Origin of the sequence: Nocardioides sp. CCNWLW239, assembly GCF_037137035.1 — a bacterium.
Classification (GTDB): domain Bacteria; phylum Actinomycetota; class Actinomycetes; order Propionibacteriales; family Nocardioidaceae; genus Nocardioides.
In genome coordinates, this window is sequence record NZ_JBBBNW010000003.1 from 1 (window position 1) to 223,760 (window position 223,760).

Sequence of the window (223,760 nt, forward strand, 5' to 3'; positions counted from 1 at the left end):
TTGGGCACAGCACACATCCTTCCAGCAGCACCTCTCGGCACCACAGATCAGATGTCACCTAGCCCTGCAGCAGTCCCTAGAGCTCGTTGGTATGGCCGGAGTAGCGGGCGAGGAACGAGACTGCGGCCAGTTCGGCGGTCGTCATTGACAGGGGCTGGAACGGCAGCTGCTTCGATGTGGTGGGCATGGGGCACCTCACGCGACGATCAATGGCGATGCCTGCCATGCTCGCCGCCAACACGGCGAGGCGCTCGAACAGATCAAAGCTAACGATGTTGGGGCCAGCGCCGCTGTCGGCGGTAGGACGCACGTCCGTCGACGCGCGGATCGCGGTGGCGTGCCCCTGAGATCCGCGCAATTCGGCACGACCGGACTTCCTATGTGGACCCTCCTGCCTGGCTCACGGGACTCTAGACAGTCCATTTCGACAGATAATCGTCAAACCGCCTGGTCACCCACGCGTCCAATTGCTTCCTCCGGGCTCACCCTCGGAAGGCCGAGCCCTTCGCCGATCGGTCGGCCACCCGCTCCACGATGCGGTCGACAACCCGCTTGGTGTCCTTCCATTTCATCGCTAGGCGATCGTTGTCCATGCCGTGCTCGGCCAAGATGTCCCGAAGACCTTCGAGGTCGACCGCAGAGAGTCGCTGCCGGAGCAGGGTCTCTTGCCCTTCGGCGTAAACGGCGAACGGGTCGAACGGCCCTGGGTTTCGGCGATTGCCAGCCCGCTTCGTCGAAGCGCTGGCGCCCGCTGATTTGGCAGCCTCTGGCTCACGCAGGGCCTTGGACAGGGCGTTAGCGAACCGCGGACCGCGGCTGGCTTCTACGGCCACTGCGGTGAACACGCGGCTCAGCCGTACGGCTAACTCGGGATCCCGGGCAGCCACCCCCACTAGCGCGTCGCTTAGGGACTGGACCTCGGGCTGCATGTCGGCGCGGACCTCCGCGTCCCCCTCGTCGCTCAGCCGCGTCACAGCTTGCCCTCTACCATGTCAATGAACTCCTTCGTCAGAGCGTGGAAATCGTTGAAGCGGCCCGAGTAGCCGTACTTCTGGCGCAGCGTCTGCGATCGGACGTACTCTGCCGCCGCTGCCACGTCGTTCCCCTCGGGGATGATGGACTCGAAGACCGCGGGCAGGTTCGGGTCCTTCTCCAGACGGTCGACCGTGTTCTGGTGAACTGTGGAAGCAGCTCGGTACTTTGACACGATGACGCCGATCTCTTCGATGTCGTGGCCGATCCCGTCCGCAAACTCGGCAACCCGCTTCTGGATCTGCGGAATGCCGTAGGTCGACAGCACGTCGGGGATCGTCGGGATGACGTATCCGCCCGAGATCCGCAGGCCGTTCAGGGTGACGATTCCGAGGTTCGGCGGGCAATCTACCAACACGTAGTCGTAGTTGTTAAGGATCGGTTTGACGGCCTTCCGTAGCAGGTCGGTCGGGTTGTTCGAGAAGAACCGACCGGTCGACATGGTGGCGAGGCGATCCTGAACGTCGATTAGGTCGAGCGACGACGGCAGCAGGTCGACTTGCTTCACGTCCGCCACAGGGCTCACGTTCGTCTGAAGAGTCACGTTCAGGTCGAAGTCGGGAGCCTCCCCCTCGGGCTTGAGTGCATCAGTGAAGAGGGTGGCCAACGTGTGTCCGTCCGCGTTCAGCTTCTGCCACTTCTTCTCGCCGATGAGGATCGTCGTCAGGTTTGTCTGAGGGTCGAGGTCGATGACCAGGACCTTCTTGTGGAACTCCGCCGAGAGGAACTCAGCGAGCGCCGCCGTCGTCGTGGTCTTCCCGACCCCTCCCTTAAGGTTGATGGTCGCGATCGTGTACGCCGCCATAATCCTGTTCCTCCGTTTGAGATACCGCTTGATCTGATCCGCCCGGTACACGGGGCCGCTTCGTAGGTCGGCTGCCGGGCTGGGGAACCGAGCGTCCCGGGCGCGCCAGTTCGACACGACGGTGCGGCTGACGCCTGCCAACTCCGCGATCTCGTAGATGCCCAGAAGATCCGCATCGTCTGGCTCCAATGCACGTCCCCCAATCCGTGTGGCGTGAACGTTATTAACGACCTGCGACTCCAAGTGTGAACGGTGTCCACAAGAAACTCAAGTGATGTCACTGATGTTCACGCGCCGGTCGGTTCGAACTCCGGTTGGAGCGCCTGCGCAGCGCCTGTTGTGAATTGGGAGGTGGGTGGCCAACAGATGCCAACTCAGGGACCGACACGCTGGACTGCGGCCGGTTCAACGGCCTCGTCATAGTGGGCGATGTGGGGCGGCTTGGTCGGGTGTCACCCCGGGGCACGTCCCCAGGTGATCGCCGTGCGTACGGCCGGATCAAGCGCATCCGCGAGGGCGGCATCCGGGCTGGCGCCGAGGGCGCCGTTGATGCTGGAGAACGCGGTGCGCAGCCCGGCGTAGATGGTCAGTGCCACGATCTGCGGGTCGTTGAATCCCGCGTTACGGAGGCGGTCGACGTCGCGCGGCGTACTGCTGCCGGGGGAGCGGGCGACGGTGCGTGCCCAGGCGGCCAAGGCTTGCTCGCGTTCGCTGAACGGCTCCTCGTCGCCGGTGAGGGCGGCGATCGCCGTCTCCGGGCCGGCCCAGTCGGTCAGACGTTGACTCCACGCGACGGCGCAGTAGGAGTCACCGATCGCTGCTGCCTGCGCGAGCACGATCATGGCCTTGTCGCGTGGTGTCAGTCCGGCCGCGTCGGCGGTGGCCGCGAACAGCGCCATGAGCTTCTCGTGCGCCTCCGGCTGATGCGCCCACGCCTTGGTGAGATCCCAGACGTAGCCGTCGTCGGCGAGATCCTCGGCATACATTCTCTCCTGGCCAGCACTTGGCGCAGGTTCCTCCACGAAGGTCACGCACTCAGCAGACCGGTGGGCGCATCACGTCGTGCCGCGTCGCGGTCGGATGTCCCCAGCGTTGGGGATCAGGCCGGTGCCGAAGGCGAGGGCCAGTCGAACTCGGCAGTGGTGAACATCTCAGGCGTGACCCAGGCCTCGAAGAGAGGTACGCCGTCCCAGGCGCCGCCGCGGGCGATCGCGACGACCGCGTGCGGTCGGTCGAAGGAGACCTGGACGTGGCGGATCTTGCGCTCGACGTACTCAGGCCTGGCGGAACCGGCCATCCAGGCCATCGCCGTGACTGCTGCCGCCTTGAAGCCGTGCTGGTCGTAGGAGGCGGTCGCGTTCTGGGCGCAGCTGAACCTGATGCCGCCGTCCTGCTCGGGCAGCCGCGCAGCGATGCCGTCGGCGACCGCCACGACGCCCGGCGCGATGCCCAGGTCATGGGCCGCATCTGCGTTCCAGGCCGGCAGGCGGGTGGTGAAGACGACCGAGTTCGGCTCCGGCGCTTCGTACGCCACGTACTCCCGCCGCTCGCGCTTGACGGTCCACGCATGACCGTCGGCGAGGTCGTCAGGGTGCGAGAGATGAGACACCGCCCCCGCCGCGTACTGCTCGATGACCTCGGCCACGGCCACCCAGACGTCCTCGGCAGGCACATCCGGAGCGGCGATCACCGAGAAGACGTCGACGCCGTCGCGGCTGGCAGGACGAGCCACCGCGACCGGCCCGATCGAGGTCTCGACGATGGCCTGAAGGCTCTTGCGGAGTACGAGGCGGCCGTCCTCGATCGTGAGCGGATCGGTCCACGTCGGCGTGGTGACCAGAGCGGTGGCGAGCAGCAGCATCGTGTCGTCATCGACGGTGACGGGCATCGTCTTGATCAGCTCACGGGTGTGCTCAGCGGCCCAGGCGTTCAGCGTGTTCTGGTCCGGCAGCGGCTCGACATCGACCGGCAGCGCCGCCGTCGGCTCGACCCAGTCGGCCAGCCACGCTCCAAGCGCAGCGGCCACGGTGGGGTGCGCCTCGGCGATGAGCTTCTCGGCGGTCTCGCGCGCCTGCTCAGCCGGCAGTCCGAGCGCCTCGATGATGGCCCGGTCATCCGCCGCCGGAGCGACCAGCGCGAGCAAGAGCCAGAGGCCGGTGTAGGAGATCACCGGCGCGTCAGCAGTGCCGAGCTGCGTCCGGGCACGGTCTGCGTACTGCCAGATCTCATCCACGGCTGCGAGGGTAGCGGGGTCGTCCGGGAAACCAGTAGCACCCACGGGAAGGCATACGTGACGATGACCGTCCCGAGTCCAGCCTGATCGAAGGAGCGCGAGATGAGTCGGACCTCGTTCGTGAGCAGACTCCGAGACCAGGTCGTTCGGCCGCTAGTTCAGAGCGCACTGGCCGAGGACGAGATCCCTGACGTCATGGTGCACGTCGTGACCGGCACGGAGTTCGTGAGCACCTACCGAGAGCCGGGGGAGCCGGGCTGGTCCTTTCCCGACGACGGGCACGAGTACGTCTGGGCGCACGTCGAGCATCTGCCCACGAATGAGGGTGGAGCGTGGCGGTTGGGGCGCTCGGAGGATCTTCATGATCCGTCGGTGCTGCTCGAGGCGCTCCGGCAGCTGGGCTCGGACGTCGAGGACTGGATCTGTGAGACGTCGTTCGGCTGGGGCGAGCAACGTCGCGTCCGGCATCTCGAGCTCGATGACCTGCCGGGATCGCTGTAGGACTGGCAGCATAGGCACCCCGTCACCAGGAGGCCTCATGCCCACCACCGCTACTTTCGTCTCGCCGACCGACGGCACCGAGCTCGCGATCCGGACCTGGGGAGAGGACCTGTCGGCGCCGCGGGGTGTTGTCCAGATCGCCCACGGCATCGCCGAGCACGGGCAGCGCTATGACCGGCTCGCTCGGGCTCTCGTCGAGGCTGGGTACGTCGTGCGGGCGGTCGATCACCGTGGTCACGGCGGGTCGGTCACGTCGGCCGACCAGCTCGGTCACTTCGACTTCGGCGCGCTGGTGGCCGACGTCGAAGCCATGGGCGCGTCGCTGCGGGAGGAATTCTCCGGGATCCCGGTCTTCCTGGTGGCGCACTCGATGGGATCCTTCGCGGCCCAGACGGTGATCGTGGACCGCTCCGACCTCTATGACGGCGTGGTGCTGTCGGGCTCGACCGCTCTCGACGTACTCGCTGGTGCGCTTGCGAGCGCCGAGGGGCCGGCCGGGCTGGAGGCGTTCAACGCCGGGTTCGAGCACCGGACCGGGTATGAGTGGCTCTCGCGCGACGAGGCCGAGGTCGATGCGTACGTCGCGGACCCGTTGTCCGGGTTCGATCTGCCCGACACCGCTGTGCCTCAGCTGTTCGCCGGCGCCGAGCGTCTGGCCGACCCGGCAGCCCTCGGCGGGATCGGCGCCGATCTGCCGATTCTCGTCGTCTCCGGCGACGCCGACCCGCTCGCCGGAGGTGGCGCACTGGTCGAGCTGCTGGGGGAGCGCTATCGCGAGGCCGGACTGAAGGATGTGACGGTGACGCTCTACCCCGAGGCGCGCCACGAGATCTTCAACGAGACCAATCGCGACGCGATCACCGCCGACGTGATCGACTGGCTCACGGCTCGTTCCTGACGAAGCAGCGGCCCACCCCGCGGTGTCGACATTGCGCCATGTCGTGAATCCGCAGTCCGGTGTGTGTTGTGCCAGGCCCGCGGGCTTGCGAACCTCCACAGGTGAATCGACCCCCCACATCCTCCAGGTGGCGCCGACGGCTCGGCGCCGGTGCCGCCGGCCTCGGCCTGCTCGCCGCGGCGCCGACCGTGCTGGCCACCAACAGCGCCTCGGCCGAACCCACTCCTCCCGGCTTGGCCGGCGACGCCACCCACCACGGAGCCGACGGCGGAGGGGAAGCCCACGACGTCACCTTGATCACCGGCGACCGAGTGCGTCTGGGCGAGACTCCCGACGGCCGGCCCACCCTCCAGGTCAGCTACGACGCACCGGCGTCGGGTCCGGTGGAGATCCAGCGGATCGGCGAGGACTTCTACGCGATCCCGCGCGCCGCTCAGCGCTACCTCGCTCAGGGTTCCTTGGACCGCGAGCTGTTCAACGTCTCCAACCTGGTCGAGGACGGCTACGACGACGCGCACGGCGGCATCCCGCTGATCGCCGAGTACGCCGCCCGCAGCCGTGCTGCCACGACGACTCCCCAGGGCAGCGACGTCACCCTGTCGCTGCCGAGCATCAACGGCGCAGCGCTGGTGGCCGACCCCGACCGAGCCGCCGACTTCTGGGCCGACCTCACCACCCCACGGGCCCGGTCCGCGTCCGGCCTCGACGACGGCATCGCCAAGCTGTGGCTCGACGGCAGGGTCGAGGGGAACCTCGACGTCAGCGTCCCGCTGGTCGGTGCCCCGAAGGCATGGGCCGATGGTCACGACGGCACCGGAGCCACCGTCGCCGTTCTCGACTCCGGCATCGACTCGGAGCACCCGGACATCGCCGGCGCGCTCACCGAGAGCAAGTCGTTCGTCCCCGGCCAGGAGATCACCGACCGGAACGGCCACGGCACCCACGTCGCGTCCACCGTGCTCGGTTCGGGAGCTGCGAGCGACGGGGCCAACAAGGGCGTCGCCCCGGGTGCCGACCTCGCCGTCGGCAAGGTGCTCGGCGACGACGGCTATGGCCAGGACTCGTGGATCATCGCCGGGATGGAGTGGGCTGCCGCCCGCGCCGACGTCGTCAACATGAGCCTCGGTGACAGCGCCCGGCACGACCAGTCCGACCCCCTCGCGCAGTCGCTCAACCGGCTCAGCCGTGAGACCGGGGCGCTGTTCGTCGTGGCCGCCGGCAACTCCGGCCAACCCGGCACCGTCAACAGTCCTGGCACCGCCGACGAGGCGCTGACGGTCGCCGCCACCGACGACAGCGACCGACTCGCCTCGTTCTCGAGCGAGGGTCCGCGCAGTGGCGACGACGGCATGAAACCGGACCTGGCTGCTCCTGGTGTCGGCATCACCGCCGCCCGTTCGCAATACTCCTCCGGCAGCGGCCGCTACACGTCCAAGAACGGCACGTCCATGGCCACCCCGCACGTCGCCGGCGCCGCCGCGATCCTGACCGCCGCGCACCCGGAGTGGGACAACAACCGGATCAAGGCCGCACTGATGTCCTCGGCCGTTCAGCTCGACAGTTCGTCGTCTGCCTACCAGGTCGGCACCGGCCGCCTGGACGTGCCGGCGGCGCTCGACGGCGTCGACGCCACCGGGTCGGTCTACTTCGGCAAGCTCGCCTGGGGCGACCCCGTTCCCGAGCCCGTGACCCGCACCCTGCGCTATTACAACGACGGCGACACTCCGCTGACCCTCGACCTCGCCGTCGAGGGTGACACCGGCGTGACCCTCTCCGCCCCGCAGGTCGAGGTGCCTGCCGGAGGCCAGGCCGAGGTCCAGGCCACCGTCGACTTCGCCGACCACCCCGCGCCCGGCCACTTCCTCGGGCAGATTGTCGCCACCGGCGCCGAAGGGTCGTCGTACGCCGGTGTGGAGATCGCGCGCACGACGACCGGCGCCGCCCGTGAGGACGAGCGTTACGACCTCGACCTGACCGTGCTCGACGCGGACGGCACCGGCGCCCAGGCCGCGGTGACCTTCTACCAGTACGGCACCACCAACATCCAGACGTTGATCACCGACCCGGAGACCGGCGCGGCCCCGACCCAGCGGCTGCAACCGGGCGTCTACGCCGCGTCCACCTGGGTCGAGGTCCCCGGGCGGGACGGCCGGCGCGGGCTGGCGCTGCTGCACCAACCGCACATCGAGGTCACCGGCGGCGACCAGAGCATCGTGCTCGACGCCAGCAAGGCCGACCTCGTCGACGTACGCACCCCACGCGCGAGCGTCGACACCGGTCGCCGGGTGGAGTGGTTCCACGATTCGGGCGTGGGTGGGCAGTTCACCTCGTTCACCGTCAGCCAGAGCCCGGCGCTCGAGACCGATCTGTACGCGCTGCCGACCGGCGAGGTCCCCGGTGACCGGTACGCGTTCACGACCCGCTGGTCACGCAGCGCCCCGTTCCTGGACTTGCGCGCCGACGCGCCGGACCGGGTGCCGTTCACCCCGACCTACCAGCGCAACTCGGTGCGCCTGGACGGCGACGTACGACTCGCCGGCGTCGCTGCCGGGACCGGTACTCCGGAGGAGTACGCCACTGTCGACGCCGCCGGGAAGGCTGTGGTCGTCCAGCGGGACCCGGCGATCACCCCGGCGCAGCGCGCGCAGGCCGCCGAGGCCGCCCACGCGGCGCTGCTGATCGTCGTCAACGACGGACCCGGAGTGCTCGCCGAGGCCGCCGGCTCCTCGACGCTGCCCGTCGTCGCGGTCACCACCGACCAGGGCGCGGCGCTGCTGCGCGGAGGTGAGTCCGGCGCCCTCCGGATCAAGGGCGCGGCCGACCGTTATCCCGACTACGGCTACGACCTGGACCGCCAGCTGACCGATGGGATCACCGGCGACCTGGTCTGGCGGCCGACCGAGTCCGACCTGGGCGTCCTCGTCGACCGGGTGCACGACGACCGATCCCGCGCAGTGAGCCTGATCCGCGCCGACTGCCCCGACTATCTCCTGTCCTGCATGGTCGCCGGGATCGACGTGAGCGGTCGCGACGAGCGGGTGACCTACGTCTCCGCCGGCACCGAGTGGTACTCCGAGGCCTATCACGTCGCCGGCCTGCAGCAGCGGGATCAGGTTCGTGTGCTGCAGCCTGGGCAACGGCAGACGCTGAGCTGGTTCGGGATCACCTCGCCGCACCAGGGTCCGGGTTACTGGGCGTCGTACGGCATCGCGAACTCGGTCCGGATCAACATGCCTTCGGCCGGAGGCCCGGGTGAGCTCACCGGCGTCGACGGCTCGGTCAAGGCCAGGCTCTACCAGGGCGACACCCTGCTGCGGGAGGTGAACAGCAACGCGATCCAGCAGCTCGGGATCCCCGCCGTCGACGGCCCGCATCCCTACCGGTTCGAGCTCGACGTCACCCGCGACGCCGAGCTGTGGAGCTATTCCACCGAGACGCACAGCTCCTGGACCTTCCTGCGCGACCAGGCCGATCCGCGTGCTGAGCTGCCCCTGATCCAGCTCGGCTACGACGTACCCGTCGATCTGGCCACCACCACCAAGGCAGGCAGACCGGTCGCGATCGGGCTGTCGGCGCGTCACGTCGACGGGGCGCTGCTGGCAGGCACCGTCGACACGGTGACCCTCGAGGTCAGCTACGACGAGGGCGCCACCTGGATCTCGGTGTCACCCTCCCGCGACGGTGAGGACTGGAGCGCGGTCGTGCGTCCGCCGGCTGGTGCTGCCACCGTCTCGCTGCGCACCACCGCCGCCGACGACGCCGGCAACCACACCGAGCAGGAGGTCATCCGCGCGTTCGGCCTCCGCTGACCGCGCCACGCTCCGCACGACGCCGAGCGGGCCCAGACTCTCCGCTGTTCGAGAGCCTGGGCCCGTTCGCTTGCCGGCGACCACGTCGAAGCGGCCCGCTCGGCGACGACAGATCACCCGCGCGGGTACGGCCTGATGGCGTCGATGATCCGCGACCAGTTCTCCGCGCCGTACCCACGGGAGCGGGCCCAGGAGTAGTGGGCCTGGACGGCGCGGGGGAGGTCGGTGTCGATGCCGGCGGCCTCGCTGGCCTCGACGAGGTGGTCGGCGGTGGCGCCCATCATGGTCACGGTGCTCAGGTGGCCGGGGTGCTGGCCGGCGTCGAGCTGGGCGCCGAGGTCCTCGCCGGCGGCGAGGATCGGCGGGATGTCGGCAATGGTCTGCATCAGCTCGGGCAGGGCAGCCGACGGCTTGATGCCGCCGGTCTCCAGCAGCGCCACGGCGTGGAGCAGCGAGGAGAGGGAGGTGAGGAAGATGTCCAGGTGGGCCTGGTACATCAGCTGGGCGAGCCCCGGGTCCTCACCCAGGTAGCGGACCGACCCGATCCGGGCCAGCGCATCCTCGTGCGGTGACAGCACGTCGGCAGGGCCGCTGACATAGACGTACGCCTCGGGTGTCCCGACCATCGGTGCCGGGACCATCACGCCGCCGGTCAGGAAGCCGGCGCCGTGCGAGGCAGCCCACTCCGCGCCCCGGCGCGTCCCGTCGGGGGACTCGGAGCTGAGGTTGACGATCGTGCGCCCGTTCAGCTCGGAGGTGGCGGAGTCGAGCACGTCGTACATCGCCTGGTAGTCGGTCAGGCTGAGGATGACCAGGTCGCTGGCGGCGACGGCCTTCGCGGGGGAGTCGGCCAGCTGGGCGCCGGCGGCGACGACCGCGTCGGCCCGTGAGGCGGTGCGGTTCCATACGGTCACCGGATGTCCGGCGGAGAGCAGGCTGTGGACCATCGCCTGGCCCATGGGGCCGAGGCCGATGACGGTGACGGGGGTGCGAGATCGATTCATGAGAACCATCTTCGAGCGTTGCGTACGATTGCGGGAGTACCCACTAAATACTGGGGTACTTACCAAATGGTGAGTGAGGAGACAGTCCGTGACGAAGCGCCCCCGAAGCGGTCCCTACATCTGCGGCATCGACGCCGCGCTCGACGTGGTCAGCGGCAAGTGGAAGGGGCTGATCCTGTGGGAGCTCGACGAGCATGGCGTACGCCGCTTCGCCGAGCTGCGACGAGGCCTGCCCGGCGTCAGCGAGAAGATGCTCACCCAGCACCTGCGCGAGATGGAGCAGGACGGGCTGGTGCACCGGGAGGTGTATCCCGAGGTTCCGCCGCGGGTGGAGTACTCGCTGACCGAGCACGGCCGCACCCTCAACGCCGCGCTCGCGCCGCTGGGGCAGTGGGGCATGGACCGTATCGCCCGGGAACGGCCCCGGCTGGTCGAGCATCGCGACGCCGACAAGCTCCCGCGGCCGCAGGAGCCGTCCGCGGCTGCGTCGTGACCTCGATCGAGTCGTGAACTCGCCCCAGCGGGCGAGTGAATGACGTCACATAAGGTGTCGATACCTATCTGCTGATTTGGATGACAAACGACAACCTTGTGAACCTAAGTGAATGATTCCCCAAGAAAGTGAGACCATCGCGGGCGATCCCCGTGACCGGTCTTTCCTGGGCCAGCCTCGCGTCCTGGCCAACCTGTTCGGTGTCGAGCTGTGGGAGCGGTTCAGCTTCTACGGCATGCAGGGCATCCTGGCGATCTACCTCTACTACTCCGTGGCCGACGGCGGTCTCGGTCTCAGTGAGACGGTCGCGCTCGGGATCGTCGGTGCCTACGGCGGCGCGGTCTACCTCTCGACCATCATCGCGGCGTGGGTCGCCGACCGTCTGCTCGGCGCGGAACGTACGCTCTACGCCTCTGCCTGGCTCGTCGTCTTCGGTCATCTCGCGCTCGCGCTGATCCCCGGGATCGCCGGGGTCGGTGTCGGCCTCGTGCTGATCGCGCTCGGCTCCGGTGGCGTGAAGGCCAACGCCTCCTCCCTGGTCGGCACGCTGTACGCAGCCGACGACGACCGCCGCGACGCCGGCTTCTCCCTCTTCTACCTCGGCATCAACCTGGGTGCCCTGGTCGGCCCGCTGCTGACCGGCCTGCTGCAGAAGCAGTGGGGCTTCCACGTCGGCTTCGGCCTGGCCGCGATCGGCATGATCCTCGGCCTGATCCAGTACTCGCTGGGCCGTAAGGCGCTCCCCGAGTCGAGCCGTGTCGTCCCCAACCCGCTCCCCGCCTCCGAGCGTGGCCGCTGGATCGCCATCGCCGTCGGCGTCGTCGCGGTGATCGTGGTGCTCTGCCTGACCGGGGTCATCACGGCTCCGCGGCTGGCCAACATCGTGATCGGCATCAGCGCGGTCGCGGCGATCGCGCTGTTCGCCGTCATCCTCTCGAGCCGGATGATCTCGTCCGTCGAGCGGAGCCGGGTCTGGGCGATGGTCCCGCTCTTCATCGCCTCTGCGGTCTTCTGGTCGCTCTACCAGCAGCAGTTCACCGTGATGGTCGTCTACTCCGACCAGCGTCTGGACCGCGACATCTTCGGCTGGGAGATGCCGGTCTCCTGGGTGAACTCGATCAACCCGGTCTTCATCATCCTGCTCTCCGGGGTCTTCGCGGCGCTGTGGACCAAGCTCGGCTCGCGGCAGCCGTCGACACCGGTGAAGTTCGCGATCGGCACCATCCTGATGGGCATCGCGTTCTGGGTGTTCCTGCTGATGCCGAGCGGCGAGCACACCGTGCCGCTGATCGGCCTGGCGTTCATCCTGCTGCTCTTCACCGTTGCCGAGCTGCTGCTGTCCCCGGTGGGTCTCTCGCTGGCCACCAAGCTCGCCCCCGAGCGTTTCCGCACCCAGATGATGGCGCTCTTCTTCCTCTCGGTCGCGCTCGGCACCGCGATGTCGGGGCGCCTGGCAGAGTTCTACGACGTCAGCGACGACAGCGGGTTCTTCTGGTGGGTCGGCCTCGCCTCGGTGGTCGTCGGTGTCCTGCTGCTCATCGGCAACAAGCCGATCCGCCGGCTGATGGCCGGCGTGCACTGAACCTCGCGACGTACGCGTCCGACGGGATGTCCCGGGCGATCGAGAACTCGTTCGCCCGGGACACGACCACGGAGCCAGGCCTGCCTGGAGGTGTGGGTCAGGCGTTCTTCCGGCGACGGGTGAGGAAAGCCCCGGTGCCCCCGATGCCGGCCAGCAGCCCGCCGACGGCGAGGAGCGCTCCGCTCGGGCCGCCCGTCTTCGGCAGGTTTCCGGTCAGACCGGCATCGACCCGGTTCGGGACCTCGGAGGCGGTCGTGGTGCTGACGTCCTTGACGATCGCCGAGCACTTCTCCGACGTGCTGGTCTCGGTCTCGTACGCAGCGGGGGTGACGACCGTGACCGTCGAGGCCGGCGAGTCCACCACGGTGACGTCCGATGCGGGGCTGTCCTCCACCGTCCGGCTGTCGACCAGATCCCATCCCTCGGGCTCGTCCGCGGTCCAGGATGCGTCGGCCAGGCTCGTGGCCGGCTCCCCGTCCGTGACGAAGTAGAGCGTGACGTCGGGGTCGGTGTAGGCCTCCTTCAGGGTCACGGTCTGCGTGAACTGCTCTCCGATCTGGGACAGGTTCAGCGGGTGGTCCGCGCCGTCCTGACCGTCTTCGTCGGCAGGGGCGTCCGGGATGGAGGTCCAGGCGGTGAAGTGGTCCCACTGCCAGGCGCCGAAGACGGCGGGAGTGGCCTCTTCGACCACGATGGTCTCGGTCCAGGCTTCCTTGTCGATGACGGTCTCGGTCCAGGCCTCTTTGTCGATGACGGTCTCGGTCCAGGCCTCTTTGTCGATGACGGTCTCGGTCCAGGCTTCCTTGTCGACGATGGTCTCGGTCCAGGCTTCCTTGTCGATGACGGTCTCGGTCCAGGCCTCCTTGTCCACGACCGTCTCGTCCCACGCCTCCTGGTCCACGACCGTGACGGTCTCGGTCAGGTCGCCCTCGGCGAAGCGGACCCAGCCCTTGTCGCCGTGCACGTCCTCGCCGTTCCAGTTCGGCGTGTCCAGGTAGCGGATCTTGCCGGTCTCCTTCTGCCGGTAGGCGTAACCACGGCCCTGGACGCGAGTCTCCTGATGGGTGACCGCCTCGTGGTGGACGACGTGGGTCTCGGCGGGGTGCTCGACCGTGTGGGTCTCGGCGGGGTGCTCGACCGTGCGGGTCACGGCCGGGTGCACCACCGTGTGCGTCTCGGCGGGGTGCTCGACCGTGTGCGTCTCGGCGGGGTGCTCGACGGTGCGGGTCTCGGCCGGGTGCTCGATGGTCCTGGTCACCGCGTCGGTGCCGGGCGTGTAGGTCCGGGTGTAGACCGAGTTGCGGAACTGGTCCTCGGTGACGGCCTCGTGGCTCTCACCCGTGACCACCGTCGAGAAGCGGGACTCCTCGTGGGACACGGCGTCGGTGTGCTCCACGTGCGTGACCGCAGGCGTGACCGTGGTGGTCGTCTTCTCGTCGGCGACCTTGACCTGAGAGGTCGCGGTGGTCGTCGTGCAGGCCTGCGCGGCCTGGGCCCCGGGGGCTGCCACGACCGTGGCGACTCCGGCTACGGCTACCGCCGCGAGGCCGAACTTGGTGGAGCTGTGCATGTTCATGGGCTGGTTCCTTCAGGGCGTGTCGTGGTCCGTGTCTGTGGTCAGCAGGCAGGGCTGAGATACCCGGGACCGGTCAGGCGGACAGGGACGCCTGTCGCGGTCGGCCTGGGTCGATCTCGGGTGGATCGTGGAGACCTCTTGACACCGTGGAGCAGGTGCGGCGCGTGGGCCGCCTCGGCGAGGCCTGTGAGAGGAGGGTCTCCCGGCGCAGTCTCAGCGGGTCGAGGTAGTTGTCTTCACCTACCCAATATTGGGGTGGACGGGACCTTCGTCTCTAGCGTTCCTGGCCTGGCTTGGGGCCAAGTGCCCGGCGGTTCGCCGCCGACGGTCGTGCCGTGAGCACGGCGGCGTGGCCACGCACCCCGTCCCGGGTGAACGAGAATTCGTTCGCCCGGGACGGCTGCCAGTCGGCCGGGAGGATCCTCACCAGTTGTAGTCGAGGAACTTCCCGTCGAAGGTGACGACCACCCGGTCGCCGCCGGGGTCGGAGCGGCGAGCGATGTCGACCTTGAAGTTGATCGCGCTCATGATGCCGTCGCCGAACTCCTCGTGGATCAGCTCCTTGAGGGCAGGGCCGTAGACGGCCAGGGCTTCGTGGAAGCGGTAGATCGTCGGGTCGGAGGCCACCCCGGGTGCAGCACCCCGGTAGGGCTGGACCTGCAGCGCCTCGACGACCTCGGGCTCGAGGCCGAGCAGCTCGCCGGCCGCCTCCGCCTCGGCGGCGCTCATCGGGTGCTGGCCGAGGAGGGCGGCGGTGGTCCACACGGGCGCCCGGCCGACGCGCTCGGCGATCTCGGCCCAGGTGATGCCGGCACGCAGCCGGGCGGAGGTGACGGCAGCGGCGGCCTCGGTCCTGCTCAAGATGGGCTGGGTCATCTGCTCAGGCCTCGCTCACGACGGTCGACGTGCTGACGGTCGACTTGCCAGGGGACACCGGCTCAGGACGCGTACGCTCCGTGCCGGTTCGGTGGTGGGTGGCGTAGATGACCAGGCCGACGAAGGTCAGGCCACCGACGAGGTTGCCGAGGATGGTCGGGATCTCGTTCCAGATCAGGTAGTCGCCGACGGTGAAGTCGCCACCGAGCATCAGCCCGGAGGGGAAGAGGAACATGTTGACGATCGAGTGCTCGAAGCCCAGGTAGAAGAAGACCATGATGGGCATCCACATCGCGATCACCTTGCCGGGCAGGCTGTCGGACATCATCGCTCCGACCACACCGGTGGAGACCATCCAGTTGCACATCACACCGCGTACGAAGAGGGTCAGCATCCCTGCGGCACCGTGGTCTGCGTAGCCCAGCGTCCGGCCCTCGCCGATCGTGCCGATCGCCTGGCCGACGGCGTCGGGCTCGACGGAGAATCCGTAGGTGAAGTAGATCGCCATCATCACCGCTGTGGTCAGCGCGCCGGCGAAGTTTCCGACGAAGACCAGGCCCCAGTTGCGCATCATGGCGCCGAACGTGACGCCGGGGCGCCGGTCCAGCCAAGCCAGCGGAACCAGGGTGAAGACGCCGGTCAGCAGGTCGAACCCGAGCAGGTAGAGCATGCAGAAGCCGACCGGGAAGAGCACCGCGCCGACGAGCGGCTCACCGGTCTTGACGCCGATCGTGACCGCGAACGCGGCCGCCAGCGCCAAGATGGCGCCCGCCATGTAGGCACGGATCAACGTATCTCTGGTCGACATGAAGACCTTGGACTCGCCAGCGCTGACGATGCGGCCGGCGAGGTCCTTCGGGGTCACATAGGACATGGGTCGCCTCCTGGGGGACGAAGTGGGCACGTACGACTGGGACCTCGGGTCGCCGTTGACCCACGGCCCATGCCACCACCCGCGGCGACCACCCGGGTAGGCCATCCGCGCACGATCTGCGGCGATCTGCGCGACACCGGACCGGGTTAACCGAAGCGATACAGGCAGGCGAACAAGGCCGAAACCAGCCGAAGCCAACCTGGAGGGGATGAAACCGCTCGACGACGACCTGCTGGCCGCGGTGGTCAACGTGACCCCCACCGCGCTGTGGGTGATCGGCGGCGACGGCACCGTCCAGCTGGCCAACCAGGCCGCGCTGTCCCTGCTCGGCTACAGCTCGGCCGACGAGATCATCGGTGCGCCCAGCCACGAGACACTTCACGATCACCGCCCCGACGGGACCGCGTACCCCTCCGAGGCCTGCCCGATTCTCGACCGTCCGGGGGCGGCCACCGTGACAGCGCCGGAGTGGTTCTTCACCAGCCAGGGCCGACCGTTGCCGGTCGCCTGGTCCACTCGCGAGGTCGGTACGACCGGGGCCACCTTGCTTTCTTTCGCTCTGGCCACCGATGCGCCCGGGTTCGTGCTCGACGCGCACGACGAGGGAGACGTCATCACGCGCGACGCCCTCCGAAGAGCGGTGGACCAGTGTGTACGCGAGCGGTTCCGAGACCCGGAGTTCACCGCGGCCGACCTCGCCTCGGAGCTGCATCTGTCCCTACGTTCGGTGCAGGCCCTGCTGGCGGAGGAAGGTCGCTCGCCCGCGGCCGAGATCCGGCGTGTCCGCCTCGAGTTCGCCAGCACGCTGCTCGCCCGCGGGGCTGCAGTCTCCGACGCCTGTCGTGCGAGCGGGTTCAGCGAGGTCGGTACGTTCGGACGTGCCTTCCGCCGTCAGTTCGGCCAGACTCCGAGCTCCTGGGCACGGGCAGCCGGATAGCAGACGTCAGTGGGCGGTGGCGACGCAGAACTCGTTGCCCTCGACGTCGCGCAGCACGGTCCAGTGGATATCGAACTCGCTGTGCTCATCGACGATCGTGGCGCCGAGACCGACCAGGCGAGCGACCTCCGCGTGGCGGTCCTGTGCGATCAGATCGGGATGAGCGCGGTTCTTCGCCTGCCGCGGCTCGGGAACCCGTGCGAACAACCACGCCGGTACGCCGGGGGTGGGCTGCTTCAGCCCGATGGAGCTGAACTCCTCGGTGCTGTCCTCGTCGAGCGGCCGGCGCAGGGCGGCGGCCCAGAAGCCGGCGGTGCGCAGTGCGTCGGAGCAGTCGAAGGTGATCGCGCCGAGGGTCAAGGTCATGGTGTGTCCTTTCGAGGGATGAGTGGCCAGACGATGTCGGTCTGGTAGGCCGACGGCGGCACGCCGTCGGAGTCGCTGGTGACGTACGCCTCCCGGAGCGGCTGCCCGCTCGGGGTTCCGTGGTGGGCGACCCATGTGCCGAGGAGCCTGTAGGTGTCGGGCAGGGTCTCGTGATCCCCGACATGGGTGACGACGGCGGCGGTCACCGGTGGCAGGCGCAGCAGGGTTGTGCCCGCCGGGGAGGCGTCGGCCCGGACGGTGAAGTACGCCGTGACCTCCTGCTCGGCGTCGTCGAGGAGCTCCGCGTCGTAGAGGGCCGACGCCGGCCCAGTGATCTCGACGCCTGCGTCCTGACAGGCTTGCTCGAGCCGCCCGTACGCCCCCACCAGGAAGGCATCGTAGGTGCTGTCCCGGACGACGCCGGTCACGGCGACGGCGCTTGCTGCCGGGAGCTCGACCAGACGTGGAGGGGTCCAGGACTCCGGTGGTGCCGCGTGCAGGTCGTGGACGATCTGCTCGACCCGCCGCGCGCGCTCGCGCATCTGGTCGGCATGGCGGGCCAGCGTCGCCGCGGTGACCTCCGGATCCCGCGCCGCCAGGATCGTGGCGACGTCGGCGAGGGGCACCTCCAGCTCCCGGAGCCGGCGGATCGCGGCGGCATCCGCGAGCTGCCCGGCGGCGTACCGACGAAAGCCGGTCTCCGGGTCCACCGCAGCCGGGGTGAGCAGGCCTTGGGCGTGGTAGGCACGAAGCGTCTTCACGGACAGGCTGGCTGCGCGCGAGAACGTCCCGATGGACAGCAGCGGCTCGCTCATGCGGCCATCCTTGCCTCTCTCCCCGGGGGAGAGGCAAGCAGTGCATCGCGCTCGGACGTTCGGTCAGGCTCGAGCCAGCCCGTCCAGGAGAGCTCGGAGGGGTGGCCAGCGGTCTCGGCCGCGGCGCGTCGCGGCATAGCCGCGCAGCCGGACCGTCGGATCGGTCAACGGCCGAACCGCGACGCCGCGGCGAGAGGGGCGCCCTTGCGGCAGCAACGCGAGCCCGTGGCCTGCGAGGATGAGCTCGTCGACGAGCTCGAGCGCGTCGACGCGGTGGACCACCCGGGGCGTGAACCCCGCCATCGAGGCCAGAGTGCGCAGCACCTCCTCGTCGGCGGTGTGGCGCGAGTTCACGATCCAGTCCCTGTCGGCGAAGGCCGCGAGCGGGGCGCGCGGCTCGTGTCGCGGCATCCCGAGGCCCCACTCGACCTCCCACAGCGCGATGGTCTCGTGCTCGCTGTCCCACGACGCCGGGGCGAGGTTGTAGTCATAGACCAGTGCGAGGTCGACGTCGTCGCGCGCGAGCAGAGCCAGAGACTCGGGCGGCTCGTGCTCACGCACCCGGATCTCGATGCCGGGATGGGTGTGGCGGAACTCGTCGATCACCGGCAGGAGGGACCGCCTGATCGCGGAGGCGAACCCGGCCACCCGGACCACGCCGACCGGCTCCGCGTCAGGATCCAGGTCCAGACGTGCGGCGTCCACGGCCGCCAGGATGGTGACGGCATGCTCGGCCAGGCGATGGCCCGCGGGGGTGAGGCGGACGCGCCGACCGTCGGGCTCGATGAGCGCGGTGCCGACCTCGCGAGCGAGGACGGCGATGGCTTGGGACACGGTCGAGGTGGTGGTGCCGAGCTCAGCGGCGACCTCGTGCATCGAGCCGAGGCGAGAGAGCTCGAGCAACATCCGGAGCCGACGCACGTCCATCTGTTCATTGTTTCGGAATTCTGAATATATTGTCCAGCATTGTCACGTGGACGCGAACGGATGGGATGCGATCAACTGGACCCATGTTCAGACCGGCTGCTCGTCCCGCCCCCTCCGCCCGCACCGGTGCCTCGATGGCGATGGCGGCCATGCTCTGCGTACAGCTCGGGCTGGCTGCGTCGGTGGGCCTGATCGATCAGCTCGGCGCAGCAGGTGTCGCCTGGTTGCGCCTGTTCTGGGCGGCGCTGGTGCTTCTCGTTCTCGTTCGGCCGCGGCTCTCCTCGTTCAGCCGAGAGACGCTGACGGCCGGTGTCGCTCTCGGCGTCGTCACCTCCGGCTTGACGCTGCTGTTCATGGCGGCGCTGACCCGGCTCCCGCTCGGCACCGCGGCGGCGCTGGAGTTCCTGGGGCCGCTCGGGGTGGCCGTCGTCCGCAGCCGCGGCATCGCGCGGGCGTGGGCACTCGTGGCCGCTGGTGGGGTGGTGTGCCTGACCCAGCCGTGGGACGGCGCCGTCGATGCGGTCGGCGTGGCGTTCGCGCTGAGCGCGGCCGCCTGCTGGGCGTGCTACATCCTGCTCACCCAGCGGGTCGGTGACGCGGTCACCGGCATCGGTGGACTCGCGATCTCCATGCCGGTCGCGGCACTCGTCGCCACCTTCGTGGTCGGACCGAACATCGTCGGAAAGCTCACGCCCGAGCTCCTGCTGGCCGGCCTCGGCCTGGCGCTCCTGGTCCCGGTGGTGCCCTTCGCCCTGGAGATGCTGGCGTTGCGTCGCCTCACCGCCGGCGCCTTCGGGACCCTCATGGCGCTCGAGCCGGCGATCGCACTGGTCATCGGGTTCCTCGCCCTCGGCCAGGTGCCCAACTCCGTCGCCGTCCTCGGGATCGGGCTCGTGGTCGCGGCCGGTGTGGGCGCAGAACGGGCTGGAGGCCGCACCCCGTCCGCACCGGTCGACGAGACCGACGCCGCGTCTCCGGCGGCGAGCGTCAGATCCGGTTCGGGGTGCCTCGGGTGACGTCGGTCGTGGCGACCTCACGCCGCCACATCAGGACGGCGATCGCGCCGAGCAGCACGGGGAGGCCCACGGTGAACCCCCGCCACACGATCAGCGCGGCCACGGCCGCCGCCTCGACCTCGGGCCCGCCAGCCTCGACCAGGGCGGCGAGAATCAGGGCGTCGACGATCCCGATGCCCCACAGCGGGAACACCGTGAGCGGGAACGCGAACAGGTAGGCGATCGCGATCCACACGAAGCCGACCTGGTCGGCCGAGACCCCGACGAAGCGCAGGCACAGCATCAGCAGAGCGAGGTCGACGACCATCATGCCGGCCTGCGAGGCCACGGCCCAGACGAATCCGCCCCGGAACCGCTCGGAGATGTCGGCACGGAAGCGCTGGCAGGCATCGGCCCACCGATCGGGGTCGACCGTCTTCCGGAACCGGCGGACGACCTGGGCCGAGCGGGTTCCGACGGCCCGAGCGAGCGGGTCGCTGCGTACGATCAACAGCACGGTCACGAGGATGACGACCGCGACCGCGATGCTGAGCAGCTCGAACCACCGGTACGACGGGGACTCGCCGACCGCGAACAGCAGGACGAAGCCCAGGAGCGGCGCGGAGAACCTCGCGATGTAGAAGGTCAGCGAGTTCATCACCGTGCCGGCCAGGCCCTTGGCGGCGCTGACTCCCCACGACTTGAACATCGCAACCCGGAGCGCGATGTCGCTCGGCGTCGGCGCGATCATCGACATCAGCGTCGCGCCCAGGTCGTTGATGGTGGCCCGGTAGAACGTCACCCCGCGGATGAAGAATCTCAGCGGCATCGCCAGCAGGATCTGACGCACCAGCACCAATGCGACCAGCACGACGGGCTGCCACCAGCTGAGGTGGGTCAGCGCGGCCCAGACCGCCTCCCAGTCGACCTGCCCGACCAGACGTACGACGATGACGGTGCTGATCACCGCAACCAGCAGCAGGACGACGCGCGAGACCCACGCGCGCCCTCCGGGGCGGGCAGCGCCGACGTCGGGACTCTCCGGTGTGATCACTGCTGCCGCGGTGGCTCAGTAGTCCACGGGGTCTCGGGAGATCGGACAGGTCATGCAGTGACCGCCGCCGCGACCGCGGCCCAGCTCGGCGCCCACGATCGTGATGACCTCGACCCCCGCCTTGCGCAGCAGGGTGTTGGTGAGGGTGTTGCGGTCGTAGGTGAACACCACGCCGGGCTCGACCGCGACCGCGTTGTTGCCGCTGTCCCACTGCTGTCGCTCGGACTGGTAGACGTCCCCACCCGTGTCGATCACCCGGATCTCGGACAGCCCGAGCGCCTTGGCCACGACGTCGACGAAGGCCGCGTCGCCGTGATCGATCACCTCGACCCCGGGCGACCGGTCCGAGGGCACGAGCGTGAAGGTGTGCACGGCGCCCATGATGGTCGGGTACAGGGTCACGATGTCGCGGTCGACGAAGGTGAAGACCGTGTCCAGGTGCATGGCTGCCCGCAGCTTCGGCATCCCGGCCACGATCACCTTCTCCGCGGCGCCCTGCTCGAAGAGAGCCTTCGCCACCTGGGTGATCGCCTGACGCGACGTGCGCTCGCTCATGCCGACGAGCACCACCCCGTTTCCCACCGGCATCACGTCGCCGCCCTCGAAGCTGGCCTGACCCCAATCCTGCTCGGGGTCGCCCCACCACACGGTCGAGCCGACGTAGTCGGGGTGGTGCTGGTAGATCGCCTTGTAGAGAAGCGTCTCCTCCTTGCGTGCGGGCCAGTAGAGCGGGTTCATGGTGAGCCCGCCGTAGAGCCAGCAGGTCGTGTCACGGGTGTAGAGCGTGTTCGGCAGCGGCGGCATCAGATACTCCCGGGCACCGGTCGACTCCCGCGCGAGACCGACGTAGTCGGAGCGGAAGTCACCGGGCAGGTCGTTGGTCGCCAGGCCGCCGATGAGGAACTCCGCCAGCTGGCGGTCCGACACCGACTCGAGGTACGCCCGGGTGTCGTCGACCAGCCCGAGACCGACCTGGTTCGGGACGATCTTGCGGTCGAGGATCCAGTCCTTCGCACCGGCGACCGCGAGCGTCTGGGCCAGCAGGTCGTGCAGCTCCACGACCTCGACCCCGCGCTGGGTCAGCTTGTTCACGAAGTCGGCATGGTCGCGCTGCGCGTTCTCGACCCACATCACGTCGTCGAAGAGCAGCTCGTCGTTGTTGCTGGGAGTGAGCCGACGGTGGGCCAGGCCCGGTGCGCAGACGAGCACCTTCCTGAGCCTGCCGACCTCGGAGTGGACGCCGTATGCGGACCCCTGCTCGGACATGGAGTGCCTTTCTGTCGTGGACTCTGGTGTGGACTCTGTCGTTGGGTCTGTCGATGGCTCTGTCGATGACGGAGGTCAGAGGGATATCCGGCCGGACCACAGGCCGAAGACGCCGATCGCCGCTCCGATGAGGATCGCGCCGAACAGCGCGATCTCGGTGGGGCTGAAGATCCTCCGGCCGTGCTCGCTGCGAGCCTTGATGTAGAGCAGCGACGCCGGCGCGAGGATCACCGTCATCAGCAGCACGAACTTCAGCCCGGCGGCGTCGAAGAGGAACATCGTGTAGGCCGTCGCGATGCCGGCGATGATCGTCTCCTTGCGACGTACGCCGACCGGCACCCCTTCGTAGGCCTCGCCGGTCAGCCCGAGCTTGAGCGCGTAGGCAGCGGCGAGCAGGTAGGGCAGGATCGCCAGGCTCGTCGACAGGTCGAGCATGAAGTTGAGCGCGTCGTTGACGAACAGGGTCAGGGCGAGGAGCGCCTGGACGCCCAGCGACGTGACCACGAGCGCGGTGATCGGGGTGCCGTTGCGGTTCTCCTGGCCCAGGAAGGCGGGCATGTCGTCGGCGCGGGCCGGGATGTACATGACCTCGGCGGCCATCAGTGTCCAGGCGAGGTAGGCACCGAGCACCGACACGACCACCGCGACGCTGATGAAGACCTCTCCCCATTCCCCGACCACCGACTCGAAGACCCCCACCATCGACGGCTGCCGGGTGGCGGCGAGCTCCGGCTGCGGGACCACGGAATAGCTGGAGAGGGTGACCAGCGCGAAGATCGACAGCACGCTGAGGAAACCCAGGACGGTGGCCTTCCCGACGTCCTCGCGCTTCTTGGCGTAGCGCGAGTAGACGCTGGCCCCTTCGATACCGATGAAGACGAACGTGGTGATCAGCATCGTGTTGCGGATCTGCTCGTCGAGGCCACCGAGATCGCCGTAGCCGGTGGCGACCCAGTTGTCGGCGAAGACACCGGCGTCGAAGGAGATGAAGAGCACCACGATGAACACCAGGATCGGCAGGACCTTGAAGACCGTGACGATCCGGTTGATCACGGCGGCATCCCGGACGCCGCGCGCGATCAGGTAGTGGAACAGCCATACCCCCACGGTTGCGACCGCGACCGCGAGCACGGTGTCGCCGTCTCCGAAGCCGTCGAAGAACGCGCCGATGGTGGCCCCGATGAAGACCCAGTAGAAGGTGTTGCCCGCCACTGAGCTGGCCCAGAACCCGATCGCCGAGTTGAAGCCCATGTAGTCGCCGAACCCGGCCTTCGCGTAGATGAAGACCCCCGAGTCGAGCTCGGGCTTGCGGATCGCGAGGTTCTGGAAGACGAACGCCAGCATGAGCATGCCCGCACCCGCGATCGCCCAGGCGATCAGCGAGCCGAGGATGCCGGTGGCGACCCCGAACCGGGCCGGGAGCGAGAAGACGCCGGCACCGACCATCCCGCCCACGACCATGGCGGTCAGGGTGGGAAGGCTCATCGTCGCTGCTGCGGGGGCTTCCTTGGTGGCAGCGTCAGAACTCATGCTGACTCCCGTATTTTCTTGGCGGATGAGGCCAGTTGTCATCGACAGCAGCAGTTCGGATCTTTACAGTCCAGGACGAGGCCGTCATAGGGCTTTTGGCCCAGGTTTCGGCGCACATCTGGGCTATCGGAGGACGTGCCCGATTTTGCGGTGGATCGGGATTCGACGGAGGGGATCGGCGGCTAGGGTCGGTGCATGAGCGACGTACGGCGGGCATGGATCGCCCGCGCGGTCGACCTGGCGCGGGGGCAGCTGCGAGCGTCGTTCGCGGCGACGGCCGGCACCGTGGTGCTTCTCTGGGCGTCGCTGACACCGTCGTTGATGCCCCGCACGGCGGTCTTCCAGGCGCTGCTGACCGCGTTGTGCATGCTCGCCGGCTATGGCGCCGGCGGGCTGGCCGGATGGCTGGTGCGCTGTTGCGGCGGTCGGCTCGCCGGTCGGGCGCGGGTGATCGCCTGGCGCGTTCTCGCCGCGGTCGGTGGCATCGGCACGCTGATCGTGCTGGGGCTGTCGCTGAGATGGGAGAACGAGGTGCGCGACCTGGTCGAGGTCGACCGGGTGGGCCTCCTGCACGTGGTGCTCACCGTGCTGATCACCACGGTCCTGTTCGCGCTGCTGCTCTCGCTCGCACGGGGGAGCAGGGCCTTGGGTCGCACGATCGGCCGGTTCGTCGGCCGTTTCCTCCCCGCTGCGGCATCGGCTGTCATCGGCGGCCTGATCGCAGCGCTCCTGCTCTACTGGCTGGCGATCGGGGTCGGTGGCAACCGGCTGCTGGGTGCGCTCGACTCCTCCTTCGCCGCGATCAACGAGGAGTTCAGCACCGAGATGCCGCCGCCGACCGCGCCCGAGCTCACGGCCGGCCCGGTCTCGGCCCAGGACTGGGAGGACCTGGGCAGGCAGGGTCGAGTCTTCGTGGCGAACGCACCCTCGGCGGACGACATCGGCGCGTTCACCCAGAAGCCTGCCCTGCAGCCCGTGCGGGCGTACGTCGGCGCCGGCCCCGAGGGCGTCGACATCCGCGACGAAGCGCGCGAAGCGGTGGCAGAGCTCGAGGCGCTCGGAGGCTTCGACCGCGCCGTGGTCAACGTGGCGACCGGGACCGGCCGGGGCTGGGTGAACGAGAACCAGGCGCAGGCGCTGGAGTTCATGTGGGGTGGCGACACCGCGACCGTCAGCCTGCAGTACTCCTACCTGCCGAGCTGGATGTCCTTCGTCCTCGACCGGCAGCGGGCCCAGGATGCGGGCCTTGCGCTCTTCGACGCCGTCTACGGTCGCTGGCTGGAGATCCCCGAGGCCGATCGCCCGCTGCTGGTGGTGAGCGGTGAGAGCCTGGGCAGCTTCGGTGGCGAGGCCGCCTTCAGCGGCGCCCAGGACCTCGCTACCCGCACCGACGGGGCGCTGTTCGTGGGGCCGACGGCTGACAACCGGCTCTGGGACCGGTTCACTGAGGAACGTGAGCCCGGGACCCCGCAGGTGCTGCCGGTCCTCGACGACGGCGAGATCGTCCGGTTCGCCGACCAGCCCGAGGACTGGACGAAACCCGCCGCCTGGGACGGCACCCGGATCGGTTACCTCCAGCACGCCAACGACCCGATCACCTGGTGGTCCCCGTCGGTGGCCCTCGAGCGCCCGGACTGGCTGGCGGAGGAGCGGGGGCGCGACGTCTCTCCGAACGTACGCTGGATCCCGGGCGTGACGATGCTGCAGCTGGGCGTCGATCAGTTCTCCGCCAGCGCGGTGCCCGACGGGCAGGGCCATGAGTTCGGCACGGCACCGGTGCGTGCCTGGGCCGCGATCCTGCCGCCGCCGGGCTGGACCGATCAGCAGACCGAGGAGCTGGTCGAGGTGATCGGCGACCGAGCGCTGCTGCGGTGACAGCGAGCCCGGTCAGGTCCGGTTCGGGTCACCGCGGGTGACGTCGACGTACTCGATCTCGATCGTCGAGAGGGCGATCCCTGGATCCGGCCCGAGGAACTCCCTGACGATCGCGAGGATCTGCGGGCGCAAGGTGTCGGCGAGCGGATGGAGCTCGACGCCGTATCTGGCGACGAGACGGATGTCGATGCTGGTCAGGCGACTGTCGTCGACGTGCAGGTCGATGGTCTCCGGCGCATGGGTCGGGTGTTCCTGGAGGAGCCGGCGCAGCGCCGCGGTGATGACGCGCGCGGAGACGAAGGTCCTCGATCCTTCCTGGTCGCGCGCGGTCGTGCCCTGCGCGGTGAAGGTCAGGATCGGCTCCGACGGGACGACCACCCGGCGCACGCGCGCCATGATCGAGTCGGCCAGGTCGACCCACCCGGCGGGTTCGTCGGCTCGGGCGGCGCGGACGGCGCGATCGAGCGGGCTGGGATCTAGCGCCATCGTGCCATCCTCTCCGCAAGTGTGCGTCGCCCGCGGTAGAGGTGTCCACGGACGGCGCCGATCGGCATGGCCAGGGCGATGGAGATCTCTTCGTAGCTCATCTCTTCGATCTCTCGGAGCAACCAGGTCGCCCGTTGATGCCACGGTAGTTCGTTCAATGCTAGCTGCAGCGCCTCCAAGAGCTCGGCGTCGAGCACGGACTGCAGCGGGTTGTCGGCGGCCACCGGGCTGAGCCGCGACAGCAGCCCGTCATCGATCGGAGTCGCGCGCCGGCGACGCTGGAGGTCGGCGGCGCGGCGGTGCACAAGACGGATCAGCCACGTACGCAGCGACGACTGCCCCGCGAAGCCGGACAGGCTTCGCCATGCCGAGACGAACGCGTCCTGGGTCGCTTCGGCGGCATCGGTGGCGTCGCCGACGAGGCGCACGGCGTAGCGGTACATCGCGGGGCCGTGGCGGTCCACGATCTCCCGGAAGGCCTCTTGGTCGCCCAGCCGGGCCGCGCGCACCAACGCTTCGTCGGTCGCCGACGGCTCCGTTGACGCCTGCGGATTCGACATCGCCCCCGAGTCTCTCTTCTGCCACCGCACCCGTGCGGTGTGCGGATAGGAGAGTTCTACCATTCCCTCGGAAAAGGATGTGATCCAGAACACACCGCTTTTCTTGTGACATTTCGATGGGAAGACGCGACTAACGGGCGTCAACACCACCGAACAGGATCAGAAAGGTACTTCTCATGACGCAGACGAAGGCCGGAAGCACCAGCGTGACGACGACCAGCGGACAGTCCGCGGACGGCGACTCGGGTGTCCTGGTGAGTGAGCACGGACGTACGTCGATCGCCGACACCGTCGTCTCCAAGATCGCAGGCATCGCTGCTCGCGAGATCAGCGGCGTGCACGACCTCGGTGGCGGTGCCGCCCGTGCTGCCGGCGCGATCCGTGAGCGCATTCCGGGCTCGCGTACGAATCTCGGCCAGGGCGTAGCGGTCGAGGTCGGCGAGCGCCAGGCCGCCGTCGATCTCGACATCGTCGCCGAGTACGGGACCTCGATCCCCGACCTCGCCACCGCGATCCGCCGCAACGTGAAGGCATCGGTGGAGCGGATGACGGGTCTCGAGGTGACCGAGGTCAACATCACGGTGCACGACGTCCACCTCGAGGACGAGTCCAGCGACGCCGACCAGGACGCCGGCCGGCGGGTGGAGTGACCGTGGACGCCGCGCCCGAACCGCGGGACGACGGCACCCAGCCCGAGGTCGTCGATGTGGTCGCCGCCGCGGTGCTCGCGGTGCCCGGCGTCCATGACCTGCACGCCGGAGCCGCGGGCGAGGTGGCCACCTATCTTCCCGGCCGCCGGGTGAACGGGCTGCGGCTGCGGGAGACCGGCTGCTCGGTCCATGTCGTCCTCGAGTGGGGCCGGCCGGTCCTCGCCACCACCGACGCGGTGCGTGACGCCGTCCGGCCGTACGTTGCGGGCCCCGTGGACGTCACGGTCGAGGACATCGTCCTGCCCGACAGCCCCGGCTCGGCCACGAGCCGCTCTGACCTTTCTGAGGAGAACACGCCATGACCAACTCGACACTCGGCCTGGTCGCCGGACTGTTGCTCACGATCGCCATCGTCACCGGAGGGCTCGTCGGCCTGCTCCTGGCCATCGTGCTGGGCGGAGCCGGCTACCTCATCGGGGGCCATGTCGACGGCGAGCTCGACCTCCGCAGCATGCTGCGAGGACGCCGTGGTTGAGTCCCCGACGCGCGCCATCGACACCGACACCGGGCCCGATGACCCGACGGCGGATCGCGGGACGCTGGACGTCCGGAACAGGGCCGTCCAGCGGATCGTCGAGAACCTGGCGCTGCAGCTCCCCGGCACGGTGGCTCGGCAGAGCACCCTCGGCCGGATCACCGGGATGGCGCTGCCGAAGGCCGATGTCACGGCCGAAGGTCGCGCCGTCCGGGTGAAGCTGGACATCGCGATCACCTGGCCCGGAAACATCTCGCGCATAGGTACGGCCGCACGGGAAACCGTACGTAGGGAGGCATTCCGCCTTTCCGGCATCGAGATCCGCAGCGTGGACGTCACCGTGCACGCGGTCGACCCGTCGGTCGCCGAGGACACCGGTAGGAGAGTGGAATGACCACACACACCGTCGAACAGACGGACAGGCTCGAGCCGAGGAGTTCGAGCTCTCGTCCGTCGGCGCCGCGCACTCAGCCGCGCCGGGCACCGGTGGTGGTCCTGATGGCTGCGCTGCTCGCGCTGGTGCTGCTCGCGCTGGCCGTGGTCGCCGTCCGTGACCTGCTGATCAGCCAGGGGTGGGCCACCGGCTCGCAGGTGGCCCCTGCCGTCGTGGACGGCAGCGACGGCCTGCGCTCGTCGGTCGGGCTGGCCATCGCCGGGGGAGTCGTCGCGCTCCTCGGGCTGGTGCTGGTCTGGCTCGCGATCAAGCCCGGCCGGCGTACGCATCTTCGTGTGACCGGCGACGCCGACCTCTGGCTCTCGCCCGGCGCCGTCGCCGCGTTGGCCCAGGAGACCGCCGACCGGCTCCCCGGGGTGATGTCCGCGGACTCGTCCCGCAGCACTCGCCGCCGCATCGTCGTCGACATCGTCGCTGCTCCGCGCGACGCCGCTGACGGGCCGCACGGTGCTGCCGGGGTCGTCGAGCACGTCGACGCGGTCCTCGCCGACGAGGTCGGCTGGCTGACCGGATCGACCATCAAGGTACGCGCCACGGAGGTGCCCCGATGACGCCGCGCGTGATCAGATTCGATCGCGGACTGACGCTGCTGGTGGGCGTGCTCCTGGTCGCCCTGGGTCTGCTGATGATCGACTGGCACTACCAGTGGGTCCTCCAGGACTACCCGGCCGAGGTGTCCACCGACGCAGCGACCGAGGTCGTGACCGCCGCGTGGTTCCCGTGGGCGTTCGCCGCCGCGGGTGTCGTTCTCGGGCTGATCGGCCTGGTGTGGCTGGTGGCCCACCTTCGCCGCCGCGGCCCCTCGACGCTGCGCCTTCGCACCAGCGACCAGTCCGGAAGGGTCCAGGCCGACCTGCGGTCGGTCGCGGACGCGGCCGCCGCCAGGCTCGAGGACCTCGCCGCTGTCACGGCCGTGACCGGCACGGTCGTCACGATCCGGTCGCGCCCGGTGATCCAGCTGCGTGGGCGGATCGACCCCGTCGCCTCGGTCACCTCCATCACCGAAGCCGCCGAGACCTGCTCGCAGGACCTCGCCGAGGCATTCCCTGACGGCGCGGTCACCTGCCGCATCCTGGTCGACTCACCGCGGCGCGGCAGGGCCAGGCGCCAGTCCAACGTACGAGTGCGCTGATCGCGGTCGTCGAGATCCCGCACCATCCATCACAACACAGAGAAGGAGTAGGGAAATGAGTATGAGTGACAAGGCCAAGAACGCCGCGCAGGACGCGTCCGGCAAGGTCAAGGAGGCCACCGGCAAGGCGACCGACGACGAGTCCCTCGAGGCCGAGGGTAAGGGCGACCAGGCCGGGGCCTCGATCAAGAAGGCCGCCGAGAACGTCAAGGACGCGTTCAAGAAGTAGGCAGTCGGTCTGCTCGATGCTCCTGGTGGCGGCGCGGCGCCGAGCGGGGGCGGGGGCCGCGTCGTCCCCAGGAGCATCGAGCAGCCCACGCGTTCACCCTAAACGTGTGAGCCGATCCGCACCGTCCAGGGCGAGTCTGGGATGGTCCACTGAGAGGGAGATGACGATGGGTTTTCGAGACCGACGTGAGCAGCGCCAGGAGGAACGGGAGGCCTTCGGGCGCGGCGGGACCGCCAGGCGCTTCCAGATGCGCCAGAAGATGATCTCCATCGGAGACGACTACTGGATCGAGGACGAATCCGGCGACCGCGCGTTCAAGGTCGACGGCAAGGCGCTACGTCTGCGCCAGACCTTCGACCTCGAGGACCCTCACGGCACCAAGCTCTGCCGCATCCAGACCAGAGTTCTGCACATTCGGGACTCGATGGCGATCGAGGACGCGGACGGCGAGAAGCTCGCTCTCGTGCACAAGGCGCTCGTCTCGCCGCTTCGCGACCGCTGGAAGGTCGACATCGAGCACGGTGACGACTGGAAGGTCCAGGGCAACATCGTCGACCACGAGTACGAGATCGAGGCCGACGGGCGCAAGATCGCCGAAGTGTCCAAGAAGTGGTTCCGGATCCGGGACACCTACGGCGTCGAGGTCGCGCCCGGCGAGAACACCGCCCTCGTCCTGGCGGTGACCGTCGCCGTCGACGCGATGGTCCATCCGGAGAAGTGACGGTGGCCGGCCCTGCTGAGACGGGTCGCGCCTGGTCGAGCTCGACGAGGCGTACGCCTCGGTTCCTGGGGTCATAGAGACGACCAAAGGCCCCGAGGATCGGGTCCAGGGTCCCTGTCGCGAAGCGCCCTCGCCGAATGAGGGTGGATCCATGAACGAGCGCAACGGTCTCGGCCGCCGGAGCTCACGGCACCGAGACCGGAGTGGCCGTGGCTCGTTCGACGGCCGCGCAGGCGCGTCCGTGCTGCTCTGCTCCGCAGGCAGCGGAGGTCACCCATAGCGGGTCGCCCCAGGCGCCTCGCCCGTGCTCGACCGTCCACGACGCGCGTGTCGAGATCGACCCGTCCGTGGCCCCGACATGCGAGGGGGATGCCGGGACCACGGACGGTGTCATGGGCGCGCCGATCAGCTGGTCACAGCAGGACGCGTGACCGAGAGGCGAATCCGAACGGTTCGTCCGGCGAGGTCATGAAGCGGACGGGCTGGCCTGTAAGCCGGGGAGTGGTCCCGTGGGAAGGGTTGGTGATGGCCGTCGACGGCATTATGCGGTTGACCTGCGAAAACACGGTGGCCGTCGATGGTTGTGAGCTGCACGGAGTGACTCTCGACCGGACAGTAACCGGACAGTAGTGACCGGCCGGGGTGGTCTGCAACCCATTCGCGGAGCCGGCCGCGCCAGAAGGCAGCCCTGGCGCTCGGCTGGGCGCCTTCCGGGGTTGCTCTTAAAGCACAGGACCCGACACAGGCGCCCACACAGACGGCAACGGTGGGGACGGGGATCTCCTCGAGGCAGCGGTACAGCTCCGCGAACGCCTCCATCCTCGCTCCGCCGGCCTCCGTGTCGAGCGGCTCGACGACGTCGGCTCCCTGCACAGATGGCGTCGGTGGACGTGGTCGACAGGACGAGCACCCGCAGGGTGGGGTCGTCGAACAGGTCGGTGAGCGCGGAGAAGAGCAGCTGCTGGAGGGAGGGTGGCGCGGTCGAGCCGCAGCAGTTCGACGCAGTGCTCGCGACGCTCTCGCTGGATGCTCAACCGTGCGCGACCGGGGCCGACGCCGGGACCGTCGAGGTCGTCGGCGTCAGTTCGCGTTTGAGGATCTTCCCGGTCGCGGTCATCGGCAGGCTGTCGACGAACTCGACCACACGTGGGTACTTGTAGGAGGCCATCTGGTCCTTGGCCCAAGCGACGAGGTCAGCTGCGGTGAGGGTGGAGCCTGGCCGGAGGATGACGAACGCCTTGATCTCCTCGCCGTGGCTCTCGTGCGGTACGCCGACGACGGCGGCCAGGCTCACGTCCGGGTGCGTCACGAGGACCTCTTCGATCTCGCGGGGATAGACGTTGAAGCCGCCCCTGATGATGAGGTCCTTGGACCGGTCGACGATGTAGTAGAAGCCGTCCTCGTCGCGTCGGGCGAGGTCGCCGGTGCGGAACCAACCGTCTTCGTCGATCACCTCGGCGGTCGCCTTCTCGCGCTGGTAGTAGCCCTTCATCACGTTGTGACCCTTGATCGCGATCTCGCCGATCGCGTCAGGGGACCACTCGATCTCCGACCAAGAGGCCGGATCGACCAGCTTCATCGAGACACCGGGAATCGGCTTGCCGATGGAGCCGGTGCGCGGCGCCTCGCCGTATGGCGCGAACGATGCCACCGGAGACGTCTCGGACAGGCCGTATCCCTCGGCGACCGTGACGCCGAACCGCTTCTCGACATCGCGGTGGATCTCGACCGGAAGCGCGGCTCCCCCGGAGATCGCCATCCGAAGGTTCTTCGCCAGGGTCTTCACCTCCGTGCCGCTCTCGAGCGCACCGAGCAGCCCCCAATACATCGTCGGCACTCCCGCGAAGACGGTCACCGACTCTCTCAGCATCGTCTCGATCACAGGACCCGGCTCGAACCGGGGCAGCATCACGACCGTTCCGCCGAAGGCGAAGCCACCGTTCTGGATGACCGTCTGGCCGAAGGAGTGGAACAGCGGCAGCACGCACAGGTACGTGTCCGGCCGGGTCACGTTGCAGCCGAACAGGTCCTTGCTCGCGAGCGCGTTGTCACGCATGTTGCGATGCCTCAGCTCCGCACCCTTCGGCTGCCCGGTCGTGCCGGAGGTGTAGAGGATCACCGCGGTGTCGTCCTCGTCCGTGGCCACGGTCTCGAACGAGGTCGGCTGGCCGGCCATGGCCCGGGCGAAGGTCTCGGTGTCCGCGATCGAGGAGGACGCGGCTGGGTCGCCGGTGATGACGAAGAGCTCTCTGCACGCGTCGACCCGGTCGAAGCCGGCCTTGGCCTCGATGCCGATGGGCAGCTCCGTGGTGCCCTCGAAGGTGAACAGCGCCTTCGCATCGGAATCGTCCAGGTGGTAGGCGACCTCGCGCGCCTTGAGCAGCACGTTCAGCGGGACGACCACGGCGCCCGCCTTGAGGATGCCGTAGTACACGATCGAGAAGTACGGCAGGTTCGGACACATCAGGGCGACCTTGTCGCCGGGCTCGATCCCGCGCTCGACGAGCAGGTTCGCGACCTGGTTCGAAGCGGCGTCCACCTGGCTGTACGTCAGGCGGGTGGGGCCCAGGACCAGGGCGACGCGGTCGGGGTACGCGCGAGACGATTCCTCAAGCAGAATCGACAGGTTCAGCATGGTGACTTCCTCGGTGGCTTCATGTGGAGTGGTGATGTCAGTGGGTGGAGAGGCTTGCCAGCACCCTGTGGGCGGCCTGCTCGCCCGACGCGGCGGCGTCGGCCAGCGACGGCATGTCGAGGGCGTAGTCGCCGGCGAGATGGACCGGCCCGAGGTTCTGCTTGAGGGTCTTGAGCGATGCACGGCCGCCGGGTCCCCAGAACGGCACGACCCGCGGGTGTCGACGGAGGATGCCCGCGTCGAGCTTGCCCTCGAGTTCCGGATAGATCTCGAGAAGGTCCGCGGTGAACCGCGCGACGATCTCCTCGTCGCTGAGCTCGAAGAGCTTGTCGGCCTCGGCGCCGCCCGCGAAGCAGGCCAGCGCGCCGCCGGGCTTGCGGACGTTCCCGCGGCGTACGGCGGCCGCATGGTTGAAGACCGCTTGGAACGAGCGGCCCGGGGTCGACACCGCGAGGAAGTCGTCCCAGCGCTGGGGCTTGCCCTCCTCGTGGGTGAAGAATCCCACCACCACGTAGCGGCCGTAGCGGATCGACTCGAAGGCCGTCCGGTACGCCGCCGGTAGGCCGGGCATGATCTTGACCGCGACGTCCGCGGGCACCGCCACGATCGCCCGGCGCGCCCTCAGGCGGGCTGGCCCGTCGGAGTCCTGGTAGTCGACGACCACGCCGTCAGCGGTCCACTCCACGGAGTTCACCGGCGAGCTGAGCCGGATCCGGTCGCCGAGGTCCTCGGTGAGGATGTCGGTCAGCGTCTGGTTGCCGCCATACGGCAGCGTCAGGTTCGGCACCTTCTCGGGATCGGTGAGCAGGAGGCCCATCGAGAAGACGAACTGGCGCGCGGCGGTCTCCTCGGGCTCACACCCCATCCACTGACCCGACCAGGACCGCACCATCTCGCGGGTGAGGTCGGAGGAGACGCCCTGCAGCACGAAGTCGGCCCGACGGCGGTCGAGCTTGGCGCGGACGCGGTTGGCCCACCGATTCCTCTCGCTCATCTCGAGGAACGGCACGTTCGCCAGGATGCGGGCACCGACCACGGCCAGGCCGTAACGGTCGCGCCAGGTCATCTTCGACCGGAACATCAGGGCGAAGGGGTTCGAGGTGTCGACCTGCTTGCCGCCCAGGTGCAGGGCGACCGACTTGCCCTCCAGAGTCCCGAGCGGCACCCGGTGACGGTGAAGGGCCTCGATCAGGGGACCGGTGCCTTCGGTGAACTGGGTGCCGACGTTGATCCAGTAGTCGCCCTTGCGGACGGTGTCGACGCGTCCGCCCGTGCGGTCGGACGCCTCGAGCACGACGACGTCGCGGTCGGCGAGGGTGGTGGCTGCCATGAGTCCCGCCATGCCGGCGCCGATCACGACGACCTCGTGGGTCTCTTCCCGGATCTTGCGTGATGTGGCCATGGTTCTCAGCTCGCTTTCGTAGCGGAGTGTTCGCTGCGGCCGAGCGCCGACGAGACCGAGGCGACGAGGCGCTCGGTGGCCTTCCGGCAGCTCGGGCTGACCGCGGTGTAGGAGATGTAGCCGTGCACCAGTCCCGCCTCGCGCGTGACCTCGACCGGTACGCCGGCCTCGAGCAGCGCGGTCGCGTAGGCCGTTCCGTCGTCGTGCAGCGGGTCGAATCCAGCCAGGTTGACGATCGCGGGCGGAAGTCCGGCCAGGCTGGAGGCCCGGTACGGCGAGACGCGCGAGTCCGCCGGATTGGTCCCCTCCGGCAGGTAGTTCTTGACGAACCAGGTGACCTGCTTGGCCGACAGCGCGGGGGATCCCGCGAACTCGTCCTGGGAGGGGCGGTGCTCCACCAGATCGGTCACCGGCTGGATGAGCACTTGGAGCATTGGCTGCACGTTCTCGCCCCGCACCTGCTGGCACAGGACGGCGGCGATGTTGCCGCCGGCGCTCTCTCCGGCGACGACGACGCGATGCGGGTCCACGCCCCAGTCCGCAGCGTGCTCGACGACGTACCGCCAGGCAGCGACCGCGTCGTCCTGTGCTGCCGGGAAGGGGGCGTCGGGCGCCAAGCGGTACTCGACCGACACGACGTCTGCTCCGGTGCCGTGCGCGAACATGCGCGCCGGGGCGGTGTAGCTGGCGCGGCTGCCGATCACGAAGCCTCCGCCGTGGAAGAAGAGGATCAGCCCTCGCGACGGGGTGCCGTTGCTGTAGCGGGTGAGCTGGACCTCGTCTGAGACCTCGATCTCCTCCTCGACGGTGCACGGCTCGACGTGGGACGCGAAGAGGATCAGGTCACGCTCTGTCGTGGCGCGGGCCTCAGCGGGCGGAAGGTCGCTGTAGTCCGGTCCGGACTCGCCCAGCTTCATGAGCAGCGCGACGTCGGGCGCCATGGTGTCGCCGGCCGTGTTGGTCGCGGGCCGCGCCAGCATCCGCTGCAGGCTCGCGGGCAGACGGCTCAGGAAGACGAGGAAGGCCCGCTGGATACGCTGGCTCAACGTGAAGTGTTCCCCGCTCATGAGGCAACCTCGACGTTGGTCAGGTGCGGCGCCGGGCGCTTCTCGGAGAACTGGATGTCCTGGTCGAGCAGCTTTCCCTTGAAGAGTCGGTTGTCCTTGACGAAGGTCGTGTGCATCTGCCAGGGCAGGCCGGTGCCCTGGCGCGGGAGCTCCGCCCGGGCCCGCTGCATGTAGCCGGCCGAGAGATCGAAGAGGTCCTGCTTGGGCATGCCCTCCGGCGCGACGGGCAGGGCGATGTCGTAGCCCTTCTCGTCCATCTCGCGGATCACCTCGATGGCGAGGCGGGCGACGTTGCGGATGCGGAGGGTCCAGGTCGCCTTGGTGAAGCCGAGCATCATCGCCCAGTTGGGCACGCCGGAGATCAGCGCGCCGCGGTACAGCACCTGGTCTGCGATCTTGATCGGGGCGCCGTCCACGGTCGGCTGGATGCCGCCCAGCATCTGCATGATCAGGCCGGTCGCCGTGACGATGACGTCGGCCTCGAGCGTCTTGCCGGACAACAGCTGGATGCCCTCGGGGACGAACCGCTCGATCTGGTCGGTCACGACGTCGGCGCTCCCGTTGCGGATCGCCTCGAAGAAGTCGCCGTCGGGCGTCGCGCAGAGGCGCTGCTCCCAGGGGTTGTACGGCGGTGCGAAGTGGGAGTCGACGTCGAACCCCTTCGGCAGCTCCTTGACGGTCATGCTGCGCAGCAGCTTGCGCCCGAAGTTCGGGAACTTCACCAGAACCGTCACGAGGAAGTGGTCGCGCCAGATGTTCTTGAACCGCGTGAGGCGGTAGCCGAGCTTCTTGCCGAAGACCTTCAGCAGGAACTGGGCGATCTCGTCCACCTGGGGCATCGACGCGACGTAGCTCGGGGTGCGCTGGAGCATGGTGACGTGGGCGGCTGCGCCATCGCCGGTCAGCATCGCGGGGAGCATCGTCACGGCGGTCGCACCGCTGCCGATGATGACCACGCGCTTGCCGCTGTAGTCGTAGTCCTCGGGCCAGTGCTGCGGGTGGAGGATGTCGCCCCGGAAGTCCTCGCGGCCCTCGAACCGTGGCTCGAAGCCCTCGTCGTAGTTGTAGTAGCCGGTGCCGCTGAAGACGAACCTGGCCCGGACGACCTTCTCGGACTCATTGCCCGCCTCGTCGGTCACGGTGACGTGCAGGGTCCATTCCGCGTCCTCGCTGGACCAGTCGGCAGCGGTGACCTTGTGACCCAGGCGAAGGCTCTTGTCCAAACCGAACTCGTCGACGGTTTCCCGGATGTACCCGCGGATCAGGTCGCCGCCAGCGATCGCCTCCTTGTGCAGCCACGGCTTGAAGTCGTAGCCGTAGGTGTGCACCGAGTCGTCGGAGCGGATGCCCGGGTAGCGGAACAGGTCCCAGGTGCCGCCGACCGAGGCGCGGGCCTCGAGCAGGAGGAAGTCCTTGTCGGGGAACGCCTCCGTCAGGTGCTTCGCCACGCCGATGCCGGAGAGGCCGGCGCCGATGACGACGATGTCGGCGTACTCCGTCGCGATGGTCTGGTTCATTGCTGCACTTCCTTCTCAGTGGTGGGTCTGGTGACTGGTGGTACGACGGGGGTGGGCGAGGCGGTCGACGGCGATGAACGCGACGAACACCACGGCCACGGCCACGACCGCGACGTACGACATCGCGTCGAGCGGTGGCGCGGGCGGGTTGACGATGCCGTTGAGATACATCCAGGCCATCGCGGCGGCACCGAGGACGGCTCCGATGACGGTGAGCGGTCCGAGACGTCCCTCGCGCCGGAGCAGCCGAAGCGCGCCCGCGCAGATGAGCAGGTACGGGACGACCCAGAAGTAGACGATGAGCGTCGCGACCGAGTTGTAGACGCCGACGATGTTGTCGGGATTGAGGGCGACCATGATCAGGATCGCTCCCAGGCCGAGGACGCAGATCGTGACGACGGCGGCCGCGGGGCTGTGGTGGCGTGGGTGGATCCGGCCGGCGCGGGCGGGCAGCAGGCCGTCGGCTGCGAGGGTGGCGACGAAGCGTGACCCGTAGTTGACGAACCCGATGAGGGCCGCGAAGGTGGCGATCGCGAGCACCAGGTCGGTCGCGGTCGCCACCGTGCTGCCGAGCCCGCCCTCGACGGCGAGTGCGGCAGCGGGGGAGGTGCCGGTTGCCAGGGCGTCGCTCGCGGCGACGAGGGCGGGCACCTGCAGCAGGGTCGCCACGACGTACAGGGCGCCCAGGCCCACCGGCACGCACATGACGGCGAGTGGGACGGAGCGTCGTGCGTCTCGGGTCTCGGCGGCGAGCGCTGTGCTGCTCTCGAAGCCGACGAGGAACACAGCGCCTGCGGCGACCCCCTGGAAGATGCCGCTCGGCGTGGCTCCCTCGAGGGACAGCTGGGTGCCGAGGTCGAGACCTGCGCTCGCAGCGGCGGCAACGGTGATGACCAGCATCAGCGGCACGGAGATGACGGCCAAGGTGACCGCGGTGCGCACCGAGGTGTCCAGTCCCCGGTAGGCGAGCGTCCCGGCGATCAGCACGGCGACGCCGTAGATCAACATCTGTACGCCGACGTCGAAGCTCGCCTCGAAGCCGAGGGAGAGCAGGAAGCTGCCGGAGAAGAGGCCGACCAGGAAGGCGATCGCGCCGATCTGGGCGACATATCCGAGGAAGAGCGTGGCGCCCACCAGGATGCGTGCCCAAGGCCCGAAGACGTGCGGGATGTAGGAGTAGAGCGACCCGGTGACCACGTAGCGCCGGGCGAAGGCGATGACCGAGAGGCCGACGAGGCTCGTCGCGACCGCGGCGATCAGCGCCCCCAGCCAACTGCCGTTGCCGGCGGTGACCAGCACCAGGGCCGGGACCGAGGCCAGCCCGACGGGCGGGACGTACGACGCCAGGGCCAGCCCGACGAGCTGGTTGCGGCTCAGGTGCTCCCGGTCGAGGCCGTCGACCGAAGGAACGTCCGCCGGGGCGACCGGCTCCTCGGCTGGTGCGTTGCTGGGCGTCATCCCGGGTCCCTTCTGGCAAAGAAGTTAGTCATTTGATTGGGTCGGATGACTAAGTGTGTGTCAGGGATCACGTCGCGTCAAGGGGTCGGGTGGCGTTGCTCGCCGATCGATCAATCTCGCTCAGGCTGTTGACAAGGGAGTTCTCCGGGTCCACGATCTTAGCCAACCGATTGAGTCATGTGACTAAGAATGACATCGGCGGACCCAGGAGGGCCGAGAGATGACCGAGAGCACCACGATCGAAGCGCCAGATGTGCGCTTCGACGCGACACGCGTCGCGATCGAGGACGACGCGACGCCGCTGGTCCGCCTGATCGGGCGCACCCTGAGCCGAGCCTCGGGACCGGGGCGTCCCGCCGAGGATCTGACCGCCGGTCTTGCCGGCACCGTCGCGATCCGATCCCACGACACCCCGCAGACGGCGACCGTCACCCTCGGCGCCGGTGTCGTGGAGGTGACCAGCGGAGTCTTCGTCGAGCCTGACGCGACACTCGTGGTCGACCTCCACGCCCGGTTCGCGCCGACCCAGGAGCCGGCCGGTGACGCCGACCTGGCAGCGCGCGTGCTGCGCGCACTGCGCCCGCCGTTGCCGCACTGGCGCGACGCCGCCGTGCGGTTCTGGGAGATGACCCGCGACATCGCCGGAATCCCAGACGTCCTGCTCGTGGAGGCTGCTGGGCCGGACGGCATCGAGCGGGGCCGGTTCGGGGAGGGGACGACGACGTACCAGATCGCCGGTCCTGCCGACCTTCTCGCGGGTGTCTTCAGCGGCGCCGACGACTTCCTCGCCTCCCTGGCCGAAGGGCTGCGGGTCCAGGGCACCTTGTCCCAGCTGTCCGTCATGACGGCGGCTTCCTGGAAGGTCCGCTTCGATGTCTGAGCTCGCACAAGCCCGGGGGGCCGTACGCCTCGAGGCCACGAACCACGAGGGCAGCCTCCTCGGCAAGAACGTCTCGCCGCAGAAGTTCGAGGCAGGAAAGGACGCCGGCTTCGCCTTCGCCGACATCCTGTTCGCCATCGACCTCAACAACGAGATCGTTTTCGGCGACGCCTTCCCGGAGTGGCGAGGCAACCTCTACGACATCCAGATGATCCCGGACATGTCGACCCTGGTGGAGTGGAAGCCCGGCCTGGACTCGGTGATCGGTGACTACTGGCTCAAGGACGGCACCCCGGTCCCGATCTGTCCGCGCAACCTCGTGCGGAAGCTGGTGGCCAGCCTCGCCGACAACGGGTACGCCGCCACGGTGGCCGTCGAGATCGAGGCCACCTTGTTCGAGGAGTCCATCCAAGAGGCCCGGGCACGCGGTTATCGCGACCTCACGCCGCTGGGTGGCAGCACAGGGGCGACGTACCACCTTGCCCGCTCCAAGGACTGGGTCGACTACATGGAGGCGGTCGTCGAGAGGCTCGACAGCGTCGGCATCGCGTGGGAGGCCTGGACAGACGAGGCCGCCCCGGGCCAGACCGAGCTGAACCTCGCTCCGACCGACCCGGTCCGGCTGGGCGACAGCTGGGCGCGCACCCGTCAGGTGATGCGCGAGGTCGCCTTCGAGCGGGGCCACACGGTCTCGTTCATGGCCAAGCCGACCGCCGGATTCGGTCAGGGGGCGCACATCAACGTCTCGCTCCAGAGCGACGGTGTGAACCGGTTCTTCGCCGAGGACGGTCCCTCCGAGCTCATGCGGCACGCGGTCGGCGGGCTGATCGCCACGATGGAGGGCAATACCTCGATCGCGCTGCCGCAGATCACCTCGTACCGACGGCTGGTCGACCTGACCGGGCCGCCGACGACGGTCAGCTGGGGCGTGAACAACAAGACCACCGCGGTGCGGGCCATCACCGGCCACTCCAAGTACTCGCGCCTCGAGTACCGGCTCCCTGGCGCCGACGTGAACCCCTACCTGGCGCTGGCCGGCGTGCTGGCCGGGGTGCTGGCCGGGATCGAGCGACGGATCGAGCCGCCCGAGCAGGTCACGGACATGGCCTGGTGCCTCCCCGAGAGCGCCGGGGTGAGGCGGATCCCCGACACGATGTCGAAGGCCGGCGCGGCGCTGGACGCCGATCCGCTGCTTCGCGAGTACCTCGGCGACGAGTTCGTGGACTTCTGGGTCGCCTCCCGCCGATGGGAGTGGATGGAGTTCCACACCAAGGGTGGCGACCCGTTCGTCGAGCTGTCCGCGTGGGAGTCCCAGCGATACTTCGAGTTCCCGTGAGCGCGCGCGAGGAGGCCGGGGTGATGCGGCCGCTGATCGGCATCACCGGACGCCGTTTCCAGCTGTCGGTGCTGAACGGAGCCGACCCGCGCTACGGCGACCGCTGTATCGACACGTCCATGTCGGACTTCGCGACCCGGGTCGCCGAGGCCGGTGGACTGCCCGTGCACCTGTCCTACGACACCCACGCGGCCGCGGTCTGCGCCTGGCTCTCCGGCGTCGTCATCACCGGAGGCCAGGACGTACACCCCGCCTGCTGGGGAGGCGACACCTCCGTGGTGCGCGACGTCGACCCGCGGACGAACCCGATGGTGCACGACGCCGAGCGAGACAGGTACGAGATCGCGCTCGTCCGCGCGGCGATCGAGCGGGAGATCCCGGTGCTCGGCGTGTGCCGTGGCCTGCAGGTGATCAACGTCGCCCTCGGTGGCACCCTCGTGCCCCATCTTCCGGACGGTCCGGTGAGCCATCTCTCGGCCGAGATCGCGCCCACGGATGGCACCGTCGACCACGTCGTGAGCTTCGCACAAGGCTCGATCTCCGCGGACCTGTTCGGTGAGGACACGATCACCAACTCCTGGCACCACCAGGCCGTCGACAGGTGCGGCGCCGGGGTCATCGTGACCGGTCGGGCCGATGACGGCGTGGTCGAGACGATCGAGATCCCGGGGCGTCCGGTTCTCGGCGTCCAGTGGCACCCGGAGTGGATGAAGAGCAACGACCCGGCGCTGACCTGGGTCGTCGAGCAGGCGGTGCAGCGGCTCGCGAACCACCAATCCGTCGGACGAGAGTAGAGGAGCCCCCAGTGAGCACACACGTCACGGCCGGACCCGTCGTCGCGGCCGAACGGATGAAGGAGGACCCCGACGTTCCGACGCTGAGCCGGCTGTTGACGCGGCGCGCAGAGGACTCAGGAGCTCGGGAGTTCCTGCGCTTCGACGAGCGGTCGTGGAGCTTCGCGGAGATCGACGCCTGGACCTCCAGGTTGGCCCACAGGCTGATCGAGGTCGACGACGTACGCCCGGGCGACCGGGTCGCGATCATGCTCCCGAACGTCGTGCACTGGCCGGTGGCCTGGCTGGCCGTGCTGAAGGCCGGCGCGGTCGCCGTGCCGATCAACTGCTCCTACCAGCGCGCCGACCTCACCTTCGTCCTGAAGGACTCGGGCGCCAGCGTCATCTTCACCGACGCCGTACGTTCCGGCCTGGTCGCCGAGGTGCTGGAGGCCGAGGCCGACCTGGCCGGTGTCCGCGTCGTCCAGGTCGCCGACGACGGGTCGGAGCCGTTCCCGGCCACGGCGCCGGAGGTGCCGATCGCGGGGGAGACCCTCGCGAACCTGCAGTACACCTCGGGCACGACCGGGTTCCCGAAGGCATGCATGCTCAGCCACGACTACTGGGTCCGACTCGGGTGGATCTGCGCGGCCGCCTCGGGCCTCGGGGCCGAGGACGTGCTCCTCACCTCGCAGCCGTTCTCCTACATGGACCCGCAGTGGAACACCGCACTCGCCCTGACGCTCGGCGCCCCGCTGGTCGTGCTGCCGCGGTTCTCCGCGTCGACCTTCATGGCCGACGTACGCCGCCACCGGGCGACCTTCTTCTACGTCCTCGGCTCGATGCCCACCCTGCTGTTCAAGCAGCCGCCCACGGCCGAGGACCGGGAGAACGATTTGCGGATGGTGCTCTGTTCGGGCATCCCGGTCGCGCTCCACGCCCAGCTCGAGGAGCGGTGGGGTGCGCCGTGGCGCGAGGTCTACGGAATGACCGAGTCGGGGATCGACCTGGTCAGCTCGTTCGACGACGCCGCTGCCGTGGGCAGCGGCAGCCTGGGGCGGCCGGTGCCGACCAAGCAGGTGCGCGTCGAGGATCCGGTCGAGCCGGGGGAGGAGGTCCCACCCGGTGAGCCGGGCGAGCTCGTCATCTCGGGCGCGCCGATGATGAACGGCTACTGGAACCGCCCCGACGCCACGGCCGACGTGCTGCGTGAGGGCTGGCTGCACACCGGCGACCTCGTCGTGCGTCGCCCCGACGGCGGCATCCAGCTGGTCGGCCGGATCAAGGACATGGTGCGGCGCGGTGGCGAGAACGTCGCCTGCGCCGAGGTCGAGGCGGCCCTCGAGCGTGACGACCGGATCGTGGCGGCGGCCGTCGTCGCCGTGCCCGACGAGGTCATGGGCGAGGAGGTCAAGGCCTTCGTCCAGCTCAGGGGAGGGGTGTCGGAGGACCGGGCCACCGCCCAGGAGCTCCTCGAGCGCGCGGGCGCCTTGCTCGCGCGGTTCAAGGTGCCCCGCTACGTCGAGTTCGTCGCCGACTTCCCGCGCACTCCCTCCGAGCGGGTCTCGAAACCCGCGCTCAGGGCCCGGGCCGCCGCCGAGCCCGGCACCACCTACGACTTCGCCAGACCGAGGAGCTGACCATGACCATCCCTGCAACCGGTGAGGACCACCTCGACGTCGCCATCGTGCGCGACGTCGCGGTGCTCACGCTCGACCGTCCCGAGAAGCTCAACGCTCTCACCGTGGCCACGCGCTTGCGCCTGGCGGCGCTGGTGCGGGAGCTCGGCACCGGCGAGTCCGCTCGAGGCATCGTCCTCACGGGCCGCGGGCGCGCCTTCTCCGCCGGCGAGGACCTGAAGCAAGCGCCGACCACGGAGGCCGAGGTCCACGAGGCGTTCGAGAGCTTCCACGACGTCACCCGCGCGATCCTGCAGACACGGGTCCCCGTGGTCGCGGCGGTCAACGGCATCGCCGTCGGTGGAGCCTCCGAGATCACGCTGTGCTGCGACGCCCGGATCGGCACGCCGGCGACCGAGTACTTCCAGCCGGAGAACGCCCGCGGCCTCACCATCTCCAACGCGACCAGCCTCTTGCTCCGGCGTCTGGTCGGCAATCACGCGATGCGCATCGTCCTCGGGTCCCCGCGGGTCCCGTCGGCGGAGGCGCTGCGGATCGGTCTGCTCGACGAGGTGGTCGAGCCTGACCAGCTCATCGAGCGCGCCGTCGACATCGTGCACGCCTGGACCCCCGAGGGGAACACCACGGCGCTCCACCTCGCGCTGCTGCGGCCCCTGCCCGCTGAGGTCGAGGCCGCCTTCGAGCGCGAGGACCACGCAGCCCACGAGGCCTGGGCTAGCGGACTGCTCACTGCCGGCGTCGCCGGCTTCTGGAACACGAGGGAGACCACCGCATGATCACCACCCGAGCCGCCGTGCTGAACGAGATCGGAGCACCGCTGGAGCTCACCGACATCCGCGTCGACGACCCCGAGTCGCACGAGGTCCGGGTAGCGGTCAGTCACGCGGGGCTGTGCCACAGCGACCTCCACTACATGACTGGGACCGTGCCGACGGAAGTCCCGGTCGTCGTCGGACACGAGGTGGCCGGTGTGGTCGAGTCCGTTGGCTCGGCCGTGACCTCGCTGCGTCCCGGCGACCGGGTGACCGGCGCCCTCACCCCCTCCTGCGGCGGGTGCGTGAACTGCGACGCCGGACGCTCCACCCAGTGTCTGCGCCTGGACGACGTACGCCGTCGGCACCGCTCCGCGTTCGAGACGCTCGACGGGCTGCCGATCGAGCGGCTCGCCGCCATCGGAGCGTTCTCGCAGCACATCCTGCTGCGGGAGAGCGCGCTCGTACGACTGCCGGACGACGTCCCTCTGCACGTCGGGTGCCTGCTGTCCTGCTGCATCGTCACCGGCGTCGGCGCTGTCTTCCGTGGTGCTCAGGTGCGCCCGGGAAGCACAGTCGCGGTCGTCGGCTGCGGTGGCGTCGGGTCGGCGATCATCCAGGGTGCGCGGCTGGCCGGCGCCTCGGCGATCGTCGCCATCGACCTGGACGAGGACCGGCTCAAGGCCGCCCGGACGTACGGCGCCACCCACGTCATCAACGGCGGCGACGGCGACACGGTCGCCGAGCTCCGCCGCCAGCTCGGCGACGGCGTCGACTACTCGTTCGAGGCGGTCGGCTCCGCTCGGACAGCGGAGACCGCACTCGCCCTCCTTCGGCCGATGGGCACCGCGTGCCTCGTCGGCATCGCGCCGGCAGGCACCGAGATCAGCGTGCCCGCCCTGGACTTCTTCTTCGAGGAGAAGCGGCTCATCGGCTCCTACATGGGATCGGGCCAGGCGCGAGAAGACATCGCCCAGTTCGCCCGCCTCTACCAGCAAGGACGCCTCCTCCTCGACGAGATGGTGACCCGGGTCATCCCGTTCGCCGAGATCAACGAGGGCTTCGAGGCGATGACGTCCGGTGATGTCACCCGCATCGTCGTCGACCTCCGATCCTGACCCACGAATCCGTAGAGGAAGTCTGATGTCCAGCAAAGAGATCACGATCGCCCAGCCGGTCAACTACATCGCCGACGAGTGGAGCGAGTGCACCACGGTCGACGACGCATGGAACCTCGACCCCAACACGCTCGAGCCCGTCCACCGGACCGTCAGCACCCCGCTCGACGACGTCGAGCGCGCCCTGCGGCATGCGGAACGGAAGTACGACGTCGGCCCCTGGGACGAGGAGGGCAGGCACGAGCGGGCCGAGATGCTCGAGCGCGTCGCCGAGCTCCTGGAGAGCAGGACCGAGGACATCGCGCGCACGGATGCGCTCACCAGCGGTACGCCGATCAGCGCCACCCGCACGGTGGCGTCCTTCCTGCCCTACCGCATCCGGGCCACGGCCGCTGACCTGCGGGAGATCCCGCGGGTCACCGCCCTGGCGGCCGGTGGCCGCGACGTACGGCTCTACAAGGTTCCGTGGGGGCCGGCGGCGGTCCTGACCCCGTGGAACGGGCCGAGCTTCATCCCGGCCGCCAAGGTCGTCAGCGCCGTCGCGGCCGGCTGTCCGGTGATCCTCAAGCCCTCGGAGCATGCGCCGGGCAGCGCCCAGATCGTGGTCGAGTGCTTCGTGGAGGCCGGCCTCCCGTCGGGTGCGCTGCAGCTTGTCCACGGCGCCGGTGAGGTCGGCGCCCGACTGACCGCCGACCCACGGATCAAGGTCGTCTCGTTCACCGGCGGACCCGGAGCGGGCCGCGCCATCGCCCGCGCGGGGGCGGAGGACTTCAAGGTGCTGCAGCTGGAGCTCGGCGGCAACAACCCGGTTCTCGTGCTCGACGACGCCGACCTCGACGTCACCGCCCACGGCATCCTCGACGGCATGACCAAGCTCAACGGTCAGTGGTGCGAGGGGCCCGGCAAGATCCTCGCCCACCGCAGCCTGGTCGACCCCCTGCTGGACGCGCTGACCGAGCGGATCTCCAAGCTCACCGTCGGCCACTCGCTGGACGAGGACACCCAGGTCGGACCGATCTCGAACGGGCTGCACTTCCAGACCCTGCAGGGCCGCATCGAGGGGTTGCGTGAGCTCGGGGCGAGGATCCACCAGCCCGCAGCTCTCCCCGAGCTCGGCGGCTACTTCCTCTCGCCGACCGTCGCGTCCGGTGCTGATCCGGCCCGGGCGACGGCCGAGCTGTTCGGTCCGCTCGTCTCGCTGCACGCCGTGGACTCCGACGAGGAGGCGCTGCGGATCACGAACGCCCGTCCCTCGGGCCTAGATGCGTACGTGTTCGGCACCGACACCGATCGGGCGATCGAGGTCGGCTCGCGAATCGTGGCCGGTGAGGTGCGGATCAACGGCGCGAAGATCGCCGACCTCGGCGACGACTCGGCCCAGAGCTTCTGGGGCCCGGCAGGCATCGGCGGCCACGGGCCGGCCGAGTCCGTACGCGTCTTCTGCGGCGACCGGGTTGTCGGTGTGGACTCCCCGGACCTGCCCCTGTGAGAGCCGGCGCGGCGGCGCTCAGGCCTTGGCCGGCGCCGCCGCGAGCCTGGTCGTGAGCCAGGTGTCGAGCACGGAGCAGTTGAGGTCCATCTGCGCCCGGGCGACCGTGGCGTCGCCGTAGGTCAGCCAGTTGACGCCGAAGCCGTCGGCGAGAGTCGCCAGGACGTAGGCGACCTCGTCGATGAGGTCGGGCGTGACCGGGTCGCCGGCGGACGCCTCCTGGAGCGCCTTGCGTACCGTTTCGAAGGCCTGGTCGTAGACGGCGATGCCACGGTCGCCGTGCTGACGCCGGGCCCAGTTGACGAGCTCGAAGGTCGCGGCGGTGAAGCTCGGCGACTCGAGGTAGCACTCCATCACGCCGCGCAGGATCTGTCGGGCCGCCTCGGGCAGCGTGGTGTGCGGATCGCTGCCCTCGATGACGTCGCGGTACTTGCCGGCCACGAAGGTGTAGACGTCCGCGAAGAGGTCCTCCTTCGAGTCGTAGCAGTAATGCAGCATCGCCACGTTGGCCTTGGCCTGCTCGGCGATCCGGCGCGTCGTCGCGCCGTCGATGCCGTGGGCGGCGATGACCTCGACGGCGGCCTCGATGAAGTCGCGACGTCGCTGGGCGACGGGGATGCGTGCCATCAGGTCCTCCGAGGGTGTAGGTGCGTCCCTACCGAGTTGGGCGCTTGATTTAGTCACCCCGACTATATCAGTGCCGTCCTGTGGATTCTCGCCTCAGAAAACTTAGTCAAACATCTTAGTCATAGATCTTGATCACATGACTAACTAAGTCGTAGCGTATGAGCCGGATCACACATCCCCGGATCGGAGACAACCCATGGCGCAGATCAACCAGCAAGCGGCAGCACGCCGCCGGGCAACGGCAGGACACGGGCCCGGCAGGGGTCTGCTCATCGGCATCGGCGCGCTGATGGTCGTGCTGACCAACGCCGTGATCTTCATCCTTCCGCCGCTGCTGCCGGTGATCCAGGCGCAGTACGGGCTCGCCACGGTCGCCGAGACGACCTGGCTCTACACCGCCCTGACGCTCGGCGGGGGAGCGGGATTCATCCTGCTGCCGCGCCTCGCAGACCTGTACGGCGACCGGAACGCGTCCGTCGCCGCGTCCGCCTTCCTCGCGGTCGGCGCGGCGGTCCCGGCGGTCGGCGACTCCTACCCGACGCTCCTCGTCGGGTGCACCCTGATGGGCTTCGGCTGCGCGGCGCAGCTGCTGCCGCTGGGCTTCCTGCGACGCAACCTCGGCGAGTCCGGCATCACCATCGGCGTCGCCGTCCTGGTGATCGCCACGGGCGCCGGCATCGTCGTCGGCATGATCGGCGGCGGACTGATCGTCGAGACCCTGTCCTTGCGCAGCTTCTTCGCGATCCTCACCGCCGCCTGTGCTGTGACCACCCTCGCGACGTACCTTCTGGTCCCGCACGCCCCGCCGGCCGAGCGCACCGGTCGGATCGGTGTGGTCGGCACGGTCTGGATGATCGGCTGGGTCGCGGCGATCCTGCTGACCCTGACCCAAGGACTCGTCTGGGGCAACGCGGCCCTCATCCCGCTGGCGATCGGCGTCGTCGGCGGCATTGCCTGGATGCGCGCCCAGCGCCGGTCGTCGACGGCCGTCTTCGACGTGGCCCTGATGCGGGCGCCGCTGGTCACCGCCTCGTGCCTGTCCATCGCCCTGTTCGCAGCGGTGAACTCGGCCTTCCTGCTCCTGCTCAGCACCTACGCACAGGTCATTCCCGAGGCGCTCCGCCCGGTCGACGCATACGGCCTCGGGCTCTCGGCCCTCCAGACCGGCTTGCTGATGGTGCCCTTCGCCGTGACGTTCCTGGTCGGCGGCGCGGTGGTCGACCGTCCCGTCGCCAACGGTCGCGGCGTGCCCGTGTTCGTCGTGGGTGCCCTCATCAGCGCGGCGGGCCTGGCCTGGCTGGCGATGATGCACGACCAGCAGTGGCACTACCTGGTCGGCGCCGCCGTCATGGGCCTGGGCTGCAGCATCGGGTACGCCGCCGGCTTCACTCTGGTGCAGACGGCCGTGCCCGAGGAGAAGGCCGGGATGGCGGCCGGCGTCGCAGGCACCTTCATGGCGGTCGGTTTCGCGTTCGGCACGGCGCTAGTCAGCGCTGACCTCAGCGCCTCCCTGGTCCCGGTGCCCGGTACGACGCTCGAGGTGGCTGCCGAGGGTCTCTACGGCACTGGCTACTGGATCTCCGGCGTTCTGTCCCTGCTCGTCGTCGTGACCGTGCTGGTCTCGAGCGTCCGCTCGCGCCGGCGTACCAGCCGGGTCGCTGCCTGATCTGGTCCTCTCCAACTCACCCAAAGGAAATCTGACATGAAAGAGCTGCTCTTCCTGCTGGCCGATCTGTGGATGATCGTCGTCGGCTTCTATTGCGGATGGAAGTTCATTCGGCGCTACGACAACTACCTGCTCGGCCTCGAGTGGATGGTCGTCGCCACGTCGGGGTCGAACTTCCTGCTCTGGTCGCTCATCAGCGGCGACGAGGGCCACGTCCTGTACGACATCGCCTACTTCTTCGACGCCTTCTCGCGATCGGTGGGCATCACGCTGATCGCCGTCCTCGGCCTGATGCGTGTGACCCACCGCTACAAGCCCAGCGTGACGGTCGAGGTCGGCGTCTTCGGGCTCGCGATCGCCGCAGGGCTGTATCTGCAGCAGTTCCGCGGCCACGAGCTGCACGTGGGGCCCGCGTCGTACTACCTCGTCGTCAATCTGCTCACCACTGCGTTCCTCGCTTACTTCTCGTGGCGTCTGTGGACCATCGGAGCCCGGGGCCACGCGGTCGCCGCCGGACTGGCGAGCGCCGCGGCGACGGCGATCGCCCTGATGTACGACTTCTTCCCGTTCCCGGACGACGCGCACCGCACCGTCTTCTACATCCTGGCGCTCAGCACCTGGGGCTTCCAGATGTTCGTCTACTTCCGCGCCTACGGTGCCTTGAACGACCACAACGTCGCCACGGGTCTCGAGCCGGCCGGCGGTGACCGCAAGGTGGTCCGCGCATGAACACCGACCACGTCACCTACAGCGCCTTCACCGGGTGGGTCGACCCACCGGCCGACGTCCAGGGCCAACTCGAAGCCGACCTCGACTGTCGGGTCGCCGTCATCGGCGGTGGCATCAACGGGATGTCGACCGCACTGCGGCTCGTCGAGCGCGGCCAGGACGTCGTGCTCCTGGAGGCCGAGTTCTGCGGCCACGGCTCCAGCTCGCGCAACGCAGGGCAGTTGGCCGGCGCACCGGGCGGAGACATCCAGCTGCTCAACCTGCTGTCGCGCAAGAAGATGCCGGGCATGATGCGGCTCGCCGAGCGGGCCGCCCACCATGTCGAGGACTTCATCGCGAAGCACGACATCGACTGCGAGTACGAGGCGACCGGCAACGCGTTCGCCGCGGTCTCGCGAGGTCAGATGGGCCGGGTGCGACGGGTCGCCAAGATCGTGACCCGTGCCGGCGGCCACGTCGAGGTCGGCACGGCCGCCGAGCTGGGGATCCCACGCAGCTTCGTCGGTGGCATGCGCGAGGTCGTCGGCGGACGGATGAACCCGGGCAGGTTCAGCCTCGGCATGCGCCAAGTCCTGCTCGACTCGTCCGCACGGGTCTTCGAGCAGACCAAGGTCACCGACGTGACGCGCGAGGCCGGCCGGGTCGTGCTCACGACACCGCAGGGCCGGGTCCGGGCCGACCGGGTGGTGATGGCCACGAACGCCTTCGCCGGGGAGTGGAACATCACCCCGAAGCACCTCTCCGTGCCCATCTACGTCATCGAGGTGGAGACCGAACCGATCGCACCCGACCGGCTGGCCGCGCTGGGCTGGACCAGCGGCATGGGTCTGGTCACCCAGCACGCGATCATGGAGAACTACCGGCTGACGCCGCGCAACACCATCGTGTTCGGCGTACGCCGCCTCGAGCGCGGCACAAGCTATCCGCTCCCGGAGAAGGTGCCCGACCCCGGTCTCGTCGAGGAGCTCGCGGGAGCCTTCGCCACCCGGTTCCCCTCACTGGCCGACGTCAAGGTCCAGCGGGCATGGGGCGGCTGGATCGCGATCACCTCGTCCTGGCTACCGGTCGCGGGGCAGGTCAGCGACGACATCTACTACTCGATCGCCTGCAATGGGCACGGGCTCGCCCAGGCACCGTACGTCGGCACGCTCATTGCCGATGCGATCGTCGACGGCCACCGCCACGAGGACCTGGAGACGCTCTGGCAGGACAAGCCGAAGTTTCCGGCGCCGATGATGATGGGCCGTCTCGGCCTGCGCATGATCTGGGCCGTTGACCGGTTCAACGACAGCGTCAATGGTAGTCGGCGCAACGCGCGTCGCGGCGCCCCGCTCGTAGAGCCAACGAGCTGATCGTTCGACGCACGTCTCGGGCTCCTGGAGCAGACACCCCTCGAGAAGGAGATCGCATGCACGAGAAGGAAATCACCGGCCGGGCAATCTGACGAGGTGTGTCTGCGGCCGCCAGCGCTGCCACGGCTGGCTCGGCGCCTGCGTCCATAATGGCGGACGTCGTCATCGTCGGTGCCGGCATCTCGGGCCTCATCGCCCCGGAGCCTGGTCTAGGTGGGGTCCAGTCCGTGGCCGTGCTGGAGGCCAGCGACCACGCCGGCGGTCGCCCTGCTCAACCAGGAGGTCCTTCCCGGAGTGATCACCGGGGGGCGGCGGCGAGTAGGTCGGTTCCCGTCAGGACCGTGTCCTTGCCCTCCTCGACGAGCTCGGCCTCAAGCTCGTCACGGTCCGGCCGCAGCAACTGCCTGCGCTCCATAACCGAATCGACGATCACCGACGGACCCCGCTGAACGGAAAATCAATCCGTCCAACCGCCCTTCCGTACCCTTCAAGACTCTCGGCACGCATGCTATCAAGGTCAGTAGAAAACCACCTTATGACCTGCGTTTATGTGGTTGTCGACGGTTGTTGATGGAGGGACTGATCGGGCGTGCACGGTGGGGTGAAGTTCTACACCGGACGTGCGGTCGATGCGCGGCGCTATGTGGAGGCGGACAGCTTCGGGGCTGACGACTACTACCTGGGCGAGGGCTCGGGGGTGGCCGACCGATATGTCGTTTCTGGTCGCCGGGTCGGGCGGGCGCCGGCGATGGATGCGGAGACGTACGAGCGGTGGGTCGGCGGCTTCGACGTCATGACGGGAGAGGCGAAGGGGCGGCTGCGTAAGGCGGGGGTGAAGTTCGTCGAGGTCACGGTGAACGGGCCGAAGTCGTGGTCGCTGGCCGCGGCGCTGCATCCTGACGTGTCACTGGCGTACGACACGGCTCAGCGGTGCGCGGCGGAACAGATCCTGTCGTGGGTGGGGGAGCACGCGACGACGCGGGTGGGGCCGATGGGGCGACAGGTACAGGTGCCGGTGGGGGAGTTGGAGGCGGCGGTGGTGGCGCATCGTACGTCGCGGGCGGGTGATCCGCACTGGCATCTGCATCTCCAGGTCAACGCTCGCGTGTGGGCGGCGGGGAAGTGGCGGGGACTGCACACGGTCGGGTTCCGAGAGAGCATCGGGGCGATCAACGGGGTCGGGCATGCGGCGGTGATGACCGATCCGGGGTTCAGAGCGGCGCTGGCCGCGCACGGCTATCACCTGGATCCGGGGTCGGGGGAGATCGTCGAGCTCGAGGCGTACGGGGAGGCGTTCTCGGCGAGATCGAAGCAGATCGGGCACAACATCGATCGGTACGAGACCCAGTGGCGAGGCGAGCATCCGGGGGAGGAACCGGGACCCAGGCTGCGGCAGGCGTGGGACCGTCGGGCGTGGGCAGATGAGCGTCCCGACAAGGTGATGCCGACCTCCGGTAAGGCATTGGAAGAGCACTGGCGCGACGAGCTCGCCGAGCTGGGCTTCCGTACACCTCGCCATGGGGTCGAACTGCGCACCCCGCTGCCCGGAATGCTCGACCAGGACGAGTTGGCGGCCGAGGCGCTGTGCCGGTTGGGCGCTCGTCGGTCGGCGTGGAGCCGGGCAGATGCTCGGGGCGAAGCTGAGCAATTGATCGCAGAGAGCGGGCTTGTTGTGACGGCCGGCGTCCGAAGCGAATTCACTGAGGACCTGACCGCGCGGATCGTCGCAGCCTCGGTGCCGCTACTCGGTCGGGAGGACGTGCCCGTCGACGTACGTGCGTTGACGTCGCAGCAGGTGGTGGCGGTCGAGTGGCATCTCGTGCGGCGCTTCACCGGCCGGGCTGAAGGACCCGGGCGCCCGGTCGATCTGCGGCGAGCACGACGCACGATCGCCGGGTTGGGACGGGACCAGACGGCAGCGGTGGCATACCTCGCAGGCGGCGATCCGTTGGTGATCGTCGAGGGCGCAGCAGGCGCGGGCAAGACGGCGGCGCTCGTGGCCGCGCGGAGGATTCAGGAGATGAAGCGGCGGCGGATGCTGGTGGTCTCGCCGACTTTGAAGGGCGCCAAGGTTGCTGCCGGTCAGGTGGGCACGTCGGCGTATTCGGTGGCCTGGGTGCTGCGGCAGTACGGCTTCCGATGGGACGACCAGGGGCATTGGCACAAGGTAGAGACGACACCGCACCGAGCGGCGTGGCTGCGCCGAGGCGACCTGCTGGTGGTCGACGAGGCGGGCATGCTGGATCAGGACAGCGCGGTGGCGCTCGTGCAGATTGCCGATGTGACCGGGGCTCGTCTGGCGTTGGTCGGTGATCGGCATCAGCTGCCTGCGGTGGGCCGGGGTGGCGTTCTCGATCTTGCGTGTCGTTACGCCAGAGACAGTCGTGTCGATCTGGGCTCGGTGCGCCGGTTCGCGGACCCGGAGTATGCCGAGCTCAGTCTCCGGATGCGGGCCGGGCAGCGGCCGGAGGCAGTCTTCGACCGGCTGATCGCGCGTGGAGAGATCGTCGTGCACGCCTCCGAGGTCGAACAGATCGCCGCATTGGCCGTGATCGCAGCGGACACCGAGGAAAGTGTCGCGGTGGTGAGCGATACGCGCGACCAGGTCGCCAGGATCAGCGCACTGGCCCACCGAGAACGGGCCGCCGTGCTCGACCCGAAGAGCAGGTTTGGCACGAGGTCGGGGGAGCGGATCGAGGTCGGCGACCGGGTCGCGACCCGTCGCAACGACCCTGATGCGGACGTTGCCAACCGGGAGACCTGGACCGTACGCAAAGCCGACCGGAAGGGCGTCGTCCTCCGAGGCCAAGTCGATGGCCGGGACGTGGGCCGCCGCGTGTCGTGGGACTATGCCCGGGAGCATCTCGAACTTGCCTATGCGACCACGACCTACGGCGTCCAGGGTGAGACCGTCTCGGTCGCCCACGTCGCGGTCGGCACCCACACAACTGCTACAGCGGCCTATGTCGGCATGACGCGAGGCCGAGACCGCAACGTCGCCCACGTGGTCGCCGAATCAGTCGAGGAGGCCCGTCTCCAGTGGGTCCAGGTCTTCAGTCGCGACCGTGCCGATCTCGGGCCTGCCCACGCAGCACAGCGGGCGGCCGACGACATCGAGCGCTTCGGTCCGCGCGCGAAGCAGCGTGCGTCGGCCGGGCTTCGCGGTTCCAGGCACGCGTCGCGGCAACCGGTGGATATGCCTGGACTCGGTCGACCTGCTTCGACGTCAGCGTCGATGCGCGGTCCAAGCGTCGGTATGTAGGCAGTCAGTCCGGCCGTTGCGCGGAGGAGCTGAGAAGGTCAGCGACCAGGTCGAGGTCGGTGTTCGATCAATACCGAACACCGAACAGGCAGCTGTCATGCTCTCAAGGCCGCCGGCGTTCTTCACGCAGTTCGGCAAGCATGGCCAGTGCTTCGGCGGGATCGATGCCGCTGTCTGTACCCGTGTCGAACCGCTCGACGGCGGCGCGCTATCCCCAGGGATGGCCGTTGAGGGGATCAACCCGACGCTTGCGGCGCTGCGTGGGCTTCGGAGGCTGTGGCGGCAACGCCTCGAATCTGCGGATCTCGGCATTCTCCGTACCTTCGGGGCCGAGAACGCGTGAGAAGGAGAAGTCGAAGATGTCCACGGTCTTGGTAGGGGTGGCGTGAACGATCGCGGGGGTCCAGCAGGTCCGGATCTCCTCGGGCAGGTCGAGCTCGTCCCAGAGGTCGACGAGCAGAGCGCCATCGAGCCAGCGGAGCATCGCTTGGGGGAGTCCCCAGCGGATCAGGATCTCGTACGCCCGGGCGCGATCGACCCGGTCGCTGAGGTCCCAGTCGGACTGGCTGGTGTGGTTGACCATGTCAGGAACGTGGAGGATGACGAAGCATGTGGGCGGGCCCACGTTCCACAACATATTCGGGACCCAGAACGGTTCGACGCCGGGCGCGGTGCGCTCTTTGAAGTCGACGTGGGTCCGGACCGAGAGCTCGAGTCCGGTGGCGTGAAGGATCCGCTCGGCGACCTTGAGGGCCGGAGACTTCGCGCCGCGTTCGTACGCAGACAGGGTGGCTTGGGACGTGCCAGCCCGCTCGGCGAGCTCGGCCTGGGAGAGGCCAGCAACCCGTCGGGCCGCCTGAAGAAGTCTGGTTCCCTCGATCGGACCAGAATATCCGATCGGACCTGTACATTCGATCGGATCTAAATCAGGGGCCCTTTGGGGACCCCTGCACACCTACCTCTTGCACGCGTGTGCCGCTGCCAACCGGGCAGCGGTCATCGATGACAGGAGATGAACATGACGACAAGTCAGATCCCGTTCTCCGAGCGGGACACCGAGGAGATCCTCACCTTCGCTGAGGCGGCGGAGATCCTGCGTACGTCGGAGAACACCCTGCGCTGGTGGCGACAGCGCAAGACCGGGCCGAGGTTCTTCAAGATCGGTCGCCGGCTGGTCACGACCGTCGGTGACCTGCGCACCTTCATGCGGGATCAGCGCCGAGCCGCAACGCCGCTGATCCGGTGATCTCCAACAGGTAGGCGTCATCTCGAACGACTGTTCGGGAGGGCGCCTACTCTGAGGGACATGGATGAGAACGCCAACCACGAGGAGAGCGGGTGAGCAATGGCCACGATCCGCAAGCACACCGCGAGGTGGACGACCAAGGAAGGCGAGGTCAGGACCAAGGTCCGCTGGCGCGCGGTCTACGTCGACCGAGCCGGCGAGGAGCACGTCAAGCACTTCGACCGTAAGGCCGAGGGCCAGGACTGGATTGACGAGCAGACCGCAGGTCTGGTCCGCGGCGACTGGGTCAACCCTGAGTTCGGCAAGCAAAGCTTCAAGACGTACGCCGAAGCCTGGCGTGCCCGACAGGTCCATGCCGAGTCGACCCGAACGACCTTCGAGATCGCCCTCAACGCCCACATCTACCCGAAGATCGGCGACTGGCGGATCGACTCGATCCGGCAGGCCGACGTCCAGGAGCTGGTCGCCAAGTGGTCAGCCACCGCGGCTCCGACCACCGTGCACCTGCGCTACGGAGTGCTCGCCATCGTCATGAAGGCGGCCGCCAAGGAGCGGGTGTTGGCCGGTTCACCATGTGAGGGCACCCGGTTGCCCCGCCTAGACCCGAAGTCGGCGCTGGTTCCGATCACCACCGACGTGGTCAAGGAGCTGAGCGAGACGATTTACCCGCGCTACATGAACCTGATCACCGTCCTGGCCGGCACCGGGATGCGCCGCGGCGAGATCCTCGGGCTGACCGTGGACAGGGTGTCGAAGGACTTCAACACCATCCGCGTCGACCGCCAGCTGCGCACGACCGAGCCAACCTGGAAATCGCCGAAGACGCCGTCGAGCGTCCGAACCATGGCCGTGCCCGACATCGTGCTCGAGGCGATCGAGGACCAGAAGAAGACCTTCGGCATCCATGAGAGCGGTCTGATCTTCACCAACTCCTCGGGCAACCCGATCGGCAAGAGCACCCTGTGGATGGCTTGGAGCACCGCGGCCAAGAAGGTCAAGACCGATGCCACACCGCACGATCTGCGGCACTACTTCGCCTCGATGCACATCCGTGCAGGCACGTCGATCAAGGCACTCCAGGCGCTCCTCGGGCACAAGAACGCTGCCGAGACATGGGACACCTACGGCCACCTGATCGGCGACGAGGATGAGGCCGTGCGGGCTGTTCTCCAATCGGCGCTCGGAGGTGGTCCAACGCTCCGGTCTGTGCCCGATCCCAAACCTGCTTTACTTCCAGACCGGACAGTAACCGGACAGTAGAGCAACTCGGAAAGCAAAACACCTGGTCAGGGCCGGGAAAGCGGACGGGCTGGCCTGTAAGCCGGGTTCTGTAGTCGGCGACCATCCATCTCGGACCATCGTTGCCGATGGCCTCTAGCAACCTACCCGCGCACTCGGGCGGACCGCCCTCAAACGTACGCTGTCTGGTCTTGCTCCGGGTGGGGTTTACCTAGCTCCTCGTGTCACCACGAGGACTGGTGGGCTCTTACCCCACCGTTTCACCCTTACCGCTACCTGGAGGGTAACGGCGGTCTGTTCTCTGTGGCACTGTCCCGCGGGTCACCCCGGGTGGCCGTTAGCCACCACCCTGTCCTGTGGAGCCCGGACTTTCCTCGACGTATCTCTACGACGCGATCGCCCGGCCAGCCCGTCCGCACCAAAAGTCTAGTGGTCGGCGGGCTCGATATGCGCATCCGGACCCGGGAAGATCAGCGACTCGTGATCGCTGTCGCTCCAACGTACGAGGTAGGGCGGGCTGCCGTCGGGGTGGCTGACCTCGATGATCTCGCCGTCGCGTACGTGGTCTCCGACGTGCTGTCCCATGACGACCAGGTGGTCTCCAACTGCTGCTTGCATGCGAGTTCACCTCCTATCGGTCACCATGGTCCTCCCTGAAGAGGCATCGATGGAATACCGTCTAGGGGTATGACGTTCGGAGGGTGTGATGACGGAGAACGAGGAGTTCGAGTACGTGGCCCCGGCGGTGATCTTCCCGGGCCAGGCGGCGCACGAAGCGGCCTACCGCACGGCGCACGATCTGCTCTCGCGGCGGTTCCCGGTGGAGGCGCTGGAGATCCTGGAGCCTGCGCTGGCCGAGGACCCGGACAACATCGGGCTGCGGAGCATGCGGGCCTGGGCCTACATGCTGCGCGCGCAGCTCGCCAAGGCCGAGACCGAGCTGCGTTGGCTCGTCGAGCGTGACCCGAGCGACGCCTGGAGCCAGCACTCGCTCGGTCGGGTGCTGGAGCGCCAGGACCGTCTCGAGGAGGCGCTCGGTCCGTTGCGCCTGGCGGCCGTGATGAGTGACGACTACGACCACCAGGCAGCCGTCTTCCGCGTACGCAACCGGCTGGCGCAGCGCGAGGAGTGACCCGGGTCATGTGACGCGGCGACCACGACGATGGCAGGGTGGGGTCATGGAACCTGACACCACGACCCTCAACGCCGAGCAGGTCGCCCAGGAGCAGTTGGCGGGCTGGACGTTCGACGCCTCCGGTGACGCCGACAGCATCGTCGCCCGCGTGGAGACCGGTGACTTCATCACCGGTCTCGCGCTGGTCAACGCGATCGGGGCGAAGGCCGAGGAGGCCAACCACCACCCCGACATCGACCTGCGCTATCCGTACGTCGAGATCCGGCTCACCAGCCACGACGCCGGTGGCGTCACCAGCCGGGACATCGCGCTGGCGAAGGTGATCAACGGGCTCTCGGCGGAGAGTTCGCTCTGACTGCTCGCGCGGGATGACAGCGCAGTTCCCGCGCGAGCATCGTCGGCAGCGGTAGGTTGGCAGCATGAGCGACGAGCACGCGGGCGAGTACTACTACTGCCTCAAGCACCAGACCGTCGAGCCGTACGAGGGCTGCAAGGCCAAGGACCGTCTCGGCCCCTACTCATCTCACGCCGAGGCCTCCCGAGCGCTGGAGAAGGTGCAGGAGAACAACGAGCGCTGGGAGAAGGAAGACGAGGCGTGGGAGGGCGACGCCGGCACCGAGACCGAGTGATCGAGGAGCAGCTGATCCTCAGCGCGGGCTGACCCGGAGGAGGGCGTCCTCGCCGCCGCCGTTGTCGGTGGTGACGAGGAGGTCCCCGTTGGTGGCCAGCGAGACCGTACGCAGCCGCCCGTGGTCGTGCATGACCTCGGGCGAGCTGTCGTCGGTGAGCTTCCCGGCTTCGTCGAAGGCGAGGATCCGCAGCTCCTGGTCCTTGAGCACGGCGACCGCGAGCGCTCCGCCGTAGGCGCCCCACCGCTCCTGGACCGGGATGAACACACCACCGCCGGTGGCGACCGTCGGGTTCCCCGAGGACCAGGCGGCCTCGATCTGTTTCCCGGGCAGCCCCTGGTCGGTCATCGGCACCGACTCGTCGTAGCCGGCGCCCGGGTTCCAGCCGTAGTCGCCACCCAGGGTGATCCGGTTGACCTCGTCGTCGCGGTCGGAGCCGTGCTCGATCCCCCAGATGGTGCCGTCGGCGCGTTGGGCCAGCCCCTGGACGTTGCGGTGGCCGAAGCTCGTGATGAACCGTCGGGGCCCTTCGTCGCCCGCCCACGGGTTGCCCGGCCAGGGGCGGCCGGTCTCGGGGTCGAGCCGGAGCGTCTTGCCGCCCAGCGAGTCGAGGTTGCGCGGGTTCTCCTCGTTGGCGGCGTCGCCGGTGCCGACCCACAGCGCGCCGTCCGCGCTGATCAGCAGCCTGCAGCCGCCGTGCCTCCCCGAGCTCGTGGGGAATCCGTCGATCAGGGTCCGCTCCTGGGTGGCCCGGGTCAGTCCGGCATCGAGGACCCAGGAGATGACACGTACGTCCTCGCCGCCGTTCCACCCCTGACAGGTGTAGATGCGGCGGTTCTCGGCGAAGCCCGGATCGATCTCGAGACCCATCAGCCCGGTCTCGCCGGAGACCCAGATGTCGTTGTCCTCGAGCGGGATCTCGCGCCGCTCACCGCCCTCGACCAGCGAGAGGACCGCCCGCTCGCGCTCGGTGAGCAGGAACCGGTCCTCGCCGATGTCGGCGACGTCCCACGGGTGATCGAGCTCGTCGTCGAGGACCTCGACGTCGAGCTGGGGGACCCGATCGGAGGTCGGCATCACTGCGGGCGGCGACGAGGACGTGCCGGGGGAGGCGCCCGCGGACGTGCTCGCCGTGCCCGACGGGTTCAGTGGCGGCGGCGTCGTGGCGGGGGAGGAGTCGCCGGAGCAGGCCGCGGTCGAGATCCCGAGAACGATCACGGAAGCGAGGGCCAGGGCAGCGCGCATGGTGATGACGCTACTGGGTCGTACCCGGCCGGGCGCGCGCTTCGACGCTCCGGTGTGGTCACGCTCTAGGGTGTGCGCTTGTGAGGAACGTGATCAGAGCGATGGGTGACCATCCCTCCGCGGTGCTGCTGCTCGGCCAGGTCGTGGCGATCCTGGCCTACCCCTTCCTCGACGGCTCCACCGCCGGGCGCGCGGGGCTGGGCGTGCTGCAGCTGCTCCTCCTGCTGGCGGCAGTCGCGGCCGTACGTCTCACCCCGGCCTTCTCCTGGGCCGCCTGCCTCTTCGGTGGTCCGGCGACGATCTTCGCGGTGTGGGAGTCGGTCGCGCCCGACGAAGGCTGGGTCGTGCTGGCCTCGGCCTTCTTCCATGTCCCGTTCTACCTGTTCGTCTCCTACGCGATGATCCGCTACCTCTTCCACGACGACGTGGTGACCCGCGACGAGCTCTTCGCCACCGGAGCCGCCTTCACCGTGGTGGCGTGGGCCTTCGCCTATCTGTACGCCGCCGTGCAGGTGATCTGGCCGGGCTCCTTCGGGGACCATCGGCAGTGGTTCGACCTGCTCTATCTCTCCTTCACGACGCTGACGTCCGTCGGTCTCTCCGACATCGTCCCCGTGCTCTCTCATGCCCGCTCGATCGTGATGATCGAGCAGATCGCCGGAGTCTTCTACGTCGCGATGGTCGTCGCCCGCCTGGTCGGCCTGGCCGCTGCCAGGTCGCGCCGCTTCTAGGAGCCCGCGGACAGACTGGTCACTTTGGGCTCGAGACGGGCCCGTGATCGAGCCCGAAGTGACCAGTTCGCGCTGCGAGTTATCCACAGGTGGCTGCCATTGCGATGGCGAACGCACCGCCTCCGCGGCACGGTGAGGACATGGGGGAGACGACGACGCGGCGGGCACCACGACGCCGGAGCGGCCGCTGGATAGGGCTCGGCGCCGGTGTCCGGATCGCGAAGGATCTCGGTGAAGAGGATCCGCTCTGGGCCCGGATGCGGGCCTGGGCAGAGCGACTGCCTGACGGCACGATCTTCACCGGACTCACCGCGGCGGCAGCGTACGACCTCTGGCTGCCGCCGCTGGCCCAGGACCATCGGATCGAGATCTCGGTCCCGCTCGGGGTACGGGTGCGCAGGCCGCAGGTCGAGGTCAGCAGACACCCGTTGCCGCCACACAGCCACGGGATCGGCGGTGTGCGCATCGCTACGGTCGCCGAGACGGTCCTCGAACGCCCTATGGCGGGGCTCCCTGTGGGAGCAGGATCCGAGAAGTGGTCGATCTGGGCCCGACGCTGAGCCATTGGACGGCCCAGATCGACCACTTCGTGGAACAGATCCTTAGAAGGTGTGCTCGGGGCCGGGGAAGGTCGAGCCCTTGACGTCGGCGATGTAGGCCTCGGCGCCCTCGGAGAGGACCGACTTCACGTCGACGTACTGCTTCACGAAGCGGGCCATCTTGCCGCTGCGCATCCCGAAGGCGTCCTGCCAGACCAGCACCTGGCCGTCGCAGTCGGGGCCGGCGCCGATGCCGATCGTGGGGATGTCGAGCTCCTTGGTGATCTGCGCGGCGACATCACCGGGGACCATCTCCATCACGACCGCGAACGCGCCTGCCGCCTGGACGGCCTTGGCGTCGTCGATGATCCGGTCGGAGGTGTCGCCGCGGCCCTGGACACGGTAGCCACCGAGGACATGCTCGGACTGCGGGGTGAAGCCGATGTGGGCGATGACCGGGATGCCGCCCTCGGTCAGCTTCTTGATGACCGGGGCCATCTCGGCACCGCCCTCGAGCTTCACGCAGTGGGCGCCGCCCTCCTTCATGAACCGCGCCGCGGTCAGGTAACCCTGCTCGGGGGAGGCCTGGTAGGAGCCGAACGGCAGGTCGCCGACGACCATCGCCCGCTTCGCGCTGCGCGAGACCGCGCGGGTCAGGGGCAGCAGCTCGTCCACGGTCACCGGAAGCGACGTCTCGTTGCCGAGGACGTTGTTGGAGGCGGAGTCGCCGACGAGCAGCAGGTCGACCCCGGCCTCGTCGAAGATCTGGGCCGAGTACATGTCGTAGGAGGTCAGCATCGTGATCTTGTCGCCACGCTGCTTCATCTCGCGTAGATGATGCGTGCGCACCTTGCGTACAGGCTTGGCCGGTGCGCTTCCGGCAGCGCCGGAGCCGTAGGGCGCGGTCTCCTCGGCAGAGGGGTTCGTGCTCATCATCGAGCCTTTCTGGTGTCATCTCGCAGCTCCCTGATGGAGTCCACGGACTACCTCCAGCGTAGGCCGATCAGCGGCCGTCCGCGCTGTGGCCCTGGTCACTCTGGAGTGGCTGGATCACAGTCGGTCGAAAGGCGCGGCGTAGGTGAATCTTCCGCGGACGCTCTCCTCGTACGCAGCCAGCGGCCGGGCCTGAAAGTAGTCGCCCCACGCCGGGTCGGGTGCCTCGATCCCGAGCGAGGAGGCGGGGACGAAGCCGAAGCGGCTGTAGTAGTCGGGGGAGCCGAGGAGCACGACGACCGGCTCGTCCATGGCGTCGGCGGCGCCGAGGACCGCGTGCATCAGGGCGGAGCCGACCCCGGCCCGCTGCTTCGACGGCGAGACGCTCACCGGTCCGAGGCCGAGCGCCGGCCGCCCGGCGAGGTCGCCTCGCGTGGCGACGACGTGGCCGACGATCTCGCCGTCCATCTCCGCAACCAGTGACAGCTCCGGGATCCAGCCGGCGTCGTCGCGCAGCCAACCGACGAGGGTTGCCTCCCCGGGCGCGCCGTCGGGCTCGATCGGTGGAGCGGAGTGCTCCACGCCGGAGAAGGCAGCGGCGGTGACCGCACGGATATCGGCAGTGTCTTCGGGACGCTCACGTCGGATCAGCACGAGGTCCACGCTAAACGGAACGACAACCGTCGCGCTCCTGGTTATCGTCGCGCCCATGCGGGTGCGAGAGGCGACGACCGAGGACCTCGACGCGGTGATCCGCGTCGGTGTGACGACCTGGCGGGCGACGTACCCGCCGATCACCGGCGATGCGTACGTAGAGGAGGGAATCGCGAAGTGGTGGACCCGGGACGCGGTGCTCCCGGGGATCGAGGCCGGCCGAATCCTCGTCGCCGAGGTCGGCGATCGGGTCGTCGCGATGGCCGGCTATTCGCTCTTCGAGGACCACCTGATGCTCTGGAAGCTCTACGTCCTCCCCGAGGCCCAAGGATCCGGCGCCGGCCGCGCACTGATGGACGAAGTGATCGCGAGAGCCGGGGATCTTCCCGTCCGCCTCACCCATCTCGTCGGCAACGACCGCGCTCACGCCGTCTACGAGCGACTCGGGTTCGTCGAGACGACCCAGGTGTCCAGCCCCATCGACGGCGGCCCGAAGGAGATCGAGATGGAGCGGCCGGCCGTCCGTCGTTGACGCACCTACGCCAAGTTCGAGCGTCGGACTTTCGAAGATAACCAGCGAAAGTCGTCCAGAGGCGGTTGAAAGTCGCTCCTTCCTCGCACTAGCATCCGGCGTGACGCGCATCACATTCCATTCGGCGTCCCGACGTACGGAGTCTCGATGTCTCACTTCCTCCCCTCACGCCGCACGCGGACCCGGCTCGCCGTCGGGTCGGCAGTCCTCGGAATCGCCACCCTGTGCCTGGGCGGTCCGGCAGCTGCCTCCGCGATCCCTGCCGAGGCACCTTCGACATGTCCGGCCCCCGACGCCCGCCCGAACGTGCTCTTCCTCGATCTCGACAGCGGCGTGGCCAACAGCACCCTGACCTCCGGGTGCACGATCAACGATGTCATCGACGACGAGCGGACGTGGCCGACGCACGGGGCCTTCGTGACGCACGTACGCAGCGTCACCGCCGATCTGCTCGCGACCGGCGAGGTGACCCGGGAAGAGGCCGGCCGGCTGCAGTCCGCGGCGGCCCGCTCGGAGGTGGGGAAGGTCGAGGGATATGACCAGATCTTCGACGGATCGGCCGCGTCCTTCGCCAAGTGGGCCTACGCCGGTGACGGCGGCTTCGACCTGCTTCCCGACGGCACCATCCGCAGCCGCGCCGGAGCGGGTGGCGGATTCGGGACGCTGTGGTATCCCGAGAAGGAGTTCGGAGACTTCTCCCTGCGCCTGCAGTTCCGTGACGACGCGCCCGGGACGGCCCGCGGGAACAGCGGCGTCCAGGTGCGCTTCCCCGAGCTGTGGGGCCCGGTCGAGGGCTGCCCGACCACGTTCAACGGCGGCGAGACCGGCAACCTCTCCTGGATCGCGGTCAACTGCGGCCACGAGATCCAGGTGAACGACTCGCCGGAGGGCGGCAGCAACGACCCCCGCAAGACCGGGTCCGTCTACGGCTTCGCCGATCTCGACCTGGCCCGGGCGCGACCGACCCCGAAGGGCACCTGGAACGACCTCGAGATCCGCGTCGTCGGGCAGCACTACACCGTGATCCGCAACGGGGTCGTGATCAACGAGTTCGAGAACCTGCCCGGGCTGCCGTTCCCCGGCCGTCCGAACGACCCTGACTCGAGCAGCCGAGGGCTGATCGGCCACGTCGGGATCCAGGCCCACGGCAGCACCCCGGACGTGGTGTCCTACCGGAACGTCCGCATCCGCGAACTGTCCTGACGCGTACGCGGTCGGCGGCGGGCATCGGATGGCTGCGTGGCCAGGACCCTAGACTCGGGGGTGTGGACTTCTACTCCGCCTACTCCCATGGGTTCGCACGGGTCGCGGCGTGCACCATCCCGATCTCTGTCGCCGACCCGGCGGCCAACGCGCGCGAGGTGATCGCGCAGGCGCGTGAGTGCAGCGACGAGGGAGTGGCCGTCGCCGTCTTCCCGGAGCTGTGCCTCTCGGGCTATTCGATCGACGACCTCGTCCTGCAGCGGACCCTCCTCGACGCCGTGCACGCCGCGATCAGCGCGATCGTGGTGGCCTCCGAGGAGCTGCTGTCGGTGATCGTCGTCGGTGCCCCGCTGCGCCACGGTGACCGGGTGCTCAACACCGCGGTGGTGATCCACGGCGGCGAGGTGCTGGGCGTGGTGCCCAAGTCCTACCTCCCCAACTACCGGGAGTTCTACGAGAAGCGCTGGTACAGCACCGGCGACGATGCAGACGGCACCATCATGCTCGGTGGCGAGGAGGTGCCGCTGAGCAATGGCCTGCTCTTCCGCTGCACCGACGTCAAGGATCTCGTCTTCCACGTCGAGATCTGCGAGGACATGTGGGTCCCGGTGCCGCCGAGCGCGAAGGCGGCACTGGCCGGGGCGACCGTTCTGCTCAACCTCTCCGCGAGCCCGGTCACCGTAGGGCGCTCCGAAGCGCGCCGCCTGCTGGTGCAGTCGGCGAGCGCGCGGTGCGCGGCGGCGTACGTCTACACCGCCGCCGGGCCGGGCGAGTCGACGACCGACCTGTCGTGGGACGGGCAGACGATGGTGTACGAGCTCGGCGAGCTGCTGGGGGAGACCGAGCGGTTCCCCGACAGCGCCAGAAGGACCGTGGTCGACGTCGATCTGGAACGGATCCGCGCGGAGCGGATCCGGCAGAGCACTTTCGACGACAACCGTCGGGCAGAGGGCGGTTACCACTCCGAGATCGAGTTCGAGCTCAGCCCGCCGCTGGTCGGCGACGGGCTGCGGCGCAATGTCGACCGGTTCCCGTTCGTCCCCGACGACCCGGAGAAGCTCGCGCTGGACTGCTACGAGGCCTACAACATCCAGGTCTCCGGCCTGGAGAAACGGCTGCAGTCGATCGGTCCGGACACGAAGATCGTCATCGGCGTCTCCGGCGGGCTCGACTCCACCCACGCGCTGATCGTCGCCGCCAAGGCGATGGAGCGGCTCGGCCGCCCGGCGAGCGACATCCTGGCCTTCACCATGCCCGGCTTCGCGACCTCCGACGACACCAAGTCCAACGCGATCAAGCTGATGGAGGCGCTCGGCACGACCTACGAGACGCTCGACATCCGGCCGACCGCCACCCAGATGCTCAAGGAGATCGGCCACCCGGCCGGCGAGGGCGAGCCGGTCTACGACGTGACGTTCGAGAATGTCCAGGCGGGGCTGCGTACGGACTTCCTCTTCCGGATCGCCAACCAGCGCGGCGGCATCGTGCTCGGCACCGGCGACCTCTCCGAGCTCGCGCTCGGCTGGGCGACCTACGGCGTCGGCGACCAGATGTCGCACTACAACGTCAACGCCGGCGTGCCGAAGACCCTGATCCAGCACCTGATCCGCTGGGTGATCACCACCGAGCAGTTCGACGGCACCGCCGACGAGGTGCTCCAGGCGATCCTCGACCAGGAGATCTCACCCGAGCTCGTGCCGGGGGAGGAGCTGCAGTCGACGGAGCAGAAGATCGGTCCGTACGCCCTGCAGGACTTCACCCTCTTCCACACCGTCCGCAACGGCTTCACGCCCTCGAAGATCGCCTTCCTGGCCTGGAACGCCTGGCACGACGTCGAGGCCGGCGAATGGCCTCCGGGGTTCCCGGAGAAGAAGCGGACGGCCTACGAGATGAAGGAGATCCGGGCCTGGCTCGAGGTCTTCGTGAAGCGCTTCTTCGCCAACCAGTTCAAGCGGAGCGCCCTGCCCAACGGCCCCAAGGTCTCCAACGGCGGCACCATGTCGCCCCGCGGCGACTGGCGGATGCCCTCGGACGCCTCGCCCGCGGCCTGGCTCGCGGAGATCGAGGCCCGGGTTCCCGTGGAGTAGTTGACCCTCACACAGTGTCAGGCGATGGGCTGAAGGCGTCATGTTGAGTATCGGAGACTTCGCCCGCTTCACCGGGGTGTCGGTGCGCATGCTGAGGCACTACGACGCTCTCGGTCTGCTCTCGCCGTCCCGCGTCGACCCGCACAGCGGCTACCGGTTCTACGAGCCGGCGCTGCTGGCCCGGGCCGACGCCCTGGTCGCGTTCCGGTCGCTGGGCTTCTCGCTCGAGGAGGTCGGCGACCTGCTCGACGAGGGCCGTACGCCGGCCGAGCTCGCCGCGCTGCTGCACCGCCGCCGCGACGAGCTGCGCGCCCAGATCGAGGCCGACGGCCAGCGCCTCGGCGAGGTGGAGCGACGTCTCCGACTTCTGGAAGGAGATGCCATGTCCACCCTCACCTACACCGAGAAGCCGCTCGCGGCCCTCACCCTGACCCAGCTCACCGACCACGTCGACGAGACCGGCGAGGTCGGCGAGCGCGTCGGCCCGCTCTTCGACCGCGTCTACGGCGCGTTCGCGGCAGCCGAGATCGAGCCGTCTGGACCCGGGATCGGCTGGTACGACGCCGTCGGCGACGGGATGACCTTCGGGGCCGGCGCCGACCTCGGCGGCAAGGCCGTCGACGGCCTCGAGGTCGGGACCCTGCGGGCGTACGACCGGGCGGTCACCACGATCTACCGCGGCCCGGTGACGGGCATCGGCGACGCCTGGCAGGAGCTGGCCCGCCACGTCACCGACGCGGGGCTCGAGTTCGCCGGTCCGTGCCGCGAGATCTATCTGGAGACGCCCGAGGACCAGGACGGCTGGGTCGCCGAGCTCCAGCAGCCGGTGCGGTAGCGGTCATCTATGCCGGGGCGAGGGGCGCGGAGTCGCGGTAGCGTCCGGACCATGTCGTCCAAGAGCGCGATCTGGTCCGTGGTGCACGCCGAGCGTGAGGCGCTGATCCGCGATCTCGACACCCTCGCCCCGGAGCGCTGGACCACCCCGTCGCTGTGCGCCGGGTGGACCGTCCACGACGTGCTCGCCCACATGATCGACGTCGCCACGACCACCCGGCTGGGATTCGTACGCCGCATGATCGCCGCCGGTGGTGACTTCGACCGGGACAACCAGACCGGCGTCGATCGCGAGCGGGCCGACGACCCGGCCGAGACGCTGGCGGCGTACCGGCGGGTCGCGGGGCGGACGGCCACGCCGCCCGCCCCGCTCGCCACCCGTCTGGTCGAGGAGTTCGCCCACGGTGAGGACATCCGCCGGCCGCTGGGGATCCAGCGCGACTATCCGGTCGAGCACGTGGTGACGGCGCTGCGCTACCTCGCCGACACCTCGCAGAAGTGGGGTGGCGGCAAGGAGCGAGCCCAGCAGGTACGTCTTGTGGCCACCGACGCCGACGCCGTGATCGGGACCGGTCCCGAGGTCCGGGGCCCCGCGATCGCGCTCGTCCTCGCGCTGTCCGGCCGGCCGGTGCGGCCGGGCGAGCTCGTGGGCCCCGGAGCGGCCGTGGTGCAGGCCGCATCTCGATGAAGAAAAAGACTTCACAAATGCGAAGTTAAGCAAATATCTGTATTCGGTCGTAATGAAGGTATGATCTTCATATGGTGTCTGTGGCGACCGTGATCGGTGACCTCGTGGGCTCACGCACGAAGTCCGACCGTGCGAAAGTCCACCAGGCGTTCGCCGAGGCCGTCGAGGAGATCAACGAGACCTGGCAGCCGGTCACGCCGCTGCGGATCACGGTCGGCGACGAATACCAGGGGGCCTTCGAGACCGTGGGGGTCGCGGTCCAGGCCACATTCCGGCTGCGGATCGCACTCGATCCCGTCGTCGGCATCCGCCACGGCATCAGCTGGGGCGCCACCCGCGTGCTCAGCGACGACCCTCGGGTCGAGGACGGGCCGGCGTGGTGGTCCGCGCGGGCCGCGATCGAGGAGGCGGAGAGGGCCGAGAACAAGGCGGCGTCGCGCAGCGTACGGACCTGGTATCAACCCGTGGAGGATGCGGGCGGACCGGACCAGGCGGCGGTCAACGCGGCACTCATCGCGCGCGACGAGCTCTTCTTCCGCCTGGATCGTTCCTCGGTGTCGGTGCTTTCTGGCATGCTCTCCGGCATGTCTCAGAAGGCCATCGCCGCCGACCTCGAGATCACCCCGTCCGCGGTCTCCCAGCGCATCCGGCGCGACGGCATCGTCACGATCCTGCGCGCCGACGAGCTGTTGGGAGCCGTGGCATGAATGAGCGCAAGCGATCGGCAACAAATCTCGTGCCGCCGCGTCCGTACTCTCAGATCTACCTTACGGAGGCGGCGGCATGAGCTGGATCGCGCTGCTCCTGATCGGTGTGGGCACGGTCGACCTCGCCCACACCGTCATCGACCCGCTCAAGTGGGTCCGTTGGGTCCCTGAGGCGGTCGGGGCCGGGGTCGTGATCGCCTTCGGCCTGCTCTCGGCCCTCTTCGGGGGCGACCTGGCGGCGGTGATCGTGATCGCCGGGATCACGGTGCTGTGGGGCATCCTCGCCCACCCGCCGCAGGGCCCCGACAAGAACCCTCACCCGGGGCGCCCGCTGGCACTGCTGTGCGGGACGATCTTCCTCGGGATCCTGCTGGCCCCGGTGGCCGGCGAGGTCGCCGGTCCGGTCGCCGCCTGGACGGAGCAGGCGCCGTGGGCCTGGGTCACGGCGGCGCGCCCGGAAGCGGTGCTGCTCGTCTTCGGGGGTTTGCTGGTCCAGGTCTCGACCGGCAACGTCGTGGTGCAGCTCGTCCTCGACGTCGCCAAGGTGGCCAATCCGCTCGACGGGGTCGCCGGCAACAATCTCAAGGGCGGCCGACTCCTCGGGCCGCTCGAGCGGCTGACCATCTTCGGGCTCGGGCTCACCGGCAGCCTCGCCGCTGCCGGTCTGGTGGTCGCGGCCAAGGGCCTGATCCGCTGGCCGGAGCTGCAGTCGTTCCGTGACGACAGCGAGGGGCCGAGCATCAACGACGTGACGGAATACTTCCTGGTCGGCAGCTTCGTCTCCTGGATGACCGCGCTGGTGACCCTTGCGCTGGTCATCACCTGACCCACCACTAGATTGCGGTGTCATGACTGTCGGTAAGGCCATCGGACTCGTTCTCGCTGCGGTGCTGCTCGTGGCCGGAGGCGCGCTGGCGCTGACTGGCATGGGCTACCTCGGTGGGGGCGGCACGAGCACCGCCTGGTCGGTCATCGGCGCGGCCCTGGCAGGCTTCGGGGTGGCCCTGGTGATCTCGGTCTTCAGGGGCCCCGGCCGCTGAGTCTGGCGTGGCGATCTCGGCTGTAACGTCCGCCCGTTAGTGTTCACACATGGGCAAGCAACAGGACTTCGTGCTCCGGGCACTCGAAGAGCGCGACGTACGTTTCGTGCGACTGTGGTTCACCGACGTGCTCGGTTATCTGAAGTCGGTCGCGGTGGCGCCGGCCGAGCTCGAGAGCGCCTTCGCCGAGGGCATCGGCTTCGACGGCAGCGCGATCGAGGGGTTCGCCCGGGTGACCGAGGCCGACATGCTGGCCCTGCCGGACCCGAGCACGTTCCAGATCCTTCCGTGGCGCACGGACGGCCCGTCGACGGGCCGGATGTTCTGCGACATCGTGATGCCTGACGGGTCGCCGTCCTACGCCGACCCGCGCTACGTGCTCAAGCGCACCCTGTCCCACGCCGCGGAGAAGGGCTTCACCTTCTACACGCACCCCGAGATCGAGTTCTATCTCTTCAAGGACATGCCCCGGGACGGCTCCGAGCCGACCCCGGTCGACTCCAGCGGCTACTTCGACCACACCGCGCAGTCGATGGGCGCCGATTTTCGGCGTGAGGCGATCACCATGCTGGAGGCGATGGGGATCTCGGTGGAATACAGCCACCACGAGGGCGGCCCCGGTCAGAACGAGATCGACCTGCGCTACGCCGACGCGCTGAGCACCGCCGACAACATCATGACCTTCCGTACGGTCATCCGTGAGGTCGCGCTGAGCCAGGGCGTCTGGGCGAGCTTCATGCCCAAGCCCTTCACGGAGCACCCGGGCTCGGGCATGCACACTCACCTGAGCCTGTTCGAGGGCGACGCCAACGCCTTCTACGAGCCCGGCGCCGAATACCAGCTGTCCAAGACCGGCCGCAGCTTCATCGGCGGGGTGCTGCGCCACGCACCCGAGATCACCGCCGTCACCAATCAGTGGGTCAACTCCTACAAGCGGCTGATCGGTGGGGGAGAGGCGCCCGCTCACGTCGCCTGGGGTCACAACAACCGCTCCGCGCTGGTCCGGGTGCCGATGTACAAGCCGCTCAAGGGACAGTCGACCCGTATCGAGGTACGCAGCCTCGACGCCGCCTGCAACCCTTATCTGGCCTTCGCGGTGATCCTGGCGGCCGGCATGAAGGGCATCGAGGAGGGCTACGAGCTGCCTCGCGAGGCCGAGGACGACGTGTGGGCACTGACCGAGCGCGAGCGCAAGAGCCTGGGCATCGACCCGCTGCCGGAGAACCTCGACGAGGCGATCGGGATGGCCGAGGACTCCGAGCTGCTCGCCGAGACGCTCGGGGAGCACGTCTTCGACTTCTTCCTGCGGAACAAGCGCGCCGAGTGGGCCGCCTACCGCGAGCAGGTCACCGCCTACGAGCGCTCCCGCATGCTTCCCGTCATCTAAGAGATCGCGCCGGTAGGACCGCCTGCTGCGCGCCGCGATACGGGCGCGCTGGCGGCGTTGTCGCCTCTCGACGGTGCAACCAGACTGCCTTCGAGGCTCCGCCTTGCCAGCACACCCGTCTCGCGACGCTCGCGACGGCGCTCCTACCCGCGCGATCTCTGAGCCAGTTGACAACAAGAAGTTGCGTTGACAACCTCTTGAGGGGGCGATTCCCTACTTCCGATCCGGTGCTGCCACACTGGATCGAACGGGAGAGTGGGAGTGATGTCGTTGAGTCTTCCCCGAGTGCTTGTGATCCAGCACGAGGAGACATGTCCGCCGGCGTTGTTCGGTCATTGGCTGGCTGAGGCGGGCATCTGCGTCGACATCTGCCGCGCCGACACCGAGCCGATCCCGCAGCTCTCGTCGTTGGACGCTTCCTACTCCGGGCTGCTCGTCATGGGCGGCTCGAAGGACGCCGACTCCGACGAGGAGCATCCCTGGCTGACGGTCACCCGCGAGCGGATCGCCCAGGCCGCCGGCGCCGGCATCCCGACGCTGGGGATCTGCCTGGGCCACCAGCTGGCCGCGATGGCCCTCGGCGGGACCGTGGAGCGCAGCCCGTTCGGGCTCACCGTGGGCGTGCGCCAGGTGACCTGGGAGCCCGAGGTCCTCTTCGACCCGCTGATGCGCCTGCTGGCGGGCGACGACCGCGCGCTGCACTGGCACCGTGACATCGTCGGCGAGCTGCCCGAGGGCGCCGTCAAGCTGGCCAGCTCGATCGACGGGCAGGTCCAGGCGGCCCGGTTCGCTCCGACGGTGTGGGGCGTGCAGTTCCACCCCGAGGTCGACGCCGCCGCGGTCGCAGTCTGGGCCGACGAGTCCGTCGACGAGCTCCATCAGATCGGGCGCAGCGTCGAGGATGTCGTCGCGACAGCCACCTTCGCCGAGAAGGAGCTCATCAAGACCTGGCAGCCGCTGGCCTACGGCTTCGCCCGCCTGGTGCGCGAGCGCGCCGCGGCCGTCGCGCCCGGCGGCACCCGGGGAGGCGCCGTCCCGGCTCCCAGGCCTTGGAGTGCCTGAGCGCCGCTGGTGACCTGGTGACAGAATCGTCGCCATGACGTTGCCAGGCAAGGGCGAGCTGCTCCGGCTCGGCTTCAACGATCCGGATACGGCCCTGGTGGATCTGGCCGGCCTCGGTGCCGGCGCCCAGGAGCTGTTGGCGATCTTGGGCCAGGCCGCCGACCCCGACGCTGCGCTGGCCGGCTTGGTCATGCTCGCCGAGTCGCAGGGTGACGGGTTCGTCGAGGAGCTCGCCGACGACGAGGGCACCGCGATGCGCCTGGTCTCGGTGCTGGGCGCCTCGCCCGCGCTGACCGACCACCTGACGCGCCATCCCGGTCACTGGCGCGATCTCGCGGACCCGACCCTTGGCACGACCAGGCCCGCTGCGTACGTCTTCCGGGCATCGTTGCTCGAAGCCGTCGGCGCGAAGGCGGACGACGAGTGCCCCACGGCGACGATCCCGGACGCGGACGCGGTGGACTCGCTGCGGGTCGAATACCGGCGCTGGCTGCTCCGGCTCGCCGCGCGCGACCTGGCCCACCAGCTCCCGGTCGACGATGTCGCCGCCGAGCTCTCCGACCTGGCCTGCGCGACGCTCGACGCCGCGCTGGCGGTCGCCCGCGCGCGGGTGGGGGAGGACGCCGACAAGGTCCGACTGGCCGTCATCGCGATGGGCAAGTGCGGTGGCCACGAGCTCAACTACGTCTCCGACGTCGATGTGATCTTCGTCCACGAGGCCGTCGACGACGTCGAGGACGCGGTCTCGCTGCCCATCGCCACCCAGCTCGCCAGCAACCTGATCCAGGTCTGCTCGGCGCACACGGGCGAGGGCACCATCTGGCCGGTCGACGCCGCGCTGCGACCGGAGGGCAAGGCGGGTGTGCTCTCCCGCACGATCACCGGCCACGTCGCCTACTACGAGCGCTGGGCGAGCACCTGGGAGTTCCAGGCGCTGCTCAAGGCCCGGCCGGCCGCGGGTGACCTCGCCCTGGGCCAGGCCTACGTCGACGCGGTCAATCCGTTCGTGTGGAAGGCCGCCGAGCGTGACGGCTTCGTCGCCGACACCCAGGCGATGCGCCGCCGGGTGATCGCCCACATCCCGTCCCGGGAGGCCGACCGTGAGCTCAAGCTCGGTGCCGGGGGACTGCGGGACGTGGAGTTCGCCGTGCAGCTGCTGCAGCTCGTCCACGGTCGCACCGACACCGGGATCCGCCAGCCCACCACGCTCTCCGCCCTCGCGGCACTGACCCGCTCCGGCTACGTCGGCCGCGAGGACGGCGAGGCCATGCACGAGGCCTACGCGTTCCTGCGGCGGATGGAGCACCGGCTCCAGCTCCACCGGCTCCGGCGCACGCACGTCGTCCCCGACGACGAAGCGTCGCTGCGCTTGCTGGCGCGTTCGCTCGGCTACCTGCGCGACCCGGTGGTGCGGTTGACGAAGGAGTGGAACCACCAGCGGATCGAGGTGCGTCGCCTCCACGAGAAGCTCTTCTACCGCCCGCTCCTGGACGCCGTCGCCCGGATCCCGTCCGGGCAGGTCCACCTCTCGGCGAAGGCCGCCGAGGAGCGGCTCACCGCCTTGGGCTACGCCGACCCGAAGGCCGCGCTGCGTCATCTGGAGGCGCTCACCACCGGTGTATCCCGCCGCGCTGCGCTGCAGCGTGCACTGCTGCCGGTGATGCTGCAGTGGCTCTCCGAGGGGTCCGACCCCGACGCCGGGCTCTTCGGGTTCCGCCGCATCTCCGACGCGCTGGGCGCCACGCCCTGGTATCTGCGCTCCCTGCGAGACGAGGGCCTGGTCGCACAGCACTTCGCCACGATCCTGTCCACATCCCGCTACACCACAGCACTGCTCGAACGCGAGCCCGAGGCGCTTCGTCTGCTCGGCCACGATCTGGCGCCGTTGTCCGCGGAGGCGTTGACCGACGAGATGGTGGCCCGAGCCGCCCGCCGACGCACCACCACCTCTGCGGAGGAGGCCGTACGCCACATCCGGGCGATCCGCCGGCGCGAGCTGTTCCGGATCTCGGCAGCAGAACTCCTCGGCGAGGCCGGGATCGACACCATCGGGGCCGCCCTGTCCAGGCTGACCGACGCGACCCTGGAGGCATCCCTGCGCACGGTGGTGGCCGAGGAGGTCGCCCGTCTCGGGATCGAGGAGCCGCCGACGCGGATCGCCATCATCGCGATGGGCCGCTACGGCGGGTTCGAGCTCTCCTACGCCTCCGACGCGGACGTGCTCTTCGTCCATCAGCCGGTCGAGGGCGCCGACAGCGGAGAGGCGACCCAGTTCGCGCTCAAGGTCATCGCCGACCTGCGTAGGCTGCTGGCCCTGCCGGGCGCCGACCCCGCCCTGGAGATCGATGCCGACCTCCGCCCCGAGGGGCGGCAGGGTGCTCTGGTGCGGACGCTGCCGGCGTACGCCTCCTACTACGCGAAGTGGTCGGGCATCTGGGAGTCGCAGGCGTTGTTGCGCGCCGATGCCGTCGTCGGCGACCCGCAGGTGCGCGAGGCGTTCACCGAGATGATCGACCCGCTGCGCTACCCCGAGGGTGGGCTGAGCGAGGACGACGTCATCGAGGTGCGCCGCATCAAGGGCCGCGTCGACCACGAGCGGCTGCCCCGCGGCGCCGACCCCAACACCCATCTCAAGCTCGGCCGTGGCGGGCTCGCGGACATCGAGTGGACCGTCCAGCTGCTGCAGTTGCGGCATGCGTACGCCGTCCCGGGGCTGCGTACGCCACGCACCGTCGAGGCGCTGCAGGCCGCCCGCGACGCCTCGCTGATCGCGGCCGATGACGCCGAGACGCTCATCGACGCATGGCGGATGGTCAGCCGGGTCCGTAACGCGGTCACGCTCGCGCGCGGCCGCCCGGCGGACTCGCTGCCCGCCGGGCCGGTCGAGCAGCACGCCGTCGCGGCCATCCTCGGCTATCCGGCAGGAGCCACCGACGAGCTGGTCAACGACTATCTCCGGATGACCCGTCTCGCCCACGGGGTGGTCGAGCGGGTCTTCTGGGAGTGACCGCGAGCAGGCGCTCCTACAGGTTGTTGTTGCGCGGCGGCAGCCAGCCCGGAGGACGCTGCGCCCGCGGCTGCGCCGGCGGCTCGTCGCCGGTCCTGTCCGGCTGACCGCCCTGAGGGTTGAACATGTCCACCTGACGCTCGGGGATCGCGCCGGAGGCCTGCTGGGCGTAGGGCCGAGGGGTCCAACGGCCGTTCTGCGGCCGGAGCTGCGTGGGTCGAGGACGCGGGGTGAACATGTTGCCGACGCCGTCGTCCAGGGCCTGACCGGCCTGCGGGCTGCCGGAGGCGGCGGGCTGGCGCGTCGGCAGTCGCTGCAGCGACTGCCGGGGCTGCTGTGGCATGGCGTGCTGCTGACCGGCGATGCCCGCCGATCCCGTGGCCAAGTCCTGCGACATCGTCGGGTGGGGACCTGAACCGGTCGCCTGGTTCGGGGTCCAGGGGTCGTCGAGGTCGTCGTTGATGCCGGCGAACATGGTGCCGAAGCCGATCACGATCAGCATGCCGGCCGAGATCGCGAAGATGGGCATCGCCAGGTAGACCGGGTCGGCGCCGCTGACGTGCCCGAGCTTGTCGTCGGCCGAGCTGTGGATCTCGAGGGCGAGCATGCCGGTGTAGTGCATGACGCACACGCCGATGCCCATGATCACAGCAGCCCCGACCCGCATCAGCGGCGTGGTGACGTTGAAGGTGAAGAAGAGCGCGAGCGCCGAGGCGACCAGCGCGATGACGACGGAGAGCACGACGATGGCGGGCTTCCAGACCATGTCGGCGTTCATGTCCATGGCGTACATGCCGGTGTAGTGCATCGCGACCACGCCGGTCCCGGTGACCAGGCCACCGACGATGTAGCCCGCGTTGCCTCGCATGGCTGTCGCGATGAGCATGCCGACCATGGCCGCGACGATCGCCGCCACCAGCGAGATGACGGTGATGCCGATGTCCAGGGCGTAGGCCACATGACTGTCGAAGGCGAGCATGCCGATGAAGTGCATCGACCAGATCGCGCCGCCACCGATCGAGGCGGCCGCACCGAAGAGCCAGAGCCAGGATCCGCTGCCGCCGCCGACCTTGCGGGCGCGGGTGGCGCAGGTCAGGCCGACCCATGACCCGAGAACAGAGATGATGAATGACATCGCGACCAGAGGCTGGCTGAAGGCTCCGATCGTGACTGCTTCAATGGTTGTCACGCTGTCTGATTTCCTCTCGTTCCTCGCCGCGGGGGTATGGGGGATCGGCGGGGTGGATCTGGAATCTGCATAGATACCCTTAGGGGTATCTGGCGCAGTCGTAACGGGCTATGGTGCCGCTGTCGCGCAGGTCACAATAGAGGAACAGGTCCCCTATTTCCATGCGGGGGTAGGGTGGCTCCGCTATGCCCAGTGATGTATATGTGCTCGAACACGACGACATGCAGCAGTCGGCCGTCGTTCTGGGGGAACCGACTCGCCTCGTCTTCGACTACATGAGGCGTATCGGCGATGTTATCGACACGTTGCCTCCAGGGCCAGTGCGTGCGCTGCACGTCGGCGGTGCCGCGATGACGCTGCCGCGCTATGTCCATGCGACCAGGCCGCGCTCCTCCCAGATCGTGCTCGAGCCGTCGGTCGAGATCATCGAGCAGGTACGCCGCGAGGCACCGCTGCCGCCGCGCAGCGGGATCAAGGTGCGTCCCGTCGACGGCCGGAGCGGCATCAGCAGCGTACGTGACGACTTCGCCGATCTGGTGATCCTCGACGCCTTCGACGGCGGTCTCACTCCGGACGAGCTCACCTCCGCGGACTTCGTCGAGGACGTACGCCGCGTGCTCGCCCCCTCCGGGCTCTTCGTCGCCAACCTCGTCGACCGGGCGCCGTTCCCCCGGGTGCGGGACTTCGTCGCCGTCGCCCGCGATCTCGGCGACGTGGCCATCGGGGTCGAGCCGGCGACGATGAAGGGCCGTCGCGCCGGCAACCTGGTGGTCGTCTGCGGTGGGCTGCCGGCAGCGCCGTTCGGATCGCCGTCCCCGATGGACTACCGCGTCTTCACCGGTCGAGCCGTTGCCGACTCCTTCGGCGGCGGTTCGCGCCGTTAGGCTGGCGCGCATGTCGATCGAGCTGGCCCGCGCCCACCTGGACCGATTCGGACGCGGTGGGGACATCATCGAGTCGGAGGAGTCGAAGGCGACCGTCGAGCTCGCTGCGGCCGCCCTCGGTGTGTCCCCGGCGGAGATCGCGAAGACGATCAGCCTCTACACCGAGGACCGGTCCTCGGCGATCCTCGTCGTCGCCTCCGGAGACGCCAAGATCGCCAACGCGAAGTTCAAGGCCCACTTCGGCGTCAAGGCGCGGATGCTCGCGGCCGAGGACGTGGAGCCGATGACCGGCCACGCGATCGGCGGGGTCTGCCCGTTCGGCAACCCGGACTCGGCGCAGGTCTGGCTCGACGCCTCGCTCAAGCGGTTCGACGTGGTCTATCCGGCGGCGGGCGAGGCGAACACCACCATCGAGCTCACGCTCGGGGACCTGGAGACGATCAGCGGTGCGCGGGGCTGGGTCGACGTGACCAAGCTGCCTGACACCGTGCTCTGAAATGCCGTGCGCTGAAATGGGGGACGGCCCGCCCTGCCGAAGCAGGACGGGCCGCCGTAAAGGCTAGGAGACGTCAGACAGGACGGACGTTCTCGGCCTGCGGGCCCTTCGGGCCCTGAGTGACGTCGAACTCGACGCGCTGGTTCTCGTCCAGGGTCTTGTAGCCCTGGGTCTGGATCGCGGAGAAGTGCACGAAGACGTCGTCGCCCCCGTTGTCCTGGGCGATGAAGCCGAAGCCCTTGTCGCCGTTGAACCACTTCACGGTTCCCTGAGTCATGAATCTAATCCTTGTGTAAACAGGGCGACTCCGTGCCGCCCTTTGGGCGTTGAATCCACGAGTCCTGATTTCTGCTTCTGCGGAAGACCAAGTGCTGCACGAACGGTCACCGAGAGCAACCGCGAAGCGCGTGGGGACGCCTCCTTCAACGCCGACAAGCCTACATGCCACGGACCGACTTTGGGCATCCCCCTCATCTCGGCGTTTCAGGCGCCGGTCCGTCCGGATCAGCGGTCACGCGGACCGTACGGTTTTGACAACCCCGAGCATCGGATCGTCAAGATCGGGGTAGTGGTAGTCAACCGACGAGAGTGAGAACACGTGGATCAGCCATGGTGGCGCGAGGCCGTCGCATATCAGATCTACCCGCGTTCGTTCGCGGACGCGAACGGCGACGGACTCGGCGATCTGCAAGGCATCACCGATCATCTGGGCTACCTCGCGGCGCTGGGCGTCGACGCGATCTGGATCTGCCCCTTCTACACGTCGCCGCAGAACGACCACGGCTACGACGTGGCGGACTACTGCGACGTCGACCCGATCTTCGGGACGCTCGATGATGCCGACCACCTGATCGCACGCGCCCACGAGCTCGACCTCAAGGTGATCGTCGACCTGGTGCCGAACCACACCTCCTCGGCACACCCGTGGTTCGTGGAGGCGCGCGCGTCGGCACCGGGATCGGCGGCGCGGGATCGCTACATCTTCCGCGACGGCCGCGGTGAGGCGGGGGAGGAGCCGCCGACCAACTGGCGCTCGGTCTTCGGCGGTCCGGCGTGGACCCGCGTCGAGGACGGGCAGTGGTACCTCCACCTCTTCGACGACGACCAGCCCGACCTCAACTGGCACAACCCGGAGGTCGTCGCCGAGTTCACCAAGATCCTCACCTTCTGGCTCGATCGTGGTGTCGACGGGTTCCGGGTCGACGTCGCTCATGGGCTCTTCAAGGATCTGCGCGACCAGGTCGTCCCTGAGGGGCTCCCGCTGATGTCGGACGCCGCCGTGATGTACCAGCGGGGCGTCACCGACGCACCCATGTGGAACAACCCGGGCATCCACGAGATCTACCGCTCCTGGCGCACGCTGATCGACTCCTTCGACGGCGACCGGATGATGGTCGCCGAGGCCTGGACCTCCGGTCCGGCCGAGATGCGGCGCTACGTACGCGCTGACGAGTTCCACCAGGCGTTCAACTTCTCCTGGTTGCAGGCGCCGTGGTCGGCCGAGGCCTTCACCGAGGTGATCGAGTCGACGCTGAAGGCGCTCGGTCCCTCACGGGCGGCGCCGACCTGGGTCCTGTCGAACCACGATGTCGTACGTCACCGCTCGCGCTACGGCGACGGGCTGCAGGCGCTGCACCGGGCCCGCGCGGCGACACTGGCGATGCTGGCGCTGCCGGGGTCGGCCTACCTCTATCAGGGTGAGGAGCTGGGTCTGCCGCAGGTCTATCTGCCGCCGGAGTATCAGGAGGATCCCTGGTCGGAGACCGGCGAGGGCGGTCGTGACGGCTGCCGGGTGCCGCTGCCGTGGAGCGGGTTCGAGCCGCCGTTCGGGTTCAGCCGGCTTCCCGACGAGGACCTGCCGACCCAGCCGTGGCTTCCGCAGCCCGCCGAGTGGGTGGACCTCACCGTGGCCGCCCAGAACGGCGTCAAGGACTCCACGCTGGAGTTCTACCGGGCGGCGCTGGCGGCGCGGCGTACCTATGCGCTCGGGGCCGACGAGGACGTCGCGATCCTGGACGCGCCCGAAGGCGTCGTGTCCTTCCGGCGCAGTGGGGTCGAGTTGGCCGACGGCACGAACGGCGACCTGATCGTCGTGCTGAACTGCGGGATGGAGCCGACGCCGCTGCCCGAGGGCGAGATCGTGATGTACAGCGGCGACCCGGTGGTGGGTGACCTCCCGACCGACGCCGCCGTCTGGATCTTCGCGCCTGCGGGCGAGTAGCCCTCTCGGCGAACGGTCAGCAGCTGCGAAAGTGCTGGTGATGGCCGTGTGAGTGGTGGTGCGCGTGGTGGCGCCCCTTGCGGAAGACGATCGCCCCGATCGCGATCGCGGCGAAGACCCACCACGGCACGCCCATCACCATCAGGCCGATCGCGACCAGCAGGAAGCACGCGATCAGCGGGAACGCCCGGGGCCTTCCCCGGCGAGGGCGCGGCCTCCGGGCGACCTGAGCCGGCTGCGGCATGCTCTTCGGAAGGTCGGTGAAGAGCATGTCCAGGTCGGCGCGCACCCGCGCGGACCAGACCGCGTCCAGGCGCTCGTAGTAGTCGTCGTCGGAGAGCCGGCCGGTCGAGTAGTGCTCGGCGAGCCTCGCCGACGCCTCCTCCCGTTCGGCCTCGCTCACCCGCAGGTTGTCGAGGTTGCTCATGTCCTTCTCCCTTGTGGCGCGCTTCGACTATCGGCGTAGTGTCTCGATATATCGCGAGGGTACGCCTGAAGGAAGGCCTCCGCAAGTGACTTTGGTCGGGCGGCGCTGGTTCTGGGCTAGGTGAGCAGCAGCACGACCAGCAGGATCGCGGGCACCGTGCCCAGCGTGGTGACGAAGATGACGTCACGGGCCAGCAAGGTGGCACGGCCGTAGCGCTGCGCGACGACGAACACGTTCTGGGCGGTCGGCAGGGCGGAGAGCACGGTCACGGCGAGCAAGGCGTCGGCATCCAGGCCCAGGATGAACCGACCGACGAGGTACGCGGCGACGGGCTGCACCATCTGCTTGGTCGCGACCACGGCGGCCAGGTCGAGCGCCGGTACGCCGCGCCCGGGCAGCGGGCCGAGGCGCAGTGCGACGCCGTAGGCGATCAGCATCGACGGGACCGCCATCCCGGCCACCAGCTCCAGCGGAGCCGAGACCGGCTCGGGCAGATCGACGTCGCTCACCGAGAGCGTGACCCCGATCGCGGAAGCGACCGTGATCGGATTGGTCAGCGGGCGGCGGACGATCTCCCAGACCGACAGCCTCGTGGTGCTCGCGTCGACATCGAGCAGGACCAGCGCCAGCGGCTGGAGCACCAGCATCTGGAGCAGCAGCGTCGGCGCGACCAGGACCGGGTCGCCCAGGACGTACGCCGCGATCGGCAGCCCGAGGTTTCCGGCGTTGGCGTAGGAGCCGCAGAGGACCGCGACGACCGTGTTGCCCAGTCCGCGGTGCCGAAGCGTCTCGACGGTGGCCACCAGGGTGGCCGCGACCAGCACGCCGGCGGCGACCGCCACCAGGTTCCCGGAGAGTACGAAGCCGAGATCGCTGTCGTCCATGACCGTGATCAGCAGCGCCGGGCTGGCGACGTAGAACGCGACCGTCGAGAGCGTCCGTTGTCCGCGCTCGTCCAGGATCCGCAGCTGGGCGAGCAGGGCGCCGAGTGCGATGAGGACGCTGATCGTGGCGAATCCGGTGAAGACCCCCGCCACGGCCTACTGCTCGCGTCGCAGGTCGAGGAGGCCGCGAGCGGCGTGCTCGGTGACGATGCGCTCGGCCTCGGCGGCGTCGCGGGCGCGCAGCGCGAGCACGAGGGCGCGGTGCTCGGCGTAACGGTCCGCGCCGAAGTCGTCTCCGGCGAGCAGGTGCGACCGGGAGATCTCCCGCTGGCGCGACCGGGTCAGTGAGCGGGACTGCTCGAGGAGGCGGACGAGGACCGGGTTGTGGGCCGCTGCGTTGACCTGCTCGTTGAAGCGGCCGAGGACGTCGAGAAACCGGTCGGCGTGCCGATCGACCGGTTTGCCGTCGCGGTGGCGAGCCTGGATCACGATCACCAGGTCGTCGGCCTCGTCGAGCAGTCGGTCGAGCTCGTCGAGCTCGCCGTCGGTCGCATGCCGTGCAGCGAACCTGGCGGCCAGGCCGCGCAGCGCGACCTCGACCTCGGCGAGGTCGTGGCTGGCGTCCTCCTCGATCCGGGCCACCCGTGTCGTACGCGGCCCGACGCGCTCCACCAGACCGTCGAGCTCGAGCCGGCGGATCGCCTCGCGGACCGGGGTCGGGCTCACGCCCAGGCGCTCGGCCATGCCTCGCTCGGTCACCTTGGCCCCGGGCTCGAGCTCGCCGGAGCCGATCTGACTGCGTAACGCCTGGTAGACGCGTTCGGCGATGGTCGTGGTCTCCGGGGTGGTCTCAGGGGAGGAGAGCGACATGACCCTGATCCTAAGCCACTTTTCCAACAGTGCCACCTCTTGACTGTTTTGCTGTAGCAAAACTACTGTGAGCGCCGCCACACCCAGCAGGGTCCATGCGGGGGCCATGCAGAGATCACGGAGGTCCGTCTTGTGAGCACCACCATCCCCACCGCACCGTCACGGCAGCTCGGGCCTCGCCGGATCACCCTCCTCGTCGCACTCGCGGTCTTCGCGCAGGAGTCGATGTGGAACTTCTACGACAACCAGGTGCCGCCGCTGCTGCGCGAGCACCTGGCCAGCGCCGCGCTGGTCGGCTTCATCATGGGCATGGACAACCTGCTCGGCATCTTCATCCAGCCGTGGATGGCCAACCGTTCCGACCGGACGCGCACCCGCTGGGGGCGGCGGATGCCCTACCTCGCCGTCGGCATGCCGTTGGCAGTGGTGCTGTTCGTGATCCTGCCGCACACCGCGGACAGCCTGCCGCTGCTCATCGTCGTCATCGTCGCCTTCGCGCTGGTGTCGAACTCGTTCAAGCCGATCGGCGAGGCGCTGGTGCCCGACTTCATCGCCCCCGAGCGGCGCAGCCGCGCGAACGCCGCGGTCAAGATCGCCTCCAGCCTCACCGTGATCGTGGCGGCCGTGGTCAGCATCGTGCTGGTCGACGACCACCCGGATCTCTCCTTCGCGGTGATCGCGCTGATCACTCTCGTCTCGGTCACCGTGCTGTGCCTCTCGATCCGTGACAGCTCCTCACCCGGCTACCAGGCTGCGGTGGCCGAGGACGCCGCGGAGGATGCCGACGCGGAGTCGACGTCGGTGGGGCAGGCACGGATCCGTGACACCATCTGGGAGATCGTGCGGGACGCCGACCGGAGCCGCCTGCTGCTGATCGTGGCGATCCTGATCTTCGGCAGCGCCTGGGCCGGCTCGCGCGCCCTGGTCACGCCCTACGGCATGGAGACCCTCGGGATGTCGCGTGGCGACGCCGGCGGGCTCACGCTGCCGAGCGGTGTCGCGTTCCTGCTCGCCGCCTACCCGACCGCCCTGTTCGCCGAGCGCTTCGGCCGGCTGCGCACCATGATCGTCGGCATGGCGATCTTCGCGGCCGCCATGGTCCTCGGCACCCTCGTCCAGACGCCGACCGGCACCGTCGTGGCTTTCTGCATCGGCGCCGCCGGTGCCTCGGCCTTTCTGGTCAACGCCGTCGTCGTGCTGTGGAACCTGGCGCCCTCGGCGCGGGTCTTCGGGACGTACGCAGCTCTCTACGCCGTGGGTTGGCAGAGCGGCGCCTTCCTCGGGCCGGCACTGATCGGCGGGGCCGTCGACGTCCTGGGCTGGCCGACCATGCTCCTCGACATCGCGGTCGTCGCGGCGGTCGCGGTCGTCATCGTGGTGCGGATCGACCGGCTCCAGCGACGTGCCGATGCCGAGAGGGCGGTGTGAACGGTGGCTCGGATCCTGATCACCACCGACTACCTGCGGCCCGGCGACGAGGTCGATGACCTCCTCCGCTCCCGGGGCCACGAGACCCGCTTCGCCTCCGGAGACCTGGTCGCGGACCTCGCCTCGGTGGAGGGTGCTCTGGTCGGGCACGACCCGCTCACCGCGGAGATGATCGCGTCCGCGGACCGGCTGAGAGCGGTCGTACGCACCGGCGTGGGCTTCGACGCGATCGACGTCGAGGCGGCCGCCCGCGCCGGGATCACCGTCAGCAACCTGCCGGGGATCAACGCCAACGCGGTCGCGGAATACACGATGGGGTTGCTCCTCTCCTCCTCCCGCCGGCTGGTCGAGAGCGCGACCGGCGTCGCCTCTGGCGACTGGCCGCGCAAGAGCGGCCGCGAGCTGCGTGGCTCGACGCTGGGGCTGATCGGCTACGGCGCTGCTGCTCGTGCGGTCGTGCCGCTGGCCCGGGCGTTCGGGATGAGCGTGCTGTGCACGACCGGGGTGCCCGTTGCCGAGCGGGGCGACGCGGACGTCGAGTTCGTGGAGCTGGAAGAGCTGCTGGCAGCTGCCGACTTCGTGTCGGTGCACACCGCGCTCACGCCGCGGACCCGCGGACTCCTGGACGCTGCCGCGTTCGCGCGGATGAAGCCCGGCGCGGTGCTCGTGAACACGGCTCGCGGCGCGATCGTCGACGAGGACGCGCTCGCCGCCGCAGTCCGGGCGGGACGGATCGCCGGGGCCGTGCTCGACGTGGTCGCCGAGGAGCCGCTGCCGGCCGAGAGCCCGCTGCGCGGGGTGCCGGGGATCGTCGTCCACTCCCACCTGGCCGGGCAGACCGTCCAGGCCCGTCGGGCCGCCGGGATCGAGGGAGCCCACGAGCTCCTCGACGCGTTGGCCGGCCGCCCGCACCACGCTGTCAATGCCCACCTGATCGAGAAGAGAGACAACAGATGACCAGCGACACCGCTGACTCCGTCAGCATCCTGGTGCCCAGCGGGATGCTCGGCGCCGGGTTCCCGGAGGAGACGATCGCCCGCGGCATCGCCCTGGGGGCCGACGTGATCGCCGTCGACGGAGGTTCGACCGACTCGGGTCCCTACTACCTGGGCGCCTCGAAGCCGAAGACCACGGCTGCGGCGGTCGCCCGGGATCTACGCATCCTGCTCCGTGCTGCCGCAGGCGCAGGGATCCCGCTGATCGTCGGCTCCTGCGGCACCAGCGGCACCGACGACGGCGTCGACTGGGTCGCCGGCATCGTCGCCGGCCTGCTCGCCGAGGAGGGCCTGTCGATGAAGGTCGCCCGGATCTACAGCGAGCAGCGTGCCGCGGACCTGAAGGAGCCGCTCGAGGCCGGCCGGATCCATCCGTTGCCGCCGCTGGGCGACCTCGACGCGGCGACCCTCGAGGACTGCACCCACATCGTCGCCATGATGGGCCACGAGCCGATCGCCGAGGTGCTCGCGGCCGGGGCCCAGGTCGTGCTGGCCGGGCGGGCGACCGACACGGCCAACGCCGCTGCGTACGCGCTGCTGAAGGGGATGCCCGCCGGGCCGACCTGGCACGCGGCCAAGATCGTCGAGTGCGGTGGCCAGTGCACGACCAACCCACGGGCGGGCGGGGTCTTCGCGACCATCGACCGGACCGGGTTCACCATCGAGCCGCTCGACGAGACCGCTGCGTGCACGCCGATCTCGGTGGCCGCCCACATGCTGTACGAGACGGCGAACCCGTTCGAGATGCGGGAGCCGGACGGGACCCTGGACGTGCGCGATGCGGTCTACACCGCGCTCGACGAGCGCCGGGTGCGGGTCGAGGGATCGCTGTTCCACCACGCCGAGCAGCACACGATCAAGCTCGAGGGCGCCCGGATCACCGGCTACGAGACCATGTCCTTCTCTGCTATCCGGGACCCGCTGATCCTGAAGGACATCGAGGGCTGGGCCTCGCTGATGCACGTCGTCTTCACCCAGCGCGTCGAGCAGACCCTCGGCCTGACCAGCGACGACTACGACTACGACCTGCGTCTCTACGGCTACGACGCGGTCCTCGGCGATCTCGACCCGTCCACCGAGCCGCCGCGCGAGGTCGGCGTGATGCTGCTCGTCCGTGCCGCCGACCAGGACCTGGCCACCGCCGTCGCCAAGGTCGCCAACCCGCTGATGCTGCACCTGCCGGCGCAGGACATGGACTACCTGCCGAGCCTGGCGTTCCCCGGGTCGCCGGCCGAGGTCGAGCGGGGGGCTGCGTACGAGTTCGTGCTCAACCACGCCGTCGACAGCCTCACCCCGACCGCGATGTTCCGCACCGAGCTCGACGAGAGGGAGAAGCACCGTGCCTGAGACCACCCTGGGGGACCTCGCGATCGAGGTCCGCTCCAAGAACGCCGGGCCGTTCTGGATCACGATGGAGCTGTTCATGCAAGACGACGACGGCTACCGGATCGCCGCGGACGAGACGTACCTGAACGAGGACATCGTCGCCGAGCTCTACCGGGTCGACCCCGCGTCGGTCCAGCTCTTCCGGATCCCGTCGCTCAACGTCGTCAAGATCTCCTATCCGCGCCCGGTCTCGCAGGGCTCGTTGCGGGACCGCGACGTCCACGCCGGCCAGCATCACGTGCCGCTGGCCCAGCTCGTCGTGCCGCAGCAGGGAGTGCAGTGAGCTAGAGGTCCAGGTGGTCGCAGATCGCCTGGGCCCAGCGCTCATAGCCCGCCGGCGAGGCGTGGAACCCGTCGGCGGCGAAGAAGGACGGCTCGGCGGGACCGAGGTCGGCCGAGCTCACCCACTGCACAGACGTACGTCCGGCGCAGACCAGTCGCGCTGCCACGTCGAGCACCTTCCCGCGCTCGGCGAGGTAGCGCCGCAGGGTGCGGGGGAGCGACGGGAACGCGCCGAACTCCGGGATCCCGGGGACGACGGTGTGGGCGGCGTGGTCCTGAAGGGTCTCGACGATCGCGGTCAGATCACGCGTCCAGGCCTCGGCCGAGCGGCGCGCGAGGATGTCGTTGACGCCCACCAGGAGCACGGCGAGGTCCCACTCTCCGGTGACCTGGGTGAGGACGCCGTGCCGGATCCGCTCGCTCGTCGCGCCGTATTTCCCCAGCGCCCGCCACTCGACCGGGCGCTCGGTGCGCTTCCCGATCGCGCGGGCCATCGCCCCGGCGAAGGCGAGGTCGTGGGTCGGCGCCCCGCGCCCTGACGCGGACGAGTCACCGATCACCAGCAGCCGCAGCGGATCGGGGTCGTCCTGGGTCGGCGCGTCCACGAGGCCCGTGGTCGGGCCTTCCGGGCGAGGCTCCTTGCCGATGGTGCGGCGGACGTACGCGGCTTCTGCGGCGACCAGTGGGAGCAGCAGCGGATTCATCGTCTCTCCCTGAGCGGATCAGTGGTGACGTACGTGATGTCCTGTCGTTCTACCGCGCGTGCTCCGGCGGATCTGCGGCGTTGGTCGAACGGTGGGCGAATGTCCCCGGAAGGTTTGACGTCGGTCGACGACGTCGGTCGACGTCGAGGTGAGCGACTTCCGGGCCGACCTTCCCGGAGATGGGGGCACATGACGGAAAGAGGCCGCGTTCGGCGAAGGTCTTCCTGGCGGTGAAGGGGACGTCCAGGACGACGCGGGTGCTAGCAGGCGTACGCGATCTGCTCCTGGACCTCGAAGCGGAGGCCGTCGGCGGCGGCGATGTAGACGTCCTGGTCCACGAGGTTGCCGTGCATCCGCATCAGGCCGCGCGGGCTGGAGTAGCTGTGGCGTTCGGCGAGCTGGAGCGCGGGTCCGACCTCGAGCCCGCCGCAGGCGTCGCCGACCTGACGCAGGAACATCAGGGACTCGTAGCAGGACTCACCCACGGCGTTGAGGGCGGGCGCGTACTCGCCGAAGCGGTGGTAGTAGCGCTCGGCCAGGCCGGCGGACTCGGGGGTGGTGAGGCCGTCGAAGTAGGCGGCGGCCGCGAAGACGTTCTCGTTGGCGCACGCGCCGCCGGCGAGCAGGGTGTTCTCCTCGACCGCGGGGCTCAGCCGGGTCAGCGACGAGCTCAGCCCGGCGGCGGCGAACTGACGGTTGAAGCAGACCGCGTCCTGACCCATCAGCAGCATGATCACCCCGTCCTGGTCACCGCTCTCGAGCTGGCGCAGCACGCCGGCGAAGTCGCGGGTTCCGAGGGGGACGTACGTCTCGTTCACGACCTCCGAAGGCGTCCCGCGCAATGCGGCGCGGGCCGTCGACCCGGTGACCCGCGGGAAGACGTAGTCGTTGCCGACCACGGCCCAGCGGGAGACGCCGTGGTTGGCCCGCATCCAGGCGGCGGCCGGGAGCAGCTGGTTGACCGGGCGCTCGCCGAGCATGAAGACACCGGGGGTGTCGTCGCCGCCCTCGTGCATAGCGGCGAAGGCGTAGAGAGCCCTGCCGCCGATCCGGGCGGTGATCGCCTGGCGTACCGCAGAGATGTGCCAGCCGGCGATGGCGTCGACCCGGCCGAGGTCGACGAGTCGGGCGACCTCGGCGGCGACCTCGTCAGGGGAGCGTCCGGCGTCGACCGCCACCAGCTCGACCGGTCGTCCGGTGATGCCGCCGCCGGTGTTGAGGTCGTCGGCCGCCAGCTCGCCGCAGGCCAAGCAGCCGGGGCCGTAGATGCCGGTCGGGCCCTGCATCGGCACCACGAACGCGATCGAGACCGCCCCCGGCGGGCGGGTCGCGAGGCCCAGCAGGGCGTGGGAGGACGGGGTGAACGACGGTGGAGTCATCGACACCTGCTCCCGAACGGAATGTTGTCCTGATGACTCACCATTGAGCCGTTGGATGGTTAGGGTACGGCAGACAGCGATCGTGGGGAGGACTCATGGAGGTTGCCGAGACGGCCGGCACGGATCCGGCCGTGCTGCTCGCCCGGGCGCAGCGGCGGATCGAGCGCGCGCTCGCCGAGGCGTACGCCGACTTCGACCTCACCGCGGAGCAGTGGCGCATCCTCAGCGTGCTGCTCGACGAGCCCGGTCAGACGATGACGAGGCTCGCCGACGGCGCCGCGCTCCCGGCCGGCACCCTGACGCGCCACGTCGACCGGCTCACTGAGCGCGGGCTGGTGCTGCGCAGGATCCACGCCGAGGACAAGCGTCGTGCCGTCGTCGCGCTCTCGCCGGTCGGTGCCTCGGTCGCCCGCGAGATCCGCGCCCGGCAGCAGACCGACGCCGTCGCCGGGGTCGTCCGCGACCTCCGGAGCGCCCTCGACCGACCCTGAGCTCTGCCGCTGAGGGCAGTTTCCGTCTGGAAACAAATCCTCGCCGGGCCTGACACATCGGTGAAACAACCCGTCCCTAGATTCCTTCCATTCGAGAGCAACTGTCCGATGGAAGGACCCCCACCCCGTGCGTACGAAATTCTCGAGCCGCGTCCTCGCGGCCAGCTCGGTGCTCGCCCTCGGCTTGACCGCGACAGCCTGCGGTGGCGCCAAGACCGGCGACACCGCGACCAGCGAGAGCTGCGTCGACACCAGCGGCGACACCATCAAGATCGGCTTCCTCAACTCCCTGTCCGGGACGATGGCGATCAGCGAGACGACCGTCTTCAAGTCCCTGTCCATGGCGGCCGAGGAGATCAACGCCGACGGTGGCGTGCTCGGCAAGAAGCTCGAGATCGTCAGCGAGGACGGCCAGTCCGAGCCGACCGTCTTCGCCGAGAAGGCGACCAAGCTGATCCAGGACGACTGCGTCGCGGCCGTCTTCGGCGGCTGGACCTCCAGCTCGCGCAAGGCGATGCTCCCGGTCTTCGAGGGCAACGACGCGCTGCTCTTCTACCCGGTGCAGTACGAGGGCCTGGAGTCCTCGCACAACATCTTCTACACCGGCGCGACCACCAACCAGCAGATCATCCCTGCGCTGGACTTCCTCAAGCAGGAGAAGAAGATCGAGTCGATCTTCCTGGTCGGCTCCGACTACGTCTTCCCGCGGACGGCGAACAAGATCATCGAGCAGTACGCCGCCGCCAACGGCATCAAGGTGCTCGGCGAGGAGTACCAGCCCCTCGGCTCGACCGACTTCGGCACCGTCGTCGACAAGGTCAAGGCCGCCGGCGCGGACGCCGTCTTCAACACCCTCAACGGCGACTCCAACGTGGCCTTCTTCAAGGAGTACAAGGGCAAGGGCCTGACCGCCTCGGCGATGCCGGTGCTCTCGGTCTCGATCGCCGAGGAGGAGGTGCCGGGCGTCGGGGTGGGCAACCTCGAGGGGCAGTACACCGCCTGGAACTACTACCAGACCATCGACAGCCCGGCGAACAAGGAGTTCGTGGCCGACTTCAAGGCGGCGAACGGCGCCAAGGCGGTCACCTCCGACCCGATGGAGGCGGCCTACACCTCGCTGCACCTGTGGAAGGGCATGGTCGAGAAGGCCGACTCGTTCGCGGTCGAGGACGTCATCGATGCCGCAGGCGGCGTCACCTACGACGCGCCCGAGGGCACCGTGGAAGTCGACGGCGAGAACCACCACATCGCCAAGACCGCGCTCATCGGCCAGGTGAACTCCGAGGGACTGATCGACACGGTCTGGTCGAGCGACAAGCCGATCGAGCCGGACCCCTACCTGAAGTCCTACGACTGGTGGAAGAACTAGCCCGTTGGACACGTTCCTCGCCCAGGTCTTCACCGGCGTCTCCGCCGGTGCGGTCCTGCTCCTCATCGCCCTCGGGCTCACCCTGACCTTCGGTCAGATGGGCGTGATCAACATGGCCCACGGCGAGTTCATCATGGCCGGCGCGTACACCGCCTACGTCGTCTCGACCATCGTCGCCAGCACCGAGCTGAGCCTGCTGATCGCGCTCCCCGCGGGGTTCGTGATCGGAGGCCTGCTCGGGCTGGTGCTCGAGGCGAGCGTGCTGCGGTGGATGTACGCCCGTCCGCTGGACACGCTGCTGGTCACCTACGGCATCGGTCTCGTCCTGCAGCAGGTCGCGCGCGACGTCTTCGGGGCTCCGGCCAAGGAGGTGCCCGCGCCCGGCTGGCTCGACGGCTCGATCCCGATCCTCGGTTACGACTTCCCGCTGACCAGGCTCTTCATCCTCGTCCTGGCCGGGGCGTGCGTCGCGGCGCTGTTGGCGGTGCTCCGGTTCACCGCACTCGGGCGGCAGATCCGGGCGACCGTCGGCAACCGCGACCTCGCCGAGACCATCGGCATCTCGACCCGGCGCACCGACCGGGCCACCTTCTTCATCGGCTCCGGCCTGGCCGGCGTCGCCGGGGTGGCGCTCACGCTGCTCGGCTCGACCGGCCCCAACCTCGGCACCTCCTACATCGTGCAGGCGTTCCTGGTGGTCGTCGTCGGTGGCATCGGCCATCTCAAGGGCACCATCGTGGCCGCCCTCGGGATCGGTCTGCTGCAAGCGTTCTTCGCTCACGCCCTGACCGGCTCGGTCGCGCAGGTGATCGTCTTCCTGGCGATCGTCGCCTTCCTGCAGGTGCGCCCGCAGGGCATCCTCTCGGTCCGGACCAGGAGCCTGGCATGAAGACCCCGAAGATTTCTCCGTACGTCGGCTGGCTGCTGCTCGCGGTCGCCCTGCTCGTCCTCGCCCCGGCGGTGCTCTCGGACTTCCGGCTCGGTCTGCTGGCCAAGTACTGCTGCTACGCCATCGCCGCGGTCGGCATCGGCCTGGCCTGGGGCCGTGGCGGGATGCTGGTGCTCGGCCAGGGGCTCTACTTCGGCATCGGCGCCTACGCGATGGCGATGCACCTCAAGCTCGCCGACGCCGGTCCCGGCGGGGTGCCGGACTTCATGGCGCTCTACGGCGACGCCACGGTGCCGGGCTGGTGGGAGCCGCTGCGCAACGGCGGCCTCGCGCTCGTCGTGATCCTGGTCCTGCCGGCACTCGTCGCGGGCCTGCTGGGCCTGGCCGTGTTCAAGCGGCGGATCAAGGGGGCGTACTTCGCCATCCTGTCGCAGGCGCTGGCAGCAGCCTTCGCGATCCTGCTCGTCGGCCAGGTGAAGACCACCGGCGGCGCCAACGGGCTCAACAACTTCCAAGGCTTCTTCGGGTATGCCCTGTTCGACCCCGCCAACAAGCGGATGCTCTATTTCCTCGCCGCCGGGATCCTGCTGGTCTCGATCCTGGCGATGGCCTGGCTCTACAACACCCGCTTCGGCGAGCTGCTCGTCGCGGTGCGTGACGGCGAGGAGCGGGTCCGCTTCCTCGGCACCGACCCGGCCAACGTCAAGCTGGCGGCGTACGTCATCGCGGCTGTCCTGGCCTCCATCGGCGGTGCGCTCTTCGTGCCGATCGCCGGGATCGTCTCGCCCGACGACGTCGGCGTGGTCGCCTCCATCGGGCTGCTCGCCGGGGTGGCGCTGGGTGGGCGGGCCTCGCTGCTCGGCCCGGCTGTCGGTGCGCTGCTCGTCGGTTATGCGGAGACGTCGCTCTCCGAGGCCTTCCCTGGGTCGTGGTCCTACTTCCAAGGTGCCCTGTTCGTGCTGGTCATCCTGCTGTTGCCGGGTGGGTTGGCACAGCTGTTGGGGCTGGTCGGCCGGCTGAATGCTCACCGAGGTAACTCGGTGGGCGATCGCTCTCCTCGCGGAGTTCCACGAGGGAAGCACAGCGTGACCGAGGTACCTCGGTCAGCATCCGAGGAGGTGGCAGCGCGATGACCCTCACGGTGAGCGACCTGCGGGTCGAGTTCGACGGGTTCGTGGCGATCGACGGAGTGACGCTGACTCTGGAACCGGGCCGGCTGCACTTCCTGATCGGGCCCAACGGCGCTGGGAAGACGACGCTGGTCGACGCCCTGACCGGTCTGGCGAAGGGGAGTGGTGAGGCGCGCTATCGCACACGAGACCTGCTCGCGCTGGCATCGCACCGGATCACTCGCCTCGGGGTGGGACGTACGTTCCAGACCGCCACGGTCTTCGAGGAGCTGAGCGTGCTGCAGAACCTCGACATCGCCGCCGGGGTGCACCGGGCGCGGTGGCGGCTGATGCTGCCGCGGCGGGGTACGCCCGAGCAGGTCGCCGAGGTGCTGGAGACGGTGGGGCTCACCGAGCTGGCGGACCGGCCGGCCGGGGTGCTCTCGCACGGGCAGAAGCAGTGGCTCGAGATCGGCATGCTGCTGGTGCAGGACTCGTCGGTGATGCTGCTCGACGAGCCGGTGGCCGGGATGTCGGCCGAGGAGCGCGAGGAGACCGGCGAGCTGCTGCGCCGGATCAGCCCCGGGCGGACCGTCGTGGTCATCGAGCACGACATGGACTTCGTACGACGCTTCGCCGACGTCGTCACGGTCCTGCACGCCGGGAAGGTGATCGCCGAGGGCACCGCCGCCGAGATCAGGGAGGACGCCCAGGTGCAGCTGGTCTATCTAGGAGAGGACGCCTGATGCTGAGGATCGAGTCGGTCACCGGCGGTTATGGCCGCACCACGGTGCTCCACGAGGTCAGTCTCGAGGTGCCGACCGGCGCCGCGGTGGCGCTGATGGGACACAACGGCGCCGGTAAGACGACCCTGCTCAAGGTGGCGGTCGGTCTGGTGAAGGCCAAGACCGGCCGGGTGCTGCTCGACGGCGAGGACGTCACCGCGCTACGGCCGAGCGCACGGGTGAAGCGCGGTCTGGGCTACGTCCCGCAGGGGCAGCAGAGCTTCGGCGACATGACCGCGCTGGAGAACCTCCAGCTGGTCGGCGACCGGGCCGGGATCAGCGAGATGCTCGACCTGTTCCCGGCGTTGAAGGACCTGCTCGGCAGGCGTGCCGGGCTGCTCTCGGGCGGTCAGCGCCAACAGCTCTCGATCGCGCGGACGCTGCTGACCAGGCCGCGGCTGCTGATCCTCGATGAGCCGACCGAGGGCATCCAGCCCAACGTGGTGGCCGAGATCGAGCGGGTGATCTCGGAGCTCACCGGGCGCGGCGACCTCACCGTGCTGCTGGTCGAGCAGCACGTCGGGTTCGCGCTGCGTACGGCCTCGGCCTACTACATCCTCGAGTCCGGCCGGATCACCGCGCGCGGTGACGGCGGGGCCGAGGCTCGCGAGCACGTCCGATCCCAGCTGGCCGTCTAGAAGGATCCACCGATGCATCTGACTCCGTCCGACACCGAGAAGCTGCTGCTGTCCGTGGCCGGGATGGTCGCTCGCGACCGGCTCGCCCGCGGGGTGCTCCTCAACTACCCCGAGTCGGTGGCGCTGCTGTCCACCTGGGTGATCGAGCGTGCGCGTGAGGGCGCCCTGGTCTCCGATCTGATGACCCAGGGACGTGCCGTGCTGGCGCGCGAGCAGGTCATGCCCGACGTGGTCGACATGCTCGTCGAGGTGCAGGTCGAGGCCACCTTCCCCGACGGCCGCAAGCTCGTCACCATCCACCAGCCCATCGCCTGAGGAGGCCCCATGTCTGTGCAGTCCCGAGGACCCGGAGCCGTACGCGTCGCCGAGGGCACCATCCACCTCAACGCCGATCGGAGCGAGTCGGAGCGGCGTATGTTGGTCGTCCTCAACACCGGCGACCGGCCGGTCCAGATCGGCTCCCACATCCACCTCGCCGAGGTGAACTCCGCTCTCGACTTCGACCGTGAGGCGGCCGAGGGGTTCCGGCTCGACATCGCCGCCGGGACCTCGCGCCGGTTCGAGCCCGGCGCGTCCCGAGAGGTCGCGATCGTGGCGTTCAAGGGCGCGCGTCGCGTGCCCGGCATCCAGGTCAAGGAAGCGTGATGGTGGAGATCAGCAGGACCGAGTACGCCGCGCTCTACGGCCCCACCACCGGCGACCAGGTGCGCCTCGGTGACACCGACCTGTGGATCGAGGTCGAGGACGACCTGACCGCTGGTGGCGAGGAGTCGGTCTTCGGTGGTGGCAAGTCGATCCGCGAGTCGATGAACCAGTCCACGGTCTCCTCGGCAGACGGTGCGCTCGACACGGTGATCACCAACGCCCTCGTCCTCGACCACTGGGGCATCGTCCGCGCCGACGTCGGCATCCGCGGCGGGAGGATCGTCGCGCTGGGTCGCTCCGGCAACCCGGACATCGCCGACGGCGTCCACCCCGACCTGGTGATCGGACCGGGCACCGACGTGGTCAGCGGTGAGGGGAAGATCCTCACCGCCGGGGCGATCGACGTCCACGTACACCTGCTGTCCCGGTCACAGATCGTCGAGGCGATCTCGACCGGGATCACCACCGTCGGTGGAGGTGGCACCGGGCCGTCGGAGGGCTCCAAGGCCACCACGGTCACCCCCGGACCGTGGCACCTGGAGACCATCCACCGTGCGCTCGACGACATGCCGTTCAACCTGCTGCTGATGGGCAAGGGCAACACCGTCTCCGCCGCCGGGCTGGCCGAGCAGGCGCTGGCCGGGGCCGCCGCCTACAAGGTCCACGAGGACTGGGGCTCGACCCCGGCAGCGATCGACGCCGCGCTCCGCGCCGCCGACGAGCACGGTCTGCAGGTCACCCTGCACTCGGACTCGCTCAACGAGGCGGGCTACCTGGAGTCGACCATCGCCGCGATCGCCGGCCGCTCGATCCACGCCTTCCACGCGGAGGGTGCCGGGGGAGGGCACGCGCCCGACATCCTCTCGGTGGCCTCGCTGCCGCACGTGATCCCCGGCTCGACCAACCCGACCCTGCCGCACACCGTCAACACGGTCGCCGAGCACCTCGACATGCTGATGGTCTGCCACCACCTCAACCCGCGGGTGCCCGAGGACCTGGCCTTCGCAGAGTCCCGGATCCGGGCGACCACGATCGCTGCCGAGGACGTCCTGCACGACCTCGGCGCGCTGTCGATCACCTCCTCCGACGCCCAGGCGATGGGCCGGATCGGCGAGGTCGTCTGCCGCACCTGGCAGGTCGCCCACGCGATGAAGGCCCGGCTCGGGTCGCTGGGTGGTCCTGCCGACAACATCCGCGCGAAGAGGTACGTCGCGAAATACACGATCAACCCCGCCATCGCCCACGGGATCGCCGCCGAGGTCGGCTCCGTCGAGCCCGGCAAGATGGCCGACCTGGTCCTGTGGGACCCACGGTTCTTCGGCATCCGTCCGGAGGTCGTGATGAAGGGTGGTGCCCTGGTCTGGGGTGCCCTCGGCGACCCGAACGCCTCGATCCCGACCCCGCAGCCGGTGCTGATGCGACCGACGCTGGTGGGGCCGGGGGCGGACCACGCGGTCTCGTTCGTCGCACCGTCTGCGCTGGATGCCGGGCTGGCCGAGCGCCTCGGCCTGCGCCGCCGCCTGGTCGGCATCCAGCCGACCCGGGAGATCGGCAAGGCCGACATGATCAACAACTCGGCGACGCCGGACATCCGGGTCGAGCCCGAGACGTTCCGCATCCACGTCGACGGAGAGCTGATCGCGCCCGCCCCCGCGACCGAGCTGCCCCTGACGCAGCTCTACTCGATGTTCTGAGCGCGATGTCCGAGGAACTGCTCATGATGCTGCTGGCAGACGCCCGCCTCCCGGTCGCCGGCCACACCCAGTCGGGCCAGCTGGAGGCAGCCGTACGCTCCGGCCTCACCGCCGAGCAGGTCACCGCCTTCATGCGCTCACGACTGGCCAGCGTGGTGCGGGTCGAGGCGGGCACGGCCTCGGTCGCGCTGCACCGGCTGCGCGCCGGGCTGCCGTTGGAGCCGGTCCTGGACGCCTGGGCGGCCCGCACCCCGGCGGCGCCGATGCGGGACACCTCGCGCACCCTCGGCCGGGCACTGTTGCGGCTGGTCAAGAGGGTGTTTCCGGACTCTCCGCACGTGCACGCAGTGGCCGCGCTCCAGCGGCCGTGCCGTCCGCTCGTCCTGGCCGCGGCGGCCGCCACGGGGGGCCTTGCGCCGGCGTCGCTGGCCCGGCTGGTGGCGTACGACGACCTGCAGACCGTCGCCTCGGCAGCCCTCAAGCTGCTGCCTCTCGACCCGCTCGACGCCACCACGTGGGTGCACGACCTGCTCCCGGAGGCCGAACGGCTCGCCACCGAGGTCGCCCCGCTCACCGATCCTGACCAGATCCCCGCGCCCAGCGCACCCCAGCTCGACCTGTGGGCACTCGCCCACGCCGACACGACCAGGAGGTTGTTCAGTGCCTGAAACTCAGACGAAGAACGGAACGGAGAACGGCAGGGGACTGCGCATCGGGGTGTGCGGGCCGGTCGGGACCGGGAAGAGCTCGTTGATCGCGCTGCTCTGCCGGGAGCTCGCCGCCGACCTCGAGATCGGTGTCGTCACCAACGACATCTACACCGACGAGGACGCCCGCTTCCTCCGCTCCGCCGGCGTGCTCGACCCGGCCCGCATCCGGGCCGTGGAGACCGGCGCGTGTCCCCACACCGCGATCCGTGACGACGTCACCGCCAACCTCATCGCCGTCGAGGAGCTCGAAGAGGACTTCGCGCCGCTGGACGTGGTGCTGGTCGAGTCCGGGGGAGACAACCTCACCGCGACGTTCTCGCCGGCGCTGGTCGACACCCAGATCTTCCTGATCGACGTCGCGGGGGGCGGCGACGTCGCCCGCAAGGGCGGACCCGGCATCGAGCGCGCCGACCTGCTGATCGTCAACAAGACCGACCTGGCGCCGTACGTCGGTGTCGACCCGATCGCGATGGTCTCCGACGCGGGGTCGGTCCGTGAGGGCCGTCCGGTCATCGCGCTCTCCCGGACCGACCCGACCTCCGTCGAGGCGCTGGTCGACTGGGTCAGGTCCGAGCTGGCCCGGCACCGCGGTGGCGACCTGGTGCCGGCCGACCCGGGCCCGATGGCACCGCACTTCCACGCCGATGGCACCAGCCATGCCCACGAGCACGACGCCGAGCATGTCCACGACCATCAGCACGTCTGAGCTGGCCAGCGGCTCCCTGACCCGGGTGCGGGTCGGGGCGGTCGACGGCACGCGCGTGCGGGTGCAGACCGACGTCACCGGCCCGGCGACCGCGCCGGCGCTGCGCCCGATGCTGCTCGCCAGCGACGCCCGCTCGGCGCGGATCTCGCTGGTCCCCGACGGCGCGATGCTGCTGGCCGGTGACCAGGTCACCGTCGAGGTGGAGGTGGGGGAGGGGGCGAGCCTGACCCTGGTCGAGCCGGCCGGGACGGTCGCGTACGACATGGACGGCGGTCGCGCGTCCTGGGCGGTGCGCATCTCGCTCGCGGCGGGCGCCACCCTGGTCTGGGCGGGCGAGCCGTTCGTCGTCTCCGCCGGCGCCGACGTCACCCGCGACACCCGGGTCACCCTCGCCCCGGGAGCGAGGCTCGCCCTGCGCGAGAGCCTCGTCCTCGGCCGCCACGGCGAGCGCCCCGGCCGGGTGAGCACCACCTGGTCGGCCCACGAGCACGACGGGCGCCCGCTCCTGGTCGAGTCCCTCGACCTGGGCGCGAGCTCGCTGGCCCCAGGACTCCTCGGCCGACACCGCGTTCTCGCGTCGGTCACGGTGCTCGGGCGCGACATCCCGTCCGACGCGTACCCGGACGGTCGCCTCGACCTGGAGCGCGGCGGCACCCTGTGGCGTCACCTGGCCTCCGAGTCCCATGAGGTCCCGCATCAGCCCTGGGAATGCGCCACCACTGGTTGATGTTTCAACGGGCGTGACTGACATCGAGTTCGGCCTGGACACCTTCGGCGGGGTCACCCGCGACGCCGAGGGCAAGCCGCAGCACCACGCGCAGGTGATCCGGAACATCGTCGAGGAGGGTGTGCTCGCCGACCAGGTCGGGCTCGACTTCTTCGGCGTGGGCGAGCACCACCGCCGCGACTTCGCCGTCTCCAGCCCGGAGATGGTGCTCGCCGCGGTCGCCTCCCGCACCGAGCGGCTGCGCCTCGGCTCCGCCGTGACCGTGCTCAGCTCGGACGACCCGGTGCGGGTCTTCGAGCGCTTCGCGACCCTCGACGCGGTCTCGAACGGCCGCGCGGAGATCGTCGCCGGCCGCGGCTCGTTCACCGAGTCGTTCCCGCTGTTCGGCTTCGACCTCGCCGACTACGAGGAGCTCTTCGAGGAGCGACTCGACCTGCTCGCCGCGCTCCTGAAGGAGGAGAAGGTCACCTGGGAGGGCCGCACCCGCGCGGCGCTCACCGACCAGGAGGTCTTCCCGCGCACCGAGAACGGCCTGACCGCCTGGGTCGGCGTCGGCGGCAGCCCGGAGTCGGTCGTACGCACCGCCCGCCACGGCTTCGGGCTCTTCCTGGCCATCATCGGCGGACCGGCCGACCGGTTCGCGCCCTACATCGACCTCTTCGAGCGCGCCCAGGACGAGTTCGGGAAACCGCGGCAGCGGGTCGCCGTCCACTCGCCGGGCTTCGTCGCGGAGACCGACGAGCAGGCCCGCGAGACGGTCTACGAGGGCTGGCTGGCGATGCGGACCCAGATCGGCCGCGAGCGGGGCTGGCCGCCGCCGAGCCCCGGCGACTTCGAGCGCGAGATCGAGGGTGGGTCCCTCTACGTCGGCTCGCCCGAGACGGTCGCCCGGAAGCTGGCCGGCACCATCAAGGTGCTCGGCGTCGACCGGTTCGACCTGAAGTACGACCAGGGCCAGGTCCGCCACGAGGACCTGATGGGCTCGATCGAGCTCTACGGGACCCGCGTCGTACCGCTCGTCAAGGACATGCTCGGCTGACGCGGGTCCGGGCCCGGGCTCGTCAGCTCAGCCAGCTCGAGATCGGGTGGATCGCGAAGTAGACGGCGAACAGGACGGCCACCAGCCACATCAGCGGGTGGATGGTCCTGGCCTTGCCGCGTACGACCTTGATCAGGACGTAGGCGAGGAACCCGGCGCCGATACCGACCGAGATCGAGTAGGTGAACGGCATCAGCGCGATCGTCAGGAACGCGGGGATGGCGATGTCCAGGTCGGCCCAGTCGATGTCCTTGACCTGCTGCATCATCAGGAAACCGACGAGCACCAGGGCGGGAACGGCCGCCTCCGACGGGATCACCGTGACCAGGGGCGCCAGGAACGTGGTGAGCAGGAACAGCACACCGGTGACGACAGCCGCCAGTCCGGTGCGGGCGCCCTCGCCGACGCCGGAGGCGGACTCGACGTAGGAGGTGTTGGAGGAGACGCCGCCGGCACCACCGGCCGCGGCGGCCAGCGAGTCGACGACCAGGATCGAGCGCGTACGCGGCGGGGTGCCGTCCTCGCGCAGCAGTCCGGCCTCGGTGCCGATCGCGGTCATCGTGCCCATGGTGTCGAAGAAGTCGGCGAGCATGAGGGTGAAGACCAGCAGGACCGCGGTGACGATGCCGACGCTCTCGAAGGAGCCGAGCAGGTTGAACTCGCCCAGCGTCGCGAACGAAGGCCAGTCGATGATCTTCTCCGGCATGGCCGGTACGTTGAGCGACCAGCCGGTCGGGTTCTCGGCGCTGCTCGCGCCGAGGTCGGCGATGGCCTCGACGATGATCGCCACCACCGTGGTCGCCGCGATCGAGATCAGGATCGCGCCCCGCACCTTGCGCACCCACAGGGTGATCACCAGGATCATGCCGATCACGAAGACCAGCACCGGCCAGCCCGCGAGCTGCCCGGTCGGGCCGAGCTGCACCGGGACGGTGGTGTTCGCGGCGTCGGGGATGCGGCGTACGAAGCCGGCGTCGACGAAGGCGATCACCGCGATGAACAGGCCGATCCCGACCGAGATCGCCGTCTTCAGCTCACGTGGCACGGCGTGGAAGACGGCCTCCCGGAAGCCGGTCAGCACCAGGACGAGGATCACCAGACCCTCGATCACCACCAGACCCATCGCGTCGGCCCAGGTCATCTGGCTGGCGATCGAGAACGCCACGAACGCGTTGAGCCCGAGCCCGGTCGCCAGCGCCATCGGGTAGTTGGCGACGACGCCCATCAGGATCGTCATCACGCCCGCCACGAGCGCCGTGCCGGCCGCGATCGCCGCGAGGTTGTCACCGCTCGTGCCGCCGAGGAGGTCGCCGTTCACGTCCTCGGCGAAGCCGAGGATCAGTGGGTTCAGCGCCACGATGTAGGCCATCGTGAAGAAGGTGACCACGCCACCACGGACCTCGCGCCCGACGGTCGAGCCGCGTGCGCTGATCTGGAAAAACCGGTCAACGGCGTTCGTACGTGACGAGGTCGAGGTGCTCACGGCGGAATCTTTGCAGATCTTGGAGGTCCATGGGGTAGCCGCCTCGGCGTGCGCCCGGTCTCAGGTGATCGTTCTCACTGATCAGCTGAACCGGGCGCACGGCCGTCGTCGGGGGAGCCTCAGGCGCTCCACTCCGGATAGTCGGTGTAGCCGGCCTCGCCACCGCCGTAGAAGGTCGCCGGGTTCTGCTCGTTGAGCGGCAGCTTCTCCTGCAGCCGCCGGGGCAGGTCCGGGTTGGCGATGAACGTACGTCCGAAGGCGGCTGCATCGATCAGGTCGGCCTCGATGAGCCTCTCGGCCTTCTCCGAGGTGTAGGCGCCGGCAGCCACGATCGGGCCGGGGTGAGCGGCGCGCAGCTGCTTGCGGTAGTCGTCGGACAGCTCGGGGCCACCAGCCCAGTCGGGCTCGGACAGGTGCAGGAATCCGATGCCGCGCTTGCCGATCTCGGCGGCGAGGTAGAGGCCCATCTCGGCGCCCTCGGGGTCCTCGACACCGTTGAAGGAGCCGATCGGGGAGATCCGGATGGCGACGTGCTCGGCGTCCCACTCGGCGATGACCGCGTCCAGGACCTCGAGGACGATCCTGGCGCGGTTGGCCAGGGAGCCGCCGTAGGCGTCGGTGCGCTCGTTGCTGCTCGCACTGGCGAACTGGTGGAGCAGGTAGCCGTGGGCGGCGTGGACCTCGACCAGGTCGAAGCCGGCCTCGCGGGCGTTGCGGGTGGCGCGGCGGTAGTCGTCGACCAGACCCGCGATCTCGGAGGTCTCCAGCGCGCGGGGCGTGGGGCAGTCGACGCGGGTCGGGGTGCCGTCCTCGCCGCGTACGGTCGTCCGGTTGCGGTAGGGGAGGGCGGAGGCGCTGACCGGGAGGGCGCCGTCGTGGAAGGACTCGTGGGAGACCCGGCCGGTGTGCCACAGCTGCGCGGCGATCCGGCCGCCAGCCTCGTGGACCGTGTCGGTGATCCGCCGCCAGCCCTCGACCTGCTCGGGCGAGTAGATGCCCGGGGTGTCCATGTAGCCCTTGCCCTGCGGCGAGATCTGGGTGCCCTCGGAGATGATCAGGCCGGCCGAGGAGCGCTGGCGGTAGTAGTCGGCCATCAGCGCGTTGGGTACGTCGCCCGGCTGGCTGGCGCGCATCCGGGTCAGCGGCGCCATCAGGACGCGGTTGGGGAGGGTCGTCGAACCCAGGCTCAGCGGGGAGAAGAGTGAGGTCATGTCGCGCTCAACTGAGCGGTTGCTCATATTGTTCCCGGCTGTGCTGCAGAGGCTGAGTCGGCGATGACCAGTGCCCCCATGACGCCGGCGTTGTCGCCGAGCTCGCTCGGGACGACGTCGAGCGCTGCGGCGGTGTCGGGCTGGGTGAACCGGTCGATCGAGTCCTTGATGCCGAGGACGAAGGACTCCGAGTGGCGCATCGTGTCGCCCACCACGATCAGCGCCGGGTTGAGGTGGTTGCAGAGATCGGCGAGCACGCGGCCGACCGCACGACCGGCGTCGTCGAGGATCCGGTTGACCCGGATGTCGCCCTCCTGGGCGAGCTCGAGCAGCCGCTCGACGCTGAGGGTCTCCTCGTAGGCCGGCTGCAGCAGCTCGACCAGCCGGGTCCCGCCGAAGGCCTTCTCCAGGCAGCCGCGGTTGCCGCACCGGCAGATCGGGCCGTTGTCCTCGAAACGTACGTGGCCGATCTCGCCGGCGATCCCGGTGATCCCGCGGTGGAGCTTGCCGTCGAGGACGAGGCCTGCACCGATGCCGCTCGATGCCTTGACGTAGATGACGTCCTCGACGTCGCGTGCTGCGCCGTAGGTCGCCTCGGCGAGGGCGCCGAGGTTGGCGTCGTTCTCGACCCGGACCGGTAGGGAGAGACGGCTGGCGAGCTCCTCGCCGGGAGCGAGCCCGATCCAGTTGGCCAGGATCGGCGAGGCCACGACGGCGCTGTGCGGGTCGACCGGCCCGGGGATCCCCATGCCGACGCCGAGGACCCGGTCACGCTTCGGGTCGATGCCCGCCTCGGCCAGGCACTCGCGCACCATCGCCGCGGCTCGGTCGATGGTCTCGACGGGGGAGTTGTCGGCGTCGAGCCGGATCTCGTGCTCGGCCAGGGGCTTCGCGGCCAGGTCGGCGACCGCGACCCGGACGTGGCGGTGGCCGATGTCGACGCCGACGAGGGTGCCGGGAGCGCCGCTGAGAGTGAGGAGCGACGGCGGCCGGCCGCCGCTGCGCGGCACCGCGGCGTCCGTGGTCTCGACGATCTGCTCGGCTGCGAGCAGCTCCTGGACGATGCTCGACACGGTGCTGCGGGACAGCCCGGTGCGTCGGGCGAGCTCGGCGCGACTGACCGGCGCCGACCGGCCCAGAAGGTCCAGCACCTGGGTGCGATTGGCGACGCGCATCCGCGACTCCGGTGTGGTCATGCCGTGACTGTAGGTGATTATGTCGATTTGCGACAGATCTCAGGTTGGAAACGTCCTGCGTTATGCATTGACTACACAGAAAGCGCAGGCGTACGTTGTCCCGGCACGCGGCCGCGGAGTAACCCAGATCACCCCCGACGTGGCGGTCGCGCAAACCGGAGGACAACATGAACGCAACGCGTAAGGCCTTGGCCGCCGGCCTGGCCGCCCTGAGCCTGCTGGCGGTCTCCGCCTGCGGGAGCGACAGCGAGAGCGGCAGCACCGACGAGGTGGAGGTCTTCACCTGGTGGGCCGAAGGTAGTGAGAAGGCCGGGCTCGACGCCCTGGTCACGGTGTTCGACGAGCAGAACCCCGACCTGAAGTTCGTCAACGGTGCCGTCGCCGGCGGTGCGGGCAGCGACGCGAAGAACGTGCTCCAGTCGCGCCTGCAGAACGGTGAGCCGCCGGCCACGTTCCAGGCGCACGCGGGTGCCGAGCTGACCGACTACATCAACGCCGGCCAGATCGAGGACCTCACCGACCTCTACGAGGAGAAGGGCTGGAACGAGCACTTCCCGGAGGGTCTGCTCGAGCGGCTGAAGCAGGACGGCGGCATCTACTCCGTCCCCTCGAACATCCACCGCGCCAACGTGCTCTGGGCCAACCCGGCCGTCCTGAAGAAGGCCGGCATCGAGGCCGACACGACCTACGACTCGCTCGACGCCTGGATCGCGGATCTCAAGAAGATCAAGGCCAAGGGCATCATCCCGCTCTCGATCGCGACCGACTGGACCCAGGTCCACCTCCTCGAGACCGTGCTCCTCGCCGATCTGGGCGCCGAGGCGTACAACGGTCTCTGGGACGGCACCACCGACTGGGGCGGCAGCGAGGTCGAGGCCGCGATCGAGGACTACAGCACGCTGCTCTCGCTGACCAACACCGACCGTCAGGGTCTGGACTGGCCGGACGCGACCCAGCTGGTCATCGACGGCGACGCCGCGTACAACATCATGGGCGACTGGGCCGAGGCGGCCTTCCAGGAGCAGAAGAAGACGCTCGGCACCGACTACACCGCGGTCCCGGTCCCGGGCACCGACGGCGTCTTCGACTTCCTGGCGGACTCGTTCACCATGCCGGTAGACGGCCCCAACCCCGAGGGCACCGAGGCCTGGCTCGAGACCATCGCCAGCGACGAGGGCCAGGTGGCCTTCAACAAGGCGAAGGGCTCGATCCCGGCCAGCACCACCGCCGACACCGCTGACTTCGGTGAATACCAGCAGACCGCGATCAAGTCGTGGGGCGAGGACGAGATCGTCTCCTCGCTCGCTCACGGCGCCGCGACCTCGGTCAACTGGCTGACCGACATCACCGCGGCCGTCGCGAAGTTCGGCAGCAACAACGACGCCGCCGAGCTCCAGGACGGTCTCGTCGAGGCCGCCGAGGACAACAAGCCCGAGTAAGCGCGTCATCCGGTCCGAGAGGCTGCGGTCGCACCTGCCGCCGCAGCCTCTCGGCCGCCCTTGTGAAAGGACGGACACATGTCCTCCACGGTGCCGAGCGCCGTCAAGCGGCCACGACGACCCAAGGGCCGCATCGGCGGCCACGGGTGGGTCGCGCCCGTACTCCTGATCCTGCCGACCGTCATCGTCATCGGCGTCTTCGTCTACGGCCTCATCGGGGCCAACATCAACACCTCCCTGCAGGACCGGCACACCATCGGGCCGTCCCAGGGTTTCGCGGGGTTGGAGAACTACCGCGACCTGTTCACCGACGACGACTTCATCTACTCGCTGCGCAACCTGCTGCTCTACACGGCGACGTTCCTCGTCGGCACCCTGTGCCTGGGGTTCCTGTGGGCCTGGCTGCTCGAGCGCAAGTCCCGCGGCGAGTCGCTGTTCCGCGCCATCTACCTCTTCCCGATGGCGGTCTCGTTCGTCGCCTCCGGTGTGGTCTGGCGCTGGCTGCTCAACAACGCCGAAGGCGACCGTGCCTCGGGGCTGAACCGGCTCTTCGAGTCGCTCCACCTCGGCTTTCTGGCCAACCCGTGGTGGACCGATGAGCGGTGGGGCATCCTGGCGATCGCCGTCCCCGCGATCTGGCAGCTCAGCGGCTACGTGATGGCGCTGTTCCTGGCCGGCTTCCGCGGGATCCCCGAGGAGCTGCGCGAGGCCGCCCGGATGGACGGCGCCTCGGAGTGGCAGCTCTACCGGCACGTGATCTTCCCGCAGCTGAGCCCGGTCGCCCTCTCCGCGATCATCATCATCGGCCACATGTCGTTGAAGGTCTTCGACCTGATCATGGCCATCGCGGGCCAGACGAACTACACCACCCAGGTGCCGGCCACCCAGATGTGGATCGAGTTCACCCGCGGCGACTACGCCAAGTCGGCCGCCATCGGCACCGTGCTGCTGGTGATCGTGGCCATCCTGATCGTTCCCTACCTCGTCTCCACCTACCGTCAGGAGCGCCGCCGATGACTACTGATGCCATCCCGGCAGCCGTCGCAACCAGGATCCCGGGCGAGCGCTCGCGCGGGATCTGGCGCGCCGTCAAGTACATCCTGCTGATCGGCTTCGCGCTGGTCGTCCTGCTCCCGGCGTACGTCCTGTTCGTCACCAGCTTCAAGGGGCTCGGTGACGCGACTCCCGCCAACGCCTGGAAGCTTCCCGAGTCCTGGGAGACGGCCGGCTGGTCGCGCGCCTGGGAGCAGCTCGGGCCGGCGCTGGGACGTACGTTCGCGATGGTCATCCCGGCCTCGATCATCTCCTCGGTGCTCGGCTCGATGAACGGGTTCGTGCTCTCGAAGTGGCGGTTCCCGGGCGCCGACGTGGTGTTCACACTGATCCTGTTCGGGATGTTCATCCCCTACCAGGCCGTGATGGTGCCGCTGGTCCAGCTGATGGGCAACCTCGGTGTCCCGAACGGCATCCCGAGCCTGATCGTGCTGCACGTGGTCTATGGACTGCCGATCACCACGCTGATCTTCCGCAACTACTACGCGGCGGTCCCGGTCGAGCTCGTCGAGGCCGCACGGGTCGACGGTGCCGGCATGCTCCGGACGTACGCCTCGATCATCCTGCCGATCTCCGCACCGGCGTTCGTGGTGGTCTTGATGTGGCAGTTCACCTCGGCCTGGAACGACTACCTGTTCGCGCTCTTCTTCTCGACCTCGCGCAACGGGCCGGTGACGATCGCGCTCAACTTCCTGGCGAGCGGTCAGCTGCAGGACTACTCCGCCAGCATGGCGGGCGCGCTGATCGCGTCCGTCCCGACGCTGATCATCTACATCCTGCTCGGCCGCTACTTCGTCGGCGGGCTGATGGCCGGATCGGTCAAGGGATGATGGACCGTTGATGGACACGGACGTCGAGTGCCGTCGGCTGGCCGGGTTCGCCCGGGCGTCGGCGGCCTCGCCCGCGGGCTTCTGGTGGCTGGACGAGTCGGGCCGCCCGGACCCGGCCGAGCCGGTGCACACCTGGATCACCGCCCGGATGACCCATGTCTTCGCGCTCGCGCACCTGCGCGGGGACGTCGACGGTGCCGCGGAGCTCGCAGCCCACGGCATCCGGGCGCTGAGCGGTGCCCTGCGCGACGACGAGCTCGGTGGCTGGTACGCCTCGGTGTCGGCGGAGGGGGAGCCGGTCGGCACCCTCAAGGAGGCGTACGCCCACGCCTTCGTCGTCCTGGCCGCGAGCAGCGGCGTGGCGGCCGGTGTTCCTGGTGCAGACGCGCTGCTCGAGGAGGCGCTGGGCGTGATGCGGCAGCACTTCCTCGACGACTCCGGCCGGGTGGTCGACAGTCTCGAGCGCGATCTGGGTTCCGGGGAGGCCTATCGCGGCGCCAACTCCAGCATGCACACGGTGGAGGCGTTCCTGGCTGCGGGCGATGTCACCGGTGACGCCGCCTGGCATCAGCGGGCACTGGTGATCGCCGAGCACCTGATCCACGGGGTCGCCCGCTCGCACGGTTACGACCTGCCGGAGCACTTCGACCTCTCCTGGTCGCCGGTGCTCGACTACAACGCGGACCGTCCCGGTGACCCCTTCCGCCCCTACGGCTGCACGCCGGGCCATCTGCTGGAGTGGTCGCGGCTGCTGCTGCACCTGGACGCGTCCCTGCCGGATCCGCCGTCGTGGCTGGTCGAGGACGCCAGGGCGCTCTTCGCGCGTGCGGTCGAGGTCGGCTGGTCCGCCGACGGCGAGACCGGCTTCGTCTACACGACCTCCTGGGACGGCACACCGGTCACCCGGCTGCGGCTGCACTGGGTGGCCGCCGAGGCGCTCGCCGCCGCCGGAGCCCTGCACACCCGCACCGGCGAGGCCGGCTATGACGAGTGGCGTCAGCGGTTCGAGGCGTACATCGAGGTGTTTCTGGTCGACCGAGACCTCGGCAGCTGGCATCACGAGCTGGACGAGCACAACCGTCCCTCGCACGTCATCTGGCACGGCAAGCCGGACGTCTACCACGCCTACCAGGCGCTCCTGCTCGCCCGGATGCCGCTGGCGCCGGTGCTGTCGGTGCAGCTGCGCGAGGCGGACCGGAGGCCGTAGCACCCGGGTCGCCGGTCGTCCCGGCCGTCCCGGGGGTCCCGCCTCAGGCGACGGTGCGGTGGGGCAGGACCACCGGTGCGCCGCTCATCGGGTCGGTGACGATGGTGGCCTCGATGTTGAACACCTCGCGCAGCAGATCGGTCGTGATCACCTCGTCGGGCCGCCCCTGAGCGACGATCCGGCCGGCACGCATGGCGACGATGTGGTGCGCGTAGCGGCTGGCGAGGTTGAGGTCGTGCAGGACCAGAGCGATCGTCCGGCCGTGCTCGCGGTTGAGGGTGGCGACCAGCTCGAGGACGTCGAGCTGGTGGGCCAGGTCGAGGTAGGTGGTCGGTTCGTCCAGAAGCAGCAGGTCGGTGCCCTGGGCGACGGCCATGGCGATCCAGGCGCGCTGACGCTGACCACCGGAGATCTCATCGACGTCCCGGTCGGCGATCTCCGTGGTTCCGGTGGCTTCCAGGGCCTGGGCGACCGCGTCGGCATCTGCGTCGCCCCACTGCCGCCACCAGCTCTGGTGGGGGTGCCGCCCGCGCGAGACGAGGTCGCGCACGGTGATGCCCTCCGGGGCGATGGGTGTCTGCGGCAGGACTCCCAGGATCTGGGCGACCTCACGCGAGGGGCGCTCGGAGATCGCCTTGCCATCGAGGAGCACGGTGCCGGCGGCCGGCGCCAGGAGCCGCGCGAGGGCGCGCAGGAACGTCGACTTGCCACATGCGTTCGGCCCGACGACCACGGTGATCTTCTGGTCGGGTATGGCCAGGGTCAGGTCTTCGACGACGACCCGCTCGCCGTAGGACAGGGTGATCCGGTCTGCGACCAGGCGTGAGCTGGAGATGTTCATCAGACGACCGACTTCCGGGGTTTGCTGCGCTGCAGCAGGTAGAGAAGGTAGGGCGCACCGACGAGAGCGGTGAGCACCCCGACGGGCAGTTGGAACGGGAAGAGCGTGCGCGCGAGCGTGTCGGCCACCAGCACCAGCAGGGCACCGGTCAGGCCGGCCAGGACCGGCGGGATGTCGGGAACAGCAGCCATCCGGCGAGCCAGCTGCCCCGAGACCAGGGCGACGAACGCGACCGGACCCGCGGCCGAGGTGGCCAACGCGGCCAGGCACACGGCGATGACCACCAGCAGGACGCGCGAGCGCGCCGTGCGTACGCCCCAGCCGGAGGCGACGTCATCGTCGAAGAGCAGAGCACGGTTGGTGTGCGCGAGCACGAGGGCGGCGGGAGCCAGCACGGCCAACCCGATCATCACGGGGACCACGTCGGTCCAGGTGCGGGCGTTGAGGCTGCCGGTGATCCACACCGCCGCCCGCTGGGCGTCGTAGATGTCGACCAGGGTGAGCAGGTACTGGGTGAGCCCGGTGAGCGCGGCGGTGAGTGCGATCCCGACCAGCAGGATCCGCTGGCCGCGCAGCGCGCCGTCACGGGCGAGTGCGGCGATCGACGCCGCGGCGGCGAGCCCGCCGGCCAGAGCGGCGAAGGGGACCGGGACCGCCCCGATCGGGCCTCCCAGCGAACCGATGGCGATCACCGCGACGACCGCACAGGAGGCGCCGGCACCGATGCCGAGCACATCGGGACTGGCCAGAGGGTTGCGCAGCACGCTCTGGCTCAGTCCACCGGCGATGCCGAACGCTGCTCCGACCGCCAGCGCGATGACCACGCGCGGGAGCCGGACGTCCACGACGGCATAGACAGTGTTCTCGGCGCCGTGGCCGAGGAGAGCCGAGAACAGCTGCATGGGCGGAGTCCATCGGTCACCGACGCTGAGGGCGGCCCCGACCACGACCAGCAGCACGACAGAGGTCACCGAGATCGCGCCGACGACGCGGCGGCGCGGGCGCCAGCGTGGGGTCAGGAGGCCGGTCATGACAGACGCTCCCGGCGCCGCGGCCGACGGGTCAACCAGATGAAGAAGGGGGTGCCGACCAGGGCCGTGACCACGCCGGCCTGCACCTCGGCAGGCCGGGCGACCACGCGGCCGAGCACGTCGGCGGCCAACAGCAGCACCGGCCCCAGCACCGTGGCCGTGACCAGGACCCGGCGTACGTCCTGGCCGACGATGGCGCGGGCCATGTGCGGGATGATGAGCCCGACGAAGGCGATCGGCCCGGCGAGCGCTACCGCGGTGCCGGAGAGGAGCACGACCGCGGCACCGGCCAGGACCCGCGTACGCATCACCTTCACGCCCAGTCCGGCGGCGGTGTCATCGCCGAGGGCCAACGTGTTCAACGAACCGGACATGGCGACGGCGAGCACCGCGCCGCCCGCGGCGCACACCGTCGCCGGGATCAAGATGGCCGGCGTCGGCACGCTCAGCGCGCCGACCACCCAGAACCGATACTGATCCATGGTGGCCGCGTCGAAGAGCACGACCCCGGAGACGACGGCACCCAGCAGTGCGGTCAACGCCATTCCGGCCAGCGTCATGTTCACCGGGGTGATGCCCTCAGGGGAGCGGGCGGCGAAGGCGTAGACCGCGATCGTGGCCAACGCCGCTCCGACCAAAGCGAGGCCGACCCGGGCCGGCCCAGCCGCGATCCCGAAGAAGGCGCTGCCGACCACGATCGCGACGGCGGCGCCCGAGGAGATGCCCAGCAGGCCGGGGTCCGCGAGCGGGTTGCGGGTAGCCGACTGGGCGAGGACCCCGGCTGCGCCGAGGCAGGCGCCGACCAGCAGCCCGAGCAGGGTGCGGGGCACCCGCAGCTCCCAGATGACCGTGGCGGCCACGCTCTTGTCGCCGCCCAGGGCGCCGAGCACCTCGCCGACGGAGATGACCCGTGCCCCGAACAGCAGGCTGGCGAGGACCGCGAGCGCGAGCGCCGCCAGCCCGATGGGGAGGAACGCCGTCACCGGCACCCGCGAGCGGGCGCCGGTCGCACGGATCGTCAAGACTGCTCGGCTGCGAACGACTCGAGGTCGTCCAGGACGAGCTCGGCGCCGCGGACCCCCAGGCCGAGGTACCAGGTCTCGTCGGAGACCTCATGGACGACGCCCTTGTTCGCGACCGCAGGGACCTGCGACCAGAGCGGCCCGTCGACGACGGTGGCCTGCTCGGTGCCGGCCGGGTCGCCGTAGGTGCCCCACAGCAGCCAGTCACCCTCGGCCATCGTGATCTCCTCCGCGGAGATCTCCACCGCCAGGTCGTCGATCGACTCGGCCTCGGGCCGGGGTAGCCCGGCGTCGGCGAGGATGATGCCGATGAAGGAGTCGTTGGCGTAGAGCCGGATCTTCCCGGCCATGAACCGCAGCATCGAGACGGTCGGCGCCGTGCCGCCGTTGGCCTCGGTGATGGTCGTGCCGATCTCGGCCGCGCGCTGTTCGTAGGCGTCGAGCAGCTCCTGCGCCTTGATCTCCTCGCCCAGGGCCGCGGCGTTGAGCAGGAAGTTCTCCTTCCACAGCACACCAGGCCGCGGCGCCAGGACGGTCGGAGCGATCTCCTGCAGCTTCTTCTTGAGGTCGTCGTCCTCGATCCGCAACGAGGTGCCGAGGATGAGGTCGGGCTCGAGGTTCTTGATCTGTTCCAGGTCGAGGGCGTCGTAGGGGCCGAGGTCGACGGCATCGCCCACCTTCAGATAGGACGGCGCCACCTCGGCCTCGGCCGGGTGCGCGATGCCGACGGGCTCGACGCCGAGCGAGATCACGTTGTCCAGCTCACCGGTGTCGAGCACGATCACCCGCTCCGGGCGCTCGGGAATCTCGGTCTCGCCGACGGTCTCGTTGGCGACGATGTTGCGGATCGTGCGGGGGAACTCGCCGGGGGCGGCATCGGTGCCGAGCTCGGCGGCGAGCTCTTCGACACTCGCGAATCCCTCCTGCCCGGTTGCCACGCCCGACTGGTTCTTCCCGTCGGACTCGGTGCTGCCACATGAGGTGAGCAACAGCGCACCGGCGGCGGCGACCGCGAACGTGCGGACGAGATGACGCATCAGGGCTCCTTGGGGGATGGTTGAGAGAACGAACCGTCCGCTGGGGCGTGCCTGACGCACGGCTCCCTGAGATCGGGTTGGGACTAAGGGTAGCCTTGCCTACTGCCGGCGGAGCCGCGGGGGCTCAGGCGGCTTGGAACGAGCGCCGGGAGAGTCCCAGGCCGTAGCCGTCCAGGGTCGTGGTGACCGGAGCCGTCGGGTCCGTGGCCGCGCCCAGCGTGACGAAGAGCGGAGTGAAGTGCTCGACGGTCGGGTGGGCGTAGGGCATGCCGGGGGCGGCGGTGCGGAACCGGGCCAGCTCGGCGACGTCGCCGCGGTCCAATGCGTCGGCGGCCCAGGCGTCGAAGTCGGCGGACCAGCCGGCGGGCTTGTTCTCGGTCATCATCTCGCGGGTGATGAACGGCAGCCCGTGGGTCATGTGGCCCGAGCCGACCACAAGGACGCCCTCCTCGCGCAGCGGCCGCAGGCGCTCGCCGAGGGCGAGCAGCTTGTCGGGGTCCTCGGTGGGCAGGGAGAGCTGGACGACCGGGATGTCGGCGGCCGGGTACATGATCTTCAGCGGCACCCAGGCACCGTGGTCGAGGCCACGGCGAGTGTGCTGGTGGGCACTCTCGGCGTCGGGCATCAGTGCGGCGGTGGTGCGGGCGAGCTCGCTCGCGTCGGGGGTGTCATAGCGCACCGAGTGGTAGATCGGGTCGAAGCCGCCGAAGTCGTAGACCAGCTCGTCGGGGCGGGTCGCGCTGATCGACAGAGGTGCCGACTCCCAGTGAGCGGAGACGACCAGGATGGCCTTCGGGCGGGGCAGCGAGCGCGCCCAGGCGTGCAGCGGGTCGAGCCACTCCGGGCTCTGCAGCGGCAACGGGCCGCCGCCGTGGGACAGATAGAGGCTCGGCAGTGGTCCGTCCTCCGGGGTCCAGGCGCGGTGCGGGTCGGTCGCCTCGCGTGCCTCGACGGCACGCAGGTGCTGGGCGAACGGATGCGTCTGGGGGAGGCGGGCGTCCGCGGCGGCGGTGGTGCTCTCGGGAGGGGTGGTCATGGTGGCTCCTGCGGCTCAGCACAATAGTTGTTGCTTGAACTAACTCTAGGCGACCACTGTTTGTTCCGGGCAACTTTCTGCGGCAGACTCCGTGGGCGTGGAGGGCAACTGGCTGTCGCCGGCAGAGCGGGCGGCATGGGTCCGCCTGATCGCCGTGCTCGAGCTGCTCCCGGGCGCCCTCGACTCCCAGCTACGCCGCGACGCCGGCCTGACCCACTTCGACTACGGGGTGCTGGCCATGCTGTCCGAGGCGCCCGAGCGGACCCTTCGGATGACCGAGCTGGCCGGCTACACCAATGCGACGCTGCCGCGGCTCTCCAACGTCGTCAAGCGCCTGGTCGAGCGCGGTTTCATCGAGCGGCACACCTGCCCGGGGGACCGCCGGGCGACCAACGTACGTCTCACCGAGACCGGCCACCAGAAGATGGTTGCCTCGGCCCCCGGCCACGTGGACGCGGTGCGTGAGTACGTCTTCGATGCGCTGAGTCCCGAGCAGGTCGACCAGCTCTCCGAGATCGCGGGGAGCGTGCTCGAGCGTCTTGATCCGACCGGCACCCGGCGCCCGCCGATCGACGAGGGGACCTCGGCGTAGTCGGGCTGACCCTTCGGGGATCAGGGTGCGATCGCCCCGCCCATCACCTCGCGTGGCCGGCCACTGCGGCTCGGGTGTGCTCGACAGCTCGCTCGCGCAGGGCGGTGCCGCCGCCGGTGACGATGCCGATGCTGAAGCCGTCCCACATCGCGCGCAGGCGCTCGGAGACGCCCTCGCGGTCGGGTACGTCGGGGAGCGCCGCCGCGAACAGCCGGACCAGGTCGGCGTGCCACTCGTCGTCCATCGCGCGCTGTGCGGCGGCGAGCTCGGCGTCGTACGGCGCCCGGGCCCACAGCTCCAGCCAGAGCAGCCAGCGCGGGTCGCGCTCGTCGAGGGCGAGGTAGACGTCGGTGAAGGACAGCAGTGCGTCGACCCCGCCGGAGCCGTCCTGCTCGACCTTCTCCAGGATGGGCGCCCGCTGGGCGGCGTACTCGTTCTCGCTCCATCGCAGGGTCTCGAGCAGCAGACCGTTGCGGGTGCCGAAGTAGTAGAGGAGATGGCCGCCGCTGGTGCCGAGTCGAGCGGCGAGAGACGCCATCGTGACCTTGGCGAGCCCCTGCTCGGCCACCATCTCCAGCGTGGTCGCGAGCACCTGCTCGCGCGGTCGTTCCAAGCGTCTGTTGGAGCGTGTGCGTGTCACTTCACCAGTGTCCCCTCATGCTCGCTTCGCAAAATTTTTGGTCCGGCCCCTTGACTCTAGCGGTGATCTGGGTCACTTTGAACATCGTTCAAAGTTTTGTACGGCGTTCAAAACCCGCTGTACCCTGATTCCCCAAGGAGACCCGCGATGATCGAATCCATGCAGGTGACCCCGGACGGGGTGAAGCCGGAGCATGAGCAGGGACGGCTTGCGCGGGTGCTCGGCCCCGGTGCGGCGGTCCTGCTGGTGCTCTCGTGCATCACACCCGCCTCGAGCCTGTTCATCATCGTCCCCGAGCTGTTCGCGACCCAGGGGAGCGGTGCGGTGCTGGCCGTCGTGGCCGGCTTCGCGGTCTCGGTCGCGATCGCCGCCTGCTACGCCGAGCTCGGCACCCGCACCGCCAGCTCCGGGGGTGAGTACGCGATGGTCACTCAGACGCTCGGCAGGTCGATGGGCTGGCTGACGTTCTCCCTGGCGGGCGTGCTGCTCTGGCTCATCCCGCCGATCTTCGCCCTCGGCACCGCCGACTACCTGGCCGACCTGGTCGAGCTGCCGCGGGCCGCGACCGGTGCGATCGTCATGCTCGTCTCGACCGCCACCGCGATCCTCAACATCAAGGCCAACGCGGTCGTCACCGGCACCTTCCTCGCCCTCGAGCTGATCGCCGCGGTCGTCGTCACCGTCCTCGGGCTCGGCCACGTCCAGCGTGGCCCCGGCGAGCTCGTCTCGCCGCACGTCATCGGCGAGAACGGCCTGGAGCCGTTCACCCTGGCGATCCTCATCTCCGGTCTCGCGGTGAGCACGTTCCTGGTCAGCGGCTTCGGCACCACGGTCTACCTCTCCGAGGAGATCGTCGACCCGCGTCGCAACGTCGCCCGCGTCATCTTCTGGACCCTCGGCCTGGGCGGCCTGGTCATCCTCGTCCCGACCGTGACCACGGTCCTCGCTGTCGACGACCTCAGCGACCTCGCGTCCGGCAACTTCTCCCAGTGGGTCGCCGCCTGGGGCGGCGAGGGCGTCGCGGTCGGCGTGAACGTCGCCATCGCCATCGCGATCCTCAACGCCGTCATCGTGATGGTGCTGCAGAACGCCCGGGTCGTCTACGCCTCGGCGCGTGACCGTTCCTGGCCGTCGCCGATCAACGGCGTCCTCACCAAGCTGCACCCGCGCTACGCCACCCCGTGGCTCGCCACCCTGGTGATCGGGATCCCCGGCGCGATCCTCGCCGGCGCCGTCGAGATCGAGGCGCTGCTCGGCGTGACCTCGGTGGTCATCTCCACGATGTACGTCGTCGTCGCGATCGCCGCGCTCCGTGCCCGCCGTCAGGGTTCGGCCGCCCAGGGCTGGCGGATGCCGCTGTGGCCGCTGCCGCCGCTGGTCGTCATCGGCGCGATCGGCTACGCGCTGGTCGGCTCGGCGCGTACGGACGTCCTGATCGCGGCGGGAGTCGTGGTCGCCGCGCTCGCCTACTACTACCTCTACCTCGCCCGCCGCCCCGGCGAGCGGTTCCTCGTCGTCGACCCGACCGAGGAATGAGCGCATGATCGAACCACAAGAATCGAACGAGAAAGAAGAACACCATGGCTCGCTACGGAACCCAGTTCGGCCCCGACATCACCTTCCTGGGTGTCGACCGGTGTGACTGGGCCGACCCCGCGACGTACGAGGGTGCCGACGTCGTCATCCTCGGTGCCCCCTTCGACGGAGGTACGTCGCACCGGTCGGGCACCCGCTTCGGCCCGCAGTTCATCCGGCAGACGTGCTACCTGGCCCACGACGGCTCACGGCCGTCGCTGGCGATGCGGGTCGACGCCCTGCAGGACATCCGTGTGCTGGACGCGGGCGACGTGGAGATGTTCTCCGGCGACGCCGAGCGCTCGGTGCGCGACCTGCAGGAGGCGGTCCACGCGGTGACGAGCAACGGTGCCATCCCGCTGGTGCTCGGCGGCGACCACACGATCGCCTGGCCTGACGCTGCGGGTGTCGCCCAGCACATCGGCCAGGGACGCGTCTCGATGATCCACTTCGACGCCCACGCGGACACCGGTGACATCGAGTTCGGCTCGCTGATCGGCCACGGTCAGCCGATGCGCCGGCTCATCGAGTCCGGCGCGCTGCGTGGCGACCGGTTCCTGCAGATGGGGCTGCGCGGCTACTGGCCCGAGCCCGAGACGCTGGACTGGATGGCCGAGCAGGGGATGCGGTCCTACGAGATGACCGAGATCGTCCACCGCGGCCTCGAGGAGTGCCTCACCGAGGCCTTCACCATCGCCACCGACGAGTGCGACGGCGTCTTCCTCTCCGTCGACATCGACGTGTGCGACCCCGGCCATGCACCTGGCACCGGCACCCCGGAACCGGGCGGCCTGACCGCCCGCCAGCTGCTCGACGCGGTCCGCCGGATCGCCTACGAGCTGCCGGTGGTCGGCATCGACGTGGTCGAGGTCTCCCCGCCCTACGACCACGCCGACATCACCTCGTTCCTCGCCAACCGCGTCGTGCTCGAGGCGCTCTCGGGCATCGCCCGGCGCAAGCGCGACCAGGCCGACGGGACCCGCTGGGACCCGAGCCTCCCGCTGCTCGCCCAGCGCCCGGACCGGCGTCCCACCGACAACCAGGAGAACTGACATGACCACCCATGACGTGATCGTGGTCGGCGCCGGCGTGACCGGTCTGACCGCGGCCTGGCGGCTCGCGCAGGCGGGCCAGGACGTACTCGTCCTGGAGGCGCGCGACCGCGTCGGCGGCCGGCTGCGCACCGAGGCGCACGGCGCCCCCGGTGCCGAGGCCGACTTCGAGATCGGCGGCCAGTGGGTCTCGCCCGATCAGGACGCCCTCATCGGCATCCTTGACGAGCTCGGCCTGTCGACCTACCCGCGCTTCCGCGAGGGCGAGTCCCTCTACGTCGACAAGGCGGGCGTCGTGCACCGCTTCGGTGACGAGCTCCCGGTCGAGGAGTCCACCTCGGCCGCCATCGCGCAGCTGACGAAGACCCTCGACGGGTTGGCCGCCGCGATGGACCCGGCCCGGCCGTGGGATCTCGACGACGCCGACCACCTCGACAGCGTCTCGTTCCGCGCCTGGCTCGAGCAGCAGTGCGACGACCCGGTCGCCGTCGACAACGTCGCGCTCTACATCGGGCCGGCGATGCTGACCAAGCCCGCCCACTCCTTCTCCGCCCTCCAGGCGGTGCAGATGGCCGCCAGCGCCGGCTCGTTCAGCAACCTCGTCGACGCCGACGTCATCCTCGACCGCCGGGTCGTCGGCGGGCTCCAGCGGGTGCCGCTGACCCTGGCCGAGCGCCTCGGTGATCGCGTACGTCTCGGTCAGGACGTCACCCACATCGAGTGGGACGAGGACGGTGCCGTCGTCCACGTCGGCACCGAGATCCATGCCGCGCGCCGGCTGGTCCTCGCGGTCCCGCCGACCCTCGTCAAGCGGATCCGGTTCAGCCCCGAGCTTCCGGCCGAGCACCGGATCGCCCGCGAGCACCAGTCGTTCGGACTGGTCATCAAGGTGCAGGCGCAGTACGCCACGCCGTTCTGGCGCGCCGACGGACTCAGCGGCACCGGCTTCGCGCCCTGGCAGCTGGTCCACGAGGTCTACGACAACACCCCCGAGGGCGAGCCGCGCGGCACGCTGGTCGGCTTCGTCTCCGACGAGCGCGCGGACGCGGTCGGGCGGCTCTCCGACGAGGAGCGGCGGACTCAGGTGCTGGAGTCGCTGGCCTCCTACTTCGGGGAGGCAGCGCTCGAGCCGCTCACCTACGTCGAGAGCGACTGGCAGCACCAGGAGCTCACCGGTGGCGCGTACGGGACCAGCTTCGACCTCGGCGGCCTGACCCGCTGGGGCGCTGTCCTCCGCGAGCCCCTCGGGCCCATCGAGTTCGGCAGCAGCGATGTCGCCGGTCACGGCTTCCAGCACGTCGACGGTGCCGTACGTGTCGGGGACGAGATCGCTCGGAGCATCCTCACCTAGGCCGAGGCGTCACCTACGTCGGCCGAGGCGTCACCTACGTCGGCCGAGGCGTCGCCTGCGTCGACCCAGATGTCACGTGCGGCCAACTCGGCCGACGGGCCTGACGTTTCGGTCGGCGGGGCTGACGTTTCGGCAGGCAGGGCTCACGCTTCGGCGGGGGCGACGTCCGCGCCGTAGCGTGCGACGCAGAAGGCCGAGAGCCGGTCGGCCAGGGCCGTGAGGGCGTCGGCGGCGTGGTGGTGCGGGTCCCAGGCGGCGTACAGCCTGATCCGGACCCTGCCCGCCGGCGCCTCGATGTGCAGCGGCACCAGGCCGAAGCGCGGGTCGTCGGAGACGACCGCGATCCCACGGCCCGAGGCGGCGAGCGCCTGGGCGACCTGGGCGTTGGACACCTCGAGGACGTCACCGTAGCCGACGGCGGCGTCCTCGACGGCTGCGTCCAGGAGCGGTCGCGGCCGCAGGTCTTCGGTGAGCAGCACGAGCGGACGGCCGACCAGGTCGCGTACGTCGACGGAGGCCTGGTCCGCCCAGGGGTCGTCGGGACGGACGTAGGCCCACACCGGCAGCACGGCCAGCGCCCGAGAGGCCAGGGAACGGCCCGGCGGCCGGGTGACGATCGCCAGGTCGGCGCCGGCGCGGACGGCGGCGACCGCGCCGCGTGGATCGAGCTCGCGGACCATCGCGACCGGGTCGTCGGGCCCGAGCGTCGCCAGGAACGGGGCGAGGACGTCGGTGAGCGTCGTGGACGGGACCGCCAGATGCAGCTCGTCCAGCCGGCCCGACGCGAGCACGGCCACGGTTCGTTCGAGGTCGTCCGCGTGCGCGAGCAGGTCGCGGGCGCGGGGGAGGAGGTCCTCGGCCGTGCGGGTGAGCCGCAGCCGTCGGCCCTCCCGGGCGAACAGCGGCACGCCCAGGTTGGCCTCGAGCTGGCGCAGCTGTCGCGACAGCACCGGCTGGGTCACGTGCAGCACCTCCGCTGCGCGGGTTGCGGAGCCTGCGTCGGCAGTCGCGACGAAGTAACGCAGCAGGCGCAGATCCATGCTCATGAAGCATGATTGTAGTAGTCAAAAGGTCTTGGACGACATGTGTTGCCGGGGTTCATGCTGATCCCATGACCGAGCTCACGCCCCTTGAACAGTCCCGCCTCCTGCGTACGCCGCTCCCCGGCCCCCGCTCCCAGGAGCTCATGGCCCGCAAGGTCGCGGCCGTGAGCCAGGGTGTGGCCACCACCATGCCCGTCTTCGCCGCCCGTGCGGCCGGCGGGATCGTCGAGGACATCGACGGCAACCGCTTCATCGACCTCGGCTCCGGCATCGCGGTCACCACGGTCGGCTCCAGCGCCGCCAAGGTGGTCGACGCGGTCTCCGAGCAGGTCGCCGCCTTCACGCACACCTGCTTCATGGTCACGCCCTACGAGGGCTACGTGGCCGTCGCCGAGCAGCTCGCCCGGCTCACTCCGGGTGACCACGAGAAGCGCACCGCGCTGTTCAACTCCGGCTCCGAGGCCGTCGAGAATGCGGTCAAGATCGCCCGCTCGTTCACCGGCAAGGACGCGGTGGTGGTCTTCGACCACGCCTACCACGGGCGCACCAACCTCACCATGGCGATGACGGCGAAGAACATGCCCTACAAGCACGGCTTCGGGCCGTTCGCCGGCGAGGTCTACCGGGCCCCGATGTCCTACCCGTTCCGCGACGCCCCCGAGATCGATGGCAAGCTGGCCGCCGCCCGCGCGACCGCCCAGATCGAGACCCAGGTCGGTGCCGAGAATCTCGCCGCCGTCGTGATCGAGCCGATCCAGGGCGAGGGCGGCTTCATCGTCCCGGCGCCGGGCTTCCTCGCCGCGCTGGCGGAGTGGTGCCGCGCCAACGACGTGATCTTCGTGGCCGACGAGGTGCAGTCCGGCTTCGGCCGCACCGGCACCTGGTTCGCCGTCGAGCACGACGACGTGGTCCCGGACCTCGTGGTCAGCGCCAAGGGCATCGCCGGCGGCCTCCCGCTCGCCGCGGTGACCGGTCGCGCCGACGTCATGGACGCGGTCCACCCCGGCGGCCTGGGCGGCACCTACGGCGGCAACCCGCTCGCCTGCGCCGCCGCGCTGGCCGTGATCGAGACCATCGAGGCCGAGGACCTCCTCGCCCGGGCCCGCGAGATCGAGGAGCGCCTGCTCGGTCGGCTCCGCGACCTGCAGAAGACCGACCCGCGCATCGGCGACGTACGCGGCCGGGGCGCGATGATCGCCGCCGAGTTCGTCGACCCGGCGACCGGCAACCCGGACGGCGCGACCGCCAAGGCCGTCGCCGCGTACGCCCACAGCCAGGGCGTCATCACCCTGACCTGCGGCACCTGGGGCAACGTCATCCGCTTCCTGCCGCCGCTGAGCATCTCCGACGAGCTGCTCGACGACGCCCTGGACGTGCTCGCGGCCGGCCTGGAGCAGGTGTCGTGACCGTCACGATCGAGAGGCCGGCGTCGACCGAGACCAGCGTCCTCGACGACGCCCGCGCGCAGCTCGCGCAGGCGGTCGAGGTGCTGGGGCTCGGCCCCGAGGTGCACGCGATGCTGGCCGCGCCCCGCCGCGAGGTGAGCGTCAGCATCCCGCTGCGCCGCGACGACGGGTCGGTCGAGGTGCTGCGCGGCTACCGCGTCCAGCACAACTACTCGCGCGGCCCCGGCAAGGGCGGCGTACGCTTCGACGCCCGCGTCGACCTGGACGAGGTCCGCGCGCTGGCGATGTGGATGACCTGGAAGTGCGCGCTGCTCGACGTCCCCTACGGCGGCGCGAAGGGCGGCGTACGCGTCGACCCGCGTGGCTACAGCACCGCCGAGCTCGAGCGGATCACCCGGCGCTACACCTCCGAGATCGCACCGCTGATCGGCCCGAACCAGGACATCCCCGCCCCCGACGTCGGCACCGACGAGCAGACCATGGCCTGGATGATGGACACCTACTCCGTCGGTCGTGGCCACACCGTCCTCGGTGTGGTGACCGGCAAGCCGATCTCGGTCGGCGGGTCGCTGGGCCGGGCCGGCTCCACCTCGCGCGGCGTGGTGGCGGTCGCCGTCCAGGCGCTGCGCCACGTCGGCATCGCTCCTGAGGGCGCCACCGCCGCGGTGCAGGGCTTCGGCAAGGTCGGCCGCGGAGCCGCCCGCTTCCTGGCCCGTGAGGGCGTCCGCGTGCTCGCGGTCAGCGACGTCAACGGCGCGGTGCACCACGCCGGCGGCCTCGACATCGACGCGCTCGAGGCGCATGTCGACGAGACCGGCAGCGTGGTCGGCTTCCCCGGCGGCACCCCGATCGAGAGCGAGGAGGTGCTCACCGCGGACGTCGATCTCCTCGTTCCCGCCGCGGTCGAGGGCGTCATCCACGCCGAGAACGCCGGCCAGGTGCGCGCCCGCGTCGTGGTCGAGGGCGCCAACGGCCCGGTGACCACGGCTGCCGACGAGGTGCTGGCGGCGAACGGCGTGCTCGTCGTTCCCGACATCCTCGCGAACGCCGGCGGCGTGGTCGTGTCCTACTTCGAGTGGGTCCAGGCCAACCAGTCCTACTGGTGGAGCGAGGCGGAGGTCGACGAGCGTCTCGTCGAGCGGATGAACCGCGCCTGGGACGATGTTCTTGCCTATGCCACCCAGCACCAGCTGTCCCTGCGCCTGGCGGCCACCTGTATGGCCGTCGAGCGCGTCTACCGAGCCCACGAAGTGAGAGGCCTCTACCCGTGACCGACCTGACCACCCGTCTCGACACCACCTACCTCGACGCGCTCGACCCGGTCAACGGCATCCTCGTCGGCGGCCGCTGGACCCCGGGCTCCGCCGGTGTCTTCACCGTGGAGAACCCCGCCACCCGTGAGGTCGTCGCCGACGTCGCCGACGGCGCAGGAGAGGACGCGACCGCGGCCGTCGACGCCGCCGCAGCGGCGCTCCAGGCCTGGTCGGCGCTGCCGCCGCGGACCCGCAGCGACCTGCTCAGCCGCGTACGCGACCTGATGCTGCGCGACACCGATGAGCTCGCCGCCCTGATCGCGCTCGAGAACGGGAAGTCGCTCTCCGACGCCCGCGGCGAGGTCGGCTACGCGGCTGAGTTCTTCCGCTGGTACGCCGAGGAGGCCGTGCGCCCGCACGGCGACTTCGGCTCCTCGCCCGCCGGCGGCACCCGCACCATCGTCACCCACAAGCCGGTGGGCGTGGCCGCGCTGGTGACGCCGTGGAACTTCCCGGCGGCGATGGCGACCCGCAAGATCGCCCCGGCCCTCGCCGCCGGCTGCACGGTCGTGCTCAAGCCGGCCTCCGAGACGCCGCTGACGGCGCTCGCGATCGCCCGGCTGATGGCCGAGGCCGGCATCCCGGACGGCGTCGTCAACGTGGTGCCCGGAACCGACGCCGCCGGCATCGTCAGCACCTGGCTCGCCGACCCGCGGGTCCGCAAGATCTCCTTCACCGGCTCCACCGGCGTCGGCCGCATCCTGCTCCGCCAGGCGGCCGACCGGGTCGTGAACACCTCGATGGAGCTCGGCGGCAACGCGCCGTTCGTGGTGACGTCCTCTGCGGACCTCGAGGCCGCGGTCGAGGGCGCCATGGTCGCCAAGTTCCGCAACGGGGGACAGGCCTGCACCGCGGCGAACCGGTTCTACGTCCACGCGGACGTCGCCGAGGAGTTCACCGCGCGTCTCGGTGCCGCCGTGGAGGGCCTGAAGGTCGGCCCGGCCGACCAGGGCAGCGACATCGGCCCGCTCATCTCCGCGAAGGCGTACGCCACCGTCACCGGCCTCGTCGACGACGCCGTGGCCGCGGGAGCCGTGATCGCCCACCGCGCCGACGTACCCGACTCGGAGGGCTACTTCTACGCGCCGACGGTGCTGACCGGCGTACCGGCCGACTCGCCGCTGCTGCGCGAGGAGATCTTCGGCCCGGTGGCCCCGATCGTGGTCTGGAACGACACCGAGGAGCTGCTGGCCGCGGTCAACGACACCGAGTTCGGCCTGGCTGCCTACGTCTTCGGAGAGATGGGCGAGGCGCTGCACGTCGCCGAGCGCATCGATGCCGGGATGGTCGGAGTCAACCGCGGACTCGTCTCCGACCCGTCGGCGCCGTTCGGTGGCGTGAAGCAGAGCGGCATCGGGCGCGAGGGCGCCCGGGTCGGGCTGGAGGAGTACCTGGAGACGCAATACCTCAGCGTCGCCTGGTGACCGTGCCGTGACCGTGCCGTGATTGGCGTCACGCAGGCCCTATCCGTGATGATGTGACCCAGGCCACCCGCACACCCTGCGGGTGGCTCTGTGGGACAGCCTCACCCCGGCGGTCCCAGCACCACCCTCCAGACGGACCACCTGTGCCGCCCGGCAGATTGAGGAGTCACCACATGACCGCAGTGTTCGAGCCCGGGACCTCGTTCGAGGCGTACGACCTGGCTGACCGTTATCGCGTCGGAGCCGGCCCCGTGCTGCTGACCGGGATCCAGGCGATCGCGCGGATGCTCGTCGAGCAGCGCGCCTTGGACCAGCGCCGCGGGATGCGGACCGGCACCTTCATCTCCGGCTACCCGGGCAGCCCGCTCGGTGGTCTCGACCAGCTCCTGCTGGGGCTGCCGAAGGAGATGGCCGACGCCGACATCACCGTCGTGCCGGGTCTCAACGAGGAGCTCGCCGCGACCGCCGTGTGGGGCTCGCAGTCGGCGGTCACCCTCGACACCGAGCGCTACGACGGCGTCACCGGCGTCTGGTACGGCAAGGGTCCGGGCGTCGACCGCGCCCTGGACGCGATGCGGCACGCGAACATGTACGGCGCCCACCCGCAGGGCGGCATGCTGATGCTGGTCGGCGACGACCCGGCCGCGAAGTCCTCGACGGTTCCGGCGGTCAGCGAGCGCACCCTGGCGAGCCTCGGCATCCCGGTGCTGTTCCCGCGCAACGCCTCCGAGATCGTCGAGTACGGCATGGAGGGCATCGCTCTCTCCCGCGCCTCCGGTTGCGTGGTCGCGCTCAAGATCGTCGCCGACGTCGCCGACGGCGCCTGGGTGGTCAACCCGGAGATCGGCGTCCTCGACCCGATCATGCCGAAGACCGAGTGGGAGGGCGTCCCCTACACCTACGAGCCGACCAAGATCGAGCTCTTCCCCGACCGGATCGTCGGCGCCGAGGCCAAGCTCTACGGCCCGCGGATGAACGTCGTCAAGGCGTACGCCGCCGAGAACCACCTCAACCGGATCGAGGTCAAGGCCCCGAACGCCAAGGTCGGCATCGTCGCCTCCGGCTCGTGCTACGACTCGATGCGCCAGGGGCTCAAGGACCTCGGCCTCGACCACGACGATCTGATGGCCGCCGGCATCCGAGTGCTGCGTCTGGGCATGATGTGGCCGGTCGAGCCGACCATCGTCTCGACGTTCGCCGAGGGGCTCGACGAGATCGTCGTCGTCGAGGACAAGACCTCCTTCATCGAGCAGGGCATCCGCGAGATCCTCTACGGGGAGCCGACCGCTCCGGTCATCATCGGCAAGAAGGACCGCAACGGGGTCCCGCTGGTCCCGCTCGACGGTGAGCTGACCGCCGGCCGCCTGCTCGCGCCGCTGCGCCGTGCGCTGAAGGGCCACGCCGAGCTCAAGGCCGCCGGCCCGGCCCGGATCGACCTGCCGCTGCTGTCGACCTCGCGCACGCCCTACTTCTGCTCCGGCTGCCCGCACAACCGCTCCACCGCGCTCCCGGAGGGGAGCCTGGGTGGTGGCGGCATCGGCTGCCACACCCTGGTCACCGCCTCCCAGCGTGAGGACAGCGCGGTCGTCGGCATCACCCAGATGGGTGGCGAGGGCTCGCAGTGGATCGGCCAGGCGCCCTACAGCCATGCGGGCCACACGTTCCAGAACGTCGGCGACGGCACGTTCTTCCACTCCGCTCAGCTGGCCATCCAGGCGTGCGTCGCGGCGGGCGTCAACATCACCTACAAGCTGCTCCACAACGACGTCGTCGCGATGACCGGTGCCCAGAAGCGTCAGGGCGAGGTCGAGATGGCGCAGCTCACCCACAAGCTGATGAACGAGGGCGTCAAGGCGATCATCGTGGTCGCCGACGAGCCCAAGCGCTACCGTCGCGCCAGCTTCCCCGCCGGCGTACGTCTGTGGCACCGCGACCGCCTCGACGACGCCCAGCGCGAACTGCGCGAGATCGAGGGCGTGACCGTGCTGATCTACGACCAGCACTGCGCCGCCGACGCGCGCCGCCAGCGCAAGCGCGGCACGATCGAGCCCCGCAACACCCGGATCGTGATCAACGAGGCCGTCTGCGAGGGCTGCGGCGACTGCGGCGTGAAGTCCAACTGCCTCTCCGTGCAGCCGGTCGAGACCGAGCTGGGCCGCAAGACCCGCATCGACCAGACCTCGTGCAACACCGACTACACCTGCGTCGAGGGGGAGTGCCCCTCGTTCATGGCGGTCGAGACCGACCCGACGGCCAAGAAGGCCAAGAAGTCCACGCCGACGCCGCCCGAGGTCGCCGACCCCGGCTATGACGCGCTGGACCGGACCTACGGGGTCTTCATGGCCGGCATCGGCGGCACCGGCATCGTCACCGTCAACCAGGTGCTCGCCACCGCGGCGCTGCGTGCCGGCTTCGGCGTGGAGTCGCTCGACCAGGTCGGGATGAGCCAGAAGGCGGGCCCGGTGACGGGTCACCTGCGGTTCGGGCCGGGTGCGATCGACCCCTCCAACCGGGTCACCCCGGGTTCCGCAGACGCGCTGCTGGGCTTCGACCTGCTCACCCTCGCCGAGGGCAAGAACCTCGCCTACGGCGACCCGGCGCGCACCCGCGCGGTGGTGTCGACCAGCAAGACGCCGACGGGTCCGATGGTCTACGACAAGGACATCGCCTACCCGGCCGACGACGAGCTGCTCACCCGGGTCAACGGCGTGACCTCCTCGCTGCGCGCGTTCGACGCGCTCAGCGCCGCGGAGACGCTCTTCGGCAACACCGCGGCGGCCAACTTTCTGCTGGTCGGTGCCGCCTACCAGGCCGGCGCGCTTCCGATCCCGGCCGAGGCCATCGAGGAGGCCATCGGCATCAACGGCGTCGCGGTCAGCGCCAACGTCGCCGCGTTCCGCTGGGGCCGTGCCTCGGTCGCCGCGCCGGACGAGTTCGCCCAGGCCACCGGCACCGCCACCGCGCCGGTCGAGGAGATCGTCGTACCGGCTCTGGACGAGGCGAAGCTCGATGGCGAGGTGCGCCGGCTCGTCGAGTTCCGCGCCCCGAAGCTCGTCGCCTTCCAGAACCAGCAGACCGCCCGCGGCTACGTCGAGCTCGTCGACCGGATCTGGAACGCCGAGCGTGCCGTCACCGCGGACACCCGTTTCTCCGAGGCGGTCGCCCGCTACCTGTTCAAGCTCACCGCCTACAAGGACGAGTACGAGGTCGCCCGGCTCCTCACCGCGCCGGCCGCTCTCGACGGTGTCCGCGCGGAGGTCCAGGGCAAGATCAGCTTCAAGCTCTCCCCGCCGGTCTTCGGCGCCTTCCTCAAGGGCCGCAAGATGACCTTCGGTCCGCGCTCCCACTTCATGCTCCGCATGCTGGCGACGATGAAGTTCCTGCGCGGCACGGCGCTGGACCCGTTCGGTCGGGCCCACGTACGCCGCACCGAGCGCGCCCTGCTCGCGCACTACACCGAGCTCGTCACCGGTCTCGCCACTGACCTCACCGAGGAGTCGTACGCCCGGGCGGTCCGCCTCGCGGAGCTCCCGGACATGGTGCGCGGCTATGAGAACGTGAAGATGCGCAACGTCGAGGCCTACCGCGCGGCGCTCGCCGCCGAGGGGATCGACCTGAGTCTCTGATCAACGGCGCTCAGAGGAACGGCTCGGCCGTCGGAGGATCTCCTCCGGCGGCCGAGCTCATTTTCTCGGCCGACCACCCGAACCGGGAGCCCGTACAGCACACGGCGGAGCGGCGTACGGCTCGGACCGCTGACCGGACCGCGACGGTTGGCCCGTCATCGGGCGGTCACTAGTGTCGAGGTGATTGTGATGCAGATCACAAGCTTCCTGTTCCCTGCGCGAAGGAGCCCCCATGCGTACCTCGATCACGCGTCGTTCCGTCCTCGTCTCGGGTGCCGCAGCCGGAGCCTCGGCACTCCTGGGCACTCCTGCTGCCGTCGCCGCCGGGAGCGCCCCGAGCGCCCCGAGCGCCAGGGGTGACGGGCTGGTGACGCCGGTCGCCGAGGTTCTCGACGGCGGCGAGCAGGTGACCTCGCTGCGGATCTCGTCGGCAGCCTTGGCCCGTGCCGAGCGGTCGTCGCTCACGGCGAGCACGTTCGCCGTGCACGTCGCGGCCACCAACCCGCTGACCGGCGAGGTCGCCTACGAGCAGGACCGGGTGGTCACCGCAGCAGGCTGGTCCCGCCGCGACGAGGTCACCCTGACCCTGGAGCACGGCTGGGGCATCGCCGGCGGGGGCACGCTGAGCTACCTGGGAGCCTACGGGCGGAACGTCCTCCTGGACCTCGACTACACGATCACCCAGGTCGAGCCCCTGCAGGGCGCTGGAGGAAGTGGCCGGGTCGTGATCGACTCCTTCCGGCAGGGTGGGCTCTCCGACCCGGAGGTCGACGCGTTCGGTCATCACGCGACCGCGTCCGGCTTGAACTACCGGCTGTTCTCGCCTGCCCCGACCGCCGGCGCCGCGGGTGCGGCGCTGGTCGTCTGGCTGCACGGCGGCGGCGAGGGCGGCCTGCTCACCGACGGCCACGACTACTACGACAACGAGACGCAGCTGCGCGCCAACCGAGGTGCGCTCGGGTTCGCCACCCCGGAGGCGCAGGCTCACTTCGGCGGAGCGTACGTGCTCGCACCGCAGTCGACGTCCGCCTGGATGCTGGACGGCGACCGATTCGCACCGCTCGTCATGGAAGCGATCGAGGAGGTCGTCGCGACCCACCGGATCGACCGGCGACGGATCCACGTGGTCGGCTGCTCCAACGGTGGCTACATGTCGCTGAAGATGGTCGCCGAGCATCCGGAGGTGTTCGCGACCTCGACGCCGATCTGTTGTGGCATCGGCGCGCGCGACGGGTCGAACACCTACTTCATCTCCGACACCGAGCTCGAGGCGATGACGACGCCGACCTGGTTGGTCGCCTCCGCCGACGACACCACGCTGGACCCGCAGGCGAACACCGTCTACGCCCACGAGCGGATCGACGGATCGATCATGAGCCTCTACGACGGCGTCACCTGGGACGGCAACACCTTCCCCGGCCACTGGTCGTGGATCTACGTCGCGCGCAACGACCCGAGCCACGCGGGCCAGAGCATCTGGGAGTGGATGGCGACCGCGAAGCGGTGACCGGAGGCGTCCGGTGCGTGCTCGCGGCCGAGGGGATCGACCTAGGCCGTGTCTCCCAAATCCACGCCCGCTACGCGCCGTTTCGCATCCGATCTGGCTGCGTTGCCGCCACTCGAAAGCCGTCAGGATGCCTTCCCGCCGGAGGTCTGAACGAAGTGGCCTTTGCCAGATCTGCCCGAAACGCCGCTCGCGGCCGCCGTGTCTTTGGGAGACACGGCCTAGAGCACGCCGAACGCCTCTGCCAGCTTCGACTGCGCCCCTGCGCTGTCGAGGCTGGCCTCCACCCGGCGGATGGTGCGGGCAGAGGGATAGACGAAGTAGGCCATCAGCGCCAGCGAGATGAGGGCCCCGATGGCGTACGTCATCAGCTGGCCCTCGGTGAGAACGAAGGCCAGCGCGAGCGAGACGAGCGCGACGAGCTCGCTGAGCACGAGCCGGAGGAACATCGAGCTCTGCTGCCTCTGCAGCGCCTCTCTCGTCGCCCGCTCGGGATCCGTGCCGGGTGTGATCGGCTCGACCCGGAACCCGATCGTCGAGCAGAGCACGAAGACCACGACACCGGCCGCGACCTGCCCGCCGATGATGTACGCCGAGGGCAGCGTGAGGTCGGCCTCGGGAACGCTGAGGGCGACGACGACCCCCAGCACCACCAGCGTGGACATGACCGCGATCGCCAGCATCTGGGACGTACGCATCGCTTGTGTGGGCATCCTGAGCTCCTTCTCGGCGGACCGGGAAGCAATCTAGCGGACCCGGAGCGCTGGTCCGGGCCGGACGTCACCGTGGCCCGGGATGCTGGGTGCATCCCGGGCCACGGTCGCGAGGGTCAGCTGCGCCAGGAGATGAGCGCGTCGAGTGCCTCGATCCGCTCTCCGGAGACCAGCAGCGGGTTGACCTCGAGCGACTCGAGGTCGTCGCCGAGCGCCACCGCGATCGCGCCGATCCTGGCCACCACACCGGCGAGCGCATCCATGTCGACCGAGGCCTGGCCCCGAGCTCCCCGGAGGATCGCAGCGCTGCGCAGCGACTCGGCCGCCTGCCTGGCCTCGGTCTCCGAGACCGGCAGCAGCCGGAGCTGGGAGTCACCGAGGATCTCGACCCAGACGCCGCCCATGGCGACTGCCAGGGTGAGGCCCCACGAGGGGTCGCGGACGACCCCCACGAGCAGCTCCGTGCCACCTGAGCGCATCGGCTGGACGATCGTCGTGGTGCCGTCGTGACCGGCCTCCGCGAGGGCGTCGGCGATCCGCGCAGCCGCGGCTCGGACCGACTCCTGGTCGCGCAGGCCGAGCTCCACGCCACCGAGATCGCTCTTGTGCTCCAGGTCGTCGGCAGCCGCCTTGAGCACCACCGGGAAGCCCACCTCCTCCGCGAGGCGCGCAGCCTCGTCGGGTGAGGTGGCGACCCGGGAGGGCACCATCGGGATCCCGTTGGCGGACAGGAACGCGGCGGCATGACGCTCGGTCCAGGTTCCGGTGCGCGGTGGCAGCCCGTCCGGCACCGTGACCTCGACCGAGACCGGCGTGTCCACGCCCGCCTGATGGCGCCGGTAGGTCCGCGACCAGCGGACCGCATGCCCCAGAGCGGTCATCCCGTGCTCGATGCCACCCGCGATCTGCGGATAGTCAGCCGCCTCCCGCAGTGCCCGCCCGGTCTCGCTCACGTCGACCAGGACGTTGCCCACGATCACGACCGGCTTCGGGGAGGAGCGGATCACCTGTCCGGTGTGCCGGTAGGTCTCGACGGCGAGGTCGAAGTCCGGAGTCGCCCGTGGCATGTCCTGCAGCAGCATGATCACGTCGACGCCAGGATCGGCCGCGACGACGTCGAGCGCCTTCGACATGAGCTGGCGGTCGAGCAGGACGTAGCCGGTGACGTCGAGCGGGTTGTTCGGCGTCGCGAACGGCGGCAGGATCTCCCGGAGCGCTGTCGTCGTCGCCCCGGCGAACTCCGGCAGCTCCAGACCTTCGTCCTCGGCCCGGTCGGAGATGATCTCGGAGGCGCCGCCCGAGGGGGTCACGACGCCGATCCGGTTGCCCGGCAGCGGGCCGGTCTCGGCGAGCATGCCGGCGGTGACCATGAGGTCCTCCAGCGAGCCCACCCGGATCACGCCCAGCTGCCGGAAGGCGGCGTCGACGGTCTTGTCGTCGCCGACGAGGGCGCCGGTATGGGCCTGCGCGGTCCGAGACGCCTTCGCGCTGCGACCGATCTTGAGCGCCACGATCGGTTTGCCGGCCGCGAGTGCCCGCCGGGCGATCTCGGCGAACTCCTCCGGGTGTCGGATGCTCTCCAGGAAGAGCGCGATCACCTTGGTCGTGGGGGAGTCGACCAAGGCGTTCATCACGTCGGTCACCGACATCACGGTCTCGTTGCCCATCGAGACCAGCAGCGAGATCCCGATGTTGCGGGCCTGGGCGAAGGCCAGCACGTTGCTGGCCAGCGCACCGCTCTGCAGCACGACGCCGACCGAACCACCCAGCAGCGGGGGCGGGATGGGCAGTCCGTACGGCGTGACGGAGTCGGCCGCGTTGATGAACCCGTTTCCGTTGGGGCCGAGGATCGTCAGGTCGTGGCGCCGCGCGATGTCGGCGACCTCCTGCTCCCGGACCGCGCCCTCACCGCCGACCTCGCCGTAGCCGGCGGTGAGGATCACGTAGTTGCGGATGCCCCGGGCTGCGCCATCCTCGAGGATCCGGGGAACGACCTCGATCGGCGTCATGACGTACGCCAGGTCGACCGGTCCGGGGATGTCGGTGAGGCTGCGGTGGGTCTCGACGCCGTGGACGACAGGCGTCTTGGGGTTCACCAGGTGCACGTCTCCGGCGAAGCCGTGCTGGAGCAGGTTGTTGTAGGTGCTCGTGGACCAGCCCGACTTGTCGGTCGCCCCGACCAGGGCGACCGACTTCGGGCGGAAGAACTCCTGCAGCCTGTCGGCGTCGAGCATGCTCATGGCGCCTCCTCCGTAGCGCAGGCGCCAGAATACGGACGCGGCGCCCTGACGTGTTCGATGGTCGCTCGCTTGCGCTCGCTCATGCCAGCGACGCTCCCACCTTGACGTGGCCCTTGAGGAGGTTTCGGGCGATCGTGCGGCGCTGGATCTCGTCGGTGCCCTCGAAGATGCGGAGCAGGCGCAGCTCGCGGTACCAGCGCTCCAGCGGGAGCTCCTTGGTGTAGCCCATGCCACCGTGGATCTGCAGGACACGGTCGACGACACGGTTGGCCATGTTGGTGCCGTAGAGCTTCGCGATCGAGGACGCGTGCCGGGCGTCCACGCCGTTCTCGACCTGCCAGGCGGCGTGCAGCGTCAGCCAGCGCGCGGCCTCGAGCTCGACGGCGCTGTCGGCGATGTGGCCCTGGATGAACTGGTAGTTGGCGATCGGCTGGCCCATCGAATGCCGGTTGTTGGCGTGCTCGATGGCCATCTCGAGCATGCGCTCGGCGGCGCCGATGGCTCCGGCCGGAATCATGAAGCGACCGTTGCCGATCCACTGCATCGCCAGCTCGAAGCCCTTGCCCTCCTCGCCGAGGATGTGATCGTTCGGGACACGTACGTCCTGGAAGCTCAGCGCTGCCGGTCCCCACTCGCCCATGGTCGGGATGGGCGTGGACTCCCAGCCCATCGCGCGGTCGACCAGGAAGCAGGTGACGCCGCCGTCGGCACCCTTCCCCGGATCGGTGACGGCGAAGACCATCACGAAGTCGGCCTCGTTGCCGTTGGTGATGAAGATCTTCTCGCCGTTGATCACCCAGTCGTCGCCGTCGCGGACCGCCCGGGTCCGGATGTTGCGGGCGTCGGAGCCGGCACCGGGCTCGGTGATGGCGAAGCAGCTGCGGCGCTCGCCCTCGATGGTGGGGATGAGGTATTCCTGCTTCTGGGCCTCGGTGCCGGCGTAGAGGATGTTGTCGGCGCTGCCGCCGAAGCGGAACGGCACGAAGGTGCGGCCGGACTCGCCGGTGATGATCGCCGACATCAGCGCGCCGGCGGCCATGCCGCCGTACTCCTCAGGCGTGTTGATGCCCCAGTAGCCGTACTTGCGGGCCTTGGCCTGCAGGTCCTTGAGCTGTCCGGGCTCGAGGGCCGGCTTCCCGTTCCGCTCGTTGAGGAGAACCTGGTCCTCCAGTGGCATCACCTCCTTGGTGATGAACTGGCGCACCGCCTCCTTGACCGCTCGATGCTCTTCTCCCAGTGCGAAGTCGATCATTGCCCGCTCCTTCAGATAGAGTGAGTTTCTAGAATCATTTTCTAGAATGGACTATGAGAAGCGTCACGCAGTCGCGGTTCGTCGTCAAGAGGAATTGCGCATATTCTGAGAAGATCCCGCAGGACGACGAGGAGTGAAGATGTCGCTAGAGGTCGAACCGCAGCGCACCGGCGGGCGGCGCTGGGCCAGGACCGAGGAGACGCGCCGCCAGCTCCTGGACGCATCCCGCGAGGTCTTCGCCGAGAAGGGCTACACGGTCGCGAGCGTGTCCGACGTCGTTGCCCGCGCCGACTCCAGCGTCGGCAGTGTCTATCACCACTTCGGCGGCAAGGAGCAGCTCTACCTCGCCCTGTGGGAGGAGTACGTCGATCGGCTCGCTGCCGCTGCTGCCGCCAGCGTGGCGAAGGTGCGCAAGAGCGGGGTCGAGTCGCCGCTGGACCAGTTCGAGGCCGGCGCGCTGGCCTATCTGGACGCGGTCTGGGAGGACCGCGAGCTGCTTCCGGTGTTCTACGCCGGCGACGGTCCTCCTGGGTTCGAGGTGATGCGCCGACGCCGCAACACCGAATGGATCCGCCGCAACCTGCAGGTGCTCGGTCTCGGTGCCAGCGACGAGGACAAGCTGCTCGGTGCGATCCTGACCGCGCTCATCGGCGAGGCGGCCCGGATGACGGCCGGTTGCGAGACGAAGCGCCAGGCGAGGCGGGTCGCGCGGCACGCGATCGCGCTGGCCCAGCGGCTCTTCGACGGAGAGATCGCGACGGACTCGCCGCCGGCGCCCGAGTAGGCCGCCGACGGCGTCCCGACGGTCAGCGCCAAGTGGCCAGGCCTCGGTCGATGACCACGGTGCCGTCCTCCTTCCTGGTCTGGAAGGCGGTCGTGGTGTCGTCGACCCGCCACATCGCGACCTGAAGGGTCTCCCCGGGAAGGACCGGCGCCGAGAACCGCCCGCTCATCGACGCCAGCCTGTCGCCATCACCCCCGGTGATCGTGCGGACCAGCGCCCGGCCGGTGACCCCGTAGGTGCAGAGCCCGTGCAGGATCGGCCGTTCGAACCCGCCGCGGGCGGAGAAGCGCGGGTCCGAGTGCAGCGGGTTGCGGTCGCCGCTGAGGCGGTAGAGAAGCGCCTGGCCCGGCCAGGTCGGCATCGTCACCACCTCGTCGGGTTCACGCTCCGGGATCGGCGAGGCGACCTTGGGACCCGGGTCGCCGCCGAACCCGCCCTCACCACGGATGAACACCGAGCTGCGGGTGGTCACGACAGCCTCTCCCGTCGCCGGGTCGACCGCTTCGGACTCGCTCGCCACCAGGGCGCCCGACCCCTTGTCGTACATGCCCGTCACCTGGGAGGTGAGCGATACGGTTCCCTCCGGGGTCAACGGTCGGTGCAGGACCACCTCCTGCTCGGCGTGGACCAGCATGGCCGGGTTGAAGTCGCCCATCTTCCGGCCGCCGCGCCGGGTGCCCCAGGTGACCATCACCCCGAAGGTCGGCAGCACCTTCTGCTCCGGGCACGCGTCGTCGCCGTGCTCGCTGGTGTAGCGCAGGTCGGCCAGCGGGTCGTCGTGCCCGGCCCCGACCCCGAGGGCGTACAGCAGGGTGTCGGCGCTGGTCCAGGAGCGCTCCTCGGGCTCAGAGCGTAGGCCGATGACGGACCGGTCCAGACTCATTCCTCGGGCGTCCTTCCACTGGTGAGCGAGTTGGCGCGGGCCTCCGCGATCATGCTGGGGAGCACCACGTCGAGCTCTTCGACGGTCCACGGACCGTCCTTCTCCTCGGTCGGCCCGGCGACCCAGCCCTCGGCCACGCTCACGTGCCCACCACGTACGTTGAAGACGCGCCCGGTCACGTCGCGCCCGGCCGGCGAGGCCAGCCAGGCCACGACCGGGGAGACGTTCTCCGGTGCGCCCGGGTTCCACTCGCCCTCGGCCACCTGGGGTCGGTGGGGGTTGAGGTTCTCGGTCATCCGGGTCAGCGCCGCCGGGGCGATCGCGTTGACGGTGATGCCGTAACGGCGCAGCTCCTGGGCGGCGATCACGGTCATCGCCGCGATGCCCGCCTTGGCGGCGCCGTAGTTGATCTGTCCGGGGTTGCCGTAGATACCGGAGGAGGAGGTGGTGTTGATGATCCGGGCATCGACGTCCTCGCCCTTCTTGGAGAGCTCACGCCAGTGCTGCGCGGCCACGCTCATCGGTGCGAAGGTGCCGCGGAGATGGACCTTGATCACCGCGTCCCACTCGTCGATGGACATGTTCACCAGCATCCGGTCGCGCAGGATGCCGGCGTTGTTGACCAGCACGTCGACCTTGCCCCATTCGTTGAGGGCGTCCTGGAACAGCTTCTGGGCGCCCTCCGGGTCGCTGATGTCGCTGCCGTTGGCGATCGCCTCGCCACCGAGAGCACGTACTTCTTCGACGACCTGCTGGGCCGGGTCCTCGGCCTTGCCGGTGCCGTCGAGGCCGGCGCCGAGGTCGTTGACCACGACGGCGGCTCCGCGCCGGGCGAACTCGAGCGCGTGCGCGCGGCCGAGGCCACGCCCGGCGCCGGTGATGATGACGACCTGTCGGTCGGTGTCTGTCATGGGTCTGCTCCTTCGGGTGGTGGGGTCAGTGCTGGTCAGTGCTGGTCAGGGCTGGTCAGGGCTGGTCAGGGCTGGTCAGGGCTGGTCAGGGCTGGTCAGGGCTGGTTGGCGAGAATCAGCGTCGCCGCGCTCATGAACATGCCGCCGTTGCCGAGCACCAGGCTGGTGCTGACGCCGTCGACCTGCGCGGCGGCCTCGCCGCGCAGCTGGCGTACGGACTCCTGGATCGCGAACATCCCGTACATGCCGGTGTGGGTGTAGGACATGCCGCCGCCGTTCGTGTTCATGGGCAGCCGGCCGCCGGGGGAGGTGTGACCCTCGGCGACGAACGCCCCCGACTCGCCGCGGCCGACGAAGCCCATGTCCTCGAGGCCGTAGAGCGGGACGTGGGCGAAGGCGTCGTAGATCATCAGGTGGTCGATGTCCGCCGTGGAGGTGCCCGACTCCTTGAACGCCGCCTGGCTCGACAGCGTGAACTGCTTGCAGCGGGTCATGTCCTCCATCTGTGAGACCAGCGGGGTCGTGGCCGCCTCGCCGGTGCCGAGGATGTGGACCAGCGGCTTGTCGCTGCCGTGCGCCTCGGCGAACTCGCGGGAGGCGACGACCAGGGCACCACCGCCGTCGGTCACCAGGCAGCACATCAGCAGCGTGAACGGGTCGGCGATCATCTTCGCGCCGAGGACCTCGTCGACGGTGACCTCGTCGCGGAACATCGCCCGCGGGTTGCGGGAGGACCAGCGGCGTTGCGCGACCGCGACCTCGGCGAGCTGCTCCAGGGTGTTGTCGGTCTCGTGCAGGAACCGGCGGGCGGGCACGGTGAAGCTGGTCGGCGGACCGACGATCCCGTACGGCATCTCGAACTGCGCCATCACGGAGTCGTTCCCACGGGGATACGGTGGTGCGCCCACCCGGGACCGTCCGGACTCGCCGTGGGTCACCAGCACGACGTCGGCGTAGCCGGCCTTGATCGCCGCTGTCGCGTGACGTACGTGGAAGAGGAAGGACGAGCCGCCGACCCCCGTGCCGTCCACGTAGGTCGGCGTGATCCCCAGGGCGTGCGAGACCTGGACCGGACCGGGGACCGAGACCGAGGCGATGCCGTCGACCTGGTCCTTGGTCAGGTTCGCGTCGGCGAGCGCACGCCGCGCCCCCTCGACATGCAGCTCGAGGGTCGAGGTGGTGGGCAGCTTGCCGATGTCGGTCTCGGCGGCCCCCATGATGACGACGTCGCGGCTCATCGGGCCACCTCCATCTCGTCGTTCTCCTTCGAGACGTCGTCCGTCACCGGTGCGAAGACAGGCACGGCAACGCCCGTACGCTGCTCGAACCGCACCTCCACGGGCATGTCGAGCTCCAGGTCCTCCGGCTCGGCGTCGACGATGTTGGTCATCATCCGGGGGCCCTCCTCGAGCTCGACCACGGCGATCACGGTCGGCACCGGGAAGCCCGGCGCAGGACGGTGGGAGACGACGTACGTGTGCAGCAGGCCTCGGCCCGAGCAGGTCACCCACTCGAGGTCGGTGGAGCCGCACTGCGGGCAGCTGGAGCGTGGATAGAAGAAGACCTGGTCGCAGCGGCGGCACCTCGGCAGGTCGAGGCGGCCCGCGGCGGTGGCGTCCCAGTAGGGCTGGGTCTCCGGGGTCGCCCCCGGCGCGAACCTCGCCTCCGGGGAGATCTCCGGGCTCGCCGTTCTCATCTGGTGCTGCCTCATGCGGTGCTGCCTTTCCCTCGCGTCCGTCCGGCGCGAGTGTCGAGGTAGTGGAGGATGGCCTCGACCGAGGCCCGGGCGGCCGGACGACGCTCGTCGTCGACCTTGGCGTAGACGTGGTCGGTCACGTGCTCGCGCTCCACGCCGTCCGCCAGCAGGCCGGCGATCTGGTCGATCCGGCGCTGGCGGTCGGCGATCCGTGCCTTCAGGTACGTCGTGGGCTCGCGGACCGCCGGGCCGTGGCCCGGCAGCAGGATCCAGTCGTCGTCGACCAGGTCGGCGATCCGGGCCATCGAGGCGAGCATGTCCGCGACGGTGCCGTCGGGATGGGAGATGAAGGGGTTGAACCGGGCCAGCACGGTGTCGCCGGTGAGCATGGCGCGGCGTTCACCGAGGACGAAGCTCACCCCGTCCGCGGTGTGCCCGGGCGTGGTCAGGGTGCAGATCTCGGTGCGCCGGCCCAGGTCGATCCGAGTCCCGTCGGGGATGACCCCGCGCTGGACCCGTGGCCTGATCGCTGCCTGCCAGCGCTGGGCCACCGCGTGCGCGGCCTGCGAATGGTCGCCGTGGTGGTGGCTGAGCAGGACCGTCTCGACACGGGCGCCGGCCCCGCGGACCACCTCGTCGATCCGGTCCAGGTGACCGGGGTCGGTCGGGCCGGGGTCGATGACCACGGCCCGGCCTTCCCCGGTGACGACCCAGGTGTTGGTGCCCTCGTACGTCCAGTGGTTGGCGTTCGGCGCGAGCACCAGGTGGACACCGTCAGCGACCTCGACCGGCTCCTCGGGACGTGGTGGGGCCTCGCCGACGTCCCACATCGCGAGGATGCGGCACGAGTCGTCGCGACGGTGCTCGTCCTGGACGGGAGGGCCGCTGCTCACTCCTGCTCCATCCACATGTTCTGGAGCTCGCGGGAGGAGTAGTCCGGGTGCGGGTAGTAGTCGTGGACCTTGCCCGAGTACAGCGTCTGGGTGTCGTACGCGTACAGCGGGAGCGGGGTGGAGACGTTCTCCATGATGTAGCGCTCGATGTCCTGCAGCGCCTTCTCCCGCTCGGTGTCATCGGTGATGACGCGCTGTGCGGCGACCATCTTGTCGAGCTCGGGGTCGTTGACCTTCGACCAGTTGCGGGTCCCGGTGCTGGTGTACTCCGAGGTGAGGTATTCGTCGGCCGTCAGCATGGGGGTCTGCAGGCCGTACATGATGTCGTACTTCGTCTCGGGCCACGTCGAGCTGACGTAGGTGGCGTAGTCCTGCTGGTCGATGGTCAGCTTGATGCCGATCTTGCCCAGGTCCTCCTGGATCCACTGGGCCTCGCGCAGGATCGTCTCGCCGTAGCCGTCGGTGGCGACCAGCTCGGCCGAGAAGCCGTCCGGGTAGCCGGCCTCCGCCAGCAGCTCCTTGGCCTCCTCGGGGTCGTACTTCAGCAGCTCGTCGACCTCGTCCTGGGGCATCGCGCCGAACAGCGTCGGGGTGATCGGGCCGGTGAGCGTCCCGCCCGAGCGGAGAGCCTTGATCATCCCCTCCTTGTCGATCGCCTTCGCGACCGCGAGACGGACACCGAGCTTGCTGAAGGGCCCCTCCGCGGCGTTCATGAACACACGGGTCTGGGTGATGCCCTTCTCCGTACGCAGCTGCAGCCCGTCGATCTGGTTGAGGAGCTGCTCGACCTGGCGCTTCTCGGTGGAGAGCGAGGAGATCATGTCGAGCTTGCCGCTGCGCAGCGCCGCGATCTGTGCCTGGGCGTCGGGGAGCACGGTGGTCTGGATGCCATCCAGGTGGGGGAGACCCTCGATGAAGTAGTCGGGGTTCTTCTCCATCACCCGCTCCTGGTCGCGCTTCCAGCTCTTCAGCACGAACGGCCCGGTGCCGATGGCGTCCTCGGCGAGGTTGAACTCACCCCGAGTGCCCTCGCAGGGGAGGATCGACATGAACGGGTTGGCCATCGTCTGGTCGAAGGCGGTGTTCGCCGAGGCGAGGGTGAAGACCACGGTGTACGGGTCGGGGGTCTCCAGCTTGGAGACGTTGGCGACCAGGCCGAGCTGGTGCCCGGGCAGGCTCTTGATCCGGTCGACCGTGCACTTGACGTCGGCCGAGGTGAACTCGCGGCCGTTGACCGGCGGCTTGTCGTGGAACTTCACGCCCTGACGCAGGTTGAAGGTCCAGGTCTTCAGGTCCTCCGACTTCGACCACTTCTCGGCCAGGTCGCCCTCGAGCTCGCTCGAGCCGTACTCGATGTCCTTGCCGGTCTTCGGCGCGACCAGCCGGCTGTAGACCGTGCCGACGGCGACATGGGTCATGTAGGACGCCTCCTTGTGGATGTCCAGCGACGGGGCGTCTGCGGTGGCCGCCGTGTGCAGGATGCCGCCGTCCTGCGGCGGTCCGGCGTCCTCGACGATCTTGCCTTTCCCGGAGGTGTCTGCGCCGGTGCCGCAGGCGGCGGTGAGGGCGAGGCAGGCGGCGGCCACGATCGCGCCGGCGGCCCGGGCCGATGATCTCTTGAGACGAAGGATGGGGTGGGACATCACGGACTCCTTGGGTGGGATGGGCTAGCGGCGCTGTTTGGGGTCGAGGAAGTCGCGCATGGCGTCACCGAGCAGGTTGAACGCCAGGACGGACACGGAGAGGATCAGGCCGGGGACGACGGTCATCCACGGAGCGATCTCGAGCTGGCTGCGGCCTTCGCTGAGCATCCGGCCCCAGGACGGGGTGGGTGGCGGGGTGCCGATGCCCAGGAAGCTGAGTGCGGACTCGGCGATGAGGATGACGGCGAAGAGCAGCGAGCCCATGACGAAGAGCGGGGCCATCAGGTTGGGGAGCCCGTAACGGAGCAGGATCCGTGGGGTGCTGCAGCCGACCGAGCGAGCGGCCTCGACGTACGGCTCCTCGCGGATGCGGAGCATCTCGCCGCGGGCGACGCGGTTGATCGACGGGATCACCAGCAGGCTCAGGGCGATCACGGTGTTGCGTACGCTCGGCCCGAGCAGAGCGGCCACGAACAGCAGCAGGACGATCGACGGGATCGCCATCAGGGCGTCCATGATCCGCTGCAGGACCGAGTCGACCCAGGTGCCGCCGAAGTAGCCGGACACGACGCCGATGACCAGCCCGATCGCACCGCCGAGAGCAAGGGTGGCGACCGCGATCAGCAACGAGGTGCGGGCGCCGTAGAGCGACCGGCTCAGCACGTCTCGGCCGAGCTCGTCGGTGCCGGCGGGGTGGCCGCCGACGCCCGGCGGGGTCAGCAGGTTGACCCGGTCCTGGGCGAGCGGGTCGTACGGCGCGATCCACGGTGCCAGGACGGCGACCACCACGAAGAGCGTGATCAGGAAGAGGGCGATGGCGCCGAGGGGCTGTTCCGTGGTGAACCTGACCAGGCCGCTGCGGGTCTTGGGGCGGCGGGCCGCGCGTGCGGTCCCGGAGATCGCGATGCTCATGCCGAGGCTCCTTCGTACCGGATCCGGGGGTCGATGACCGCGTAGAGCAGGTCGACCACGACGTTGACGAGGATGAAGATGGCGCCGTAGAAGATGACGCAGCCGAGGATGACCGGGTAGTCGCGCTGCCCGACGGCCTCGAAGATCAAGGACCCCATGCCCGGGATGGCGAAGATCCGCTCGAGGATGACGGTGCCGCCGAGGATGTGACCGACCTGCAGGCCGAGCACGGTGAAGACCGGGATCATGGAGCTGCGGCCGGCGTGCTTGAGCACGACCACGCGCTCGGAGGCGCCGCGGGAGCGGATGGTCCGGATGAAGTTGGAGCCCAGCACCTCCAGCAGCGAGGAGCGCAGCATCCGGGCGATGCTGGCCATCGTCGCGGCGCCCAGGGCGATCGCCGGGAGCAGCATGTGGACGAGGTTCTGGCCGAGATCCTCCGTGGGGGAGACGTACACCAGAGGTGGGGACCAGCCGAACCACAGGGCCAGGAAGGTGATCAGCAGCAGCGCCAGCCAGAAGTTCGGCAGGGACATGCCGATGACCGCCAGGAAGCGCATGACGTTGTCGATGATGCTGTGGTGTCGGATCGCCGAGAGCATGCCGAACGGCACGCCGAGCAGGACACCGAAGAGGATGGCCAGCAGTCCGAGCTCGAGGGTGGCGGGCAGGCGTTCGAGGATCTTGGTGGTGACCGGCCGCTCGTCGTCGAACGAGGTGCCCAGGTCGCCCTGGACCAGCCCGCTCACGAAGTGGCCGAACTGGGTCAGGACCGGTTCGTCCAGGCCGAGCTCGGCGGTGCGCTGGTCGATCTGGGCCTGCGTGACGCCGGGGGCGTCGGCCAGCTGGAGCCGGACGGCGTCACCGGGGATCAGGCGGATGATGAGGAAGACCAGGGTGGCGACGAGGGCGAGCACGAGCAGGCCGTAGGTCAGGCGGCGTCCGGCGTAGAGAAGCATGCGATCACCTCGCGGAAGTGGGGTCGAAGAGGTGGCAGGCGACGCTGCGGGCGTCCCCGTTCTTGCCGATCGTCAGCAGCTCCGGCTCGTCGCGGTCGCAGCCGTCGATGCTCTGGCCGCAACGTGGGTGGAACCGGCAGCCGGTGGGTGGTCGTCGGGGGCTGGGGATCTCACCGGCGAGCGGCGTCCGCAGCTGGTGGTGCGCGTCGGGGGAGGGGATCGACGACATCAGCGCCTGGGAGTAGGGATGGATCGGCCGCTCGCTGATGTCGTCGGCGTGGGCCACCTCGGCGAGCTTGCCGAGGTACATCACGCAGACGCGGTCGGAGATGTAGCGGACCACGTTGAGGTCGTGCGCGATGAAGAGGTAGGAGAGCCCCAGCTCGCGCTGGACCTCCTTGAGCAGGTTGAGCACCTGTGCCTGGACCGAGACGTCGAGAGCGCTGACGGCTTCGTCGCACACGATGAGATCCGGGTCGGTCGCGAGCGCTCGGGCGATCCCGATGCGCTGGGCCTGGCCGCCGGAGAACTGGTGGGGATACCGCTCCAGGGCGAAGGAGGGGAGCCCGACCAGGTCGAGCAGCTCCTTCGCGCGCCGGATCCGGCTGGCCCTGTCGCCCATCCGGTGGACGACCATGGGCTCGGTCAGCACCTGGGCGATGGTCATCCGCGGGTTGAAGGAGCTGAAGGGGTCCTGGAAGACGAGCTGCATGCGCTTGCGCAGCTGGGTCAGCCTGCCCTTGGACAGCGTCGCGATGTCCTGGCCGTCGAAGGTGACGGACCCGCTGGTCGGCTCGATCAGCCGCAGGATCAGCCGGCCGAGCGTCGACTTGCCGGAGCCCGACTCGCCGACCAGACCGAGGGTCTCACCGCGCTTGATGGTCAGCGAGACTCCGTCCACGGCGCGTACGGGCGGCCGTTGCGGAGTGAAGAGCCCCTTGCTGTCACCGAAGTGCTTGACGAGCCCCTGGGCCTCGACGAGAGGAGCAGCGTCCGGAACGATCATCGGGCCACCTCCGCCATCGACGCGAGCACGCCTCGCTCCTCGTCCGGGCGCCAGCAGCGGACCTGGCGCCCGGCGAGGTCGCGCAGCTGCTGGGGCTCCTCGCACTCGGGACCGGCCTCGGTGCAGCGGGTCGCGAAGCGGCAGCCGGTGGGCATCTCGTTGAGCGCGGGGACCGCCCCCGGGATCGCCGGCATCTCCTGGTCGCGCGGGGTGTCTCGTCGGGGGATCGCGGCGAGCAGAGCCTGGGTGTAGGGATGCTGCGGCCGGTCGAGGATCTCGTCGGCGGTGCCCGTCTCGACGACCTGCCCGGCGTAGAAGACGACGACCCGGTCGGCCATCTCGGCGACCACACCCATGTCGTGAGTGATCAGCATCAGTCCGACCCCGGTCCGTTCCTGGAGGTCGCGGATCAGCGCGAGCACCTGGGCCTCGACGGTGACGTCGAGCGCCGTGGTCGGTTCGTCGGCGATGAGCAGGCGGGGGTCGCAGGCGAGCGCGCCGGCGATCATGACCCGCTGGCGCTGCCCGCCCGAGAGCTGGTGAGGATAGGCCTTGACCTTGGTCTCCGGCTCGGGGATGCCGACGAGGTCGAGCAGCTCGACTGCGCGCTCGCGGGCCTGCCGCTTGGAGACGTCGTGGTGGATCCGGTAGGCCTCGACGAGCTGGTGGCCGATCGTGTAGAGCGGATCGAGGGAGGTCATCGGGTCCTGGAAGATCACCGAGATGTCCTTGCCGCGGACGGTGCGCATGTCCTGGTTGGACGCGCCGGTGATGTCCCTGCCGTCCCAGGTGATCCGGCCGCCGCTGACCCGGCCATTTCCCAGCAGACCGAGGACGGCGAGGGCCGTGACGCTCTTGCCGGACCCGGATTCACCGACCACGGCGACGGTCTCACCCGCGTCGATCCAGAGGTCGACGGCGTTGAGCGCCTCGACCGTCCCGCCCCCGGTCCGAAACTCGACGTGAAGATCCTCGATGCGCAGAAGTGGCTCGTTCGCGGACCCCGTTGGTGCTCTCATATCTGACCCTCCCGTTCGTGTCCGCGACCCGTGCCGGTCGCCGATGCTGGTGGCTCAATCTAGAATCACGCTCTAGGATGAGATTCATCATTGGGTCGCCGAACGGGTGTGTCAAGGGTCACAATCCGGATATCGGACTTTCTTTCCAGGACGCCCCCGTCCGGCGCAGGTCGTGCCGGGGCGTACGACGCACGTGGCGCCGGGTCGTGCGGCGCAGGAGGTTGAATGAGCGAGTCCGAACCCACCGAGGTGACGGCGGCAGCGCGTTCCACGCTGATCGTGGTCTGCCTGGTCAGCGCGGTGATGGCGCTCAACGCCAGTTCGCTGAACGTGGCGCTGCCGACACTGAGCAGGGAGTTCGAGGCGAGCTCGACGGAGGGGAGCTGGCTGCTGCTCTCCTACATGGTCGCCAACACCGCCTGTCTGCTCCTCTTCGGGCGCCTCAGCGATGTCTGGGGACAGCGCGGCCTCTATCTGAGCGGCTTGGTGATCTTCTCGGTGACGAGCCTGCTGGCCGGCTTCGCGCCGAACGTCGAGGTGCTCATCGGGCTCCGGGTGGTCTCCGCCATCGGTGGCGCGGTGCTCATCGGCAACGGCGCCACGCTCATCCACCAGGCCTTCCCGCGGGCCTCTCTCGGCGGCGCCATGGGTCTGTACGCGGCGTCCTTCCCGACCGCCAACCTGGTCGGGCCGACGCTCGGTGGCCTGATCGTCGACCACGTCGGATGGCAGTGGGTGTTCTGGTTCAACGTGCCGGTCTGCCTGATCGCGCTGGCGGCGGGGCACGCGCTGCTGCCGCGGCCGGTGGTGGACAAGCGTGCGGTCGGGCTCGACCTCCCCGGCAACCTGGTGATCATGGTCGGCGTGGTCATGCTGACGCTCGGGATCACATCGCTGACGGACCTCGGCTGGCGCCATCCGCTGGTGATCGGCGGCATCGTGGGATCGGTGCTGCTGGTCCCGGTCCTGCTGCTCGTCGAACGGCGGGCAGCCGCGCCGGTGGTCGACGTGGTCGTCATCCGTCGGGTCGGGCGACTCTTTCTCGCCGGCTTCTTCACCGGCGCCGGACGGTTCCCGCTGATCGTGCTCGCCAGCCTCTACTTCCAGAGCGTCGTTCGCGTCGCCCCCGGCACGGCGGGGATGATGCTTCTGCCGATGCCGGTCGGGATGATCCTCGCCTCGCTGACCCTCGGTCGGCTGTCCCGCCGGTGGACCGCGCACCAGATCATGTCGGGCGGATCGGTGGTGGGTACGTGTGGCGTCGCCCTGGTGGCGCTCGCCATCCATCTCGAGCAGACCTGGCTGGTGATGGCGACCCTGGCCATCGTCGGCCTGGCGACGGGACTCTTCATCGGGACCAACGCGACGGTCCTCCTGGAGCGTGCTCCGGAGGAGGCGCTCGGCGTGGTCAACGCCACCCGGCTGATGCTGCAGAACACCGGCAACGTCCTGAGTCTCGCCATCGCCCTCACGCTTCTCGCCGCGCTGTTGCCGTCCGGGCTCGGGGAGGCGGTGCTCGCTGCGAACGTACCCGCCGGTGAGGTCGGCGCGGTCACCGCTGCCTTCACGCTCGTCTGCCTCTTCCTGCTCGCGCTCGGCGCGGTCGGGGCCTGGTACTCGTTCCCGCGTCGCGCCGACGCGGCGAGCGGGTTACGGGGTGGCGGTCCGAGCCAGGTGCGTCCGGGTGATGAGGAGGCCGAAGAGGGTCGCGAGGACGTACATCACGATGCTGTAGACGGCGGCCGGGATGGCGACCGTCGTGTTGTCGAGGACGCTCAGGGCGATGGTGAGCGCGATGGTGGTGTTGTGGATCCCGACCTCCATCGAGGTGGCGATCGCCTGCTTCTCACCGAGCCGGAACACCCGGGCGCCGAGGTAGCCGAGAGACAGGCTGGCGGCACAGAACAACGTGACGACGATCCCGATCTCCTGGACGTAGCCGGCGATGTTCTCCCGCTCGCCGAGGATCGCGCCGACCGACACCATCACCAGCACGACGATCGAGAAGATCCGGACCGGCTTGTCCGCGCGGGCCGCGAACGTCTCGGACCGGCCCCGCACGAACATCCCGATGCCGACCGGGACGAGCACGATCGCGATGACCTGCACGACCTTGCCGAACTGCAGGCCCAGGGTGTCGCCGGCGTCGAAGTAGCCGATCGCCGCGTTGGTGATGAGCGGGATGGAGACCGCCGCGAGCACCGAGTTGACCGCCGTCAGGGTGACGTTGAGCGCGACGTCACCGCGGAAGAGGTGACTGAAGAGGTTCGCCGTGGTCCCACCCGGGGACGCGGCCAGCAGCATGACACCGACCGCGATCAGCGGATCCACGTCGGCGATCAGGACCAGCGCGAACGCGATCAGCGGCAGCACCAGGATCTGCAGCGTGAGCGCGACGAAGACGGCTCGCGGGGTGCGTACGACCCGGCGGAAGTCTCCCGGTGTCAGGCTCAGTCCCAGCCCGAACATGATGATGGCCAACGCGATGGGGAGGCCGACCGAGAGCAGGGCCGAGTCGTTCACTGTGTTCCTCCAGCATGCGGGGCCGCCGCCAGGGGCAGCCAGAAGAGACGTGCGTCACAGTGGACCACGTGGAAGGGGTAGGTCACAGCGTTATCCGGACATTCGGCCGGCGACGAGCACATCCCCTGCCGTGAGCGGTTCTCGGCTCGCGACAGGGGATGTGCGGGTGGGCATCGCCGCCGTCACGACAGCTTGGCGGCGACCTTGTCGAGGGTGGCTCGCAGGGTGTCCCGGTAGATGTCGTGGTCGGGGAGCCGGGCGTCGCAGAACGCGGCCAGATCCGCCCCGGTGACCTCGACGACACTGCGACCGGCCGCGGCCTCGGTCTCGAACAGGTCCAGGACCTCGCGGAGGATCTCGACGATGTCCATGCCGTCGCCGGCGGTGAACCGCCACATGTAGCTCTTCATCTCGGCGTAGACGGTGCGATAGTCGGCGGGGAGTGCGGCGGCGCGGGCCTCCATGCGCTTCCAGTCCTTCTTGTCCCCGATGAGGCGGGCGAGAGTGTTGTTCATGACGGTGCTCCTTCGGTTGGGTGCTTCGGTGTCGGCCCCTTGTCCGGGGCCGTGAAAGAAGCGTGCAGCCCTGACGCTGCGTCAGGGTCAAGCACCGAACCCGAAGAAGTTTTCCTCCAGGTCGCCAGATCTCATGCGGCGAGCGCGGCGGACGCCCACCCTCCAAGACGATTCGGCGACCTTGACCCGACTATGTAGAGTAAGTCAGGTTATTTAACGAGCCCGAGATTCTCGATCATCCCCAGGAGGTTCGCATGGAGCGCCTGCTCGTGTTCGCGCTCGTCGGTCTGGCGGCCCAAGCGGTCGACGGGTCGTTGGGCATGGCGTACGGCGTCACGTCGAGCACCCTGCTGGTGGCGACCGGTGTCGCGCCGGCGGTCGCCTCGGCGTCGGTGCACCTGGCCGAGGTGGGCACCACGTTCGTCTCGGGCGTGGCTCACTGGAGGCTGGGCAACGTCGACTGGAAGGTCGTGGCCAAGATCGCGATCCCCGGTGGCATCGGCGCCTTCGCCGGTGCGACGGTCCTCTCCGGTCTCTCGACCGAGAGCGCCACGCCCTGGGTGGCCGGTCTCCTGCTCCTGCTCGGCCTCTACATCGTCGCGCGCTTCGTCTTCGGGAAGCCGCCGGTCTTCATCCCGGGTCGCCGCCCGGGGCTCGGTCTGCTCGCCCCGCTGGGTCTGTTCGGCGGCTTCATCGACGCCACCGGGGGCGGAGGCTGGGGGCCGGTCACCACGCCCACGCTGATCTCCAGCGGCACCCTGCACCCGCGCAAGGTGATCGGTTCGGTCTCCACCGCCGAGTTCGTCACCACGCTCTCGGCGAGCGTCGGATTCCTGGTCGGCCTGGCCGGGGAGGCGCTCGACTGGCGGGTCGTCGGCGGCCTGCTCGTCGGCGGTGTCATCGCCGCGCCGTTCGCCGCCTACCTCGTCAAGCACCTCTCGCTGCCGGTCCTCGGCGGCCTGGTCGGCAGCATCATCCTGGTCACCAACGGACGTACGCTCCTGCGCAGCTTCGAGGCCGAGTCGGTGGCCGCGTACGGCCTGCTCTTCGCCGTCGCTGCGGTCATCGTCTTCGTCGCGCTGCGCAAGGCCCGTCGTGAGGGCGCGGTGGCGGCGGAGCCGGAGACCGAGACCGTCGGCGTCTGAAAACTCTCGTCGAAGCCGATGTCGAAGACGGAGGATGGTGTTCGACGCACATGCGTCGGCCACCGATCAGCGGTGGCCCCGAAGTGAGGAGCACACCATGCCCCGATTCATGGGTTTCGTGAAGATGGAGGAGGGGATCGGCCCGGCGCCGGAGGCCCTCTTCAAGGCGATGGACGCGTACGTCGGCGAGCAGGCGGCCGCTGGCCACTTCCTGGACGGCGGCGGCCTCTTCGGCACCGAGGACGCCGTGAACTTCCTGGTGGAGAAGGGCGAGGTCACCCGGGTCGACGGCCCGTACGCCGAGGCCAAGGAGGTCGTCGGCGGGTGGGCGCTGATGCGGTACGACAGCCTGGAGGAAGCGATCGCCGGGCAGGAGGAGTTCGCCCGGTTGCACGCGATCCACTGGCCTGAGTGCAAGGTCGTCGCCACGCTGCGCCAAGTCTCCGAGCCGGAGTAGCCGAGCCGAGCAGCCGAGCGGGATCAACCGCGCCGGCCGCCTGAGCCGTTCCGGGCGACCACGACCGGAACGACTCAGGCCGGTCTATGACGCCTGCTCACGCGGGCGCGGGACGGCGGCGACGAGCTGCTGGGTGTAGGGATGCTGGGGCGAGGTGAAGACGGTGGCAGGGTCGCCGTCCTCGACGATCTTGCCCGACTGCATGACGTAGACGTGGTGGGCGACGAGGTGGACGACGGCGAGGTCGTGGCTGATGAACAGATAGGACAGGTCCTGCTCCCGCTGGAGCGTCACCATCAGCTCGAGGATCTGCTCCTGGACGAGGACGTCGAGGGCGCTGACCGCCTCGTCCATGACGACGAGCTCGGGGTCGAGCGCGAGGGCACGCGCGATCGCGACGCGCTGGCGCTGGCCGCCGGAGAGCTCGTGCGGCCGCCGGCTCGCGTACGCAGCGGGCAGGGCGACCCGCTCGAGCAGGTCGGCGACGGTCTTGCGGCGGGTCGCGGCGTCCCCGATGCGGTGGACGCGGAGCGGCTCGTCGATGACCTGCGCGATCGTGTAGCGCGGGTTGAGGGAGGCGTAGGGGTTCTGGAAGACCGGCTGGATGGCGCGGCGGTAGGCGAGGAGATCCTTGCCGCGCAGGCCGGCCAGGTCGGTGCCGCGGTAGCGGACGGTGCCGGCGTCGGCCCGCTCGAGACGGAGCGCGAGCCGGGCCGCGGTGGACTTGCCCGACCCGGACTCGCCGACGATGGCGACGGTGCGCCCCTTCGGGATGGTCAGGTCGATCCCGTCCACGGCGTGGAGGTGCTCGCGTTGTCCGCGGATCCGGTAGCGGCGCACGGCGCCGGTGACCTCGAGCAGGGTCTCGGTCTTTCCTGTGGTCGATGCGGTGACCGGCGCGCTGACCTTGACCTCGGACATCGCCGGCGCGGCGGCCAGCAGCCTCTGGGTGTAGTCGTGCTGGGGAGCCGCGATCAGGGTGGCCGCGTCACCGCTCTCGACGACCCGGCCACGATGCATGACGATGACCCGGTCGGCGCGCTCCGCGGCCAGCGCGAGATCGTGGGTGATGAGCAGCACCGCGGTGCCGAGATCGGCGGCGAGCGCGGTCATCTGGTCGAGGACGCGCCGCTGCACGGTGACGTCGAGCGCTGAGGTCGGCTCGTCGGCGAGAAGCACCTCCGGTCGACAGGCGAGCGCCATCGCGATGAGCACACGTTGCCGCATGCCGCCGGAGAACTCGTGCGGATACTGGCGGAAGCGGGCGCCGGGCCGGTCGATGCCGGCTTGGCCGAGCAGGTCGACGGCGCGCTCGCGGGCAGCGCGCCCGGAGGCGAGGCCGTGGACCTCCAGCGCCTCGGTGATCTGCGCCCCGACCGTCATCACGGGGTTGAGGTTGGTCATCGGGTCCTGCGGCACCAGCCCGATGCGGCGTCCACGGATCGCGGTCATGGTCGACTCGGGTGCCCGGGTGATGTCCTGGTCGCCGAGCATGATCGTGCCGGCCGTGATCCGGCCGTTGTCCGCCAGGAGCCGGTTGACGCAGGAGGCGAGCGTGGACTTGCCCGAGCCGGACTCGCCGACGACGGCGACGGTCTCGCCTGCGGCGAGGTCGAGGGAGATGTCGTCCAGGGCCTGGACCGGTCCCTGGCTGGTGTCGAAGCCGACCGACAGGCCGCGTACGGACAGGACGGGGGTCATCGATCCTCCTGGAGGCCGGCCGCGTCGAGCAGCACCGAGATGATCTCGGTGCCGGGCACGACGTCCGGGAGCCGGGTGGGGTTGCGGTCGAGCGGGCCGAGGGGGCCGTGGAGCCGGGTCGCGCCGCCGGCGACGACGACACCGGTGTCGGGCGCGATGGCGAGGTAGGTGCCGGTGAAGCCTGGGTGGTGCAGGTAGCGGACCTCGCCGGCACGGCCGAGGAAGCCGCCGAGCGCCTGCTCGGGATGGTCCGGGTGGGGCGTCAGGAAGCGTTCGAGGACCTCATGCGGCACGAAGGAGTCCTCGCACAGAGCCGCCCCGTACGTCAGCAGGTCCTCGACGCCCGCGAACAGCCCGGCGTGCCCGGCGGCCCCGTCGAGGGCGTGCTCGGTGTTGCCGTCGTTGACCTCGCCCTGGAGGTGGCGGTCGCGCCAGCGGGAGAAACGCGCCGGCGGGATGCCGACAGGGTGTGGCTCGTCGATGGCGAGCATCGCGTACTCGTAGCCGTCGCTGTCCGCGCTCGTGGCGGCACGAGCCGGCACGATCGGTCCGAAGCGGGCGGAGAGGCCCAGCGGTTCGGCCACGATCTGCTCGTACGCCTCGTCGAGGCGGAGCGCGGTCACCTCCTCGATCACCGCGCCGAGCAGGATCATGCCGAGGTCGGAGTAGGTCCAGCCGCCGCCGGGCGGGTAGGCCAGAGGCAGCTGCTGGACGAGCCGGATCGCCTCGCTGCGCGGACCGTCGGTGACGGCGTAGAGAGGCCACCACGGACGCAGCCCGGCGGTGTGGGTCAACAGCTGTTCGACGGTGGCGTCCTCCTTCCCGCCGCCCCGGAACGCGGGCAGGTGCCGGTGCACCGGGTCGTCGAGTCGCAGGTCACCGAAGGCGACCAGCCGCATCGTGATCGCCGTGGTCGCCGCGAGCTTGGTGACCGAGGCGAGGTCGAGCATGTGGTCGGGGACCATCGGCATCCCCGGAGCACCGGCCGAGGGCAGCCGGGCCCAGCCCGAGGCGACGACCTCGGACCCCGCCGGTGTGCGCAGCCCGACCACGGCGCCGGCCGGATGGCTGCCGGGCTCGCCGAGCGTCAGCAGCCGGTCGGCGTAGGTCTGGAGGGGGAGCCCGGGCGTCATCGCGAGAACACCAGCGTCTCGGGCCAGGTGCTGATCGGGGCCGGGAGCGCGCCGGCCGCGCTGAGCCGTCCGAGGACGCGGGGTCCGGCGGCGCCCGTGCAGCTGGGCACGTTGCCGGGGAGCCCGTGGACGCTGGCCCAGCCGATGAGCGCGAAGGCGACCGCCTCCTTCTGGTCGGACGGGACGCCGAGGTCGTCGCTGGTGACGACCCGCACGCCCGGGAGGAGCTCGCCGAGCCGGCGCATGAGAACCGGGTTCCGTACGCCGCCACCCGAGGCCACCAGCACCTCGACCCCGGCTGCGGCGACCGCCTCGGACACGGAGACCGCGCTGAGCTCGGTGAGGGTCGCGACCAGGTCGGGCAGCGAGGGCTCCGTGCCGGTGCGTCCGAGCGCCGCCCGGACGTAGTCGAGGTTGAACAGCTCCTTGCCGGTGCTCTTCGGGGCCGGCTGCCCGAAGTAGGGAGAGTCGAGCAGCGCGGTCAGCAGCGCCGGGTCCGCGACGCCCGCGGCCGCGAGCTCGCCGTCGCGGTCGAAGGTCGCCGCTCCGGGGGCGTCGGTGACCACTGCGTCGATCAGGGCGTTGGCCGGCCCGATGTCCCACGCGACCGGGTCGGCGCCGCGCCGGCACACGGTCATGTTGGCGATGCCGCCGAGGTTGAGCGCGGCGGCGACAGCGCCGTCGTCGACGACCGGCGCCAGCATCCGGACGTCCAGCAGCGGCACCAGCGGCGCGCCGTGTCCGCCGGCGGCGACGTCGGCGGAGCGTACGTCCGAGACGACCGTCGCACCGGTCGCCTCGGCGATCCAGGCGGGCTGCCCGATCTGAAGAGTCCCGAGCGCGCGGTTGTCCTCGACCCAGTGGAAGGTGGTCTGCCCGTGGGTGCAGACCACGTCGACCGGGCCGGCCTCCTCGACGGCCCGGGTCGCGGCGGCGGCGAACGCCTGCCCGATCCGGGTGTCGAGCTCGCAGACCACGTCGAAGCCGACCGGTGCCGGCGGCATCGCCGCGATGAGCCGTTCGCGCAGGTCCTCCGGATAGGGCACGGAGGAGTGGTGGACGATCCGCGCGCGGAGCACGTCGCCGTCGGCGGCGAAGTCGACGATCGCGACGTCGATCCCGTCGTGGGAGGTCCCGGAGATCATCCCGAGCACACGCATCAGCCACGCTCCTCGATGACGGTCCGCAGTCGGCCGCCGGCCCGCTCGAGGGCCTGTGACGCCTCGGCGGGGGAGAGGCCGGTGAGGATCGTCGCGATCGCCGGCTTGGCGTGCCAGCCGGATGCGTCGAGGGCTTCGACCGCAGCCGCGTCGTCGGCGCCGGTGGCCTCGGTGACGATCCGGACCGCGCGGTGCCGCAGCTTGGCGTTGCTGGCTCTCATGTCGACCATCAGCGACCCGTACGTCTTCCCGAGCTGCACCATGGTCGCGGTGGAGATCATGTTGAGCACCATCTTCGTGGCTGTCCCGGCGCCGAGCCGGGTCGAACCGGAGACGATCTCGGGACCGACCGGCACCTCGATCCCGTGCATCGCCGCGCGGCCGAGCGGCGTGCCCTGGTTGCAGGCCACCCCGATGGTGAGCGCGCCGCGCTCGGCAGCGTGCTCGAGGGCGCCGAGAACGTAGGGCGTACGTCCGCTGGAAGCGATCCCGACGACGGTGTCGAGCGGCCCGACGTCGATCACGGCCAGGTCGGCGGCACCGGCCTCGGCGTCGTCCTCGGCCCCTTCGGCCGCGTCGCGGAGCGCGTCCGGACCGCCGGCGATGATGCCGACGACCACGCCGTCGACCCCGAAGGTGGGCGGGACCTCCGAGGCGTCGAGGACGCCGAGTCGCCCCGAGGTGCCGGCGCCCACGTAGATCAGCCGGCCGCCGTCCCGCATCCGATCGGTCGCCGCCGAGACGGCGGCTGCGATCGCCGGCAGGGCGGAGCGTACGCAGGTCGCGATCGTCGCGTCGCGCTCGTTCATCCTCGCGATCAGGTCGGCGACCGAGAGCTGGTCGATCTCGGGTCCGCCCGGGGTGCTCGATGCCTCGGTGCCGAGCGCGTCGAGCATCGATCCGTCCTCTGGTGGCACGGGCTCTGGTCCCACGGCCTCTGCCTTCACTGGTTGCCTCCTCGCGGGTCGAGCGCGGCCCGGAGTCCGTCGCCGAGCAGGTTCAGCCCGACCACGGCCAGGATCAGCGCGGCTCCGGGGGCGTAGAGCATCCACGGCGCGACGCTGGTCAGCGTCTGCGCCGCGTAGACCATGCCGCCGAGCGACGCTGCCGGCGGCGGGGTGCCGAATCCGAGGAAGCTGAGCGCTGCCTCGGTGAGGATCGCCCAGGACAGGGACAGGGTGACCTGCACCACCAGGATGCCGGTGATGTTGGGGAGCACGTGCTCGAAGAGGGTGGAGAGCCGACTGCGGCCGACGGCGGTCGCGGCGAGCACGTACTCGGCGTGGCGCAGCGTCAGGACCGGCCCGCGGGCGACCCGCGCGAAGATCGGCAGGTAGACGACCGCGATCGCGATCGCCACCGTCAGCCAGCTGCGGCGCAGCGTGGCGGCCAGGGCGAGAGCGAGCAGCAGCGACGGGAAGGCGAACAGTACGTTGGTGATCACGCCGACCACGCGGTCGAGCACGCCTTGGTAGTAGCCGGCCAGGATCCCGAGCAGCACGCCGCCGACCGCCGCCAGTGTCACCGAGACGACGGCGACCCGCAGCGAGTTGGCCAGGCCGGAGCAGACCCGGGCGAAGATGTCGCGACCGAACTGGTCGGTGCCGAGCCAATGGCTCGCACTGGGTCCCTGAAGGGCATCCGAGACCTCCTGGGTCGCCGGATCCTGCCCGACCCCGAACGCGGCGAGGAGGGCGAGGGTGGTCACGATCGCCATCAGGATCAGGCCGACAATCCCTCCCGGCGTACGAAAGGCCTTCACCCAGCGGCCGGAGGCCCGGGTCGTGGGGACCTCGGGCACCTCGTGCATGTCCGCAGCAGCACTCATTGCACGCGCACCCTCGGGTCGACCAGACGGTAGACGACGTCGGTGAGGAGGTTGACCAGGACGAACATCGCCGCGATCACCAGCACCGTCGACTGCACCACGGCGTACTCCTTCTGCTCCAGCCCCAGCAGCACCTGGCGCCCGATGCCGGGGATCGCGAAGATCTGCTCGACCACCAGCGCCCCGCCGAGCAGGAAGCCGAACTGGAGGCCGCTCATCGTCACCACCGGGATCAGCGCGTTGCGGAGGATGTGCCGCACCTGCAGTCGGCGGCCGGTCACGCCCTTGGCGCGCGCGGTCCGGACGTAGTCCTCCGAACGGACGGTGAGGATCGCGGCGCGCGTGGTCTGCAGGATCGGCGGAGCGATGCTGATCCCGAGGACGAGCGCGGGCAGCAGCATCTGCTGCAGGTTGAGGAGCGGGTCCTCCAGCAGGGTGCGGTAGCCCTCCCCGTTGGGATACCAGCCGATCGTGTTCACCAGCCAGCTCGAGACCGCGGCGGCGAGCAGGAACGAGGGCACCGAGAGCGCGATCAGGCTGGTCAGCTGGCTGATCTGGTCGCGTGCACGCCCGGGGCGGCTGGCCGCCAGCATCCCGCCGGGGACACCGAGGGCCAGGCCGATCAGGATCGCGAAGACGGCCAGCTCGATGGTGTTCGGCAACGACTGCGCGGTCATCGACAGCACGCTCAGGTGCGAGGTCGCCGAGACGCCGAGGTTGCCGGTGAGGACGCCACCGAGCCAGCCGAGGTATTGCGACAGGACCGGTTCGTTGATCCCGTAGTAGGCCTCCAGGGCCTCCACCTGCTCGGGGGTGAGATCACCCGCTGCCGTCCCGTACGCCGCGGTGATCTGGTCGCCCGGCACCACCCGCAGCAGCACGAAGGTGAGGATCGAGACCCCCAGCAGCGTGACCGCCGCCTCGCCGACACGCCGCGCCACCGGGTGACGCCCGACGGCGCCGACCCGGTGGCCCAGGCTCGCTGCGGCACTCAGGAGACCGACGCCTTCCACAGCGTCGCGATCGAGGCGTCGGTACGCTCCTCCAGGCCCTTCACGGACTTGTTGGAGACCACGTACATCTCCGGGGTGAACAGCCACACCCAGGCCGCCTGGTCGACCAGGTTCTGGGAGATCTGGTCGTAGATCGGCTTGCGGGCGGCGGCGTCGGTGGTGGCGATGCCCTCGGCGAAGAGCTTGTCGAGCTCCGGGGAGCTGTAGCCGGCGACCTTGTTGAAGCTCCCGGACGTGGTGAAGTAGCGGCCGTACATCGTGTTCGGGTCCGAGCTGCCGCCGTTCATGGCGATCGCCGCGTCGAAGTCGGCCGCGAGCCAGCGCTCGACGTAGGCGTTGGAGTCGAGCGCCTCGACCTCGACCTCGATGCCGACCTTCCCGAGCTGCGCCTGGATGTTCTGCGCCTCGTCCACCGCCGTGGAGTAGAGGCCCTGGGAGGTCATCAGGTTCAGCGTGAACCCGTTCGGCTTGCCCGCCTTGGCCAGGTAGTCCTTGGCCTTGTCGAGGTCCTGCTCGGGGCACGGCTGGGCCTCGGGGTCCGACCGGTATTCCGGCGAGGTGATCGGGCCGGTCGGCTTGCCGGAACCCAGCGCCGCGGAGTCGATCACGTCCTGACGCGAGATGGCGCACTGGATGGCGAGCCGGGCGTTGGGGTCCTTCAGCGTCGGAGAGGTCGCCCGCAGCTGCAGGACGTGGTAGGAGAGCGAGTCGACGGTCATGCTCGTGGTCTGGCCGGACGTCGCCGTCTTCGCGGTCACCGGGTTGTCGAAGATCGCCACGTCCACCGCGCCGGTCTTCAGCGACGACACCATCGACTGCTCGTCGGGGATGACCCGGAACTCGACCGTCGCCGCGCCGGGCTTGCCGGCGTAGTAGTCGGCGTTGCGGGTGAGCGTGATCGACTCGTTCGGCGTACGGCTCTTGAACTGGTAGGGCCCCGACCCGACGGGCTCGGTCTCCAGGCTCTTCGCGTCGACGTCGGAGGGCACGATCGCGGTGTTCACGCCGGTCAGGCCGGAGACGAAGGAGGCATCGGGCTGCTTCAGGGTCACCACGACCGTCTGCGGGTCCGGCGCCTCGATGCCGGCCACGGAGGCGAAGTAGGACGCCGAGCTCGCGCTGGAGGCGGGGTCGATGATCTTCTCGTAGGTGTATTTCACGTCGGCGGAGTCGAGGTCGGAGCCGTCCGCGAAGGTCACGCCGTCCTGGAGGGTGAAGGTGTAGGTCTTCCCGTCCTCCGAGACCTCCGGCAGCTCGGCGATGCCGGCCTCCGGGACCCCCTCGGCGTCGGTGTTGAGCAGCGGGCTGTAGATCTGGGACAGGACCTGGATCGACTGGGTCGAGGTGGCGGTCCAGGGGACCATCTGCGCCGGGTCGGCGGAGATCCCGAAGACCAGGGTGCCGTTGGCGTCGCCGGTCGACTCGCCGCCGCCGCTGCCACAACCGGCGAGGCCGGCGGTGAGCAGACCTGCGGCCAGGGCGGTGGCGACCGTTGCGTGGGTGCGATGTCCGTGTCGTCGCTGCGTGCTCACGGATCCTCCTAGGGGGTGGGGCCACGAGATCGGGCTCGTGCCAGCAGTGGCGTCGCCCGCGGATCTCTCGACTCTATGACAAAATGTTTCCGATGTGACTCGTGGGCGGTCAATTATTGACAGGTTGTTACGGTCGAGCCGATCGAGGAGACGATGAGCGAAGACATCCTGGTACGCCTGCGGCAGGCCCTGCCCGGGCTGCGGCCGAGCGAACGCCGCTTGGCGGAGGCCGCCCTGGTGGACCCGGGGGCGAGCGCGGGGCTGACCATCACCGAGCTCGCCGGCCGTCACGAGACCTCGACCGCCACCGTCACCAGGCTGTGCCGCAGCCTCGGGTTCTCCGGCTACTCGGCCTTCCGGCTGGCCCTGGCGCGGGCCGGTGCGAACGAGACCGGTCGCCGGATCGAGTTCGGCGTCTCCGAGGGAGACATCGACCCGGCCGACACGACCCGAGACGTCGTTCGCAAGCTCGCCTACCAGGAGGCGCGAGCCGTCGAGGAGACCGCCGAACGGCTCGACATCGATGAGCTCGACCGGGTCGTCGCCGCCATCACAGCGGCCTCGGTCGTGGATGCGTACGGGTCGGCCTCCAGCGGCCTGGCCGCTCAGGATCTCCAGCAGAAGCTGCGGCGGATCGGCTACCAGGTCAACGCCTGGGCCGACGCCCACCTCGCCCTCACCAGTGCCGCCGTGCTCCCGACCGACGCCGTGGCCATCGCGTTCTCCCACTCCGGTGAGACCGAGGAGGCGATCTCCGCGCTGCACACCGCTGCCGGCCGGGGTGCGTTCACTGTCGCGGTCACCAACTTCCCCGACTCACCGCTGGCCGACCTCGCCGACGCCACCCTCACCACCGTCTCCCGCGAGACCCGGTTCCGTTACGGCGCGATGTCCAGCCGGATGGCCCAGCTCGTCATCGTCGACGCGATCTTCCTCGGCGTCGCCCACGAGAACCCCGAGAACGTCACGGCCGCGCTCGGCGCGACCCTGGACGCGGTCGCCGCCCGGCGCATCCGCCCACCCCGAGGCTGATCGCCCCGCCTCAGGCTCCGCCCAGGTGGAGGGAGGCGTACGTCTCCTTGACGAAGCGGAGGTGGCTCCAGGTCTCGGCCTCGCGGACTCCGTCGAGGTCGCGGATGCGGTCGAGCACCTCGACCAGGCCACCGGAGGTGGCGGTGTTGACCGTGAGCAGGGCGTCGTAGCGCCCCAGCGTCCGGGCGAGGAAGGTGAGCGACGGGAGACCGGCGAGCTGTGCGGCGACCGCGCGGTGGGCGGCACCGTCGAGACGGAGGCCGATGCCGGTCGCGGTGCGCCGCTCCCGGCCGGAGTGGCGTACGACCGCGCCGACCCGGACGACGTTGCCGGCGAGCAGCCGGACCACACGGCGCCGCGTCCCGGCGGGGGAGAGGCCGACGCTGGCGGCGAGGTCGACGAACGAGGCACGGCCGTTCGACTGCAGCGCCCGCAGCAGCGCGTAGTCGGTCTCGTCCAGCGATCCGGCGGCGGGTGCGGCGCCGACCGGGGCGGCGACATCGCGGATCACCTCGGTGTAGAGCAACGTCTCCGTGGTCAGGATGCCCTCGATCGCCCGCACCTCGGCAAGGGCATCGTCGATCTCGACGATGTCGCTCGCACGCAGCTCCACGACCAGGGCGTGGGAGCCGCTGGTCATCGAGACCAGTGTCGTGTCCTCGCGGGCCGCGAGGGCGTCCGCGACCCGGGTCGCGGAGCCGGTGATGCCGACCGAGATGTGCGCGAGGACATCGTGGCCGAGGACGGCCGGGTGGACGACGCCCCGGATGTCGATGTGCCCCTCGGTCAGGAGGCGTTGGACCCGGGTGGCGGCCGCCGAGCGGGAGAGGTCGACTCGCGCGGCGATCTCGCGGTGGGTGAGCCGGCCGTCCTCCTCGAGGAGCGTGATGATCGCCTCATCGGTGTCGTCGAGCACTCCGGGCGCGATTTCGTTCGACATTTTTTGGGTACGTCTCCGGTGTCATATCGAGCGGTGGAAATGGTCTGCTGATGTGATTGTGACGGATGTATCGGTATCCGTCGGCATATCGACACTTCTGCCCGGCGAGTAAAGAACGAAGTGATTGCGGGTTGACTCCCGGCGACTTTAGAGTGACGCGGATCTCAATCAACCTCTACGTAGGAGACATCTCATGCCGGTCGGCCCTGTCGACGCCTCCAAGAACCCGCGCTACGCCGGCTTCGCGACGTTCGCGCGCCTGCCCCGCCTCGATCAGGTGGAGCACGCCGACATCGCGGTCGTCGGGGTCCCGTTCGATACCGGCGTCTCCTACCGGCCGGGCGCCCGCTTCGGCCCGTCCCACGTGCGGGAGTCCTCGCGCCTGCTGCGTCCCTACAACCCGGCGCTGGACGTCTCCCCGTTCGCCGCGGCCCAGGTCGTCGACGCGGGTGACATCGCGGCCAACCCGTTCAACATCAACGAGGCGCTCGAGACGGTCCAGGCCTCGGCGCTCGACCTCACCGCGGGCGGGACCCGGCTGGTCACGATCGGTGGCGACCACACCATCGCGCTCCCGCTGCTGCGGGCTGCCGCCGAACGGCACGGCCCGGTCGCGCTGGTGCACTTCGACGCCCACCTCGACACCTGGGACACCTACTTCGGTGCCGAATACACCCACGGCACCCCGTTCCGGCGAGCGGTCGAGGAGGGCATCCTCGACACCGAGGCGCTGTGCCATGTCGGCACCCGTGGACCGCTCTACGGCAAGAAGGACCTCGAGGACGACCGTCGCTTCGGCTTCGGGATCGTCACCTCCTCCGACGTCTTCCGTCAGGGCGTCGACGAGGTGGTGGACAAGATCAGGCAGCGGGTCGGCAACCGGCCGGTCTACGTCTCGGTCGACATCGACGTGCTCGACCCGGCGCACGCGCCCGGCACCGGCACCCCCGAGGCCGGTGGGCTCACCTCCCGGGAGCTGCTGGAGATCCTGCGCGGCTTCGCCGGTCTCAACCTGATCGGGGCCGACGTGGTCGAGGTCGCCCCGGCGTACGACCATGCCGAGCTGACCGGCGTCGCGGCCTCGCACGTGGCCTACGATCTGGTCTCGCTGCTCGCGATGCGGCACGGAGGTCAGGCGTGATGAAGCGCAACGGCGGCGACGTCACCGTCGAGAGCCTGACCGCGCTCGGCGCGACCCATGTCTTCGGCATCCCCGGGCAGCACGCGCTCGGTCTCTTCGACGCGATCCGGCGCAGCGACCTGAGCTTCGTCTCCTCCCGGGTCGAGAACAACTCCGTCTTCGCCGCCGACGGCTACGCCCGTGCGACCGGTCAGGTCGGTGTGGTGTTCTGCTCCACCGGACCGGGGGCACTCACCGCGCTGGGCGCCCTCCAGGAGGCGTACGCCGCGTGCGTCCCGGTCCTGATGATCACCAGCCAGATCCCGCGCGACGGGCTCGGCGGTGCGCGCAAGGGCTATCTGCACCAGCTCGACGACCAGCAGGCCAGCGCCCGCAACGTCACCAAGTCCACCGCGGTGGTCCGGGACGCGGCCGCGATCCCGGGTGTCCTCGCCGATGCGTGGGCCACCGCTCAGGAGGCACCGGCCGGACCGGTCTGGGTCGAGATCCCGCAGGACGTGCTCCTCGAGGAGGTCGCGGTCCCGCCGGTGACCGGGCTGGACGCGGAGGTGTCCGCACCGCGCCGGCCTCGGCCGGACGTCGCTGCCGAGGCCGCTCGGCTGCTGGCCGGGGCCGAGCGTCCGGTGATCCTCGCCGGGGGCGGCGTACGTCGCTCCGCGGGCGCGCCGGAGGCGCTGGTCGCCCTCGCCGAGACCCTCGACGCCCCGGTGGTCTCGACCGCCGGTGGCAACGGAGCGATCCCGCTCGCGCACCCGCTGAGTGCGGGCGCGTGGATCGAGGACCGGTTCACCACCGACCTGCTCGAGGACGCCGACGTCCTGCTCGCCCTCGGCACCTCGTTCGGTGAGGTGACCAGCAACTACGGCACCTTCGCCCCGCGCGGCCGGGTGATCCAGGTCGACGCCGAAGCGAGGGTGCTCGGCTCCAACCACGACGTGCTCGGCGTGCATGCCGACGCCGCTGCTGCGCTGGCCGACGTCACCGCGGCACTTCCCGAGGCCGGTGCGCGGCCGGGTGCGAGGCGGTCCGGCGCGAGCGTGGCCGCGGAGCTGCGCGCCCGGGTCCAGACCAGGCTCGACAGCCAGGACCTCGCGGCCGAGCAGCGTCTGCTCGCCGACCTTCGGGCGGCCGTGCCGGACGACACCGAGACCTTCTGGGACATGACCATCGCGGCGTACTGGGCGTGGTCGGCCTGGGACCCGCGCAGCGGCGGCTTCCACACGGCGCAGGCGTCCGGCGGTCTCGGGCTGGGCTTTCCTGCGGCGGTCGGCGCCGCGGTGGGGACCGGGCGGCGCACCTTCGCGGTCACCGGCGACGGTGGCGCGATGTATTCCATCGCCGAGCTCGCCACCGCCCGCCAGCACGACGCCGATCTCACCTGGCTGGTGATCGACGACGGCGGCTACGGGATCCTGCGCGAGTACATGACCGGCGCGTTCGGGGAAGCCACCGCGACCGAGCTCGCCCGTCCGGACTTCGTCCGCCTCGCCGAGGCGTTCGGCATCCCCGTGCACGCCGCGACCCCCGAGACCGTCGGCGACGTCGTTGCCGGCACCTTCGCCACCAGCGGACCAGCGATGGTCGTCCTGCCGACGACCCTCCGCATGTTCTCCGCCACCTGACCGCACCGACCTGACCGAGCCCACCTCACCGGGAGCCCTCATGGATCTCATCATCATCGTCATCTATCTCGCCGCCATGGTCGCCTTCGGCTGGTGGGGCAAGAGCCGGACCAAGGACAGCTCCGACTTCCTCGTCGCCGGCCGCCGCCTGGGTCCGCTGCTCTACACCGGCACCATGGCCGCGGTCGTTCTGGGAGGTGCCTCGACCGTCGGCGGGGTCGCGCTCGGCTACGAGTACGGCATCTCCGGCGCGTGGCTGGTCGCGTCGATCGCGTTCGGCGTCCTGGCACTGAGCCTGCTCTTCGCCGGCCGGATCCAGCGGCTGCGGATCTTCACCGTCGCCCAGATGCTGGCGCTGCGCTACGGCGTCGGAGCGACCGCCGCCTCCGGCGTGATCATGATGGCCTACACGCTGATGCTCACCGTCACCTCGACGATGGCGTACGCGACCGTGTTCAACGTCCTCTTCGGCACCGACCGCGTCGTCTCCATCCTGATCGGCGGGGTCATCGTGGTGATCTACTCCAGCATCGGCGGGATGTGGTCGATCACCCTGACCGACATGGTGCAGTTCGTCCTGAAGACCATCGGTGTCTTCTTCCTGCTCCTGCCCTTCACGTGGAACCACGCCGGGGGTCTTGACGGGATCAAGGCGCGCGCCGCGGACTCGGTCTTCGACCTCGGCACGATCGGCACCGGCACGATCATCACCTACTTCGTGATCTACACGCTCGGCATGCTGATCGGACAGGACATCTGGCAGCGGGTCTTCACCGCCCGCTCGGCCCAGGTCGCCCGCTGGGGCGGCACCGCGGCCGGCATCTACTGCCTGCTCTACGGCGTGGCCGGCGCACTGATCGGCGCCGCTGCCTCCACCTTCATGACCGTCGACAACCGCGACGACGCCTACGCCACCATCGCCGAGTCGATCCTTCCGGTCGGCATCAGCGGTCTCGTGCTCGCCGCGGCGGTGGCCGCGATGATGTCGACCGCCTCGGGCGCGCTGATCGCGACGGCGACGGTGGCCCGCGCGGATGTGCAGCCGCTGTTCGCCCGGTTGCTCGGGCGCGCTCCGGCGGACGTCACGAACGAGTCGGAGAACCCCGAGCACGACGTGCGCGCCAACCGGATCTACGTCGTCGTGATCGGCCTCGTCGTGGTCGTCCTCGCGTCCCTCCTCAACGACGTCGTCTCGGGGCTGACGATCGCCTACGACATCCTCGTCGGGGGTCTGCTGGTGCCGATCCTGGGCGGCTTCGTGTGGCGCCGAGGGACCGGCGCGGGTGCGGTGGCGGCGATGGTCACCGGCACCATCGCCACGCTGTCGACGATGGCGATCGTCGGCGACGTCCTCGCCAACGAGCCGATCTACGTGGGCCTCGTCGTCAGCGCCGTGGCGTACGTCGTGGTCAGCCTGCTCACCCGTCCGACCGACCCTGCGGTGATGCGGGAGTGGACCAGCCGCCTCGCCGGCGAGGAGCCGGCGGACGCGTCCGGCGACAGCCCTGCTCTGACCGCGGAGGAGTCCCGATGACCAGCAACCCCGACACCGACATCGCTGCCATGGCGACGGAGGCGATGTACGCGGTGACCGACCCGGCCACCGGCGAGCTCCTCGCCACCTACCCGACCGCGACGGACGCCGAGGTCGACGCCGCCGTCGAGGCGGCCGATGCCGCGGCGACCGGCTGGGGACGAACGACCTCGGTCGCCGACCGGGCAGGCCTGCTACGACGGGTGGCCGAGCTGCACGCCGAGCGTCGCGACGAGCTCGCTGCGATCATCCGACAGGAGATGGGCAAGCCGTTGTCCGAGGCGGAGGGCGAGATCGACTTCTGCGTCGACATCTACACCTACTACGCCGACCATGCCGAGCAGTTCCTGGCCGACGAGGTCCTGGAGGTGACTTCAGGCGCCGGCACCGCGGTCGTCCGCCGGTCGCCGGTCGGCGTGCTGCTGGGCATCATGCCGTGGAACTTCCCCTTCTACCAGGTGGCCCGCTTCGCGGCGCCCAACCTGGCCACCGGCAACACCATCGTGCTCAAGCACGCGCCGCAGTGCCCCGCCTCGGCCGTGGCGCTGGCGCAGATCTTCGTCGACGCCGGGTTCCCCGAGGGCGCGTACGTCAACCTCTTCGCCACCAACGAGCAGATCGCCGAGGTCATCGCCGATCCACGGGTGGCGGGGGTCTCGTTGACCGGTTCCGAGCGGGCCGGCGCCGCCGTGGCCGAGGTGGCCGGACGTCATCTCAAGAAGGTCGTCCTCGAGCTCGGTGGGTCAGACCCGTTCATCCTGCTGTCCACCGACGACATGGAGGCCACCGTCTCCGCGGCGGTGGCAGCCAGGCTGGAGAACACCGGCCAGGCATGCAACGCCGCGAAGCGTTTCGTGGTCGTCCAGGACCTCTACGACGACTTCGTCGCGAGGTTCACCGAGCGGCTGCTGGCCGAGGACACCGGTGCGCCGCTGGCCTCTGTCGTCGCCGCCGAAGGTCTTGCCCGGCAGGTCGACGCCGCCGTCGCACAGGGAGCCGAGCTCGCCTGCGCCCGCGACCGGTCTGGTGCGTACTTCCCGGCAGCTGTCCTCACGGGTCTCGACGCGGAGAGCGATCTGGCCCGCCAGGAGCTGTTCGGCCCGGTCGCGATGGTCTTCTGCGCCGCTGACGAGGACGACGCGGTCCGGATCGCCAACGACACTCCGTACGGCCTCGGTTCGTACGTCTTCACCACCGACCCCGACCAGGCCGCCCGGGTGGCGGATCGGATCGAGGCGGGGATGGTCTTCGTCAACGGTGTCGGCGCAGAGGGTGCGGAGCTGCCCTTCGGCGGCATCAAGCGCTCCGGCTTCGGGCGCGAGCTCGGCCGGCTCGGGATGGACGAGTTCGTCAACAAGAAGCTGATCCGGACGGTCACCGCCTGAGCGTCGAGTCGAACCTCGCATCATCCTGCGTCGTGTGGGTACCGGCCGGGTGTACAACGATGAGGAGGAACGACCATGTTCAAGAAACCAGCGTTGTTGACTGCTTTCGGCATCGGTTACCTGCTCGGCGCCCGAGCTGGGCGTGAGCGGTACGACGCCATCGTCGCCAAGGCCCAGGGTCTCTGGCACGACCCGCGGGTCCAGGAGAAGGCACACCAGGCCCGAGTCGTAGCCGAGGAGAAGGCGGACACGGCCAAGCACGCCGTCCAGGACAAGATGCCTGGCCACACCACGTCCACGACGTCCAGCACGTCCACGACATCCGCTACGACGCCGTCGACATCGTCCTCGACGACCTCGACGCCGTCCCGCCAGACCACGCCCGACGCCACCCGCCCCGGGACTGCCGGGGACCCGGTGACCGACATGCCGCGGGGGTGGGAGTCGTGACCGCGATCCACCAGAACGACGCCTCCATGGGCGAGCTGGTCTCCCGGCTCTCCGAGGAGATGTCCCACCTCGTGCGCGGTGAGGTCGAGCTCGCTCGCCTGGAGCTGACCGAGAAGGCCAAGCACACCGGTAAGGGCGCGGGGGCCTTCGGTGCCGCCGGCCTGGTGGCGCTGTACGGCCTCGGTGTCCTGATCGCCACCGCGATCCTGGCGCTGGCCCTGGTCATGGACGCCTGGCTGGCCGCGCTGCTGGTCGGGGTGGTGCTCCTGGCAGTGGCCGGAATCATCGCCCTGGTCGGGAAGAAGCAGGTCTCCGAGGGAACCCCGATGAAGCCCGAGCGTGCCACCGAGAACCTCAAGCGTGATCTGGAGGCCGTCAAGCACCACCGCCGGCCCGAGGACCGCATCGCGGGGAGGACGACACCATGACGCACAACTCGACCCGGCCCGTCGAGGCCGGCGAAGACACCAGCATCGCCGCCGTCGAGGCCGACCTGGCCCACACCCGGCACGAGCTCTCCGACACCCTCGACGAGCTCGCCGCCCGGCTGGACGTGAAGACCCGCGGGAAGCAGAAGGCCCACGAGGTCAAGGAGCAAGCGCAGGTCGCGGCCAGGTCTCGGGACGTACAGATCCGAGGCGGCATCGTCGCCGGAGTCATGCTCGGCGTGATCCTGATGCTGGCCCGACGGAAGCGCCGGCTCAGCCGCGGTGAGCCCGACTAGGTCGGGTCAACCGGTCCAGGAAGGCCACGAGCAGCGCCTCGCGCATCGCGGCGGAGGCCAGGTCGAGCATCGCGTTGACCTCGGCCATCCGCTGCGGTAGCGCGAGGCTGTGTCCTGAGCTTGTCGAAGGATCGCCCGGTTCGCTGCCGGCACCGATGAGGCCGGCGGCGAGCAGCAGGCCGTCGAAGTCCTCGTCGGTGAGGGCGAGCGGGTCGAGATCGGCGATGAACGCCGCCACCCCGGGATCGACGGCGACCGGACCCGCTGCCACGGCCGCCGCGACCGCTTCGGCCAGAGCGTCGAGGAACTCCGGTACGTGGGGGAGCGTCGCCGCGCTCACCGACAGGTGGATGGTGGCCGGCGCGCCGGCGTAGGACATCTGCGGCTGGACGTACCAGCCGCGGGCAGCCATCTCGTCACAGACCGTGAACGGGTCGCAGCTCGCATCGGTGCCGAGGGCGATCAGTGTGGAGTCGGGGGAGCTGACCTCGGTGAGCTCGGGCATCTTCTCGATGCCGGCGCGGATGCGGTCGACCGCCTCGAAGACGTCACGGGCGAGTCGTTCGTAGCCGTCGTCGCCCAGCGAGCGCATCACCGCCCAGGCACCCGCGAGGGGCCCGCCCGACTTCGTCGACTGCATCGTCGAGTTGAGCATCGTGTAGCCCGGCCATGCGGCCGAGGCGAAGAACTGCGGTCGCCGCAGCTGCGGGGTCCGGTGCAGCAGCACCGAGGTGCCCTTCGGGGCGTAGGCGTACTTGTGCAGGTCGAGCGAGATCGATGTGACGCCGTCGACCGCGAACGTCCAGGCCGGTACGTCGCGCCCGAGCCGGGACGCGTAGGGCAGCACCCAGCCGCCGATGCAGGCGTCGACGTGACACCTGATCCCGTGGGCGGCCGCCGCCGCGGCGATCTCGGTGACCGGGTCGACCACGCCATGGGCGTAGGACGGCGCCGAGGCCACGACCAGGACGGTCCGCTCGTCGATCGCCGCGGCCATCGCGGCCGGGTCCGCCCGGAAGTCCGGGCCGACCGGGACCATGACCGGCTCGACCCCGAAATAGTGCGCGGCCTTGTGGAAGGCGGAATGGGCAGTGGTCGGCAGCACCATCCGCGGCCGGTCGATCTCAGGGTGCGCGTCGCGCGCGGCCTGCACCGCGAGCAGCACCGACTCCGTGCCACCGGAGGTGACGGTGCCGACCACGGTCTCGGGTGCGTCGAGGAGGTCGGCGGCCATGCCGACGACCTCGGTCTCCATCCGCAGCAGGCTGGGGAAGGCGGTGGGGTCCAGGCCGTTGGAGCCGGCGTAGGCGGCCACCGCCCCGCGGCCGATCCGGTCGATCTCGGGCAGGCCGGAGTCGTAGACGTAGGCGAGCGTGCGGCCGCCGTGCACGGGGAGGTCGGCGGACTGCATCGAGCGGAGCTGGGTGAGGGCGTCGGTCATGGGGTGAATGTCCTATCTGGGTCCTACTGGGTCGCCGTCCACGTCATCGGCGGTGAGGGAGTAGCGCCGCAGCCACAGCAGGCTGAGGAGGGCCAGGCATGCCGGCAGCACCGAGAAACCGAGGGTGATCGCGGTCAGCGCCGAGTCGGGCTGGGCGACGTCGCTCCCGGTCGAGGAGCGGTAGCCGCCCAGCGCGAGCACCGCGGCGAAGACGCCGGGTCCAAGCGCCAGCCCGAGGGTCTCGCCGGCGGTCCAGACGCCGGTGTAGACGCCGATCCGGCTCGATCCGCTGCGCCGGGCGTCGACGGCGGCCGCGTCGGGGAGCATCGCCATCGGGAAGACCTGGCACCCGGCGTACCCGACCCCGACCAGCACCACCGCGGCATAGACGAGCGCCACCGGCGCCGACTGCGCGGTCGAGGCGAGCAGGGCGCCGGCGACGATGACGACCGAGGCGGCGACGTACCCGTTCTTCTTGCCGATCCTGGTGCCCAGCGCCGCCCAGGCGGGAGTGAGCAGCAGCGCCGGACCGACGAAGCAGACGAACAGGATGGTCGACGCACCGGTCCGGCCGAGGACGTCGGCGGCCAGGTAGTCGACGCCGGCCAGCATCGCGCCGAAGGCGACGGCCTGGATCACGAAGGTGACGAGCAGCCGGCGGAAGTCGGGCGCCGCCGCCACGATGCGGAGCTGGTCGCGCAGGCTGCCCGCGCCCGGCTGGACGGTGCGCACCGGCGCGCGCCGCGTGCCGACGTACGCACTGAACACGCCGACCAGGATGAGCACCGCCATCAGCACGCCCATGACCCGATATCCGTCGCGGCCGCCGACGGCGTCCCGGATCATCGGCGCGGAGGCGCCCGCGAGCAGGATGGTGAGTGCCAGGATCGCGACCCGCCACGTCATCAACCGGGTGCGTTCGTCATAGGAGTCGGTCAGCTCGGCGGGCATCGCGACGTAGGGCACCTGGAAGAACGCGTACGCCGTCGCGCAGCCCAGGAACAGGACCAGCACCCACAGCGCCTCGAGCCCGGTCGCCATCGACGGCGCCGCGAACAGCAGCGCGAACGTCACCGCCAGCGCGATCCCGGCCCGCCGCAACCAGGGCCGCCGTGGCCCTCTCGGGTCCACCGTCCGGTCGCTGATCCGGCCCGCGATCGGGTTCAGCACGACGTCCCACGCCTTCGGCGCGAACACGATGAACCCCGCTGCCAGCGCCGCGATCCCGAGCGTGTCGGTCAGGTAGGGGAGCAGCATCAGCCCCGGGATCGTGCCGAACGTACCGGTCGCCACGGACCCGGATCCATAGCCGAGACGTACGCCGAGCGGCAGGGTCGGGGCGGTGTGCATGGCGCAATAGTGCCGTGACGCGCGTCACCTGGTCCGAGGAGGGCCGATTTTGCGGTCGTCTCCGACGAGCTCAGGGAGGTGGACCTCGTCACCGGTGGAGACGACGCCGGACTCGAGGACCCGGCAGATCGATCCGGCGCGTCGGCGCAGCGCGTGCTGGGCGTTGGGTCCGATGGCGTCGTCCAACAGCTTGCACGGCGCCGCGACGCGCACCACCTCCAGGACCGCGGTCCCGATCCGGATCAGCGCCCCGGGCTCCGTCGGGACCGCACCGTGCGAGATGGTGATGTTGCGGCGCGTCGACCCCGGGTCGATCGGTGCACCGAAGTCGGCCTCGGCCTCGCGGATGGCCTCGAGACTCTGGATGCTGACCTGCCGGTGCTTGGCCCCCTCGTAGCGGTCTCCGACGATGCCCCGGGCCTGGACGATCTCGACGCTCTCGACGGACCGGGTCGGCAGCCGCCGCCCAGGGGCGACGTGGAGTGCGCTCACTACCGGCACGTTCACGATGGCAACGGTAGCGGGGCCCGGCAACGCCGCTGCGGACGTGTGGCAGATCACGCTGTGTGAAGGGACGAGCGGGACCATCCGGTGCTAGCCGGGCGTTGGTGACAGTGACGTCCCAGCCAGGGGCGTCAGTGAAGGGGGAAGCATGTCCAACGGCTACAGCAAGACTCCTGAGGCGCTGGCCCGTCTGAGCCAGATCCAGTTCCGAGTCACCCAAGAGGACGGCACCGAGCCGCCGTTCCAGAACGCCTACTGGGACAACCACGAGGCCGGCATCTACGTGGACGTGGTCTCCGGGGAGCCTCTGTTCTCGTCGACCGACAAGTACGACAGCGGCACGGGATGGCCGAGCTTCACCAAGCCGCTCGCGCCGGAGGCTGTCCGGACCGAGGTCGACAGGTCGCACCGCATGATCCGGACGGAGGCCAGGTCCGCCGTGGCGGACAGTCATCTCGGCCACGTCTTCGACGACGGACCCCGCGAGGCCGGTGGCCAGCGCTACTGCATGAACTCCGCCGCGCTGCGCTTCATCCCCGTCGACCGGCTCGCGGCCGAGGGCTACGGCGACTACCTGTCGCTGTTCGACACCAGCACCACCGACGCCGAGGAGGGACAGCGATGAACACCGAGACTCACGACAACGGCCAGGTCACACGCACGCCGGGCCTGGAGACGGCTGTCCTGGCCGGGGGATGCTTCTGGGGCATGGAGGACCTCATCCGCCGCCGGCCCGGCAACGACGTCGGCGTCTGACCGCTGGGTGGACGACGGGTCACGGTCCCGGCAGGGACCGTGACCCGGTTCGTCGGGCGGTCGAGCGGCGCCGCGAGTAGGTTGGCGTCATGCCGCTCGAGACCGGTGCCGTCGCGCCCGACTTCACGCTCCCTGCCCAGGACGGTACGTCCGTCACCCTCTCGTCACTGGTCGAGAAGGGCCCCGTGGTGCTCTTCTTCTACCCGGCCGCCGAGACGCCGGTGTGCACGAAGGAGGCCTGCCACTTCCGTGATCTCGCCGCCGAGTTCGAGGCGCTCGGCGCCCAGCGGCTCGGGATCAGCAAGGACTCGGTCGAGAAGCAGGCCGGCTTCGCCGCCCACCACGACCTGGACTATCCGGTGCTCTCCGACCCCGCCGGTTCCGTCGCCGCCCTCTACGGCGTGAAGCCCAGCATCCTCGGCAAGCTCGGGCCGCTGCAGCGTACGACCTTCGCCATCGGGGCCGACGGCCGGATCAAGGCGGTCGTCGAGGGGATGCTCAAGGCGGAGATCCACGCCGACGAGGCCCTCGCCGCGCTCAGGGGCGTGGCATGACAACCCGACCGGCCGTCGCCGTCACCGGCGCCACCGGCTTCGTCGGCGGCGCCGTCGCCCGTGCGCTGGGCGGCTCTGACGCCGCACTCCGTCTTCTCGTACGTGACACCGCGAGGGCACCGGAGATCCCCGGAGCCGAAGCGTTCTCGGTCACCTACAGCGACCGGGAGGCCGCGGTGAGAGCTCTCGACGGCGTTCAGACCGTGCTCATGGTCTCGGCCGCCGAGTCGGCGGACCGTCTGGAGCAGCACCTCACCTTCGTCGACGCTGCCGCGGCGGCGGGGGTGGAGCACATCGTCTACACCTCCTTCTTCGGTGCCGCGCCGGATGCCGTCTTCACGCTCGCGCGCGACCACTTCGCGACCGAGGAGCGGATCAAGGCGAGCGGGATGGGCTACACCCTGCTGCGCGACAACTTCTATCTCGATTTCCTCCCCTCCTTGGTCGGTGAGGATGGGGTCATCAGGGGCCCGGCCGGCGAGGGGCGCTTCGCGGCGGTTGCGCGGGCTGACGTGGCACGTTCCGCCGTGGAGGTGCTCACGATGCCGCAGGATCACCGGGGGGTCACCTACGACCTCACCGGACCCGAGGCGCTCACGATGGGCGAGGTGGCGGACATTCTCACCGAGCACCTCGGGCGTGAGGTGCGCTATCACGACGAGACGATCGAGGAGGCCTACGCGTCGCGTCGCCGTTGGGAGGCTCCTGACTGGCAGTACGACGCCTGGGTCTCCACCTACACGGCAATCGCCGCTGGACAGCTCGACGGAGTCAGCGGCGCCGTAGCCGGCCTCACCGGGCGTGAGCCCCTGAGCCTTCGCGATCACCTCGCCGCCGGCGAGTAGGCCTGTTCGGGCCTGCTCAGGGCTTGAAGACGACCTTCACCATCCCGTCGGACTTGGCCTGGAAGGACTTGTAGGCCTCCGGCGCCTCGCTGAGGGGGAGGTGATGAGTGGCGAAGGATTCCACACCCAGCGGGTCCTCGTCGCTCTGGAGGAAGGGCATCAGGTCGTCGGTCCAGGCGCGTACGTTGGCCTGGCCCATGCGGATGCCGACCTGCTTGTCGAACAGCTGCATCATCGGGAACGGGTCCATCGCACCGCCGTAGACGCCGGCGATGGAGATGGTGCCGCCGCGGCGTACGGCATCGAAGGCGGTGTGCAGCGCGGCCATCCGGTCGACGCCGGCCGTCTGCATCACCGCTCGGCCGGCGGCTCCGGGCATCATCGACACGACCTTGGTCATCCCCTCGACGATCGGTGAGCCGTGGGCCTCCATGCCGACCGCGTCGATCACGGCGTCGGCCCCGCGTCCGTCGGTCAGGTCGCGCACCTGCTCGGCGACGTCGCCGGAACCGAGGTCGATCGTCTCGGCCCCGCGCTGTCGCACCCGGGCGAGACGCTCGGGCTCGCGGTCCACGCTGATGACCTGGTGGCCGGCGTCGAGCGCGAAGCGGCTCGCCATGTCGCCGATGGGACCGGCACCGAGGACCAGTACGGTGCTCTCCGGGTCGGGATCGGCGTACTGCAGGGCCTGCCAGGCGGTCGGCAGGACGTCGGAGAGGAACAGGAACCGGTCGTCGGACGGGCCGCGCGGGACCTTGATCGGCAGCTCGTTCCCGAACGGGACGCGCAGGTACTCCGCCTGGCCGCCCGGGACCTGGCCGTAGAGCGAGCTGTAGCCGAAGAGGCTCGCACCGGTGCCCTGGTCGCGGTTCTGGGTCGTCTCGCACTGCGAGTGCAGGTCGCGCCGGCACATCCAGCAGGTTCCGCAGCTGATGTTGAAGGGCACCACCACCCGGTCGCCGACGCTCACCTCCCGCACGCCGGGCCCGGTCTCCGTCACGACCCCCATCGGTTCGTGTCCGACCACGTCCCCGGGGGTCATGAAGCCGGTGAGCACTTCGTAGAGGTGCAGGTCGGAACCGCACAGCCCGGTCGAGGTGATCTCGACGATGATGTCGTCGTCCTCGATGATGCGCGGGTCCGGGACGTCCTCCACCCGGATGTCGCGCCTGCCTTGCCAGGTGACCGCCTTCATGGATGTTCCTCCTTGGGATCGGGTCACCTGTGCGGTACCCCCATCCGGCGATTCGAGCCGGGGGAGCTGGGTGCTCGATCCGCGCGATGTGGGTACCGGTGGTCCATGCCGCGGCCAGATCGGTCGCAGGAGCGTGTGGAGGGTCGTGGACAACATGAAGGTCGTCGTCATCGGTGCGTCGGGAAACCTCGGCAGCGCCGCGATCCGGGCGCTGACCGCAGACGGTGCCGCCAGGGTGGTCGCCGTCGCTCGACGGGCACCGACCGGCCCGCGGACCAACGTCCATGCCTCCGTCGAGTGGCGCACGGCGGACGTCTCGACGGGCAACCTGGAGCCGGTCCTGGAAGGCGCCGACGCGGTCGTCCACCTCGCCTGGAAGTTCCAGCCGACGCACCGCCCCGAGGAGACCTGGGCGACGAACGTCGTGGGTACGCGGCGGGTTCTCGATGCGGTGGCCCGGGCAGGAGTCCCCGCGCTCGTGTGCGCCTCGTCGGTGGCGGCCTATTCACCGGCGTACCACGACGACCCGGTCGACGAGGGCTGGGACACCGACGGTGCCTCGCCTGCCGCGTACTGCCGGGAGAAGGCGTACGTCGAACGTGCCCTGGACGCCTTCGCCTGCGACCATCCGGAGGTCCGGCTGGTCCGGGTCCGGCCCGCCTTCGTCTTCCAGCGCTCGGCGGCCAGCGAGCAGCGGCGCATCTTCGGCGGACCCCTGCTCCGGCCGGCGTTCGTGGACCGCCGCCGGATCCCGGTGGTGCCGGTGCCGGCCGGTCTGCGTTTCCAGGCGGTGCATGCCGGTGACGTCGGCCGTGCCCTGGCCGCCGCCGTGACCACGGACGTGTCGGGCGCGTTCAATCTGGCCGGTCCCGGCGTGATCGGGCGCGACGAGCTCGGCGAACTGCTCGGCGCCCGGACCGTCGAGGTCCCGCCGGACCTCCTGCGCCGCAGCCTGGACACCGCCTGGCACGCCCGGCTGGCGCCGGTCCCCGGCAGCCTGCTGGCCGCGGTCATGCAGCTGCCGCTGATGTCGACCGCCCGCGCCGAGCTCAAGCTCGGCTGGCACCCTCACCACTCCGCCATGGAGGCGCTCGAGGCGGTGATCTCCGGGATCCCGGAGAAGGCCGGCAGCGACCTTCCGCCGCTGCGTCCCTGACCGTTGACGGCCGCTGATGACCAGGGCGACCCCGGAGAGCCGAGGAGAGGAACAGCGATGAACGACGAGGTCCTGCACGCCTACCTTCAACATCACTGGGCCGGCTCGAGCGCGGGCGTCGCCCTGTTCGAGCGGGTGGGCCGCTCGCACTCGGACGCCGCGGTGGCTTCGGCGGTCCGACAGCTGGCGACCGAGGTGGACGAGGACAGGGAGGTCCTGCGGCAGATCATCCTGGCGACCGGAGCGAACCCGTCGAGCGTCGCCGCGACGACGGGCCGGGCCGCCGAGCTCGTCGGTCGGCTGAAGCCGAACGGCCGGCTGGTGCGACGCTCGCCGCTGTCCGACCTCCTCGAGATCGAGGCCCTCCGCGACGCCGTGGCCGGTAAGCGGGCAGGGTGGCAGCTGCTGCTCGCGGCGGGCGACGTACGGATGAACCCGGAGCAGCTGGAGGAGCTCATCCGGCGTGCCGACGACCAGCTGGCCCGCCTCGAGGCCCTCCACCTGAGGGTCGGGCGCACGCTGATCGGTGCATGAGGGCAGGGTCCGCGGGTACCTGATGGCATGCCGTCACTGAGCTGTCTGATCCTGAACTGCACCCTCAAGCGCACGCCGGCCGAGTCCAGCTCCGCGTTGCTCGGGTCCCAGATCCTCTCGGCGCTCGCGGACAACGGAGTGAAGGGCGAGATGGTCCGGGTCGTCGACCACGACGTCCGCTTCGGGGTGAGCACCGACGAGGGCGACGGGGACGAGTGGCCGCGACTGCGCGAGCAGATGCTGGCCGCCGACATGCTCGTGCTGGTCACGCCGATCTGGCTGGGGCAGCCCTCCTCGGTGTGCAAGATGGTGCTCGAGCGGCTCGACGCCGAGCTCTCCGAGACCGACGACCAGGGCCGGATGCTGACCTACGGCAAGGTCGCCGGGATCGGTGTCGTCGGCAACGAGGACGGCGCCCACCACGTCACCGCCGAGCTCTGTCAGGCGCTCAGCGACGTCGGCTTCACGATCCCCGCGGCCGCCTCGACGTACTGGGTCGGGGAAGCCATGCAGGGCGTGGACTACAAGGACAAGACGCCGACGCCGGAGGCGACCGCGGGGACGACCACGACGCTGGCTCGCCATCTGACCCACCTGGCCGGCCTGCTCCGCAGTTCTCCCTACCCGGCCGCAGAGTGACGCGGTGAGGTGATCACCGCGGGTTCGGGGGAGGACCGAACATCGCGATGTGACGCAGCGCGAGCTCGACGTACGCCGCCCGCTCGGTCAGCGGGTGGCCGAGGAGCTCCTCGGCCTTGCCGAGCCGATAGCGCACGGTGTTCTTGTGGACGAAGAGAGCCTCCGCGACCGCGTCCAGGTTGCGGTGGGTGAGGAAGGCGAGGGTGGTCTGCCTGACCTGCGCGAGGTTCTTGTCCGCACCGCACAGCGGCCCCACCTCACGGAGCACCATCCGTTCCACCAGGTCGCGGTTGCCGTCGACGAGGCAGAGCAGCTCCACCTCGTGGTAGTCGACCACCGGGGGAGCGAGCACGCCGGCCGTCGCGACCTTGTGGGCGGCGCGGGCCTCGTGGTGTGACCGCCGGAACCCGTCCGCGCCGCGCTGGGACGTGCCCAGGCTGATCCGTACGCCGCTCCCGGTCAGCCGTCCGGACAGCTCCTGGGCGCCGGAGAGGTCGGGAGGCGTCGCGGTGGCCAGCCAGCCCCACCGGTCCCGGTGTCCCGCGACGTGGAGCAGCGGAGCCGGTGCGCCCACCAGGCGGGCGAGCTCGCCCGCGAACATCTCCAGGTCGCGGTCGTGGACCACCCCGCTGGTCTGCCAGACGACGAACCCGGTCTGCCAGTGGTCGAGCCGGTGTCGCAGGTCGGCGGAGACCTGCTCGGTGGGCTTGACCGTCTCCTGCAGGAGGCCGTCGATCAGCGATGCCCGCCGCGCCAGCGCGCCCTCGACGAGCAGCTGACGCTCGGCGTAGAAGGTCTCGATGAGCTGCTCGACGGTGTCGTCGATCCACTGGCCCGCCCGGCTCCAGATGAAGACCAGCGCCTCGTCACGGCCGGGCCGCGGCAGCGGCGGCTCCTGGGTGACCTCGGAGAGATAGGCGAAGACCAGCTGGTGCGCGGCCCGGTAGACCTTGAGCAGCACGCCGAGATCCATGCCTCGACGGGCGAGCGAGCGGGCGAGGTTGCCGGCCTGGGCGGGGAGGTGATGGCGGTAGTCGGCGGCGACGACCATCTCCAGGAAGGCCCGCCACTGCGAGTCGGTGCTCTGGTCGAGGTCCTTGGTCAGCAGCGGGTCCGCGGCGAGCTGCGGCAACTGGGCCAGGATGCCTTCGTCGACGTAGCGGACGAACCGTTCGACCGCCTCCTGCCGGAGCGCCTCGTGGGCGAACTCCTCGAGCCAGGCTTCGAGCTCGGCGTTGTCCTGGGGCATGTGTCTCCGCGGGTTCGGTCGGGGCTGTGGGGGAGCCGGATGTGAGCCCCGCCACTCGGAATTGTTCCCCGGTACAACGATCGGGTTCAACTCTGGCGGCTCACGCCAAGAACCGTCGGTGTGACCCCTGGCACAGTCGGCCGGACACGACCACCACCTTGGAAGGGATGGCAGGCTGATGGCGAGCACGAAGACCGGGCGAGGCACCCGCGCGGCCCAGAAGACGTACGACTACATCGTGGTGGGGGCAGGATCCGCCGGTGCGGTCGTGGCCGCGCGCCTGTCCGAGGACCCGCGTACGTCGGTGCTGCTCGTCGAGGCCGGCGGATCGCACAAGCACCTGAGCGTGCAGGTCCCGGCGGCGTTCTCGAAGCAGTTCAAGACCGAGCGTGACTGGAACGTGGTCACCGAGCCCGAGCCGCACCTGGATGGCCGCCGTATCTACCACCCGCGCGCGAAGATGCTCGGCGGGTGCAGCGGCATGAACGCGATGATCTACATCCGCGGCAACCGGGCCGACTACGACGGCTGGGCCAAGGCCGGAGCGACCGGCTGGTCCTACGACGAGGTGCTCCCGTACTTCAAGCGAGCCGAGACCAACTCGCGCGGCGCCGACGAGTTCCACGGGGACAGCGGCCCCCAGCACATCCAGGACCTGCGCTCGCCGAGCCCGGTGGTGCAGCGCCTCATCGAGGGCGCCGCGGCCACCGGTCTGCGACGCAACGACGACTTCAACGGCGCCGAGCAGGAGGGCACCGGCTTCTACCAGGTGACCCACAAGCGGGGCTCGCGCTGGACGACGGCCGACGGTTACGTCGCTCCGGCGGCCAAGCGCCCCAACGTGACCGTGCTGACCGACACCCATGTGCGCAAGGTGGTCATCGCCGATGGTCGCGCGGTCGGGATCGAGGCCGAGGTCGACGGTGCCACCGTCCTGCTGAGCTGCAACCGCGAGGTCGTGCTCTCCGCGGGAGCGCTGAACACGCCGCAGCTGCTGATGCTCTCCGGGATCGGGCCGGCCGAGCATCTCGCCGAGCACGGCATCGAGACGGTCGTGGACAACCCGAACGTCGGCGCCCACCTCATGGACCACCCGATGTACCTGGTCAACGTCGAGACCACGGCGAAGGGCAACCTGGCCGAGGCCGAGTCGCCGAAGGCGCTGCTGTCCTATCTGGCGGCGCGCCGCGGCATCCTCACCTCCAACGTCGGCGAGGGCGGTGCGTTCTTCCGCACCCGCGAGGGCCTGGACGCCCCTGACATGCAGCTGATCTTCGCCCCCGGCTACTTCTGGGACCACGGTTTCGGCACCCACGACAAGCCGGCGATCGGCATCGGCTGCTCGCTGGTCGGCTCGAAGAGCCGTGGGCAGGTCCGCCTGCGCAGCGCGGACCCGAAGGACCAGGTGGCGGTCACGTTCAACTACTTCGCCGAGCAGGACGACATGGACGCCATGGTCGCCGCGGTGGAGAAGGTCCGCGAGATCCTGGCGACGTCGCCGGTGCGCGACCTGGTCGGCACCGAGATCCACCCCGGTCCCGCGGTGCAGAGCCGCGACGAGCTCGAGGCCGAGATCCGGCGCACCGTCGAGCACACCTACCACCCCTCCTGCACGGCCCGCATCGGCTCGCCGGAGGACGGCGTCGTCGACCCGGAGCTGCGGGTGCACGGTGTCGCCGGCCTTCGGGTCGCCGACGCGTCCGTCTTCCCGACCGTCACCCACGGCAACACCCACGCGCCCACCGTCCTGGTCGGCGAGAAGGCCGCGGACCTGATCCGCGCGGCACGGTGATCGAGATGAACGACCAGCACGCACAGTCCGCGGCGGCCTCCGCCGCCACCGTCAGCCCCGCCGTGGAGGCCGACGCCATCGCGGCCAGGCTCGGGACGGCCGAGAAGACCTGGGCTGCGGCCCCGCTCGGCGAGCGCGTCGCCCTCCTCGAACGGTTCGGCCGGCTCGTCGACGAGCACGCCGCCGCCTGGGTCGAGGCCGCCTGCCGTATCAAGCAGCTCCCGGCCGGCTCGCCGCTGGAGGGCGAGGAGTGGATCAGCGGCCCCTGGGCGGTGCTCACCTACGTACCGGCGCTGGCCGAGACGCTGCGCCGGCTCCAGCAGGGCACCGACGTCCTGGCCGGCTTCCACACCCGCACCGTCGGCACGGACCAGCTCGCGATCGACGTGCTGCCGCACTCGATCTACGACCGGCTCCTCCTCAACGGCTACTCCGCCTCGGTCTGGATGCAGCCGGGAGTGACGAAGGACGACGTACGCCGGGAGGCCGGGCTCACCCAGCGTGACCCCGCCGCCACCCGCGGCAGCGCTCTCGTCCTCGGCGCGGGCAACATCTTCTCCATCGCTCCGCTGGACGTGCTCTACCAGCTCTACGCGGAGAACCGGGTCGCGGTGCTCAAGCTCAACCCCATCGCCGAGGAGCTGGAGCCGGTGCTGAGGGCCGTCTTCGCGCCCTATCTCGAGCTCGGTGTCGTCGAGATCATCACCGGGGGAGTGGAGATCGGCTCTGCGCTGGCCCATCACCCGGGGATCGCCGCCGTGCACATGACCGGCAGCGAGCGCACCCACGACGCGATCGTCTGGGGTCCCGCCGAGGAGGCCTCGGTGCGGAAGCAGGCCGGCACCCCGCTGCTCGGCAAGCCGATCACCAGCGAGCTGGGCGGAGTGGCGCCGGTGATCATCGTGCCCGGCACCTGGACGGCTGCCGACATCGAGCACCAGGCGCAGCACGTCGCCACGATGCGGCTGCACAACTCCGGCTTCAACTGCATCGCCGGGCAGGTCGTCGTGCTCAGCTCCGACTGGGAGCAGAAGGACGAGTTCCTCGCCGCCCTGCGCCGGGCGCTGGCCTCGGCACCGCACCGGCCGGCCTGGTACCCCGGCTGCGAGACCAGGGTGGCGGGCGCGCGTGGTCTCCACGCCTCGGCCGAGGCGGTCGGCGGCACCCCGGAACGTACGCTCATCACGGGTCTCGACCTCTCCGACGCCGACGAGACCGCCTTCACCGAGGAGTACTTCGGCCCGGTGCTCGGGGTGGCCGAGCTCCCCGGCCGCGGCGAGAGCTTCCTGCGGGCCGCGGTGGACGCCGCCAACGAGCGGCTGCACGGCACGCTGGGCGCCAACCTGATCGTCGACCCGGCCACGATGAAGGGGCTCGGCGACGTCGTCGAGCAGCAGATCGCGCGGTTGCGCTACGGCACCATCGGCGTCAACGTGTGGACCGGTCTGGGCTATCTGACCGCGCACGCCACCTGGGGGGCCTTCCCGGGACATCCCCTCGAGGACGTGCAGAGCGGTCGCGGCGTCGTGCACAACGCCCTGCTCCTGGACCGGACCGAGCGGACGGTCGTGCGGGGACCGTTCCGCACCGCGCCGCGCGGCCTGCTCCACGGCGAGCTCACCATCTCGCCGAAGCCGCCGTGGTTCGTCGACAACCGCACCGCCGGCACCACCGGGCGTCTCCTCACCGGGTTCGCCGCGTCGCCGTCGGTCACCGCGCTCCCCGGCATCTTCGTCTCCGCGCTACGAGGCTGAGCCTGGCTGTCGGTCCGGTACGTCTCGGTCGTGCCGTCCCCCACCCGAACACCGAAAGGATCACCATGACGAGTCCCCGAGAAGCCACCGATCACGTACGTCGACAGCACAAGGAGACCTTGGCGGCACTGCCGTTCCACGAGAGCGACGAGGCGAGCGAACGCGGCCTGGTCGCGCGCTGGACCGGTGGCCCGATCACCGCTGCCGACGGGCGCGTGGTGTGGGACGTCGACGCCTACGCCTTCCTCGAGGGCGAGGCGCCCGACACGGTCAACCCGAGCCTGTGGCGACACAGCCGGCAGGTCAGCCGGCAGGGCCTCTACGAGGTGCGTCCGGGCATCCACCAGGTGCGCGGTCTCGACATCGCCAACATCACCTTCATCGAGGGCGAGCGCGGCGTCATCGTGGTCGACCCGCTGGTCTCGGTCGAGTGTGCCGCCGCTGCGCTCCGGCTCTACCGCGAGCACTGTGGCGACAAGCCGGTCACCGGTGTGATCCTCACCCACTCCCACATCGACCACTTCGGCGGGATCAGGGGTGTGGTCAGCGACGAGGACGTCGCGGCCGGCGTCCCGGTGATCGCGCCGAGCGGGTTCCTCGAGCACGCCGTCGGCGAGAACGTCTTTGCGGGCACGGCGATGGCCCGGCGCGCGGCGTACATGTTCGGTGCGGCGCTGGAGCGCGGTCCCCGCGGCCAGGTCGGTGCCGGGATCGGCCAGACCAACTCGACCGGGCAGGTCTCGCTGATCCCGCCGACGGTGCTGGTGGGGGAGACCGGTGAGGAGCACGTGGTCGACGGGGTCCGTCTCGTCTTCCAGATGACGCCGGACTCGGAGGCCCCCTCGGAGTTCCACTTCTACCTGCCTGACCTCAAGGCGCTGTGCATCGCGGAGAACTCCAACCACGCGATGCACAACCTGCTCACCCTGCGCGGTGCGCTGGTGCGCGACGCCCACGCCTGGGCGGGCTACCTCACCGAGACCATCGAGACCTGGGGCCGCGAGGCCGAGGTCGCCTTCGGCGGTCACCACTGGCCGACGTTCGGCAACGAGGCGATCCGCGAGCACCTGGCCCTGCAGCGGGACATGTACGCCTACCTGCACGACCAGACGCTGCGCCGCCTCAACCAGGGCTACACCGGCACCGAGATCGCCGAGGACTTCCCGATGCCGCCCGCGCTGGAGCAGAACTGGGCCAACCGGGGCTACTACGGCACGGTCAGCCACAACGTGAAGGCGATCTACCAGCGCTACATGGGCTGGTACGACGGCAACCCCGCCCGCCTGTGGCAGCACCCGCCGGTCGAGCAGGGCCGACGGTTCGTCCGTGACATGGGCGGCGCCGACGTCGTCGTCGCCAAGGCCCGGGCCGCGTACGAGGAGGGCGACTTCCGCTGGGCCACCACCCTGCTGGACCACGTGATCTTCGCCGAGCCCGACCACGAGGCTGCCCGTGAGCTCCAGGCCGACACCTTCGAGCAGCTCGGCTACCTGGCCGAGAGCGGACCGTGGCGCAACGTCTACCTGGCCGGGACCCACGAGCTGCGCCACGGCAGCTTCGGCACCCCGCTCTCCTCGGCGGGGGCGGACATCATCCGGGCGCTCAGCGCCGAGCAGATCTTCGCCGCACTCGCGATCCGGATCGACGGCCCCCGCTGCTGGTCCGACCACCTCCGGCTGGACGTGGAGTTCACCGGCACCGGTGAGCGCTACCGGCTGACCCTGCGCAACGGTGTGCTCACCCATTCCGCACGCCCACAGCCCGACAGGGCGCAGGCGAACCTGCGGCTCCCCGCGCCGGCGGTGCTGGCCGGCCTGCTCCTCGGCGGCTCCGCCGCGCCCGAGGACCTGGCCGCCGCCGGCGGCGAGATCGACGGCGATCCCGGCGTGCTCGCCCGGCTCGTCTCCGTCCTGGACGCCCCTGACCCGGGCTTCGCGATCGTCACTCCGGAGTGATGGCCATGACCGACCTCACCCACGACCTGCCCCGGTCCACCGAGAAGCCCGGCACCCGTGCCTGGGTGATCACCGGCCTGCTGGTCGTCTTCATGCTCATCAACTTCGGCGACAAGGCCGTGCTCGGCCTGGCCGCCGACCCGATGATGGCTGACCTCGGCATGTCGCCGTCGCAGTACGGCCTCGTCTCGAGCTCGTTCTACGCCCTCTTCAGCATCTCCGCGGTCGTCGTCGGCTTCCTGGCGAACCGGCGGTCCAACAAGCGGATCCTGCTGATCATGGGCATCATCTGGGCGCTGACCCAGCTCCCGGTGATCTTCTTCGCCAGTGTCGCCACGCTGCTGGTGAGCCGCACCGTGCTCGGTGCCGCCGAAGGCCCCGCCAACCCGCTGGCCGTCAACGCCGCGCAGCGCTGGTTCTCCGACCACCGGCGCAACCTGCCGACCTCGCTGATCAACCTCGGCGCCGCGCTTGGCGTCGTGCTGATGGCGCCGCTGCTGTCCTACCTCATCGACAACCACGGCTGGCGCTCGGCGTTCTTCACGATGATGGTGCTCGGCGTGATCTGGTCCGTGGTCTGGGCCGTGGTCGGCAAGGACGGCCGCACGCGGGCGCCGGGCAGCGACGCCGCGCCCGCTCCTGAGGTCGCCGTGACCGGCGACGCTCTGGTCGCGGCGGCCACGCGCGCCCCGTACCGGACGATCTTCCTGTCCGGCACCGGCATCGCCGTCTTCATCGCCGGGTTCGCGGCGTACTGGGCGCTCGCGCTCCTGGTCGCCTGGGTGCCGCTCTACCTCAACAAGCCGCTCGGGCTCGGCACCGCCACCGCCGGCACGCTGATCGTGCTGCCGTGGCTGATGGGAGCGATCGTGATCCCGTTCCAGGGCTTCGTCTCCGACCGGATGATGCAGCGGGGACGCTCCTCACGGGTCGCCCGGGTCGGCGTCTCCGCCACCTGCATCACGATCGCGGCGGTGTGCATGCTGCTCCTGCCCGTGGTGCCCGGCACCGCGCCCCAGCTCGCGCTGGTCACCGTGGCCTTCTCGTTCGCCGCGGTCCAGATCGGCGTCGGGATGACCCTGATGGCCGAGATCACCCCGGTGGTCCAGCGGGCCGCCGTCCTCTCGACCTTGACCGCCGTGACCGGCCTGTCCGGGATCATCGCTCCCGCCCTGGCCGGACGCCTGATCGAGGCCCACGGCGTCGGGGACGCCACCGGCTACCACCAGGTCTTCCTCGTCACCGGTGCGCTGTTCATCGTCGGCGTGGCGTGCCTGGTGCTCTTCGCCCGCCCGGTCCGCGATGCCGCCCGCGTCGCACAGAAAGCCGGCGCCGGCCACTGACCGCCGGCACCTCGTCCACGAGCCCCCAGGCCCTCGCCCTGGGGGCTCGTGGTCACGTCGTCACCAAGCGACGACAGTTGCATGCCCTATCGATGTGGTGGTCGGGCCGGAGGAGTCCAACTGTGACCCGACCATGAGGGAGAAGGACGCGAAGAAGGGCAAGAAAGCCAGGACGGCTGTGCGCGCAGCGGCGGCTGCGGCCGACGCCTGCTCGACGACCGACCCGGTCGGTGGCGACGCCGAGATGGTCAACGTGGTCACCCCGGCCTCGCTCCGGCACCGACGTGCCGGGGCGCGCCTGCGCCCATGATCTCGTTCGGGAGGGTTGGCCCGTTTCGGGCGACCACCGGGTCCGGTCCGCAGGTGACCATGACCGCATGAGATCGGAGAGGGTGGGTCTGCTCGTCGGCGTGGTCGTGCTCCTGGTCGCGTTCTACTTCGTGGTGCCCGTCTCGGCAGACCCGCGAGGCGGAATGGTGCTCCGGGTGGGGGGATCCGTCGTGGCGGTGTGCCTGCTCGCGGTCGTCCTGGGCCGCCAGCTGGTGCGGCACGCCCGTGACCTCGACCGGCACGTGGACGGTCTGGTGGCCTCCATCGTTCTCGTCCTGGTCCTGTTCGCGCTGGCCTACTACGCCCTCCAGCTGCACAGCCCCGGCCAGATGGAGGGCGTCCGCACCCGGCTCGACGCCCTCTACTTCTCCGCTGCGACGATGCTGACCATCGGCTACGGCGACGCCCATCCTGCGGGCCAGGCGGCGCGGGGGCTGGCCCTGGTGCAGATGGTCTTCGACGTGGTGTACGTCGCGGCCGCTGTCCGCCTGCTCAGTGCTCGGGTGGGCTCGAAGGCCGAGTCGATGACCCGGTCCTCCGGCACCGAGAGCGCCGGTGGCGAGGTTCCGCGCTGAGGCACCGCTGTCGGTGCCTGCGAGCTCGTGGTCGCGACCTCTGACCTGCGGCGATGTCGAATCCGTATGGGAGCACCGGGAGATGTATTGGATCGGTCGCTCCCGCGTCGCCACCATCGGATCCATGACCGATGAGCAGACCACACCGACCTCCAGCAGGACGTTGTCCCGACGCGCTGCCCTGGCGATCGCAACCCTGCCGCTGGCCGGAGCCTGCGCCGCGCGGAGCCCGGCAGAAGCTCGGCCCTCCTCGGCGGGAAGCTCGCCTCGCCGACGCGACGCACAGGCGTACTACGCCTACGCCGCCGATCTCGCGGGAGACGATCCTGTGCTGCTCGATGTCGTGCGCGCGCAGCGAGCGGGGTGGATGCCGCCGGAGGCGCCCGATCCGCGGCCCGTACGCATCTTCGACGATGTCGCGGTGGTGGGCACGGACTTCGTCCAGGCCACCGCTCTGGCCACGTCGGCCGGAGTGGTGCTGATCGACGCTCTGGAGTCTCCGGCCGAGGCCGAGGGCGTCCTCGCGGCCGGGCTCGGCGAGGTCGGGATGGATCCCGCCCGGGTCGGCTCCGTCATCGTGGCGCACGGTCACGCGGATCACTTCGGTGGGGCTCAGTTCTTCGCAGACCGATACGGCGCGCGGGTGCTGATGAGCAGGAGCGACTGGGACCTGGCCGCCACGAAGTCGCCGGAGACGGCACCGGAGCGGGACATCGAGATCCTCCACGATCAGACGATCCGATCGGGCACGACGTCGATCCGTCTTCCGATCACACCGGGCCACACCCGCGGCACCGTGTCACCGATATTTCCGGTGCACTGGCGCGGGCGTCGGCATCGAGCGATCCTCTGGGGCGGGATGGGGCTGCCGCAGTCCGTGCAGGGTAGACGTGCCTACCTGGCATCCGTCCAGCGGACCGCCCGCCGTGCCAGGAGGGAGGGGATCGATGTGGTGCTGACCAACCACACGAACGTCGAACGGCTCGCGACGATGGACGACAGCGGCGAGAATCCCTACATCCTGGGGCGTGCCCGCACCGATCGCTTCTGGGCGGTCCTGGAAGCGATGGTCCGGGGGCGTATCGCGGACGGGACGTAGGGCGGTGGACGCATCTCACGCTCCGCGCAGGGCATCATGGAGCCGGCGGACCACGCGTCCGAGCGTGATGTCGGCAGCCGGCTGAACACCGGCCTCCACCCGGCTGTGGGACAGGACCGCGACCGCGATCCGCGTCCCGTCATGATGCTCGGCCACGCCGACCTCGTGTCGAAGGTTGAGCCCGGTTCCGGTCTTCGACGACCAGGTCGTGAGGTCGCTGTCGAACTCCGGGGCGAGACGCTGACGGTAGACGTTGGCAGAGAGCAGGGCCCGCAGCCGGGAGGAGACCTCGGGATGGATTCCGGACCCGTCGGTCCAGATCCCCGCCACGAGATCCACAAACGCACGGGCAGATGAGCTCGTCGCGTGATTGACATCGAGCCCGTCGAACGGGCTTCCGGCGCTGTCTCCGAACGCACGGGCTGCCATCGCATACCCCAAGCCGGGACGGTGGTCCTCCAGCTGCTCGATCACGGTGCTGCTCAGCCCACCGAGCCCGTGCCGGATCGGGATGCTCGGCACCCCGAGGCGCTTCGCGATCTCGGCGACCTGTTCGGGCGGGGTCAGGGCGAGCAGCGCATCCGAGGCCTGGTTGTCACTGATCGAGACAGAGAGATAGACGAGGTCGTCGATCGCGACCGCCGCCGGGTGGAGGAAGCGGCTGATGCCTTGTGGTCCAGGAACGTCGTGCCGGCCGGGCGTCACGGTGATGGGCGTGGAGCCGTCGAGCTCGCCGAGTCGGATGCGTTCCAGCGTCGCCAGCGCGATGGGGATCTTCGCCAGCGACATGACCGGGAGCTGTCGGTCGGGGTGGATGCCGATCTCCAGGTCGCGGTCGAGGTCGCGGACGAGCAGGCTGACCGAGAGGCCCGCCGACTCGAGCTCGGCGCTGGCACGCGCGGCTTCGTCGGCGAGGCTGGAGCCGGGACCGGCGGCCACGGTCAGGCACCCGCTCTGGGAGAGCCGAGCGCGTGCCCCACCGCGGCCCGGAGCCAGTCCGTTCCGGAGCCCAGCCAGTCCAGCTCGTGCGCTGTCGCGCGGGCGCGGATCTCGAGCGTGTAGCACCGGTTCATGTGGATGCCGCCGATCGGGGTCCAGGACAGCGCCAGGTCGCGGGCCTGCAGCTCGGTGCACAGCAGCAGGTCCTGGCTGGAGGTGACCTCGGCGAGCGCGGAGACGAGAGTGGCGACGTGCACGTGGTCCTGCCGCACCCCGGAGGCCACGGCGTGGCGGCGGAGCACGTCACCGACGTACGCATGATCGTCCTCCGTCGAGAGGATGATCCGCCGGGTCGGGTCGGCGGCGAGACGACCCGGGCGAAGCTGGTCGAGATAGATTCGCGCTACGTTGACTGGGGCAGCCGATGCGAGTCCCAGAGGTGCTCGCCACCACGCGTCGTCGCGGTCTGCGACGAGCACGAGGGCACCATCGACGAGCCCGGAACGCACCAGCTCGGCGCGCCGCTCGGGCCCTGCCATGACGAGCCGGAGGTCTACCGCCTCCTCCTTTGCGTCGCTGATCAGGGCAGCACCGCGGAGGACGGAGATGTCTTCAGGAACCGCCAGCCGCCAGCGCTGAGGGGCGGCCAGCTCTGCCGCGGTGACGAGCTCGTCCACGGCCTCGACCACTCGCCGGGCAGCCGGGAGCAGTCGGTGTCCGAGCGGGGTGAGGCCAGCGCTCTGGGTGGAGCGGTCGAAGACTCGGCCGCCGATCCGCGCTTCGAAGGCAGCGATGCGCCGGCTCACGACGGGTTGTGGCACGCCGATCTTGGCCGCCCCGAGGGTGAATCCGCCGGCGTCGCTGACGGCAAGGAACGCGCGGCAGGTGTCTTCGATGTCCACTGGTCCGATGGTCACTCGTCCGACCACCTCGGCAGTGCAGGCGCGCCGTCGTCCGATTCACCCGGCTCGGGTGAACAACGCCGACCCGTCGGGCGGTCTGATAGCCGGGTGCACCCTCCGAGCTGGCTGCTACCGACGATGCGCGGATACCGCGCGTCGTGGGCGCGCTCCGACGTGCTCGCGGGGCTCGCGACCGGCACCGTGGTGATCCCGCAGGCGATGGCCTACGCGACCATCGCCGGCCTGCCGGTCGAGGTGGGGCTCTACACCTGCCTCCTGCCGATGGCCGCCTACGGCCTGCTCGGCGGATCGCGGGCCCTGAGCGTCTCCACCACCTCGACGATCGCGGTCCTGGTGGCCAGCACTCTTGCGACCCTGTCCGACCGCAGCGACGCCGAGCTGCTCGGCGCGGCGTTCACGCTGACCCTGTTGGTCGGGGCGTGCCTGCTGCTGATGCGCCTGGCCCGGCTGGGGTCGATCGTCGAAAGCATCTCGCCGGCCACGATGACCGGCATCCGCATCGGTGTGGGGCTGACCGTGCTGGCCAGCCAGCTACCCGCGCTGCTCGGCCTGCCGACCGACCCGGAGGGCGGCGGTTTCTTCGCGCAGGTCGCGGACGTGGTGAGGCATCTGCCCGACCTCTCTGGCGTCACCGCGGTCGTCGGGATCGGCGCGGTCGCGGTCCTCTTCGTGCTGCGACGCTGGGCGCCGGCCATACCGGGGCCGCTCGTGGTCGTGGTCGCCGGCATCGTGCTGGTGGCCGCGACGGCCGTGGAGGATCGTGGACTGGCCCTCATCGACCCGGTGCCCACCGGACTCCCGTCGCTCAGTCTCCCGGTCGGTGGTGACGTGCTCGCCCTCCTTCCGGGGGCGGTCGCCATCGCGCTGATGTCGTTCCTGGAGACCGTCCTGGTGGCGCGGACGAACCGGCGCCGCGGTGAACCCGTCATCGACGTGGACCGCGAGCTCGTCGCGACCGGCATCGGCGCCCTTGCCGGGGGACTGACCCAGTCGCTGCCACCCGCCGGCGGGTTCTCGCAGTCGGCCGTCAACCTGCGCTCAGGTGCTCGCACGCAGCTCTCCGGGCTCGTCACCGTCGGGCTCGCCCTGCTGGTCGCCCTCTTCCTCGCCCCCTTGCTCGCCGATCTGCCCCGGGCGATCCTCGCCGCGATGGTGCTCGTGGCCGTGGCCGGGCTCCTCGACCCGCGCGACCTGTTCATGTATGCACACGTCGACCGCTATGAGCTCGGTGTCGCCCTGATCGTCGCCGCCCTCGGGCTGACCGGCGGCATGCTCCTCGGCGTGGCGGTCGGCGTCGGGCTCACGCTCGTCCTCGTCATCCGCGCGGTGAACCTGCCGCGGGTCAACGCCCTCGAAACCACCTCGGACGCAGTGCTGCCCCTCCTGGTCACCGGCAACCTCTACACCGGAAACGCCCAAGCCACCCACGACGCTGCCTTGGTGCTGATCATGGACGATCCGACCCGGCCCACCGTCACCCTCGACGTCTCTCGCGTCACCTACGTCACCGTGCCGCTGCTCGACATGCTGCGTACGCTCCGCGACGACGTCGACTCCGAGGGCCGCCGGCTGGTGCTCGTCGGTGCCTCACCGAAGATCCTGTCCGTGATGCGGCGCGTCCCATGGTTCGTCGCGGCCGAGCGCGACGGCTTCGTGCGGAGCTGAACAGGGTCTGGATCGCCGCTTCGGTGACTCAGCCGACCGCGGTCTCCTCCTCCGTCGGCTCCGGTGCGCCGGCCTCGGCGAGCAGGGTCACGGTGCCGGTGGCGCCGTCGACGCGCACCCGCTGACCGTCACGCAGGCTCGTGGTGGCGTGCTTGGTGTCGACGACGCACGGGATGCCGAACTCGCGCGCGACGATGGCTGCGTGCGAGGCGGCGCCGCCGATGTCGGTGACGACCGCGGCGCTGTAGCCGAACATGGCGGTGTGGCCCACGTCGGTGACCGAGGCGACCAGGACGTCGCCCGGCTCGATGTCGTCGTCGGGGCCGCGCAGCACCCGCACGGGACCCTCGACGACGCCCGGGAAGACGCCGATGCCGGTGAGCTCGCCGCCGACGGCGAGCTGCTCGTGGTCCACCTCGGGCTGCCACGTACCGACGACCACGTCGGGCATCCGGATGGCCTGGAGCCGGGCACGCTGCTCCCGGCGGCGCGCGACCCGCTCCCGCAGATCGCCGGGCCCGGCGTACGCCTCGTCCAGCGTCAGGTAGAAGACGTCGGCCGCGTCGGCCAGCGCACCCCGGTCGACCAGTCGCCGGCCCTGCTCGCTCACGGCGAGCCTCAGCGCGTGGGTGTAGCGGACCACGCCGTCGCGCCCACGCTCGCGGGCGAGCGTGGCGCCGACGGCCATCCGGCCGGTCCGGGTACGCGGCGACGCGACCGGCTCCCGTCTGGGAGCCGGCTGCTGGGCGGCACCCGCGGCGGAGGAGACCAGCATCTCCGGACGGGTGGCGAAGGCCGGGTTCTCCAGCTCGCACTCGCCGGGCCCGCGGTGTCCCATCTCGGCCAGCTCGGCGTCGAGGGTCCGGGCGAGCTCGGGTGAGGCGGCCCGGAGCTCGTCGACGCGGCCGGCGCGGGCGAGCTCGATGAGGTCGGGCCGGTCGCGCAGCACCGCGGCGAGACGCTCCACGGCGAGCATGGTGCGTGCCGACTCGAGCTCGTCCACGTCGATGCCGATCGGCTCGGGGCTCTTGCCCCGCTCGTGGATGGCGCCGGCCGCGCTGGTCAGCATCACCCCGATCGAGGCGACGCACCAGCTGTGGGCCAGCCGGTCGCGCCACAGCAGCGCGCGGGCGTGCAGCTGGGCGTCGTCGAGGGCGGCGACCCGGGTCGCGTCCAGGGTCTCGCGGCAGGCGGCCGTGTGGATCCGTTCGGCCTCCTCCTTGAACCTACGAGCCCGGTTGATGACCCTGGTCGTCGCGGTCAGCGTGGCGATCCGCTTGGCGAGACCGGTCGGCATGGGCGGTCCGCCCTCCGGGCGGAAGACCACGTCCTCGGGGATGTTGCCGTAGGCGTCGCGGCGGACCGACGCCTCGTCCCAGCCCGGCATGTTCTCGACCACGTTCACCCCGACGGAGGCGTTGATGTAGGCGCAGTGTCCGAGCGTGCTCATCACCATGCTCGACTGCTGGTCGAGCGCCTCACCCTCGAGGGCGAGCATCTGGCCCATGTCCTCGTTGGAGATGCGGATCGCGGCGACCTGCAGGTCCAGGGTCATCGGCGTCATCGGCCCGGGCATCGCCTCGGAGGTGTTGGTGGCGGTGAGCACCGACAGTCGCGGGTCGAGCAGGGTGTCGAACTCGCCCTGCAGCTCCGGCGGGCCCGCGGGTTCGAGGCGGCCGCCCTCGCCGGGCGGCAGGTTGATCGGGATCACGTGCGTCGGCAGCGCGAACCGGCCCGGCACCGGGGCGGTCTCGCCGTTCTTCACCACGCGACCGACCAAGGCGCGCACCAGGTCCTCGACGGCCTCGACGGCGGTCCACCCGTAGCCAGCCGGACCGGCGGTCAGTCCCGGCGCGGCCAGCCGCGGTCGTACGCCGCGCAGACGCGGTCGCACCCCGGCGGCCGCGAGGAGCTCGCGGGCCTGCGCCGCGGACACCGTGCCGGGCGCGGCCAGGTCGAGGGTGCCGGTGGTCTCGCCGGTCGCCGCCGTGACGAGGTGGCGGGTGAGGTCGTCGTGGTGGAGGACCTGCCACGGCTCGCTCGACCGCAGCAGACCGGCCAGGGTCCGCAGCGCGTCGGCGTCGCCACGGCGGCCCGCCGGAGGGGCCGTCCGCACGACCAGGAGCGGCACTCCGGCGGCGGTGAGCGCGGCCTCGGCAGGGGAGTCGTCACCGGCGAGGACCGGCAGGACCACGCGTACGCCGTGCCGGGCCGCTGCGCTCGCCAGGGTGTCGTGGCCGGCGGCGGCCAGGTGCACGGCGGCCTGGCAGCCCTTGAGCGCACGGTCGTACGCTGCGGCGTCCGCCGGGCCGGCACGGACCATGTCGACGCGAGGATCGACGTATCGGTGGCGGTCTGAGTCGGTTCCCACGACCTCGCACCCGCCGGCCAGCAACAGCCGGGCCAGGTCGCGGCCACCCAGTCCGGAAACTCCCGTGATCAGGACACGCATGCGTCCTCCTCCTCGCGTCTCGTCGGGCCCCTCGGTGGGCCGTTCCGAGAGAGGTTCCACCGTGTGGCCGTGGTCACATCGTCCAGTCCCACTCAGCGGGAGAGCGGCGACCGTGCGGTCTGTCGGCGAGCAGGGTCGGCCCCGTGATGACCTGGGACGAAGAGCACGATGTCGTGGTGGTGGGTGCCGGCGGAGGCGGCCTGACCGGTGCCTGGGCAGCGGCACGCGCAGGGCTGGACGTGCTGCTGGTCGAGGCCACCGACCGTTACGGCGGCACGACCGCCTACTCCGGCGGCGGGATGTGGTTCCCCGGCAACGCCGTGCTGCGCGAGGCGGGTGCGGCGGACGACACCGCTGAGGCGCGCGACTACTTCCACGCGGTCGTCGGCGACCGCACCCCGCGAGCGCTGCAGGACGCCTTCCTGGCGGCAGGCCCCCGGCTCGTCGACGAGCTGCTCACCGACGAGGCGCTGGTCTTCGAGCCGTTCCCGTGGCCCGACTACTACGGAGCCGTGCCCGGTGCTCGCGAGGTGCGGCAGATCCGCGCGCTCGCGTTGGACCCCACCGAGCTGGGTCCGCTCAAGGACACGGTGCGACCGACCCTGAAGGTCGACCGGGCAGGCGCGCCCGCGCCGGCCGAGCTGATCGGCGGCCAGGCTCTCGTGGGCCGGCTGCTGCTGGCCCTCTCGCGGCTCCCGCAGGCACAGCTGCGGCTGCGAGCCGCCTGTGCGGAGCTGGTCGTCGAGGACGGCCGTGTCGTCGGGATCCTCACCGAGCAGCCCGACGGCACCCGCCGGATCCGAGCCCGCCGGGGCGTCCTGATCGCCTCGGGAGGCTTCGAGCAGAACGCCGCGATGCGGGCGGCGTACGGGGTCCCGGGCAGCGTCGCCGGCGCGATGGGTCCCGAGGGCAACCTGGGGCGGGCGATCCAGGCGGCGATCGACGTCGGCGCCGACACCGACCTGATGGACCAGGCCTGGTGGGCCCCCGGCCTCGCGCACCCCGACGGCACCACCTCGTTCTCGCTCTGGTTCACCGGCGGCATCTTCATCGACCGCGACGGCCGCCGCTTCGTCAACGAGTCGCTGCCCTATGACCGGATCGGCCGTGCGGTGATCGACCGGCAGCGGGCCGGCACCGTCGACGCGACGTACTGGATGGTCTACGACGACCGCGAGGGGCTGGCGCCACCGGTGCGCTCGACGACGCTGCCGCTGGCACCGCACGAGGAGTACGTCGCGGCCGGGCTCTGGCACACCGCGGACACGCTGCCCGAGCTCGCCGAGGCGCTGGGGGTGCCGGGTGAGGAGCTGGAGTCGACCGTACGCCGCTTCAACGTCTTCGCCGAGGCGGGCCACGACGACGACCACGGTCGTGGGGACGAGCCCTACGACCGGGCCTTCTCCGGGGGCGGATCGCCGCTGGTGCCGATCACGAAGGGCCCGTTCCACGCCGCGGCGTTCGGGCTCTCCGACCTCGGCACGAAGGGCGGCCTGCGCACCGACGAGCACGCGCGCGTGCTCGCGACGACCGGCGAGGTGATCCCCGGGCTGTATGCCGCCGGCAACTCGATGGCGGCGGTCAGCGGCACGACCTATCCCGCAGGTGGCAACCCGATCGCCGCGAGCATGGTCTTCAGCCACCTCGCGGTGCAGCACCTGACCGAGAGCGAGGAGCGATGACGGACCACCAGTCGGCGGACCGCTGGGCGATCATGGAGCTCAAACACCGCTACGTACGCGGCGTCGACCTGCGCGACTGGGACGGTGTCGCCGCGACCCTGGCGCCGGAGATGACCGCGAGCTATCGGCCGGACCTGGTCACCGAGGGGGCTGAGGCGCTGGTCGCCGAGCTGCGGGCGCGGCTCGGTGAGCATCGGATCACCGTGCACCAGCTCGGCCACCCCAGCATCGAGATCGACGGCGACCGGGCGACCGCGACCTGGACCATGTCGGACCGCACGATCTGCACCGACGTCGGCTACCTCGTCGAGGGCGCGTCGGTCTCCCACGACAGCTATCGGCGCGACCCGGACCGTGGCTGGCTGGTCACCGCGATCCGCTACGACCGGTTCTGCGAGACGGTGGTCTCGTTCCAGGACATGCCGGGCTTCGCCGTACGCGCGACGCCCTACCAGATGCTCGACCTGCCCTGATGCGGTGGGGAATGTCGGTGGCGATGGTGCCACCCGAGGAGCTGGCCGGGCTGGTGCGGCTGGCCGAGCAGGTCGGCTTCGACTTCGTCTCGCTGCCGGACTCGGTCTTCTACCCCCAGCACGTCTCCGGCGGTTACCCGTTCGCTCCCGACGGCAAGCGCATGTGGGCGCCCGAGACCCCGATGCCCGACCCGCTGGTGACCGTCGCGGCGCTGGCTGCGGTGACGACGCGGATCCGGTTCCAGACCAACGTGCTGAAGCTGCCGCTGCGTGCCCCGCTGCTGCTGGCCAAGCAGGTGGCCACGCTCGCGGTGCTCTCGGACGACCGGCTCTCGCTCGGCGTCGGGGTGTCCTGGATGCCTGAGGAGTTCCGCTTCACCCGCACCGACATGCGCACCCGCGGCGCCCGCACCGACGAGGCGATCGAGATCCTCCGTCTGGTCTGCGGCGGCAGCGGGCCGGCCTGGGTGGAGCACCACGGCCGCCACTACGACTTCGACCGGCTGATGGTCTCGCCGGCGCCGGCGAGACCGGTCTCCATCCTGGTGGGAGGCCACAGCGACGCCGCGCTACGTCGCGCAGCCCGGCTCGGCGACGGCTGGGTCGCCGCGAACGTCCCGCTCGCCGAGCTGGAGGCCGCGCTCGACCGGCTCGCCGAGCTGCGCCGCGCCGAGCAGCGCCCGGAGGACCGCCCGGAGGACCGCCCGTTCTCCGTCTGCGTCGCCCCGGTCGGCATCGGCGACGCCGACGGCTTCCGACACCTCGAGTCTGCCGGGGTCACCGACGTCTATCTCGCCCCGTGGCGGCTCTACGGCCACGCCCACGGCGACCGGGCGGCGCGCTTGGAGAGCGTGCGCCGGTTCGCGGCGGAGGTCATCGACCGCTGCTGACCCAGTGCCGGCGTCAGCCGGCCGGGTGAGCGGCGAGGTAGGCCGAGAAGCGCTCGGCCACCTCGCCCTCGCTCAGCCCGAACTCCGCCAGCGAGTAGCGGTGATCGGGTCGGCGGTCGCCACGACGGCTGACGTCGTCGGCCGCGACGACCGCCGACCGTGCGGTCTCCTCGAAGGGCACCCCGAGGGCGGCGTAGACGCGGGCGACGGTGCCGACGGGGTCGGCGACGAACTCCTCGTAGTGCACGTCGACGAACCGGCCGGGGTCGTGCCGCGCGCGCTCGGCGAGGGACCTCTCGGTCGCGCCCGCCCACAGATCGAGGCTGTCGCGGCCCACGACCGCAGGGGTGAAGACCTCCGAGTGGCCCCGCGACGTACGCGAGGTCAGGCTGCTCACCGAGGCGATCACGCTGCGCGGGTCCCGATGGGTCTGCACGACGAGCGCGTCGGGGTAGACGGTGAGCAGTGCATCCAGCGAGAACAGGTGGCCGGGATTCTTCAGCACCCAGCGCCGCTCCGGGCTGGTCGTGCCGATCAGCTGCAGGATGCGCCGGTGGCGGGCATAGGTCGCGGTGTGGTCCTGGCCGGCCAGCCAGCGTGCGTACGTCGGCAGGTGCGCGACGCTCGGGAAGGCGAGCGAGCGCAGGGTCTGCCGTTCGAGCCACCAGCACTCCTCGACGGCGTCGGGCGACATGAAGTGCATGCCCTTGAGCCCGGGGACGGCGGCGTTGCGCCGGTCGATGGTCGCCTGCATCGCGGCGAAGTCCGGGTTCGACGGCCAGTCCTCACGGCGCGGGCGTGGCTGGGGCGCGGCGGCGAGCCACAGCTCCACGCCTTGGTGGGCCGGGTCGGCGCACAGCAGCCGGTGCAGGGCGGTGGTGCCCGAACGAGGCAGGCCGGTCACGAACACCGGGCGGGTCACCGGTGTCGTCCTGTGCGCGGGGTGCTCGCGCCAGGCCGCCTCGGTGCGCAGCCGCGAGGCGAGCGACTGCACCAGCGTCTCGGTGATCTTCGCCCACCCGGCCTCGGTGAGCCCCGCCTCGGCCGCGTAGGCCTGGAGGAGAACCGCGAGCGGCTCGTAGTGGTCGTCACCGCCGAAGTCGGTCAGGCCGGTGCGTACGGCGGCCTGCTCGTGGAGGTGTTCGGCGAGCGTCGCGTCGGGGACGGGCATGGTTCCTCCGTGGTCAGCGATGAGGTCAGTGGTGGGTGGCGCCCGCGGTGACGTCGAGGCACTGCCCGGTGACGGCACGAGCCAGGTCGGAGGCGAGGAAGAGAGCCGCGTCGGCGATCTCGTCGGGACGCGGGAGGCGCCGCAGATCGGTGCCCGCGGCGATCTCGTCATGGATCGCCTCAGGGGTGGTGCCGCGCTCGCGGGCCGTCTTGGCGAACGAGCCGCGCACCGCGTCGGCCCAGATGTAGCCGGGTGCCACCGAGTTGACGCGGACCCCGTGCGGCCCGAGCTCGATCGACAGGCTCCGGGCGAGCGCGAGCAGGCTGGCCTTCGTCATCCGGTACGCCCCGAACCCGGGGAGCCGGTTGCGGATGATCATCGAGTTCATCACCACGACCGCACCCCGGGACTCGGCGAGAGCCGGTGCGCAGCGCCGGACGAGGTCCAGGGCCATCAGCGGAGACTCGAGCTCGGCCCGTACGGTGTCGAGACCGGTCTCGAGCAGCGCCTCCCGGGAAGGCGGGTGGTAGGCGTTGTGCAGGACCGCGTCCAGACGACCGTGCTCGCTCAGGGCGGCCGCGACCAGGGCGGCCACGGAGCCCGGGTCGGCCAGGTCGGTGGGGACGGCGAGCACCCGCCGGCCGGTCGTACGCAGCTCCCCGGCCAGATCCTCGAGGCGTTCGGCGCTGCGTGAGGCGATCACCAGGTCCGCCCCGGCAGCCGCGCTGCGCTCGGCCAGGGCCCTGCCGAGGCCGGGGCCTGCGCCTGCGACCAGCACGACCTTGCCGGCGAGGATCCCCGAGCCCGGGAAGGTCATGACAGCATCCGATCGGCGACGGCGGCCTGGCGGGCGGCGATCCGCCGGGACCACTGCTCCGGGGTGACCCGCTGTTCCCGATGGAAGGGGAGCCGCTCGGGGAGGTCCGCGAAGGCCATCACCTCCGTGGTCGGTCCGTCGGCCTCGGTGAGCGGCCGGTCGACGCGCTGCCAGCGGATCTGCAGGTAGCCCTTGTCGTGGCCGGTGGTCTCCAGCCAGTTGGCCAGGCCGGGGTCGCGGTGGCTGACGACGAACCGGATGTTCCCGTCGGGGTCGGCGTGCGCCTGCTCGGTGGTGAGGCTGGTCTGGTGGTTGGCGTAGTCGAGCGAGACGTACCAGCGGCTGCCCAGCTGCATCCCCTGGTAGGGCATCTGTGAGGCGGGCACGGTGACGACCAGTGCCTGGTCCTCGCGCAGGTCGTAATGGCCGGCCGAGCTGAACTGGCTGGTCAGGCCGCCGGGGGTGGACTTCGGGGCGTACATCGTGTTCGCCGGCTGGTCGAGATAGAAGAGCTCGACGAACTCCAGGAACGTGCGGACGTAGCCCAGCAGGATCCCGCCTGCCCGGGCATAGCGGGACTCGATCGTCTCCAGGGTGACCGGCGGGCTCGGCATGCCGATCCGGTCGGTGCGCTGGACCCGCAGCGTGCCCGGCCGCTCGGTGGTCCAGTCGCTGAAGGTCTGCCGCACCAGCAGCCGGGACGAGTCCGGTGCCAGGGTGAGATAACCGGGCCCGGCGTCCGCGCGCGGCGGACCGAAGCGGAGCTCGAAGCTGCCGTCGGCGGCGACCGGGAAGTCCCGGTCGTCGAACGCCAGGTGGCTGGCCGGGGCGGTGCTGCCGGCGTGCGAGCCACCGAGCGCCTGGAACACCAGGTCGGCGCAGGTGCCGCGGGTCCCGGTGACGACGTACTCCGCCTCGCCCGTGATCTGCGCGGCGAAGTAGAGCGTGTCCGGGTTGTCCAGGCCCATCTTGGTCCACGGCGTCGAGGGGCGGGCGAAGTGCGGGTCGGCCGGGTCGCCGGCCCAGGCGCTGCCCACGGCGACCTTGACCAGGCCGGCGAGGTAGTCGAGCCCCTCGGCGAGGTCGCGCTCGTCGTCGACGTGCGGAGCCGATCTCACGATCCGCTCCGCCTCGACCAGGGCTTCGGCCAGCTGCGTGATGCCACGAGACCGTTGGCTGCGTACGTCCGTCATGGACTTCCTCCTGCCGGGTGACCAGACGAGGTGCTGGAGGTCGGGACGGTAGGTACGGCCGGATGACGGCACCGCCGAAGTCCCGCTGACCGGAATCGGATCGCAGGTTTCGCTGGGTGGGACATCGCGACCACGCGGGGCGATCCCGCGGTTCCTTGGGTGTCCGCACCCGAAGACGCAGGAGGAACAGATGACGCCAGGCTGGTCGCACGAGGTCGACGTGCTGGTCGTGGGCAGCGGCGCGGGCGGGATGACGGCCGCGCTCACCAGCGCCCTGGAGGGCCTGGAGACGCTGCTCGTCGAGAAGGCGCCCGTCTACGGCGGCACCACCGCGCTCTCGGGCGGCGGGATCTGGGTGCCCAACAACCCGACCCTCGAGAAGGCCGGGGTGACCGATCCGCCCGAGCGGGTCGTCGAGTACCTCGAGCACATCACCGGTGGACGCATCCCGCGCAGCCGGCTGGCGGCGTACGTCGAGCACGGCCCGGCCATGTTCCGGATGTTCGCCGCTCGCACCCGGCACCTGCGGTTCAGCTGGTGCCCCGGCTACGCCGACTACCACCCCGAGGCGCCGGGCGGCCGTCCCGAGGGGCGCTCGGTGGAGTGTCCGCCCTTCGACCTGCGTCTGCTGGGCGAGCGGGCCGACCAGCTGCGCGGCAGCAGCATGAAGGTGCCCGGCGGGCTGGTGATCACCTCGGCCGACTACGTGAAGCTCAACATGCTGACCCGCACCTGGCGTGGGCGGCGGACCGCGTTCCGGCTCGGCGTGCAGGGCGTGCTCAACCGGCTGCGCCGCCGCCGGATGGTCTCGCTCGGCCAGTCCCTGGTGGCGCGGCTGCGGATGAGCCTGGTCGAGGCCGGCGTACCGCTCTGGCTGGACTCGCCGCTGCTCGACCTGGTCCGCGACGACCAGGGGGCCGTGGTCGGCGCGGTCGTCCGGCACGAGGGCGCGACGGTCCGTGTCCGGGCCCGCAAGGGCGTCGTGGTCGCCTCCGGTGGCTTCGACCACAACGAGGCGATGCGCAAGGAGCACCTGCCCGAGGTCGGCCGCGACGACATGTCCGGAGGCGCGGACAGCAACACCGGTGACGGGATCTCGGCCGGTCAGGCCGTCGGCGCGGCCGTCGACCTGATGGACGATGCCTGGTGGATGCCCTCGATCCGCCGCCCCGACGGCAAGGTGCACGCGCTCGTCGCCGAGCGCTCCATCCCGAACTCGTTGATCGTGACCCCGCAGGGAGAGCGGTTCACCAACGAGGCCTCGCCCTACGTCACCTTCGTGCACGAGCAGATCACGGGCGGGCACCCCTACCTGTGGTTCGTGATGGACCAGACCGCCCGACGCCGCTACCCGTTCGGCGCGGTCATCCCCGGCAAGGACCTGCCCGAGACCTGGTACGAGTCCGGCCTTGCCCATCGCGCGGACACGCTGACCGCCCTGGCGCGGGCGATCGGTGTCCCGGCCGGGACGCTCGAGGCGACGGTGGCCCGTTACAACGAGCTGGTCGAGACGGGCCGCGACGACGACTTCGGCCGGGGCGAGAGCGCCTACGACCGCTACTACGGTGACCCGACCCTGCCCAACCCGGTGCTGGGCGCGGTGCGCGAGGCCCCCTACCTGGCCGTACGCATCGAGGCCGGTGACCTCGGCACCAAGGGCGGCCTGCTCACCGACGAGCACGCCCGGGTCGTGGACGCCTCCGGCGCGACGATCCAGGGCCTGTACGCCACCGGCAACGCCGCCGCCTCGGTGATGGGCCACGACTACGCCGGTGCCGGCGCCACGATCGGTCCGGCCATGGTCTTCGGGTACGTCGCCGCCCGGCACGCCGCCCGGGAGGGGTGAACCCGCCATGACTGCCCGGCTGCGCGTCCTCGAGGTGATCGAGGAGACCCCGGATGCCCGCTCGATCGTCCTCGAGGCGCCGGGCGAGGCGCCCGGCCGGTTCGGCTACCGTCCCGGCCAGTTCCTGACCGTGCGGGTGCCGCACGCCGACGGCGCCGTGGCCCGCTGCTACTCGCTGGCCAGCGACCCCGGTGGCGGCGAGCCGATGAAGGTGACCGTGAAGCGGGTCGCCGAGGGCCGTGCCTCCAACTGGCTCTGCGACCGTCTCACGGTCGGGACCGAGCTCGAGGTCCTGCCCCCCTCGGGGGTGTTCACACCGGGCACCTCCCACGGCGACCTGCTCCTGGTCGCCGGTGGCAGCGGGATCACCCCGGTGATGTCGATCCTCAAGGCGGCCCTGCGCGGCGACGCGCGGGTGGCGCTGTTCTACGCCAACCGCGACCCGGAGTCGGTGATCTTCCGCACCGAGCTCGACCAGCTCGCGGCCCGTCACCCCGACCGGGTCGCGATCACCCACTGGCTGGAGAGCGACCGCGGCCTTCCCGGAGCCGACGACCTCGCCGACTGGGCACGGGTCCATGGCGACCGCGAGGCCTTCGTCTGCGGGCCGGAGCCGTTCATGGCCCTCGCCGAGCAGGGGCTTGCCGCGGCCGGACTGCCTCGCTCCGGGGTCCGTGTCGAGCGGTTCGTCTCGCTCGAGGGCGACCCGTTCGCGGCCCCTGAGCCCGCCGGCTCGACCGGCGAGGTCGTCGAGGTCGTCGCCGGCGAGCCCGCCGTCGAGGTCACCCTCGACGGCGAGACCCGCCGGCTCGGCTGGCAGCGGGAGACGCCGCTGCTCGACGTCCTGCTCGCGGCCGGGCTCGATGCGCCGTACTCCTGCCGGGAGGGCTCCTGCAGCGCCTGCACCTGCCTGCTCCTGGAGGGCGAGGTGAAGCTGTTGCGCAACACCGTGCTCAGCAGGGAGGACCTCGAGGACGGCTACACGCTGGCCTGCCAGGCGGTCCCGCTGACCGACGACATACGCGTCACCTACGAATGACCGAAGGGACCCGATGATGGGAACACTGGACGACAAGGTCGTCATCATCACCGGCGGTGCGCGCGGCATGGGCGCCGCGCACGCGCGCCACTTCGTCGCCGAGGGCGCTCGGGTCGTGATCGGCGACCTCCTCGACGAGGACGGCAAGGCGCTCGCCGACGAGCTCGGTGAGCGAGCCGTCTTCGCGCACCTGGACGTCACCTCGCCGCAGGACTGGGACGCCGTCGTCGCGCTGGCGACCGCGACGTACGGGCGCCTCGACGGGCTGGTCAACAACGCCGGGGTGCTCGCGTTCCGGCCGATCGCCGACACCGACGTCGAGGAGTTCCGGCGCATCCTGGATATCAACCTCACCGGTGCCTGGCTGGGGATCAAGGCCGTCACCGACGTGCTGGCCCGGCAGGGCGGCTCGGTGGTGAACGTGTCCTCGATCAACGGGTTCGTCGGCTCGTCGGGCCTCAGCGCCTACACGGCCAGCAAGTTCGCGGTCCGCGGGCTCACCAAGGCGGCCGCCCAGGAGCTCGGAGCACAGGGCATCCGCGTCAACTCCATCCATCCCGGCGGCATCGCCACCCCGATGACCGGACGCTCGCCGGGGCAGAGCGACACCGACGGGGCGGAGGCCTTCGCCCGGGTGCCGATCCCGCGCTGGGGGCGGCCCGAGGAGGTCTCGCCGCTCGCGGCCTACCTGGTCTCCGACCTGTCCAGCTACTGCACCGGGAGCGAGTTCGTCGTCGACGGCGGAGCGCTCAGCGGCACGATCTTCTAATCGCTTCTCAGAGGAGAGAAATGGTCACCAGCACGATCGACACGATGGCGGCAGGGGTCGCCTCCGAGGTGGTCCGTCTCGACGGCACCTGCGAGCTCGACCGGGCCGCGATCGGCGGCAAGGCGTGGAGCGTGAACGCGATGCGGGCCCAGGGTCTGCCGGTGCCGCCGGCGGTCGCGCTGACCACCGGCTGCTGCGCCGAGTTCTACGCCGCCGGGGGAGTGGTGCCCGAGGAGGTGTGGCAGCAGGTACGCCGCGGCATCGCCTTCCTGGAGGAGGAGACGGGCCGCGGCTTCGGCGACGACCAGCACCCGCTGCTGGTCTCCGTGCGCAGCGGCGCCCCGGTCAGCATGCCCGGGATGATGGACACGGTGCTCAACCTCGGCCTCACCCCGGCCACCGCCGCCGGGCTCGCCGCGGAGAGCGGCGACGAAGCGTACGTCGCGGACACCCGCGAGCGGTTCGTGCGGCAGTACCGAGAGACGGTGCTGGACGACGAGCACGGGCTGGTGCCGGACGATCCGTGGGACCAGCTGCGCGCGGCCGTCGGCGCGGTCTTCGCCTCCTGGCAGTCACCGCGCGCCCTGACGTACCGGGGCTCGCGCGGCATCGCCGGCGACCTCGGCACGGCGGTCACGATCCAGGCGATGGTCTTCGGCAACCTCGACGATCGCTCCGGCACCGGGGTCCTGTTCACCCGCAACCCGAGCACCGGCGCCCGGGCGCCGTTCGGCGAGTGGCTCCCGCGCGGTCAGGGGGAGGACGTGGTCTCGGGCCGGGTCACCCCGCAGCCGCTGGCGGCGCTCGCCACCGAGCTGCCCGGCGCCCACGCCCTGCTGATGGATGCGGCGAGCGCCCTGGAGGAGGCGTCGCGCGACGTGCAGGACATCGAGTTCACGGTCGAGGCCGGCCGGCTGTGGCTGCTGCAGACCCGGGCCGCCAAGCGGTCCTCGGCCGCAGCGGTACGGATCGCGGTCGACCTGGTCGACGAGGGTCTGCTGACCGAGGCGGAGGCCGTCGGCCGGGTCACCCTCGAGCAGGTGCGCGGCGTCCTCGGCGCCGGCACCGGTGTCGGACAGGGCGAACCGCTGGCCACCGGCGAGGCCGCCTGCCCCGGCCTCGCCACCGGCATCGCGGTCACCGACCCCGACGAGGCCGAGGAGCGCGCCGACCGTGGCGAGGACGTCATCCTGGTGCGCTCGGCCACCTCGCCCGACGACCTCCACGGCATGCTCGCCGCCCGCGGCATCGTCACCGAGTACGGCGGAGCGACATCGCACGCGGCGGTCGTCAGCCGCGAGATCGCACGCCCCTGCGTCGTCGGCTGCGGCGAGGGGACCCTCGCGCTCTTGTCCGGCCGTGAGATCACTGTCGACGGGGCCACCGGCCAGGTCTGGGAGGGCCGGGTCGAGGCCACCGCCGCTGACCCCGCGGCCGACCCGACGCTGCGCCGGCTGACAGGCTGGGCCGAGGCGCTGCTCCCCGACGGCGAGCGCGCCCGCGTGGCCGGGCTGCCTGCCGCCGAGCGCGTCGTCGCCACCTTCGAGTCACTCGACCGATGAGCGGGCCCGCCGGCACCGTCGCCGTCGTCACCGGCGCCAGCCGCGGGGCGGGCGCGGGCATCGCGGCGGCGCTGGCTGCTGCCGGAGCGACGGTGTATGTCACCGGCCGCTCCGAGCGCGGTCTCGCCGCCACCGCCGAGGAGTGCGACCGCCGCGGTGGTCGCGGGATCCCGGTCGTCTGCGACCATGCCGACGACGACGCCGTCGCCGCGCTCTTCGACCGGGTCCGCCGCGAGCACGGGCGGCTCGACGTCCTGGTCAACAATGCGATCTCGCTGCCCGACGGGCTCACCGACGACCGGCCGTTCTGGGAGAAACCGCTCGACCACCAGCAGATGTTCGACGTCGGCCTGCGCTCGTCCTACGTCGCGGCCTGGCACGCTGCGCCGCTCCTCACCGTCCAGGGCGGGCTGGTCGCGCACACCTCGTCCTTCGGCGGTGGCTGCTACCTGCACGGCCCGGCGTACGGCGCGGTCAAGGCCGGCGTCGACAAGCTCGCCCACGACATGGCCGTGGACCTTGCGCCGCACGACGTGGTCGTGGTGTCGGTGTGGATGGGCATCCTGCGCACCGAACGGACCCTCGCGGGCCTCGCGCGGGACCCGGAGAGATACGGTGCGCTCGCCGCGCGCATGGAGTCGCCGGAGCTCACCGGCAGGGTGGTGGCGGGCCTGATGTCCCACCCCGACCGGATGCGATGGACCGGCCGGACCGTCGTCGGGGCCGAGCTCGCCCGAGAGCTCGGCGTCACCGACGTCGACGGCAGCAGCCCGCCCTCGCACCGGGAGGTGCTGGGCGGGCCGCTCGAGTTCAACCCCGCCGTCGTCCGGTAGGGCACCGCAGGGATTCCGGCAGGTCAGTGCGCCCGGCCCGCGACGGCCTCCTCGAGCCGGGTCCGGCCGCTGAGCTGGATCAGGTCCTCGTGCAGCTCGAACCACACGGTGTGATAGCTGTCGAGGATCGGCCGGGCCACCCACATCGTGGCGCCGGTGGCGATCTGGTCCTGGGCGTGCTGCAGGCGGGCGGCGTAGCGCGCGAGCCGCGGGGCGAGCCCGCCCAGCCGCTCCACCAGCGGAAGCACCCGGACGTGCAGCTCGGCCAGCCGCTCCAGCACCGACGCGTCGTAGGCGGCGTCGGTGTGGTCGTTCGGGGTGGTGGCGTCCTTCATCTGCCAGGCGGTGACGATGACCTTCAGATCGGCGTTGACCTCGCAGAACTCGTCGTACGCCGCGGCCAGCGCGGCTCCGTCGACGCCTGACCGGTCGGCATCGAGGAGGGCGGCGAGGTGTTCGCGGCCGGCCGCGGAGAGCCGGTACGCCGGGCCGACCGGGTCGCACAGCCCGCGCGACACCGCCTCCGCCAGCAGGGCATCGGCCTCCTCGGTGGACACCCCCAGCGGGGTGGCCACGTCGTCCCGCCGGACTCGGCCCTTCAGTTCGACGATGCGTAGCAGGTCCAGGTCGGACACAGCGCTCTCCTCTCGATCACGATCTTTCTCGGGCCACCTTCGCGCGGCGGCGGGCTGTGACCGACGTCGCTCCCGGTGAGCGGGACGTCCGCCGGAAACCGGGGTCCGGCAGGCGATCGTGAGACCCGCCTGGACGACGATCGACGACGACTGACGGAGGTGGCGGCATGAGCGTGGTGGGCGAGGAGCGCCGCAGCAGGTGGACCGAGCTGGCAGCCGTGGACAACGTACGCGACCTCGGCGGGCTGCCCGTCGAGGGTGGTGGCCGGACCCGGTTCGGGGTGGCGTTCCGGGCGAGCACCCCGCAGCAGGCCACTGCGGACGACGTCGCGCGGCTGGTGGACGGTCTCGGGATCCGTACGCTGCTGGACCTGCGGCTGCCCGACGAGGCGGCCCGCGAGGGCCACGGACTGCTCGGCGAGGCCGGGCTGCACGTGGTCAACCTGCCGGTCCGCAAAGGCGACTCGACGGTGCGTGACGTGGTCATGCCCGACACCCGCACCACGGACCTGGGTCTGCTCTACGAGCAGCTCCTCGCGGGCAGCGCGGCGTCGATCGTCGCCGCCGCCCGGAACGTCGCCGACCCCGACCGGCACGCGGTGGTCTTCCACTGCGCGGCCGGCAAGGACCGCACCGGCGTGCTGGCCGCGGTGCTGCTCGATGCGGTCGGGGTGACACCTGAGGCGATCGTCGAGGACTACGCCATGACCGCCGAGCGAGAGCACCGGGTCCGGGAGCGGCTCGTCCTGATCCCGGCCTACCGCAACCTTCCGCCCGTCGCCGAGGGCGTCATGGGCGTGAAGGCGGCCGCCATCAGGAGGTTCGTCGAGACCGTGCGCACCACCCACGGCGGGGCGGCCGAGTTCCTGGTCCGCCACGGGCTGGGCGCGGACGAGCTGGCCGCGCTCCGGGAAGCGCTGGTCACGCCCCCAACATCCGCAGCCGGCTGACCAGGGCCCGGGCATGATGTGCCCCGACCCGTACGTCACGCCACAGCCGCGCCACCGGGTCGTCGTTGTCGAGGGCGTGGCTGCGGACGCTGCCGAAGACCAGGCCGACCGCCTCGACGGAGCGCTCGATCGCGTAGAGCTGGTCGTCGAAGGGATTGCGTGCCTGCGCGTCCGGGTCGGTGTCGGTGGGCGTACGCAGCACCAGGTCGGCGGCGTCCAGCGAGGACGCCGCCCGGGCGACGCGTATGGGAGAGAGGTCGCGGGAGGTGACCTCCTCGCCGGCCTGGGTGAGCTCGACCCGCTGCCGCAGCTCGGTGAAGTGGATCTCGAGGGCGCCGCGGGCCGCGCCTGCGAGCGCCGTCGCGACGATCGCGCCCACGGGTGCCAGGGACGGCGCACGGTCGCCGATCCCCGCCCAGGCGTGCCGGGGGACGACCACGTCGCTCAGGTGCACGTCCTGGGCGCCCCACGCGGTGAGACCGACCGCGTCGACCGAGCCCTCCAGACGTGCCGCGGCGGTCTCCACCAGCACCAGACCGACCGGCCCCGGTTCGCCGTCGGCGCTGCGCCTGGCGGCGAGGACGAGCCAGCCGGCGTGGGCGGCCCCGGTGACCGCCGACCACCGGCCACGCACGACCAGGCCGTCCTCGTGCTCATGGACCGACCCCGCGGCCTCCAGAGAGAAGCCGACGAGCGGGTCGATGCCCATCTCGCCGCGCAGGTCCGTCCAGGCCTGATGAGGGAAGAGATCGAGAAGCCACGGGACCGCGGCCGCGTGTGCCGTCACCCAACCGGTCGAGCCGCATGCCCCGCCCACGAGCCCGACCACGTCGAGCAGGCGGTCGGCACGCTCGGTACGGTCGGCAGGCGCGCCGAGGGCGAAGACGCCGGAGTCGAGCAGGGCCGCGAGCACCTCGGTGGGGATGCGGCGCTCGGCCTCGGTGCGGGCGGCCTCCTCGCGGATGCGGGGAAGCACCTCGACGACGCGCTCGTGGACGGTGGACTCCATGAGCGGCATGGTAGTGCTGCCACCAGGACAGCATCGGGGCTGTCGCACTCGCCGGGACACGGCGGCGCGCGACGGTATGAAGGAGGAGGGGACAGATGATCGAACCAGCCACGGCCCCGGCATCGGACCGGGTGCTCGACGAGGTGCGGGAGATGCTCCCGCAGCTGTCCCGCAGCGCCGCCGAGGTCGAGCTGAACGGCTCTGTCGACGCGACAGTACTGAGGGCGCTCGACGACGCCGGGTTCTTCGGGCTGCTCCGCCCGGTGAGCCGTGGCGGGGTGGAGGCGGACCCGGTCGAGCTCTTCCGCGGCGTTCGTCTGCTGTCCCGGGCCTGCCTGGCGACCGGCTGGGTGGCGTCCATGTTCGGCTCCCACGAGTGGCATCTGGCGCTCTTCGACGATCGGGCCCAGGACGAGGTCCGCGCCGGCGGACCGGGGACCTATGTCGCCTCCTCCTACACCCCCGGTGGACAGCTCGTCCCGGTGCCGGGCGGCTACCGGCTCAGTGGCCGGTGGCGTACGTCCACGGGCATCGCGCACGCGTCCTGGGTGTTGCTCGGCAGCCTGCTGCTCGACGACGACGGCAGGCCGGTCGACTTCGTCAGCGCCCTGGTCCCGGCCGCCGACTACACCGTCGAGCAGACCTGGGACCCCACCGGCCTGCGTGGTGTCGGCGCCGACGGTCTCGCCGTCCAGGACACGTTCGTGCCGGCCTACCGCACCTTCGGCTCGACCGAGCGGACCCGGCAGCAGGACATCGCCACCGCCGCCACGCTGAGGCCGCTCTACCGGATGCCCTACGCCACCGTGCACACCCACGCCGTCGCGGCACCGTTGATCGGTGCCGCCGAGGGTGCCTACGACGCCCTGGTGGCCGACTGCCCGGAGGTGGCCGACGTGCCGGCCGTGGCTCGGGCCCAGACCGACGTACACGCCTCCTGGCTCCAGATGACCCGCAACCTCCGCACCCTGCACGAGCATGCTCGCACCAACGAGCCGCACGACAACGGCCTGGTGATCCGCGCGCGCCGCGACCAGGTCCTTGCCGCCGAGCGGTCGGTGCGGGCGATCGGCGTCTTCCTCGACGCCGCGGGGGAGGAGGCGCTCGACCGCCGCCACCCCCTGCAGCGGGTCTGGCGTGATGCCCAGGTGGCGATCACCAACGCGGCCAACGCCGTCGACGAGACGCTGTCGATCTACGGTCGCTGGGCCTACGGGATGGATATCGCCGACCGGTGGTGGTGATCGGTGGTGGTCGGTCGGGTGCCGTGTTCGGGGGTCGGCGTTCGCCGCCACCCGAACAGCTCGTGCGCCAACCGCCGGACCACCGGCGGCAGTGGGTCTGGTGCGGCGATCTGGGTTGGGCAGGGGCCGGGTTCTGTTGGAATGAACGAATTTTCGTTCACCGCGGACCGGCTACCTCCCGAGCAGAGACTGCCTCGCGGCCCAGACCAGCGCCGAGAACGAGTCCGCGGCAGACGGCGGAACTGGCAGCGAAACGCTAGACCCAGCCGTCGGCGGGCAGCGTCTGCAGCAGCCGCCCCAGGACGCCGTCGGTGCTCGGCCGCACCACCTCCGGGGTCATGTCGCGCCCGGCGAGGCGCTGGGTGATGTGCGCGGCGGCGCGCAGGACCAGCGGGCCGAGCCGCTGCAGCTTCTGCAGCGGGACCTGGCCACCCAGGGAGATCGCGCCGATCAGGCCCTCGTCCTGCACGGCGGCCCCCAGCGCGGAGACGCCCAGGACGAGCTCCTGGTTCTCGTAGGCGAGCCCGTGGTGGGTCCGGATCCGGCCGAGCTCCTGCTGGAGGCTGGCGAGGTCGCCGATCGTGTGCGGGCTGCGCTTGGCGACGCCGGCCGGGTAGAGCGCGTCCAACTCCTCGGCAGGCAGCCGGGCGAGCATGGCCTTGCCCATCGCCGTGGCGTGGGCGGGGACACGGCTGCCGACGGTGGTCGGTAGGCCGGTCGGGCCGCGGCCGGAGATGCGGTCGAGGACGAGGACGTCGTCACCGACCAGCACGCCGAGGTGGACGATCAGCCCGGTGTCGAGATGGAGCCGGTTGAGGACCGGCGCGGCGACCGCACGCAGCTCCGGGTGCTCGATGAGCGAGTGTCGCGCCGCGGAGGCACCCGCGGAGAGCGCGTAGCCGTCGGGGCGACGCTGGATCCAGCCGGTGACCAGCAGCTGGTCGAGGATCCGGTGGACCGTGGAGCGGGGGAGGCCGGTGCGCACGGCGATCTCGTCGAGCCGGAACCGGGCCCCGGGCTCGTCGAAGACCCTCATGATGAGCGCGATGCGGCCCACCATCGAGACCGGAGCATCCTTGCCCTCGGTGTCGGTGCGGGTTCTCTTGGCCTGTGTCACCACGGATCGGTCGCCTCCTCGGAACGCTCGATGATACGGCCTCTCAGCCCCACCGGTCGTTCCATCCCCACAGATCGGCGGCCTGCACCGGCCGTTGCGTACGCAGCCCGAACCGACCGCGGTGGAAGACCAGCGGGGGCACCTCCGTGCCGAGCTCGAGCCCGAGGACATGACACACCGCGATGTCGTGGTCCCCGGCGACGTGCACGTCGGTGACCGAGCAGTGCACCCGCAGCAGCGCTCCCGGAAGCGCCGGCGCGCCCCAGTCGGACAGCTCGTGGTCCAAGCCGTCGAACCGGGCCCCGGTGCGGGAGCCGAAGCGGCCGCAGACATCGATCTGGTCCTCGGCCAGCACGTTGACGCAGAGCGCTTCGGCCGAGCGGATCCGTCCCCAGGCACGCCCTTCACGGCCGGCGCAGAACATCACCAGCGGCGGTTCGAGGGAGACCGAGGCGAACGACTGGCAGGTGAAGCCGACCGGCTCGCCATCGGCGACCGCCGTCACCACTGTGACCCCGCTCGCGAACGCGCCCAGAGCGCGCCGCATCCCCTCCGGGGTCGGGTCGAGCAGCTCGACCGGCGGAGTCTCCGGGGTGGCGGGGAGCGCGAACTGGGTCATGTCTCGACGGTAGGTCCGGCCCCACGCGAGGGGCCTGCCTGTCCCGGTCAACGGGAACCCGCCGGGCGGTCCCGTTGACCGGGACCGAGCCCCGGGACGCCGCCCGGCCTCCCTACGTTCGAGGTCCCGCACCACCCGGAAGGAGGACCGGTGAACCAGCCTGTACGCAGCCCGGCCGGCGTCGCGCTCGATGAGGAGACCGCGCGCTTCCTGGCGCTCCTCGACGAGGGTTTCCCGCCCGTGCACACGATGGCCGCGGCCGATGCCCGAGCGGCGGTCGCCGCGCGGCGAGCCCCGCTCACGAACCCGGACGACGTCCGCTCGGCGACCGACGTCGACATCGAGACCGGCGATGGCCGGATCGGCGCCCGGGTCTACCGGCCTCATGGCCCTGAGGACGTACGCCGCCCGCTGATCGTCTTCCTGCACGGTGGCGGCTTCGTCTTCTGCGACGTCGAGAGCCACGACGGGTTCTGCCGCCAGCTCGCCCGCGAGGTCGACGCCGTCGTGGTGTCCGTCGACTACCGGCGCGCACCCGAGCACCGGGCTCCCACCGCCGCCGAGGACGCGTACGCCGCGCTGGTCTGGGCCGGCGAGCACCATGCTGAGCTCGGCACCGATCCGGCGCGCGTCGTGGTCGCAGGCGACAGTGCCGGCGGCAACCTCGCCGCGGTCGTCGCGCTGATGGCGCGCGACCGAAACGGCCCGGCGCTGGCCGGCCAGGCGCTCCTCTACCCGGTCATCGACCCGGCGTGCGACAGCCCGAGCTTCGAGACGTACGCAGAGGGTCACTTCAACACGGCGGCCGCGATGCGCTGGTACTGGGAGCAGTACCTGGGCCCCGGCCGCACCCTTCCCGAGCCGCCCGAGCTGGCGGCACCGAACCGCGCCAGCACCCTGGCCGGCCTGCCGCCGGCCGTCGTCGTGGTGGCCGGTGCGGACCCGCTGTGCTCGGAGGCAGAGGACTACGCCGCCCGGCTGGCCGCGGAGGGGGTGCCGGTCCTCGCCCGGACCTACCCCCGCCTGTTCCACGGCTTCCTGACCATCCTCGCGCTGCGGGCCGGGGCATCGGCCCGCGAGCTGCTCTACGCCGACCTGCGCGACCTGCTGACCGTGGAGGTCCCGGCATGACCGGCCCCGTCATCGACCTCACCGGCAAAGTCGCGCTGGTCTCCGGTGCGGCCGGAGGTCTGGGCGCGGCCGTCGCCGAGGCCTTCGCCGCGGCCGGCGCCCGTGTCGTCCTCGCCGACACCGATCACGCCGGCGCCACCCGCACGGCCGATCGGATCGCCGCTCGGAGCGCTGGGACCGCGGAGGCTGTCGAGCTCGACGTCCGCGACGCGACCGCCTGGGAGCGCGTGACGACCTCGATCCGTGAGCGGCACGGCAGCTGGGACGTACTCGTGAACAACGCCGGCGTCTACCGCAAGGGCCCGATCGCCGAGATGGCCGACGACGAGATCGACCTGGTCCTCGACGTCAACCTGCGGGGCACGGTGCTCGGCACCCGGGCCGCGGCACGGTCCATGGCCGACGGCGGTGCGATCGTCAACATCTCCTCGACCGCCGGCCTCGCCGGCCACCGCCACGCGCTCGTCTACTCCGCCACCAAGTTCGGTGTCCGCGGTGTCACCCGCTCCGCGGCGCTCGAGCTCGGCGAGCGCGGCATCCGGGTCAACGCGGTGTGCCCGGGGCCGATCGAGACCCCGATGATGCGCGCCGACCAGGTCGACTGGTCGGCGGTGCCCCTGTCCCGGGCGGCCGCACCCCGCGAGGTCGCCGCCCTCGTCACCTACCTCGCCAGCGACGCCGCCGCCTACTGCACCGGCGGCGACCACACCGTCGACGGCGGTCTGAGCGCATGACCCCAGGAGACCGAATGAACGCACCTACGGACACACCCCGCGACCTCCTGGTCGTGGGCGCCGGGCTCGCCGGCATCTACGCGATGTATCGCGCGCTGGAGAAGGGCCTCGACGTCATCGGGATCGAGGCAGGCGAGAGCGTCGGCGGCACCTGGTACTGGAACCGCTATCCGGGTGCCCGCTGCGACGTCGAGAGCGTCGACTACTCCTACTCCTTCGACCGGCAGCTCGAGAAGGACTGGAAGTGGACCGAGCGGTTCGCCGCCCAGCCGGAGATCCGCGCCTACCTCGACCACGTCGCCGACCGCTACGACCTGCGTCGCCACTTCCGCTTCGGCCGTCGCGTCACCACCGCCCGTTTCGACGAGCGCGCCTCGCTGTGGACGGTCACCCTCGACGACGGCGCCCAGCACCGGGCCCGGTTCCTGATGATGGCGACCGGCTGCCTCTCGGTCCCGGTCCGTCCTGACCTCCCCGGCATCGAGGAGTACGCCGGCACCCAGCTGTTCACCGCGCAGTGGCCGGAGGAGCCGGTCGACCTGACCGGCAAGCGGGTCGGCCTCATCGGCACCGGCTCGTCCGGGATCCAGGTCGCCCCGATCCTCGCCGAGCAGGCCCAGTCCCTGACCGTCTTCCAGCGCAGCGCCAACTACACGGTGCCCGCGCGGAACCGTCCGCTCACCGAGGAGGAGTGGCAGCAGGTCCAGGAGACCTACCCCGTACGCCGTGAGGCCTCCCGCTACGCTCCGGCCGGATCGCTGAGCACCACCCACGAGAAGAAGGCGACCGAGGTGGACGCCGCGGAGCGGCAGCGGGCCTTCGAGGCGCGCTGGCAGGAGGGTGGCGTGCTGTTCGCCAAGACCTTCCCGGACCAGAGCAGCGACATCGTCGCCAACGACTACGCCCGCGAGTTCGCCGAGGCGAAGATCCGCTCGATCGTCGAGGATCCCGAGATCGCCGAGGACCTGATCCCCACGGACCACCCGATCGGCACGAAGCGGATCGTCACCGACACCGGCTACTACGAGATGTACAACCGCGACGACGTCGAGCTGGTCAACCTGCGCAAGCACCCGATCGAGCAGGTCACCACGTGGGGCATCAAGACCGACGACGCGTCCTACGAGCTCGACGTGATCGTCTTCGCGACCGGGTTCGACGCGCTCACCGGCGCGCTCACCTCGATCGACCTGCACGGTGCCCGTGGTGCGATCCTCGCCGAGGAGTGGGAGCACGGCCCGCAGACCTACCTCGGCCTCGGCATCGCCGGGTTCCCCAACCTGATCACCCTCAACGGACCGGGCAGCCCCTCCGTGCTCGCCAACATGTCCACCCACACCGAGCAGCAGGTCGACTGGGGCATGGACCTCATCGAGTTCTGCCGGGCCAACGGCATCGATCAGGCCGAGCCGCGCCGCGACGCCGCCGAGAAGTGGACCGAGCACCTCGGCGAGGTCGCCGAGGGGACGCTGTTCACCCGCGCCACGTCCTGGTACATGGGCGCCAACATCGAAGGCAAGACCCGCACCTTCATGCCCTACATCGGTGGCTTCGGCACCTACCGCAGGCTGTGTGACCAGGCCCGCGACAACGGGTTCGAGGGCTACGTCCTGACCCGCCGTTCCTCCGGGGTGATGGTGTGAGCGCCCCGTCCTACGACGCCACCCGGCGTGAGCTCGCCACCGACGCCGGGCCGCTCGTCTACCACGAGTACGGTGACGGCCCGCCGCTCCTGCTGCTGCACGGCTCCGGCCCCGGCGTCACCGGCTGGCGAAACTTCCACCAGAACCTGCCGGCGCTGGGCGCCCACTTCCGGTGCCTGGTCCTCGAGCTCCCTGGCTTCGGGGTCAGCCACGACATCGACGAGTCGCCGTTCGCAGCGGCCGGTCCGGCCGTCGTCCGGTTCGTCGAGGCCCTCGGCCTCGGTCCGGTCCCGGTGATCGGCAACTCGATGGGCGGGGTGGTCGCGGCCCAGCTGGCGATCGCCCGCAGCGACCTGTTCACCCGGATCGTCACCGTCGGTGGGATCGGCACCACCGTCTTCGGTGCCGGTCCGGGCGAGGGCATCGTCCGGCTCACCGACTTCGTCGAGAACCCCACCCGTGAGGGCCTGGTGCAGTGGCTGCGGTCGATGGTCTTCGACCAGACGATGGTCACCGAAGAGCTGATCCAGCAGCGCTGGGACCTCGCCACCGAGCCGGAGACGCTCGCCTCAGCACGCCTGATGTACGGCCGCGAGGCCAACGCCGCACGGGCCGCGGCGGCCGCGGCCAGCGACCGGCCGCCCTACTGGGCGATGCTCCACAAGATCACCGCCCCGGTCCTGCTCACCTGGGGCCGCGACGACCGGGTGAGCCCGGTCGACATGGCGCTGGTGCCGATGCGCACCATCCCGCACGCGGAGCTCCACGTCCTGCCGCGGTGCGGCCACTGGGCGATGATCGAGCAGCAGGCCGCCTGGGAGGCGGCCGTGCTCGCCTTCCTCACCAGGCCCGACGTGCCCTCGACCTCCTCCACCCACAGCAACGCCACGATCGGAGCATCGGCATGACCACCCACGACCCGGCGCAGGTGCGCGCCCGCATCGACGAGCACGCCGACGAGCTCGCCGCCCTCGGCCCCGCCAACGAGGACCTCGGTCGTCTCGACGACCAGGCCGCCAAGGTGCTCAAGGAGTCCGGTGTCGTCCGGCTGCTGCAGCCGAAGACCCACGGCGGCTATGAGGCCCACCCGCGCGAGTTCGCCGAGACCGTCATGCGGCTCGCCCAGCTCGACGGCGCGACCGGCTGGGTCGCGGGCATCGTCGGGGTCCACCCCTGGGAGATGGCGATGGCCGACGAGCGGGTCCAGGAGGAGGTGTGGGAGAGCGACCCGGACACCTGGATCGCCTCGCCGTACGCCCCGATGGGCGTGCTCACCCCGGTCGAGGGCGGCTACACCCTGAAGGGGAGGTGGCAGTTCTCCTCGGGCACCGACCACTGCGACTGGATCTTCCTCGGCGCGATGATGGGCGACGCCGACGGCAAGCCGGCCCAGCCGGTGACCCAGGTGCACGTGATCCTGCCGCGCGCCGACTACACGATCGTGCCGGACTCCTGGGACGTCGTCGGCCTGCGGGGCACGGGCAGCAAGGACATCGTCGTCGAGGACGCCTTCATCCCGGCGTACCGCACGCTCCTCTACAACGACGTCGCCGACGGCACCGCCGCGACCCGCGCGGGCCTCGCCGAGACCGGCTACCGGGTGCCGTTCTCCTGCGTCTTCCCGCTCGGCATCACCTCCGCCGTCATCGGCATCTGCGAGGGCGCCCTCGCGCACCACGCCGCGTGGCAGGCCTCGCGCACCACGGTCTCGGGCACCGCCAGCAAGGACGACCCGTACGCGCTCTACGCCCTGAGCGAGGCGGCCGCCGACATCGCCGCCTCCCGGGCCGCCCTGCTCGACAACATCACCCGGATGTACGACGCGGTCGGCCGTGGTCATGTCCCGACCTTCGCCGAGCGGGCGGCGGGCCGGCGCACCCAGGTCCAGGCGGCCTGGCGCGCGGTCCGTGCCCTCGACGAGGTCGTCGCCCGCTCCGGCGGCAACGCGATGCGGCTGGACAACCCGATCCAGCGGTTCTGGCGCGACGCCCACACCGGCCTGGCGCACGCGATCCACGTGCCCGGTCCGACCTTCCACGCGGCGGGTCTCGGCGACCTCGGCCTCGAGCCGCCGGCCGGGCCGCTGCGCTCGATGATCTGACGCCCATCCACCCTCACGACAGGAGCACCCCATGACTCACCTGCGCGGTCTCGGCTACCTACGGGTCCAGGCCACCGACCTGGCCCGCTGGCGCGAGCTGGCCATCGACGCCCTCGGCTTCGCCGAGGGCAGCGGGCCCGATCCCGACGGCCTCTACCTGCGGATGGACGAGCGCCAGGCACGCCTCATCGTCCTGCCCGGCGAGACCGACCGGGTCCAGGCGGTGGGCTGGGAGGTCCGTGACGCCGCTGCCCTGGCCCGGGTCGTCGTCGATGTCGAGGCGTCGGGCCGTGGCGTGAAGGCGCTGACCGCCGAGGAGTGCGCCGAGCGCGGCGTCGAGCGCGCGGTCTCGTTCGAGGATCCGGCGGGCACCGTGCTCGAGGTCTTCTGCGGCCCCGTCCTCGACCACAGTCCTGTCGTCACGAAGTGGGCGCAGCGGTTCCACACCGGCGCGGAGGGGATGGGCCACGTCGTCCTCCCGACGACCGCACCGGAGGAGACGACCGCGTTCTACACCGACGTGCTGGGCTTCCTGGCCCGCGGCTCGATGCGGGTGCCCGGTGACCGCCGGATCCAGTTCCTCGGCATCAACCGCCGCCACCACAGCCTGGCCATCTGCCCGGCACCGCACGACGAGGCGCCCGGCATGGTGCACCTGATGGTCGAGGTCGACGAGCTCGACGCCGTCGGCCGGGCGCTCGACGAGGTCAACAGGCGCGGGTTCTCGATCTCCTCGACGCTGGGCCGCCACACCAACGACAAGATGATCTCCTTCTACGTCCGGGCTCCCGGCGGCTGGGACATCGAGTACGGCTGGGACGGCATGCTCGTCGACGAGACCTCCTACACCGCCGAGGAGATCACCGCCGACAGCTACTGGGGCCACGACTGGTCCGGCTCCGAGCCGCTCGCCGCGTTCGTCCCCCGATGAGCGGCGGCGAAGCCGCTGCCGACGTTCTGGTCGTCGGCCTGGGATGTGCCGGCGCGTCCGCCGCTCTCGAGGCGGCGCGCGCCGGCGCCTCCGTGGTAGCGCTCGACCGGGCCGCACCCGGCGGCTCGTCCGCGGTGTCCGGCGGCGAGCTCTATCTCGGCGGCGGCACGGCGCTGCAGCGCGCCTGCGGCTTCGAGGACGACCCCGACCAGATGTACGCCTACCTCCACGAGGCGCTCGGCCCGCACCCCGACGCGGAGAAGCTCCGGCTCTACTGCGACGGCAGCGTCGAGCACTACGACTGGTTCTGCTCCCTCGGGATCGCTTTCGAGCCGAGCCTGTACGAGGGCGTCTCCTGGATGCCGCCGACCAGTGACGGCCTGATGTGGCTCGGTGAGAACGCCTGGCCGTTCACCCGGATCGCTCGGCCGGCCCCGCGGGGCCACCGGCCCGCGACCGACGGCTTCGGCGGCTGGGTGCTGATGGACAGGCTGATCGAAGCGGTCCGCGATGCCGGGGTCGACATCCGTCCCGACACCCGGGTCACCGATCTGCTCCGGGACGACGAGGGCCGGGTGAGCGGCGTCCGCGCCCGCTGCTTCGGCGAGGACATCACCTACCGTGCCCGTCGTGGGGTCGTCCTCGCGACCGGTGGCTTCGCCGACGACGCCGCCATGGTGGCCGACCACGCCCCGGTGCTGATCGGGCACGCGGTGGTCAGCGACGGGCTCGACGACGGCAGCGGCATCCGGCTCGGGGTCGCAGCCGGTGGCAGCGTACGCCGGATGGGGGCGACGCAGATCGCGTTGTCCGTCGTCCCGGCGCTCGCCTGCCGTGGCGTGCTCGTCGACGGTCTCGGCCAGCGGTTCATCAACGAGGACGTCTATCCGGGCCGGTTCAGCCAGGCCGCCGTCCGCGACCGCCCCGGCCCCTGGTTCACCATCGTCGACGAGACGGCCTGGGAGGACGTCCCCGAGCGCGAGCGCTGGGGCGTGCAGCCGGCCGTCGTCGCCGAGACCCTGGCCGAGGTCGAGGCCGAGCTCGGCCTCCCGCCCGGCTCGCTCGAGGACACCGTCGCCCGCTACAACCGCGACGCGGCCGCCGGTGAGGACACCCGTTTCCACAAGGACCCACGGTGGCTGCGCCCCCTGACCAGCCCGTACGCCGCGGTCGACGCCCGCCGCGGGTTCGACCCCGACGGCAGCGGGCCGCGGAGTGGCACCGGCGTCTCCGGGTTCACCCTGGGCGGCCTGCGAACCTCGGTCGACGGCGAGGTCCTCGACGGGTCGGGCCGCCCGGTCCCCGGTCTCTACGCGGCCGGCCGGGTCACGTCGGGCATCCACGGAGAGGGGTACGTGAGCGGTACGTCGCTGGGGGACGGCACCTTCTTCGGGCGCCGCGCGGGCCGCGCCGCGGCAGAGCAACGCCGAGTCCCCTGAAGAACCGCTCGGAGGCGGAGCGCCGGGTGCGCTCCGCCTCCGAGGTGGTGCTGTCAGCCGGCGCTGTCGATGCGGGCGAGGTCGCGACCACGGGTCTCGCCCAGGCGCACCAGAGCGACCACCGTCACCAGTGCGGATCCGGCGACGATCGCGGTGAGCGGCAGGCTCGACCCGCCGGTGCCGGCCACCAGGCTGCTCGCGACGAGGGGCGTGAGACCCCCACCCACCAGCGCCGCGAGCTGATAGCCCAGGGAGACCCCGGTGTAGCGCACCTCGGTGCCGAACATCTCCGAGAGCATCGGCGCCAGCGGGGCGTACATCGCGTTCTGCGCCACCTGGGCGACCATCATGCCGATCGTCAGCAGCAGCACCGACCCGCTGTCCACCATGGCGTACAGCGGCCAGGCGAACACGATCGCCCCGGCCGCGCCGGCGAGGATCATCCGGCGTCGCCCGACCCGGTCGGAGAGTGCGGAGAAGGCCGGGATGCAGACGAGCGAGACGGCGACGGTGAACAGCAGCGCGTTCATCACGTCCGGCACGGCATACCCGCGCCCGGCGGCGTACGCGATCAGGTGCGAGCTGGTCAGGGCGGTGAGCGCGAACGGCCCGATACCCGCGGCGCAGGCCAGGAGGAGAGGACCGGGCGTGGCGAGCAGCTGCAGGACCGGCACCTTCGGCCGGGAGCCCGCACGTGCCTCGGCCCGCTCGACCGCCTCCTTGAAGACCGGGCTCTCGGTCACGTTGAGGCGCACGTAGAGGCCGATGACGAGGAGCACGGCGCTCGCCAGGAACGGCAGGCGCCAGCCCCACGACATGAACTCCTCCGAGCCCAGCCGGCTCACCAGCGCGACCGCGGCGGTCGAGAGCAGGAACCCGATCGGGGAGCCGAGCTGCATGATCGCGGCCCAGGTGCCTCGACGGTCGGGCTCGGCGTGCTCGATCACCATGAGCGCTGCGCCACCCCACTCGCCTCCCACGGCGATGCCCTGCACCACCCGCAGCAGCACCAGGAGGAGAGGAGCGGCGACGCCGATCGTGGCGTACGTCGGGATCACCCCGATCAGGAAGCTCGCGATGCCCATCAGGGTCATGGTCAGGATCAGCATCGCCTTGCGGCCCAGGCGGTCGCCGAAGTGGCCGAAGATCAGACCGCCGAGCGGACGAGCGATGTAGCCGGCAGCGAGAGTGCCGAAGGCGGCGATGGTGCCGACCGCGGGGCTCGCATCGGGAAAGAACACGCCACCGAAGACGAGGGCCGCCATGGTGCTGTAGAGGAGGAAGTCGTAGTACTCGATGGTGGTGCCGAGCAGGCTGGAGAACGCCACTCGACGCAGGAGGCGACGGTCTACCGCCGGCACCGCTGAGGTCGAAGTTGTCATGCAGGTCACACTGCTCGCGCCGGTGGCGGCGGACTCGCGAGGATCCCGCTCGGTGGGACTGGGCCCGCTCGGAGGCTGCGGATCCGGCTCACTATCGTCATATGAGCCACGAAGTCCTCGATGCCGTCCGGCCGCTGCTGCCGACGATCGCCGCCCGCTCGGGCGTTGCCGACGAGAACCGGGTCCTGCCGGCGGAGACGCTCGAGGAGCTGATCGCCGCGGGCGTCCTGCGGATGCTGCAGCCGAAACGCTACGGCGGCAGCGAGACCCATCCGCTGGAGTTCTACGAGGTGGTGCGCACGCTCGCCGGTGCCTGCGGGGCGACCGGTTGGGTCGCTTCGGTGCTCGGCGTGCACCCCTGGCACGTCGGTCTCTTCCCGGAAGCCGCCCAGGACGACGTCTACGGCGCCGACCCGGACACCGTCGTGTGCTCGGCCTACGCCCCGGTCGGGCGGCTCGAGCCGGTCCCCGGCGGCTACGAGCTCAGTGGCCGCTGGTCGTTCTCGTCCGGCTCGGACCACGCTCAGTGGGCACTGCTCGGTGCCCTGGTGGCCGGCGCCGACGGCGGGGCGGAGTTCGTCACCACGCTGGTCCCGCGCGCGGACTTCCGCGTCGTCGACGTGTGGGACGTCGTCGGCCTGCGTGGCACCGGCAGCAACGACGTGGTCGTCGACCGGGCGTTCGTGCCGGCGCACCGTACGCTGGCGCACCGCGAGCAGCGGGAGCTGCGCGGTCCCGGGCAGGCGGTCAACCCGGGACCGCTCTTCAGGATGCCGTTCGCGGCGGTCTTCACGGCAGCGGTCACCGCTCCCGTGGTGGGCGCGGTGAGCGGCTGCCTGGACACCTACCTCTCGAGCATGCGCGAGCGGGTCCGGGTCAGCCCGGCCGGGGGCCGTTTCGCCGAGGACCCCTACGCCCAGGTGGCGGTCGCGCGGGCCTCCTCCGAGGTCGAGGCCGCTGCCCTGCTGATGGACCGCAACATCGCCGCCCTCTACGACCTCGCGGTACGTGGGGAGGAGATCCCGATGGCGCTGCGGCTGAGGTCGCGGCGCGACCAGGTCCTCGGCACCGAGCGCGCTCTGGGGGCGATCGATCTGCTCTTCAAGACCGCCGGCGGCAACTCGCTGCACCGTGGCAACCCGATCGAGCGGGCGTGGCGGGACGCGCACGCCGGCAGCGTGCACGTCGCCAACGACGTCGAGCGCGCGCTCGCCGGCTACGGGCGGCACGCGTTCGGCCTGCCGGTGGACGACACCCTCGTGTGACCCTCCTCCCTCGCTGTCCTGGCGAGCGGGACGGGGCCGGTCCCGGATGTGATCTGGGCCTCAGAGTCGGGACCCGAACCACCACCCCGACTGGAGGCACCATGAACAACCTGGACAACAAGGTCATCGTCATCACCGGAGGAACGTCCGGCATCGGGCTCGCCGCCGCCGAGCGCGTGCTGAGCAACGGCGGCACGGCGGTGATCACCGGACGTGACGCGGAGAAGGGCAGGAAGGCGCTCTCCGAGCTCGGCAGCGACCGGGCGAGCTACCACCAGCACGATGCCGTCTCCCGGGAGAGCTGGGCCGCGGTCGTCGAGGCGGTCCTCGGCGAGCACGGCCACATCGACGGCCTGGTCAACAACGCCGGCCTCTCGGCCACACCGGTGCCCGTCGACCAGGTGAGCACGGACTCCTGGGACACCGTCGTGGCCACCAACCTCAGCGGCCCGTTCTACGGCATGCAGGCCGTCATCCCCGGCATGAAGGAGAACGGCGGCGGCTCGATCGTCAACGTCTCCTCCAGCGGTGGCCTGATGGGCCTGCCGCTCACCGCCGGCTACGCAGCCGCGAAGTGGGGCCTGCGCGGCCTCACCCGGGTCGCGGCGCTGGAGCTGGCGAGCAAGCGGATCCGGGTCAACACCGTGCACCCGGGGATGGTCTACACGCCGATGACTGCGGAGAGCGCCGGCCTGGTCGAGGGGGAGGGCAACTACCCGCCCGCCCCGATGGGACGTGTCGCCCAGGCCGCCGAGATCGCGGGCGCGATCGTCTACCTGCTCTCCGAGGACGCCTCCTACACCACGGGCGCCGAGCTCGCCGTCGACGGCGGCTGGACCGCGGGCATCGCGCCGCGGGCGCTGCTGGGCGACGAGATGGCTGGGGCGATCTTCGGCTGAGTCGCACCAGCAGGAGCAGACCCACAGAAGGGCGGGAGGTCGACGACCTCCCGCCCTTATGCCTGCCGTCGCCGGCGTGCTGTCACATCGCCGGTGGTGGTGGCGGCGTCTGCCCACTGAGCATCTCGGCCCGGCGGCCCGCGAAGATGGCGAGCTCGTCCGGATGCGTGTTGATCCAGAACCCGGTGCCGAGACCGTCGAGGATCGCGGCGGCGGCCTCGCGGGGCGTGATCCCGCCCTGCTCGAGATAGCCCTTCATCGTGTTCTGCCAGGTGTCGCTCCCGGGAGAGCCGTCGGCGACGTACGCGTCCTCGAAGATCCGGGTGCGCACCGCACCAGGACACACCACCGAGACCGAGACCTGCGGGTGCTGCTCGAGGCACTCCAGGTAGGCGCACTCCGTCAGTGCGAGCACCGCGTGCTTGGAGGCGTGGTAGGCCGAGTTGAGCGGCGCGGTGGCCAGTGCGCCGACCGAGGCGACGTTCACGACGTACGACGGCTCCGGGCTGGCGCCCATCCGTGGCACGAACGAGCGCAGCCCGTGGAAGACGCCGTTCACGTTGACGTCCAGCAGACGCCGCCAGCGCTCGGGCGGCAGCTCCCAGATGCGTCCGACGGTCTCGACGCCGGCGTTGTTGACGAGCAGCGCGACCGGGCCGTAGGCGTCGGTGGCTGCCTCCGCGAGCTGCTCGACCGCATCGGGGTCGGTGACGTCGGTCGGGACCGCGAGCGCCTCGGCGCCCTGTGCCCGCAGACCCTCGGCGACCTGCTCGACCCGGTCGGCGTCGACGTCGGCGAGCACGACGCGCAGGCCGCGTGCGGCCGCCTCCTCGGCGAGCCCCTGACCGATGCCGCTGCCGGCGCCGGTGATGACGGCCGTGCGGCCCGCCAGTTGTGTCATCCTCGTCCTCCATCGCTCTCGAGCACCGGGATGGTGCCGTCGGTCGCTGCCTGCGCGATGCTGCCGCGCAGCTCCTCGCACGCCGGGTGGCGCCCGTGGAAGGGGTCGCCGGGATCCCACGAGCGGCAGGTGGCCATCGCCGCCTCCGACCACTGCACCGAGGTCTGCTGCCAGCTGCTCTTCCGGGCGAGGACGGACGCACCGCAGGCCTGGCAGCTCACCGGGTGCATGGGCGCATCGGCGAGCCGGTTGTCGGGGCGTACGGCCATCAGGAGTCCTGCTCCTGGGCGCGGCGGGCGAGGTTTTCGTCGACCTCGCGGCGCCAAGCCTCGTTCGGCTTGGTCGTGTCGAGCTCGAACTCGAAGCGCTCGGTCATCTCGGGGGTGACGTCGGCGACATCGGTGTAGAACTGCTCGTACCACCGGCGCAGCTGGTAGACGGGGCCGTCCTCCTCGCACAGGAGCGGGTTGTCGATCCGGGTCTTGTTCTTCCAGATCGCCACGTCCTGCTCGAATCCGAGCCGGACGGTGTCGACCAGCTTCTGGGTCAGCTTCGCCGCCTCCTCAGGGTCCTCCGGGCCGTCGTCGGGCCGCTCCATGCTGATGCCGTACATGAGGACGAACGAGTTCTCGTCGATCGGGTAGTGGCAGTTGATCAGCACGGTCTTCACGTCGCCGTCGGCGTAGTGGTAGAGCAGGTCGTCGATCATGAACGACGGGCCGTAGTAGGTCGCGGCAGAGGTGTTGCCGAGCCGCTTCGGTGCCCCGATCTTCTTCTCCGCGGGGCGCATGTCGTCGCGGTTGACGCCCTTCTGGAGCTGGGTGGCGGTGTGGCCCTCGAAGACGTTCTTGAAGTACGTCGGGAAGCCGTGGTGCACGTAGAAGAAGTGGGCCATGTCGACGAGGTTGTCGATGATCTCGCGGCAGTTGGTCTCCACCCGCGTCTCGTACCAGGCCCAGTCCGTCCAGCCCGGCGTGCTGGGACCGCCCTCGATGAGCGGGATCGCCTGCTCCGGGATCGGCGGGTTGCCCTCGGGGTCGTTCCAGACGAACACCAGGCCGTCCTGCAGCATCGTCTGCCACGCCTGGGTGCGCGCCCGCATCGGGACACGCCGCGAGTAGGGGATCTGCTTGCAGCGGCCGTCACCACCCCACCGCCAGTCGTGGAACGGGCAGGCGACCTCGTCGCCCTTGATCGTGCCCTGGGAGAGGTCCCCGCCCATGTGCCGGCAGTAGGCATCGAGCACGTTCAGCTCGCCCGAGCTGTTCTCGAAGACGACCAGCTTCTTGCCGAAGGCGGTGATGGAGTGCGGCTTCCCATCGCGGAAAGTGCGCTCCAGGCCGATGCAGTGCCACCCCCGGGCGAAGCGGGTCGGCGCGGCCTCGAACTCGATCCGGCGCACCTGGTCGCCATCGGTCTCGAGCACGGTGGTTTCCAGCACGGTCATCTCGGCTCCCAAACGTCGCGGTTGATCTCTACCCCCGCAGGCTCGCCCCGAACGGGTCTCCGGGATCGGCGCCGTCCCACTGGGCAGGACCTGGCTCGGTGCGAGGTGCGTGACCGGGTGCAACCTGCGAGCAAGGGAGCCGTCGAGCTCCGTCCAGCGGCAGAGAAGGAAGCAGATGACGACGTACGTGACGGGCGGGCGGGTCGCCGACCGGACTGTGATCGTGACCGGAGGGGCCAGAGGCATCGGGGCCGCGTGCGCGCGCCGCCTGGCTGCCGAGGGAGCCCGGGTGGTGGTGGCCGACGTACTGGCGGAGGAGGGCAAGAAGGTCGTCGCGGAGATCGGCGACGCGGCGCTCTTCGTCGAGCTCGACGTGACCAGCGAGGCTGCCTGGCAGGACGCTGTTCGACAGGCGGAGGAGGCATTCGGGCCGGTCACCGGCCTCGTGAACAACGCAGGCATCGTGCACGTCGACCCCATCGAGGAGCTCAGCGAGGCCGACTACCGCAAGGTGATCGACGTCAACCAGGTCGGGGTGTTCCTCGGCATGAAGGCCGTCATCGGCTCGATGAAGCGCGCGGGCACCGGATCGATCGTCAACATCTCCTCGATCGGCGGGATCATCGCCTTCTCCCGGATCCTCGGCTACGTGGCCTCCAAGTGGGCTGTCCGGGGCATGACGAAGACCGCCGCGCAGGAGTTCGGTCCTCTCGGGGTCCGGGTCAACTCGGTGCACCCGGGAGTGGTGTCCTCCGAGATGACGGTCACCTCCGACCGCTCCCACGGCATGGCGGACCACCAGCCTCTGGCACGGGAGGCCGACCCCGACGAGATCGCCCGGCTCGTCCTCTTCCTCATCTCGGACGAGTCCAGCTTCTCCACCGGGTCCGAGTTCGTCGCCGACGGAGGTTTCACCACCGCTTGAGGCGATGCACGGACGAGCAGGGCGCAGACAAGCAGGGCGCGGGCGGCAGTGCCGCCCGCGCCCTCCTCGTTCGGGAAGTCAGTACTGGACCTTCACAGCCTCACCGGTCTCGGGATCGATCTCGTAGTAGTAGGACGTCGGGTCGCCGGGCCGCGGCGTCGGGCTGACCTTCCATGCCGTGCACACGAGGGAGCCGTTGGGCTCGAGCGTTGCCTTGATGATCTCGGTGTTGCCGGGGAACTGCTCCGGGAACGCCAGATCCGGCTTGTTGGCGCAGGTCTCGGGAAGCATGAGACCGAAGATGCCGCCGTGGGCCACCACGACCCCGGTGCCGCGGTCGTTGCGGTGCTCGCGGACATACCGCGCCCACCAGGGCTTCCAGCGGTCTCGGACGTCGTTGAAGCTCTCCTGGCCACCGAACGCGTCGTCTCGGGTGGACGGGTCGGTGGACCAGGTGGCCATGATGCGGCCGACTTCGGCCGGGTCCTTCGACGGCAGCTCGACCTCCCGGATGTCTTCGTCGGCGAGAACCGGGACGTCGTGGTCGGCGGCGACGCCGTCAGCGGTCTGGTAGGTGCGCACCATGATCGAGGAGTCGACCGAGGTGATCCTCTCGTCGGCGAGGTAGTCGACCAGGGCGTCGGCCTGCTGGATTCCCGTCGGAGACAGCTCCTCCTCCGGGGCCGGGTAGGCGCTGTGGGCGTGGCGTACGAACAGGATCTCGTAGCCGGAGCCGGTGGACCGCGGTCTCTGGTCGGCATCGGCATGGGCGGCCACGAGCGGCATCGTGGCGAGGACGGCGAGCGAGGATCCGAGAGCGAGAAGGCGAGTACGTCGTTTCATGGGGACCTCCGGTCTGGCGGGTGGTGGTCGAGGATGGCCATGGCCACGGACCCAGCAGGAGGGCTGTCCCGTTCACCAGGACTGGCGTCGAACTCGCGCTCCTGACCAGCGCAATCGGACGGTAGCCGGTGACGGCTGGGCCGATCGGGGGCACACTGGCCCCATGAAGTCCGTCTCCCGCGGAGGTCGTCCCGAGCTGCGGGTGCGCCTGGCCGCCGAGACGGCCAGCGTGCCGGGAGCACGCAGGTTCGTCACCGACGGGCTCCGCGAGTGGGGCCGCGGTCACCTCGTCGACGACGCCGCCCTGTGCATCACGGAGATGGCGGCGAACTCGGCGCTGCACAGCGGCAGTCCCTACATGCACATCCGTGTGCGTGATCTCGAGCCGGCCGTGCGCCTCAGCGTCGAGGACGACGGCGCGCTGGTCCCGCTCCCGGCCGTGGCCCCGCCGCCCATCGAGAGTCAGGGCACCACCGGGCGCGGGCTGGCGATCGTGTCGGTGCTCGCGGAGTCCTGGGGGATCGAGGAGCGTGCCGACGGGCGGCGCATCTGGGCCGAGCTCACCGGTGACGGGGTCGAGCACGACGTACGACCTCCGGAGGTGGAGCTCGGCGACCAGGCGATGCCGGAGCCCGTCGCCCTGCCCGCGGACTGGGTGACGGTCCGGCTGCCCGGGTGTCCCGTGCAGCTCGGGCTCCAGATCGACCAGCGCCTCGACGACCTGGTCCGTGAGCTCCAGCTCATCGACTCCGAGGAGGGCCCGACCCCGCCGCGCGAGCTCGGCCGGCTCATCGAGCGG

General features: G+C 70.3%; 213 protein-coding genes, 1 other RNA gene and 2 pseudogenes (1 of these 216 running past the window's edge). 126 read left to right on the forward strand and 90 right to left on the reverse strand.

The window, feature by feature from the left end; translation table 11 throughout:
* Positions 1–482 precede the first annotated feature (482 nt).
* From WBG06_RS11800 to WBG06_RS11815, 4 genes are all read right to left on the reverse strand, one after another.
* A complete protein-coding gene (locus tag WBG06_RS11800; RefSeq protein WP_336736947.1) occupies positions 483–974 on the reverse strand; it encodes a hypothetical protein in 492 nt (163 codons plus the stop codon).
* A complete protein-coding gene (locus tag WBG06_RS11805; protein WP_336736948.1) occupies positions 971–2,026 on the reverse strand; it encodes an AAA family ATPase in 1,056 nt (351 codons plus the stop codon). The genes WBG06_RS11800 and WBG06_RS11805 overlap by 4 nt, the downstream gene beginning before the upstream one ends.
* A gap of 263 nt (positions 2,027–2,289) precedes the next feature.
* Positions 2,290–2,823 carry a carboxymuconolactone decarboxylase family protein gene (locus WBG06_RS11810; protein ID WP_336736949.1) on the reverse strand — a complete coding sequence of 178 codons (534 nt, stop codon included), beginning with the start codon at positions 2,821–2,823 and terminating at the stop codon, positions 2,290–2,292.
* A gap of 113 nt (positions 2,824–2,936) precedes the next feature.
* Positions 2,937–4,070: a hypothetical protein gene (locus tag WBG06_RS11815; RefSeq protein WP_336736950.1), complete on the reverse strand. Its 1,134-nt coding sequence runs from the start codon at positions 4,068–4,070 to the stop codon at positions 2,937–2,939.
* Positions 4,071–4,172: 102 nt separating this feature from the next.
* Between WBG06_RS11815 and WBG06_RS11820 the strand changes: the two genes are divergently transcribed.
* From WBG06_RS11820 to WBG06_RS11830, 3 genes are all read left to right on the forward strand, one after another.
* Positions 4,173–4,571 (forward strand): hypothetical protein, encoded by a 399-nt coding sequence (locus WBG06_RS11820; protein WP_336736951.1) that lies wholly within the window; start codon positions 4,173–4,175, stop codon positions 4,569–4,571.
* A gap of 37 nt (positions 4,572–4,608) precedes the next feature.
* Complete coding sequence (locus tag WBG06_RS11825) at positions 4,609–5,469, forward strand: alpha/beta hydrolase (protein WP_336736952.1); 861 nt, start codon at positions 4,609–4,611, stop codon at positions 5,467–5,469.
* Positions 5,470–5,570: 101 nt separating this feature from the next.
* Entirely contained in the window at positions 5,571–9,278 is a 3,708-nt protein-coding gene (locus WBG06_RS11830; RefSeq protein ID WP_336736953.1) for a S8 family serine peptidase, read from the forward strand.
* 113 nt (positions 9,279–9,391) lie between these two features.
* Here the strand turns inward: WBG06_RS11830 and WBG06_RS11835 are convergent, their stop codons facing one another.
* Positions 9,392–10,291 (reverse strand): NAD(P)-dependent oxidoreductase, encoded by a 900-nt coding sequence (locus WBG06_RS11835; RefSeq protein WP_336736954.1) that lies wholly within the window; start codon positions 10,289–10,291, stop codon positions 9,392–9,394.
* 79 nt (positions 10,292–10,370) lie between these two features.
* Here WBG06_RS11835 and WBG06_RS11840 point away from each other — a divergent pair, with 79 nt between their 5' ends.
* Together WBG06_RS11840 and WBG06_RS11845 are read left to right on the forward strand one after the other, a co-directional pair.
* Positions 10,371–10,775 carry a winged helix-turn-helix transcriptional regulator gene (locus tag WBG06_RS11840; RefSeq protein ID WP_336736955.1) on the forward strand — a complete coding sequence of 135 codons (405 nt, stop codon included), beginning with the start codon at positions 10,371–10,373 and terminating at the stop codon, positions 10,773–10,775.
* 112 nt (positions 10,776–10,887) lie between these two features.
* A complete protein-coding gene (locus WBG06_RS11845) occupies positions 10,888–12,357 on the forward strand; it encodes a peptide MFS transporter (protein WP_336736957.1) in 1,470 nt (489 codons plus the stop codon).
* Between the two features lie 97 nt (positions 12,358–12,454).
* Here the strand turns inward: WBG06_RS11845 and WBG06_RS11850 are convergent, their stop codons facing one another.
* The 3 genes from WBG06_RS11850 to WBG06_RS11860 all read right to left on the reverse strand — a co-directional run bounded on the left by WBG06_RS11850 (position 12,455) and on the right by WBG06_RS11860 (position 15,683).
* The gene (locus WBG06_RS11850; RefSeq protein ID WP_336736958.1) at positions 12,455–13,933 is read right to left on the reverse strand and encodes an LPXTG cell wall anchor domain-containing protein; all 1,479 of its coding nucleotides are present in this window, start codon (positions 13,931–13,933) and stop codon (positions 12,455–12,457) included.
* A gap of 423 nt (positions 13,934–14,356) precedes the next feature.
* Positions 14,357–14,809, reverse strand: coding sequence for a cyanase (cynS, locus tag WBG06_RS11855; protein WP_336736960.1), 453 nt, complete (start codon positions 14,807–14,809; stop codon positions 14,357–14,359).
* A 4-nt stretch (positions 14,810–14,813) separates the two neighbouring features.
* Complete coding sequence (locus WBG06_RS11860; protein ID WP_336736961.1) at positions 14,814–15,683, reverse strand: formate/nitrite transporter family protein; 870 nt, start codon at positions 15,681–15,683, stop codon at positions 14,814–14,816.
* A gap of 208 nt (positions 15,684–15,891) precedes the next feature.
* Here WBG06_RS11860 and WBG06_RS11865 point away from each other — a divergent pair, with 208 nt between their 5' ends.
* Positions 15,892–16,620 carry a helix-turn-helix domain-containing protein gene (locus WBG06_RS11865; protein ID WP_336736962.1) on the forward strand — a complete coding sequence of 243 codons (729 nt, stop codon included), beginning with the start codon at positions 15,892–15,894 and terminating at the stop codon, positions 16,618–16,620.
* A gap of 6 nt (positions 16,621–16,626) precedes the next feature.
* On the opposite strand, the gene WBG06_RS11870 is transcribed toward WBG06_RS11865, so the two are convergent.
* The 3 genes from WBG06_RS11870 to WBG06_RS11880 all read right to left on the reverse strand — a co-directional run bounded on the left by WBG06_RS11870 (position 16,627) and on the right by WBG06_RS11880 (position 18,728).
* Positions 16,627–16,986 (reverse strand): VOC family protein, encoded by a 360-nt coding sequence (locus WBG06_RS11870; RefSeq protein WP_336736963.1) that lies wholly within the window; start codon positions 16,984–16,986, stop codon positions 16,627–16,629.
* A complete protein-coding gene (locus tag WBG06_RS11875; RefSeq protein ID WP_336736964.1) occupies positions 16,983–17,801 on the reverse strand; it encodes a MerR family transcriptional regulator in 819 nt (272 codons plus the stop codon). The genes WBG06_RS11870 and WBG06_RS11875 overlap by 4 nt, the downstream gene beginning before the upstream one ends.
* A gap of 63 nt (positions 17,802–17,864) precedes the next feature.
* Positions 17,865–18,728 (reverse strand): LysR family transcriptional regulator, encoded by an 864-nt coding sequence (locus WBG06_RS11880; RefSeq protein WP_336736965.1) that lies wholly within the window; start codon positions 18,726–18,728, stop codon positions 17,865–17,867.
* 83 nt (positions 18,729–18,811) lie between these two features.
* Here WBG06_RS11880 and WBG06_RS11885 point away from each other — a divergent pair, with 83 nt between their 5' ends.
* On the forward strand, positions 18,812–19,744 hold the full coding sequence (locus WBG06_RS11885; protein ID WP_336736966.1) for an EamA family transporter: 933 nt from the start codon (positions 18,812–18,814) through the stop codon (positions 19,742–19,744).
* Here WBG06_RS11885 and WBG06_RS11890 read toward each other — a convergent pair.
* The 3 genes from WBG06_RS11890 to WBG06_RS11900 all read right to left on the reverse strand — a co-directional run bounded on the left by WBG06_RS11890 (position 19,716) and on the right by WBG06_RS11900 (position 23,573).
* Complete coding sequence (locus WBG06_RS11890) at positions 19,716–20,777, reverse strand: lysylphosphatidylglycerol synthase domain-containing protein (RefSeq protein WP_336736967.1); 1,062 nt, start codon at positions 20,775–20,777, stop codon at positions 19,716–19,718. The two genes, WBG06_RS11885 and WBG06_RS11890, sit on opposite strands and share 29 nt — an antisense overlap.
* A 15-nt stretch (positions 20,778–20,792) precedes the next feature.
* Positions 20,793–22,043 (reverse strand): arginine deiminase, encoded by a 1,251-nt coding sequence (locus tag WBG06_RS11895; RefSeq protein WP_336736969.1) that lies wholly within the window; start codon positions 22,041–22,043, stop codon positions 20,793–20,795.
* A gap of 75 nt (positions 22,044–22,118) precedes the next feature.
* Positions 22,119–23,573: a basic amino acid/polyamine antiporter gene (locus WBG06_RS11900; RefSeq protein WP_336736970.1), complete on the reverse strand. Its 1,455-nt coding sequence runs from the start codon at positions 23,571–23,573 to the stop codon at positions 22,119–22,121.
* A 195-nt stretch (positions 23,574–23,768) separates the two neighbouring features.
* Between WBG06_RS11900 and WBG06_RS11905 the strand changes: the two genes are divergently transcribed.
* Complete coding sequence (locus tag WBG06_RS11905) at positions 23,769–25,448, forward strand: alpha/beta hydrolase (RefSeq protein ID WP_336736971.1); 1,680 nt, start codon at positions 23,769–23,771, stop codon at positions 25,446–25,448.
* Between the two features lie 12 nt (positions 25,449–25,460).
* Here the strand turns inward: WBG06_RS11905 and WBG06_RS11910 are convergent, their stop codons facing one another.
* The gene (locus WBG06_RS11910; protein WP_336736972.1) at positions 25,461–25,934 is read right to left on the reverse strand and encodes a hypothetical protein; all 474 of its coding nucleotides are present in this window, start codon (positions 25,932–25,934) and stop codon (positions 25,461–25,463) included.
* Positions 25,925–26,494 (reverse strand): RNA polymerase sigma factor, encoded by a 570-nt coding sequence (locus WBG06_RS11915; protein ID WP_336736973.1) that lies wholly within the window; start codon positions 26,492–26,494, stop codon positions 25,925–25,927. Before WBG06_RS11915 ends, WBG06_RS11910 begins: the two co-directional genes overlap by 10 nt.
* Positions 26,495–26,670: 176 nt before the next feature.
* On the opposite strand from WBG06_RS11915, the gene WBG06_RS11920 reads away from it, so the two are divergent.
* The 8 genes from WBG06_RS11920 to WBG06_RS11955 all read left to right on the forward strand — a co-directional run bounded on the left by WBG06_RS11920 (position 26,671) and on the right by WBG06_RS11955 (position 30,215).
* Positions 26,671–27,144 (forward strand): Asp23/Gls24 family envelope stress response protein, encoded by a 474-nt coding sequence (locus WBG06_RS11920; protein WP_336736974.1) that lies wholly within the window; start codon positions 26,671–26,673, stop codon positions 27,142–27,144.
* A gap of 2 nt (positions 27,145–27,146) precedes the next feature.
* The gene (locus WBG06_RS11925) at positions 27,147–27,506 is read left to right on the forward strand and encodes a hypothetical protein (protein WP_336736975.1); all 360 of its coding nucleotides are present in this window, start codon (positions 27,147–27,149) and stop codon (positions 27,504–27,506) included.
* Entirely contained in the window at positions 27,503–27,679 is a 177-nt protein-coding gene (locus WBG06_RS11930; protein ID WP_141794238.1) for a DUF2273 domain-containing protein, read from the forward strand. Before WBG06_RS11925 ends, WBG06_RS11930 begins: the two co-directional genes overlap by 4 nt.
* Positions 27,672–28,073 (forward strand): Asp23/Gls24 family envelope stress response protein, encoded by a 402-nt coding sequence (locus WBG06_RS11935; RefSeq protein ID WP_336736977.1) that lies wholly within the window; start codon positions 27,672–27,674, stop codon positions 28,071–28,073. Before WBG06_RS11930 ends, WBG06_RS11935 begins: the two co-directional genes overlap by 8 nt.
* 104 nt (positions 28,074–28,177) lie before the next feature.
* Positions 28,178–28,684 carry a DUF6286 domain-containing protein gene (locus tag WBG06_RS11940; protein WP_336736978.1) on the forward strand — a complete coding sequence of 169 codons (507 nt, stop codon included), beginning with the start codon at positions 28,178–28,180 and terminating at the stop codon, positions 28,682–28,684.
* 8 nt (positions 28,685–28,692) lie between these two features.
* Positions 28,693–29,265 carry an alkaline shock response membrane anchor protein AmaP gene (gene amaP, locus WBG06_RS11945; protein WP_336736979.1) on the forward strand — a complete coding sequence of 191 codons (573 nt, stop codon included), beginning with the start codon at positions 28,693–28,695 and terminating at the stop codon, positions 29,263–29,265.
* 55 nt (positions 29,266–29,320) lie between these two features.
* Entirely contained in the window at positions 29,321–29,494 is a 174-nt protein-coding gene (locus tag WBG06_RS11950) for a CsbD family protein (RefSeq protein WP_336736980.1), read from the forward strand.
* Positions 29,495–29,660: 166 nt separating this feature from the next.
* On the forward strand, positions 29,661–30,215 hold the full coding sequence (locus WBG06_RS11955; RefSeq protein ID WP_336736981.1) for an LURP-one-related/scramblase family protein: 555 nt from the start codon (positions 29,661–29,663) through the stop codon (positions 30,213–30,215).
* Between the two features lie 1,030 nt (positions 30,216–31,245).
* Here the strand turns inward: WBG06_RS11955 and WBG06_RS11960 are convergent.
* Genes WBG06_RS11960 through WBG06_RS11980 form a run of 5 tightly spaced genes read right to left on the reverse strand, consistent with a single transcriptional unit; the run spans position 31,246 to position 38,294 of the window.
* Positions 31,246–32,850, reverse strand: coding sequence for a long-chain-fatty-acid--CoA ligase (locus WBG06_RS11960; protein ID WP_336736982.1), 1,605 nt, complete (start codon positions 32,848–32,850; stop codon positions 31,246–31,248).
* 37 nt (positions 32,851–32,887) lie between these two features.
* The gene (locus WBG06_RS11965; RefSeq protein ID WP_336736983.1) at positions 32,888–34,252 is read right to left on the reverse strand and encodes a flavin monoamine oxidase family protein; all 1,365 of its coding nucleotides are present in this window, start codon (positions 34,250–34,252) and stop codon (positions 32,888–32,890) included.
* Between the two features lie 5 nt (positions 34,253–34,257).
* Positions 34,258–35,319, reverse strand: coding sequence for an alpha/beta hydrolase (locus WBG06_RS11970; protein ID WP_336736984.1), 1,062 nt, complete (start codon positions 35,317–35,319; stop codon positions 34,258–34,260).
* On the reverse strand, positions 35,316–36,836 hold the full coding sequence (locus WBG06_RS11975; protein ID WP_336736985.1) for a flavin-containing monooxygenase: 1,521 nt from the start codon (positions 36,834–36,836) through the stop codon (positions 35,316–35,318). The genes WBG06_RS11970 and WBG06_RS11975 overlap by 4 nt, the downstream gene beginning before the upstream one ends.
* A 15-nt stretch (positions 36,837–36,851) precedes the next feature.
* Complete coding sequence (locus WBG06_RS11980; protein WP_336736986.1) at positions 36,852–38,294, reverse strand: APC family permease; 1,443 nt, start codon at positions 38,292–38,294, stop codon at positions 36,852–36,854.
* 220 nt (positions 38,295–38,514) lie between these two features.
* Between WBG06_RS11980 and WBG06_RS11985 the strand changes: the two genes are divergently transcribed.
* From WBG06_RS11985 to WBG06_RS12015, 7 genes are read left to right on the forward strand one after another with little or no spacing between them, the layout of a single operon-like run.
* The gene (locus tag WBG06_RS11985) at positions 38,515–39,174 is read left to right on the forward strand and encodes a hypothetical protein (RefSeq protein WP_336736987.1); all 660 of its coding nucleotides are present in this window, start codon (positions 38,515–38,517) and stop codon (positions 39,172–39,174) included.
* Positions 39,167–40,510, forward strand: coding sequence for a glutamine synthetase family protein (locus WBG06_RS11990; protein ID WP_336736988.1), 1,344 nt, complete (start codon positions 39,167–39,169; stop codon positions 40,508–40,510). The genes WBG06_RS11985 and WBG06_RS11990 overlap by 8 nt, the downstream gene beginning before the upstream one ends.
* Positions 40,507–41,304, forward strand: coding sequence for a gamma-glutamyl-gamma-aminobutyrate hydrolase family protein (locus tag WBG06_RS11995; RefSeq protein WP_336736989.1), 798 nt, complete (start codon positions 40,507–40,509; stop codon positions 41,302–41,304). Before WBG06_RS11990 ends, WBG06_RS11995 begins: the two co-directional genes overlap by 4 nt.
* Before the next feature lie 11 nt (positions 41,305–41,315).
* Positions 41,316–42,923, forward strand: a complete 1,608-nt coding sequence (locus tag WBG06_RS12000; protein WP_336736990.1) for a class I adenylate-forming enzyme family protein — start codon at positions 41,316–41,318, stop codon at positions 42,921–42,923.
* Between the two features lie 2 nt (positions 42,924–42,925).
* Positions 42,926–43,699, forward strand: a complete 774-nt coding sequence (locus WBG06_RS12005; protein WP_336736991.1) for an enoyl-CoA hydratase/isomerase family protein — start codon at positions 42,926–42,928, stop codon at positions 43,697–43,699.
* Positions 43,696–44,793 (forward strand): zinc-binding dehydrogenase, encoded by a 1,098-nt coding sequence (locus WBG06_RS12010; protein WP_336736992.1) that lies wholly within the window; start codon positions 43,696–43,698, stop codon positions 44,791–44,793. The genes WBG06_RS12005 and WBG06_RS12010 overlap by 4 nt, the downstream gene beginning before the upstream one ends.
* Before the next feature lie 25 nt (positions 44,794–44,818).
* The gene (locus WBG06_RS12015; protein WP_196873613.1) at positions 44,819–46,282 is read left to right on the forward strand and encodes an aldehyde dehydrogenase family protein; all 1,464 of its coding nucleotides are present in this window, start codon (positions 44,819–44,821) and stop codon (positions 46,280–46,282) included.
* Between the two features lie 18 nt (positions 46,283–46,300).
* Here the strand turns inward: WBG06_RS12015 and WBG06_RS12020 are convergent, their stop codons facing one another.
* Positions 46,301–46,909: a TetR/AcrR family transcriptional regulator gene (locus tag WBG06_RS12020; protein WP_196873614.1), complete on the reverse strand. Its 609-nt coding sequence runs from the start codon at positions 46,907–46,909 to the stop codon at positions 46,301–46,303.
* Between the two features lie 196 nt (positions 46,910–47,105).
* Between WBG06_RS12020 and WBG06_RS12025 the strand changes: the two genes are divergently transcribed.
* The 3 genes from WBG06_RS12025 to WBG06_RS12035 are packed head-to-tail and all read left to right on the forward strand — an operon-like array spanning position 47,106 to position 50,656.
* Positions 47,106–48,575, forward strand: coding sequence for an MFS transporter (locus tag WBG06_RS12025; protein WP_196873615.1), 1,470 nt, complete (start codon positions 47,106–47,108; stop codon positions 48,573–48,575).
* Between the two features lie 36 nt (positions 48,576–48,611).
* Positions 48,612–49,304: a transporter gene (locus WBG06_RS12030; RefSeq protein WP_196873616.1), complete on the forward strand. Its 693-nt coding sequence runs from the start codon at positions 48,612–48,614 to the stop codon at positions 49,302–49,304.
* Positions 49,301–50,656, forward strand: coding sequence for an NAD(P)/FAD-dependent oxidoreductase (locus tag WBG06_RS12035; RefSeq protein ID WP_336736994.1), 1,356 nt, complete (start codon positions 49,301–49,303; stop codon positions 50,654–50,656). Before WBG06_RS12030 ends, WBG06_RS12035 begins: the two co-directional genes overlap by 4 nt.
* A 298-nt stretch (positions 50,657–50,954) precedes the next feature.
* Here the strand turns inward: WBG06_RS12035 and WBG06_RS12040 are convergent, their stop codons facing one another.
* Positions 50,955–51,089 carry a hypothetical protein gene (locus WBG06_RS12040; protein ID WP_336736995.1) on the reverse strand — a complete coding sequence of 45 codons (135 nt, stop codon included), beginning with the start codon at positions 51,087–51,089 and terminating at the stop codon, positions 50,955–50,957.
* A 168-nt stretch (positions 51,090–51,257) separates the two neighbouring features.
* On the opposite strand from WBG06_RS12040, the gene mobF reads away from it, so the two are divergent.
* Positions 51,258–53,918: a MobF family relaxase gene (mobF, locus tag WBG06_RS12045; protein ID WP_336736996.1), complete on the forward strand. Its 2,661-nt coding sequence runs from the start codon at positions 51,258–51,260 to the stop codon at positions 53,916–53,918.
* Between the two features lie 208 nt (positions 53,919–54,126).
* Here the strand turns inward: mobF and WBG06_RS12050 are convergent, their stop codons facing one another.
* Positions 54,127–54,543: a hypothetical protein gene (locus WBG06_RS12050; RefSeq protein ID WP_336738081.1), complete on the reverse strand. Its 417-nt coding sequence runs from the start codon at positions 54,541–54,543 to the stop codon at positions 54,127–54,129.
* Positions 54,544–54,627: 84 nt separating this feature from the next.
* Positions 54,628–54,873 (reverse strand): annotated as a pseudogene (locus tag WBG06_RS12055) (helix-turn-helix domain-containing protein); the annotation flags it as partial.
* A 63-nt stretch (positions 54,874–54,936) separates the two neighbouring features.
* Between WBG06_RS12055 and WBG06_RS12060 the strand changes: the two are divergent.
* Both WBG06_RS12060 and WBG06_RS12065 read left to right on the forward strand, forming a co-directional pair.
* Positions 54,937–55,164, forward strand: coding sequence for a helix-turn-helix domain-containing protein (locus tag WBG06_RS12060; protein ID WP_336736997.1), 228 nt, complete (start codon positions 54,937–54,939; stop codon positions 55,162–55,164).
* A gap of 99 nt (positions 55,165–55,263) precedes the next feature.
* Entirely contained in the window at positions 55,264–56,424 is a 1,161-nt protein-coding gene (locus WBG06_RS12065) for a tyrosine-type recombinase/integrase (RefSeq protein ID WP_336736998.1), read from the forward strand.
* Between the two features lie 41 nt (positions 56,425–56,465).
* Here the strand turns inward: WBG06_RS12065 and rnpB are convergent.
* Positions 56,466–56,815: RNase P RNA component class A (gene rnpB, locus WBG06_RS12070), an RNA gene on the reverse strand.
* Positions 56,816–56,829: 14 nt separating this feature from the next.
* Complete coding sequence (locus tag WBG06_RS12075) at positions 56,830–57,021, reverse strand: DUF1918 domain-containing protein (RefSeq protein WP_336736999.1); 192 nt, start codon at positions 57,019–57,021, stop codon at positions 56,830–56,832.
* Positions 57,022–57,109: 88 nt separating this feature from the next.
* Between WBG06_RS12075 and WBG06_RS12080 the strand changes: the two genes are divergently transcribed.
* From WBG06_RS12080 to WBG06_RS12090, 3 genes are all read left to right on the forward strand, one after another.
* The gene (locus WBG06_RS12080) at positions 57,110–57,535 is read left to right on the forward strand and encodes a tetratricopeptide repeat protein (protein ID WP_336737000.1); all 426 of its coding nucleotides are present in this window, start codon (positions 57,110–57,112) and stop codon (positions 57,533–57,535) included.
* Between the two features lie 46 nt (positions 57,536–57,581).
* Complete coding sequence (locus tag WBG06_RS12085) at positions 57,582–57,893, forward strand: 4a-hydroxytetrahydrobiopterin dehydratase (RefSeq protein ID WP_336737001.1); 312 nt, start codon at positions 57,582–57,584, stop codon at positions 57,891–57,893.
* 64 nt (positions 57,894–57,957) lie between these two features.
* Entirely contained in the window at positions 57,958–58,167 is a 210-nt protein-coding gene (locus tag WBG06_RS12090; RefSeq protein ID WP_336737002.1) for an SPOR domain-containing protein, read from the forward strand.
* 18 nt (positions 58,168–58,185) lie between these two features.
* On the opposite strand, the gene WBG06_RS12095 is transcribed toward WBG06_RS12090, so the two are convergent.
* Positions 58,186–59,412, reverse strand: coding sequence for a PQQ-dependent sugar dehydrogenase (locus WBG06_RS12095; RefSeq protein ID WP_336737003.1), 1,227 nt, complete (start codon positions 59,410–59,412; stop codon positions 58,186–58,188).
* A gap of 80 nt (positions 59,413–59,492) precedes the next feature.
* Between WBG06_RS12095 and WBG06_RS12100 the strand changes: the two genes are divergently transcribed.
* The gene (locus tag WBG06_RS12100; RefSeq protein ID WP_336737004.1) at positions 59,493–60,143 is read left to right on the forward strand and encodes a potassium channel family protein; all 651 of its coding nucleotides are present in this window, start codon (positions 59,493–59,495) and stop codon (positions 60,141–60,143) included.
* Between the two features lie 140 nt (positions 60,144–60,283).
* Complete coding sequence (locus WBG06_RS12105; protein ID WP_336737005.1) at positions 60,284–60,703, forward strand: hypothetical protein; 420 nt, start codon at positions 60,284–60,286, stop codon at positions 60,701–60,703.
* Positions 60,704–60,745: 42 nt separating this feature from the next.
* On the opposite strand, the gene panB is transcribed toward WBG06_RS12105, so the two are convergent.
* Positions 60,746–61,618 (reverse strand): 3-methyl-2-oxobutanoate hydroxymethyltransferase, encoded by an 873-nt coding sequence (panB, locus tag WBG06_RS12110; protein ID WP_336737006.1) that lies wholly within the window; start codon positions 61,616–61,618, stop codon positions 60,746–60,748.
* 114 nt (positions 61,619–61,732) lie between these two features.
* Positions 61,733–62,269 (reverse strand): GNAT family N-acetyltransferase, encoded by a 537-nt coding sequence (locus WBG06_RS12115; protein ID WP_336737007.1) that lies wholly within the window; start codon positions 62,267–62,269, stop codon positions 61,733–61,735.
* Positions 62,270–62,324: 55 nt separating this feature from the next.
* Between WBG06_RS12115 and WBG06_RS12120 the strand changes: the two genes are divergently transcribed.
* The 11 genes from WBG06_RS12120 to WBG06_RS12170 all read left to right on the forward strand — a co-directional run bounded on the left by WBG06_RS12120 (position 62,325) and on the right by WBG06_RS12170 (position 74,816).
* On the forward strand, positions 62,325–62,801 hold the full coding sequence (locus WBG06_RS12120) for a GNAT family N-acetyltransferase (RefSeq protein WP_336737008.1): 477 nt from the start codon (positions 62,325–62,327) through the stop codon (positions 62,799–62,801).
* A 147-nt stretch (positions 62,802–62,948) separates the two neighbouring features.
* On the forward strand, positions 62,949–64,004 hold the full coding sequence (locus WBG06_RS12125; RefSeq protein WP_336737009.1) for a 3-keto-disaccharide hydrolase: 1,056 nt from the start codon (positions 62,949–62,951) through the stop codon (positions 64,002–64,004).
* Positions 64,005–64,066: 62 nt separating this feature from the next.
* Positions 64,067–66,091 (forward strand): NAD(+) synthase, encoded by a 2,025-nt coding sequence (locus WBG06_RS12130; protein WP_336737010.1) that lies wholly within the window; start codon positions 64,067–64,069, stop codon positions 66,089–66,091.
* 43 nt (positions 66,092–66,134) lie between these two features.
* Positions 66,135–66,926, forward strand: coding sequence for a MerR family transcriptional regulator (locus WBG06_RS12135; protein WP_336737011.1), 792 nt, complete (start codon positions 66,135–66,137; stop codon positions 66,924–66,926).
* A 51-nt stretch (positions 66,927–66,977) separates the two neighbouring features.
* A complete protein-coding gene (locus tag WBG06_RS12140; RefSeq protein WP_336737012.1) occupies positions 66,978–67,613 on the forward strand; it encodes a maleylpyruvate isomerase family mycothiol-dependent enzyme in 636 nt (211 codons plus the stop codon).
* 71 nt (positions 67,614–67,684) lie between these two features.
* Complete coding sequence (locus tag WBG06_RS12145) at positions 67,685–68,320, forward strand: SatD family protein (protein ID WP_336737013.1); 636 nt, start codon at positions 67,685–67,687, stop codon at positions 68,318–68,320.
* A 76-nt stretch (positions 68,321–68,396) separates the two neighbouring features.
* Positions 68,397–69,146, forward strand: coding sequence for a hypothetical protein (locus WBG06_RS12150; RefSeq protein ID WP_336737014.1), 750 nt, complete (start codon positions 68,397–68,399; stop codon positions 69,144–69,146).
* A 22-nt stretch (positions 69,147–69,168) separates the two neighbouring features.
* On the forward strand, positions 69,169–69,360 hold the full coding sequence (locus WBG06_RS12155; protein ID WP_336737015.1) for a hypothetical protein: 192 nt from the start codon (positions 69,169–69,171) through the stop codon (positions 69,358–69,360).
* Between the two features lie 49 nt (positions 69,361–69,409).
* Positions 69,410–70,747 carry a glutamine synthetase family protein gene (locus WBG06_RS12160; protein WP_336737017.1) on the forward strand — a complete coding sequence of 446 codons (1,338 nt, stop codon included), beginning with the start codon at positions 69,410–69,412 and terminating at the stop codon, positions 70,745–70,747.
* Positions 70,748–71,032: 285 nt separating this feature from the next.
* Complete coding sequence (locus tag WBG06_RS12165) at positions 71,033–71,809, forward strand: type 1 glutamine amidotransferase (RefSeq protein ID WP_336737018.1); 777 nt, start codon at positions 71,033–71,035, stop codon at positions 71,807–71,809.
* Between the two features lie 34 nt (positions 71,810–71,843).
* Positions 71,844–74,816: a bifunctional [glutamine synthetase] adenylyltransferase/[glutamine synthetase]-adenylyl-L-tyrosine phosphorylase gene (locus WBG06_RS12170; RefSeq protein WP_336737019.1), complete on the forward strand. Its 2,973-nt coding sequence runs from the start codon at positions 71,844–71,846 to the stop codon at positions 74,814–74,816.
* 16 nt (positions 74,817–74,832) lie between these two features.
* Here the strand turns inward: WBG06_RS12170 and WBG06_RS12175 are convergent, their stop codons facing one another.
* On the reverse strand, positions 74,833–76,005 hold the full coding sequence (locus WBG06_RS12175) for an MHYT domain-containing protein (RefSeq protein WP_336737020.1): 1,173 nt from the start codon (positions 76,003–76,005) through the stop codon (positions 74,833–74,835).
* Positions 76,006–76,190: 185 nt separating this feature from the next.
* On the opposite strand from WBG06_RS12175, the gene WBG06_RS12180 reads away from it, so the two are divergent.
* A complete protein-coding gene (locus WBG06_RS12180; protein ID WP_336737021.1) occupies positions 76,191–76,889 on the forward strand; it encodes a spermidine synthase in 699 nt (232 codons plus the stop codon).
* 10 nt (positions 76,890–76,899) lie between these two features.
* Positions 76,900–77,385 (forward strand): YbaK/EbsC family protein, encoded by a 486-nt coding sequence (locus WBG06_RS12185; protein ID WP_336737022.1) that lies wholly within the window; start codon positions 76,900–76,902, stop codon positions 77,383–77,385.
* Positions 77,386–77,458: 73 nt separating this feature from the next.
* On the opposite strand, the gene WBG06_RS12190 is transcribed toward WBG06_RS12185, so the two are convergent.
* Positions 77,459–77,662, reverse strand: a complete 204-nt coding sequence (locus tag WBG06_RS12190) for a cold-shock protein (protein WP_008357755.1) — start codon at positions 77,660–77,662, stop codon at positions 77,459–77,461.
* A 321-nt stretch (positions 77,663–77,983) separates the two neighbouring features.
* On the opposite strand from WBG06_RS12190, the gene WBG06_RS12195 reads away from it, so the two are divergent.
* A complete protein-coding gene (locus tag WBG06_RS12195) occupies positions 77,984–79,606 on the forward strand; it encodes a glycoside hydrolase family 13 protein (protein ID WP_336737023.1) in 1,623 nt (540 codons plus the stop codon).
* A 16-nt stretch (positions 79,607–79,622) separates the two neighbouring features.
* Here WBG06_RS12195 and WBG06_RS12200 read toward each other — a convergent pair whose 3' ends face one another.
* The 3 genes from WBG06_RS12200 to WBG06_RS12210 all read right to left on the reverse strand — a co-directional run bounded on the left by WBG06_RS12200 (position 79,623) and on the right by WBG06_RS12210 (position 81,787).
* Positions 79,623–80,033: a DUF1707 SHOCT-like domain-containing protein gene (locus tag WBG06_RS12200; protein ID WP_336737024.1), complete on the reverse strand. Its 411-nt coding sequence runs from the start codon at positions 80,031–80,033 to the stop codon at positions 79,623–79,625.
* Between the two features lie 116 nt (positions 80,034–80,149).
* On the reverse strand, positions 80,150–81,070 hold the full coding sequence (locus tag WBG06_RS12205; RefSeq protein WP_336737025.1) for an AEC family transporter: 921 nt from the start codon (positions 81,068–81,070) through the stop codon (positions 80,150–80,152).
* Between the two features lie 3 nt (positions 81,071–81,073).
* Positions 81,074–81,787: a GntR family transcriptional regulator gene (locus WBG06_RS12210; protein ID WP_336737026.1), complete on the reverse strand. Its 714-nt coding sequence runs from the start codon at positions 81,785–81,787 to the stop codon at positions 81,074–81,076.
* A 132-nt stretch (positions 81,788–81,919) separates the two neighbouring features.
* Here WBG06_RS12210 and WBG06_RS12215 point away from each other — a divergent pair, with 132 nt between their 5' ends.
* Genes WBG06_RS12215 through WBG06_RS12230 form a run of 4 tightly spaced genes read left to right on the forward strand, consistent with a single transcriptional unit; the run spans position 81,920 to position 85,879 of the window.
* Positions 81,920–83,215 carry an MFS transporter gene (locus tag WBG06_RS12215; RefSeq protein ID WP_336737027.1) on the forward strand — a complete coding sequence of 432 codons (1,296 nt, stop codon included), beginning with the start codon at positions 81,920–81,922 and terminating at the stop codon, positions 83,213–83,215.
* A 3-nt stretch (positions 83,216–83,218) separates the two neighbouring features.
* Complete coding sequence (locus WBG06_RS12220; protein WP_336737028.1) at positions 83,219–84,172, forward strand: phosphoglycerate dehydrogenase; 954 nt, start codon at positions 83,219–83,221, stop codon at positions 84,170–84,172.
* Positions 84,169–85,557, forward strand: a complete 1,389-nt coding sequence (locus WBG06_RS12225; protein ID WP_336737029.1) for an acyclic terpene utilization AtuA family protein — start codon at positions 84,169–84,171, stop codon at positions 85,555–85,557. Before WBG06_RS12220 ends, WBG06_RS12225 begins: the two co-directional genes overlap by 4 nt.
* On the forward strand, positions 85,550–85,879 hold the full coding sequence (locus tag WBG06_RS12230) for a DUF4387 domain-containing protein (protein WP_336737030.1): 330 nt from the start codon (positions 85,550–85,552) through the stop codon (positions 85,877–85,879). The genes WBG06_RS12225 and WBG06_RS12230 overlap by 8 nt, the downstream gene beginning before the upstream one ends.
* 1 nt (position 85,880) lies before the next feature.
* On the opposite strand, the gene WBG06_RS12235 is transcribed toward WBG06_RS12230, so the two are convergent.
* Both WBG06_RS12235 and WBG06_RS12240 read right to left on the reverse strand, forming a co-directional pair.
* Complete coding sequence (locus WBG06_RS12235) at positions 85,881–86,582, reverse strand: SGNH/GDSL hydrolase family protein (protein ID WP_336737031.1); 702 nt, start codon at positions 86,580–86,582, stop codon at positions 85,881–85,883.
* A gap of 260 nt (positions 86,583–86,842) precedes the next feature.
* Entirely contained in the window at positions 86,843–87,961 is a 1,119-nt protein-coding gene (locus WBG06_RS12240; protein WP_336737033.1) for a substrate-binding domain-containing protein, read from the reverse strand.
* A gap of 95 nt (positions 87,962–88,056) precedes the next feature.
* On the opposite strand from WBG06_RS12240, the gene WBG06_RS12245 reads away from it, so the two are divergent.
* From WBG06_RS12245 to WBG06_RS12305, 13 genes are all read left to right on the forward strand, one after another.
* Positions 88,057–88,452 carry a MarR family winged helix-turn-helix transcriptional regulator gene (locus WBG06_RS12245; protein WP_336737034.1) on the forward strand — a complete coding sequence of 132 codons (396 nt, stop codon included), beginning with the start codon at positions 88,057–88,059 and terminating at the stop codon, positions 88,450–88,452.
* Positions 88,453–88,579: 127 nt separating this feature from the next.
* Entirely contained in the window at positions 88,580–89,821 is a 1,242-nt protein-coding gene (gene urtA, locus WBG06_RS12250; protein WP_336737035.1) for an urea ABC transporter substrate-binding protein, read from the forward strand.
* Between the two features lie 4 nt (positions 89,822–89,825).
* Positions 89,826–90,710: an urea ABC transporter permease subunit UrtB gene (gene urtB, locus WBG06_RS12255; RefSeq protein WP_336737036.1), complete on the forward strand. Its 885-nt coding sequence runs from the start codon at positions 89,826–89,828 to the stop codon at positions 90,708–90,710.
* Positions 90,707–91,843: an urea ABC transporter permease subunit UrtC gene (gene urtC, locus WBG06_RS12260; protein ID WP_336737037.1), complete on the forward strand. Its 1,137-nt coding sequence runs from the start codon at positions 90,707–90,709 to the stop codon at positions 91,841–91,843. The genes urtB and urtC overlap by 4 nt, the downstream gene beginning before the upstream one ends.
* Positions 91,840–92,565, forward strand: coding sequence for an urea ABC transporter ATP-binding protein UrtD (gene urtD, locus WBG06_RS12265; protein WP_336737038.1), 726 nt, complete (start codon positions 91,840–91,842; stop codon positions 92,563–92,565). Before urtC ends, urtD begins: the two co-directional genes overlap by 4 nt.
* Entirely contained in the window at positions 92,565–93,242 is a 678-nt protein-coding gene (locus WBG06_RS12270) for an ATP-binding cassette domain-containing protein (protein ID WP_336737039.1), read from the forward strand. Before urtD ends, WBG06_RS12270 begins: the two co-directional genes overlap by 1 nt.
* A gap of 12 nt (positions 93,243–93,254) precedes the next feature.
* On the forward strand, positions 93,255–93,557 hold the full coding sequence (locus WBG06_RS12275; protein ID WP_336737040.1) for an urease subunit gamma: 303 nt from the start codon (positions 93,255–93,257) through the stop codon (positions 93,555–93,557).
* 9 nt (positions 93,558–93,566) lie between these two features.
* Positions 93,567–93,887, forward strand: a complete 321-nt coding sequence (gene ureB / locus WBG06_RS12280) for an urease subunit beta (protein ID WP_336737041.1) — start codon at positions 93,567–93,569, stop codon at positions 93,885–93,887.
* Positions 93,887–95,581 (forward strand): urease subunit alpha, encoded by a 1,695-nt coding sequence (locus WBG06_RS12285; protein ID WP_336737042.1) that lies wholly within the window; start codon positions 93,887–93,889, stop codon positions 95,579–95,581. Before ureB ends, WBG06_RS12285 begins: the two co-directional genes overlap by 1 nt.
* Before the next feature lie 23 nt (positions 95,582–95,604).
* Positions 95,605–96,249: an urease accessory protein UreF gene (locus WBG06_RS12290; protein WP_336737043.1), complete on the forward strand. Its 645-nt coding sequence runs from the start codon at positions 95,605–95,607 to the stop codon at positions 96,247–96,249.
* The gene (ureG, locus tag WBG06_RS12295) at positions 96,242–96,997 is read left to right on the forward strand and encodes an urease accessory protein UreG (protein ID WP_336737044.1); all 756 of its coding nucleotides are present in this window, start codon (positions 96,242–96,244) and stop codon (positions 96,995–96,997) included. Before WBG06_RS12290 ends, ureG begins: the two co-directional genes overlap by 8 nt.
* Complete coding sequence (locus WBG06_RS12300) at positions 96,972–97,724, forward strand: urease accessory protein UreD (protein ID WP_336737045.1); 753 nt, start codon at positions 96,972–96,974, stop codon at positions 97,722–97,724. The genes ureG and WBG06_RS12300 overlap by 26 nt, the downstream gene beginning before the upstream one ends.
* 13 nt (positions 97,725–97,737) lie before the next feature.
* Positions 97,738–98,763: an LLM class flavin-dependent oxidoreductase gene (locus WBG06_RS12305; protein WP_336737046.1), complete on the forward strand. Its 1,026-nt coding sequence runs from the start codon at positions 97,738–97,740 to the stop codon at positions 98,761–98,763.
* Positions 98,764–98,785: 22 nt separating this feature from the next.
* On the opposite strand, the gene WBG06_RS12310 is transcribed toward WBG06_RS12305, so the two are convergent.
* The 3 genes from WBG06_RS12310 to WBG06_RS12320 form a co-directional block, all read right to left on the reverse strand.
* Positions 98,786–100,246 carry an NCS2 family permease gene (locus WBG06_RS12310; protein WP_336737048.1) on the reverse strand — a complete coding sequence of 487 codons (1,461 nt, stop codon included), beginning with the start codon at positions 100,244–100,246 and terminating at the stop codon, positions 98,786–98,788.
* A 119-nt stretch (positions 100,247–100,365) separates the two neighbouring features.
* Positions 100,366–101,457, reverse strand: a complete 1,092-nt coding sequence (gene nemA / locus WBG06_RS12315) for an N-ethylmaleimide reductase (protein WP_336737049.1) — start codon at positions 101,455–101,457, stop codon at positions 100,366–100,368.
* Positions 101,458–101,480: 23 nt separating this feature from the next.
* Positions 101,481–102,653, reverse strand: a complete 1,173-nt coding sequence (locus WBG06_RS12320; RefSeq protein ID WP_336737050.1) for an ROK family transcriptional regulator — start codon at positions 102,651–102,653, stop codon at positions 101,481–101,483.
* Positions 102,654–102,820: 167 nt separating this feature from the next.
* On the opposite strand from WBG06_RS12320, the gene WBG06_RS12325 reads away from it, so the two are divergent.
* The 4 genes from WBG06_RS12325 (at position 102,821) to WBG06_RS12340 (ending at position 107,182) form a co-directional block, all read left to right on the forward strand.
* The gene (locus tag WBG06_RS12325; protein WP_336737051.1) at positions 102,821–104,092 is read left to right on the forward strand and encodes an ABC transporter substrate-binding protein; all 1,272 of its coding nucleotides are present in this window, start codon (positions 102,821–102,823) and stop codon (positions 104,090–104,092) included.
* A gap of 78 nt (positions 104,093–104,170) precedes the next feature.
* Positions 104,171–105,109 carry a carbohydrate ABC transporter permease gene (locus WBG06_RS12330; protein WP_336737052.1) on the forward strand — a complete coding sequence of 313 codons (939 nt, stop codon included), beginning with the start codon at positions 104,171–104,173 and terminating at the stop codon, positions 105,107–105,109.
* Positions 105,106–105,975 carry a carbohydrate ABC transporter permease gene (locus tag WBG06_RS12335; RefSeq protein WP_336737053.1) on the forward strand — a complete coding sequence of 290 codons (870 nt, stop codon included), beginning with the start codon at positions 105,106–105,108 and terminating at the stop codon, positions 105,973–105,975. Before WBG06_RS12330 ends, WBG06_RS12335 begins: the two co-directional genes overlap by 4 nt.
* A 10-nt stretch (positions 105,976–105,985) precedes the next feature.
* Entirely contained in the window at positions 105,986–107,182 is a 1,197-nt protein-coding gene (locus WBG06_RS12340; RefSeq protein WP_336737055.1) for an AGE family epimerase/isomerase, read from the forward strand.
* A gap of 43 nt (positions 107,183–107,225) precedes the next feature.
* Here the strand turns inward: WBG06_RS12340 and WBG06_RS12345 are convergent, their stop codons facing one another.
* The 5 genes from WBG06_RS12345 to WBG06_RS12365 form a co-directional block, all read right to left on the reverse strand.
* A complete protein-coding gene (locus tag WBG06_RS12345) occupies positions 107,226–108,023 on the reverse strand; it encodes an ABC transporter ATP-binding protein (RefSeq protein WP_336737056.1) in 798 nt (265 codons plus the stop codon).
* Complete coding sequence (locus tag WBG06_RS12350; protein WP_336737057.1) at positions 108,023–109,054, reverse strand: FecCD family ABC transporter permease; 1,032 nt, start codon at positions 109,052–109,054, stop codon at positions 108,023–108,025. The genes WBG06_RS12345 and WBG06_RS12350 overlap by 1 nt, the downstream gene beginning before the upstream one ends.
* Positions 109,051–110,076, reverse strand: a complete 1,026-nt coding sequence (locus WBG06_RS12355) for a FecCD family ABC transporter permease (protein ID WP_336737058.1) — start codon at positions 110,074–110,076, stop codon at positions 109,051–109,053. The genes WBG06_RS12350 and WBG06_RS12355 overlap by 4 nt, the downstream gene beginning before the upstream one ends.
* Positions 110,073–111,113, reverse strand: a complete 1,041-nt coding sequence (locus WBG06_RS12360; protein ID WP_336737059.1) for an iron-siderophore ABC transporter substrate-binding protein — start codon at positions 111,111–111,113, stop codon at positions 110,073–110,075. The genes WBG06_RS12355 and WBG06_RS12360 overlap by 4 nt, the downstream gene beginning before the upstream one ends.
* A 124-nt stretch (positions 111,114–111,237) precedes the next feature.
* Positions 111,238–112,149, reverse strand: a complete 912-nt coding sequence (locus tag WBG06_RS12365) for a dioxygenase family protein (protein WP_336737060.1) — start codon at positions 112,147–112,149, stop codon at positions 111,238–111,240.
* A 97-nt stretch (positions 112,150–112,246) separates the two neighbouring features.
* Between WBG06_RS12365 and WBG06_RS12370 the strand changes: the two genes are divergently transcribed.
* Positions 112,247–112,741, forward strand: a complete 495-nt coding sequence (locus WBG06_RS12370) for a MarR family winged helix-turn-helix transcriptional regulator (protein WP_336737061.1) — start codon at positions 112,247–112,249, stop codon at positions 112,739–112,741.
* Between the two features lie 43 nt (positions 112,742–112,784).
* Here the strand turns inward: WBG06_RS12370 and WBG06_RS12375 are convergent, their stop codons facing one another.
* A complete protein-coding gene (locus WBG06_RS12375) occupies positions 112,785–113,381 on the reverse strand; it encodes a TetR/AcrR family transcriptional regulator (protein WP_336737062.1) in 597 nt (198 codons plus the stop codon).
* 147 nt (positions 113,382–113,528) lie between these two features.
* Here WBG06_RS12375 and WBG06_RS12380 point away from each other — a divergent pair, with 147 nt between their 5' ends.
* From WBG06_RS12380 to WBG06_RS12390, 3 genes are read left to right on the forward strand one after another with little or no spacing between them, the layout of a single operon-like run.
* Positions 113,529–114,917: an APC family permease gene (locus WBG06_RS12380; protein ID WP_336737063.1), complete on the forward strand. Its 1,389-nt coding sequence runs from the start codon at positions 113,529–113,531 to the stop codon at positions 114,915–114,917.
* 44 nt (positions 114,918–114,961) lie between these two features.
* Positions 114,962–116,008, forward strand: coding sequence for an agmatinase (speB, locus tag WBG06_RS12385; RefSeq protein WP_336737064.1), 1,047 nt, complete (start codon positions 114,962–114,964; stop codon positions 116,006–116,008).
* A gap of 1 nt (position 116,009) precedes the next feature.
* Positions 116,010–117,359 carry a flavin monoamine oxidase family protein gene (locus WBG06_RS12390; protein ID WP_336737065.1) on the forward strand — a complete coding sequence of 450 codons (1,350 nt, stop codon included), beginning with the start codon at positions 116,010–116,012 and terminating at the stop codon, positions 117,357–117,359.
* Between the two features lie 143 nt (positions 117,360–117,502).
* Here the strand turns inward: WBG06_RS12390 and WBG06_RS12395 are convergent, their stop codons facing one another.
* The gene (locus WBG06_RS12395; RefSeq protein WP_336737066.1) at positions 117,503–118,405 is read right to left on the reverse strand and encodes a LysR family transcriptional regulator; all 903 of its coding nucleotides are present in this window, start codon (positions 118,403–118,405) and stop codon (positions 117,503–117,505) included.
* 65 nt (positions 118,406–118,470) lie between these two features.
* Here WBG06_RS12395 and gabT point away from each other — a divergent pair, with 65 nt between their 5' ends.
* The 5 genes from gabT (at position 118,471) to WBG06_RS12420 (ending at position 127,678) form a co-directional block, all read left to right on the forward strand.
* Positions 118,471–119,808: a 4-aminobutyrate--2-oxoglutarate transaminase gene (gene gabT, locus WBG06_RS12400; protein ID WP_336737068.1), complete on the forward strand. Its 1,338-nt coding sequence runs from the start codon at positions 118,471–118,473 to the stop codon at positions 119,806–119,808.
* On the forward strand, positions 119,805–121,079 hold the full coding sequence (locus tag WBG06_RS12405; RefSeq protein ID WP_336737069.1) for a Glu/Leu/Phe/Val family dehydrogenase: 1,275 nt from the start codon (positions 119,805–119,807) through the stop codon (positions 121,077–121,079). Before gabT ends, WBG06_RS12405 begins: the two co-directional genes overlap by 4 nt.
* Positions 121,080–121,084: 5 nt before the next feature.
* Positions 121,085–122,545 carry an NAD-dependent succinate-semialdehyde dehydrogenase gene (locus WBG06_RS12410; protein ID WP_442945471.1) on the forward strand — a complete coding sequence of 487 codons (1,461 nt, stop codon included), beginning with the start codon at positions 121,085–121,087 and terminating at the stop codon, positions 122,543–122,545.
* A 173-nt stretch (positions 122,546–122,718) separates the two neighbouring features.
* Positions 122,719–126,171, forward strand: coding sequence for an indolepyruvate ferredoxin oxidoreductase family protein (locus WBG06_RS12415; protein ID WP_336737070.1), 3,453 nt, complete (start codon positions 122,719–122,721; stop codon positions 126,169–126,171).
* A 232-nt stretch (positions 126,172–126,403) separates the two neighbouring features.
* On the forward strand, positions 126,404–127,678 hold the full coding sequence (locus tag WBG06_RS12420) for a prolyl oligopeptidase family serine peptidase (protein WP_336737071.1): 1,275 nt from the start codon (positions 126,404–126,406) through the stop codon (positions 127,676–127,678).
* Positions 127,679–127,896: 218 nt separating this feature from the next.
* On the opposite strand, the gene WBG06_RS12425 is transcribed toward WBG06_RS12420, so the two are convergent.
* The 3 genes from WBG06_RS12425 to WBG06_RS12435 form a co-directional block, all read right to left on the reverse strand.
* On the reverse strand, positions 127,897–128,388 hold the full coding sequence (locus WBG06_RS12425) for a hypothetical protein (RefSeq protein ID WP_336737072.1): 492 nt from the start codon (positions 128,386–128,388) through the stop codon (positions 127,897–127,899).
* Between the two features lie 116 nt (positions 128,389–128,504).
* Positions 128,505–130,628: an acetate--CoA ligase family protein gene (locus WBG06_RS12430; protein ID WP_336737074.1), complete on the reverse strand. Its 2,124-nt coding sequence runs from the start codon at positions 130,626–130,628 to the stop codon at positions 128,505–128,507.
* A 79-nt stretch (positions 130,629–130,707) separates the two neighbouring features.
* Complete coding sequence (locus WBG06_RS12435) at positions 130,708–131,880, reverse strand: acyl-CoA dehydrogenase family protein (RefSeq protein WP_336737075.1); 1,173 nt, start codon at positions 131,878–131,880, stop codon at positions 130,708–130,710.
* A gap of 139 nt (positions 131,881–132,019) precedes the next feature.
* Here WBG06_RS12435 and WBG06_RS12440 point away from each other — a divergent pair, with 139 nt between their 5' ends.
* On the forward strand, positions 132,020–132,664 hold the full coding sequence (locus tag WBG06_RS12440; protein ID WP_336737076.1) for a TetR/AcrR family transcriptional regulator: 645 nt from the start codon (positions 132,020–132,022) through the stop codon (positions 132,662–132,664).
* A gap of 22 nt (positions 132,665–132,686) precedes the next feature.
* Here WBG06_RS12440 and WBG06_RS12445 read toward each other — a convergent pair whose 3' ends face one another.
* The 10 genes from WBG06_RS12445 to WBG06_RS12490 form a co-directional block, all read right to left on the reverse strand.
* Positions 132,687–133,547: a MaoC/PaaZ C-terminal domain-containing protein gene (locus WBG06_RS12445; protein WP_336737077.1), complete on the reverse strand. Its 861-nt coding sequence runs from the start codon at positions 133,545–133,547 to the stop codon at positions 132,687–132,689.
* A complete protein-coding gene (locus tag WBG06_RS12450) occupies positions 133,544–134,458 on the reverse strand; it encodes an SDR family oxidoreductase (RefSeq protein WP_336737079.1) in 915 nt (304 codons plus the stop codon). Before WBG06_RS12450 ends, WBG06_RS12445 begins: the two co-directional genes overlap by 4 nt.
* Before the next feature lie 95 nt (positions 134,459–134,553).
* Positions 134,554–135,696, reverse strand: coding sequence for a thiolase C-terminal domain-containing protein (locus tag WBG06_RS12455; protein ID WP_336737080.1), 1,143 nt, complete (start codon positions 135,694–135,696; stop codon positions 134,554–134,556).
* Complete coding sequence (locus tag WBG06_RS12460; protein ID WP_336737082.1) at positions 135,693–136,154, reverse strand: Zn-ribbon domain-containing OB-fold protein; 462 nt, start codon at positions 136,152–136,154, stop codon at positions 135,693–135,695. The genes WBG06_RS12455 and WBG06_RS12460 overlap by 4 nt, the downstream gene beginning before the upstream one ends.
* Positions 136,155–136,165: 11 nt before the next feature.
* The gene (locus WBG06_RS12465; RefSeq protein ID WP_336737083.1) at positions 136,166–137,047 is read right to left on the reverse strand and encodes an MBL fold metallo-hydrolase; all 882 of its coding nucleotides are present in this window, start codon (positions 137,045–137,047) and stop codon (positions 136,166–136,168) included.
* Positions 137,044–138,690, reverse strand: a complete 1,647-nt coding sequence (locus tag WBG06_RS12470; RefSeq protein WP_336737085.1) for an ABC transporter substrate-binding protein — start codon at positions 138,688–138,690, stop codon at positions 137,044–137,046. The genes WBG06_RS12465 and WBG06_RS12470 overlap by 4 nt, the downstream gene beginning before the upstream one ends.
* A gap of 24 nt (positions 138,691–138,714) precedes the next feature.
* Complete coding sequence (locus WBG06_RS12475; protein ID WP_336737086.1) at positions 138,715–139,602, reverse strand: ABC transporter permease; 888 nt, start codon at positions 139,600–139,602, stop codon at positions 138,715–138,717.
* Positions 139,599–140,561 carry an ABC transporter permease gene (locus WBG06_RS12480; protein ID WP_336737088.1) on the reverse strand — a complete coding sequence of 321 codons (963 nt, stop codon included), beginning with the start codon at positions 140,559–140,561 and terminating at the stop codon, positions 139,599–139,601. The genes WBG06_RS12475 and WBG06_RS12480 overlap by 4 nt, the downstream gene beginning before the upstream one ends.
* Before the next feature lie 4 nt (positions 140,562–140,565).
* Positions 140,566–141,567 (reverse strand): ABC transporter ATP-binding protein, encoded by a 1,002-nt coding sequence (locus tag WBG06_RS12485; protein ID WP_336737089.1) that lies wholly within the window; start codon positions 141,565–141,567, stop codon positions 140,566–140,568.
* Positions 141,564–142,586 carry an ABC transporter ATP-binding protein gene (locus WBG06_RS12490; RefSeq protein ID WP_336737090.1) on the reverse strand — a complete coding sequence of 341 codons (1,023 nt, stop codon included), beginning with the start codon at positions 142,584–142,586 and terminating at the stop codon, positions 141,564–141,566. Before WBG06_RS12490 ends, WBG06_RS12485 begins: the two co-directional genes overlap by 4 nt.
* 225 nt (positions 142,587–142,811) lie before the next feature.
* Between WBG06_RS12490 and WBG06_RS12495 the strand changes: the two are divergent.
* Positions 142,812–144,026 (forward strand): annotated as a pseudogene (locus WBG06_RS12495) (MFS transporter); the annotation flags it as partial.
* Between the two features lie 210 nt (positions 144,027–144,236).
* On the opposite strand, the gene WBG06_RS12500 reads toward WBG06_RS12495, so the two are convergent.
* Together WBG06_RS12500 and WBG06_RS12505 are read right to left on the reverse strand one after the other, a co-directional pair.
* Entirely contained in the window at positions 144,237–145,055 is an 819-nt protein-coding gene (locus tag WBG06_RS12500; RefSeq protein ID WP_336738050.1) for a bile acid:sodium symporter family protein, read from the reverse strand.
* A gap of 236 nt (positions 145,056–145,291) precedes the next feature.
* Positions 145,292–145,624, reverse strand: a complete 333-nt coding sequence (locus tag WBG06_RS12505; protein ID WP_336737091.1) for a DUF1048 domain-containing protein — start codon at positions 145,622–145,624, stop codon at positions 145,292–145,294.
* 254 nt (positions 145,625–145,878) lie between these two features.
* Here WBG06_RS12505 and WBG06_RS12510 point away from each other — a divergent pair, with 254 nt between their 5' ends.
* The gene (locus WBG06_RS12510; protein WP_336737092.1) at positions 145,879–146,769 is read left to right on the forward strand and encodes a sulfite exporter TauE/SafE family protein; all 891 of its coding nucleotides are present in this window, start codon (positions 145,879–145,881) and stop codon (positions 146,767–146,769) included.
* A gap of 97 nt (positions 146,770–146,866) precedes the next feature.
* Positions 146,867–147,226: a YciI family protein gene (locus WBG06_RS12515; protein WP_336737093.1), complete on the forward strand. Its 360-nt coding sequence runs from the start codon at positions 146,867–146,869 to the stop codon at positions 147,224–147,226.
* 84 nt (positions 147,227–147,310) lie between these two features.
* On the opposite strand, the gene WBG06_RS12520 is transcribed toward WBG06_RS12515, so the two are convergent.
* From WBG06_RS12520 to WBG06_RS12550, 7 genes are read right to left on the reverse strand one after another with little or no spacing between them, the layout of a single operon-like run.
* On the reverse strand, positions 147,311–148,927 hold the full coding sequence (locus WBG06_RS12520) for an ABC transporter ATP-binding protein (RefSeq protein WP_336737095.1): 1,617 nt from the start codon (positions 148,925–148,927) through the stop codon (positions 147,311–147,313).
* A complete protein-coding gene (locus WBG06_RS12525; RefSeq protein WP_336737096.1) occupies positions 148,924–150,060 on the reverse strand; it encodes a serine hydrolase domain-containing protein in 1,137 nt (378 codons plus the stop codon). Before WBG06_RS12525 ends, WBG06_RS12520 begins: the two co-directional genes overlap by 4 nt.
* Positions 150,057–151,220, reverse strand: coding sequence for an anhydro-N-acetylmuramic acid kinase (locus tag WBG06_RS12530; RefSeq protein WP_336737097.1), 1,164 nt, complete (start codon positions 151,218–151,220; stop codon positions 150,057–150,059). The genes WBG06_RS12525 and WBG06_RS12530 overlap by 4 nt, the downstream gene beginning before the upstream one ends.
* Positions 151,220–152,116 carry an N-acetylmuramic acid 6-phosphate etherase gene (murQ, locus tag WBG06_RS12535; protein WP_336737098.1) on the reverse strand — a complete coding sequence of 299 codons (897 nt, stop codon included), beginning with the start codon at positions 152,114–152,116 and terminating at the stop codon, positions 151,220–151,222. Before murQ ends, WBG06_RS12530 begins: the two co-directional genes overlap by 1 nt.
* Positions 152,117–152,163: 47 nt before the next feature.
* Positions 152,164–153,048 carry an ABC transporter permease gene (locus tag WBG06_RS12540; RefSeq protein WP_336737100.1) on the reverse strand — a complete coding sequence of 295 codons (885 nt, stop codon included), beginning with the start codon at positions 153,046–153,048 and terminating at the stop codon, positions 152,164–152,166.
* A complete protein-coding gene (locus WBG06_RS12545) occupies positions 153,045–154,061 on the reverse strand; it encodes an ABC transporter permease (RefSeq protein ID WP_336737101.1) in 1,017 nt (338 codons plus the stop codon). Before WBG06_RS12545 ends, WBG06_RS12540 begins: the two co-directional genes overlap by 4 nt.
* Entirely contained in the window at positions 154,040–155,593 is a 1,554-nt protein-coding gene (locus WBG06_RS12550; protein ID WP_336737102.1) for an ABC transporter substrate-binding protein, read from the reverse strand. The genes WBG06_RS12545 and WBG06_RS12550 overlap by 22 nt, the downstream gene beginning before the upstream one ends.
* A gap of 153 nt (positions 155,594–155,746) precedes the next feature.
* On the opposite strand from WBG06_RS12550, the gene WBG06_RS12555 reads away from it, so the two are divergent.
* The gene (locus WBG06_RS12555) at positions 155,747–156,625 is read left to right on the forward strand and encodes a MurR/RpiR family transcriptional regulator (protein WP_336737104.1); all 879 of its coding nucleotides are present in this window, start codon (positions 155,747–155,749) and stop codon (positions 156,623–156,625) included.
* A gap of 10 nt (positions 156,626–156,635) precedes the next feature.
* Here the strand turns inward: WBG06_RS12555 and WBG06_RS12560 are convergent, their stop codons facing one another.
* Positions 156,636–157,565: an Lrp/AsnC family transcriptional regulator gene (locus WBG06_RS12560; RefSeq protein ID WP_336737105.1), complete on the reverse strand. Its 930-nt coding sequence runs from the start codon at positions 157,563–157,565 to the stop codon at positions 156,636–156,638.
* A 193-nt stretch (positions 157,566–157,758) separates the two neighbouring features.
* On the opposite strand from WBG06_RS12560, the gene speB (WBG06_RS12565) reads away from it, so the two are divergent.
* From speB (WBG06_RS12565) to WBG06_RS12595, 7 genes are all read left to right on the forward strand, one after another.
* Positions 157,759–158,706, forward strand: a complete 948-nt coding sequence (gene speB, locus WBG06_RS12565; protein WP_336737106.1) for an agmatinase — start codon at positions 157,759–157,761, stop codon at positions 158,704–158,706.
* Positions 158,706–160,328 carry a thiamine pyrophosphate-binding protein gene (locus WBG06_RS12570; protein ID WP_336738051.1) on the forward strand — a complete coding sequence of 541 codons (1,623 nt, stop codon included), beginning with the start codon at positions 158,706–158,708 and terminating at the stop codon, positions 160,326–160,328. Before speB (WBG06_RS12565) ends, WBG06_RS12570 begins: the two co-directional genes overlap by 1 nt.
* A 40-nt stretch (positions 160,329–160,368) precedes the next feature.
* Entirely contained in the window at positions 160,369–161,862 is a 1,494-nt protein-coding gene (locus WBG06_RS12575; protein ID WP_336737107.1) for a sodium:solute symporter, read from the forward strand.
* Complete coding sequence (locus WBG06_RS12580; protein WP_336737108.1) at positions 161,859–163,247, forward strand: NAD-dependent succinate-semialdehyde dehydrogenase; 1,389 nt, start codon at positions 161,859–161,861, stop codon at positions 163,245–163,247. Before WBG06_RS12575 ends, WBG06_RS12580 begins: the two co-directional genes overlap by 4 nt.
* A gap of 75 nt (positions 163,248–163,322) precedes the next feature.
* Positions 163,323–163,697, forward strand: a complete 375-nt coding sequence (locus WBG06_RS12585) for a hypothetical protein (protein WP_336737110.1) — start codon at positions 163,323–163,325, stop codon at positions 163,695–163,697.
* Complete coding sequence (locus WBG06_RS12590) at positions 163,694–164,125, forward strand: phage holin family protein (protein WP_336737112.1); 432 nt, start codon at positions 163,694–163,696, stop codon at positions 164,123–164,125. Before WBG06_RS12585 ends, WBG06_RS12590 begins: the two co-directional genes overlap by 4 nt.
* Positions 164,122–164,421, forward strand: coding sequence for a DUF3618 domain-containing protein (locus WBG06_RS12595; protein ID WP_336737114.1), 300 nt, complete (start codon positions 164,122–164,124; stop codon positions 164,419–164,421). The genes WBG06_RS12590 and WBG06_RS12595 overlap by 4 nt, the downstream gene beginning before the upstream one ends.
* On the opposite strand, the gene WBG06_RS12600 is transcribed toward WBG06_RS12595, so the two are convergent.
* From WBG06_RS12600 to WBG06_RS12610, 3 genes are read right to left on the reverse strand one after another with little or no spacing between them, the layout of a single operon-like run.
* A complete protein-coding gene (locus WBG06_RS12600) occupies positions 164,399–165,862 on the reverse strand; it encodes a pyridoxal phosphate-dependent decarboxylase family protein (RefSeq protein ID WP_336737116.1) in 1,464 nt (487 codons plus the stop codon). The two genes, WBG06_RS12595 and WBG06_RS12600, sit on opposite strands and share 23 nt — an antisense overlap.
* A 12-nt stretch (positions 165,863–165,874) precedes the next feature.
* Complete coding sequence (locus WBG06_RS12605; RefSeq protein WP_336737117.1) at positions 165,875–167,212, reverse strand: MFS transporter; 1,338 nt, start codon at positions 167,210–167,212, stop codon at positions 165,875–165,877.
* A gap of 24 nt (positions 167,213–167,236) precedes the next feature.
* The gene (locus WBG06_RS12610) at positions 167,237–167,719 is read right to left on the reverse strand and encodes an MOSC domain-containing protein (RefSeq protein ID WP_336737119.1); all 483 of its coding nucleotides are present in this window, start codon (positions 167,717–167,719) and stop codon (positions 167,237–167,239) included.
* A gap of 145 nt (positions 167,720–167,864) precedes the next feature.
* On the opposite strand from WBG06_RS12610, the gene msrB reads away from it, so the two are divergent.
* From msrB to WBG06_RS12630, 4 genes are all read left to right on the forward strand, one after another.
* Complete coding sequence (msrB, locus tag WBG06_RS12615) at positions 167,865–168,341, forward strand: peptide-methionine (R)-S-oxide reductase MsrB (protein WP_336737120.1); 477 nt, start codon at positions 167,865–167,867, stop codon at positions 168,339–168,341.
* Entirely contained in the window at positions 168,338–168,472 is a 135-nt protein-coding gene (locus WBG06_RS12620; RefSeq protein WP_336737121.1) for a hypothetical protein, read from the forward strand. Before msrB ends, WBG06_RS12620 begins: the two co-directional genes overlap by 4 nt.
* Positions 168,473–168,561: 89 nt before the next feature.
* Entirely contained in the window at positions 168,562–169,026 is a 465-nt protein-coding gene (locus WBG06_RS12625; protein WP_336737122.1) for a peroxiredoxin, read from the forward strand.
* The gene (locus WBG06_RS12630) at positions 169,023–169,871 is read left to right on the forward strand and encodes an SDR family oxidoreductase (protein ID WP_336737123.1); all 849 of its coding nucleotides are present in this window, start codon (positions 169,023–169,025) and stop codon (positions 169,869–169,871) included. The genes WBG06_RS12625 and WBG06_RS12630 overlap by 4 nt, the downstream gene beginning before the upstream one ends.
* 16 nt (positions 169,872–169,887) lie before the next feature.
* Here WBG06_RS12630 and WBG06_RS12635 read toward each other — a convergent pair whose 3' ends face one another.
* The gene (locus tag WBG06_RS12635; RefSeq protein WP_336737124.1) at positions 169,888–171,066 is read right to left on the reverse strand and encodes an alcohol dehydrogenase catalytic domain-containing protein; all 1,179 of its coding nucleotides are present in this window, start codon (positions 171,064–171,066) and stop codon (positions 169,888–169,890) included.
* A 154-nt stretch (positions 171,067–171,220) separates the two neighbouring features.
* Here WBG06_RS12635 and WBG06_RS12640 point away from each other — a divergent pair, with 154 nt between their 5' ends.
* From WBG06_RS12640 to WBG06_RS12650, 3 genes are read left to right on the forward strand one after another with little or no spacing between them, the layout of a single operon-like run.
* Positions 171,221–172,222, forward strand: a complete 1,002-nt coding sequence (locus WBG06_RS12640; protein ID WP_336738052.1) for an NAD-dependent epimerase/dehydratase family protein — start codon at positions 171,221–171,223, stop codon at positions 172,220–172,222.
* Between the two features lie 57 nt (positions 172,223–172,279).
* The gene (locus WBG06_RS12645; protein ID WP_336737125.1) at positions 172,280–172,756 is read left to right on the forward strand and encodes a hypothetical protein; all 477 of its coding nucleotides are present in this window, start codon (positions 172,280–172,282) and stop codon (positions 172,754–172,756) included.
* A 27-nt stretch (positions 172,757–172,783) separates the two neighbouring features.
* Positions 172,784–173,395, forward strand: coding sequence for a flavodoxin family protein (locus WBG06_RS12650; protein ID WP_336737126.1), 612 nt, complete (start codon positions 172,784–172,786; stop codon positions 173,393–173,395).
* A 13-nt stretch (positions 173,396–173,408) separates the two neighbouring features.
* On the opposite strand, the gene WBG06_RS12655 is transcribed toward WBG06_RS12650, so the two are convergent.
* Positions 173,409–174,644: a PucR family transcriptional regulator gene (locus WBG06_RS12655; protein WP_336737127.1), complete on the reverse strand. Its 1,236-nt coding sequence runs from the start codon at positions 174,642–174,644 to the stop codon at positions 173,409–173,411.
* Positions 174,645–174,822: 178 nt separating this feature from the next.
* On the opposite strand from WBG06_RS12655, the gene WBG06_RS12660 reads away from it, so the two are divergent.
* From WBG06_RS12660 to WBG06_RS12690, 7 genes are all read left to right on the forward strand, one after another.
* A complete protein-coding gene (locus tag WBG06_RS12660; protein ID WP_336737128.1) occupies positions 174,823–176,436 on the forward strand; it encodes a GMC family oxidoreductase in 1,614 nt (537 codons plus the stop codon).
* A gap of 5 nt (positions 176,437–176,441) precedes the next feature.
* A complete protein-coding gene (locus tag WBG06_RS12665; protein WP_336737129.1) occupies positions 176,442–178,190 on the forward strand; it encodes an aldehyde dehydrogenase family protein in 1,749 nt (582 codons plus the stop codon).
* A 65-nt stretch (positions 178,191–178,255) separates the two neighbouring features.
* Entirely contained in the window at positions 178,256–180,145 is a 1,890-nt protein-coding gene (locus WBG06_RS12670) for an alkyl/aryl-sulfatase (RefSeq protein WP_336737130.1), read from the forward strand.
* 5 nt (positions 180,146–180,150) lie between these two features.
* Positions 180,151–181,488, forward strand: a complete 1,338-nt coding sequence (locus WBG06_RS12675) for an MFS transporter (RefSeq protein WP_336737131.1) — start codon at positions 180,151–180,153, stop codon at positions 181,486–181,488.
* Between the two features lie 133 nt (positions 181,489–181,621).
* On the forward strand, positions 181,622–181,798 hold the full coding sequence (locus tag WBG06_RS12680; RefSeq protein WP_336737132.1) for a hypothetical protein: 177 nt from the start codon (positions 181,622–181,624) through the stop codon (positions 181,796–181,798).
* A gap of 67 nt (positions 181,799–181,865) precedes the next feature.
* Positions 181,866–182,393 carry a potassium channel family protein gene (locus WBG06_RS12685; RefSeq protein WP_336737133.1) on the forward strand — a complete coding sequence of 176 codons (528 nt, stop codon included), beginning with the start codon at positions 181,866–181,868 and terminating at the stop codon, positions 182,391–182,393.
* Positions 182,394–182,517: 124 nt separating this feature from the next.
* Positions 182,518–183,492, forward strand: a complete 975-nt coding sequence (locus WBG06_RS12690) for an MBL fold metallo-hydrolase (protein WP_336737134.1) — start codon at positions 182,518–182,520, stop codon at positions 183,490–183,492.
* 15 nt (positions 183,493–183,507) lie between these two features.
* On the opposite strand, the gene WBG06_RS12695 is transcribed toward WBG06_RS12690, so the two are convergent.
* Both WBG06_RS12695 and WBG06_RS12700 read right to left on the reverse strand, forming a co-directional pair.
* A complete protein-coding gene (locus WBG06_RS12695; protein ID WP_336737135.1) occupies positions 183,508–184,431 on the reverse strand; it encodes a serine hydrolase in 924 nt (307 codons plus the stop codon).
* Between the two features lie 2 nt (positions 184,432–184,433).
* Positions 184,434–185,333, reverse strand: a complete 900-nt coding sequence (locus WBG06_RS12700; protein ID WP_336737136.1) for a LysR family transcriptional regulator — start codon at positions 185,331–185,333, stop codon at positions 184,434–184,436.
* Positions 185,334–185,441: 108 nt separating this feature from the next.
* Here WBG06_RS12700 and WBG06_RS12705 point away from each other — a divergent pair, with 108 nt between their 5' ends.
* A complete protein-coding gene (locus tag WBG06_RS12705; protein ID WP_336737137.1) occupies positions 185,442–187,019 on the forward strand; it encodes a SulP family inorganic anion transporter in 1,578 nt (525 codons plus the stop codon).
* A gap of 28 nt (positions 187,020–187,047) precedes the next feature.
* On the opposite strand, the gene WBG06_RS12710 is transcribed toward WBG06_RS12705, so the two are convergent.
* Entirely contained in the window at positions 187,048–189,471 is a 2,424-nt protein-coding gene (locus WBG06_RS12710) for a PEP-utilizing enzyme (protein WP_336737138.1), read from the reverse strand.
* Positions 189,472–189,617: 146 nt separating this feature from the next.
* Between WBG06_RS12710 and WBG06_RS12715 the strand changes: the two genes are divergently transcribed.
* The 3 genes from WBG06_RS12715 to WBG06_RS12725 are packed head-to-tail and all read left to right on the forward strand — an operon-like array spanning position 189,618 to position 192,516.
* A complete protein-coding gene (locus WBG06_RS12715; protein WP_336737139.1) occupies positions 189,618–191,153 on the forward strand; it encodes an FAD-binding protein in 1,536 nt (511 codons plus the stop codon).
* The gene (locus WBG06_RS12720; protein WP_336737140.1) at positions 191,150–191,626 is read left to right on the forward strand and encodes a nuclear transport factor 2 family protein; all 477 of its coding nucleotides are present in this window, start codon (positions 191,150–191,152) and stop codon (positions 191,624–191,626) included. The genes WBG06_RS12715 and WBG06_RS12720 overlap by 4 nt, the downstream gene beginning before the upstream one ends.
* On the forward strand, positions 191,626–192,516 hold the full coding sequence (locus WBG06_RS12725) for a TIGR03619 family F420-dependent LLM class oxidoreductase (RefSeq protein ID WP_336737141.1): 891 nt from the start codon (positions 191,626–191,628) through the stop codon (positions 192,514–192,516). Before WBG06_RS12720 ends, WBG06_RS12725 begins: the two co-directional genes overlap by 1 nt.
* Before the next feature lie 13 nt (positions 192,517–192,529).
* On the opposite strand, the gene WBG06_RS12730 is transcribed toward WBG06_RS12725, so the two are convergent.
* From WBG06_RS12730 to WBG06_RS12740, 3 genes are read right to left on the reverse strand one after another with little or no spacing between them, the layout of a single operon-like run.
* On the reverse strand, positions 192,530–193,687 hold the full coding sequence (locus tag WBG06_RS12730; protein ID WP_336737142.1) for a sulfotransferase family protein: 1,158 nt from the start codon (positions 193,685–193,687) through the stop codon (positions 192,530–192,532).
* A gap of 25 nt (positions 193,688–193,712) precedes the next feature.
* Positions 193,713–194,504: an SDR family oxidoreductase gene (locus WBG06_RS12735; RefSeq protein WP_336737143.1), complete on the reverse strand. Its 792-nt coding sequence runs from the start codon at positions 194,502–194,504 to the stop codon at positions 193,713–193,715.
* Complete coding sequence (locus WBG06_RS12740) at positions 194,501–195,697, reverse strand: hypothetical protein (protein WP_336737144.1); 1,197 nt, start codon at positions 195,695–195,697, stop codon at positions 194,501–194,503. Before WBG06_RS12740 ends, WBG06_RS12735 begins: the two co-directional genes overlap by 4 nt.
* A 190-nt stretch (positions 195,698–195,887) precedes the next feature.
* Here WBG06_RS12740 and WBG06_RS12745 point away from each other — a divergent pair, with 190 nt between their 5' ends.
* The 5 genes from WBG06_RS12745 to WBG06_RS12765 are packed head-to-tail and all read left to right on the forward strand — an operon-like array spanning position 195,888 to position 201,746.
* Entirely contained in the window at positions 195,888–197,543 is a 1,656-nt protein-coding gene (locus WBG06_RS12745) for an FAD-dependent oxidoreductase (protein ID WP_336737146.1), read from the forward strand.
* A 7-nt stretch (positions 197,544–197,550) separates the two neighbouring features.
* Entirely contained in the window at positions 197,551–198,582 is a 1,032-nt protein-coding gene (locus WBG06_RS12750; RefSeq protein WP_336737147.1) for a ferredoxin--NADP reductase, read from the forward strand.
* A 16-nt stretch (positions 198,583–198,598) separates the two neighbouring features.
* Positions 198,599–199,351: a glucose 1-dehydrogenase gene (locus WBG06_RS12755; protein WP_336737148.1), complete on the forward strand. Its 753-nt coding sequence runs from the start codon at positions 198,599–198,601 to the stop codon at positions 199,349–199,351.
* Positions 199,352–199,371: 20 nt separating this feature from the next.
* Complete coding sequence (locus WBG06_RS12760) at positions 199,372–200,913, forward strand: pyruvate, phosphate dikinase (protein WP_336737149.1); 1,542 nt, start codon at positions 199,372–199,374, stop codon at positions 200,911–200,913.
* On the forward strand, positions 200,910–201,746 hold the full coding sequence (locus tag WBG06_RS12765) for an SDR family NAD(P)-dependent oxidoreductase (RefSeq protein ID WP_336737151.1): 837 nt from the start codon (positions 200,910–200,912) through the stop codon (positions 201,744–201,746). Before WBG06_RS12760 ends, WBG06_RS12765 begins: the two co-directional genes overlap by 4 nt.
* Before the next feature lie 23 nt (positions 201,747–201,769).
* On the opposite strand, the gene WBG06_RS12770 is transcribed toward WBG06_RS12765, so the two are convergent.
* A complete protein-coding gene (locus WBG06_RS12770; protein ID WP_336737152.1) occupies positions 201,770–202,381 on the reverse strand; it encodes a hypothetical protein in 612 nt (203 codons plus the stop codon).
* Between the two features lie 167 nt (positions 202,382–202,548).
* Between WBG06_RS12770 and WBG06_RS12775 the strand changes: the two genes are divergently transcribed.
* Complete coding sequence (locus WBG06_RS12775; protein WP_336737153.1) at positions 202,549–203,331, forward strand: tyrosine-protein phosphatase; 783 nt, start codon at positions 202,549–202,551, stop codon at positions 203,329–203,331.
* Here the strand turns inward: WBG06_RS12775 and WBG06_RS12780 are convergent.
* Positions 203,303–204,340: a hypothetical protein gene (locus tag WBG06_RS12780; RefSeq protein ID WP_336737154.1), complete on the reverse strand. Its 1,038-nt coding sequence runs from the start codon at positions 204,338–204,340 to the stop codon at positions 203,303–203,305. The two genes, WBG06_RS12775 and WBG06_RS12780, sit on opposite strands and share 29 nt — an antisense overlap.
* 95 nt (positions 204,341–204,435) lie before the next feature.
* On the opposite strand from WBG06_RS12780, the gene WBG06_RS12785 reads away from it, so the two are divergent.
* The gene (locus WBG06_RS12785; RefSeq protein ID WP_336737155.1) at positions 204,436–205,584 is read left to right on the forward strand and encodes an acyl-CoA dehydrogenase family protein; all 1,149 of its coding nucleotides are present in this window, start codon (positions 204,436–204,438) and stop codon (positions 205,582–205,584) included.
* Positions 205,585–205,840: 256 nt separating this feature from the next.
* Here the strand turns inward: WBG06_RS12785 and WBG06_RS12790 are convergent, their stop codons facing one another.
* Together WBG06_RS12790 and WBG06_RS12795 are read right to left on the reverse strand one after the other, a co-directional pair.
* Positions 205,841–206,701: an IclR family transcriptional regulator gene (locus WBG06_RS12790; protein WP_336737156.1), complete on the reverse strand. Its 861-nt coding sequence runs from the start codon at positions 206,699–206,701 to the stop codon at positions 205,841–205,843.
* Between the two features lie 43 nt (positions 206,702–206,744).
* Positions 206,745–207,320: a flavin reductase family protein gene (locus WBG06_RS12795; protein WP_336737157.1), complete on the reverse strand. Its 576-nt coding sequence runs from the start codon at positions 207,318–207,320 to the stop codon at positions 206,745–206,747.
* Between the two features lie 150 nt (positions 207,321–207,470).
* Between WBG06_RS12795 and WBG06_RS12800 the strand changes: the two genes are divergently transcribed.
* Genes WBG06_RS12800 through WBG06_RS12830 form a run of 7 tightly spaced genes read left to right on the forward strand, consistent with a single transcriptional unit; the run spans position 207,471 to position 215,299 of the window.
* A complete protein-coding gene (locus tag WBG06_RS12800; RefSeq protein WP_336737158.1) occupies positions 207,471–208,451 on the forward strand; it encodes an alpha/beta hydrolase in 981 nt (326 codons plus the stop codon).
* Complete coding sequence (locus WBG06_RS12805) at positions 208,448–209,185, forward strand: SDR family NAD(P)-dependent oxidoreductase (protein ID WP_336737159.1); 738 nt, start codon at positions 208,448–208,450, stop codon at positions 209,183–209,185. The genes WBG06_RS12800 and WBG06_RS12805 overlap by 4 nt, the downstream gene beginning before the upstream one ends.
* Positions 209,186–209,199: 14 nt before the next feature.
* Positions 209,200–210,828: a flavin-containing monooxygenase gene (locus WBG06_RS12810; protein WP_336737160.1), complete on the forward strand. Its 1,629-nt coding sequence runs from the start codon at positions 209,200–209,202 to the stop codon at positions 210,826–210,828.
* A complete protein-coding gene (locus WBG06_RS12815) occupies positions 210,825–211,736 on the forward strand; it encodes an alpha/beta fold hydrolase (RefSeq protein WP_336737161.1) in 912 nt (303 codons plus the stop codon). The genes WBG06_RS12810 and WBG06_RS12815 overlap by 4 nt, the downstream gene beginning before the upstream one ends.
* Positions 211,733–212,929, forward strand: coding sequence for an acyl-CoA dehydrogenase family protein (locus WBG06_RS12820; protein ID WP_336737162.1), 1,197 nt, complete (start codon positions 211,733–211,735; stop codon positions 212,927–212,929). Before WBG06_RS12815 ends, WBG06_RS12820 begins: the two co-directional genes overlap by 4 nt.
* A 31-nt stretch (positions 212,930–212,960) precedes the next feature.
* Positions 212,961–213,860 carry a VOC family protein gene (locus tag WBG06_RS12825; protein ID WP_336737164.1) on the forward strand — a complete coding sequence of 300 codons (900 nt, stop codon included), beginning with the start codon at positions 212,961–212,963 and terminating at the stop codon, positions 213,858–213,860.
* The gene (locus tag WBG06_RS12830) at positions 213,857–215,299 is read left to right on the forward strand and encodes an FAD-dependent oxidoreductase (protein ID WP_336737166.1); all 1,443 of its coding nucleotides are present in this window, start codon (positions 213,857–213,859) and stop codon (positions 215,297–215,299) included. The genes WBG06_RS12825 and WBG06_RS12830 overlap by 4 nt, the downstream gene beginning before the upstream one ends.
* A gap of 53 nt (positions 215,300–215,352) precedes the next feature.
* Here WBG06_RS12830 and WBG06_RS12835 read toward each other — a convergent pair whose 3' ends face one another.
* Positions 215,353–216,681 carry an MFS transporter gene (locus WBG06_RS12835; protein WP_336737167.1) on the reverse strand — a complete coding sequence of 443 codons (1,329 nt, stop codon included), beginning with the start codon at positions 216,679–216,681 and terminating at the stop codon, positions 215,353–215,355.
* Positions 216,682–216,782: 101 nt separating this feature from the next.
* Between WBG06_RS12835 and hsaA the strand changes: the two genes are divergently transcribed.
* Positions 216,783–217,946: a 3-hydroxy-9,10-secoandrosta-1,3,5(10)-triene-9,17-dione monooxygenase oxygenase subunit gene (hsaA, locus tag WBG06_RS12840; RefSeq protein ID WP_336737168.1), complete on the forward strand. Its 1,164-nt coding sequence runs from the start codon at positions 216,783–216,785 to the stop codon at positions 217,944–217,946.
* A 101-nt stretch (positions 217,947–218,047) separates the two neighbouring features.
* On the forward strand, positions 218,048–218,845 hold the full coding sequence (locus WBG06_RS12845) for an SDR family oxidoreductase (RefSeq protein ID WP_336737169.1): 798 nt from the start codon (positions 218,048–218,050) through the stop codon (positions 218,843–218,845).
* Positions 218,846–218,927: 82 nt separating this feature from the next.
* Here WBG06_RS12845 and WBG06_RS12850 read toward each other — a convergent pair whose 3' ends face one another.
* The 3 genes from WBG06_RS12850 to WBG06_RS12860 are packed head-to-tail and all read right to left on the reverse strand — an operon-like array spanning position 218,928 to position 221,193.
* The gene (locus WBG06_RS12850) at positions 218,928–219,746 is read right to left on the reverse strand and encodes an SDR family NAD(P)-dependent oxidoreductase (RefSeq protein WP_336737170.1); all 819 of its coding nucleotides are present in this window, start codon (positions 219,744–219,746) and stop codon (positions 218,928–218,930) included.
* Positions 219,743–220,015: a ferredoxin gene (locus WBG06_RS12855; protein WP_336737172.1), complete on the reverse strand. Its 273-nt coding sequence runs from the start codon at positions 220,013–220,015 to the stop codon at positions 219,743–219,745. The genes WBG06_RS12850 and WBG06_RS12855 overlap by 4 nt, the downstream gene beginning before the upstream one ends.
* Positions 220,015–221,193 (reverse strand): Rieske 2Fe-2S domain-containing protein, encoded by a 1,179-nt coding sequence (locus tag WBG06_RS12860; RefSeq protein WP_336737173.1) that lies wholly within the window; start codon positions 221,191–221,193, stop codon positions 220,015–220,017. The genes WBG06_RS12855 and WBG06_RS12860 overlap by 1 nt, the downstream gene beginning before the upstream one ends.
* A gap of 175 nt (positions 221,194–221,368) precedes the next feature.
* Between WBG06_RS12860 and WBG06_RS12865 the strand changes: the two genes are divergently transcribed.
* Positions 221,369–222,118, forward strand: a complete 750-nt coding sequence (locus WBG06_RS12865) for a glucose 1-dehydrogenase (RefSeq protein WP_336737174.1) — start codon at positions 221,369–221,371, stop codon at positions 222,116–222,118.
* Between the two features lie 78 nt (positions 222,119–222,196).
* Here WBG06_RS12865 and WBG06_RS12870 read toward each other — a convergent pair whose 3' ends face one another.
* Entirely contained in the window at positions 222,197–222,961 is a 765-nt protein-coding gene (locus tag WBG06_RS12870; protein WP_336737175.1) for a histidine phosphatase family protein, read from the reverse strand.
* Positions 222,962–223,124: 163 nt separating this feature from the next.
* Between WBG06_RS12870 and WBG06_RS12875 the strand changes: the two genes are divergently transcribed.
* Positions 223,125–223,760 carry the 5' portion of an ATP-binding protein gene (locus WBG06_RS12875; RefSeq protein ID WP_336737176.1) on the forward strand. It continues 315 nt past the right edge of the window, so only the first 636 of its 951 coding nucleotides appear in the window; its start codon is at positions 223,125–223,127; its stop codon lies beyond the right edge, outside the window.

Bases quoted from the DNA above. Each gene is read 5' to 3' on its own strand.
- WBG06_RS11810 (WP_336736949.1), bottom strand. From the start codon at position 2,823: ATGTATGCCGAGGATCTCGCCGACGACGGCTACGTCTGGGATCTCACC.
- WBG06_RS11820 (WP_336736951.1), top strand. From the start codon at position 4,173: ATGAGTCGGACCTCGTTCGTGAGCAGACTCCGAGACCAGGTCGTTCGG.
- WBG06_RS11825 (WP_336736952.1), top strand. From the start codon at position 4,609: ATGCCCACCACCGCTACTTTCGTCTCGCCGACCGACGGCACCGAGCTC.
- WBG06_RS11835 (WP_336736954.1), bottom strand. From the start codon at position 10,291: ATGGTTCTCATGAATCGATCTCGCACCCCCGTCACCGTCATCGGCCTC.
- WBG06_RS11845 (WP_336736957.1), top strand. From the start codon at position 10,888: ATGATTCCCCAAGAAAGTGAGACCATCGCGGGCGATCCCCGTGACCGG.
- WBG06_RS11850 (WP_336736958.1), bottom strand. From the start codon at position 13,933: ATGAACATGCACAGCTCCACCAAGTTCGGCCTCGCGGCGGTAGCCGTA.
- cynS (WP_336736960.1), bottom strand. From the start codon at position 14,809: ATGACCCAGCCCATCTTGAGCAGGACCGAGGCCGCCGCTGCCGTCACC.
- WBG06_RS11860 (WP_336736961.1), bottom strand. From the start codon at position 15,683: ATGTCCTATGTGACCCCGAAGGACCTCGCCGGCCGCATCGTCAGCGCT.
- WBG06_RS11865 (WP_336736962.1), top strand. From the start codon at position 15,892: ATGAAACCGCTCGACGACGACCTGCTGGCCGCGGTGGTCAACGTGACC.
- WBG06_RS11870 (WP_336736963.1), bottom strand. From the start codon at position 16,986: ATGACCTTGACCCTCGGCGCGATCACCTTCGACTGCTCCGACGCACTG.
- WBG06_RS11875 (WP_336736964.1), bottom strand. From the start codon at position 17,801: ATGAGCGAGCCGCTGCTGTCCATCGGGACGTTCTCGCGCGCAGCCAGC.
- WBG06_RS11880 (WP_336736965.1), bottom strand. From the start codon at position 18,728: ATGGACGTGCGTCGGCTCCGGATGTTGCTCGAGCTCTCTCGCCTCGGC.
- WBG06_RS11885 (WP_336736966.1), top strand. From the start codon at position 18,812: ATGTTCAGACCGGCTGCTCGTCCCGCCCCCTCCGCCCGCACCGGTGCC.
- WBG06_RS11895 (WP_336736969.1), bottom strand. From the start codon at position 22,043: ATGTCCGAGCAGGGGTCCGCATACGGCGTCCACTCCGAGGTCGGCAGG.
- WBG06_RS11900 (WP_336736970.1), bottom strand. From the start codon at position 23,573: ATGAGTTCTGACGCTGCCACCAAGGAAGCCCCCGCAGCAGCGACGATG.
- WBG06_RS11905 (WP_336736971.1), top strand. From the start codon at position 23,769: ATGAGCGACGTACGGCGGGCATGGATCGCCCGCGCGGTCGACCTGGCG.
- WBG06_RS11910 (WP_336736972.1), bottom strand. From the start codon at position 25,934: ATGGCGCTAGATCCCAGCCCGCTCGATCGCGCCGTCCGCGCCGCCCGA.
- WBG06_RS11915 (WP_336736973.1), bottom strand. From the start codon at position 26,494: ATGTCGAATCCGCAGGCGTCAACGGAGCCGTCGGCGACCGACGAAGCG.
- WBG06_RS11920 (WP_336736974.1), top strand. From the start codon at position 26,671: ATGACGCAGACGAAGGCCGGAAGCACCAGCGTGACGACGACCAGCGGA.
- WBG06_RS11930 (WP_141794238.1), top strand. From the start codon at position 27,503: ATGACCAACTCGACACTCGGCCTGGTCGCCGGACTGTTGCTCACGATC.
- WBG06_RS11940 (WP_336736978.1), top strand. From the start codon at position 28,178: ATGGCTGCGCTGCTCGCGCTGGTGCTGCTCGCGCTGGCCGTGGTCGCC.
- WBG06_RS11950 (WP_336736980.1), top strand. From the start codon at position 29,321: ATGAGTATGAGTGACAAGGCCAAGAACGCCGCGCAGGACGCGTCCGGC.
- WBG06_RS11955 (WP_336736981.1), top strand. From the start codon at position 29,661: ATGGGTTTTCGAGACCGACGTGAGCAGCGCCAGGAGGAACGGGAGGCC.
- WBG06_RS11960 (WP_336736982.1), bottom strand. From the start codon at position 32,850: ATGCTGAACCTGTCGATTCTGCTTGAGGAATCGTCTCGCGCGTACCCC.
- WBG06_RS11965 (WP_336736983.1), bottom strand. From the start codon at position 34,252: ATGGCCACATCACGCAAGATCCGGGAAGAGACCCACGAGGTCGTCGTG.
- WBG06_RS11970 (WP_336736984.1), bottom strand. From the start codon at position 35,319: ATGAGCGGGGAACACTTCACGTTGAGCCAGCGTATCCAGCGGGCCTTC.
- WBG06_RS11975 (WP_336736985.1), bottom strand. From the start codon at position 36,836: ATGAACCAGACCATCGCGACGGAGTACGCCGACATCGTCGTCATCGGC.
- WBG06_RS11980 (WP_336736986.1), bottom strand. From the start codon at position 38,294: ATGACGCCCAGCAACGCACCAGCCGAGGAGCCGGTCGCCCCGGCGGAC.
- WBG06_RS11985 (WP_336736987.1), top strand. From the start codon at position 38,515: ATGACCGAGAGCACCACGATCGAAGCGCCAGATGTGCGCTTCGACGCG.
- WBG06_RS11990 (WP_336736988.1), top strand. From the start codon at position 39,167: ATGTCTGAGCTCGCACAAGCCCGGGGGGCCGTACGCCTCGAGGCCACG.
- WBG06_RS12005 (WP_336736991.1), top strand. From the start codon at position 42,926: ATGACCATCCCTGCAACCGGTGAGGACCACCTCGACGTCGCCATCGTG.
- WBG06_RS12010 (WP_336736992.1), top strand. From the start codon at position 43,696: ATGATCACCACCCGAGCCGCCGTGCTGAACGAGATCGGAGCACCGCTG.
- WBG06_RS12015 (WP_196873613.1), top strand. From the start codon at position 44,819: ATGTCCAGCAAAGAGATCACGATCGCCCAGCCGGTCAACTACATCGCC.
- WBG06_RS12020 (WP_196873614.1), bottom strand. From the start codon at position 46,909: ATGGCACGCATCCCCGTCGCCCAGCGACGTCGCGACTTCATCGAGGCC.
- WBG06_RS12025 (WP_196873615.1), top strand. From the start codon at position 47,106: ATGGCGCAGATCAACCAGCAAGCGGCAGCACGCCGCCGGGCAACGGCA.
- WBG06_RS12030 (WP_196873616.1), top strand. From the start codon at position 48,612: ATGAAAGAGCTGCTCTTCCTGCTGGCCGATCTGTGGATGATCGTCGTC.
- WBG06_RS12035 (WP_336736994.1), top strand. From the start codon at position 49,301: ATGAACACCGACCACGTCACCTACAGCGCCTTCACCGGGTGGGTCGAC.
- WBG06_RS12060 (WP_336736997.1), top strand. From the start codon at position 54,937: ATGACGACAAGTCAGATCCCGTTCTCCGAGCGGGACACCGAGGAGATC.
- WBG06_RS12065 (WP_336736998.1), top strand. From the start codon at position 55,264: ATGGCCACGATCCGCAAGCACACCGCGAGGTGGACGACCAAGGAAGGC.
- WBG06_RS12075 (WP_336736999.1), bottom strand. From the start codon at position 57,021: ATGCAAGCAGCAGTTGGAGACCACCTGGTCGTCATGGGACAGCACGTC.
- WBG06_RS12080 (WP_336737000.1), top strand. From the start codon at position 57,110: ATGACGGAGAACGAGGAGTTCGAGTACGTGGCCCCGGCGGTGATCTTC.
- WBG06_RS12085 (WP_336737001.1), top strand. From the start codon at position 57,582: ATGGAACCTGACACCACGACCCTCAACGCCGAGCAGGTCGCCCAGGAG.
- WBG06_RS12090 (WP_336737002.1), top strand. From the start codon at position 57,958: ATGAGCGACGAGCACGCGGGCGAGTACTACTACTGCCTCAAGCACCAG.
- WBG06_RS12095 (WP_336737003.1), bottom strand. From the start codon at position 59,412: ATGCGCGCTGCCCTGGCCCTCGCTTCCGTGATCGTTCTCGGGATCTCG.
- WBG06_RS12105 (WP_336737005.1), top strand. From the start codon at position 60,284: ATGGGGGAGACGACGACGCGGCGGGCACCACGACGCCGGAGCGGCCGC.
- panB (WP_336737006.1), bottom strand. From the start codon at position 61,618: ATGATGAGCACGAACCCCTCTGCCGAGGAGACCGCGCCCTACGGCTCC.
- WBG06_RS12120 (WP_336737008.1), top strand. From the start codon at position 62,325: ATGCGGGTGCGAGAGGCGACGACCGAGGACCTCGACGCGGTGATCCGC.
- WBG06_RS12125 (WP_336737009.1), top strand. From the start codon at position 62,949: ATGTCTCACTTCCTCCCCTCACGCCGCACGCGGACCCGGCTCGCCGTC.
- WBG06_RS12140 (WP_336737012.1), top strand. From the start codon at position 66,978: ATGTCGTCCAAGAGCGCGATCTGGTCCGTGGTGCACGCCGAGCGTGAG.
- WBG06_RS12145 (WP_336737013.1), top strand. From the start codon at position 67,685: ATGGTGTCTGTGGCGACCGTGATCGGTGACCTCGTGGGCTCACGCACG.
- WBG06_RS12150 (WP_336737014.1), top strand. From the start codon at position 68,397: ATGAGCTGGATCGCGCTGCTCCTGATCGGTGTGGGCACGGTCGACCTC.
- WBG06_RS12155 (WP_336737015.1), top strand. From the start codon at position 69,169: ATGACTGTCGGTAAGGCCATCGGACTCGTTCTCGCTGCGGTGCTGCTC.
- WBG06_RS12160 (WP_336737017.1), top strand. From the start codon at position 69,410: ATGGGCAAGCAACAGGACTTCGTGCTCCGGGCACTCGAAGAGCGCGAC.
- WBG06_RS12170 (WP_336737019.1), top strand. From the start codon at position 71,844: ATGACGTTGCCAGGCAAGGGCGAGCTGCTCCGGCTCGGCTTCAACGAT.
- WBG06_RS12180 (WP_336737021.1), top strand. From the start codon at position 76,191: ATGCCCAGTGATGTATATGTGCTCGAACACGACGACATGCAGCAGTCG.
- WBG06_RS12185 (WP_336737022.1), top strand. From the start codon at position 76,900: ATGTCGATCGAGCTGGCCCGCGCCCACCTGGACCGATTCGGACGCGGT.
- WBG06_RS12190 (WP_008357755.1), bottom strand. From the start codon at position 77,662: ATGACTCAGGGAACCGTGAAGTGGTTCAACGGCGACAAGGGCTTCGGC.
- WBG06_RS12200 (WP_336737024.1), bottom strand. From the start codon at position 80,033: ATGAGCAACCTCGACAACCTGCGGGTGAGCGAGGCCGAACGGGAGGAG.
- WBG06_RS12210 (WP_336737026.1), bottom strand. From the start codon at position 81,787: ATGTCGCTCTCCTCCCCTGAGACCACCCCGGAGACCACGACCATCGCC.
- WBG06_RS12225 (WP_336737029.1), top strand. From the start codon at position 84,169: ATGACCAGCGACACCGCTGACTCCGTCAGCATCCTGGTGCCCAGCGGG.
- WBG06_RS12235 (WP_336737031.1), bottom strand. From the start codon at position 86,582: ATGAATCCGCTGCTGCTCCCACTGGTCGCCGCAGAAGCCGCGTACGTC.
- WBG06_RS12240 (WP_336737033.1), bottom strand. From the start codon at position 87,961: ATGACTCCACCGTCGTTCACCCCGTCCTCCCACGCCCTGCTGGGCCTC.
- WBG06_RS12245 (WP_336737034.1), top strand. From the start codon at position 88,057: ATGGAGGTTGCCGAGACGGCCGGCACGGATCCGGCCGTGCTGCTCGCC.
- urtC (WP_336737037.1), top strand. From the start codon at position 90,707: ATGAAGACCCCGAAGATTTCTCCGTACGTCGGCTGGCTGCTGCTCGCG.
- urtD (WP_336737038.1), top strand. From the start codon at position 91,840: ATGACCCTCACGGTGAGCGACCTGCGGGTCGAGTTCGACGGGTTCGTG.
- WBG06_RS12270 (WP_336737039.1), top strand. From the start codon at position 92,565: ATGCTGAGGATCGAGTCGGTCACCGGCGGTTATGGCCGCACCACGGTG.
- WBG06_RS12275 (WP_336737040.1), top strand. From the start codon at position 93,255: ATGCATCTGACTCCGTCCGACACCGAGAAGCTGCTGCTGTCCGTGGCC.
- ureB (WP_336737041.1), top strand. From the start codon at position 93,567: ATGTCTGTGCAGTCCCGAGGACCCGGAGCCGTACGCGTCGCCGAGGGC.
- WBG06_RS12285 (WP_336737042.1), top strand. From the start codon at position 93,887: ATGGTGGAGATCAGCAGGACCGAGTACGCCGCGCTCTACGGCCCCACC.
- WBG06_RS12290 (WP_336737043.1), top strand. From the start codon at position 95,605: ATGATGCTGCTGGCAGACGCCCGCCTCCCGGTCGCCGGCCACACCCAG.
- WBG06_RS12300 (WP_336737045.1), top strand. From the start codon at position 96,972: ATGTCCACGACCATCAGCACGTCTGAGCTGGCCAGCGGCTCCCTGACC.
- nemA (WP_336737049.1), bottom strand. From the start codon at position 101,457: ATGACCTCACTCTTCTCCCCGCTGAGCCTGGGTTCGACGACCCTCCCC.
- WBG06_RS12320 (WP_336737050.1), bottom strand. From the start codon at position 102,653: ATGACCACACCGGAGTCGCGGATGCGCGTCGCCAATCGCACCCAGGTG.
- WBG06_RS12325 (WP_336737051.1), top strand. From the start codon at position 102,821: ATGAACGCAACGCGTAAGGCCTTGGCCGCCGGCCTGGCCGCCCTGAGC.
- WBG06_RS12330 (WP_336737052.1), top strand. From the start codon at position 104,171: ATGTCCTCCACGGTGCCGAGCGCCGTCAAGCGGCCACGACGACCCAAG.
- WBG06_RS12335 (WP_336737053.1), top strand. From the start codon at position 105,106: ATGACTACTGATGCCATCCCGGCAGCCGTCGCAACCAGGATCCCGGGC.
- WBG06_RS12340 (WP_336737055.1), top strand. From the start codon at position 105,986: ATGGACACGGACGTCGAGTGCCGTCGGCTGGCCGGGTTCGCCCGGGCG.
- WBG06_RS12345 (WP_336737056.1), bottom strand. From the start codon at position 108,023: ATGAACATCTCCAGCTCACGCCTGGTCGCAGACCGGATCACCCTGTCC.
- WBG06_RS12350 (WP_336737057.1), bottom strand. From the start codon at position 109,054: ATGACCGGCCTCCTGACCCCACGCTGGCGCCCGCGCCGCCGCGTCGTC.
- WBG06_RS12360 (WP_336737059.1), bottom strand. From the start codon at position 111,113: ATGCGTCATCTCGTCCGCACGTTCGCGGTCGCCGCCGCCGGTGCGCTG.
- WBG06_RS12365 (WP_336737060.1), bottom strand. From the start codon at position 112,149: ATGACCACCCCTCCCGAGAGCACCACCGCCGCCGCGGACGCCCGCCTC.
- WBG06_RS12380 (WP_336737063.1), top strand. From the start codon at position 113,529: ATGATCGAATCCATGCAGGTGACCCCGGACGGGGTGAAGCCGGAGCAT.
- speB (WP_336737064.1), top strand. From the start codon at position 114,962: ATGGCTCGCTACGGAACCCAGTTCGGCCCCGACATCACCTTCCTGGGT.
- WBG06_RS12390 (WP_336737065.1), top strand. From the start codon at position 116,010: ATGACCACCCATGACGTGATCGTGGTCGGCGCCGGCGTGACCGGTCTG.
- WBG06_RS12395 (WP_336737066.1), bottom strand. From the start codon at position 118,405: ATGAGCATGGATCTGCGCCTGCTGCGTTACTTCGTCGCGACTGCCGAC.
- gabT (WP_336737068.1), top strand. From the start codon at position 118,471: ATGACCGAGCTCACGCCCCTTGAACAGTCCCGCCTCCTGCGTACGCCG.
- WBG06_RS12415 (WP_336737070.1), top strand. From the start codon at position 122,719: ATGACCGCAGTGTTCGAGCCCGGGACCTCGTTCGAGGCGTACGACCTG.
- WBG06_RS12420 (WP_336737071.1), top strand. From the start codon at position 126,404: ATGCGTACCTCGATCACGCGTCGTTCCGTCCTCGTCTCGGGTGCCGCA.
- WBG06_RS12425 (WP_336737072.1), bottom strand. From the start codon at position 128,388: ATGCCCACACAAGCGATGCGTACGTCCCAGATGCTGGCGATCGCGGTC.
- WBG06_RS12430 (WP_336737074.1), bottom strand. From the start codon at position 130,628: ATGAGCATGCTCGACGCCGACAGGCTGCAGGAGTTCTTCCGCCCGAAG.
- WBG06_RS12435 (WP_336737075.1), bottom strand. From the start codon at position 131,880: ATGATCGACTTCGCACTGGGAGAAGAGCATCGAGCGGTCAAGGAGGCG.
- WBG06_RS12440 (WP_336737076.1), top strand. From the start codon at position 132,020: ATGTCGCTAGAGGTCGAACCGCAGCGCACCGGCGGGCGGCGCTGGGCC.
- WBG06_RS12445 (WP_336737077.1), bottom strand. From the start codon at position 133,547: ATGAGTCTGGACCGGTCCGTCATCGGCCTACGCTCTGAGCCCGAGGAG.
- WBG06_RS12450 (WP_336737079.1), bottom strand. From the start codon at position 134,458: ATGACAGACACCGACCGACAGGTCGTCATCATCACCGGCGCCGGGCGT.
- WBG06_RS12455 (WP_336737080.1), bottom strand. From the start codon at position 135,696: ATGAGCCGCGACGTCGTCATCATGGGGGCCGCCGAGACCGACATCGGC.
- WBG06_RS12460 (WP_336737082.1), bottom strand. From the start codon at position 136,154: ATGAGAACGGCGAGCCCGGAGATCTCCCCGGAGGCGAGGTTCGCGCCG.
- WBG06_RS12470 (WP_336737085.1), bottom strand. From the start codon at position 138,690: ATGTCCCACCCCATCCTTCGTCTCAAGAGATCATCGGCCCGGGCCGCC.
- WBG06_RS12475 (WP_336737086.1), bottom strand. From the start codon at position 139,602: ATGAGCATCGCGATCTCCGGGACCGCACGCGCGGCCCGCCGCCCCAAG.
- WBG06_RS12480 (WP_336737088.1), bottom strand. From the start codon at position 140,561: ATGCTTCTCTACGCCGGACGCCGCCTGACCTACGGCCTGCTCGTGCTC.
- WBG06_RS12485 (WP_336737089.1), bottom strand. From the start codon at position 141,567: ATGATCGTTCCGGACGCTGCTCCTCTCGTCGAGGCCCAGGGGCTCGTC.
- WBG06_RS12490 (WP_336737090.1), bottom strand. From the start codon at position 142,586: ATGAGAGCACCAACGGGGTCCGCGAACGAGCCACTTCTGCGCATCGAG.
- WBG06_RS12500 (WP_336738050.1), bottom strand. From the start codon at position 145,055: ATGTTCGGGCTGGGACTGAGCCTGACACCGGGAGACTTCCGCCGGGTC.
- WBG06_RS12505 (WP_336737091.1), bottom strand. From the start codon at position 145,624: ATGAACAACACTCTCGCCCGCCTCATCGGGGACAAGAAGGACTGGAAG.
- WBG06_RS12510 (WP_336737092.1), top strand. From the start codon at position 145,879: ATGGAGCGCCTGCTCGTGTTCGCGCTCGTCGGTCTGGCGGCCCAAGCG.
- WBG06_RS12515 (WP_336737093.1), top strand. From the start codon at position 146,867: ATGCCCCGATTCATGGGTTTCGTGAAGATGGAGGAGGGGATCGGCCCG.
- WBG06_RS12520 (WP_336737095.1), bottom strand. From the start codon at position 148,927: ATGACCCCCGTCCTGTCCGTACGCGGCCTGTCGGTCGGCTTCGACACC.
- WBG06_RS12525 (WP_336737096.1), bottom strand. From the start codon at position 150,060: ATGACGCCCGGGCTCCCCCTCCAGACCTACGCCGACCGGCTGCTGACG.
- WBG06_RS12530 (WP_336737097.1), bottom strand. From the start codon at position 151,220: ATGCGTGTGCTCGGGATGATCTCCGGGACCTCCCACGACGGGATCGAC.
- murQ (WP_336737098.1), bottom strand. From the start codon at position 152,116: ATGCTCGACGCGCTCGGCACCGAGGCATCGAGCACCCCGGGCGGACCC.
- WBG06_RS12540 (WP_336737100.1), bottom strand. From the start codon at position 153,048: ATGAGTGCTGCTGCGGACATGCACGAGGTGCCCGAGGTCCCCACGACC.
- WBG06_RS12555 (WP_336737104.1), top strand. From the start codon at position 155,747: ATGAGCGAAGACATCCTGGTACGCCTGCGGCAGGCCCTGCCCGGGCTG.
- WBG06_RS12560 (WP_336737105.1), bottom strand. From the start codon at position 157,565: ATGTCGAACGAAATCGCGCCCGGAGTGCTCGACGACACCGATGAGGCG.
- speB (WP_336737106.1), top strand. From the start codon at position 157,759: ATGCCGGTCGGCCCTGTCGACGCCTCCAAGAACCCGCGCTACGCCGGC.
- WBG06_RS12570 (WP_336738051.1), top strand. From the start codon at position 158,706: ATGAAGCGCAACGGCGGCGACGTCACCGTCGAGAGCCTGACCGCGCTC.
- WBG06_RS12575 (WP_336737107.1), top strand. From the start codon at position 160,369: ATGGATCTCATCATCATCGTCATCTATCTCGCCGCCATGGTCGCCTTC.
- WBG06_RS12580 (WP_336737108.1), top strand. From the start codon at position 161,859: ATGACCAGCAACCCCGACACCGACATCGCTGCCATGGCGACGGAGGCG.
- WBG06_RS12585 (WP_336737110.1), top strand. From the start codon at position 163,323: ATGTTCAAGAAACCAGCGTTGTTGACTGCTTTCGGCATCGGTTACCTG.
- WBG06_RS12595 (WP_336737114.1), top strand. From the start codon at position 164,122: ATGACGCACAACTCGACCCGGCCCGTCGAGGCCGGCGAAGACACCAGC.
- WBG06_RS12600 (WP_336737116.1), bottom strand. From the start codon at position 165,862: ATGACCGACGCCCTCACCCAGCTCCGCTCGATGCAGTCCGCCGACCTC.
- WBG06_RS12605 (WP_336737117.1), bottom strand. From the start codon at position 167,212: ATGCACACCGCCCCGACCCTGCCGCTCGGCGTACGTCTCGGCTATGGA.
- msrB (WP_336737120.1), top strand. From the start codon at position 167,865: ATGTCCAACGGCTACAGCAAGACTCCTGAGGCGCTGGCCCGTCTGAGC.
- WBG06_RS12620 (WP_336737121.1), top strand. From the start codon at position 168,338: ATGAACACCGAGACTCACGACAACGGCCAGGTCACACGCACGCCGGGC.
- WBG06_RS12625 (WP_336737122.1), top strand. From the start codon at position 168,562: ATGCCGCTCGAGACCGGTGCCGTCGCGCCCGACTTCACGCTCCCTGCC.
- WBG06_RS12630 (WP_336737123.1), top strand. From the start codon at position 169,023: ATGACAACCCGACCGGCCGTCGCCGTCACCGGCGCCACCGGCTTCGTC.
- WBG06_RS12635 (WP_336737124.1), bottom strand. From the start codon at position 171,066: ATGAAGGCGGTCACCTGGCAAGGCAGGCGCGACATCCGGGTGGAGGAC.
- WBG06_RS12640 (WP_336738052.1), top strand. From the start codon at position 171,221: ATGAAGGTCGTCGTCATCGGTGCGTCGGGAAACCTCGGCAGCGCCGCG.
- WBG06_RS12645 (WP_336737125.1), top strand. From the start codon at position 172,280: ATGAACGACGAGGTCCTGCACGCCTACCTTCAACATCACTGGGCCGGC.
- WBG06_RS12650 (WP_336737126.1), top strand. From the start codon at position 172,784: ATGCCGTCACTGAGCTGTCTGATCCTGAACTGCACCCTCAAGCGCACG.
- WBG06_RS12655 (WP_336737127.1), bottom strand. From the start codon at position 174,644: ATGCCCCAGGACAACGCCGAGCTCGAAGCCTGGCTCGAGGAGTTCGCC.
- WBG06_RS12660 (WP_336737128.1), top strand. From the start codon at position 174,823: ATGGCGAGCACGAAGACCGGGCGAGGCACCCGCGCGGCCCAGAAGACG.
- WBG06_RS12665 (WP_336737129.1), top strand. From the start codon at position 176,442: ATGAACGACCAGCACGCACAGTCCGCGGCGGCCTCCGCCGCCACCGTC.
- WBG06_RS12670 (WP_336737130.1), top strand. From the start codon at position 178,256: ATGACGAGTCCCCGAGAAGCCACCGATCACGTACGTCGACAGCACAAG.
- WBG06_RS12675 (WP_336737131.1), top strand. From the start codon at position 180,151: ATGACCGACCTCACCCACGACCTGCCCCGGTCCACCGAGAAGCCCGGC.
- WBG06_RS12680 (WP_336737132.1), top strand. From the start codon at position 181,622: ATGAGGGAGAAGGACGCGAAGAAGGGCAAGAAAGCCAGGACGGCTGTG.
- WBG06_RS12685 (WP_336737133.1), top strand. From the start codon at position 181,866: ATGAGATCGGAGAGGGTGGGTCTGCTCGTCGGCGTGGTCGTGCTCCTG.
- WBG06_RS12690 (WP_336737134.1), top strand. From the start codon at position 182,518: ATGACCGATGAGCAGACCACACCGACCTCCAGCAGGACGTTGTCCCGA.
- WBG06_RS12710 (WP_336737138.1), bottom strand. From the start codon at position 189,471: ATGCGTGTCCTGATCACGGGAGTTTCCGGACTGGGTGGCCGCGACCTG.
- WBG06_RS12715 (WP_336737139.1), top strand. From the start codon at position 189,618: ATGACCTGGGACGAAGAGCACGATGTCGTGGTGGTGGGTGCCGGCGGA.
- WBG06_RS12720 (WP_336737140.1), top strand. From the start codon at position 191,150: ATGACGGACCACCAGTCGGCGGACCGCTGGGCGATCATGGAGCTCAAA.
- WBG06_RS12725 (WP_336737141.1), top strand. From the start codon at position 191,626: ATGCGGTGGGGAATGTCGGTGGCGATGGTGCCACCCGAGGAGCTGGCC.
- WBG06_RS12730 (WP_336737142.1), bottom strand. From the start codon at position 193,687: ATGCCCGTCCCCGACGCGACGCTCGCCGAACACCTCCACGAGCAGGCC.
- WBG06_RS12735 (WP_336737143.1), bottom strand. From the start codon at position 194,504: ATGACCTTCCCGGGCTCGGGGATCCTCGCCGGCAAGGTCGTGCTGGTC.
- WBG06_RS12740 (WP_336737144.1), bottom strand. From the start codon at position 195,697: ATGACGGACGTACGCAGCCAACGGTCTCGTGGCATCACGCAGCTGGCC.
- WBG06_RS12745 (WP_336737146.1), top strand. From the start codon at position 195,888: ATGACGCCAGGCTGGTCGCACGAGGTCGACGTGCTGGTCGTGGGCAGC.
- WBG06_RS12750 (WP_336737147.1), top strand. From the start codon at position 197,551: ATGACTGCCCGGCTGCGCGTCCTCGAGGTGATCGAGGAGACCCCGGAT.
- WBG06_RS12755 (WP_336737148.1), top strand. From the start codon at position 198,599: ATGGGAACACTGGACGACAAGGTCGTCATCATCACCGGCGGTGCGCGC.
- WBG06_RS12760 (WP_336737149.1), top strand. From the start codon at position 199,372: ATGGTCACCAGCACGATCGACACGATGGCGGCAGGGGTCGCCTCCGAG.
- WBG06_RS12765 (WP_336737151.1), top strand. From the start codon at position 200,910: ATGAGCGGGCCCGCCGGCACCGTCGCCGTCGTCACCGGCGCCAGCCGC.
- WBG06_RS12775 (WP_336737153.1), top strand. From the start codon at position 202,549: ATGAGCGTGGTGGGCGAGGAGCGCCGCAGCAGGTGGACCGAGCTGGCA.
- WBG06_RS12780 (WP_336737154.1), bottom strand. From the start codon at position 204,340: ATGGAGTCCACCGTCCACGAGCGCGTCGTCGAGGTGCTTCCCCGCATC.
- WBG06_RS12785 (WP_336737155.1), top strand. From the start codon at position 204,436: ATGATCGAACCAGCCACGGCCCCGGCATCGGACCGGGTGCTCGACGAG.
- WBG06_RS12795 (WP_336737157.1), bottom strand. From the start codon at position 207,320: ATGACCCAGTTCGCGCTCCCCGCCACCCCGGAGACTCCGCCGGTCGAG.
- WBG06_RS12805 (WP_336737159.1), top strand. From the start codon at position 208,448: ATGACCGGCCCCGTCATCGACCTCACCGGCAAAGTCGCGCTGGTCTCC.
- WBG06_RS12810 (WP_336737160.1), top strand. From the start codon at position 209,200: ATGAACGCACCTACGGACACACCCCGCGACCTCCTGGTCGTGGGCGCC.
- WBG06_RS12820 (WP_336737162.1), top strand. From the start codon at position 211,733: ATGACCACCCACGACCCGGCGCAGGTGCGCGCCCGCATCGACGAGCAC.
- WBG06_RS12825 (WP_336737164.1), top strand. From the start codon at position 212,961: ATGACTCACCTGCGCGGTCTCGGCTACCTACGGGTCCAGGCCACCGAC.
- WBG06_RS12830 (WP_336737166.1), top strand. From the start codon at position 213,857: ATGAGCGGCGGCGAAGCCGCTGCCGACGTTCTGGTCGTCGGCCTGGGA.
- WBG06_RS12835 (WP_336737167.1), bottom strand. From the start codon at position 216,681: ATGACAACTTCGACCTCAGCGGTGCCGGCGGTAGACCGTCGCCTCCTG.
- hsaA (WP_336737168.1), top strand. From the start codon at position 216,783: ATGAGCCACGAAGTCCTCGATGCCGTCCGGCCGCTGCTGCCGACGATC.
- WBG06_RS12845 (WP_336737169.1), top strand. From the start codon at position 218,048: ATGAACAACCTGGACAACAAGGTCATCGTCATCACCGGAGGAACGTCC.
- WBG06_RS12850 (WP_336737170.1), bottom strand. From the start codon at position 219,746: ATGACACAACTGGCGGGCCGCACGGCCGTCATCACCGGCGCCGGCAGC.
- WBG06_RS12855 (WP_336737172.1), bottom strand. From the start codon at position 220,015: ATGGCCGTACGCCCCGACAACCGGCTCGCCGATGCGCCCATGCACCCG.
- WBG06_RS12860 (WP_336737173.1), bottom strand. From the start codon at position 221,193: ATGACCGTGCTGGAAACCACCGTGCTCGAGACCGATGGCGACCAGGTG.
- WBG06_RS12865 (WP_336737174.1), top strand. From the start codon at position 221,369: ATGACGACGTACGTGACGGGCGGGCGGGTCGCCGACCGGACTGTGATC.
- WBG06_RS12870 (WP_336737175.1), bottom strand. From the start codon at position 222,961: ATGAAACGACGTACTCGCCTTCTCGCTCTCGGATCCTCGCTCGCCGTC.